At 72.7% G+C, this 221,771-nt stretch carries 228 protein-coding genes, 4 tRNA genes and 1 rRNA gene (2 of these 233 cut by a window edge); 143 read left to right on the top strand and 90 right to left on the bottom strand.

From position 1 onward, the window contains the following. Both SHK17_RS06415 and SHK17_RS06420 read right to left on the bottom strand, forming a co-directional pair. Window positions 1–698, bottom strand: partial view of an MXAN_6640 family putative metalloprotease gene (locus tag SHK17_RS06415; RefSeq protein WP_322921503.1) — the 5' end (the start) only. The gene continues 874 nt to the left of window position 1, outside the view; 698 of the gene's 1,572 nt are visible here — the first part of the coding sequence; its start codon is at window positions 696–698; the stop codon falls past the left edge of the window. 74 nt (window positions 699–772) lie between these two features. After that, window positions 773–1,168 carry an adenylyltransferase/cytidyltransferase family protein gene (locus SHK17_RS06420; RefSeq protein WP_322921504.1) on the bottom strand — a complete coding sequence of 132 codons (396 nt, stop codon included), beginning with the start codon at window positions 1,166–1,168 and terminating at the stop codon, window positions 773–775. Window positions 1,169–1,205: 37 nt separating this feature from the next. Here SHK17_RS06420 and SHK17_RS06425 point away from each other — a divergent pair, with 37 nt between their 5' ends. Continuing rightward, entirely contained in the window at window positions 1,206–2,492 is a 1,287-nt protein-coding gene (locus tag SHK17_RS06425) for a DUF445 domain-containing protein (protein ID WP_322424609.1), read from the top strand. A 38-nt stretch (window positions 2,493–2,530) separates the two neighbouring features. Here the strand turns inward: SHK17_RS06425 and SHK17_RS06430 are convergent, their stop codons facing one another. Then, on the bottom strand, window positions 2,531–3,772 hold the full coding sequence (locus tag SHK17_RS06430) for a phospholipase D-like domain-containing protein (RefSeq protein ID WP_322921505.1): 1,242 nt from the start codon (window positions 3,770–3,772) through the stop codon (window positions 2,531–2,533). 68 nt (window positions 3,773–3,840) lie between these two features. Between SHK17_RS06430 and SHK17_RS06435 the strand changes: the two genes are divergently transcribed. Next, the gene (locus tag SHK17_RS06435) at window positions 3,841–4,098 is read left to right on the top strand and encodes an RNA-binding S4 domain-containing protein (RefSeq protein WP_322921506.1); all 258 of its coding nucleotides are present in this window, start codon (window positions 3,841–3,843) and stop codon (window positions 4,096–4,098) included. A 43-nt stretch (window positions 4,099–4,141) separates the two neighbouring features. Here the strand turns inward: SHK17_RS06435 and SHK17_RS06440 are convergent, their stop codons facing one another. Beyond that, window positions 4,142–4,954: a hypothetical protein gene (locus tag SHK17_RS06440; RefSeq protein ID WP_322921507.1), complete on the bottom strand. Its 813-nt coding sequence runs from the start codon at window positions 4,952–4,954 to the stop codon at window positions 4,142–4,144. Beyond that, a complete protein-coding gene (locus SHK17_RS06445) occupies window positions 4,951–5,847 on the bottom strand; it encodes an ABC transporter ATP-binding protein (RefSeq protein ID WP_172270725.1) in 897 nt (298 codons plus the stop codon). Before SHK17_RS06445 ends, SHK17_RS06440 begins: the two co-directional genes overlap by 4 nt. A gap of 140 nt (window positions 5,848–5,987) precedes the next feature. Between SHK17_RS06445 and SHK17_RS06450 the strand changes: the two genes are divergently transcribed. Both SHK17_RS06450 and SHK17_RS06455 read left to right on the top strand, forming a co-directional pair. Next, window positions 5,988–7,184 carry a sensor histidine kinase gene (locus SHK17_RS06450; RefSeq protein ID WP_322921508.1) on the top strand — a complete coding sequence of 399 codons (1,197 nt, stop codon included), beginning with the start codon at window positions 5,988–5,990 and terminating at the stop codon, window positions 7,182–7,184. Beyond that, a complete protein-coding gene (locus SHK17_RS06455) occupies window positions 7,181–7,867 on the top strand; it encodes a response regulator transcription factor (protein WP_322424605.1) in 687 nt (228 codons plus the stop codon). Before SHK17_RS06450 ends, SHK17_RS06455 begins: the two co-directional genes overlap by 4 nt. An 18-nt stretch (window positions 7,868–7,885) precedes the next feature. On the opposite strand, the gene SHK17_RS06460 is transcribed toward SHK17_RS06455, so the two are convergent. From SHK17_RS06460 to SHK17_RS06470, 3 genes are all read right to left on the bottom strand, one after another. Next, a complete protein-coding gene (locus tag SHK17_RS06460) occupies window positions 7,886–8,227 on the bottom strand; it encodes an FKBP-type peptidyl-prolyl cis-trans isomerase (protein WP_322424720.1) in 342 nt (113 codons plus the stop codon). 53 nt (window positions 8,228–8,280) lie between these two features. After that, window positions 8,281–8,712 (bottom strand): CBS domain-containing protein, encoded by a 432-nt coding sequence (locus SHK17_RS06465; protein ID WP_172270731.1) that lies wholly within the window; start codon window positions 8,710–8,712, stop codon window positions 8,281–8,283. Between the two features lie 107 nt (window positions 8,713–8,819). Further along, complete coding sequence (locus tag SHK17_RS06470) at window positions 8,820–9,719, bottom strand: inositol monophosphatase family protein (RefSeq protein WP_172270733.1); 900 nt, start codon at window positions 9,717–9,719, stop codon at window positions 8,820–8,822. 42 nt (window positions 9,720–9,761) lie between these two features. Here SHK17_RS06470 and SHK17_RS06475 point away from each other — a divergent pair, with 42 nt between their 5' ends. Then, window positions 9,762–10,223: a DUF2231 domain-containing protein gene (locus SHK17_RS06475; protein WP_172270735.1), complete on the top strand. Its 462-nt coding sequence runs from the start codon at window positions 9,762–9,764 to the stop codon at window positions 10,221–10,223. A gap of 9 nt (window positions 10,224–10,232) precedes the next feature. Here the strand turns inward: SHK17_RS06475 and rsgA are convergent, their stop codons facing one another. The 4 genes from rsgA to SHK17_RS06495 form a co-directional block, all read right to left on the bottom strand. Continuing rightward, on the bottom strand, window positions 10,233–11,246 hold the full coding sequence (gene rsgA / locus SHK17_RS06480) for a ribosome small subunit-dependent GTPase A (protein WP_172270737.1): 1,014 nt from the start codon (window positions 11,244–11,246) through the stop codon (window positions 10,233–10,235). After that, the gene (gene aroA / locus SHK17_RS06485) at window positions 11,243–12,571 is read right to left on the bottom strand and encodes a 3-phosphoshikimate 1-carboxyvinyltransferase (protein WP_172270739.1); all 1,329 of its coding nucleotides are present in this window, start codon (window positions 12,569–12,571) and stop codon (window positions 11,243–11,245) included. Before aroA ends, rsgA begins: the two co-directional genes overlap by 4 nt. Before the next feature lie 18 nt (window positions 12,572–12,589). Further along, window positions 12,590–13,120 (bottom strand): DoxX family membrane protein, encoded by a 531-nt coding sequence (locus tag SHK17_RS06490; protein ID WP_172270741.1) that lies wholly within the window; start codon window positions 13,118–13,120, stop codon window positions 12,590–12,592. A gap of 85 nt (window positions 13,121–13,205) precedes the next feature. Further along, entirely contained in the window at window positions 13,206–15,125 is a 1,920-nt protein-coding gene (locus SHK17_RS06495; protein WP_322921509.1) for a sigma-70 family RNA polymerase sigma factor, read from the bottom strand. Between the two features lie 332 nt (window positions 15,126–15,457). On the opposite strand from SHK17_RS06495, the gene SHK17_RS06500 reads away from it, so the two are divergent. The 6 genes from SHK17_RS06500 (at window position 15,458) to SHK17_RS21170 (ending at window position 18,729) form a co-directional block, all read left to right on the top strand. After that, window positions 15,458–16,078 carry a hypothetical protein gene (locus tag SHK17_RS06500; protein ID WP_172270745.1) on the top strand — a complete coding sequence of 207 codons (621 nt, stop codon included), beginning with the start codon at window positions 15,458–15,460 and terminating at the stop codon, window positions 16,076–16,078. Between the two features lie 76 nt (window positions 16,079–16,154). After that, window positions 16,155–16,904 carry an SOS response-associated peptidase gene (locus SHK17_RS06505; RefSeq protein ID WP_172270747.1) on the top strand — a complete coding sequence of 250 codons (750 nt, stop codon included), beginning with the start codon at window positions 16,155–16,157 and terminating at the stop codon, window positions 16,902–16,904. Continuing rightward, window positions 16,901–17,563: an alpha/beta family hydrolase gene (locus SHK17_RS06510; protein WP_172270749.1), complete on the top strand. Its 663-nt coding sequence runs from the start codon at window positions 16,901–16,903 to the stop codon at window positions 17,561–17,563. Before SHK17_RS06505 ends, SHK17_RS06510 begins: the two co-directional genes overlap by 4 nt. Window positions 17,564–17,683: 120 nt before the next feature. Then, entirely contained in the window at window positions 17,684–18,319 is a 636-nt protein-coding gene (locus SHK17_RS06515) for a sigma-70 family RNA polymerase sigma factor (RefSeq protein WP_172271724.1), read from the top strand. Next, window positions 18,316–18,588: a mycothiol system anti-sigma-R factor gene (gene rsrA, locus SHK17_RS06520; protein WP_172270751.1), complete on the top strand. Its 273-nt coding sequence runs from the start codon at window positions 18,316–18,318 to the stop codon at window positions 18,586–18,588. Before SHK17_RS06515 ends, rsrA begins: the two co-directional genes overlap by 4 nt. A gap of 66 nt (window positions 18,589–18,654) precedes the next feature. Further along, complete coding sequence (locus SHK17_RS21170) at window positions 18,655–18,729, top strand: 50S ribosomal protein bL37 (RefSeq protein WP_369759046.1); 75 nt, start codon at window positions 18,655–18,657, stop codon at window positions 18,727–18,729. A 67-nt stretch (window positions 18,730–18,796) separates the two neighbouring features. Here the strand turns inward: SHK17_RS21170 and SHK17_RS06525 are convergent, their stop codons facing one another. After that, window positions 18,797–19,495: an SDR family oxidoreductase gene (locus SHK17_RS06525; protein WP_172270753.1), complete on the bottom strand. Its 699-nt coding sequence runs from the start codon at window positions 19,493–19,495 to the stop codon at window positions 18,797–18,799. A 170-nt stretch (window positions 19,496–19,665) separates the two neighbouring features. Here SHK17_RS06525 and SHK17_RS06530 point away from each other — a divergent pair, with 170 nt between their 5' ends. Both SHK17_RS06530 and SHK17_RS06535 read left to right on the top strand, forming a co-directional pair. Then, entirely contained in the window at window positions 19,666–19,854 is a 189-nt protein-coding gene (locus SHK17_RS06530) for a hypothetical protein (RefSeq protein ID WP_172270755.1), read from the top strand. Window positions 19,855–20,099: 245 nt separating this feature from the next. Continuing rightward, window positions 20,100–20,873 carry a DinB family protein gene (locus SHK17_RS06535; RefSeq protein WP_172270757.1) on the top strand — a complete coding sequence of 258 codons (774 nt, stop codon included), beginning with the start codon at window positions 20,100–20,102 and terminating at the stop codon, window positions 20,871–20,873. A gap of 140 nt (window positions 20,874–21,013) precedes the next feature. Here the strand turns inward: SHK17_RS06535 and SHK17_RS06540 are convergent, their stop codons facing one another. Next, window positions 21,014–21,388: a thioesterase family protein gene (locus SHK17_RS06540; RefSeq protein WP_172270759.1), complete on the bottom strand. Its 375-nt coding sequence runs from the start codon at window positions 21,386–21,388 to the stop codon at window positions 21,014–21,016. An 87-nt stretch (window positions 21,389–21,475) separates the two neighbouring features. Here SHK17_RS06540 and SHK17_RS06545 point away from each other — a divergent pair, with 87 nt between their 5' ends. Together SHK17_RS06545 and SHK17_RS06550 are read left to right on the top strand one after the other, a co-directional pair. Then, entirely contained in the window at window positions 21,476–21,994 is a 519-nt protein-coding gene (locus SHK17_RS06545) for an RNA polymerase sigma factor (RefSeq protein WP_216652136.1), read from the top strand. Next, window positions 21,991–23,397 (top strand): hypothetical protein, encoded by a 1,407-nt coding sequence (locus SHK17_RS06550; RefSeq protein WP_322921510.1) that lies wholly within the window; start codon window positions 21,991–21,993, stop codon window positions 23,395–23,397. The genes SHK17_RS06545 and SHK17_RS06550 overlap by 4 nt, the downstream gene beginning before the upstream one ends. Before the next feature lie 23 nt (window positions 23,398–23,420). On the opposite strand, the gene SHK17_RS06555 is transcribed toward SHK17_RS06550, so the two are convergent. From SHK17_RS06555 to SHK17_RS06565, 3 genes are read right to left on the bottom strand one after another with little or no spacing between them, the layout of a single operon-like run. Beyond that, window positions 23,421–23,900 carry a GNAT family N-acetyltransferase gene (locus tag SHK17_RS06555; protein ID WP_322424596.1) on the bottom strand — a complete coding sequence of 160 codons (480 nt, stop codon included), beginning with the start codon at window positions 23,898–23,900 and terminating at the stop codon, window positions 23,421–23,423. A gap of 1 nt (window position 23,901) precedes the next feature. Further along, the gene (locus SHK17_RS06560; protein WP_172270765.1) at window positions 23,902–25,581 is read right to left on the bottom strand and encodes an acetolactate synthase; all 1,680 of its coding nucleotides are present in this window, start codon (window positions 25,579–25,581) and stop codon (window positions 23,902–23,904) included. A 9-nt stretch (window positions 25,582–25,590) separates the two neighbouring features. Further along, complete coding sequence (locus tag SHK17_RS06565; protein WP_172270767.1) at window positions 25,591–26,445, bottom strand: DUF2785 domain-containing protein; 855 nt, start codon at window positions 26,443–26,445, stop codon at window positions 25,591–25,593. Window positions 26,446–26,491: 46 nt separating this feature from the next. Between SHK17_RS06565 and SHK17_RS06570 the strand changes: the two genes are divergently transcribed. Beyond that, complete coding sequence (locus SHK17_RS06570; protein ID WP_322921511.1) at window positions 26,492–27,976, top strand: sensor histidine kinase; 1,485 nt, start codon at window positions 26,492–26,494, stop codon at window positions 27,974–27,976. 50 nt (window positions 27,977–28,026) lie between these two features. On the opposite strand, the gene SHK17_RS06575 is transcribed toward SHK17_RS06570, so the two are convergent. Beyond that, window positions 28,027–28,278, bottom strand: coding sequence for a WhiB family transcriptional regulator (locus SHK17_RS06575; RefSeq protein ID WP_056601527.1), 252 nt, complete (start codon window positions 28,276–28,278; stop codon window positions 28,027–28,029). Window positions 28,279–28,530: 252 nt separating this feature from the next. On the opposite strand from SHK17_RS06575, the gene SHK17_RS06580 reads away from it, so the two are divergent. Beyond that, entirely contained in the window at window positions 28,531–28,866 is a 336-nt protein-coding gene (locus tag SHK17_RS06580; protein WP_322424591.1) for a hypothetical protein, read from the top strand. 27 nt (window positions 28,867–28,893) lie between these two features. Here the strand turns inward: SHK17_RS06580 and SHK17_RS06585 are convergent, their stop codons facing one another. The 3 genes from SHK17_RS06585 to sodN all read right to left on the bottom strand — a co-directional run bounded on the left by SHK17_RS06585 (window position 28,894) and on the right by sodN (window position 30,842). Continuing rightward, window positions 28,894–29,730, bottom strand: coding sequence for an RNA polymerase sigma factor SigF (locus SHK17_RS06585; protein WP_322921512.1), 837 nt, complete (start codon window positions 29,728–29,730; stop codon window positions 28,894–28,896). A gap of 1 nt (window position 29,731) precedes the next feature. Beyond that, window positions 29,732–30,148, bottom strand: coding sequence for an ATP-binding protein (locus SHK17_RS06590; RefSeq protein WP_322424589.1), 417 nt, complete (start codon window positions 30,146–30,148; stop codon window positions 29,732–29,734). A 289-nt stretch (window positions 30,149–30,437) separates the two neighbouring features. Further along, window positions 30,438–30,842, bottom strand: a complete 405-nt coding sequence (sodN, locus tag SHK17_RS06595) for a superoxide dismutase, Ni (protein ID WP_172270777.1) — start codon at window positions 30,840–30,842, stop codon at window positions 30,438–30,440. A gap of 82 nt (window positions 30,843–30,924) precedes the next feature. Here sodN and SHK17_RS06600 point away from each other — a divergent pair, with 82 nt between their 5' ends. Both SHK17_RS06600 and SHK17_RS06605 read left to right on the top strand, forming a co-directional pair. Continuing rightward, a complete protein-coding gene (locus tag SHK17_RS06600; RefSeq protein WP_322921513.1) occupies window positions 30,925–31,305 on the top strand; it encodes a S24/S26 family peptidase in 381 nt (126 codons plus the stop codon). A 20-nt stretch (window positions 31,306–31,325) separates the two neighbouring features. Then, on the top strand, window positions 31,326–32,501 hold the full coding sequence (locus SHK17_RS06605) for an NAD(P)-dependent malic enzyme (RefSeq protein ID WP_322921514.1): 1,176 nt from the start codon (window positions 31,326–31,328) through the stop codon (window positions 32,499–32,501). A 12-nt stretch (window positions 32,502–32,513) separates the two neighbouring features. Here the strand turns inward: SHK17_RS06605 and SHK17_RS06610 are convergent, their stop codons facing one another. Then, the gene (locus tag SHK17_RS06610; RefSeq protein WP_322921515.1) at window positions 32,514–32,771 is read right to left on the bottom strand and encodes a hypothetical protein; all 258 of its coding nucleotides are present in this window, start codon (window positions 32,769–32,771) and stop codon (window positions 32,514–32,516) included. Window positions 32,772–32,952: 181 nt separating this feature from the next. Between SHK17_RS06610 and SHK17_RS06615 the strand changes: the two genes are divergently transcribed. Next, window positions 32,953–34,203: a glycoside hydrolase family 16 protein gene (locus SHK17_RS06615; protein WP_322921516.1), complete on the top strand. Its 1,251-nt coding sequence runs from the start codon at window positions 32,953–32,955 to the stop codon at window positions 34,201–34,203. A gap of 4 nt (window positions 34,204–34,207) precedes the next feature. Here SHK17_RS06615 and SHK17_RS06620 read toward each other — a convergent pair whose 3' ends face one another. Next, window positions 34,208–35,449, bottom strand: a complete 1,242-nt coding sequence (locus SHK17_RS06620) for a GNAT family N-acetyltransferase (protein ID WP_322921517.1) — start codon at window positions 35,447–35,449, stop codon at window positions 34,208–34,210. 74 nt (window positions 35,450–35,523) lie between these two features. Here SHK17_RS06620 and SHK17_RS06625 point away from each other — a divergent pair, with 74 nt between their 5' ends. Genes SHK17_RS06625 through SHK17_RS06650 form a run of 6 tightly spaced genes read left to right on the top strand, consistent with a single transcriptional unit; the run spans window position 35,524 to window position 39,612 of the window. Beyond that, a complete protein-coding gene (locus SHK17_RS06625) occupies window positions 35,524–35,838 on the top strand; it encodes an SAV_915 family protein (protein WP_172270787.1) in 315 nt (104 codons plus the stop codon). Next, window positions 35,835–36,122 (top strand): hypothetical protein, encoded by a 288-nt coding sequence (locus SHK17_RS06630; RefSeq protein ID WP_322921518.1) that lies wholly within the window; start codon window positions 35,835–35,837, stop codon window positions 36,120–36,122. The genes SHK17_RS06625 and SHK17_RS06630 overlap by 4 nt, the downstream gene beginning before the upstream one ends. Then, window positions 36,122–37,225, top strand: coding sequence for a hypothetical protein (locus tag SHK17_RS06635; RefSeq protein WP_322921520.1), 1,104 nt, complete (start codon window positions 36,122–36,124; stop codon window positions 37,223–37,225). Before SHK17_RS06630 ends, SHK17_RS06635 begins: the two co-directional genes overlap by 1 nt. Next, on the top strand, window positions 37,219–37,890 hold the full coding sequence (locus SHK17_RS06640) for a hypothetical protein (protein WP_322921521.1): 672 nt from the start codon (window positions 37,219–37,221) through the stop codon (window positions 37,888–37,890). Before SHK17_RS06635 ends, SHK17_RS06640 begins: the two co-directional genes overlap by 7 nt. Before the next feature lie 49 nt (window positions 37,891–37,939). Further along, window positions 37,940–38,908, top strand: a complete 969-nt coding sequence (locus SHK17_RS06645) for a zinc-binding dehydrogenase (RefSeq protein ID WP_322921522.1) — start codon at window positions 37,940–37,942, stop codon at window positions 38,906–38,908. After that, complete coding sequence (locus SHK17_RS06650) at window positions 38,905–39,612, top strand: SDR family oxidoreductase (protein ID WP_322921523.1); 708 nt, start codon at window positions 38,905–38,907, stop codon at window positions 39,610–39,612. The genes SHK17_RS06645 and SHK17_RS06650 overlap by 4 nt, the downstream gene beginning before the upstream one ends. Before the next feature lie 31 nt (window positions 39,613–39,643). Here SHK17_RS06650 and SHK17_RS06655 read toward each other — a convergent pair whose 3' ends face one another. Continuing rightward, window positions 39,644–39,820, bottom strand: a complete 177-nt coding sequence (locus tag SHK17_RS06655) for a DUF6104 family protein (protein ID WP_172270799.1) — start codon at window positions 39,818–39,820, stop codon at window positions 39,644–39,646. A 16-nt stretch (window positions 39,821–39,836) separates the two neighbouring features. Then, window positions 39,837–43,742: a multifunctional oxoglutarate decarboxylase/oxoglutarate dehydrogenase thiamine pyrophosphate-binding subunit/dihydrolipoyllysine-residue succinyltransferase subunit gene (locus tag SHK17_RS06660; protein WP_322921524.1), complete on the bottom strand. Its 3,906-nt coding sequence runs from the start codon at window positions 43,740–43,742 to the stop codon at window positions 39,837–39,839. 121 nt (window positions 43,743–43,863) lie between these two features. Here SHK17_RS06660 and SHK17_RS06665 point away from each other — a divergent pair, with 121 nt between their 5' ends. Together SHK17_RS06665 and SHK17_RS06670 are read left to right on the top strand one after the other, a co-directional pair. Continuing rightward, window positions 43,864–44,475 carry a hypothetical protein gene (locus tag SHK17_RS06665; RefSeq protein WP_322921525.1) on the top strand — a complete coding sequence of 204 codons (612 nt, stop codon included), beginning with the start codon at window positions 43,864–43,866 and terminating at the stop codon, window positions 44,473–44,475. Continuing rightward, a complete protein-coding gene (locus SHK17_RS06670) occupies window positions 44,475–45,410 on the top strand; it encodes an LCP family protein (RefSeq protein WP_322921526.1) in 936 nt (311 codons plus the stop codon). Before SHK17_RS06665 ends, SHK17_RS06670 begins: the two co-directional genes overlap by 1 nt. A 52-nt stretch (window positions 45,411–45,462) precedes the next feature. On the opposite strand, the gene SHK17_RS06675 is transcribed toward SHK17_RS06670, so the two are convergent. Beyond that, window positions 45,463–45,535, bottom strand: a tRNA-Arg gene (locus tag SHK17_RS06675). 92 nt (window positions 45,536–45,627) lie between these two features. Next, window positions 45,628–46,125 (bottom strand): thioesterase family protein, encoded by a 498-nt coding sequence (locus SHK17_RS06680; protein WP_172270807.1) that lies wholly within the window; start codon window positions 46,123–46,125, stop codon window positions 45,628–45,630. Between the two features lie 107 nt (window positions 46,126–46,232). Here SHK17_RS06680 and argS point away from each other — a divergent pair, with 107 nt between their 5' ends. The 22 genes from argS to SHK17_RS06790 all read left to right on the top strand — a co-directional run bounded on the left by argS (window position 46,233) and on the right by SHK17_RS06790 (window position 67,486). Then, on the top strand, window positions 46,233–47,918 hold the full coding sequence (gene argS / locus SHK17_RS06685) for an arginine--tRNA ligase (protein ID WP_322921527.1): 1,686 nt from the start codon (window positions 46,233–46,235) through the stop codon (window positions 47,916–47,918). Window positions 47,919–47,924: 6 nt separating this feature from the next. After that, window positions 47,925–49,334, top strand: coding sequence for a diaminopimelate decarboxylase (lysA, locus tag SHK17_RS06690; RefSeq protein ID WP_322921528.1), 1,410 nt, complete (start codon window positions 47,925–47,927; stop codon window positions 49,332–49,334). Continuing rightward, window positions 49,327–50,643 (top strand): homoserine dehydrogenase, encoded by a 1,317-nt coding sequence (locus SHK17_RS06695; RefSeq protein ID WP_172270813.1) that lies wholly within the window; start codon window positions 49,327–49,329, stop codon window positions 50,641–50,643. Before lysA ends, SHK17_RS06695 begins: the two co-directional genes overlap by 8 nt. Further along, window positions 50,640–51,716: a threonine synthase gene (thrC, locus tag SHK17_RS06700; protein ID WP_322921529.1), complete on the top strand. Its 1,077-nt coding sequence runs from the start codon at window positions 50,640–50,642 to the stop codon at window positions 51,714–51,716. The genes SHK17_RS06695 and thrC overlap by 4 nt, the downstream gene beginning before the upstream one ends. A gap of 1 nt (window position 51,717) precedes the next feature. Beyond that, window positions 51,718–52,617 (top strand): homoserine kinase, encoded by a 900-nt coding sequence (gene thrB / locus SHK17_RS06705; protein WP_322921530.1) that lies wholly within the window; start codon window positions 51,718–51,720, stop codon window positions 52,615–52,617. A gap of 120 nt (window positions 52,618–52,737) precedes the next feature. After that, complete coding sequence (rho, locus tag SHK17_RS06710) at window positions 52,738–54,681, top strand: transcription termination factor Rho (RefSeq protein WP_322921531.1); 1,944 nt, start codon at window positions 52,738–52,740, stop codon at window positions 54,679–54,681. Window positions 54,682–54,842: 161 nt separating this feature from the next. Next, complete coding sequence (gene rpmE, locus SHK17_RS06715) at window positions 54,843–55,085, top strand: 50S ribosomal protein L31 (protein WP_172270821.1); 243 nt, start codon at window positions 54,843–54,845, stop codon at window positions 55,083–55,085. 87 nt (window positions 55,086–55,172) lie between these two features. Beyond that, window positions 55,173–56,246 (top strand): peptide chain release factor 1, encoded by a 1,074-nt coding sequence (gene prfA / locus SHK17_RS06720; protein ID WP_172270823.1) that lies wholly within the window; start codon window positions 55,173–55,175, stop codon window positions 56,244–56,246. Continuing rightward, the gene (gene prmC / locus SHK17_RS06725; RefSeq protein WP_172270825.1) at window positions 56,247–57,089 is read left to right on the top strand and encodes a peptide chain release factor N(5)-glutamine methyltransferase; all 843 of its coding nucleotides are present in this window, start codon (window positions 56,247–56,249) and stop codon (window positions 57,087–57,089) included. Beyond that, on the top strand, window positions 57,086–57,751 hold the full coding sequence (locus SHK17_RS06730; RefSeq protein WP_172270827.1) for an L-threonylcarbamoyladenylate synthase: 666 nt from the start codon (window positions 57,086–57,088) through the stop codon (window positions 57,749–57,751). The genes prmC and SHK17_RS06730 overlap by 4 nt, the downstream gene beginning before the upstream one ends. A gap of 2 nt (window positions 57,752–57,753) precedes the next feature. Beyond that, window positions 57,754–59,019 (top strand): undecaprenyl/decaprenyl-phosphate alpha-N-acetylglucosaminyl 1-phosphate transferase, encoded by a 1,266-nt coding sequence (locus SHK17_RS06735; RefSeq protein ID WP_172270829.1) that lies wholly within the window; start codon window positions 57,754–57,756, stop codon window positions 59,017–59,019. Window positions 59,020–59,161: 142 nt separating this feature from the next. Beyond that, window positions 59,162–59,620 carry a hypothetical protein gene (locus tag SHK17_RS06740; RefSeq protein WP_172270831.1) on the top strand — a complete coding sequence of 153 codons (459 nt, stop codon included), beginning with the start codon at window positions 59,162–59,164 and terminating at the stop codon, window positions 59,618–59,620. After that, the gene (locus SHK17_RS06745) at window positions 59,617–59,922 is read left to right on the top strand and encodes an AtpZ/AtpI family protein (RefSeq protein ID WP_172270833.1); all 306 of its coding nucleotides are present in this window, start codon (window positions 59,617–59,619) and stop codon (window positions 59,920–59,922) included. Before SHK17_RS06740 ends, SHK17_RS06745 begins: the two co-directional genes overlap by 4 nt. Continuing rightward, complete coding sequence (atpB, locus tag SHK17_RS06750) at window positions 59,919–60,722, top strand: F0F1 ATP synthase subunit A (protein ID WP_322424568.1); 804 nt, start codon at window positions 59,919–59,921, stop codon at window positions 60,720–60,722. Before SHK17_RS06745 ends, atpB begins: the two co-directional genes overlap by 4 nt. 73 nt (window positions 60,723–60,795) lie before the next feature. Continuing rightward, on the top strand, window positions 60,796–61,005 hold the full coding sequence (gene atpE, locus SHK17_RS06755; protein WP_030482691.1) for an ATP synthase F0 subunit C: 210 nt from the start codon (window positions 60,796–60,798) through the stop codon (window positions 61,003–61,005). 41 nt (window positions 61,006–61,046) lie between these two features. Continuing rightward, a complete protein-coding gene (locus SHK17_RS06760) occupies window positions 61,047–61,607 on the top strand; it encodes a F0F1 ATP synthase subunit B (RefSeq protein WP_172270835.1) in 561 nt (186 codons plus the stop codon). Beyond that, complete coding sequence (locus tag SHK17_RS06765) at window positions 61,607–62,401, top strand: F0F1 ATP synthase subunit delta (protein ID WP_172270837.1); 795 nt, start codon at window positions 61,607–61,609, stop codon at window positions 62,399–62,401. Before SHK17_RS06760 ends, SHK17_RS06765 begins: the two co-directional genes overlap by 1 nt. Window positions 62,402–62,478: 77 nt before the next feature. Continuing rightward, the gene (atpA, locus tag SHK17_RS06770) at window positions 62,479–64,119 is read left to right on the top strand and encodes a F0F1 ATP synthase subunit alpha (protein ID WP_172270839.1); all 1,641 of its coding nucleotides are present in this window, start codon (window positions 62,479–62,481) and stop codon (window positions 64,117–64,119) included. A 4-nt stretch (window positions 64,120–64,123) separates the two neighbouring features. After that, window positions 64,124–65,050 carry a F0F1 ATP synthase subunit gamma gene (locus tag SHK17_RS06775; protein ID WP_172270841.1) on the top strand — a complete coding sequence of 309 codons (927 nt, stop codon included), beginning with the start codon at window positions 64,124–64,126 and terminating at the stop codon, window positions 65,048–65,050. 16 nt (window positions 65,051–65,066) lie between these two features. Continuing rightward, window positions 65,067–66,524 carry a F0F1 ATP synthase subunit beta gene (gene atpD, locus SHK17_RS06780; protein WP_172270843.1) on the top strand — a complete coding sequence of 486 codons (1,458 nt, stop codon included), beginning with the start codon at window positions 65,067–65,069 and terminating at the stop codon, window positions 66,522–66,524. Beyond that, window positions 66,524–66,931 (top strand): F0F1 ATP synthase subunit epsilon, encoded by a 408-nt coding sequence (locus tag SHK17_RS06785; protein ID WP_172270845.1) that lies wholly within the window; start codon window positions 66,524–66,526, stop codon window positions 66,929–66,931. Before atpD ends, SHK17_RS06785 begins: the two co-directional genes overlap by 1 nt. Before the next feature lie 111 nt (window positions 66,932–67,042). Beyond that, a complete protein-coding gene (locus SHK17_RS06790) occupies window positions 67,043–67,486 on the top strand; it encodes a DUF2550 domain-containing protein (RefSeq protein ID WP_172270847.1) in 444 nt (147 codons plus the stop codon). Here the strand turns inward: SHK17_RS06790 and SHK17_RS06795 are convergent. Then, window positions 67,483–68,454: a LacI family DNA-binding transcriptional regulator gene (locus tag SHK17_RS06795; RefSeq protein WP_322921532.1), complete on the bottom strand. Its 972-nt coding sequence runs from the start codon at window positions 68,452–68,454 to the stop codon at window positions 67,483–67,485. The two genes, SHK17_RS06790 and SHK17_RS06795, sit on opposite strands and share 4 nt — an antisense overlap. Before the next feature lie 98 nt (window positions 68,455–68,552). On the opposite strand from SHK17_RS06795, the gene SHK17_RS06800 reads away from it, so the two are divergent. Then, the gene (locus tag SHK17_RS06800; protein WP_322921533.1) at window positions 68,553–69,719 is read left to right on the top strand and encodes an MFS transporter; all 1,167 of its coding nucleotides are present in this window, start codon (window positions 68,553–68,555) and stop codon (window positions 69,717–69,719) included. Window positions 69,720–69,737: 18 nt separating this feature from the next. On the opposite strand, the gene SHK17_RS06805 is transcribed toward SHK17_RS06800, so the two are convergent. Next, the gene (locus tag SHK17_RS06805; protein WP_322921534.1) at window positions 69,738–70,310 is read right to left on the bottom strand and encodes a cob(I)yrinic acid a,c-diamide adenosyltransferase; all 573 of its coding nucleotides are present in this window, start codon (window positions 70,308–70,310) and stop codon (window positions 69,738–69,740) included. Window positions 70,311–70,440: 130 nt separating this feature from the next. Between SHK17_RS06805 and SHK17_RS06810 the strand changes: the two genes are divergently transcribed. Then, window positions 70,441–70,749 carry an STAS domain-containing protein gene (locus tag SHK17_RS06810; protein WP_172270853.1) on the top strand — a complete coding sequence of 103 codons (309 nt, stop codon included), beginning with the start codon at window positions 70,441–70,443 and terminating at the stop codon, window positions 70,747–70,749. 36 nt (window positions 70,750–70,785) lie between these two features. Here SHK17_RS06810 and SHK17_RS06815 read toward each other — a convergent pair whose 3' ends face one another. Further along, entirely contained in the window at window positions 70,786–71,565 is a 780-nt protein-coding gene (locus SHK17_RS06815) for a malectin (RefSeq protein ID WP_322921535.1), read from the bottom strand. An 88-nt stretch (window positions 71,566–71,653) separates the two neighbouring features. Between SHK17_RS06815 and SHK17_RS06820 the strand changes: the two genes are divergently transcribed. From SHK17_RS06820 to SHK17_RS06835, 4 genes are read left to right on the top strand one after another with little or no spacing between them, the layout of a single operon-like run. Beyond that, on the top strand, window positions 71,654–73,702 hold the full coding sequence (locus SHK17_RS06820; protein ID WP_322921536.1) for a protein meaA: 2,049 nt from the start codon (window positions 71,654–71,656) through the stop codon (window positions 73,700–73,702). A gap of 37 nt (window positions 73,703–73,739) precedes the next feature. After that, window positions 73,740–74,669, top strand: coding sequence for an FAD-dependent oxidoreductase (locus SHK17_RS06825; RefSeq protein ID WP_322921537.1), 930 nt, complete (start codon window positions 73,740–73,742; stop codon window positions 74,667–74,669). Beyond that, window positions 74,662–75,276 carry a histidine phosphatase family protein gene (locus SHK17_RS06830; protein ID WP_322921538.1) on the top strand — a complete coding sequence of 205 codons (615 nt, stop codon included), beginning with the start codon at window positions 74,662–74,664 and terminating at the stop codon, window positions 75,274–75,276. Before SHK17_RS06825 ends, SHK17_RS06830 begins: the two co-directional genes overlap by 8 nt. A 46-nt stretch (window positions 75,277–75,322) precedes the next feature. Continuing rightward, window positions 75,323–75,529 carry a hypothetical protein gene (locus SHK17_RS06835; protein ID WP_172265516.1) on the top strand — a complete coding sequence of 69 codons (207 nt, stop codon included), beginning with the start codon at window positions 75,323–75,325 and terminating at the stop codon, window positions 75,527–75,529. Window positions 75,530–75,536: 7 nt separating this feature from the next. On the opposite strand, the gene SHK17_RS06840 is transcribed toward SHK17_RS06835, so the two are convergent. Together SHK17_RS06840 and nucS are read right to left on the bottom strand one after the other, a co-directional pair. Next, on the bottom strand, window positions 75,537–75,980 hold the full coding sequence (locus tag SHK17_RS06840; protein ID WP_322424562.1) for a DUF952 domain-containing protein: 444 nt from the start codon (window positions 75,978–75,980) through the stop codon (window positions 75,537–75,539). Between the two features lie 74 nt (window positions 75,981–76,054). After that, the gene (gene nucS, locus SHK17_RS06845; RefSeq protein WP_172270864.1) at window positions 76,055–76,741 is read right to left on the bottom strand and encodes an endonuclease NucS; all 687 of its coding nucleotides are present in this window, start codon (window positions 76,739–76,741) and stop codon (window positions 76,055–76,057) included. Between the two features lie 121 nt (window positions 76,742–76,862). Between nucS and SHK17_RS06850 the strand changes: the two genes are divergently transcribed. Continuing rightward, on the top strand, window positions 76,863–78,659 hold the full coding sequence (locus SHK17_RS06850) for a 3-hydroxyacyl-CoA dehydrogenase family protein (protein WP_172270865.1): 1,797 nt from the start codon (window positions 76,863–76,865) through the stop codon (window positions 78,657–78,659). Between the two features lie 54 nt (window positions 78,660–78,713). Here the strand turns inward: SHK17_RS06850 and SHK17_RS06855 are convergent, their stop codons facing one another. Together SHK17_RS06855 and SHK17_RS06860 are read right to left on the bottom strand one after the other, a co-directional pair. Beyond that, the gene (locus tag SHK17_RS06855; protein WP_172270866.1) at window positions 78,714–79,175 is read right to left on the bottom strand and encodes a VOC family protein; all 462 of its coding nucleotides are present in this window, start codon (window positions 79,173–79,175) and stop codon (window positions 78,714–78,716) included. A gap of 52 nt (window positions 79,176–79,227) precedes the next feature. Beyond that, window positions 79,228–81,645, bottom strand: a complete 2,418-nt coding sequence (locus SHK17_RS06860) for a LuxR C-terminal-related transcriptional regulator (protein WP_172270867.1) — start codon at window positions 81,643–81,645, stop codon at window positions 79,228–79,230. Window positions 81,646–81,879: 234 nt separating this feature from the next. On the opposite strand from SHK17_RS06860, the gene SHK17_RS06865 reads away from it, so the two are divergent. Together SHK17_RS06865 and SHK17_RS06870 are read left to right on the top strand one after the other, a co-directional pair. Next, window positions 81,880–82,641: a hypothetical protein gene (locus tag SHK17_RS06865; protein ID WP_322921539.1), complete on the top strand. Its 762-nt coding sequence runs from the start codon at window positions 81,880–81,882 to the stop codon at window positions 82,639–82,641. Window positions 82,642–82,725: 84 nt separating this feature from the next. Then, a complete protein-coding gene (locus SHK17_RS06870) occupies window positions 82,726–83,493 on the top strand; it encodes an alpha/beta fold hydrolase (protein ID WP_322921540.1) in 768 nt (255 codons plus the stop codon). Window positions 83,494–83,538: 45 nt separating this feature from the next. Here SHK17_RS06870 and SHK17_RS06875 read toward each other — a convergent pair whose 3' ends face one another. Then, a complete protein-coding gene (locus SHK17_RS06875; RefSeq protein ID WP_172270870.1) occupies window positions 83,539–84,075 on the bottom strand; it encodes a CGNR zinc finger domain-containing protein in 537 nt (178 codons plus the stop codon). A 37-nt stretch (window positions 84,076–84,112) separates the two neighbouring features. Here SHK17_RS06875 and SHK17_RS06880 point away from each other — a divergent pair, with 37 nt between their 5' ends. After that, complete coding sequence (locus tag SHK17_RS06880; protein WP_322921541.1) at window positions 84,113–85,099, top strand: EamA family transporter; 987 nt, start codon at window positions 84,113–84,115, stop codon at window positions 85,097–85,099. Here the strand turns inward: SHK17_RS06880 and SHK17_RS06885 are convergent. The 4 genes from SHK17_RS06885 to mce form a co-directional block, all read right to left on the bottom strand. Beyond that, window positions 85,077–86,387 (bottom strand): AI-2E family transporter, encoded by a 1,311-nt coding sequence (locus tag SHK17_RS06885; RefSeq protein ID WP_322921542.1) that lies wholly within the window; start codon window positions 86,385–86,387, stop codon window positions 85,077–85,079. The genes SHK17_RS06880 and SHK17_RS06885 overlap by 23 nt on opposite strands. 71 nt (window positions 86,388–86,458) lie before the next feature. After that, window positions 86,459–87,781: a DivIVA domain-containing protein gene (locus SHK17_RS06890; protein ID WP_322921543.1), complete on the bottom strand. Its 1,323-nt coding sequence runs from the start codon at window positions 87,779–87,781 to the stop codon at window positions 86,459–86,461. Window positions 87,782–87,962: 181 nt separating this feature from the next. Next, window positions 87,963–89,303: a crotonyl-CoA carboxylase/reductase gene (gene ccrA, locus SHK17_RS06895; protein WP_322424553.1), complete on the bottom strand. Its 1,341-nt coding sequence runs from the start codon at window positions 89,301–89,303 to the stop codon at window positions 87,963–87,965. Between the two features lie 100 nt (window positions 89,304–89,403). Next, window positions 89,404–89,874 (bottom strand): methylmalonyl-CoA epimerase, encoded by a 471-nt coding sequence (mce, locus tag SHK17_RS06900; protein ID WP_172270879.1) that lies wholly within the window; start codon window positions 89,872–89,874, stop codon window positions 89,404–89,406. A 209-nt stretch (window positions 89,875–90,083) separates the two neighbouring features. Here mce and SHK17_RS06905 point away from each other — a divergent pair, with 209 nt between their 5' ends. Next, complete coding sequence (locus tag SHK17_RS06905) at window positions 90,084–91,280, top strand: acetyl-CoA C-acetyltransferase (RefSeq protein WP_322921544.1); 1,197 nt, start codon at window positions 90,084–90,086, stop codon at window positions 91,278–91,280. A gap of 19 nt (window positions 91,281–91,299) precedes the next feature. After that, window positions 91,300–92,259, top strand: coding sequence for a methylmalonyl Co-A mutase-associated GTPase MeaB (meaB, locus tag SHK17_RS06910; RefSeq protein ID WP_322921545.1), 960 nt, complete (start codon window positions 91,300–91,302; stop codon window positions 92,257–92,259). On the opposite strand, the gene SHK17_RS06915 is transcribed toward meaB, so the two are convergent. From SHK17_RS06915 to SHK17_RS06925, 3 genes are all read right to left on the bottom strand, one after another. After that, window positions 92,250–92,744: a hypothetical protein gene (locus SHK17_RS06915; RefSeq protein WP_322921546.1), complete on the bottom strand. Its 495-nt coding sequence runs from the start codon at window positions 92,742–92,744 to the stop codon at window positions 92,250–92,252. The two genes, meaB and SHK17_RS06915, sit on opposite strands and share 10 nt — an antisense overlap. Window positions 92,745–92,928: 184 nt before the next feature. Continuing rightward, window positions 92,929–93,660 carry an SDR family oxidoreductase gene (locus SHK17_RS06920; protein WP_322424549.1) on the bottom strand — a complete coding sequence of 244 codons (732 nt, stop codon included), beginning with the start codon at window positions 93,658–93,660 and terminating at the stop codon, window positions 92,929–92,931. 137 nt (window positions 93,661–93,797) lie between these two features. Further along, complete coding sequence (locus tag SHK17_RS06925) at window positions 93,798–94,385, bottom strand: GtrA family protein (RefSeq protein WP_322921547.1); 588 nt, start codon at window positions 94,383–94,385, stop codon at window positions 93,798–93,800. A gap of 59 nt (window positions 94,386–94,444) precedes the next feature. Between SHK17_RS06925 and SHK17_RS06930 the strand changes: the two genes are divergently transcribed. Further along, a complete protein-coding gene (locus SHK17_RS06930; RefSeq protein ID WP_322424547.1) occupies window positions 94,445–95,401 on the top strand; it encodes a tetratricopeptide repeat protein in 957 nt (318 codons plus the stop codon). Here the strand turns inward: SHK17_RS06930 and ppdK are convergent. The 6 genes from ppdK to SHK17_RS06960 form a co-directional block, all read right to left on the bottom strand. After that, window positions 95,387–98,080: a pyruvate, phosphate dikinase gene (gene ppdK, locus SHK17_RS06935; RefSeq protein WP_322921548.1), complete on the bottom strand. Its 2,694-nt coding sequence runs from the start codon at window positions 98,078–98,080 to the stop codon at window positions 95,387–95,389. The genes SHK17_RS06930 and ppdK overlap by 15 nt on opposite strands. Window positions 98,081–98,095: 15 nt before the next feature. Beyond that, window positions 98,096–98,839 carry an NUDIX hydrolase gene (locus tag SHK17_RS06940; RefSeq protein WP_322921549.1) on the bottom strand — a complete coding sequence of 248 codons (744 nt, stop codon included), beginning with the start codon at window positions 98,837–98,839 and terminating at the stop codon, window positions 98,096–98,098. Between the two features lie 58 nt (window positions 98,840–98,897). After that, window positions 98,898–100,742: a 1,4-alpha-glucan branching protein GlgB gene (glgB, locus tag SHK17_RS06945; RefSeq protein ID WP_405030406.1), complete on the bottom strand. Its 1,845-nt coding sequence runs from the start codon at window positions 100,740–100,742 to the stop codon at window positions 98,898–98,900. 86 nt (window positions 100,743–100,828) lie between these two features. Then, window positions 100,829–102,259: a maltokinase N-terminal cap-like domain-containing protein gene (locus SHK17_RS06950; RefSeq protein ID WP_322921551.1), complete on the bottom strand. Its 1,431-nt coding sequence runs from the start codon at window positions 102,257–102,259 to the stop codon at window positions 100,829–100,831. Continuing rightward, window positions 102,256–103,986 carry a maltose alpha-D-glucosyltransferase gene (gene treS, locus SHK17_RS06955; protein ID WP_322424719.1) on the bottom strand — a complete coding sequence of 577 codons (1,731 nt, stop codon included), beginning with the start codon at window positions 103,984–103,986 and terminating at the stop codon, window positions 102,256–102,258. Before treS ends, SHK17_RS06950 begins: the two co-directional genes overlap by 4 nt. Window positions 103,987–104,009: 23 nt before the next feature. Next, a complete protein-coding gene (locus tag SHK17_RS06960) occupies window positions 104,010–106,004 on the bottom strand; it encodes an alpha-1,4-glucan--maltose-1-phosphate maltosyltransferase (protein ID WP_322921552.1) in 1,995 nt (664 codons plus the stop codon). A 122-nt stretch (window positions 106,005–106,126) separates the two neighbouring features. Between SHK17_RS06960 and glgP the strand changes: the two genes are divergently transcribed. Together glgP and SHK17_RS06970 are read left to right on the top strand one after the other, a co-directional pair. Then, entirely contained in the window at window positions 106,127–108,718 is a 2,592-nt protein-coding gene (gene glgP, locus SHK17_RS06965; RefSeq protein ID WP_322921553.1) for an alpha-glucan family phosphorylase, read from the top strand. Window positions 108,719–108,774: 56 nt separating this feature from the next. After that, on the top strand, window positions 108,775–109,119 hold the full coding sequence (locus tag SHK17_RS06970) for a hypothetical protein (protein ID WP_322921554.1): 345 nt from the start codon (window positions 108,775–108,777) through the stop codon (window positions 109,117–109,119). Window positions 109,120–109,139: 20 nt separating this feature from the next. Here SHK17_RS06970 and SHK17_RS06975 read toward each other — a convergent pair whose 3' ends face one another. Beyond that, window positions 109,140–109,508: a hypothetical protein gene (locus SHK17_RS06975; RefSeq protein ID WP_172270907.1), complete on the bottom strand. Its 369-nt coding sequence runs from the start codon at window positions 109,506–109,508 to the stop codon at window positions 109,140–109,142. Between the two features lie 98 nt (window positions 109,509–109,606). Between SHK17_RS06975 and SHK17_RS06980 the strand changes: the two genes are divergently transcribed. Next, entirely contained in the window at window positions 109,607–110,515 is a 909-nt protein-coding gene (locus SHK17_RS06980) for a helix-turn-helix domain-containing protein (RefSeq protein WP_322921555.1), read from the top strand. A 6-nt stretch (window positions 110,516–110,521) separates the two neighbouring features. On the opposite strand, the gene glgX is transcribed toward SHK17_RS06980, so the two are convergent. Beyond that, window positions 110,522–112,705, bottom strand: coding sequence for a glycogen debranching protein GlgX (gene glgX / locus SHK17_RS06985; RefSeq protein ID WP_405030398.1), 2,184 nt, complete (start codon window positions 112,703–112,705; stop codon window positions 110,522–110,524). Window positions 112,706–112,789: 84 nt separating this feature from the next. Here glgX and SHK17_RS06990 point away from each other — a divergent pair, with 84 nt between their 5' ends. The 4 genes from SHK17_RS06990 (at window position 112,790) to SHK17_RS07005 (ending at window position 115,921) form a co-directional block, all read left to right on the top strand. Then, entirely contained in the window at window positions 112,790–113,566 is a 777-nt protein-coding gene (locus SHK17_RS06990; protein WP_322921558.1) for an enoyl-CoA hydratase/isomerase family protein, read from the top strand. A 67-nt stretch (window positions 113,567–113,633) separates the two neighbouring features. Beyond that, on the top strand, window positions 113,634–113,936 hold the full coding sequence (locus SHK17_RS06995) for a hypothetical protein (protein WP_322921559.1): 303 nt from the start codon (window positions 113,634–113,636) through the stop codon (window positions 113,934–113,936). Window positions 113,937–114,124: 188 nt separating this feature from the next. Beyond that, a complete protein-coding gene (locus SHK17_RS07000; protein ID WP_438862010.1) occupies window positions 114,125–114,910 on the top strand; it encodes an electron transfer flavoprotein subunit beta/FixA family protein in 786 nt (261 codons plus the stop codon). 33 nt (window positions 114,911–114,943) lie between these two features. After that, the gene (locus tag SHK17_RS07005) at window positions 114,944–115,921 is read left to right on the top strand and encodes an electron transfer flavoprotein subunit alpha/FixB family protein (RefSeq protein ID WP_322921560.1); all 978 of its coding nucleotides are present in this window, start codon (window positions 114,944–114,946) and stop codon (window positions 115,919–115,921) included. A 61-nt stretch (window positions 115,922–115,982) separates the two neighbouring features. Here the strand turns inward: SHK17_RS07005 and SHK17_RS07010 are convergent, their stop codons facing one another. Next, entirely contained in the window at window positions 115,983–117,536 is a 1,554-nt protein-coding gene (locus SHK17_RS07010; RefSeq protein WP_322921561.1) for a hypothetical protein, read from the bottom strand. A gap of 38 nt (window positions 117,537–117,574) precedes the next feature. On the opposite strand from SHK17_RS07010, the gene SHK17_RS07015 reads away from it, so the two are divergent. From SHK17_RS07015 to rocD, 8 genes are all read left to right on the top strand, one after another. Further along, window positions 117,575–118,825 (top strand): glutamate-5-semialdehyde dehydrogenase, encoded by a 1,251-nt coding sequence (locus SHK17_RS07015; RefSeq protein WP_322921562.1) that lies wholly within the window; start codon window positions 117,575–117,577, stop codon window positions 118,823–118,825. A gap of 19 nt (window positions 118,826–118,844) precedes the next feature. Further along, a complete protein-coding gene (locus SHK17_RS07020) occupies window positions 118,845–118,997 on the top strand; it encodes a hypothetical protein (protein WP_172265519.1) in 153 nt (50 codons plus the stop codon). A 14-nt stretch (window positions 118,998–119,011) separates the two neighbouring features. Next, complete coding sequence (nadD, locus tag SHK17_RS07025) at window positions 119,012–119,668, top strand: nicotinate-nucleotide adenylyltransferase (RefSeq protein ID WP_322424530.1); 657 nt, start codon at window positions 119,012–119,014, stop codon at window positions 119,666–119,668. Continuing rightward, window positions 119,665–120,024, top strand: coding sequence for a ribosome silencing factor (gene rsfS / locus SHK17_RS07030; RefSeq protein WP_172270925.1), 360 nt, complete (start codon window positions 119,665–119,667; stop codon window positions 120,022–120,024). Before nadD ends, rsfS begins: the two co-directional genes overlap by 4 nt. Further along, window positions 120,021–120,650: a histidine phosphatase family protein gene (locus SHK17_RS07035; RefSeq protein ID WP_322921563.1), complete on the top strand. Its 630-nt coding sequence runs from the start codon at window positions 120,021–120,023 to the stop codon at window positions 120,648–120,650. The genes rsfS and SHK17_RS07035 overlap by 4 nt, the downstream gene beginning before the upstream one ends. 91 nt (window positions 120,651–120,741) lie before the next feature. Continuing rightward, window positions 120,742–120,814 (top strand) — tRNA-Ala (locus SHK17_RS07040). 81 nt (window positions 120,815–120,895) lie between these two features. Beyond that, on the top strand, window positions 120,896–121,534 hold the full coding sequence (locus tag SHK17_RS07045; RefSeq protein WP_322921564.1) for a maleylpyruvate isomerase family mycothiol-dependent enzyme: 639 nt from the start codon (window positions 120,896–120,898) through the stop codon (window positions 121,532–121,534). A 12-nt stretch (window positions 121,535–121,546) separates the two neighbouring features. Continuing rightward, complete coding sequence (rocD, locus tag SHK17_RS07050) at window positions 121,547–122,782, top strand: ornithine--oxo-acid transaminase (RefSeq protein WP_322921565.1); 1,236 nt, start codon at window positions 121,547–121,549, stop codon at window positions 122,780–122,782. 25 nt (window positions 122,783–122,807) lie between these two features. Here rocD and SHK17_RS07055 read toward each other — a convergent pair whose 3' ends face one another. From SHK17_RS07055 to SHK17_RS07070, 4 genes are read right to left on the bottom strand one after another with little or no spacing between them, the layout of a single operon-like run. After that, window positions 122,808–123,161 (bottom strand): hypothetical protein, encoded by a 354-nt coding sequence (locus tag SHK17_RS07055; protein ID WP_322921566.1) that lies wholly within the window; start codon window positions 123,159–123,161, stop codon window positions 122,808–122,810. Window positions 123,162–123,166: 5 nt separating this feature from the next. Continuing rightward, the gene (locus SHK17_RS07060) at window positions 123,167–123,928 is read right to left on the bottom strand and encodes an SDR family NAD(P)-dependent oxidoreductase (RefSeq protein WP_172270933.1); all 762 of its coding nucleotides are present in this window, start codon (window positions 123,926–123,928) and stop codon (window positions 123,167–123,169) included. A 9-nt stretch (window positions 123,929–123,937) separates the two neighbouring features. After that, window positions 123,938–125,188: an MFS transporter gene (locus tag SHK17_RS07065; RefSeq protein ID WP_322921567.1), complete on the bottom strand. Its 1,251-nt coding sequence runs from the start codon at window positions 125,186–125,188 to the stop codon at window positions 123,938–123,940. Next, window positions 125,185–125,763, bottom strand: a complete 579-nt coding sequence (locus SHK17_RS07070) for an ArsR/SmtB family transcription factor (protein ID WP_322921568.1) — start codon at window positions 125,761–125,763, stop codon at window positions 125,185–125,187. Before SHK17_RS07070 ends, SHK17_RS07065 begins: the two co-directional genes overlap by 4 nt. Window positions 125,764–125,991: 228 nt before the next feature. Here SHK17_RS07070 and SHK17_RS07075 point away from each other — a divergent pair, with 228 nt between their 5' ends. After that, window positions 125,992–126,510, top strand: a complete 519-nt coding sequence (locus SHK17_RS07075; protein WP_322921569.1) for a DUF4870 domain-containing protein — start codon at window positions 125,992–125,994, stop codon at window positions 126,508–126,510. On the opposite strand, the gene SHK17_RS07080 is transcribed toward SHK17_RS07075, so the two are convergent. Then, window positions 126,503–127,267 carry a hypothetical protein gene (locus SHK17_RS07080; protein ID WP_172270939.1) on the bottom strand — a complete coding sequence of 255 codons (765 nt, stop codon included), beginning with the start codon at window positions 127,265–127,267 and terminating at the stop codon, window positions 126,503–126,505. The two genes, SHK17_RS07075 and SHK17_RS07080, sit on opposite strands and share 8 nt — an antisense overlap. A gap of 154 nt (window positions 127,268–127,421) precedes the next feature. On the opposite strand from SHK17_RS07080, the gene leuS reads away from it, so the two are divergent. The 6 genes from leuS to holA all read left to right on the top strand — a co-directional run bounded on the left by leuS (window position 127,422) and on the right by holA (window position 136,943). Next, window positions 127,422–129,920, top strand: coding sequence for a leucine--tRNA ligase (leuS, locus tag SHK17_RS07085; RefSeq protein ID WP_322921570.1), 2,499 nt, complete (start codon window positions 127,422–127,424; stop codon window positions 129,918–129,920). Window positions 129,921–129,949: 29 nt separating this feature from the next. Beyond that, window positions 129,950–130,849: a DegV family protein gene (locus tag SHK17_RS07090; RefSeq protein WP_322424522.1), complete on the top strand. Its 900-nt coding sequence runs from the start codon at window positions 129,950–129,952 to the stop codon at window positions 130,847–130,849. Between the two features lie 177 nt (window positions 130,850–131,026). Then, the gene (locus tag SHK17_RS07095; RefSeq protein WP_322921571.1) at window positions 131,027–132,670 is read left to right on the top strand and encodes an RDD family protein; all 1,644 of its coding nucleotides are present in this window, start codon (window positions 131,027–131,029) and stop codon (window positions 132,668–132,670) included. A 142-nt stretch (window positions 132,671–132,812) separates the two neighbouring features. After that, window positions 132,813–133,673 carry a ComEA family DNA-binding protein gene (locus SHK17_RS07100; protein ID WP_322921572.1) on the top strand — a complete coding sequence of 287 codons (861 nt, stop codon included), beginning with the start codon at window positions 132,813–132,815 and terminating at the stop codon, window positions 133,671–133,673. Window positions 133,674–133,676: 3 nt separating this feature from the next. Further along, window positions 133,677–135,944: a ComEC/Rec2 family competence protein gene (locus SHK17_RS07105; RefSeq protein ID WP_322921573.1), complete on the top strand. Its 2,268-nt coding sequence runs from the start codon at window positions 133,677–133,679 to the stop codon at window positions 135,942–135,944. Between the two features lie 12 nt (window positions 135,945–135,956). Then, window positions 135,957–136,943, top strand: coding sequence for a DNA polymerase III subunit delta (holA, locus tag SHK17_RS07110; RefSeq protein ID WP_322921574.1), 987 nt, complete (start codon window positions 135,957–135,959; stop codon window positions 136,941–136,943). Window positions 136,944–137,003: 60 nt separating this feature from the next. Here holA and rpsT read toward each other — a convergent pair whose 3' ends face one another. The 3 genes from rpsT to SHK17_RS07125 all read right to left on the bottom strand — a co-directional run bounded on the left by rpsT (window position 137,004) and on the right by SHK17_RS07125 (window position 139,310). Next, window positions 137,004–137,264, bottom strand: coding sequence for a 30S ribosomal protein S20 (gene rpsT, locus SHK17_RS07115; protein WP_172270953.1), 261 nt, complete (start codon window positions 137,262–137,264; stop codon window positions 137,004–137,006). A 154-nt stretch (window positions 137,265–137,418) separates the two neighbouring features. After that, window positions 137,419–138,363 carry a protein kinase family protein gene (locus SHK17_RS07120; protein ID WP_322424517.1) on the bottom strand — a complete coding sequence of 315 codons (945 nt, stop codon included), beginning with the start codon at window positions 138,361–138,363 and terminating at the stop codon, window positions 137,419–137,421. Continuing rightward, a complete protein-coding gene (locus tag SHK17_RS07125; protein WP_322424516.1) occupies window positions 138,360–139,310 on the bottom strand; it encodes a phosphotransferase in 951 nt (316 codons plus the stop codon). Before SHK17_RS07125 ends, SHK17_RS07120 begins: the two co-directional genes overlap by 4 nt. Before the next feature lie 84 nt (window positions 139,311–139,394). Between SHK17_RS07125 and SHK17_RS07130 the strand changes: the two genes are divergently transcribed. Then, window positions 139,395–139,922: a GNAT family N-acetyltransferase gene (locus SHK17_RS07130; protein WP_322921575.1), complete on the top strand. Its 528-nt coding sequence runs from the start codon at window positions 139,395–139,397 to the stop codon at window positions 139,920–139,922. 53 nt (window positions 139,923–139,975) lie between these two features. Here SHK17_RS07130 and SHK17_RS07135 read toward each other — a convergent pair whose 3' ends face one another. Next, complete coding sequence (locus SHK17_RS07135; RefSeq protein WP_322921576.1) at window positions 139,976–140,878, bottom strand: DMT family transporter; 903 nt, start codon at window positions 140,876–140,878, stop codon at window positions 139,976–139,978. A 149-nt stretch (window positions 140,879–141,027) separates the two neighbouring features. Here SHK17_RS07135 and lepA point away from each other — a divergent pair, with 149 nt between their 5' ends. Continuing rightward, on the top strand, window positions 141,028–142,902 hold the full coding sequence (lepA, locus tag SHK17_RS07140) for a translation elongation factor 4 (RefSeq protein ID WP_322424513.1): 1,875 nt from the start codon (window positions 141,028–141,030) through the stop codon (window positions 142,900–142,902). Between the two features lie 2 nt (window positions 142,903–142,904). Beyond that, window positions 142,905–143,411, top strand: coding sequence for a HutD/Ves family protein (locus SHK17_RS07145; protein ID WP_322424512.1), 507 nt, complete (start codon window positions 142,905–142,907; stop codon window positions 143,409–143,411). Here the strand turns inward: SHK17_RS07145 and SHK17_RS07150 are convergent. After that, a complete protein-coding gene (locus SHK17_RS07150) occupies window positions 143,404–143,970 on the bottom strand; it encodes a TIGR03086 family metal-binding protein (protein ID WP_322424511.1) in 567 nt (188 codons plus the stop codon). The genes SHK17_RS07145 and SHK17_RS07150 overlap by 8 nt on opposite strands. 51 nt (window positions 143,971–144,021) lie before the next feature. Here SHK17_RS07150 and SHK17_RS07155 point away from each other — a divergent pair, with 51 nt between their 5' ends. The 3 genes from SHK17_RS07155 to SHK17_RS07165 are packed head-to-tail and all read left to right on the top strand — an operon-like array spanning window position 144,022 to window position 145,817. Beyond that, window positions 144,022–144,867, top strand: coding sequence for a helix-turn-helix domain-containing protein (locus tag SHK17_RS07155; protein ID WP_322921577.1), 846 nt, complete (start codon window positions 144,022–144,024; stop codon window positions 144,865–144,867). A 37-nt stretch (window positions 144,868–144,904) separates the two neighbouring features. Next, window positions 144,905–145,249, top strand: coding sequence for a hypothetical protein (locus SHK17_RS07160; protein ID WP_172270971.1), 345 nt, complete (start codon window positions 144,905–144,907; stop codon window positions 145,247–145,249). Then, window positions 145,242–145,817 (top strand): hypothetical protein, encoded by a 576-nt coding sequence (locus tag SHK17_RS07165; protein ID WP_322424509.1) that lies wholly within the window; start codon window positions 145,242–145,244, stop codon window positions 145,815–145,817. The genes SHK17_RS07160 and SHK17_RS07165 overlap by 8 nt, the downstream gene beginning before the upstream one ends. 56 nt (window positions 145,818–145,873) lie before the next feature. On the opposite strand, the gene SHK17_RS07170 is transcribed toward SHK17_RS07165, so the two are convergent. Continuing rightward, window positions 145,874–146,989 (bottom strand): winged helix DNA-binding domain-containing protein, encoded by a 1,116-nt coding sequence (locus tag SHK17_RS07170; RefSeq protein WP_322921579.1) that lies wholly within the window; start codon window positions 146,987–146,989, stop codon window positions 145,874–145,876. A gap of 3 nt (window positions 146,990–146,992) precedes the next feature. Continuing rightward, on the bottom strand, window positions 146,993–147,445 hold the full coding sequence (locus SHK17_RS07175) for an XdhC family protein (RefSeq protein ID WP_322921580.1): 453 nt from the start codon (window positions 147,443–147,445) through the stop codon (window positions 146,993–146,995). A gap of 23 nt (window positions 147,446–147,468) precedes the next feature. Between SHK17_RS07175 and SHK17_RS07180 the strand changes: the two genes are divergently transcribed. The 3 genes from SHK17_RS07180 (at window position 147,469) to hemW (ending at window position 151,632) form a co-directional block, all read left to right on the top strand. Beyond that, window positions 147,469–148,401 (top strand): aminoglycoside phosphotransferase family protein, encoded by a 933-nt coding sequence (locus tag SHK17_RS07180; protein WP_322424506.1) that lies wholly within the window; start codon window positions 147,469–147,471, stop codon window positions 148,399–148,401. A gap of 145 nt (window positions 148,402–148,546) precedes the next feature. Then, the gene (locus SHK17_RS07185; protein WP_322921581.1) at window positions 148,547–150,367 is read left to right on the top strand and encodes an AMP-dependent synthetase/ligase; all 1,821 of its coding nucleotides are present in this window, start codon (window positions 148,547–148,549) and stop codon (window positions 150,365–150,367) included. Between the two features lie 47 nt (window positions 150,368–150,414). Continuing rightward, window positions 150,415–151,632, top strand: coding sequence for a radical SAM family heme chaperone HemW (hemW, locus tag SHK17_RS07190; RefSeq protein ID WP_322921582.1), 1,218 nt, complete (start codon window positions 150,415–150,417; stop codon window positions 151,630–151,632). 154 nt (window positions 151,633–151,786) lie between these two features. On the opposite strand, the gene SHK17_RS07195 is transcribed toward hemW, so the two are convergent. Beyond that, a complete protein-coding gene (locus tag SHK17_RS07195) occupies window positions 151,787–152,635 on the bottom strand; it encodes a DUF3097 domain-containing protein (RefSeq protein WP_322921583.1) in 849 nt (282 codons plus the stop codon). A 46-nt stretch (window positions 152,636–152,681) separates the two neighbouring features. On the opposite strand from SHK17_RS07195, the gene SHK17_RS07200 reads away from it, so the two are divergent. Continuing rightward, window positions 152,682–152,990, top strand: coding sequence for a hypothetical protein (locus SHK17_RS07200; RefSeq protein WP_322921584.1), 309 nt, complete (start codon window positions 152,682–152,684; stop codon window positions 152,988–152,990). Between the two features lie 29 nt (window positions 152,991–153,019). On the opposite strand, the gene SHK17_RS07205 is transcribed toward SHK17_RS07200, so the two are convergent. The 3 genes from SHK17_RS07205 to SHK17_RS07215 are packed head-to-tail and all read right to left on the bottom strand — an operon-like array spanning window position 153,020 to window position 155,088. Continuing rightward, a complete protein-coding gene (locus SHK17_RS07205) occupies window positions 153,020–153,436 on the bottom strand; it encodes a hypothetical protein (RefSeq protein WP_172270982.1) in 417 nt (138 codons plus the stop codon). 56 nt (window positions 153,437–153,492) lie between these two features. After that, complete coding sequence (locus SHK17_RS07210; protein WP_322921585.1) at window positions 153,493–154,176, bottom strand: DUF2470 domain-containing protein; 684 nt, start codon at window positions 154,174–154,176, stop codon at window positions 153,493–153,495. Window positions 154,177–154,224: 48 nt separating this feature from the next. Continuing rightward, window positions 154,225–155,088 carry an MBL fold metallo-hydrolase gene (locus SHK17_RS07215; RefSeq protein ID WP_322921586.1) on the bottom strand — a complete coding sequence of 288 codons (864 nt, stop codon included), beginning with the start codon at window positions 155,086–155,088 and terminating at the stop codon, window positions 154,225–154,227. Between the two features lie 107 nt (window positions 155,089–155,195). On the opposite strand from SHK17_RS07215, the gene hrcA reads away from it, so the two are divergent. From hrcA to SHK17_RS07230, 3 genes are read left to right on the top strand one after another with little or no spacing between them, the layout of a single operon-like run. Further along, window positions 155,196–156,218 carry a heat-inducible transcriptional repressor HrcA gene (hrcA, locus tag SHK17_RS07220; protein WP_172270986.1) on the top strand — a complete coding sequence of 341 codons (1,023 nt, stop codon included), beginning with the start codon at window positions 155,196–155,198 and terminating at the stop codon, window positions 156,216–156,218. Further along, window positions 156,215–157,381, top strand: a complete 1,167-nt coding sequence (dnaJ, locus tag SHK17_RS07225) for a molecular chaperone DnaJ (protein WP_322921587.1) — start codon at window positions 156,215–156,217, stop codon at window positions 157,379–157,381. The genes hrcA and dnaJ overlap by 4 nt, the downstream gene beginning before the upstream one ends. 15 nt (window positions 157,382–157,396) lie before the next feature. Then, window positions 157,397–158,137 (top strand): 16S rRNA (uracil(1498)-N(3))-methyltransferase, encoded by a 741-nt coding sequence (locus SHK17_RS07230; protein WP_322921588.1) that lies wholly within the window; start codon window positions 157,397–157,399, stop codon window positions 158,135–158,137. A gap of 166 nt (window positions 158,138–158,303) precedes the next feature. Here SHK17_RS07230 and SHK17_RS07235 read toward each other — a convergent pair whose 3' ends face one another. Beyond that, the gene (locus tag SHK17_RS07235) at window positions 158,304–159,290 is read right to left on the bottom strand and encodes a Gmad2 immunoglobulin-like domain-containing protein (protein WP_322921589.1); all 987 of its coding nucleotides are present in this window, start codon (window positions 159,288–159,290) and stop codon (window positions 158,304–158,306) included. Between the two features lie 153 nt (window positions 159,291–159,443). Between SHK17_RS07235 and SHK17_RS07240 the strand changes: the two genes are divergently transcribed. The 10 genes from SHK17_RS07240 (at window position 159,444) to era (ending at window position 169,164) form a co-directional block, all read left to right on the top strand. Then, window positions 159,444–159,797: an HIT domain-containing protein gene (locus tag SHK17_RS07240; protein ID WP_322424497.1), complete on the top strand. Its 354-nt coding sequence runs from the start codon at window positions 159,444–159,446 to the stop codon at window positions 159,795–159,797. 4 nt (window positions 159,798–159,801) lie between these two features. After that, on the top strand, window positions 159,802–161,043 hold the full coding sequence (locus SHK17_RS07245; RefSeq protein WP_322424496.1) for a hypothetical protein: 1,242 nt from the start codon (window positions 159,802–159,804) through the stop codon (window positions 161,041–161,043). 96 nt (window positions 161,044–161,139) lie between these two features. After that, on the top strand, window positions 161,140–162,243 hold the full coding sequence (locus SHK17_RS07250) for a PhoH family protein (protein WP_172270996.1): 1,104 nt from the start codon (window positions 161,140–161,142) through the stop codon (window positions 162,241–162,243). Further along, on the top strand, window positions 162,240–162,701 hold the full coding sequence (gene ybeY, locus SHK17_RS07255) for an rRNA maturation RNase YbeY (protein WP_172270998.1): 462 nt from the start codon (window positions 162,240–162,242) through the stop codon (window positions 162,699–162,701). Before SHK17_RS07250 ends, ybeY begins: the two co-directional genes overlap by 4 nt. A gap of 72 nt (window positions 162,702–162,773) precedes the next feature. Then, window positions 162,774–164,096, top strand: a complete 1,323-nt coding sequence (locus tag SHK17_RS07260; protein ID WP_172271000.1) for a hemolysin family protein — start codon at window positions 162,774–162,776, stop codon at window positions 164,094–164,096. Window positions 164,097–164,138: 42 nt separating this feature from the next. Then, window positions 164,139–164,492, top strand: coding sequence for a cytidine deaminase (locus SHK17_RS07265; protein ID WP_172271002.1), 354 nt, complete (start codon window positions 164,139–164,141; stop codon window positions 164,490–164,492). 47 nt (window positions 164,493–164,539) lie between these two features. Beyond that, the gene (locus SHK17_RS07270; RefSeq protein WP_322424495.1) at window positions 164,540–165,928 is read left to right on the top strand and encodes an FAD-binding oxidoreductase; all 1,389 of its coding nucleotides are present in this window, start codon (window positions 164,540–164,542) and stop codon (window positions 165,926–165,928) included. After that, complete coding sequence (locus SHK17_RS07275; protein ID WP_322921590.1) at window positions 165,925–167,226, top strand: class I SAM-dependent methyltransferase; 1,302 nt, start codon at window positions 165,925–165,927, stop codon at window positions 167,224–167,226. Before SHK17_RS07270 ends, SHK17_RS07275 begins: the two co-directional genes overlap by 4 nt. 20 nt (window positions 167,227–167,246) lie before the next feature. Then, a complete protein-coding gene (locus SHK17_RS07280; RefSeq protein ID WP_322921591.1) occupies window positions 167,247–168,023 on the top strand; it encodes a siderophore-interacting protein in 777 nt (258 codons plus the stop codon). Between the two features lie 58 nt (window positions 168,024–168,081). Next, window positions 168,082–169,164, top strand: coding sequence for a GTPase Era (gene era / locus SHK17_RS07285; RefSeq protein WP_405030407.1), 1,083 nt, complete (start codon window positions 168,082–168,084; stop codon window positions 169,162–169,164). Window positions 169,165–169,174: 10 nt separating this feature from the next. On the opposite strand, the gene SHK17_RS07290 is transcribed toward era, so the two are convergent. Both SHK17_RS07290 and SHK17_RS07295 read right to left on the bottom strand, forming a co-directional pair. Next, window positions 169,175–170,005: a septum formation family protein gene (locus SHK17_RS07290; protein WP_322921592.1), complete on the bottom strand. Its 831-nt coding sequence runs from the start codon at window positions 170,003–170,005 to the stop codon at window positions 169,175–169,177. Beyond that, window positions 170,002–170,487, bottom strand: a complete 486-nt coding sequence (locus tag SHK17_RS07295; protein WP_322424490.1) for an NAD(P)H-dependent oxidoreductase — start codon at window positions 170,485–170,487, stop codon at window positions 170,002–170,004. The genes SHK17_RS07290 and SHK17_RS07295 overlap by 4 nt, the downstream gene beginning before the upstream one ends. 47 nt (window positions 170,488–170,534) lie before the next feature. Between SHK17_RS07295 and SHK17_RS07300 the strand changes: the two genes are divergently transcribed. The 4 genes from SHK17_RS07300 (at window position 170,535) to recO (ending at window position 174,847) form a co-directional block, all read left to right on the top strand. After that, window positions 170,535–171,293 (top strand): class I SAM-dependent methyltransferase, encoded by a 759-nt coding sequence (locus SHK17_RS07300; RefSeq protein ID WP_322921593.1) that lies wholly within the window; start codon window positions 170,535–170,537, stop codon window positions 171,291–171,293. 171 nt (window positions 171,294–171,464) lie between these two features. Continuing rightward, window positions 171,465–173,192, top strand: a complete 1,728-nt coding sequence (gene leuA, locus SHK17_RS07305; RefSeq protein ID WP_172271018.1) for a 2-isopropylmalate synthase — start codon at window positions 171,465–171,467, stop codon at window positions 173,190–173,192. Window positions 173,193–173,213: 21 nt separating this feature from the next. Then, window positions 173,214–174,074 carry an alpha/beta fold hydrolase gene (locus SHK17_RS07310; RefSeq protein ID WP_322921594.1) on the top strand — a complete coding sequence of 287 codons (861 nt, stop codon included), beginning with the start codon at window positions 173,214–173,216 and terminating at the stop codon, window positions 174,072–174,074. A 44-nt stretch (window positions 174,075–174,118) separates the two neighbouring features. Next, window positions 174,119–174,847, top strand: a complete 729-nt coding sequence (gene recO, locus SHK17_RS07315) for a DNA repair protein RecO (RefSeq protein WP_172271026.1) — start codon at window positions 174,119–174,121, stop codon at window positions 174,845–174,847. 15 nt (window positions 174,848–174,862) lie between these two features. Here recO and SHK17_RS07320 read toward each other — a convergent pair whose 3' ends face one another. Together SHK17_RS07320 and SHK17_RS07325 are read right to left on the bottom strand one after the other, a co-directional pair. Continuing rightward, window positions 174,863–175,267, bottom strand: coding sequence for an NUDIX domain-containing protein (locus SHK17_RS07320; RefSeq protein ID WP_322921595.1), 405 nt, complete (start codon window positions 175,265–175,267; stop codon window positions 174,863–174,865). Window positions 175,268–175,325: 58 nt separating this feature from the next. Continuing rightward, window positions 175,326–175,643 carry a MazG nucleotide pyrophosphohydrolase domain-containing protein gene (locus tag SHK17_RS07325; RefSeq protein ID WP_172271030.1) on the bottom strand — a complete coding sequence of 106 codons (318 nt, stop codon included), beginning with the start codon at window positions 175,641–175,643 and terminating at the stop codon, window positions 175,326–175,328. 56 nt (window positions 175,644–175,699) lie between these two features. On the opposite strand from SHK17_RS07325, the gene SHK17_RS07330 reads away from it, so the two are divergent. The 3 genes from SHK17_RS07330 (at window position 175,700) to SHK17_RS07340 (ending at window position 177,639) form a co-directional block, all read left to right on the top strand. After that, window positions 175,700–176,170, top strand: a complete 471-nt coding sequence (locus SHK17_RS07330) for an HIT family protein (RefSeq protein WP_172271032.1) — start codon at window positions 175,700–175,702, stop codon at window positions 176,168–176,170. Window positions 176,171–176,240: 70 nt separating this feature from the next. Next, window positions 176,241–177,080, top strand: a complete 840-nt coding sequence (locus SHK17_RS07335; protein WP_172271034.1) for an alpha/beta fold hydrolase — start codon at window positions 176,241–176,243, stop codon at window positions 177,078–177,080. After that, window positions 177,073–177,639 (top strand): TetR-like C-terminal domain-containing protein, encoded by a 567-nt coding sequence (locus tag SHK17_RS07340; protein WP_172271036.1) that lies wholly within the window; start codon window positions 177,073–177,075, stop codon window positions 177,637–177,639. Before SHK17_RS07335 ends, SHK17_RS07340 begins: the two co-directional genes overlap by 8 nt. Window positions 177,640–177,651: 12 nt before the next feature. On the opposite strand, the gene SHK17_RS07345 is transcribed toward SHK17_RS07340, so the two are convergent. After that, the gene (locus SHK17_RS07345; RefSeq protein ID WP_172271038.1) at window positions 177,652–178,455 is read right to left on the bottom strand and encodes a metallophosphoesterase; all 804 of its coding nucleotides are present in this window, start codon (window positions 178,453–178,455) and stop codon (window positions 177,652–177,654) included. 51 nt (window positions 178,456–178,506) lie between these two features. Continuing rightward, window positions 178,507–179,169 carry a nucleotidyltransferase domain-containing protein gene (locus tag SHK17_RS07350; RefSeq protein ID WP_322921596.1) on the bottom strand — a complete coding sequence of 221 codons (663 nt, stop codon included), beginning with the start codon at window positions 179,167–179,169 and terminating at the stop codon, window positions 178,507–178,509. Window positions 179,170–179,233: 64 nt separating this feature from the next. On the opposite strand from SHK17_RS07350, the gene SHK17_RS07355 reads away from it, so the two are divergent. Next, window positions 179,234–179,986 carry a class I SAM-dependent methyltransferase gene (locus tag SHK17_RS07355; protein WP_322921597.1) on the top strand — a complete coding sequence of 251 codons (753 nt, stop codon included), beginning with the start codon at window positions 179,234–179,236 and terminating at the stop codon, window positions 179,984–179,986. 36 nt (window positions 179,987–180,022) lie between these two features. Here SHK17_RS07355 and SHK17_RS07360 read toward each other — a convergent pair whose 3' ends face one another. From SHK17_RS07360 to SHK17_RS07370, 3 genes are read right to left on the bottom strand one after another with little or no spacing between them, the layout of a single operon-like run. Beyond that, window positions 180,023–180,688: a GAP family protein gene (locus SHK17_RS07360; RefSeq protein ID WP_322921598.1), complete on the bottom strand. Its 666-nt coding sequence runs from the start codon at window positions 180,686–180,688 to the stop codon at window positions 180,023–180,025. After that, window positions 180,685–181,200, bottom strand: a complete 516-nt coding sequence (locus SHK17_RS07365) for a TetR/AcrR family transcriptional regulator (protein ID WP_322921599.1) — start codon at window positions 181,198–181,200, stop codon at window positions 180,685–180,687. The genes SHK17_RS07360 and SHK17_RS07365 overlap by 4 nt, the downstream gene beginning before the upstream one ends. 56 nt (window positions 181,201–181,256) lie before the next feature. After that, the gene (locus SHK17_RS07370) at window positions 181,257–181,688 is read right to left on the bottom strand and encodes a hypothetical protein (protein WP_322921600.1); all 432 of its coding nucleotides are present in this window, start codon (window positions 181,686–181,688) and stop codon (window positions 181,257–181,259) included. A gap of 27 nt (window positions 181,689–181,715) precedes the next feature. Here SHK17_RS07370 and SHK17_RS07375 point away from each other — a divergent pair, with 27 nt between their 5' ends. Continuing rightward, complete coding sequence (locus tag SHK17_RS07375) at window positions 181,716–182,573, top strand: isoprenyl transferase (RefSeq protein ID WP_172271047.1); 858 nt, start codon at window positions 181,716–181,718, stop codon at window positions 182,571–182,573. 16 nt (window positions 182,574–182,589) lie between these two features. Here the strand turns inward: SHK17_RS07375 and SHK17_RS07380 are convergent, their stop codons facing one another. The 4 genes from SHK17_RS07380 to SHK17_RS07395 are packed head-to-tail and all read right to left on the bottom strand — an operon-like array spanning window position 182,590 to window position 185,810. Next, window positions 182,590–183,003, bottom strand: coding sequence for a Fur family transcriptional regulator (locus tag SHK17_RS07380; protein ID WP_172271048.1), 414 nt, complete (start codon window positions 183,001–183,003; stop codon window positions 182,590–182,592). Continuing rightward, a complete protein-coding gene (locus tag SHK17_RS07385; protein WP_172271049.1) occupies window positions 182,990–183,994 on the bottom strand; it encodes a metal ABC transporter permease in 1,005 nt (334 codons plus the stop codon). Before SHK17_RS07385 ends, SHK17_RS07380 begins: the two co-directional genes overlap by 14 nt. Next, on the bottom strand, window positions 183,991–184,824 hold the full coding sequence (locus SHK17_RS07390) for a metal ABC transporter ATP-binding protein (RefSeq protein ID WP_322424473.1): 834 nt from the start codon (window positions 184,822–184,824) through the stop codon (window positions 183,991–183,993). The genes SHK17_RS07385 and SHK17_RS07390 overlap by 4 nt, the downstream gene beginning before the upstream one ends. Beyond that, window positions 184,821–185,810, bottom strand: a complete 990-nt coding sequence (locus SHK17_RS07395) for a metal ABC transporter substrate-binding protein (RefSeq protein WP_172271050.1) — start codon at window positions 185,808–185,810, stop codon at window positions 184,821–184,823. The genes SHK17_RS07390 and SHK17_RS07395 overlap by 4 nt, the downstream gene beginning before the upstream one ends. Before the next feature lie 72 nt (window positions 185,811–185,882). On the opposite strand from SHK17_RS07395, the gene SHK17_RS07400 reads away from it, so the two are divergent. The 4 genes from SHK17_RS07400 (at window position 185,883) to SHK17_RS07415 (ending at window position 190,041) form a co-directional block, all read left to right on the top strand. Next, the gene (locus SHK17_RS07400) at window positions 185,883–186,212 is read left to right on the top strand and encodes an antibiotic biosynthesis monooxygenase family protein (protein WP_172271051.1); all 330 of its coding nucleotides are present in this window, start codon (window positions 185,883–185,885) and stop codon (window positions 186,210–186,212) included. A gap of 54 nt (window positions 186,213–186,266) precedes the next feature. Next, entirely contained in the window at window positions 186,267–187,667 is a 1,401-nt protein-coding gene (locus tag SHK17_RS07405) for a glycine--tRNA ligase (protein WP_172271052.1), read from the top strand. A gap of 99 nt (window positions 187,668–187,766) precedes the next feature. Next, window positions 187,767–188,909 (top strand): tRNA dihydrouridine synthase DusB, encoded by a 1,143-nt coding sequence (dusB, locus tag SHK17_RS07410; protein ID WP_322921601.1) that lies wholly within the window; start codon window positions 187,767–187,769, stop codon window positions 188,907–188,909. Between the two features lie 256 nt (window positions 188,910–189,165). Continuing rightward, a complete protein-coding gene (locus SHK17_RS07415; RefSeq protein WP_322921602.1) occupies window positions 189,166–190,041 on the top strand; it encodes an SH3 domain-containing protein in 876 nt (291 codons plus the stop codon). A 40-nt stretch (window positions 190,042–190,081) separates the two neighbouring features. Here the strand turns inward: SHK17_RS07415 and SHK17_RS07420 are convergent, their stop codons facing one another. Next, entirely contained in the window at window positions 190,082–190,570 is a 489-nt protein-coding gene (locus SHK17_RS07420) for a DUF5994 family protein (RefSeq protein WP_322921603.1), read from the bottom strand. A 117-nt stretch (window positions 190,571–190,687) separates the two neighbouring features. On the opposite strand from SHK17_RS07420, the gene SHK17_RS07425 reads away from it, so the two are divergent. Then, window positions 190,688–192,004: a deoxyguanosinetriphosphate triphosphohydrolase gene (locus SHK17_RS07425; RefSeq protein ID WP_322921604.1), complete on the top strand. Its 1,317-nt coding sequence runs from the start codon at window positions 190,688–190,690 to the stop codon at window positions 192,002–192,004. Between the two features lie 18 nt (window positions 192,005–192,022). Here the strand turns inward: SHK17_RS07425 and SHK17_RS07430 are convergent, their stop codons facing one another. The 3 genes from SHK17_RS07430 to SHK17_RS07440 are packed head-to-tail and all read right to left on the bottom strand — an operon-like array spanning window position 192,023 to window position 193,045. Further along, complete coding sequence (locus SHK17_RS07430; RefSeq protein WP_216652142.1) at window positions 192,023–192,349, bottom strand: hypothetical protein; 327 nt, start codon at window positions 192,347–192,349, stop codon at window positions 192,023–192,025. A gap of 23 nt (window positions 192,350–192,372) precedes the next feature. Then, entirely contained in the window at window positions 192,373–192,645 is a 273-nt protein-coding gene (locus SHK17_RS07435; RefSeq protein ID WP_322921605.1) for a DUF3618 domain-containing protein, read from the bottom strand. Further along, window positions 192,638–193,045 (bottom strand): phage holin family protein, encoded by a 408-nt coding sequence (locus SHK17_RS07440; protein WP_322424467.1) that lies wholly within the window; start codon window positions 193,043–193,045, stop codon window positions 192,638–192,640. The genes SHK17_RS07435 and SHK17_RS07440 overlap by 8 nt, the downstream gene beginning before the upstream one ends. 173 nt (window positions 193,046–193,218) lie before the next feature. Between SHK17_RS07440 and dnaG the strand changes: the two genes are divergently transcribed. From dnaG to SHK17_RS07505, 13 genes are all read left to right on the top strand, one after another. Then, window positions 193,219–195,120, top strand: coding sequence for a DNA primase (gene dnaG / locus SHK17_RS07445; RefSeq protein ID WP_322921607.1), 1,902 nt, complete (start codon window positions 193,219–193,221; stop codon window positions 195,118–195,120). Continuing rightward, entirely contained in the window at window positions 195,117–195,635 is a 519-nt protein-coding gene (locus SHK17_RS07450; RefSeq protein ID WP_322921608.1) for a hypothetical protein, read from the top strand. The genes dnaG and SHK17_RS07450 overlap by 4 nt, the downstream gene beginning before the upstream one ends. A 52-nt stretch (window positions 195,636–195,687) precedes the next feature. Continuing rightward, a tRNA-Asn gene (locus tag SHK17_RS07455) sits at window positions 195,688–195,763 on the top strand. A 353-nt stretch (window positions 195,764–196,116) separates the two neighbouring features. Then, window positions 196,117–197,229, top strand: a complete 1,113-nt coding sequence (locus SHK17_RS07460) for a PAS domain-containing sensor histidine kinase (RefSeq protein ID WP_322921609.1) — start codon at window positions 196,117–196,119, stop codon at window positions 197,227–197,229. Between the two features lie 104 nt (window positions 197,230–197,333). Further along, window positions 197,334–199,472: an MMPL family transporter gene (locus SHK17_RS07465; protein WP_322921610.1), complete on the top strand. Its 2,139-nt coding sequence runs from the start codon at window positions 197,334–197,336 to the stop codon at window positions 199,470–199,472. Window positions 199,473–199,521: 49 nt separating this feature from the next. Beyond that, window positions 199,522–200,715, top strand: a complete 1,194-nt coding sequence (locus SHK17_RS07470; protein ID WP_322921611.1) for a sensor histidine kinase — start codon at window positions 199,522–199,524, stop codon at window positions 200,713–200,715. Next, window positions 200,712–201,392: a response regulator transcription factor gene (locus SHK17_RS07475; RefSeq protein ID WP_322921612.1), complete on the top strand. Its 681-nt coding sequence runs from the start codon at window positions 200,712–200,714 to the stop codon at window positions 201,390–201,392. The genes SHK17_RS07470 and SHK17_RS07475 overlap by 4 nt, the downstream gene beginning before the upstream one ends. Window positions 201,393–201,521: 129 nt before the next feature. Then, window positions 201,522–202,346, top strand: a complete 825-nt coding sequence (locus SHK17_RS07480; RefSeq protein WP_172271073.1) for a hypothetical protein — start codon at window positions 201,522–201,524, stop codon at window positions 202,344–202,346. Between the two features lie 45 nt (window positions 202,347–202,391). Beyond that, the gene (locus SHK17_RS07485) at window positions 202,392–203,312 is read left to right on the top strand and encodes a LysR family transcriptional regulator (RefSeq protein ID WP_322921613.1); all 921 of its coding nucleotides are present in this window, start codon (window positions 202,392–202,394) and stop codon (window positions 203,310–203,312) included. Window positions 203,313–203,460: 148 nt separating this feature from the next. Beyond that, window positions 203,461–204,447 (top strand): ABC transporter substrate-binding protein, encoded by a 987-nt coding sequence (locus SHK17_RS07490; protein ID WP_322921614.1) that lies wholly within the window; start codon window positions 203,461–203,463, stop codon window positions 204,445–204,447. Beyond that, window positions 204,444–205,691: a quaternary amine ABC transporter ATP-binding protein gene (locus SHK17_RS07495; RefSeq protein WP_322921615.1), complete on the top strand. Its 1,248-nt coding sequence runs from the start codon at window positions 204,444–204,446 to the stop codon at window positions 205,689–205,691. Before SHK17_RS07490 ends, SHK17_RS07495 begins: the two co-directional genes overlap by 4 nt. Further along, complete coding sequence (locus SHK17_RS07500) at window positions 205,684–206,589, top strand: ABC transporter permease (protein WP_322921616.1); 906 nt, start codon at window positions 205,684–205,686, stop codon at window positions 206,587–206,589. The genes SHK17_RS07495 and SHK17_RS07500 overlap by 8 nt, the downstream gene beginning before the upstream one ends. Before the next feature lie 32 nt (window positions 206,590–206,621). After that, window positions 206,622–207,545, top strand: coding sequence for a TauD/TfdA dioxygenase family protein (locus tag SHK17_RS07505; protein ID WP_322424458.1), 924 nt, complete (start codon window positions 206,622–206,624; stop codon window positions 207,543–207,545). An 82-nt stretch (window positions 207,546–207,627) separates the two neighbouring features. Here the strand turns inward: SHK17_RS07505 and SHK17_RS07510 are convergent, their stop codons facing one another. Further along, complete coding sequence (locus SHK17_RS07510) at window positions 207,628–208,380, bottom strand: PIG-L deacetylase family protein (RefSeq protein ID WP_322424457.1); 753 nt, start codon at window positions 208,378–208,380, stop codon at window positions 207,628–207,630. Between the two features lie 67 nt (window positions 208,381–208,447). On the opposite strand from SHK17_RS07510, the gene SHK17_RS07515 reads away from it, so the two are divergent. Beyond that, complete coding sequence (locus SHK17_RS07515; RefSeq protein ID WP_322424456.1) at window positions 208,448–209,650, top strand: sulfite oxidase; 1,203 nt, start codon at window positions 208,448–208,450, stop codon at window positions 209,648–209,650. A gap of 25 nt (window positions 209,651–209,675) precedes the next feature. Here SHK17_RS07515 and SHK17_RS07520 read toward each other — a convergent pair whose 3' ends face one another. Continuing rightward, window positions 209,676–210,956, bottom strand: a complete 1,281-nt coding sequence (locus SHK17_RS07520) for a DUF1501 domain-containing protein (RefSeq protein ID WP_322921617.1) — start codon at window positions 210,954–210,956, stop codon at window positions 209,676–209,678. Window position 210,957: 1 nt separating this feature from the next. Beyond that, window positions 210,958–212,406 (bottom strand): DUF1800 domain-containing protein, encoded by a 1,449-nt coding sequence (locus SHK17_RS07525; protein WP_322921618.1) that lies wholly within the window; start codon window positions 212,404–212,406, stop codon window positions 210,958–210,960. Between the two features lie 122 nt (window positions 212,407–212,528). On the opposite strand from SHK17_RS07525, the gene SHK17_RS07530 reads away from it, so the two are divergent. Both SHK17_RS07530 and SHK17_RS07535 read left to right on the top strand, forming a co-directional pair. Then, entirely contained in the window at window positions 212,529–213,500 is a 972-nt protein-coding gene (locus SHK17_RS07530) for a GNAT family N-acetyltransferase (protein WP_322921619.1), read from the top strand. A 12-nt stretch (window positions 213,501–213,512) separates the two neighbouring features. After that, a tRNA-Ile gene (locus tag SHK17_RS07535) sits at window positions 213,513–213,586 on the top strand. A 43-nt stretch (window positions 213,587–213,629) separates the two neighbouring features. On the opposite strand, the gene SHK17_RS07540 is transcribed toward SHK17_RS07535, so the two are convergent. Beyond that, window positions 213,630–215,246 (bottom strand): serine/threonine-protein kinase, encoded by a 1,617-nt coding sequence (locus SHK17_RS07540; protein WP_322921620.1) that lies wholly within the window; start codon window positions 215,244–215,246, stop codon window positions 213,630–213,632. A gap of 186 nt (window positions 215,247–215,432) precedes the next feature. On the opposite strand from SHK17_RS07540, the gene SHK17_RS07545 reads away from it, so the two are divergent. From SHK17_RS07545 to SHK17_RS07555, 3 genes are read left to right on the top strand one after another with little or no spacing between them, the layout of a single operon-like run. Next, window positions 215,433–215,954, top strand: coding sequence for a hypothetical protein (locus SHK17_RS07545; protein ID WP_322921621.1), 522 nt, complete (start codon window positions 215,433–215,435; stop codon window positions 215,952–215,954). 20 nt (window positions 215,955–215,974) lie between these two features. Continuing rightward, entirely contained in the window at window positions 215,975–217,252 is a 1,278-nt protein-coding gene (locus tag SHK17_RS07550) for a sensor histidine kinase (protein ID WP_322921622.1), read from the top strand. Beyond that, window positions 217,249–217,899, top strand: coding sequence for a response regulator transcription factor (locus SHK17_RS07555; protein ID WP_322921623.1), 651 nt, complete (start codon window positions 217,249–217,251; stop codon window positions 217,897–217,899). The genes SHK17_RS07550 and SHK17_RS07555 overlap by 4 nt, the downstream gene beginning before the upstream one ends. Window positions 217,900–217,917: 18 nt before the next feature. Here the strand turns inward: SHK17_RS07555 and SHK17_RS07560 are convergent, their stop codons facing one another. Further along, window positions 217,918–219,300: a serine/threonine-protein kinase gene (locus SHK17_RS07560; RefSeq protein ID WP_322921624.1), complete on the bottom strand. Its 1,383-nt coding sequence runs from the start codon at window positions 219,298–219,300 to the stop codon at window positions 217,918–217,920. Window positions 219,301–219,372: 72 nt separating this feature from the next. Between SHK17_RS07560 and tyrS the strand changes: the two genes are divergently transcribed. Next, window positions 219,373–220,638, top strand: coding sequence for a tyrosine--tRNA ligase (tyrS, locus tag SHK17_RS07565; protein WP_322921625.1), 1,266 nt, complete (start codon window positions 219,373–219,375; stop codon window positions 220,636–220,638). A gap of 610 nt (window positions 220,639–221,248) precedes the next feature. After that, window positions 221,249–221,771: ribosomal RNA gene (locus SHK17_RS07570) — 16S ribosomal RNA — on the top strand; it runs 999 nt beyond the window's last position.

Genomic DNA, 221,771 nt, shown 5'->3' on the forward strand with positions numbered 1-221,771 from the left:
CCGGTGGGGAACTGCGCCGCGACGTAGTCGTTGTCGAGGACGCAGTAGCCCGAGGCCGTGCGCTTCTTCACCTGGCGCTCGGGAGCACAGAAGCCGTAGAGCCCCGTCCCGAGGTCCTTGAGGTAGACGTCGAAGAGCGGGTTGCCGCCGGCGGCGCCGTCGGTCAGCGGGGCCCGGTAGCCGAGCTGGTCGACGATCGTGGTCCACACCGAGTCGAGCACCGCGAGGTTCTGCGCGGGCCACTCGGGCGTGGGCGGCGCGTCGGTGCCGCTGGGGACGTAGTGGAGGCACAGGCGCGTGTTGCAGACCGGCGGTGCCTCGGCAACGGTGTAGCCGAAGCCCTGCGGGTCGCCCGGGCCGTCGGTCGGACGCGCCAGGAGCGCCTCCGCGCGGCGCAGGTCGGCGCCGCGCAGCTGCGACTTCTTCATGAAGAGGTCGCGCAGGGCGAGGGTCGCCGACGGGTCGGCCGGCCGGGCCTTGCCGTCGAGCACCCGTCGGGCGGCGGCGAGCGCGTCGGTCGCGGTCGGCGACCAGGCGTCGGGGAGCGCGACCTGGGGAGCGGCGAGCCGCTCGGACGGGCGGCCCAGCGAGCCGATGGGGCCGGTGGGCGTGTCGTTGTCGGCGGCGACGGCGGGGGCGGAGAGTGCCGCGCCGCCCATCAGTGCGATGGCCACTGCCGTGGTGAGCAATCTGCGCATGTTTCCCCTCGTGGTTGTCATGTCGGGCATGACCATAACGCCCCCGTGCGACGTCGCGGGGGTCCGCGCAGCAGTCAGAGGTCGGCGATGTGCTCGATGATCGCGGTGGTGGAGATGGCAGGGGTGCGCTCGAGGTAGACGACCTCGCACACGTCGGCGTACTCGTCGAACTTCCCGGCCCAGTCGTCGCCCATCACGAGGACGTCCGCACCGTGCTCGACGATGTAGTCGCGCTTCTGCTCCAGGCTCTGCTCGACGAAGACGCCGTCGACGACCTTGAGCGCCCCGACGATCGCCAGTCGCTCGCGCTGGCTGAAGATCGGCGCGCGGCCCTTCTTGCGCTCGTTGAGCGCGTCGGCGGAGACGCCGACGACGAGCCGGTCGCCCAGCGCCGCCGCGCGCTCGAGCACGCGCAGGTGCCCGACGTGGAACACGTCGAACGTGCCGAAGGTGATGACGGTGCGAGGCATGCGCGGCATTCTGGCACGGTCAGGGAGGATGGCGAGCATGCCCGACCAGGCCACCGCCCACCCTCCTCGCATCTCGCTGATCACCCCCGACCCGGGCGCCGACGAGGCGCGCCGCCGCGGCCTGCGCCGGATGCGCACGGTCGCCGTCGGCCTGCTGGTGCTCGCCGCGTGCGTGTACGTCGCCACGCTCGGGCGCGACGGCGCGTGGGGGTTCGTCAACGCCGGGGCCGAGGCGTCGATGGTCGGCGCCATCGCCGACTGGTTCGCCGTGACCGCGCTCTTCAAGCACCCGCTCGGCCTGCCGATCCCGCACACCGCGCTGATCCCCAAGCGCAAGGACGAGCTCGGCAAGGGGCTCGAGGAGTTCGTGGGGGAGAACTTCCTCCAGGAGGACATCATCCGCGAGCGGGTCCTGGCCGCCACCATCTCGGCCCGTGTCGCCGACTGGCTGGCCGACCCGCTCAACGCCCGCCGGGTGGTCGACGAGGCCTCCGACGTGGCGGCGATCGCGCTGGGCAAGGTCCGCGACGACCACGTCGCCGACCTCGTCACACAGGCGCTGGTGCCGCGCTTCCACGAGGAGCCGATCTCACCGCTGCTCGGCTCGGCGCTCATGGAGGTGCTGCGCGACGACCTGCACCACGGGGTCGTCGACCTGGCCCTCGACGAGATGCACCGGTGGCTGCTCGACAACCCGGAGACCTTCACCCGGGTGCTGGAGGAGCGCGCGCCGTGGTGGGCGCCGCCCAAGCTGAACGACGCCGTGACCTCCCGCCTGCACGTCCAGGCCGTGGCGTGGCTGGAGGACATCCGCGACGACCCGCACCACCGCGCCCGCGAGGCGCTCGACTCGATGCTCGGCCAGCTCGCCCATGACCTCCTCAACGACCAGGAGACCCGCGATCGCGCCGAGGCGTTCAAGAACCGGCTGCTGGACCACCCGCAGGTCGTCACGACCGCCATCTCGCTGTGGAAGGCCATGCGCTCGGCGCTGCTCGCCTCGGTGAGGGACAAGGAGGGTGCCGTCCGACAGCGCCTGCTGGCCGAGCTCACCCTGTTCTCCCAGCGGCTCCGCGAGGACGCCGTCCTGCGCGAGCGCCTCGACCGGGCGGCCGCGGACCTCGCGGTGTTCACCGTCGAGCGCTACGGCGCGGAGGTCACCACGGTGATCACGTCCACCATCGAGCGGTGGGACGGCAAGGAGGCCGCCCGCCGCATCGAGCTGCACGTGGGCCGCGACCTCCAGTTCATCCGGATCAACGGCACGATCGTGGGCGGCCTGGTGGGCGTGCTGATCCACGCCGTCAGCCTGGCGGTGCACTGACGGTGCACTGACGGTGCACGGACGCGGCAGGCCGGCCGTCAGGCGCGGCAGGGCTTCATCACGGGCATGATGCGCGTCCGGCTCTGGTGCGCGCGGGCGTACGCGTCGTCGAAGTGCGCGAGGTACTGGCGGTGCAGCCACGTGTCGCCGACGACGCGCACCATCACCTCGTCGTTGTAGAGCAGGCCACCGCACGTGGTGTTGGAGGTGCCGGTGACCACCAGGCGCGTCGGACGGCCGCGGAAGCGCGCGTCGACCGCCAGCATCTTGTCGTGCGTGAGCACCGTGCGCACCTGCCCGTCCGGGATGTCACCGCTGGGCAGCGGCGTCTGGAGCCAGTTCTCCACCGTGTCGCGGGAAGTCACGATCCGGACCCGGCAGCCGGCACGCGACAACCGGGCGAGCTCGGCGCGCACGTCGGCGCGCTGGATCACCGCGAACATCGCCGACACGTCCCGGGCGCCCCGGGTGCAGGAGACGTCGCGCAGCGTGGACAGCAGCAGGTCCTTGCGGGATGGGTAGACGGCCGCGGTGATCGCGCCGTTGCTCCAGGTCTTGCGCCCGTCGTTCCACGTCGTGCCGCCCACCCGGACGCTCTGCGCCTCCAGCCTGGCGAAGTACTCCAGGCCGAAGGCGTACAGCCCGGGGTCGTCGATCTTGAGGAACGAGTTGTACTGGCGGTACTGCCGGTCCTCGAGGTTGGCCGAGGACGTGATGAACGACTGCACACCGCCGATCTCGGTCAGGTAGAACTTCAGGTGCTGGACGTCCTGGCTGTCGGGGAACGGTCCGGGCGCCCGCCACGGCAGGCAGGCGCCGCGGCAGATCGTCACGTTCGTCCGGGCGGGGTCCTGCGCCTCGAGCGTCTCGATGAGGCGGCGTCCCGACCGGTTGAGCCGCAGGTCGTCGTCGCCGACGAGGAGCACGACCGCCCCGCGGCGCTGCGCGGCCAGGAGCGCGTCGGTGGGCTGCTCGATGTCCCAGCGGAACATGGCGACCCGGATGGTGTCACCGGCACCGGCCGCGTCGAAGAGCCGGCTCGCGCGGTCGAGCACCGTCGGGTCGTCCGGGACCGTCGGCGGCGAAGTGAAGCACACCTCCGTGCCGGACCGCGACCGGCACCCGCTCCTGCCCGGAGCCGGTGCTGCCGCGGAGGAGGCCCGCTCCGAGGCGGCCCGTTCGGCGGCGGCCGGGGCAGGCGCCTGGAGGTTGGCGAGCAGGCACAGGACCGCGGAGGCGGCGGCGAGGGCGGCGGCGACTGGACGAGGGCGTCGCGTCATGTCAGGAGTCCTCCGTCGGAGAGGCGGTGGGCACGGGCACCACCCTAGGCGGCTGGTTCACTGGACCCATGTCCTCCCCGACCAGCGAGCCCGTCGACGTGCCGATCCGCGACAAGTCGATCCGGCTGGGCCAGTTCCTCAAGCTCGCCAACCTCGTGGAGACCGGTGCCGAGGCCAAGCCGGTGCTCGCCGACGGCGCGGTGACCGTCAACGGGGAGGTCGAGACGCGGCGGGGCCGCCAGCTCGTCCCTGGTGACGTCGTCACGCTGGGAGGGCTGGCGGCCCGGGTGGCCACCGGTGACGTCGAGATCGACGTCCCGTGGTGACTGAGTGGTGACCGTGCGGTGACCGTGACCGTGTGATGTCCGGCTACTTCACCTCGCGGTGCAGCACGCGGTAGGTGCCGACCGCGAGCGGCAGGAGGACCCACACGGCGGTGGCCGTCGACAGCTGGGCCCAGTCCTGCGACCCCATCTCGCCGGCGAAGAGGGGACGGGTCACCCGGTCCATGTCGAGCCAGGCGCCCACCTCCTCCAGCGCGCTGACGACCTGCGTGGCGATGGCCCACACGGTCGGCAGGACCAGCACGGACACGATGGCGACGGGCGTGTTGAGGAAGAGCAGCCCGAACGCCACGCCCTGCACGACGTAGAGCAGGAGGGCCAGGACGAGGCCGCCGCCGGCGGCGGCGGTGAGGTCCCACTCGCCGTTGCCACCGACGACGTTGGCGAGCGCCGACGCGGCCACCGCCACGGCGAGGACCACGACGGCGAGCAGCAGCGCGGCGAGCGCCTTGGCCAGCACGACACGTCCGCGGTGCGGCTCGAGGGTGAAGGTCACCAACCCGGTGCGCTGGGTCCACTCGGCGGTGGCGGCCATGATGCCCAGCACGGGCAGCAGCATGGCGAGGGGCAGCGTGGCCAGCTCGAGCAGGCCGTTGAAGGAGGCGTCCTCGGCGGGTCCCCAGATCACGAACGCGACGAGCACGATGGCTGCGACGGCGGCCATCACGACGACCATCCAGAGCCCGGCGCGGGTGTCGACCATCTTGCGCAGCTCGGCGTGGAGCGTGCGGCCGAAGGGCACCCCGGGCCGGCCGGGGAGGGCGGTCGGCGCCGCGGCGCCGCCGGCGCGGTCCCCGCCGATCGCGGGGGTGGTGGTGGTGCTGGTGTCGGTGCTCATGCGGCTTCTCCTTCGCGCGAGGTGGCGGCCGTGAGGCCGAGGAACATCTCTTCGAGGCCTTCGGAGCCCCCGGACCGCAGCTCGAGCAGCACGACGCGCTCCTGCGCGGCGATCCGGCCGACCACCTCGGGGTCGGCGTCGACCACCAGTCCCGAGCCGGCGCGGGTGAACGGCACGTCGGCGGCCTCGAGCAGCGACGCGAGCTGGGCGTCGTCAGTCGAGTGCACCGTGGTGCCGCCACGGCTGAGCAGCTCCTCCTTGGAGCCCATCGCCACGATCCGCCCGCGGCCGATCATCACCAGGTCGTCGGCGACGATCTGCACCTCGTGCAGCAGGTGGCTGGACAGCAGGACCGTGCCGCCGCCGTCTGCGAAGCGCCGCAGCAGGCCGCGCATCCAGTGGATGCCCTGCGGGTCGAGCCCGTTGGCCGGCTCGTCGAGGACCAGCACCTGCGGCTCGCCGAGCAGCGCCGCGGCGATGCCGAGCCGCTGCCGCATGCCGAGGGAGTAGTTGCGCACGCGGCGGTCCGCCTCCTCCCCGGTCAGGCCGACGAGGGCGAGGACCTCCTCGACCCGCGCCTTCGAGACGCCGACCGAGATGGCGGCCACGCGGAGCACCTCGCGGCCCGTGCGCCCCGGGTGCTGCGCCGAGGCGTCGAGCATCACGCCGACCTGGCGGCCGGGGTTGTGCAGCTCGCGGTAGGGCTTGCCGAGGATGGTGGCGCGCCCGGACGTGGCCGGGGTGAGGCCGGTCATCATCCGCATCGCGGTGGACTTCCCGGCGCCGTTGGGCCCGAGGAACCCGACGACGCTCCCGGGCCGCACGTGGAACGAGATGTCGTCGACGGCGGTGAACCCGCCGTAGCGCTTCGTGAGGTTCTCGACTGTGATCATGGCTCCAGCCTCGCCGTCGGGACGCCCCCCGCACATCGGGCACAGGGCTCGTCGACGTCCGACCTCGGTATCGCCCCCCGCCCCACGGTCGACACCTGGGTCGGACGCGGGAGCGCCCGGCGTACCTCTAGCCTCGGTCCATGCCAGTCGAGTCGCGCCAGGCGGACGCGCCCGCCGACGGGACCAGCCTCCTGGCGTCGCTCTGGCGCTACGCGCTGGCCGCGGTGATCAGCCTGCTGGCCTGGAGCCTGATCCTCGTCGGCGCCGCGGAGCGACCCTGGGACGCGGCGATGGTGTGGTTCCTCGTCGGCGACCCGCTGCTCGGCCTGACGTCGTTCGTCGTCATCCGGTGGCGGCACCGCCGCCCCGCGGTCGTGGGGGTGGTGCTCACCCTCTTCTCGTTCGTCTCGCTGTCCAGCGCCGGCCCCGCGTCGTGGATCCTCGGCTCGATCGCCTCGCACCGCCGCTGGCGGCTGCTGGCGCTGATCGTGCCGCTCAGCCTCCTCGCCGGGCTGGTGCAGGAGCGCATCGGGATCTCCGAGGAGTCCCTGCCGCTGTGGGCCTCGGTCGCGTTCGGGGCGCTCGTGACCGGCATCATCGTCGCCACGGGCTACGCCATGGGGTCCCAGCGCCAGCTGGTCGACTCCTACCGTGCCCGGGCCGTCACCGCGGAGCGCGAGCAGATCGCCCGCGTCGCCCAGGCGCGCGCCGCCGAGCGCACCCGCATCGCGCGGGAGATGCACGACGTGCTCGCCCACCGCATCTCGCTCGTCGCGATGAACGCCTCGACGCTCAGCTATCGCACCGACCTGTCGGAGGAGGACCGCGCCACCGCGGCCCGGTCGATCGAGGACAACGCGCACCGGGCGCTGTCGGACCTGCGGGCCGTGCTGGGCGTGCTGCGCGATCCCGCCCAGCCCGTGGACGCCGCCCCCGAGCGGCCGCAGCCCGGCATCGACGACGTCGCGGACCTGGTGGCGGAGGAGGTCTCGGGCGGGATGCGGGTGCTCCTGACCAACGAGGTGGAGGACGGGCTCCCCGCGGCCACCGGGCGGACGGCGTACCGCATCGTGCAGGAGGCCCTAACCAACGTGCGCAAGCACGCGCCGGGGACCGCCGTCACGGTCGACCTCGCCGGCACGCCCGGCGACGGCCTGGTGATCGCGGTGCGCAACGCGGCGCCGGTGGGACCCGTACGCCGCCCGGGGCTGCCCGCCTCGGGCCTGGGCCTGCTCGGCCTCGCCGAGCGCGCGGCCCTCGCCGGCGGCCGGATCACGCACGGCGTGGACGCCACCGGCGGCTACGCGGTCCGGGCATGGATACCGTGGGCGTCGTGAGCGAGGGAGTGGGGACCGAGGCTCCCATCTCGCTCGCCGTCGTCGACGACGACCCGATGGTGCGCGCCGCCCTCGGCATGATGCTCGGCGGCAGCTCGGGCATCCGCGTCGTCGCCGAGGCCGGCGACGGCGAGGAGGCGCTCCGGGTCGTGCCGTCCTCGGGCGCCGACGTGGTGCTGATGGACATCCGGATGCCCGTGCGCGACGGCCTCAGCGCCACCGAGGAGCTGCTGCGCGCCCACCCGGACCTGCGCATCATCGTGCTGACGACCTTCGACACCGACGACATGGTGCTGCGTGCGCTCCGGACCGGCGCGGCCGGCTTCCTGCTCAAGGACACCAAGCCGGCCCGGCTGGTGGAGGCGATCCGGACGGTGGCGTCGGGCCAGCCGATGCTCTCGCCCAGCGTGACGGCCCAGCTGATCGCGGCCGTGACGCGCGACGGGACCGACCCCGAGGGCCGGGACCGCGGGCGGACGGCCCGTACGGCGCTCGCCGCGCTCACCGAGCGGGAGCGCGACGTCGCCGACGGGGTGGCGCGCGGCCTCAGCAACGCCGAGATCGCGGCCGAGCTCTTCATGGGCGTGCCCACGGTGAAGACCCACGTGGGGCGCCTGTTCGCCAAGCTGGGCGTCGAGAACCGGGTGCAGGTCGCGATCCTGGTCCACGACGCCCAGGCCTGAGGCGTCAGTCGTGCCAGGTCAGCGGACCTCGAGCAGGTCGACCACGAAGATCAGGGTCTCGCCCGGCTTGATGGCGCCGCCGGCCCCGCGGTCGCCGTAGCCGAGGTGCGGCGGGATCACCAGCCGGCGGCGGCCGCCGACCTTCATGCCCTGCACGCCGGTGTCCCAGCCGGAGATGACCTGGCCGATGCCGAGGCGGAACTGCAGCGGGGTGCCGCGGTTGTAGGACGCGTCGAACTCCTCGCCGGTGGAGTGGGCGACGCCGACGTAGTGGACGGAGACGGTCGAGCCGGACGTGGCCTCGGCACCGTCGCCCTCGACGAGGTCGGTGACCTCGAGGTCGGTGGGCGCCTCGCCCATGTGGGGGTCGACGTCGGGCTTCTCGCTCACGGTTGCTCCTCTTCGTTGTGGTGTCAGGTCTGGTGGACGTAGCTGTCGAGCTGGTCGCGCTCGAACTCGAGCTCGCCGATGCGGTTCTTCACCACGTCACCGATGCTGATGATGCCGGTCAGCCGTCCGTCGGCCACCACCGGGACGTGCCGGATGCGGTGCTCGGTCATCGTCTGCATGAGGTCGGTCAGCCCGTCCTGGGCGGCGCAGGTGCGCACGTCGGCGGTCATGATCGTGCTGACGGTGGCGTCGAGCACGGCGTCCTGCTCGTGCAGGCGGCGTACGACGTCGCGCTCGCTGACGATGCCCGCGACCCGCTCGCCGTCCTCGCTCACCACGAGCGCGCCGACGTTGTGCTCGGCCAGCAGGGCCACCAGCTCACGGACGGTGGCGTCCGGCCGGATGGTCACGACGGCCTGGCTGCCCTTGCCCTGGATGACGTCCTGGATCCTCATCGTCTCCACCTCTCGTCCGGCCGACTGCCGATGAGCCACCGTAGCCAAGCCCGGCGCCGAGGGACAGGTGCTGGCTGGTCGGGCTGGTCGAGCGCCGGAGGTCCTGGTCAGTCGAGCACCGGAGGTGCCTGCCGGTCCCGCAGGTTGCTCACCGAGCCGGGGCCCCGCCGCGGCACGTCGGGGTCGGCCTCGTCGTCGTCCATCGCGCCGAGGAACGACAGCGCGGCCTCGTGCAGGTGGCCGTTGGAGGCCAGCGCGTTGCCGCCCCAGGGGCCGTCGGTGCCGTCGAGGGAGGTGAACCGGCCACCGGCCTCGCGCACGATCACGTCGAGGGCCGCCATGTCGTAGAGCTCGAGCTCCGGCTCCGCCGCGATGTCGACGGCGCCCTCGGCGAGCAGCATGTAGGACCAGAAGTCGCCGTAGGCGCGGGTGCGCCAGCAGCGTCGCGACAGCGACACGAAGTCGTCGAGCCGGCCGCGCTCGTCCCAGCCGGAGAGGGAGGAGTAGCTCAGCGACGCGTCCTCGAGGCGGCGTACGTCCGACACCTCGCACCGCGTCGCCTTGAGCAGCGAGCGGCCGGTCCACGCGCCGCCGCCGGCCGAGGCCCACCACCGCCGCTGGAGCTGGGGCGCCGACACAACGCCCAGCACGACCTCGTCGTCGACGGCCAGCGCGATGAGCGTCGCCCAGACCGGGACCCCGCGCACGTAGTTCTTGGTGCCGTCGATCGGGTCGACGATCCAGCGCCGCTGGCTGTGGCCGGTGGTGCCCTGCTCCTCGCCGACGACCGCGTCGCGGGAGCGGACCCGCGAGAGCGTGCGGCGGATGCCCTCCTCGACGGCCTTGTCGGCGTCGGTCACGGGCGTGAGGTCCGGCTTGCTCATCACGTGGAGGTCGAGGGCCTTGAAGCGGGCCAGGGTCAACGAGTCGGCGTCGTCGGCCAGGACGTGGGCCAGGCGCAGGTCGTCGGTGTGGTCGTGGGAGCGAGCCGAGCCGGTGATGGGCATGTTCACAGGCTATTGCCAGCAAGGCGCCCTACTGTGCACGCCATGGAACTCAACGGTGTGCCTCTGCACCCGCTCGTGGTGCACGCGGTCGTGGTCCTCGGTCCGCTGTCGGCCCTCGCCGGACTCGCCTACGCGGCCGTCCCCAGGTGGCGGTGGCTGCTGCGGTGGCCCCTGGTCGTGCTGGCGGTCGTCACCGCCGTCGCGTCGGTCGTGGCGGTCGCGGCGGGCGAGGACCTGCTGTCGTCGCGGCCCGAGCTCGCGCCGATCGTGGTCGAGCACCAGGAGGACGGCGAGCTGCTGCGCCTGTGGTCGATCGGCTACGCGCTGGTCTCGCTGCTGGGCGCGTGGGCCCTCGGCGGCACGTCCGCGCTGGCGTCGGGCCGCGGTGCCCGCGCGACGCGGTTCGGCATCCCCGTGGCGGTCCTGCTCGCCGTCGGTGCGGTCGGGCTCGTGGTCACGGTCTACCTGGCCGGCGACTCCGGCGCCACGGCCGTCTGGGGCTGAGGCCGGGCGTCACCAGTCGGTGGCGCTGCGCGCCGCGAGCAGCCGTCGGAAGGACTCGACGCGGTCGGGGTCGGTCTGGCCGGACGCGACCGCCTCGTCGAGGCCGCACTCGGGCTCGTCCGCGTCGTGTGAGCACCCGCGGGGGCAGTCCTCCGTCATCTCCTCGAGGTCCGGGAACGCCTCGATGAGGTTCTCCGGTCGCACGTGCGCGAGGCCGAACGACCTGATGCCGGGGGTGTCGATGATCCAGCCCTCGCCCCGGCCGTCGGGACCGGGCAGCTCGAGGAGGTAGGCGCTCGTCGAGGTGTGCCGGCCGCGACCCGTCACCGCGTTGACGATGCCGACCTCGCGGTGGGCGTCGGGCACGAGGGCGTTGACGAGCGTCGACTTGCCGACCCCGCTGTGGCCGACGAGCACGCTGGTGCGTCCGCGCAGCCGGTCGCGCAGCTCGGTCAGGTCGCCGGCACCCTCGCCCTTGAGCTGGGTGACCACCCACGGCACGCCGAGTGAGCGGTAGGTCGACAGCAGCGTCTCCGGGTCGGCCAGGTCGGCCTTGGTGAGGCAGAGCAGGGGGGTCATGCCGGCGTCGTACGCCGCCACGAGCGCGCGGTCGATCAACCGCGGGCGTGGCTCGGGATCGGCGAGCGCCGTCACCACGACGAGCTGGTCGGCGTTGGAGACGATCACCCGCTCGACGGGGTCGTCGTCGTCGGCGGTACGGCGCAGCGTCGTGCTGCGCTCGACGACCTCCACGATGCGTGCCAGCGAGCCGTCGGCGCCGGTGGTGTCGCCCACGACGCGCACGTGGTCGCCGACCACGACGCCCTTGCGCCCGAGTGGTCGCGACTTCATCGCCATCACCCGGTGGCCGCCGAGGAGCAGGGTGAACCGGCCGCGGTCGACGGTGACGACCCTGGCGTCGACGGCGTCGTCGTAGGTGGGCCGGTCCTTGGTGCGTGGCCGGGTGCGGCGCCTCGGGCGCTCGTAGTGCTCCTGGTCGTGCTCGGAGTAGCGACCGGTCACGTCGGCGCCCCGGACCGGTCGGGGGAGGTGCCGAGGACGGCCCGGCTCCAGGCGGTCGCGAAGTCGGGGAAGGTCTTGGCCGTCGTGGCGACGTCCTCGACGAGGACGTCGTCGACCGCCAGCCCGAGGATGACGCCGGCGTGGGCCATGCGGTGGTCGGCGTAGGTCCGGAACGTCCCGCCGTGCAGGTCCGCGGGGCGGATCGTCAGCCCGTCCTCGCGCTCGTCGACGTCCGCGCCGAGCCGGCCGAGCTCCGTGGCGAGCGCGGCCAACCGGTCCGTCTCGTGGCCGCGGATGTGGGCGACGCCGCGCAGGTGCGAGGGCGAGCCGGCGAGCGCGCACAGCGCCGCGACCGCCGGGGTGAGCTCGCCGACGTCGTGCAGGTCGAGGTCGACGCCCGAGAGCCGCTCGGGCCCGACGACGGTGAGGTCACCGCCGGACAGCGTCACGTCGCACCCCATCAGCGCCAGGATCTCGCGCAGCTCGTCACCGGGCTGCGTGGTCCGCGACGGCCACCCCGTGACCGTGACCCGGCCCCCGGTGGCGGCGCCGAGCGCGAGGAACGGCGCGGCGTTGGAGAGGTCGGGCTCGATCTCGTCGTCGACCGCCCGCACGGGGCCCGGGGCGACGGCCCACCGGTTCGCGTCGGAGTCGTCCACCTCGACGCCGCGGCGGCGCAGCATCTGCACGGTCATCTCGATGTGGGGGAGCGAGGGCACGGGCTTGCCGACGTGGCGCACGTCGACGCCCTGCTCGTAGCGGGCTCCGGCCAGCAGCAGCGCCGACACGAACTGCGACGAGGCGCTCGCGTCGATGGTCACGGTGCCACCCGCGACCGTGCCCGTCCCCTGCACCGCGAAGGGCAGCGCGCCCCGGCCGTCGTCGTCGACCCGGACGCCGAGCGCACCGAGGGCCGCGAGCATCTGGCCCACGGGCCGCTGCCGCATGTGGGGGTCGCCGTCGAACCGCACGGTCCCGCGCGCCAGCCCGACCACGGGCGGGACGAACCGCATCACCGTGCCGGCCAGGCCGCAGTCCACGTCGGCGTCCGCGTCCCAGGAGCCCGGGGTGACGGCCCAGTCACCGTCCCTGTCCTCGATCCCGGTGCCGAGCGAGGCCAGGGCGCGCGCCATCAGCAGCGTGTCGCGCGAGCGCAGCGGACGTCGTACGACGCTCGGCCCGTCGGCGATCGCGGCGAGCAGCAGCGCCCGGTTGGTCAGCGACTTGCTCCCCGGGAGCGAGACGACGCGGTCGACGGGTCCGTCCGGGCGCGGCGCCGGCCAGGGGTCGGTCGGCGTCGCGGCGTCGGCAGCAGGCTCACTCACCGGCGCACCCTATCGAGGTCAGGTGAGCTGGGCCTTGGCCAACTTCGCCTCGCGGCGGGCGTCCTTGGCGACCTGCTTGGCCTCACGGCGCACGTCGGACGCGGCGCGGCGGGCGCGCCAGGCCAGGCCCGGCTTGCCCTCGGTGTCGACGCCGGCGAGCAGCAGCCCGCCGAGGACCGAGGCGTTCTTGACGAACTGGAGCCGCTGCGCGGACTTGGCCTGCGGGTCGGTCTCCTCCCAGAAGGGGTGCCCGGCGAGCGTGGTGGGCACGAGGGAGGCGGCGAGCACGGTCGCGCTCAGCCGGGGGACCCGGCCGGTGGCGAGGGCCGCGGCGGCGAGGATCTGGGCGCCGGCGTTGATCCGGACCAGGGTGACGGGGTCGGTGGGGATCGAGACACCCGGGGCCGCCTGCTGGGCCAGCGGGACGACGCGGTCGGCGACCTTCTTGGCCTTGGCCGCGTGGACCTCGGTGTTACGGAGGGCGTTGACGCCGCCCGCGACGAACATCGAGGCGAGCAGGGGGCGGGCGAGCAGCCGAGTGATCGTCATGAGTCCCTGTCTACACGATCCGCGCCGGCGGCACCGCGCCCTCAGGGGTGCGCTGTCGCGACGGGCTGGTCGGGGCTGCGCCGGCTCAGTCGAGCAGGGCGCGCCACGTGTTGTTGGCGAGGTTGGTCTCGCCAGGGGCCGCCTGGAGGGTCGCGGCGACGCTCCCGTCGCCGACCGAGACCAGGGTCATCCCGATCGGGGAGGACTGGCCGGAGGCCACCTGGCAGGTGATGCCACCTTGCCGCACCACGCAGCGCTCGTCGATGGCGAAGGCGAACTCGACGCCGGTGAGCTCGACCTGCAGTCGCGCGCTCGATCCCGTCGGGAGCCCTGCGACGCGCATCGTGACCCGGTGGATCAGGTTGGTGCCGGTCACCGAGCCGGTCACCGACGAGTCGACCGGCACGGGCTCGGGATCGACCGTCGGGTCGGGGTCCTCTGTCGGGTCGGGGTCGCCGGTGGGGTCGGGGTCGCCGGTGGGGTCGGGGTCGCCGGTCGGGTCGGGGTCGCCGGTGGGGTCGGGGTCGCCGGTCGGGTCGGGGTCGCCGGTCGGGTCGGGGTCGCCGGTCGGGTCGGGGTCACCGGTGGGGTCGGGGTCACCGGTGGGGTCCGGCTGCTCCGTCGGCGTGGGGTTGCCGGTCGGGTCGGGGTTCTCGGTCGGCTCCGGCTGCTGCGTCGGCGTCGGGTTCTCCGTCGGACCGTCGGTGGGGTCGTCCGTCGGTTCCTCGGTCGGGTCCTCGGTCGGGTCGTCGGTGGGGTCGTCCGTCGGGTCGTCGGTGGGGTCGTCGGTGGGGTCGTCCGTCGGCCCGTCGGTCGGGTCGTCGGTGGGCCCGTCCGTCGGCGCCTCGGTGGGCACGTCCGTCGGCAGGTCCGTCGGCACGGTCGTGGGCAGCACCTCGGGGAACGGGTCGTCGCTGAGCGCAGGGTCGGTCACACCGGGCAGCGCTGCGGCGGGGGAGCGGCCCCGGCGCTGCTGCAGGCCGTCGGGGGCCGCGGGGGACGTCCCGCTGGACGGCGTGCTCGACGCGACCGCGGGCTGCCGGAGGGCGGTGGGGTCGCCGGGCACCTCGCCCGGGCCGCCGACGCCGAGCGCGATGCCACCGGCGACGATCACGGTGCTGGCGGCCACGCCGGCCACGGCAGCGGTGCCGGCGTTGGCCATGACGAGGTCGCGCACCCGGCCCACCACGGCGCCGATCCCGACGGGCACCGACCCGGCGGCCACGGCCGTACCGAGGTAGGCGGTGGCCACGCCGCCGAGGAGCAGGGGTGCGAGCAGGGCGCCGAGGCTGGAGTTCACCTCGGTGAGCTCGAGGTAGATGGCCATGCACGAACGGCACTCGTCGAGGTGTGCCTCGACCTTCGCGGCGTCGCGCTTGGAGACGGCCTTGCGGACGTAGGAACCGAGCTGGCTGTGCGTCCAGCGGCAGGCGTCCTCCTCCAGCTCGGCGACGTGCTGGGTGAGGAAGGCCTGCTTGAGGCCCTCGCGGGCCCGGTAGGCCAGGGCGGACACCGAGTTGGCGCTCATGCCGAGCAGCGGGGCGATGTCGGCCGGCTTGTCGCCCTCGACCTCGGTGTGCCAGAGCACGAGCTGCCAGCGCTCGGGCAGCGACGCGAACGCCCTGGCCGCCGCGGCGTTCTCGAAGCCCTCGACGGCCGTGTCGCGGAACGGGACGCCCGGGTCGAAGGCCTCCATGTCGTCGGTGGTGTGGAGCTTGGAGCCGGCGCGGAAGCGGTCGACCTGCAGTCGCCTGACGGCGGTCAGCAGGTAGGCGCGGAACGCCACGTCGGGGCCGCCGCCGCGCTGCAGGACACCGAGCACCTTGACGAAGGCCTCGGACACCAGGTCCTCGGCGTCACCGGCCGGAACGAGCTGCCGGGCCAGGCGCCGGGCGGCGTCGACGTGTCGCTCGAACAGGGTGCCGTAGGCGTCGACGTCCCCACCGCGGACCGCCGAGATCAGCTCGGCGTCCCCCGGTGCTTCGACGCTGGTGGCACTGCTCATGTGGATCGACTCATGTGGATCGACGCTTCCCGGAAGCACTCCTGTGTGGTGTCGGGCGACTCCGACTGTAGACCGCGGAGCGGCGGATCGGGGCGTTGACGGAAAAAACCCAAACTCAGTGGTCTGGTCAGCGTCATGCCCCGTGGGCTGCCCCGTCTCACTGGTGCAGGACGGGACAGGAGGGGGTGGCCGTGAGGATTTTCGCCGTACGCGGGCGACGACCTGCGGCCGCCGGTCCTGAGATGGGCGATGCACGGTCTGCCGACGTGCGGTCGGGGTTGCCGCACCGGTTCGAGGCGGTGGGGGAAGCGCTCATCTCAGGATCGGACGTCTTGGGGGTGTGCTCCGTCGCGGGCCAGGTCATGGCCCGCGACGGGGCCTCGGTCGAGGAGACGCTGGCCGGGCTGCGCGAGACGTGCCGCAGCATCACCGGCGAGGACCCGACGTACGACGTGGTGGCCGCGACACTGTCCGCCTGGAGCGACACCACGCTCGGCTACCTGCACCAGCTCTCCTGCGAGGACCCGCTCACCGGGCTCTCCAGCCAGGCGCACCTCCGCGGCCGGCTCTCCGAGCTCTACCGGCTCGGCGACGCCGACCCCGGCGGGATCACCGGGCACGGGCTCGTCGTGTGCGCCCTGCCCCTGGGGGACGACCCGTCGGAGGAGCCGGGTGACCACTTCACCCGGGCCATGCGGCTGGCGCGGGCCGGCGAGCTGGCCCGTACGGCGTTCGCGCGCGACGAGACGGTCGCCCGCGTCGGGATGCACCGGGTCGCCGTCCTCACCCGTCGCGACGACCGCATGGGCCGCCGCGTGCGCGTGCTGCGGACCATGCTCGAGACCGCGCAGCCCGGGGGAGCGGGCACCTCCGCGGTGCGGGTGTGGATCGAGGGCCTGCCGCCCACCGACGCCGGCGCCGGCATGCTGCTCGACGAGCTGGCGCGCGGCTGAGGCTCCGGGCGGACCGGTCCGCCCCACGGTCCGCCGACGCCACGCCCGTGTCCGAGACAGCCCCTAAGGTGGCCCCATGTGCGGCCGCTACGCCTCGTCCCGACAGCCCGACGACCTCGTCGAGGAGTTCGAGGTCGTCGAGAGCCGCATCGCGGCGGCGCTGCAGCCCGACTACAACGTCGCGCCGACCAAGGAGGTCTACGCGGTCGTCGAGCGGCCGCCGTCGCGCGAGTCCGGGCGGGACCGGTCCGAGGCGCCGCAGCGACAGCTGCGGGTCCTCACCTGGGGACTCGTGCCGTCGTGGGCCAAGGACCCCTCCATCGGCAACCGGATGATCAACGCACGGATGGAGACCGTGGCCGACAAGCCCGCCTTCCGCAAGGCGTTCGCCACCCGCCGCGCCCTGCTGCCGGCCGACGGCTACTTCGAGTGGTACCCCACCTCGCAGACCAACGCCAAGGGCAAGCCGGTCAAGCAGCCGTTCTTCATCCGGCCCAAGGACGGCGGGATCCTGGCCATGGCCGGCCTCTACGAGATCTGGCGCGACCCGGGCAAGGCGGAGGACGACCCCGACCGCTTCCGGTGGACGTGCACGGTGCTCACCACCCAGGCCGAGGACTCCCTGGGCCACATCCACGACCGGATGCCGCTCATGGTGGAGCGGGAGCGCTGGCACGAGTGGCTCGACCCCACGCACCCGGGTGACACGTCGCTGCTCGTGCCTGCCGCCCCGGGCCGCCTCGAGGCGTACGCCGTCCCGACATTGGTGAGCAACGTGCGCAACAACGGCCCCGAGCTCGTCGAGCCGCTGGAGGCCACGTCGTGAAGAAGGCGACGATCCGCGCGGTCGACACCCCGCACGGCGAGGGTCGGCTGCACACCCGGCGGGCCACCAGCCCGATGGCGACGCTGCTGCTCAGCCACGGGGCGGGGGGCGGCGTGGAGTCGCGCGACCTCTGGGCGCTGGCCGACGCGCTGCCCGCGCAGGGCGTGTCGGTGGTCCTGTTCGAGCAGCCGTGGCGGGTGGCCGGCCGCAAGGTCGCGACCGCGCCGCCCACGCTCGACGCGGCCCTGAGGTGCGCCGCCGACGTGATGCGGGTGCGGACGCCCCTCGTGGTCGGCGGTCGGTCCGCGGGCGCCCGGTCGGCGGCGCGGACCGCCCGGTCGCTGGGGGCGACCGGTTGCCTCGCCCTGTCCTTCCCGCTCCACCAGCCCGGGCGGACCGAGCCGACCCGGCTGCCCGAGCTGCGCGGGGCCGGCCTGCCCACCCTGCTGGTGCAGGGCGAGCGTGACCCGATGGGGCGCCCCGACGAGTTCCCCGGCGACCTCGAGGCCGTCGACATGGTGGTCGTGCCCGGCGCCGACCACGGCCTCAAGGTGCCCGCCCGGGGCGAGGTGAGCCAAGAGGAGGCCATGGGGATCGTGGTCGAGTCGACGCTGGAGTGGCTGGTGCGCGAGGTGGTCGGGAATCCTCGGACGGGGTGACGTGTTGAGCCCTGTGTGCAGTCACTGATCCTCGAACGCCCCCGCGCCACCGAGCGCGGTGCTTCGCCTGCACCCACAGCGCTATCGTGGGAGGCGATGACTGAATCAATCAAGGACGACATGTCCCCGGCGGACGACGCCGTCGAGATCGTCGTGGATGACGAGTCCTCCGACGACCGGTCCGCGCGCTTCGAGCGCGACGCGCTGCCCTTCCTCGACCAGCTCTACGGCGCGGCGATGCGGATGACGCGCAACCCCGCCGACGCCGAGGACCTCGTCCAGGAGACGTTCGCGAAGGCCTACAGCGCCTTCCACCAGTTCAAGCCCGGCACGAACCTCAAGGCCTGGCTCTACCGGATCCTCACCAACACCTACATCAACTCCTACCGCAAGAAGCAGCGCCAGCCGCAGCAGTCGATGTCCGAGGACGTCGAGGACTGGCAGCTCGCACGCGCGGAGTCGCACTCCTCGACCGGGCTGCGCTCGGCGGAGATGGAGGCGCTGGAGCACCTCCCCGACTCGGAGGTCAAGGACGCCCTGCAGCGACTGCCCGAGGAGTTCCGCCTCGCGGTCTACCTCGCCGACGTCGAGGGGTTCCCCTACAAGGAGATCGCCGAGATCATGGACACGCCGATCGGCACCGTGATGTCGCGCCTGCACCGCGGTCGTCGCCAGCTGCGCGACATGCTCGCCGACTACGTCCGCACCAACGACCTGCTGCCGGCCTCGGCCACGGAGGGGGTGAAGGGGTCGTGAGCACGCACGAGCACGGCAACGACGACTGCGTCGACTACATCGAGCGGATCGTCTACTTCCTCGACAACGAGCTCGACCAGGCCGACTGCGCCGTCGTCGAGATGCACCTGCGCGAGTGCGGTCCCTGCCTCGAGCGCTACGACCTCCAGCGGGCCGTCAAGCAGCTCGTCGCCCGCTCCTGCACGGAGTCGGCGCCGGAGTCGTTGCGCGACCGCGTACGCCTCCAGCTGCGCGAGGTCAGGATTCAGATCACCGAGGGCGAGGCCTGACCCGATTCGCCGCTCACGGGGTTTTGTTGACACACTGCTCCGAGCACCGATTCCAGGAGGACGACCATGGGCAAGACCGGACGCAAGCGCCGCGCTCGCAAGAAGAAGGGCGCGAACCACGGCAAGCGCCCCAACGCCTGACGCGCGCACCACGTAGAAGTCCCCGCCGAGGCGGGGACTTTTGCATGTCGGGAGGAGGCGGTCGCGCTCAGACGAGCGGCTGGAGCTCGACGAGCACCGGGCACCCGTGTCCGGGGAAGCGCACGACGAAGTCCACCGCCGCCGCCACGTCCTCGGGCTGGAGCAGCGACGTCGGGTCCTCCACGCCCTGCGGCGAGAGGAGCCCGGCTCCCGCCGCGACGAGGCCGGGGGACACGACGCTGACCCGGACGCCGTGGCGCTTGACGTCGAGGAAGCTCGCGGCGGCCAGCGCCGCCAGGCCGTGCTTGCTCGCGACGTAGGCGGCGTTGTCGGGGAACACCCGGTGGGCGGCGCCGGACCCGACGAGGACGAGGGTGCTGGGCGACGTCGTCACCAGCCGCGTGAGCAGCTGCGGCGTGGCGCGGGCAGCGGCCACCAGGTTCACGTCCAGCAGGTGCGCCCAGGCGTCCGGGTCGGCCTCGTGGGCCGGTCCCCAGTCGAAGACGCCGACGGCCCAGACCACCACGTCGAGCGGGGACGGGGCCTCGCCGTCCAGCCGGGTCAGCCCCGCGCGGACCGCCTCGGCATCGGTCACGTCGACCTCCTGCGTCGACACCGAGCGACCGTGCTCCGCCACGAGCGCCGCCAACCGCGGCTCCGACCTGCCCCAGGCCGACACTGACCGCCCGCCTGCCACCAGCCGCCGCACTATCGCGGCGCCGATGTCGCTCGTGGCCCCGACGACCAACGCGTGTCCTGACGTCATGCGGCCAGTGTGCCCCTGCCGTCCGACGCTGGTGCCCGACGCTGATGTCCGACGCTGGTTCCCGACGTACCGGCTCGCGCGTGCGGCGCCGGATATCGGTAGGGCTACGGATGCGGCGCGACCGGCCCGGCCGTCAGGCTCGGAGCACGCCATCGCTCCAGGAGACCGACATGTACACCACCCTTCGCCGCAGTGCGCACGCCGACCAGCTCGAGGCCGAGCTGCGCGACGCCCGCTGCTGCGACGCCCGCCGGCGGTGCGTCGGCTGCCAGGCCAAGGCCGACGAGATCCGCGCGGCCCGCCGCGACGCGATCATCTACTCGCTCAGCACCGTCAGGCCACGCCGCCCGGTGTCGTGACCGGGGCCGAACCGCGCACACGGACCGGGTACGCGCCAGCCGGACCCACATGCGGCCGGTCGCAGCCGCCCCAGTCGCCGGGCGAGCGGCGTGACGGTTCCCACGCCACTTCGTCCGGATCGGCCCCTACGGTCGACCCATGACCGCCTCCTACCCCGATCACGCTGTCCCCGTCGCCCAGGTCGACGCCGGCCGCGAGCCTGTCGCCCGCCGGTGCGCCACCTCGTCCGGTGGTGCGGTGCGCCATGGCTGAGTTCGGCGAGGAGGACCTCAGCGGGTCGACGTTCGACCGGACCGACCTCAGTGGATCCACGTTCCGGGCGGCCTCGCTGAGCAACGTCACCATCCGGGGCACCGACCTGCACCACGTGAGGATGACCGGCGTCGAGCTCTGGGACGTCGACATCAGCGGCGAGATCAAGGACCTGCGGATCAACGGGGTCGACGTGACGGCCTACGTCGAGGCCGAGGTGGCCCGCCGCGAGCCGGACCTGGCGAAGATGCGTCCGGAGGACCCCGCCGGCTTCCAGGAGGCCTGGGCCCTGCTCGAGCAGCGATGGGACAGCACCGTCGGGCGGGCCCGGCGCCTGGACCCGCAGCAGCTCCACGAGCAGGTCGACGGCGAGTGGTCCTTCATCGAGACGCTGCGGCACCTCTCCTTCGCGACCGCCTCATGGGTCCACCGTGCGATCAACGGCGAGTCGGCCCCGTGGCACCCGCTCGACCTGCCGTGGGACGAGGCGCCCGAGGGCAGCTTCCCGCGCGACCGCGCCGCCCGACCCTCGCTGGACGAGGTCCTGGAGGTCCGCCGCGCCCGGCAGGCCGACGTACGCCGCGTCATCGAGGGGCTCACCGAGGAGTCGCTCGCGGCCGAGACGACCCCGCCTGACGACGGCGGCTGGCCGCCGCCGCGTCCCTTCACGGTGAAGGAGTGCCTGTCGATCGTGCTCAACGAGGAGTGGTGGCACCGGACGTACGCCGAGCGTGACCTCGCCGTCCTCGAGACACGAGCCCAGTAGCCACGTTCCTGCAGCGCCCGCGCCTGTCTGCGTCGGTGGAAGCGGGGTCGCCGTTGGAGAGGCGGTCGGGGGGTGTCCGGTGTGGTGGGCCACTGCGGCGCCACTCGTCGTACGTCCGGGGCCCGGGCCGTGCTCGAACGTCACAGCCGGCTCATGAACCGCTCCGCGTCCACCACGACCCGCGTGATCTCCCCGGCCGCGAGCACCTTCCCGCCTGCGGTGTCCCGGGCGCTGACCGTGAAGCGGTGCAGGCGCCCGTCCTCGTAGGCGCTCGACGCGCTCACCTCGACGGTCGCCCCGACCGGGCTGGCCGCGAGGTGCTCGACCTGCACGCGGGTGCCCACGCTCGTGGCTCCCTCGGGCAGGACCGGGTCGAGGCAGGCGCAGGTGGCTGCCTCCAGCCAGGCGAGCAGCCGCGGCGTGCCGAGCACGGGGAGGGAGCCGCTGCCCACCGCCTCGGCGGTGTCCTCGTCGGAGACCGTGAAGGTCAGCGTGGCGGGCTCGGGGTGCGACATGGCGGGCCTTTCGGAACTTCGTCGGACGGTGAGGCAACCTGAGGAGCACCCACACGTCTACCAGACATGAGCGCGAGGACCCTGGGCATGGAGCCATCAGTGGACATCACTGAGCTCTACGCCGCCCACCGGCTGTCCCTGGTCCGGCTCGCGGTGCTGCTGGTCGACGACGTCGCCTCCGCCGAGGACGTCGTCCAGGACGCCTTCGCCGCGCTCGCCCGCCGCCCGGACGCGGTCCGGGACCCGTCGAAGGCGCTCGCCTACCTGCGCGTCTCGGTCGTCAACACCGCGCGCTCGTCGCTGCGACGACGGCGTACGGCGCGGGCGTACGCGCCGCCGCACGACCTGTCGCCGCCCACGCCCGAGGACAGCGCGGTGCTGGCGGAGGAGCACCGTGAGGTCATCGCCGCGCTGCAGCAGCTCGCGCCCCGGCAGCGGGAGGTGCTCGTCCTGCGCTACTGGTCGAACCTCTCCGAGGCGGAGATCGCCCGGACGCTCGACATCAGCCAGGGCACCGTCAAGTCGACCGCCAGCCGTGCGCTGGTCGCCCTGGAGAAGGCCATGCACGCCCACGTCGGACAGCGAGCGGGAGGGGAGGGGTCATGAGCACCACGCCACGCACGACCACTGACGTCGAGGAGCGGCTGCGGGCCGCGCTGGCGGCGCGCGCCGACCTCGTCGGGCCCGACGACCTGACCGCGACGGCCCCGGCGCCGGTCGTGCCGCTGCGCTCCCGCTGGGCGTCGCCGTGGGTCCTCGTCGCCGCGGCGGCTGCCGTCCTGCTGGTGCTCGGCGTGGTCCTCGCCGGACTGCCGTCCCGCCAGCGGTCCGACGACGTCGCGCCGAGCCCCGAGGAGCCGCGCATCGAGCTGCCCGCCGACGTGGGACGCGAGTGGCAGGCCGACGACCTGTCGTCGGTCGAGCGCCTCGACCTCGACGGTGACGGCACGGACGAGGAGGTCGAGTTCCTGGCGGAGCCGAGCAAGGACTTCGACGGCCGCACCCGGATCGAGACGACGCTCAGCTCGACGGGGGAGGAGGCGTACGGCATCGTGCAGCTCTCCACCACCATCGGCACCGACGCCCTCGACCCGATCGACGCCGACGGGGACGGCGACCAGGAGCTCGTCCTCTACGACGACGACCCGAGCGCCGTCGGCGGCGGCGGGTATCCCCTCGTCCTTGACCTGCGCGACGGCCTCCTGGTGCAGGCGGCGGTCGAGGATCCCGACCTGCTGGTCCGCGGCAGCGTGCCGGTGCCGGGGGAGGGGACCGAGCACTACGATGTCGTGCGCCTCCACGACTACTGGGTCGAGGACGGCCGGCTGTGGTCGGGCCGCTCGCGCAACGCGTACGCCGCCGGAAACATGACGCTCCACCGACCCGAGCGCGTCGTGCTCGAGGCCTGGACGTGGGCCCTCGACGACGCGGGCGTCCTGCGCGCGTCGGACCCCACGTGCCGCACGGACGTCCTCGGCGAGCGCGGGACCTGCGAGCCCGGCGAGGCCGACTCGCTGCCGCGGCTCGGACCCGCCGCGACGGGCACGATCGGCGAGGGGGAGCAGGCCGACTACGGCGAGGGCTTCTTCTTCACCGGCGCTGTCGCCGACGGCGCGCTCGTCGCCCGGGTGGGCGACGCGGGCGAGATGCGGCTCGACCTGGCCGTGGACGACCCGCTGCTCAACACCCGGCAGCCCACCGGGGTCTTCTACGACGGCGCCTCCTTCGTGGTCACCTCCGCCTCCGACCCCGCGCTGGTCCAGGTCGTGGTCCAGCGCGGCGACGTCCTGAGGGTGGTGGAGCCGGTCGGCGAGGTCCCGCTGCGCGACGACGGCGACGTCCGGACGTGGCTGACGCGCGACGGTGCGCTCGTCACCGCGGTGGCGGACGGCGACGCGTGGCGGACGTGGCAGTGGGAGATGGTGTCCGGCACCGAGATCGCCGCACTGCCCACCGGCACCGTCTGCTTCGACGACGTCGAGGACCCGGCGACCGCGCGCGCCTGCTGAGGGCCTGCTCAGGCTCCAGGCGCTCAGAAGGGCTTGGCGAACGCGATCAGGTCGACGCCCGGCATCGGGGACCAGTCACGCTGCGGGTCGCGGACGTAGCCGAGCCGGGCGTAGACGCGGTGGGCGGCGACCATGGTGGCGAGGGAGGACAGCGCCATGCCCGTCGCGCCGTGGAGCCTGGCCCGCTCCTCGCAGAGGGTGGCGAGGGCCGTGCCGGCGCCCGCACCCTGGGCTGCCGGGTCGACCGCCAGCATCCGGAACTCGCCCTCGTCGCTGCGACCGATCTCGCGCCACGGCGACCCCGGTGGGCAGAAGGTGACGTTGCCGAGGAGCCGGTCGCCGTCGACCGCCACCCAGACCTCGGCCTCGGCGTCGCGCCGGGCGACGTCGTGCAGCCGCGCGCGGTAGTCGTCCTCGGCGCCGGTGAGGAACGGCTCGTAGGCGGCCACGCACACGTCCCCGGCCGCGGCGTGCTCGCCGGGCCGGATGCGACGCAGCTCCACCTCAGATGCCGAAGGTGGAGCGGGGATAGGCCGCCTCGACGTCGGTGATCACGTTGACCAGGTAGGGGACGCCGGCGGCATAGGCGCGGTCGAGGGCCGGCCCGATCTCCTTCGGGTCCGAGACCGTCTCGCCGGCACCCCCCAGCGCCTTCACCACGTCGTCGTACGGCGTGCGCTGCCCGAGGTCGGCCGCGACGTCGTAGCCGTAGAGCATCTGCATCGGGCCCTTCTCCAGGCCCCAGGCGGAGTTGTTGCCCATGACCATGACGACCGGCAGGTCGTGGCGGACCAGCGTGTCGACGTCCATCAGCGAGAAGCCGGCGGCACCGTCGCCCAGCAGGAGGGTGACCTGCGCGCTCGGCCGGGCGATGCGAGCGGCGATCGCGGCACCGAGTCCCGCGCCGAGGCACCCGTAGGGACCGGGGTCGAGCCAGCCGCCGGGCCGCTTGGGCTCGACGTACTTGCCGGCGAACGACACGAAGTCGCCGCCGTCGCCGATGACGACCGAGTCGTCCTCGAGGCGGGGCACCAGCTCGCCGTAGATGCGGGCGGGGTGGATCGGGTCGGCCTCGGCGGTGAGCAGCTGCGCGTCGCGCTCGGCGGCGGCGCGGACCTGGTCGGCGAGCTGGTCGGACCACGCCGACCAGTCGGGCTTGTCGCCGCGCTCGATGGCGGCCTGGAGGCCGTCGAGGACCGTGGTGAGGTCGCCGGAGACGGACGCGGCGAGCTCGGCGTGGCCGGAGACCTGGCCGGGGGAGTCGGCGACGTGCACGACGCGGGCGAACTCGCCCTGCGGGTTCTTGTCGGGGCCGCCGAAGAGGCCGTAGCCGAGCCGGAAGTCGAGCGGCGTCCCGACCACGACCACCAGGTCGGCGCCGGACAGCGCGGCACCGCGCGCCTTGGTGACCAGGCTGCGGTGGCCGCCGGGGATGACGCCGCGACCCATGCCGTTGGTGAGCGTCGGGATGCCGAGGTCCTCCACGAAGCGCAGCGCCGCGCTCTCGGCGTGGTCGGCCCACACGTCTGTGCCCAGGATCAGCACCGGCCGCTGCGCCTGCGCGAGCAGCCGGGCGACGGCGTTGATCGCGTCGGCGTCGGGCTCGACGCGGGTGCCCTCGCCCGTCGCGGCCGAGCCGGAGGCCGAGTTGAAGAACTCGTCCATCGGTACGTCGACGAAGACCGGCCCGCGGTGGCTGGAGCGGGCGAGCGTGAACGCGTCGTCCATGCCGGCGGCGACCTCGCCGGCCGTCATGAGCGTCCTCGCCGCCTTGGCGACGGGCGCGATGATCGGCGGCTGGTCGAGCTCCTGCAGCGAGCCGGTGCCCCAGCGGTTCTGCGGCGCGCGGCCGCCGACGACGACCATCGGGGACCCGGCGAACTGCGCCTGGGCGATCGCGCTGATGCCGTTGGTGACGCCCGGCCCGGCGGTGAGCACGGCGAGGCCGGGGACGCGGGTGAGCTTGCCGGTGGCCTCGGCGGCGAACGCAGCGGTCTGCTCGTGGCGCACGTCGAGCAGGCGCATCGGCGGGCCCTGCCCCTCCTGCTGCGTCTTCACGGCGCCGTCGTACATGGGGAACACGTGGGCGCCGGAGAGGGTGAACATCGTCTCGACGCCGTGGGCCCGCGCGACGTGGACGGCCAGCTCGCCGCTGTGGCCGGAGATCTCGTTGGTCTCGCTCATGCCCGCAGGTTAGCCGTTGTCTACTCGCAGGTAGGGGGCGTTGGTCATCCGGAGCGCCTCGATCACGACCAGCAGCAGGTCGGGGCGCACGGTGGGCGGGTCCGGGGCCAGCGACAGCTGCACGAACAGCGCCCGGAGGAGCCCCTGCGGACCGGCGGTCGGGGCGAACGGGTCGTGGTCGACCGGGCCGCCGAACGGGTTGGCCGCCGCGCCGATGCGGTGCACCCACGGCTCGAGGACGTCGGTGGCGAGGGTGTTGCGACGGAGGATGCGCAGCGCTGCGTGGGCGATCCGGTCGGGCTCGCCGGCGGCGAGCGGGGCCTCGGCCGGCTGCTGGAGGAGCCGCTCGGCGAGGATGTCGAGCAGGAGCGCGTGCTCGGGACCGGCCAGGTGCGGCGACTCGCCGAGCGCGCCGATCGTGTCGGCGCCGTGGGCGATCGCGTGCGCCCAGCCCTTGCCCAGCACGAAGCCGCGGGTGTCCTGCTCGGTGAGGAACCAGGTGGCGATGCGGTCGCCCCACTCCATCACCTTGGCGGCGGGCAGCAGGTGCTGCTCGTTGTCGCGCTCGAGGCACTCGGCCAGGACCAGCGCGCTGAAGCTGCGGCGGAACACCGTGTCGGTGCCCGACTCGCCCTGCCCCACGGCGAGCCCGGCGACCATGCCGTCACCGAGGCCGGTGAGCAGGTCGTCGTAGACGCCGCGGTCGATCCACGTCGCCAGCGCGGGGTAGGCGGTGCCGTCTCGGACCTCGGGGCTGGTCGAGCCGAGCATCGTGGTGAGCTCGGCGGTGAGGTCGTCGAGGGGGCGGTCGCCGGGGACCTCGAACCCGGTGGCCTGCACCTGGTCCCAGTAGCCGATCGACATGGCTCCATCCTGCCAGTCGCCCCCGACCCCGCCATAGGCTGGTCCGGTGCCCTCCCTCCACGAGCTCGTGCGAGCCCACACCGACCTCGTCGAGGACGACGTCACGTGGCTGCAGCGGCTCATGGCGGACTGGCAGATCCTCGCCGACCTCTCCTTCGCCGACCTCGTGCTGTGGCTGCCGGACCGCGAGGACAAGGGCTACTGGGCCGGCGGGCAGATGCGGCCCACCACCGGGCCGACGGCCCTCGTCGACGACGTGCTGGGGACCTTCATCCCCACCGGGCGCCGCCGGATGCTCGACGAGGCCTTCGCCACCGGGCGGCTCGTGCGCGAGGGCGACCCCGAGTGGCGCGACGACGTGCCGGTGCGGGTGGAGGTCATCCCGGTGCGCCGCGCCGGCCGGGTGATCGCCACCATCGCCCGCAACACCAACCTGCTCGGCGTACGCACGCCCAGCCGCCTCGAGCTCAGCTACCTCCAGACGGCGGCCGACCTGACCCAGATGATCGCCGCGGGCCACTTCCCGCTGCCGGGCCAGCGCAGCGACCACGCCGACTCGCCGCGGGTGGGCGACGGGTTCGTGCGGCTCGACCCCGCGGGCAGGGTCGTCTACGCCAGCCCCAACGGGCTCTCGGCCTACCGCCGCCTCGGGCTCCACGGCGACCTGACCGGCCTGGTGCTGACCGACCTCACCCGCGACCTCGTCCCGGCCCGCAAGCGGCTCGACGAGGAGACGCTGAGCGCCGTCCTCGGGGGACGCGACGGCCGGGCGACCGAGGTCGGCACCGACGAGGTCACCCTCATCGTGCGCAGCATCCCGCTGCGTCCCCAGGGGGACCGCAGCGGAGCCCTGCTGCTGGTGCGCGACGTGACCGAGCTGCGCAGCCGCGACCGTGAGCTCGTCACCAAGGACGTCACCATCCGCGAGATCCACCACCGGGTGAAGAACAACCTGCAAACCGTGGCCGCGCTGCTGCGCCTGCAGGCGCGGCGCACGCAGGCCGAGGACGCGAAGGCGGCCCTCGAGGAGGCCGTACGCCGGGTGGGGTCCATCGCGATCGTCCACGAGACGCTCAGCCAGGCGGTCGAGGAGACCGTCGACTTCGACGAGATCGCCGACCGACTCGGCGCGATGGTGGTCGACGTGAGCGGGGTGGAGGTCCCGGTGCGGGTGGTGCGCGAGGGGTCGTTCGGCAAGCTGCCCTCCGAGGCCGCGACCCCGCTCGCCATGGTCCTCACCGAGGTCCTGCAGAACGCGGTCGAGCACGGCTACACCGGCGGCTCGCACGCTGACGGGTCCGGGCCGGCCGCCGGCCGCGTCGTGGTCACCGCGCGCCGCATCGTGGGGCGGCTGCACATGGTCGTCGAGGACGACGGCCGGGGCCTGCCCGGCGGGTTCGACCTCGACACCTCGACGCAGCTGGGGCTGTCGATCGTGCGCACGCTCGTCGAGTCGGAGCTGGGCGGCGTGCTGGAGATCGGCCCGGGGAGCCGCGGCACGCGGGTGCAGGCGGACCTGCCCGTCGAGTGAGCCGGAGGGGCGAGCGGGAGCGGGCCGGTACAGACCCGACCCGCCCGGGGTCAGGCGGTGCGGATGCGGGCGCGGGCGTTGCGGCGCTTGAGTGCGCGCCTCTCGTCCTCGCTCAGGCCTCCCCAGACCCCGTGGTCCTGCCCGGCCTCGAGGGCCCACGCGAGGCACTGCTCGCGCACCTCGCAGCGACGGCACACCTGCTTGGCCTCCTCGATCTGGAGGATGGCCGGTCCGGTGTTGCCGATCGGGAAGAACAGCTCAGGGTCCTCGTCGAGGCATGCAGAGCGACTGCGCCAATCCATGAGTGGGGAATTCCCTCTTTCCAAGTCACAGGCAGTTGCTGTTGTCGGACATTCAGCTGAGCCCGGGCGCGAGAAGCGCAGCGACAAGACTCGCAACCTTTGAACGTTCACACAACCCCATCAGGTGGTCGTGTCCGTCACAACTACAGTTGCGCAGTGCCCGTTACCTCGTCCGGTATACCCGATGGCCGACCCGATGGTGCGGAGCCCGTCCCACCGCCGCCGCTCGTGGTGGCCGCGTCCCTCGTCGCGGTGGAGTCCCTCCTCCTGGCCGGGCTGGGCGTCCTCGAGCTGGCCAACCTCCGCGCGATCCGGCTCACCATGGGCGTCACCACGGCGATCTTCTTCCTCGCCGCGGCGGCCGGACTGGCGTTCTGCGCCTGGTCGCTGCGACGCGTACGCCGCTGGGCGCGCGGCCCCGTGGTGATGGCCCAGCTCATCCAGCTCGGGATCGCGTGGAACCTGCGCGACGGCTCGACCCGGGCGCTGGCCGTCGGGCTGGCGATCGCGGCGGTGGTGGTCATCGCCGGTCTCCTGCACCCGGCCACGACCGCGGTCCTCGAGGAGGACGCGCGGATGCCGGACTGACCGGCCGGCCCGATGGGCCCGCTCGGCTCAGTCGGCCTCGAGCGAGGTGCGCAGCTGGGCCAGCGTGCGGGTCAGCAGGCGCGACACGTGCATCTGGGAGACGCCGATCTCCTCGGCGATCTGCGACTGCGTCATGTTCTTGAAGAAGCGCAGCAGCAGGATCCGCTTCTCGCGCTCCCCGAGCCCCTCGAGCAGCGGCTTGATGGACTCGCGGATCTCGACGTGCTCGATGTTGGCGTCCTCCACGCCGAGGCTCGCGAGCATCGCCGGAGGACCGTCGTCGCTGTCGTCGGAGGCGTCGAGGGAGAGCGTCGCGTAGGCGTGCGAGGACTCGATGCCCTCCATGATCTCCTCCACCGTGCAGCCGATGACCTCGGCGAGCTCGCGGGGGGTGGGGGAGCGGCCGAGCTTCTGCGTCAGCTCCCCGGTCGCGCCCCCGATCTGCATGCGCAGCTCCTGGAGCCGGCGCGGCACCCGGATCGCCCACCCCTTGTCGCGGAAGTGGCGCTTGATCTCGCCGATGACCGTCGGCGTCGCGTAGGTCGAGAACTCGACCCCCCGGTCGGTCTCGAAGCGGTCGACGGCCTTGATCAGGCCGATGGTGCCGACCTGCACCAGGTCCTCGAACGGCTCCCCGCGGTTGCGGAAGCGGCGCGCGCAGTGCTCGACCAGCGAGAGGTGCAGGTGCACCAGGTCGTCGCGCGCGACCGAGCGCTCGGCGTCGCCGGCGTCGGCGTCGCGCAGCACCGCGAACAGCTCGGCGCTGCGCGTGCGTACGTGATCCAGACCGCTGAGCACGACGTCCTCGTCGATCTCGCGGTCGACGGCAGCCTCGACTGCCTCGTCCCCCGTGTCTGTGCTCATGTCAGAGCTCGGCACCCGTCATTCCCGCAGTGATCGTCGAGGCGACCGTGAAGCGGACCCTGAAGCGTCCGCCCTCCGATCCCGCCGACGCGTCCTGCGCCATCGTGTCGAGCACCTGCCAGGCGAAGCTCTCGGTGTCGAGCGGAGGGTCGTCGCGCGCCTCCGTCTCGAGCACGACGGTCATCGACCCACGCCCGAAGACGAACTGCGCCACGAGATCGGTCCCCGGGTCGGCGGCCGGGATCGCCAGGGCCGTCGCCTCTCCGATCGCGATGCGCAGGTCCTCGATGTCGTCGATGGTGAAGTCCAGCCGCGCCGCGAGCCCGGCTGCCGTCGTGCGGACGATCGTCGCGTAGGCACCCTCGGCCGGAAGTCGGAGCTCGACGTCGGCGCGAGAGCCCCCCGTGTGATCTGCCATCTGCGTCCATGTCCCGTCGTCGAGCGGATCTGCTGGCCCACACAGTAACCGGGCCCGGCCTCCACGATGCGTGGCGACCGGGCCCGGTGGGGTCCGTGCGAGACGGAGAAGGCGGAGCAGCGAGCTGCTGGGAGGAAGGCCTCAGCGGCCCCCGCTCCGCGGTGTCGAGAAGCGGAGCAGCAAGCTGCTGGGAAGAAGGCCTCAGCTGCCCCCGCTCCGCGGTGTCGAGAAGCGGAGCAGCAAGCTGCTGGGAAGAAGGTCTCAGCGGCCCCCGCTCCGCGGTGTCCGCTCAGGCCTTCTTCGTCTCCCAGAAGATCTCCGCGATCTCGTCGATCTTGGCGAGCAGCTGGTCGGCCACCTCGGCGTCGAGGACGGCCTTGGTGCCGCCACCTCCGCCGGCGAGCTTGGTCGCCTCGTTGACGAGGGTGTGCAGCTGCGGGTACTTCTCGAAGTGCGGCGGCTTGAAGTAGTCGGTCCACAGCACCCACAGGTGGTGCTTGACCAGCTCGGAGCGCTGCTCCTTGATGAGGATCGCGCGCGTGCGGAAGTCGGGGTCGTCGTTGTCGGCGACCTTGGCGATGATCGCCTTGATCGACTCCGCCTCGATGCGCGCCTGGGCGGGGTCGTAGACACCGCAGGGCAGGTCGCAGTGGGCGGAGACCTCGACAGTCGGGGCAAGCAGGTGGCGAAGCATCGGGTTCCTCTCGATCGGGAAAGGTGTCTGTCCGGACGGTGTGCCGTCCGGCAGAGGGCATCTGGCTGCGACACTACTCCGCGTGCAACGGCGTCGACAGCGGGGTCTCGCCCCGGCGGGGGGTGCCCCCCGACCGCCGTTCGGGACCGCGGTGGTCCGCGGCCGGTCGATGCTCCCGACCCTGCGCGAGGGCGACCTCCTGCTCGTGCGCCACGGCGTCCGGGTGCGCCCGGGGGACCTGGTCGTGGCCCGCTTCCCGGACGGCACGCTGACCGTCAAGCGGGCGCTGGAGCGGCGGCGTACGAGGGCAGGTGCGGACGCCTGGTGGCTGGTCAGCGACAACCCCGACGAGGGGGTCGACTCGCGCCACCGCGGGCCCGTCGCGGACGACCAGGTGCTGGCCGTCGTACGCCTGCGGGTGTGGCCCTTGCCACGTCTGGGACGCCCCCGTCGGGGCCCCTGAGCTGTGCGAGGATCCCCGGCATGGCCTCGCTTCACCCGCACGCGGGCGATCCAGTGTTCGACCTGCACCTCGGCGGCAAGATGGAGACCGTGTCGACGGTGGCCCTGCACGGCCCCGACGAGCTGTCCCTCGCCTACACGCCGGGCGTGGCGCGCGTGTGCGAGGCCATCGCCGCCGACCCCTCGATGACCCAGCACTACACCTGGGTGCCCAACACGGTCGCGATCGTCACCGACGGCACCGCGGTCCTCGGCCTCGGCAACATCGGCCCGGCCGCCGCGATGCCGGTGATGGAGGGCAAGGCGGTGCTGTTCAAGCAGTTCGGCGGCGTCGACGCCGTGCCCATCTGCCTGGACACGACCGACGTCGAGGAGATCATCGAGACGGTCGTCCGGCTGGCGCCCAGCTTCGGGGGCGTCAACCTCGAGGACATCTCCGCCCCGCGCTGCTTCGAGATCGAGGCGCGCCTCAAGGAGCGCCTCGACATCCCGGTCTTCCACGACGACCAGCACGGCACCGCCGTGGTCGCGCTTGCCGCGCTCACCAACGCCCTCCGGCTGACCGGCCGCGACGCCGCCACCGTGCGCGTCGTGGTGCAGGGCGCCGGCGCCGCCGGCGTGGCGGTGGCCCGCATCCTGCTCGAGGCCGGGGTGCGCGACATCGTCGTCCTCGACCGCCGGGGCGTGCTCACGTCGGAGCGCTCCGACCTCACCGAGGTCAAGGCCGCGCTCGCCCGCGACACCGCCGACACGTTCGGCCGCCGTGGCGACCTCGCGGAGGTGATGGTGGGCGCGGACGTCTACATCGGCGTCTCCGGCGGCCAGGTGCCCGAGGAGGTCGTCGCCTCGATGGCCGCCGACGCGATCATCTTCGGACTGGCGAACCCGACCCCGGAGGTCCACCCCGACCTGGCGCACACGTACGCCCGGGTCGTGGCGACGGGCCGGTCGGACTTCCCCAACCAGATCAACAACGTGCTGGCCTTCCCGGGCATCTTCCGCGGCGCCTTCGACGTGCACGCCACGGCGATCACCGAGGGCATGAAGGTCGCCGCCGCCACGGCCCTGGCCGAGCTCGTCGGCCACGACCTGCGCGAGGACCTGGTGATCCCCTCGCCGTTCGACCCGCGGGTGCCGGGGGCGGTGCGCTCTGCGGTCGCCGAGGCCGCCCGGCGCGACGGGGTCGCCCGCCGCTGAACCGGGCGACGGTCAGTCGAGCAGCGCCGTGACGGTGCGGGTCTCGCCGTCGCGGGCCACCGCGAACTTCACGCCGTCGGCGTTGTCGAGGAACTCCCGGACGGCACCGAGCTCGAGGCCCGTCCGCTCCGCCACCGCGGTGTCGAGCACGCCGACCGCCGTCGCGTCGGTGTCGTCCGAGGCGGCCGCGTCTCCCTGCTGCGCCTCGCGCCACAGGCCGCGGATGGTCTCGTAGAGGTCGTCCGTCGTGGTGTCCAGGTCACTGGTCATGCCACGACCGTACCCACGTCCCGTCGTTCCAACCACGCCACCCGACGGCGCGGCCGTCTGGCCCCCGCGGACGAGGCGACGTCGGGACAACCGGGAGCCCACCGGCGGCGTCTCAACCGCAGGCGACACCCGCCGACATGGTCGCAGTGCCCATCGCACCGCGCGCGTACGAAGGTCCCTCATGTCTGTCCCACGCACCCTCGCGAGCAGTGCCCTGGCCCTGCTCGTGCCCGCAACCCTCCTGGCCGCGGCACAGCCCGGCTCGGCCACCGGTTCGGCCCCCGGCTCGAACGTCGGCTCGAACGTCGGGTCGATGGCCGACCCCGCCGAGCCCCCGGCGGCCAGCGTCTCGGTGCGCACGACGTCCCGGCAGCGCGTGACACTGGAGGCGCTGCCGCAGGTCGTGCAGCACGGCGCGCGGCCCGCCGACGCCGACCGGGCCAGGGCAGGGGTGACCGCCACCATCCGCCCGGTCCGTCCGGGTCGCCGGGTGCACCTGCACGTCCGCCGCGGCGAGGCCTGGGAGACGGTGACCACGGCCCGGCAGGACGCCCGGGGCCGGGCGCAGTTCGCGGCCGCCGGTTCCGAGGCCGGCGACCCGCTGACCTACCGCGTCAGGGCCGCCGCGGCGGGCGGTCTCCGCGCCGTCACGAGCGGCGTGGTGAGCACCGAGCGCTGGCTGGACGCCACCTGGACCGACGAGTTCTCCGGGACCCACCTCGGCCCCGAGTGGAGCCACCGCGGCCGCGACTACGTCGGCTCGAACCGCCGCTCGTGCTCCAAGGGTGACCCCAGCGCGGCGAGCGTCGGTGGAGGGGCCCTGCGGCTCAGCGTCGTCAAGGACCCCGAGGCGACGAGCAGGTGCCGCATCCGCGGTCGCGACGCGGTCGGCGGCAGGTTCGCCTACCGGCTCAACGGCCACGTCGGCACGCAGGGCGCCGTCTCCTTCCGCTACGGCGTCGCGGCGGCCCGCGTGAAGTTCCACCGCCTGCGTGGTCAGCACGGCGCGTTCTGGCTCCAGCCGGCCGCCGGCATGTACCCCGGCGCCACCGGGAGCGAGATCGACGTCGTGGAGTACTTCGGCGACCGCCACCCGCAAGGCGGCCTGGCCAGCTTCGTGCACCGCTACGACGGCCGGCGCCGGGTGTCGGCGGGCGGGTGGATCCCCGGCTCGGAGTCGTTCCTCGCCAGCCGGCGCGACGGCTGGTCGAAGAGCTACCACGTGTTCTCGGTGGAGTGGACGCCCCGCTCGCTGGTCTTCCGGATCGACGGCAAGGAGACCGGTCGGATGGGCCGCGGCGTGTCCGACGTCCGCCAGTTCCCGATCCTGAGCCTCATCGCCGCCGACTACGAGATCCCCAAGATCCAGGGGCGGCGCCTGCCCCAGCACATGTACGTGGACTGGGTGCGGGTGTGGGAGACCGGCGGCTGACGGCTCAGAACCCGATGGACGGCTCCGGGGCGACGAGCGTACGCATGGAGCGGGCCAGCCGGGCGTAGGCGCCCGGCCGGTGCTCGCGCACCAGGCCGGCCCGCAGCCGGCCACCGACCGGGTGCCCGAGGAAGCCGGCACCGAGGACGGCGACGTCGAGGTCCACGTCGGCCTCGGCGTCGGTGCGCGTCGCCGTTCCCGTCCCGGACGAGGCGGAGAGCCGCCAGCGACCGGCGTTCCACGGGGCGTGGCGGTCCGCGACCTCGACCACCACGTCGCAGTCGTCCTCGTAGTGGCGCAGGGACCACGCCGCGCCGACGTCGACGAGCCGCACCCAGGTGCTGTCCCAGGTCTGCAGGTCGCCGGTGCCCCGTGGCCCGCCCACCCAGGCGTGCACCGGGTCGTCGACGCCAATGTTCTCCAGCTTGACCGAGCCGGTCAGGTCGACGTCCACCAGCCGTCGCAGGAGGGCCAGCCGAGCGGAGGGTCCGGCGCACAGCAGGCCTGCGGTGACGCTGCCCGAGGGCCGGGCGTTGCTCCACTTGTGCTCGCGCCGCAGTCCCACCCAGCCGACGTCCTCGCCCTCGCGACGCGCGAAGAGGATGCGTCGGGGCTCCTTGCCGCGCAGCGTCTCCGGCGTCTCGAGGGCCAGCAGCGAGTAGAAGTCAGGGGAGCCGACGATGGTCCCGGGAAGGTCGCCGGCGAGGGCGAGGTGGCAGGCGCGCATCCGCTCGGTGACGCCCGGGTCGGCCATCGTGGCCAGGTGGGTGGAGATCCTCGCGACCTCCCCCTCGAGCTCCGGCGCGGTGAACGTGGTGCCCCGGCCGAGCGTGACCTGGTGGGTGAGCACGGCCGTGCCGTAGCCGAAGCGCCCGTAGATGCCGGGCTCGCTGGCGTGCAGCACGGACAGGGCGGTCCCGGCCGCACGGGTGCGGGCGAGGTGGTCGGTCATCATCGCGGTGAGGACGCCCCGGCGCCGGGCGTCGGGGTGCACCCCGACCCACGTGAGGCCCGCGACCGGGACGACGGACCCGCCGGGGAGCGCCACCTCCATCGGCCGGACGCCGTAGATGCCGCTGTGCAGGTCCTCGGGCCCGTCGGGGGCGTCCGCCACGAAGCGCTGGTCCTCGGGCAGCCCGAGGCGCATGTGCTCGGCGTCGGCGTCGCTGGTCTCGCCGAACCAGATCAGCTGGTCGGTGGCGAGGTAGGCGGCGGCGTCGGCGGAGGGGCGTACGTCGATGCTCACCCGGCCAGCCAATCGTCCGGCGCCGGGACCCGCAACCGCGTTTCAGCGCCGGGACAGTGGGTAGCCTCCCGGGCGTGACAGACGCACAGCACACGGGCACAGGGGGAGTGACCGCCCCTCCCGTCGTCTACCTACCCGTCGACATGGACGCCAACGGGCAGGTCACCGACTTCCGGATGATCAAGCTGGGGGACGGACGGGTGGCCCTGCTCGGCTACACCGCCCTCGACCGGTTCATCGACGCCTGGGGCGAGCACCAGTCCTGGTTGCTCTTCGAGACCCGCAGGATCGACGAGATCCAGCAGGCCAAGCCGTTCGACCTCAAGCTCCTCGACGTCGCCGTGCCCGAGCACTTCCGTCCCGGCCCGCCGCAGGAGGTGACGTCATGACCCTGCGCCTGGACCCCGGGGCCGCCGACCGGATCGCGAGCCTGCACGAGGAGGCGGCCACCGCCATCGACGGTGCTGCTCCGTCCGCGCCGACGTCGGTGGACGCCGGCTACGGCAGCGGCCACGTCCTCGACATCCTCGCCGGCGTGAGCGAGACCGCCGGTGAGATCGCCGCGGTCAACGCCGGCGTCGGCACGCTCGTGCGCGACGTCGCCGACGCGCTGGGCCTCACCGAGGAGGCCATCGGGCGCGAGTTCGACTCGATGGCGAGGGTGGGTGGCTGATGCTCGACACGAAGGTGGAGGGCTCGCCCGCCGCCGTGACCACGGCAGCCACCTGGCTGCGCGACACGCTGGCGAAGAAGGTGGCCAACGCCGGCGACAAGCAGCAGGACGCCCGCAACGACGCGCGCGGCAGCTGGGAGGGCGAGACGGCGTCGTCCTACCAGAACCTCACCGGCGACGTGCTCAAGGCCAGCGACAAGCACGAGGACCGCGTCAAGGCGGCGGCGCGCGCGCTCGACGACTACGCCGCCAAGCTCAAGGCCCTCGAGGAGGACATGAGCTCGATCCGCAGCCGGGCCTCCGGCGGCGGTCTGACGGTGTCGGGCACGGTCATCCACCCGCCGCCCGAGGCCCCGGGCGGCGAGTTCGAGGTCGGGTCGCCCGAGGAGAGCGCCCACAAGGCCGCCGTGGCGAAGATCGAGCTGTGGAACACGCTGGTCGAGGACGCCGCCCAGGACTACGAGACGTTCGTCGACTGGGTCGACAGCACGATGCCCGGCGCCGTGGCCAAGGCGCGGGAGAAGGACGGCTCCGACACGGTCTTCGAGACCCTCGAGGGGCTGATCCCCAACTTCGCGGGGGGCAGTGGCGCCGGGCTCACCGGCCTCGCCCTCGGCAGGACCGCCGACGGGTTGAAGGCCGAGGCGCGCGAGTTCCGGCGCAAGAGCAGGGTCTCCGGCAACCCCGCCGTGAGGGGGTCGGCCGACACCCCGTCCGGCAAGGCCAAGCTCGACGACCTGCTCGGCAAGGCCGACTGGCTCGGCAAGGGCGGCCGGTTCCTCGGCGGACCCGCCGGCATCCTCATCGACGTCGGGTTCGGCGTCGCGGAGGGCGTGGAGACCGGCAACTGGGAGCGGGTGGCGCTGACCACCGGCACCAGCATCGCCGTCGGCCTGGGTGCGACCGCGCTGGTGGCCGCGGGTGTGGTCACCGCACCGGCGTGGGTCACGGTGGTCGCGGCCGGCGCGGTCGCGGCCGGTGCCTCGTGGGCGGTGGGCCAGGTCTACGACAACTGGGACGACATCACCGACAGCGTCGGCGACGCGTGGGACAGCGCCACGGACACGATCGGCGACGCCTGGGACTCGGTCACCCCGTGGTGACGGGCACCGCGCGGCTGATCCCGCGGTGGTACGCCGTCACGGTCGTCACCGTGCTGGTGCTCTTCACCCTGGGGCTGGCGGCTGCGACGGCAGCCTTCGCCGACGACCTCGCGGGCCGCTCGATGTGGGGACTGGTCGCCTGTGCCGCCCTCGTGCTCGTCGCCGCCGTGTCGTCGCTGCTGCGGCCGCGGCGCCGGCGCGAGCCCGAGGTCACCGCCGACGGCACCCGGGTCTTCCGGGCGCCGGCGCTGACGGTCTGGCCGCTGGTGCTCGGCTGGTTCGCGCTCCTGGCGACGGCCGCGGTCTGGGGCTGGGTCGCGCTCACCGACTTCGACGCGCTGGAGTCGCCGGGCTTCTCGATCGTGGCGATCGTCGGCGCGCTCGCCTCGCTGCCCGACCTGGTCCGCCTGCTCACCGGCCGGCTGCACCGCTGGACCCTCGAGCTGGGGCCCGAGGCCGTCACCTACCGCGGCTACCGGACCGACGCGACCGTCCCCTGGAAGGACGTCAAGGGTGCCGCCGTGCAGGAGCGCGGTCCCGCCGGCGTCCGCATCGACCTCAGGGGTGGCGGCACGGACCCCGTCGTGCCGATCACGGCGTTCGACGTGCCGGCCGAGCAGCTGGTCGACGAGATCGTGCGGGCGCGCAAGGGTGCCCGCGGCTAGCCCGGGCCACGCCCTGCGCTCGTCCCTCGTGCCCGGCTAGGGTCGGCACATGTTCGCCGTCTACGCAGAGTCCTTCTCCCTCGACGACCCGCTCAGCGGCCTGGTGGTGGGGGAGCGGCCCGCTCCCGAGGCGCCCGACGGGTGGGCCACCGTGACGGTGCGGGCGGCCAGCCTCAACCACCACGACCTCTGGTCCCTGCGCGGCATCGGGCTGCGCCAGGAGGCGCTGCCGATGATCCTGGGCTGCGACGCCGCGGGCGTCGACGATGACGGCAACGAGGTCGTCGTCCACGGCGTCATCGGCGACCCGGCGTGGACCGGCGACGAGGCCGACGACCCCGGTCGGTCCCTGCTCTCGGAGCGCCACCAGGGCGCCTTCGCCGACCAGGTCGTCGTACCCCGCCGCAACCTGGTGCCCAAGCCGGCCTCGCTCTCCTTCGAGGAGGCGGCGTGCCTGCCCACCGCGTGGCTGACGGCCTACCGCATGCTGTTCGTGCGGGGCGACCTCAAGCCCGGCGAGACGGTGCTGGTCCAGGGCGCCGGCGGCGGCGTCGCCACGGCCCTCATCACGCTCGGCCGCGCGGCCGGCCTGCGGGTGCTGGCCACGAGCCGCGACGAGGCCAAGCGCGCCCGCGCGCTCGAGATCGGCGCCCACGAGGTGTTCGAGTCCGGCGCGCGGCTGCCCGTCAAGGTCGACGCCGTCATGGAGACCGTCGGCAAGGCGACCTGGAACCACTCGGTCCGCTCGCTGCGTCCCGGGGGCCGCATCGTCATCAGCGGGACGACGTCCGGGCCCGACGTCGACGACGCGGGGCTCACCCGGGTGTTCTTCCTCCAGCTCTCCGTGATCGGCTCCACGATGGGCACCCGGGGGGAGCTCGACCGGCTCGTGCAGCTCCTCGACGCCACCGGCGCCCGCCCGCTCATCGACCGCACGCTGCCGATGGAGCAGGCGCGCGACGGCTTCGCGGCGATGGCGGAGGGTGACGTCTTCGGCAAGATCGTGTTCACCCGATGACCCGGAGGCGCACGCACGTCGTCACCGGTGCCGGGTCGGGGATCGGCCTGGTGCTCGCCCACCGCCTGGCCGGGCGCGGCGACGCACTGGTCCTGCTGGCGCGCACGCAGGTGCGCGCCGACGAGCTGTCCCGCACCTTCCCGCAGGCGCAGCTCCTCGTGGCCGACCTGGCTGACCCCGGCACCCTCAACGGCCTCGGCCGGCAGGTCGACGGACCCGTGGACAGCGTGCTGCACGTCGCCGGCGTCGTCGACCTCGCCCCGGTCGAGCGGCTGCGCCTGGCGAGCTGGGAGGAACAGGTCACCGTCAACCTCACCGCCCCCGCGGTGCTGACCCGCGAGCTGCTCCCTCACCTGCGGGCCGGCCGCGGCACCGTGGTCTTCGTCAACTCCTCGGCCGGCCTGACCGCCAGCGCCGGGTGGTCGGCGTACGCCGCCTCGAAGTTCGGCCTGCGTGCCTTCGCCGACGCCCTCCGGGCCGAGGAGGTCGAGCACGGGGTGCGCGTGAGCACGGTCTACCCCAGCCGCACCGCCACCCCGATGCAGGAGAGGGTGCACGAGCAGGAGGGCCGGACGTACGACTCCTCGCGCTGGATCAGCCCGGAGACGGTCGTCGACACGATCCTGCACGTGGTCGACCTGCCGGCCGACGCGACCATCCCGGACGTGACCGTGCGCCCGGTCGTGCCGCGGCCCGGCACCTGATCAGGGCTCGAGGGCGAGGGCCCGGACCCGACTAGTCCTCCGGGTCGTCCAGCCTGGCCAGCCAGGTCGCGAGCCGCTCGACCGGCGTCTCGAACTCGGGATGGGCGTCGACGAAGGCCTGCAGCTGCTCGGCGAGCCACGCCAGGGTGACCTCCTCGTCACCCCGGCGCCGCTCGAGCTCCTCGATGCCGCGGTCGGTGAAGTACATCGGCGTGCGGACCGGCTCAGTAGTCGGTGCCGCGAGCGTCGGGCGAGGCGAACGCGGCGTCGAGCAGCGTCTTCTGCTCCTCGACGTGGCGCTTCACGGTGCCCACCGACGGCGACGCCGACGACGGCCGCGTGACCGGCTCGACCGTGAGGCCGAGCTCGGGCCAGACGCCGAGCTGGTAGTGCGGCCACGGGCCCATGTTGCGCGGCTCGTCCTGCACCCAGCGGATCGCCTTGAGGTTGGGGTACTTCGCCACCTCCGCGCGGATCTCGTCGAGCGGGTTGGGGTAGAGCCGCTCGATGCGACCGATCGCGAACTTCGCCCCGTCCTCGCGCTTGGTGCGCTCGACCATCAGGTCCCACGTCACCCGGCCCGAGCACATCAGCAGCGTCTCGACCTGCGAGGCGTCGGCCCGGTCGTCGCCGATGAACGGGCGGAACGTGGTGTCCCCGACGAAGTCGGCCGGCTGGGAGGCCGCCTCCTTGCGCTTGAGCATCGACTTGGGCGTGAACACGATGAGGGGACGGTGCTCCTCACCCAGGGAGTGCCGGCGCAGCAGGTGGAAGTAGGAGGCCGGGCTGGAGGGCTGCGCGACGACCATGGCGTTCTCGGCCGACATGGCGAGGAATCGCTCGATGCGCGCCGACGAGTGGTCGGGTCCCTGGCCCTCGTAGCCGTGGGGGAGGAGCAGCACGACGCCGGACTGCTGGCGCCACTTGGTCTCGCCCGCGGAGATGAACTCGTCGATGACGATCTGCGCGCCGTTGACGAAGTCGCCGAACTGCGCCTCCCACAGCACGAGCGCCTCGGGCCGCGCCACGGAGTAGCCGTACTCGAAGCCGAGGGCGGCGTACTCGGAGAGCAGCGAGTCGTAGATGTGGAACTTCGACTGGTCCTCGGTGAGGTTGGTCAGCGGGGTCCACTCGTCGGCGTTGGTGCGGTCGATGATCGTGGCGAACCGCTGCACGAAGGTGCCGCGACGCGAGTCCTGGCCCGCCAGGCGGACCGGGCGGCCGTCCATCAGCAGCGAGCCGAACGCGAGGATCTCGCCGGTGCCCCAGTCGATGGGACCGTCGGTGATCGCTGCGGAGCGGCGCTGCAGCTGCGGCATCACCTTGGGGTGCACGGTGAAGCCCTCGGGTGGGGTGACGTAGCTGTCGGCGATCCGCTTGAGGACCTCCGGCGTGACCGCGGTCGAGAAGTCGCCGGCGGGCTTGTCGGGGTAGTCCGGGACGGTCGTCCACTCCGTCGGCGCCTCGGAGCTGGCCTCGCGCACCTCGGTGAAGACCCGCTCGAGCTGCTGCTGGTAGTCCTTGAGGACCTGCTCGGCCTCCTCGATCGTGATGTCGCCACGACCGATGAGGGACTCCGTGTAGAGCTTGCGCACCGAGCGCTTCTGCTCGATGAGGTCGTACATCAGCGGCTGCGTGTAGGACGGGTCGTCGCCCTCGTTGTGGCCGCGGCGGCGGTAGCAGACGAGGTCGATGACGACGTCCTTCTTGAACGCCTGGCGGTAGTCGAAGGCGAGCCGCGCGACGCGGATGCACGCCTCCGGGTCGTCGCCGTTGACGTGGAAGATTGGCGCCTGCACCATCCGCGCCACGTCGGTGGCGTAGAGGGAGGAGCGCGAGGACCCGGGCGCGGTGGTGAAGCCGACCTGGTTGTTGATCACCACGTGCACGGTGCCGCCGGTGCGGTAGCCGCGCAGCTGGGAGAGGTTGAGCGTCTCCGCGACGACGCCTTGGCCGGCGAAGGCGGCGTCACCGTGCACCAGGAGCGGAAGGACCGGAAACTTCTCGCCCTGGTCGAGGATGTCCTGCTTGGCGCGGGCGATGCCCTCGAGCACCGGGTTGACCGCCTCGAGGTGCGAGGGGTTCGCGGCGACCGACACCTTGATCTTGTCGCCCGAGCCGGCGACGAACTCGCCCTCGGCACCGAGGTGGTACTTCACGTCGCCCGAGCCCTGCACGGTGCGCGGGTCGATGTTGCCCTCGAACTCGCGGAAGATCTGGCTGTACTTCTTGCCGACGATGTTGGCCAGCATGTTGAGCCGCCCGCGGTGGGCCATGCCGATGGTGACCTCGTCGAGGCCGGCCTCGGCGGCCGCCTCGCAGATCTCGTCGACCAGCGGGATGGTCGTCTCGCCGCCCTCGAGGCTGAACCGCTTCTGCCCGACGAACTTCGTCTGCAGGAAGGTCTCGAACGCCTCGGCCTGGTTGAGCTTGAGCAGGATGCGGAGCTGCTCCTCGCGGGGCGGCTTCACGTGCGGCTGCTCCACGCGCTCCTGGATCCACTGGCGCTGCTCGGGGTCCATGATGTGCATGTACTCGATGCCGGTCGTGCGGCAGTAGGAGTCGCGCAGGATGCCGAGGATGTTGCGCAGCTTCATGAAGCGGCGGCCCTCGCCACCGAAGGACCCGGTGGCGAACTCGCGGTCGAGGTCCCACAGCGTGAGCCCGTGCGACTCGATCTCGAGGTCGGGGTGGCTGCGCTGGCGGTACTCCAGCGGGTCGGTGTCGGCCATGAGGTGGCCGCGGACCCGGTAGGCGTGGATGAGCTCGAGGATGCGGGCCTGCTTGACGATGTCGTCGTCGTGGCTCGCCACGACGTCGCGGGCCCAGCGGATGGGCTCGTAGGGGATCCGCAGCGAGCGGAAGATCTCGTCGTAGAAGCCGTTCTCGCCGATGAGCAGGGCGTGCACGCGCTTGAGGAACTCACCCGACTGCGCACCCTGGATGACGCGGTGGTCGTAGGTCGAGGTCAGCGTCATGGCCTTGCTGATGGCGTTGCGGTTGATCGCCTCCTCGGAGGCGCCCTGCCACTCCGGGGAGTACTCCATCGCGCCGACGCCGATGATCGCGCCCTGGCCGGCCATGAGGCGGGGCACCGAGTGCACGGTGCCGATGCCGCCGGGGTTGGTCAGCGAGATCGTGGTGCCCTGGAAGTCGGCGACGGTGAGCTTGCCGTCGCGCGCCTTGCGGACCATCTCCTCGTAGGCGGTCCAGAAGGCGGCGAAGTCCATCGCCTCGGCACCCTTGATGCTCGGCACCAGCAGCTGGCGGGTGCCGTCGGGCTTCTGCATGTCGATGGCGAGGCCGAGGTTGATGTGCGCGGGCGTGATGAGGTTGGGCTTGCCGTCGACGACGGTGTAGCCCACGTTCATCTCGGGCATCGAGCGCAGTGCCTTCACCAGGGCGTAGCCGATGATGTGGGTGAACGACACCTTGCCGCCGCGGGCGCGGGCGAGGTGGTTGTTGATGACCGTGCGGTTGTCCCACAGCAGCTTCACCGGCACCGAGCGCACGGACGTGGCGGTCGGGACGGTCAGCGAGGCGTCCATGTTGGCCGCGGTGCGGGCCGGAGCGCCGCGCAGGACGGTGTAGGTCGGCTCGTCGCCGCTCTGCGACGGCGCGGGCGGCGTGGGGTCCTTCGCCACGGGGGTGCTGGTGCCCTTGGCCGGCTCGTCGGCCTGGGCGGCCGGGCGCGGCGTCGACGTCGGGGCCGCGGCGGCGGGCTTCGCGGCGGGCTTCGCCTCGGACTTCGCCTCGGACTTCGCCTCGGGGGCCTTCTGGAGGGGCTCCGGCGCCTTCGCGGGAGCGGCAGCGGGGGCCTTGGCGGGAGCGGCCGCGGGTGCCTTGGCGGGAGCGGCGGCGGGGGCCTTGGCGGGAGCGGCGGCGCGGGCCTTGGCGGGCGCCGAGGCGGGTGCTGCCGTCTCGGACCGGGCGGGGGCACTGGCTCCGTTGCCGAAGTAGGCCGCCCACTCGGGACCCACGCTCCCGGGGTCCTTGTCGTACTGCTCCTTCATCTCCTCCACGAGCCACTCGTTGGCTCCCAGGTCAGATGACGGTGCAACCGAGGACTGGTTGCCGGACTGCCCGTTCGGGGACTGCGCCACGCTTGTTTCGCCTCTTCCAGATCTCATCGCGCGAGGGTTTGACCAAGTCGCAGACAAGGCTAGTCGCACACGCACGCAAATGCAGGGGCGGGCTCGTCCTTTGGGGCATGGTGTGGCGCACACCCGCACCACCTGCTCTGGAGTCGTCATGCCAAGCCCCACACCGGGCCGCCGTCCGGGGGCCCGCCGCTGCGCGGCGCTCGGGCTCGCCCTGCTCGTCACCGTCTCCGCCTGCCGGTCCGGCACGGACCCGTCCGCCTCCCCCCAGAGGCTCAGCCGAGGGGATGCGCAGGCCTCGCTGGCCTCCCAGCCGGCGCCGACGAGGACCCGGATCCACCGCGTCCACGGCCGGCTGTCCGAGGCGCGCCGCAAGCAGGTGCGCGAGCAGGTGGGCGAGGTCGTGGACGGCTGGTGGGAGGCCGCCTACCTCGGTGGGTCCTACCCCCGCACCGGCTTCCCGTCGGCGTTCCCGGGCTTCACCGCCGGGGCCGAGCAGCGGGCCCGCGCCGACAAGGCGCTGCTCACCAACGAGACGCAGGCCCGGCGCATCGACTCGGTGACTCCCCGGCACCGGTCGGTGGCGCTCGACATCCTCGCCACGGACGGGCGGGCGCGGTCGGTCACCGCACAGTTCGTCCTCCGGTTCGACACCACGGGCCAGCAGAGCGCGACGACGACCGTCCGCGGCCGGCTCTTCCTCGTCCACGGCGCGCGCGGGTGGCGCGTCTTCGGCTACGACGTCGCGAAGGGATCGAAGTGATGGAGCCCCAGCAGCACCTGCGCCTCCTGCGCCGCTCCCGCCGGGTCGCCCGGGCGGTCGCCCTGGCCGCCGTCCTGGCCGTCACCGCGCTGGTCGTCCCGCAGTCCGCCGTGCACCCCACGGACGTCAGCCTGGTGAAGATCCGGCACGCGCAGGGGGTCGCCACGGGCGGCGAGGACGTGGTCTGGATCCTCGCCGTGGGCTCGGACGCGCGTCCCGGCGAGGCGATGACGAGGGCTCGCGGCGACGCGCTGCAGCTGGTCGGCATCAACACCCGCACCGGCTCGGCCACGGCGATCGGCGTGCCCCGCGACTCGTGGGTCGAGATCCCCGGCCACGGGCGGGAGAAGATCAACTCCGCCCTCTACTTCGCGGGCCCGCGCGGCATGGCCGGCGCCATGCACAACCTGGTGGGCATCGAGGCCGACTACGTGATGGTGAGCCGGTTCCCGTTCTTCGAGGACATGGTCGACGACATCGGTGGCATCACCGTGTCCAACCCGCGCCGGTTCCAGGACCCCTACCTCAAGAAGGAGGGCTTCGGGCAGGGCCGGATCCACCTCGACGGCTACAACGCGATGGCGTTCTCCCGCATCCGCAAGGGCCTGGCCGGCGGCGACTTCGACCGCTCCGCCAACCAGCAGCGCACCCTGCGCGGCATCCACGCGCGCATCCGGTCGCAGGCCGACCGGCCGGGATTCATCGAGCGCGGCGTGATGACGGTGATGGAGCACATGGACACGAACGCCTCGCCGGCCGAGCTGTTCCAGCTCGCGCAGGCGGTCGCGCAGGTGGACCCGCGCAGGATCACCACCTGCGTCGTCCGCGGCCGGATCGGCTTCGTCGGCGCGGCCAGCGTGGTCTTCCCCGACGTCGCCCAGGCCCGTCGTCTGGGTCGCGAGGCGCGGACCGACGCCGCCCTGCGGGGCTGCTGACCCGTCGCGAGAAAGCACCAGCGGCAGCACCCTGGGGTGCTGCCGCTGTCTGCGCCTCCGGCAGGATTCGAACCTGCGGCACCTGGTACCGGAAACCAGTGCTCTATCCCCTGAGCTACGGAGGCCTGCGCGGTCCCGGGGCGTCCCGGGCCGGTGCGCGGTGAAGACTACCGGTCCGCCGACCGGGTCGTGAAACCGCCTCGCGCCGCGCGTCGCGTCAGCGCAGCGCGAGCGAGCCGGACGTCGTCGCCGGGAAGTCCAGCGCCTGGTGCTCGGCCACCCGGGCGTCGAGGGCGGCGGCCACCTCCTCGGGCCACGGCGCGGTCCGACGGGTGGAGAGGTCGATGTGCAGGAAGATCTCCTCGACCACGCAGGCCACCGTCCGGTGGGTCTCGTCGAGCAGGTAGACGAGCACGTGCGCAGCCCGCTCGGACCTCCCGAGGAGGCGCACCCGGGCGGACATGGTGTCGCCGGTGCGCAGCTCGCTCAGGTAGGTGACGTGGTGCTCGGCGGTGAAGCAGGCCTGACCGTGCGTCAGCGGCCACATCTGCCCGATGCCGACCTCGACCAGCGACTCGTCGAGGCCCTCGCTGGCGATGCCGATGTAGTGGCGGACGTTGAGGTGCCCGTTGATGTCCTCGAACGGCATCGGCACGGGCTGCTCGACATAGGCCGGGAGGTCGACCAGCTGGTCGTAGGTGGGGTGCGTCGTCACAGCGGAGAACCATAGGCCAGTTCCCCCGGTGTGACCCGCGGCGCAGCCGGGTGCCAGGGCGTGAAACCGGTTCGGTCGGTGGCAGGCGCCGCCGATAGGCTTGCCCGGTGAATCCTGATCAGCTCTCCGAGACCATCGTCGACGCGCTGGGGGCCCTCGTGGCCGACGGCGCGATCACGCTGCCCGACGGCGTGCCGGCCCAGGTCACGGTGGAGCGACCCCGGCAGAAGGGCCACGGCGACTACGCCACCAACGTCGCTCTTCAGCTGGGCAAGAAGGTGCAGGTCGGCGGGGAGCCGACCAACCCGCGCGCCTTCGCCGAGCTCGTCGCCGAGCGGCTGCGCTCCTCGTCCGGCGTCAGCGACGTCGAGGTCGCGGGTCCGGGGTTCCTCAACGTCACGGTCGAGGCCGGCGCGCAGGGCCAGGTCGCGGCCGACATCGTCGCGGCGGGGGACGCGTACGGCTCCTCCGACGCGTTCGCGGGCGAGAAGATCAACCTCGAGTTCGTCTCTGCCAACCCCACAGGGCCGCTGCACATCGGCGCCGTCCGGTGGGCCGCCGTCGGCGACGCCCTGGGCCGGGTCTTCACCTTCTCCGGCGCAGAGGTGACGCGGGAGTACTACTTCAACGACCACGGCGCCCAGCTCGACCGGTTCAGCTCGTCCCTGCTCGCCTGGGCCAAGGGACGGCCCGTCCCGGAGGACGGCTACGGCGGCGCCTACATCGAGGAGATCGCCAAGGACGTCGTCGCCAAGCGGCCCGAGGTCCTCGACCTGCCCGAGGACGAGGCGCAGGAGGTCTTCCGCGCCGAGGGCGTCGAGCTGATGTTCGCCGAGATCAAGCAGTCGCTCCACGACTTCGGCGTCGACTTCGACGTCTACTTCCACGAGAACAACCTGCACGAGTCGGGCGCCGTGGGGCGCGCGATCGAGCGGCTCACCGAGATGGGCAACACCTACGAGACCGACGGGGCGCTCTGGCTGCGCACCGAGAAGTACGGCGACGACAAGGACCGGGTGATCATCAAGTCCGACGGTCAGGCTGCCTACATCTCGGGCGACCTGGCCTACTACCTGGACAAGAAGGAGCGCGGCTTCGACCGCTGCTTCATCATGCTCGGCGCGGACCACCACGGCTACGTCGGCCGGATGAACGCCATGTGCGCCGCCTTCGGCGACGAGCCGGGCAAGGACCTCGAGATCCTCATCGGCCAAATGGTCAACCTGCTGCGCGACGGGCAGCCGATGCGGATGTCCAAGCGCGCCGGCACGACCGTCACGATCAACGACCTGGTGGACGCCATCGGTGTGGACGCGTCGCGCTACGCGCTGGCGCGCTACACCAACGACACCAACATCGACCTCGACCTCGACCTGTGGGCCCGGGCGCACAACGACAACCCGGTCTACTACGTGCAGTATGCCCACGCGCGCACCTGCCGGATGATCGAGAACGCTGCCGACCTCGGCATGACGCTGCCGGGCGACGCGTTCGACCCGACGCTGCTGTCGCACGAGCTGGACGGACGGCTGCTGCGGGCGCTGGCCGAGCTCCCCCGGGTGGTCACGGCGGCCGCCGAGCTGCGTGCCCCGCACCGGGTCGCGCGCTACCTAGAGGACACCGCGTCGGTCTTCAACAAGTGGTACGACACCAAGGAGTGCCGCATGCTGCCGATCGGCGACGAGCCGGTCACCCCGACCAACGAGGCGCGCCTCGTCCTGGTGAACGCCGTGCGGACGGTCCTGGCCAGCGGCCTGGCCCTGCTGGGCGTCTCCGCTCCCGAGAGGATGTGATCGGGCGTGCCGACCGCCCATCCCTCCGGCTGGGCGCACGCCGACGGCGCCCTGCGCGGGCCGCACTGGCTGCGTGAGCCCGGCGACCCCAACGAGCTCGTCGCGCTGCTGTGGTCGCGGACCGCGACCAAGACCGACGGCGTCCTGAGCGTCGGCGGCGTGCCGCTGCCCGACCTGGTCCGCGAGCACGGCTCGCCGGCGTACGTCCTGGACGAGGTCGACCTCCGCGGCCGGGCACGCGCCTTCCGCGACGCGTTCGCCGGCTACGAGGTCTTCTACGCCGGCAAGGCCTTCCTCTGCACCACGGTCGCGCGCTGGCTCGCCGAGGACGGCCTGTCCCTCGACGTCTGCTCCGGCGGCGAGCTGGCGGTCGCCGAGCGGGCCGGGTTCCCCATGGAGCGCGTCGGCTTCCACGGCAACAACAAGACGCTGCGCGAGCTGGAGCGGGCCGTCGAGCTCGGGGTGGGCCGGATCGTCGTCGACTCCTTCGTGGAGATCGAGCGGCTCGCCGACGTCAGCGCCGAGCTGGGCCGCAGCGTCGGCGTGATGGTGCGGGTCACGCCCGGCGTCGAGGCGCACACCCACGAGTACATCGCCACGGCGCACGAGGACCAGAAGTTCGGCTTCTCGATCTCCAGTGGCGACGCGATCGAGGCGGTGCGCCGCGTGCACGCCGCGCCGGGGCTGCGGCTGCTCGGGCTGCACTGCCACATCGGCAGCCAGATCTTCGACACCTCGGGCTTCGAGGTGGCGGCCCGCCGCGTGCTGGCGCTGCACGCGCAGGTGGCCGACGAGGTCGGGGTCGAGATGCCCGAGATGGACCTCGGCGGTGGCTTCGGCATCGCCTACACCACCCAGGACGACCCCTCCGACCCCGCGCAGCTGGCGACGGAGATGACCAAGATCGTCGAGCACGAGTGCCGTGCGCTCGGGGTGGCGCAGCCGCGGCTGTCGATCGAGCCCGGACGGGCGATCGTCGGGCCGGCGATGTGCACGGTCTACGAGGTGGGCACCGTCAAGGAGGTGGCCCTCGACGGCGGCGTCCGGCGCACCTACGTCTCGGTCGACGGTGGGATGAGCGACAACATCCGCACCGCCCTCTACGACGCCGACTACTCCGCGACGATCGCCTCCCGCGACTCCGCGGCGCGACCGGAGCTGGCTCGCGTCGTCGGCAAGCACTGCGAGGCCGGCGACATCGTCGTCAAGGACGAGTTCCTTCCCGGGGACGTGCAGCCCGGTGACCTCGTCGCCGTGCCCGGCACGGGCGCCTACTGCCGGTCCATGGCGTCCAACTACAACCACGCGCTTCGCCCTCCGGTGATCGGAGTTCGGGACGGGAGGACGTTCACCGTGCTGCGGCGAGAGACTGAGGCCGACCTGTTGGCGACCGATGTGGGTGTTCCTCATGAGTGACGGTGACAAGCGCTCCCTGAAGGTGGCCGTGCTCGGCTGCGGTGCGGTCGGCTCCCAGGTGGTGCGGCTGCTGGCCGAGCAGCACGACGACCTCGCCGCCCGGGTCGGGGTGCCGGTCGAGCTCGTGGGCGTCGCCGTACGCCGACTCGACGCACCGCGCGACGTCGAGGTCCCCGACGGCCTGCTGACCACCGACGCGGAGGGCCTCGTGGCCCGCGACGACGTCGACCTGGTCGTCGAGGTCATCGGCGGTCTCGAGCCGGCGCGCACGCTCATCCTCTCCGCCCTCGACAACGGCGCGAGCGTGGTGACGGCCAACAAGGCGCTGCTGGCCGAGGACGGCCCGACGCTCTTCGAGGCGGCCGCCAAGGCGGAGCGCGACCTCTACTACGAGGCCGCCGTCGCCGGGGCGATCCCGATCCTGCGACCGCTGCGCGAGTCGCTGGCCGGCGACCGGGTCACCCGGGTGCTGGGCATCGTCAACGGCACCACCAACTTCATCCTCGACAAGATGGACACCTCGGGCGCCGGGTTCTCCGAGGCGCTGGAGGAGGCCCAGGAGCTCGGCTACGCCGAGGCCGACCCGACGGCCGACGTCGAGGGGTTCGACGCCGCCGCCAAGGCCGCGATCCTGGCCAGCCTCGCCTTCCACTCCCGCGTCACCGCCGCCGACGTCTACCGCGAGGGCATCGCGGAGGTGACCGCCGCCGACGTCGCCAGCGCCCGCGACATGGGTGCGGTGGTCAAGCTGCTGGCGATCTGCGAGCTCCGTCCGGGCCCGGACGGCCAGGACCAGGTCGCCGCCCGGGTGCACCCGGCGATGATCCCGCGCTCGCACCCGCTCGCCAGCGTGCGCGAGGCCTACAACGCCGTCTTCGTCGAGTCCGAGGCGGCCGGGCAGCTGATGTTCTACGGCCCCGGCGCCGGCGGCGCACCGACGGCGAGCGCCGTGCTCGGCGACCTCGTGACCGTCGCGCGCAACCGGCTGGCGGACACCCGCGGCGCCGGCGAGTCGGCCTACGCCGACCGCGCGGTGCTGCCGATGGGGGAGACCCGCACCCGCTACCACGTCGCCATCGACGTCGACGACCGCGCGGGCGTGCTCGCGGCGGTCGCCAACGCCTTCGCCGACCACGACGTGTCGATCCAGACGGTGCGCCAGGAGGGTCGCGGCGCCGACGCCCAGCTCGTCGTCGTCTCCCACGCCGCCCCGGACGCGGCGCTCAGCGCCACCGTCGAGCAGCTGCGGAGCATGGACATCGTCCGTGAGGTCACCTCGGTGATGCGGGTGGAAGGGGACGGCGAGTGAGCGGGCGGCGGACCCACCAGTGGCGCGGCGTCATCGAGGAGTACCGCGAGCTGCTCGACCTGCCGCAGGACATGCCCGCGGTCACGCTCCGTGAGGGCGGCACCCCGCTGGTCCACTCGGAGTGGCTCTCCGGGCTGACGCGCGGCGAGGTGTGGCTCAAGGTCGAGGGCGACAACCCCACCGGGTCGTTCAAGGACCGCGGCATGACGGCCGCGATCTCGCACGCGCGGCACCTGGGTGCCGAGGCGGTGGTCTGCGCCTCGACCGGCAACACCTCTGCGTCCATGGCGGCGTACGCCGCGAAGGCCGGCCTCAAGCCGCTCGTGCTCGTCCCCGAGGGCAAGATCGCGGCGGGCAAGCTGGCCCAGGCCGTCGTGCACGGCGCGCAGGTGATCATGGTGCGCGGCAACTTCGACGACTGCCTGTCGATGGCGATCGGTCTCTCGAAGGGCTATCCCGTCGAGCTGGTCAACTCGGTCAACCCGGTCCGGCTCCAGGGCCAGAAGACCGCGTCGTTCGAGGTCGTCGACTTCCTCGGCGACGCCCCCGACCACCACCTGCTCCCCGTCGGCAACGCCGGCAACATCTCGGCCTACTGGCTCGGCTACCAGCAGTACGCCGAGCTCGGCCGCACCACGAAGCGCCCGCGGATGCTGGGGTTCCAGGCCGAGGGCGCCGCGCCGCTGGTGACCGGCGAGCCGTTCCCCGACCCCGAGACCAAGGCGACCGCGATCCGCGTGGGCAACCCGGCGTCGTGGCACCTCGCCGAGCAGGCGGCCAAGGAGTCCGACGGTGGCTTCGCCGCGCTCTCCGACGCGCAGATCCTCGCCGCGCAGCTCGAGCTGGCCCGTCATGACGGCGTCTTCGTCGAGCCGGCCTCGGCGGCCGGCGTCGCGGGGCTGCTGGCCGTGCTCGACTCCGGCCGGAGCCTCGCCGGGACGACCACCGTCATCACCGTCACCGGCCACGGGCTCAAGGACACCGCCACGGCGCTGGAGTCGTGCGGCGAGATCGTCGACACGGTCGTCGACGCGGACGTGGCCACCGCTGCTGCCGCGGCGGGACTGGCCTGAGGTGCCGACCTTCGTCGACGGCCCGGTGCGGGTGAGCGTCCCGGCCACCTCGGCGAACCTCGGCCCCGGCTACGACACGCTCGGCCTCGCCCTCTCCCTGCGCGACGAGCTCGAGGCGGAGGTGCTGCCGGACGGCCTCGTCGTCGACGTGGCGGGCGCGGGTGCCGACGCCGTGCCGCGCGACGAGTCGCACCTCGTGGTGCGGTCGATGCGTGCGGCCTTCGCGCTGATGGGGGAGCAGCCGCCCGGTCTGCGCCTGTCCTGCCGCAACGTGATCCCGCACGCGCGGGGGCTCGGCTCCTCGTCGGCGGCGATCGTCGCGGGGGTCGTGCTCGCCCGCGCGCTCGTGGCCGGTGGCCAGCTGCTCGCCTCCGACGACGCGCTGTTCGAGCTCGCCGCCGACCTCGAGGGCCACCCCGACAACGTCGCGCCGGCCTTCTACGGCGGCTTCGTCATCTCCGGTCGCGAGGACGGTCGCTGGTACGCCGTGCGCGCCGGCGTCGACCCGCGCGTCACGGCCGTCGTCTACGTCCCACCCACCGGTGTCGAGACCGTGGTCGCGCGCGGGCTGCTGCCCGGCTCTGTGCCCCACGCCGACGCTGCGGCCAACTCCGGTCGCGCCGCCCTCCTGGTCGCGGCCCTCACCGGGCAGCCCGAGCACCTGCTCGCGGCCACCCGCGACTGGCTGCACCAGGACCAGCGCGAGCCCGCGATGCCCGAGACGCTCGCCCTCGTACGCCGCCTGCGCAGCCACGGCGTACCCGCCGTCGTCTCCGGCGCCGGGCCCACCGTCCTGGCGTTCGGGACCACCGACACGGCCCCCCTGACCCAGCGGTGCCCGGACGGCTGGGCGTGCCACGACCTGGCGATCGAGCCCAGCGGCGCCGTCCTGCTAACCTGACCGCGCGCCGTTCGGCGCACCTGCCCGTCCCGGTCTCTGACTGCGTGCACGGGCGACCACCATCCGCCTCGCGGGCCGCTCGTCCGGTCACGCAGGCGACGCAACGTGCGAAGGATCCACGTGACCGAGACTGCCTCTGCCGCCCCCGAGACCGCTGAGGCGGGCAAGCCCGCCAAGAAGGCGGCCTCGAAGTCGGCCCCCCGGTCGGGCTCGAGGTCGGCCGGCCTCGGCTCGATGCTGCTCGCCGACCTGAAGTCGATGGCCGCCGGCCTCGGCATCCCCGGTGCCGGCTCGATGAAGAAGGCGCAGCTCGTCGACGCGATCAGGTCAGCCCAGGGCGGCGGCACCCAGCCGAAGGCCGAGCAGGCCCCCGCCGGGCAGCCGCGAGGTGAGCAGGCCACTGCCGAGCAGCCGAGCAGCGCGTCGGCGCCCGCCGCGGAGGACCCCGCTCCCCAGACGACGGTCCGCACCCGGACCCGCAAGCAGCGCCAGGCCGAGCAGGCCGAGCAGCGTGCCGACCGGCCCGCCGACCAGCCGACCGACCAGCCCACAGACCAGGACGCCGAGCAGTCCGACCAGTCCGCTCCCCGCCAGCGGGACCGGCAGCAGGACAAGCAGCAGGACAAGCAGCAGGACAAGCAGCCGGACCGGCAGCAGGAGAAGGCCCGGCAGGACAAGACGGACCGCCAGGACCGTCAGGACCGCCAGTCGCGCCAGGACCGCCAGGACCGCCAGGACCGCCAGGAGCAGGGCGGCAACGAGCAGCAGGTCCAGCAGCAGGGCCAGCGACAGGGCAAGCAGAGCCAGCAGCAGGCCCAGCAGCAGCACGCCCAGCAGCAGCAGGCCCAGCAGGCCCAGCAGCAGCAGAGCCAGCAGCTCGACGACGACGACGACGGCGAGGGCGGCAGCCGCCGCAACCGCCGCCGCCGCGGTCGCGACCGTACGCCCGCCCGCGCGGGTGGGCGCAACGAGCCGGACACCACGATCCTCGAGGACGACGTGCTGGTGCCGGCGGCCGGCATCCTCGACGTGCTCGACAACTGCGCCTTCGTGCGCACCTCGGGCTACCTGCCCGGCCCGGAGGACGTCTACCTGTCGCTGTCGATGGTGCGGAAGTACCACCTGCGCCGCGGCGACGCCGTCGTCGGCCAGGTGCGCCAGCCCCGCGAGGGCGAGCGCCGCGAGAAGTTCAACCCGATGGTGCGCATCGACAGCGTCAACGGCACCGAGGCCGACGGGGCCAAGGAGCGCGCCGAGTTCTCCGACGCGGTCCCGGTCCACCCGCACCAGCGCCTGCGACTCGCGACCGACGACGCCAACCCCACCGGGCGGGTCATCGACATCGCCGCTCCCGTGGGCAAGGGCCAGCGCGGGCTGATCCTCGCCCCGCCGCGCACGGGTGCCACCTCGCTGCTGCAGTCGATCGCCCAGTCGGTGACGACGAACAACCCCGAGTGCCACGTGATGGTGGTGCTGGTCGACACGCGCCCCGAGGAGGTCACCGACTTCCAGCGCGCCGTGAAGGGCGAGGTCATCGCCTCGACGTTCGACCGCCAGCCGGCCGACCACACCCTGGTCGCCGAGCTCGCCATCGAGCGCGCCAAGCGCCTCGTCGAGCTGGGCCACGACGTCGTCGTGCTGCTCGACTCGCTCACCCGGCTGGGCCGGGCCTACAACCTCGCCGCGCCAGCCAACGGCCGCATCCTCGGTGGCGTCGTGGACGCCTCGGCGGTGCACCCGACCAAGGAGTTCTTCGGCGCCGCCCGCAAGATCGAGGACGGCGGCTCGCTGACCATCCTTGCCGCGGTCTCCGTGGGCACCGGGTCGGCCATCGACGAGTTCTTCCTCGAGGAGCTCACCGGCACCGCCAACCTCGAGCTGGTGCTCAGCGCCGAGCGGGCGGCGCGGGGGATCCTGCCGGCCGTGGACGTCACGGCCTCGGGCACCCGGCACGAGGAGAAGCTGCTCGCCCCCGCGGAGGGCGCGGTCGTCGGTGACCTGCGCAAGCAGCTGGCCGCCGCCGACTCGGCTCCCGCCGTCGCGAAGGTCTTCGGCTCCCGCTGAGGCCTCCGCCCAGGCGCCCGCCGGGCCCGCCGCCGACCTCGCCGGCCCGGCGGGAATCCCCGGATTGGCGCCGTTGTTCAGACCGGTGGCACACTTGTGCGCCGGTTCCGGTTCACGTCACGCGATCCACGCAGGCGACCCGGAGCAATCGAGAGGACACCATGAAGAAGGACACCCACCCCGACTACGTCGAGACCGCCGTCACCTGCACGTGCGGCGCGTCGTTCACCACCCGCAGCACCGCGACCTCCGGCAGCATCCACGCCGACGTCTGCTCGCAGTGCCACCCCTTCTACACCGGCAAGCAGAAGATCCTCGACACCGGCGGCCGCGTCGCCCGGTTCGAGGCCCGCTACGCCAAGAAGGCCCCGGCCGCACCTGCCGAGACCTCCGACAGCAAGTAGCCACGTCCAGGCGCCGGTCGCCCGCATCGCGCGGGTGGCCGGCGCCTTGTCGTCTGTCCGGGAGTCCGCACGAGGAGCAGGAGCACCATGTTCGAGGCCGTCGAGGGCATGCGCGAGGAGCACGCCGACCTCGAGCGACGCCTGTCGCTGCCCGAGACCCACGCCGACCAGCGCCTGGCCCGGCGGCTCAACCAGAGGTACGCCGAGCTGACCGCCGTCGTCACCACCTGGCAGGAGTGGCTCGGGCTCGGCGACGACGTCGAGGCGGCCCGCGAGCTCTCCGCCGACGACCCGGCCTTCGCCCAGGAGGCCGACGAGCTGGCCGCGCGCCGCGCGACCGCCGAGGAGCGGCTGCGCCGACTCCTGGTGCCGCGCGACCCCGCCGACGCCAAGGACGCCCTGCTCGAGATCAAGTCGGGGGAGGGCGGCGAAGAGTCGGCGCTGTTCGCCGGCGACCTGCTCCGGATGTACTCCCGCTACGCCGAGGCGCGCGGCTGGAGCGTGGAGCTGCTCGACGCCAACGAGTCCGACCTCGGTGGCTACAAGTCGGTCACCGCGGCCGTGAAGGCCCGCGGCGCCGTCGAGCCCGGCCAGACGCCGTACGCCCTGTTGAAGTTCGAGGGCGGCGTGCACCGCGTGCAGCGGGTGCCGGTGACCGAGTCGCAGGGTCGCGTGCACACCTCCGCCGCCGGCGTGCTCGTCATGCCGGAGGCCGAGCAGGTCGACGTGACGGTCGACGACAACGACCTGCGCATCGACGTCTTCCGCTCCAGCGGCCCCGGCGGGCAGAGCGTCAACACCACCGACTCGGCCGTCCGCATCACCCACCTGCCCACAGGCATCGTGGTGAGCTGCCAGAACGAGAAGAGCCAGCTGCAGAACAAGGAGCAGGCCATGCGCATCCTGCGCGCGCGCCTGCTGCAGGCGGCCCAGGACGCCGCCGACGCCGAGGCCAGCGAGGCCCGCAGGTCGCAGGTGCGCACCGTGGACCGCTCGGAGCGGATCCGCACCTACAACTACCCGGAGAACCGCATCTCCGACCACCGCACCGGCTACAAGTCCTACAACCTCGACCAGGTGCTGGACGGCGACCTCCAGCCGGTGCTCGACTCCTGCGTCGAGGCCGACATGGCCGCCCGGCTCGCGGCACTGGAGTCCTGAGTGCGGCCCCGCGACGCCCGGCGGCACGCCGCGGAGCTGCTCGTCGAGGCCGGCGTGGCCTCGCCCGAGCGTGACGCCGACCTCCTGCTCGCCCACGTCCTCGACGTGCCGCTGGGACGCCTGCCCTTGCTCGACGACCTGTCCGGGGAGGCGCAGGAGCGCTACGACGCCCTGGTGGCGCGACGGGCGGCCCGCGAGCCGCTGCAGCACCTGACCGGCACCGCGGCGTTCCGCCACGTGGAGCTGGCCGTGGGGCCCGGCGTGTTCGTGCCCCGTCCCGAGACCGAGCTGCTGGCCGGGTGGGCGGTCGACGCCGCCCTGGCCCTCGACCGGCCGGCCGTGGTGGTCGACCTCTGCACGGGCTCGGGCGCCATCGCCCGCGCGGTCGTCGACGAAGTCCCGGACGCCGACGTGCACGCCGTCGAGCTCGACGAGGGCGCCCTGGCCTGGGCCGAGCGCAACCTCGCCGGGACCGGGGTGGACCTCCGCCACGGCGACCTGGCGACCGCCTTCGACGACCTGGCCGGCACGGTCGACGTCGTCGTGTGCAACCCGCCCTACATCCCGCTCGAGGCCTGGGAGTCGGTGGCCGCGGAGGCCCGCGACCACGACCCGCACCTGGCGCTGTTCTCCGGCCAGGACGGCCTCGACGCGATGCGCGTGCTCGAGCAGCGAGCCGCCCTGCTGCTGCGGCCCGGGGGAGTGGTCGGCGCCGAGCACGCCGACGTCCAGGGGGAGTCGGCCCCCGGCGTCTTCGCCGCGACCGGCCGCTGGCTCGACGTGGCCGACCACCGCGACCTCGCGGGTCGACCGCGCTACGTGACCGCGCGACTGGCACGATGAGCGACGTGGACAGGTTCGAGACCTCGACCGAGGAGGAGCGGGAGGCGGCGGTCACCGCTGCCGCCGGCGCCGTGCGCCGTGGCGAGCTGGTGGTCATCCCCACCGACACCGTCTACGGCATCGCCGCCGACGCGTTCGCCCACGACGCCGTGAAGAGCCTGCTGGCCGCCAAGGGACGCGGCCGGGAGATGCCGCCGCCGGTGCTCGTCTCGGCCGCCACCACCCTCGACGCGCTCGCCGAGGGCGTGCCGCCGTGGGCGCGGACCCTCGTCGAGGAGTTCTGGCCCGGCCCGCTCACGCTCGTGTGCCGCCAGCAGTCGTCCCTCATGTGGGACCTGGGGGAGGCCCGCGGCACCGTCGCGGTCCGCATGCCCGACGACGAGATCGCCCTCGCCGTGCTCGAGCGCACCGGACCGCTCGCGGTGAGCTCGGCCAACCTGACCGGCCGACCGGCCGCGACCGACGCCGACGCCGCGGAGGAGATGCTCGGCGACGCCGTCTCGGTCATCGTCGACGGGGGCGCCTCGCCGGGCAGCGAGGCCTCCACGATCATCGACGTCACCGTGCCCGAGGGCCGGGTCCTGCGCCTGGGCGCCCTGTCGCTCGACGTGCTCAACGCCGCGATCGCCGAGCACGGCGTGGTGCTCGCGGACGAGGGCTGACGGTGCGGGAGTACCTCCTCGTCTTCCTGGTCGCCCTGTCGGTGACCTACCTGCTCACCGTCCTGGCCCGCGAGTTCGCCCTGCGCACCGGTGCGGTGGCGCAGGTCCGCGACCGCGACGTGCACGCGGAGCCGATCCCCTACCTCGGCGGGCTGGCGATGCTCGGCGGGCTGTGCGCTGCCTATGTCGTCGCCCACGAGCTGCCCTTCCTCGGCCTGCGCAGCGAGGGCTTCGTGTTTAAGGACGCCGGCGCCGTGCTGCTGGCCGGGGCGCTGGTGTGCGCGGTCGGGGTCATCGACGACATCTTCGACCTCGACGCCCTGACCAAGCTGGGCGGGCAGGTCCTCGCCGCGGGTCTCCTGGTCGCGCTCGGGGTGCGGTTCTACTACTTCCCCGGGCCCGACGGCACCCAGTTCGCGCTCGACGACGCCCAGGGCGCCGTGCTGACCCTCGTCGTGGTGATCGGCACGATGAACGCCGTGAACTTCGTCGACGGCCTCGACGGGCTGGCCGCCGGCGTCGTCGGGATCGGCGCCGCGGCGTTCTTCGTCTACTGCTACACACTCGCGGACCAGAACAACCTCACGCTCGCGACCACCGGCGCCCTGCTGAGCGCGGCGCTGGCCGGGGCGTGCGCGGGCTTCCTGCCGCACAACTTCCACCCGGCACGCCTCTTCATGGGCGACTCCGGGTCGATGCTCATCGGCCTGGTCCTGTCCGCGAGCGCCCTGACGCTGACCGGGCAGTTCTTCGGCATGCCGACCACCGAGGGCAACAGCCTCTTCGTCACCGTCCTGCCGGTGCTGCTCCCCATCTCGCTGCTCATGGTCCCGATCGTCGACCTCGTGCTGGCCGTCGTACGCCGCACGCGCGCCGGCCGCTCGCCGATGAGCGCGGACAAGCAGCACCTCCACCACCGCCTGCTCGAGATCGGCCACTCCCAGCGGCGCGCGGTGCTCATCATGTGGCTGTGGGCCTTCACCCTCGCCGCGGGTGCGGTGATCGTGAGCCTGTCCACCAGCCCGTGGGTCTGGTGGAGCCTCGGCTCGATGCTGGCGCTCACGATCACCATGACGTTCGTGCTCCCCAAGCTGCACCGACCGCCCAAGACCGGCCTGGGCGACACCGGCCTGCCCGAGAACGCCTTGGTCGAGGGCCGCGCCGACGGTGAGCCCGACGGGTCGACCGAGGGGCCCGCCGAGGGACCGGACGGCCCCGACCGAGCGGCCACCGCGCCCGCCGGCGGCCCGGGGGACACCCTGCGCTGAGCGTCTGCCGACCCTCCGGCCGGGCTGTCCATGACCTCGTCATGACCTCTCGGCCGGGCCTCGGTTTCGAGCCGGGGAGGACTTTGTGATAGTTTTCACGAGCGATCACGCACCGACCGCCGAGCACAGACAGGCCGCCGCCATGACGACCGAGAGCAGCGCGACATACCGCCGCAGCAGCCTCGTGCCGGGCGTACGGGTCGTCGTCCGGGCGGCCGGGCTGACGGTCCTGGCGGGCGTCGTCATGACGTGCGCGGCCGCTGTCGTCCACGGCGCGGAGCCGGCTGCCGCCGCGGCCCTCGGTGCCGCCCTCGTGGCGCTCGTGGTGTCCTTCGGGACCCTCTCGCTGCACGTCGTGGCGAGCGCGATGCCGACCGCGTCCCTGCTGGTCGCCCTCGTCACCTACCTCACCCAGCTCGCGATCGTCATGCTGGTGTTCCTCGCCATCACGCGCGGGGACCTCTTCGGCACCACCGAGGCCCGGGGCTGGCTGGCGGCGTCCATGGTCGTCGCCACGCTCGTCTGGACGGCCGCCCACCTCGTGCTGACCGCCCGCGAGCGGGTGCCCTACTTCGACCTCCCGACCGGGGGTGAGTCATGACCACGACGACTGCTAAAGTCCGCAGCGCCATGGCCGAGTCCGGTGCCACTTCCTCCCAACCTCCGCGCAGCAGTGCTCCCAGCTACCTCGTGGCCGGGGTGCTGTTCTACGGCTTGGTCGGTTGGCTCCTGGACCAGTGGCTGGGCACCCGCTTCCTGGTGGCGGCGGGGGTCCTGCTCGGCGGCGTCCTTGGCACGTACATGATGGTCGTGCAGCTCCGCCGGCAGACAGCCGCGGAGATGGCGCACCAGGACCGCACGAGCAACACGACGAGCAAGACGAGCAACGAGGAGTCGGAGTGAGCATCACCCAGCCTGTCGCGGCCCAGCCCGTAGCAGCAGAGGGCGGTTCGGGCTTCCACGCCCCCGGCCCGGGGAGCTTCGAGCTGCCGCCCATCTTCGGCGACGTCACCAAGCCGATGCTGCTGCTGGCGCTGTCGGCGCTCCTGGTCTTCGGCTTCTTCTACCTCGCCACGCGCAACGCCTCCCTCGTGCCGGGCCGGCTGCAGTTCGCGGGCGAGATGGTCTACGGCTTCGTGCGCAACAACATGGCTCGCGACAACATCGGCAGCGAGCACTACATGAAGTTCGTGCCCTACCTCTTCACGCTGTTCACCTTCATCCTGGTGAACAACTACTACGGCGTGTTCCCGTTCCTGCAGTTCCCGAGCTTCTCGCGCATCGGCTTCATCGTGCCGCTGGCCCTGCTCAGCTGGGTCATCTACGTCGGTGCCGGCGTCTGGAAGCACGGCCCGCTCGGCTACCTCAAGCACGCCACGATGCCCGGCGGCGTGAAGGGCCCGATCCTGCTGCTGCTGGTGCCGCTGGAGTTCTTCTCCAACATCATCATCCGTCCGGTCACGCTCACGCTGCGACTCTTCGGCAACATGTTCGCCGGTCACCTGCTGCTCATCCTGTTCGCCACGGGCGGCGCGGCGCTGCTCGCGAGCGGCAACATCCTCTACGGCGCGGTCGGCCTGCTGTCCTTCGGACTCGGCATCGGCGTCAGCTTCCTGGAGATGCTGGTCATGTTCCTGCAGGCCTACGTCTTCACCCTGCTCTCCTCGATGTACATCGGCGAGGCCCTCGCCGACGAGCACTGAGGCTCCCCAACCCACAAGTTTCGCCAGAAAAGTCGGCACCACCACCGGTGCCGAACGACGAAAGGAAAAAGCCGTGGAAGGCTCCATCAACCTGGTCGGTCTCGGCCTGTCCGCCATCGGACCCGGCGTAGGCATCGGCCTGATCTTCGCCGCCTTCATCTCCGGTGTCGCCCGCCAGCCCGAGGCCCAGAGCCGTCTGCAGTCGATCGCCATCCTTGGCTTCGTCCTTGCCGAGGCGCTCTTCATCATCACTGTCGCGCTCGCGTTCGTCCTGCCTCTCTGACGACCGCTGCACCCCAGCTCTAGACCGTAGGAGTTCGACTCATGGACCACATCGTCCTGGCGGCGACGGAGGGTGAGACCCACAGCCCGGTGCTGCCGGTCTGGTCGGAGGTCATCCTCGCCCTGATCGTCTTCGCGATCCTCTTCGTGCTGTTGCGCAAGTTCGTCGTGCCCAGCTTCGAGAGGACCTTCGCGGAGCGCACTCAGGCGATCGAGGGCGGGCTCCACGCAGCGGAGTCCAAGCAGGCCGAGGCCGACGCCAAGCTCGCCGAGCTCGAGAAGCAGCTCGCCGACGCCCGGCACGAGGCCGCGCGCATCCGCGAGGAGGCGCGCGAGCAGGGGGCACAGATCATCGCGGAGATGCGGGAGCAGGCCCAGGCCGAGTCCACCCGCATCGTCGAGCATGGCAAGACGCAGATCGAGGCCGAGCGCCAGCAGGCGGTCACCTCCCTGCGGGCCGAGGTCGGCACCCTCGCGACCGGCCTCGCCGGTCGGATCGTGGGCGAGAGCCTCGACGACGAGGCTCGTCAGAGCCGCGTGGTCGACCGCTTCCTGTCCGAGATCGAGGCGCAGGGCAGCACCACGACGGGGAGCGTCAACTGATGATGCGAGGAGCGTCTGCCGACGCCTACGCCGCCACGGCCGGGTCCCTGACGGGCTCCGGCGACGCCGGTGCCGTCGGTCGGGACCTGTTCGGCGCGGCGGACCTCCTCCGCAGCGAGCCGTCCCTGCGGCGCGTCGCCACCGACGCGTCGATCCCGGCCGAGGCCAAGGCGGGGCTGCTCCGCGAGGTGCTGGCCGGCAAGGTCTCCGAGGCGGCGCTGATCGTGGTCACCACCGCGGTCGGCCAGCGGTGGACCTCCGGCCGTGACCTCGCCGACGCCCTCGAGCGTCTCGGCGTGGTCTCGGTCGCGCGGTCCGCGGGAGGCGACGCCGGTCGCCTCGAGGACGAGCTGTTCGCCTTCGGGCAGGTCCTGCAGGACAACCCGCCGCTGCGCGACGCGATCTCCGACCCGGCCCGCAGCCGCGACGACAAGGCGCGCCTGCTGGACACCCTGCTCGACGACAAGGTGCTCCCGGCGACGATCGCGCTCGTGCAGCAGTCGCTGTCCGGCAGCTACCGCACGGTCTCGGTCGCCCTGGCCGACTACCAGAAGGTGGCGGCGGACGTGCGCGGCGAGTCCGTGGCGACCGTCCGGGTCGCCCGGCCGCTCGCCGACAACGACCGCACGCGGCTCACCGACGCGCTCACGCGCGCCTACGGCCGCCAGATCCACCTCAACGTCGTCGTGGACCCCGACGTCATCGGCGGCATGCGCGTCGAGATCGGGGACGACGTCATCGACGGGACGGTGTCCAGCCGCCTCGACGACGCCCGACGCCGGCTCGCCGGCTGAGCCACGCGCACCATCCAGCACCACACTTTCGAGCAACTCCAGCGAACTCCAGCAGACCCAGGAACAGGTGAGATGAGATGACGGAGCTTTCCATCCGTCCGGACGAGATCCGGGACGCGCTCCAGCGCTTCGTGTCCGACTACAAGCCCGACGCGGCGACCACGGAAGAGGTCGGCACCGTCGCGGAGGCCGGCGACGGCATCGCCCGCGTGAGCGGCCTGCCCTCGGTCATGGCCAACGAGCTGCTCGAGTTCGAGGACGGCACGCTGGGCATCGCGCTCAACCTCGACACCCGCGAGATCGGTGTCGTCGTGCTCGGCGACTTCGACAAGATCGAGGAGGGCCAGCCGGTCCGCCGCACCGGCGAGATCCTCTCGGTGCCCGTCGGCGACGGCTACCTCGGTCGCGTCGTCGACCCGCTCGGCACCCCGATCGACGGGCTCGGCGAGGTCGAGACCTCCGGTCGTCGTCCGCTCGAGCTGCAGGCCGCGACCGTCATGGAGCGCAAGTCGGTCCACGAGCCGCTCGCGACCGGCATCAAGGCCATCGACGCGATGACCCCGATCGGCCGCGGCCAGCGCCAGCTCATCATCGGCGACCGCGCGACCGGCAAGACGACGATCGCCATCGACACGATCATCAACCAGAAGCAGAACTGGGAGACCGGCGACCCGGACAAGCAGGTCCGCTGCATCTACGTCGCCATCGGCCAGAAGGGCTCGACCATCGCCTCCGTGCGTGGCGCCCTCGAGAAGGCCGGCGCCCTGGAGTACACCACCATCGTGGCCTCCCCGGCGTCCGACTCCGCCGGCTTCAAGTACCTCGCCCCCTACACCGGCTCGGCCATCGGCCAGCACTGGATGTACGAGGGCAAGCACGTCCTCATCGTCTTCGACGACCTCACCAAGCAGGCCGAGGCCTACCGCGCCGTGTCGCTGCTGCTGCGTCGCCCGCCGGGCCGCGAGGCCTACCCCGGTGACGTGTTCTACCTGCACAGCCGGCTGCTCGAGCGCTGCGCGAAGCTGTCCGACGAGCTCGGCAAGGGCTCGATGACGGGTCTGCCCATCATCGAGACCAAGGCCAACGACGTCTCGGCGTTCATCCCGACCAACGTCATCTCGATCACCGACGGCCAGATCTTCCTGCAGTCCGACCTGTTCGCCGCCAACCAGCGCCCCGCCATCGACGTGGGTGTCTCGGTCTCGCGCGTGGGTGGCTCGGCGATGACCAAGGCGATGAAGGCCGTCACCGGCTCGCTCAAGGTCGACCTGGCGCAGTTCCGCGCGATGGAGGCGTTCGCCATGTTCGCCTCCGACCTCGACGCGGCCTCGCGCCAGCAGCTCGACCGCGGCCAGCGCCTGATGGCGCTGCTCAAGCAGCCGCAGTACTCGCCGTACCCGGTCGAGGAGATGACCGCCTCGCTGTGGCTCGGCACCACCGGCCGCCTCGACAAGGTCCCCACCGACGACGTGCTCCGCTTCGAGGCCGAGTTCCTCGACTACCTGCGGCGCTCGCACGAGGGCATCCTCGCCGGCATCCGGGAGACGCATAAGTTCGACGACGACGCCGACGCCGAGCTCGTGCGGGCCTACGACTCCTTCCTCGACCAGTTCGAGACTTCCGACGGCCAGAGCATCAAGGCCGGCAAGGAAGAGCACGTCGCCCTCGAGGACGAGGACGTCGAGCAGGAGCAGATCGTCAAGCAGAAGCGGAGCTGACGCAATGGCTCTCTCGGTACGCGAGTACCGCGCGCGGATCAAGTCGACGGAGTCGATGAAGAAGATCACGCGTGCCATGGAGCTCATTGCTGCGTCGCGGATCATCAAGGCACAGCAGCGGGCCCAGGCGGCCGCGCCGTACGCCCGCGAGCTGACGCGTGCGGTGTCGGCCGTGGCGACGTTCTCCAACGTCGACCACGCGCTGACCACCGAGCCGGAGGACCCCAAGCGGGCCGCCGTCCTCGTGGTCACCTCCGACCGCGGCCTCGCCGGTGCCTACTCCTCGAGCGTCATCAAGGAGGCCGAGCGCCTCGTCGAGAAGCTCAAGGGCGAGGGCAAGGACGTCGACCTCTACACCAGCGGTCGCAAGGGCGAGGCCTACTTCAAGTTCCGCCAGCGTCCCGTGGCGCAGGCATGGACGGGCTTCTCCGACCAGCCGACCTACGACGTCGCCGCGGAGATCGGCGCCACGCTGATCGCCGCCTTCCTCGCCGACGAGGACGAGGGCGACGCCGAGGCCAACCCGGTCGACGAGGTCCACGTGGTCTTCACGCGGTTCCGCTCGATGCTCAGCCAGGAGCCGACCGCCGTACGCCTGCTGCCGCTGGAGGTCGTCGAGGGCACCGAGCCGCCCGAGAAGGGTGACCTGCTGCCGCTCTACGAGTTCGAGCCGTCGCCGTCCGACGTCCTGGACTCCCTGCTGCCGCGCTACGTCCAGAGCCGCATCTTCTTCGCTCTCCTGCAGGCGGCCGCCTCCGAGCTGGCCGCCCGGCAGAAGGCGATGAAGTCCGCGACGGACAACGCCGACGAGCTCATCAAGAAGTACACCCGAATCGCCAACCAGGCCCGCCAGGCCGGCATCACCCAGGAAATCAGCGAGATCGTCGGTGGCGTCAACGCCCTCGCCGACGCCAACGCCGGTCAAGACTGAAGCGGAGAAGAGAGAAATGACTGCAACCGTCGAAGAGACCCGGACCTCCGGCACTGCCGGCTCGGTCGGTCGCATCACGCGCGTCATCGGCCCCGTCGTGGACATCGAGTTCCCGACCGACGCCATGCCGGCCATCTACAACGCCCTCAAGGTCGACCTGACCCTCAGCGGCGAGACGACGACCATCACCCTCGAGGTCGCCCAGCACATCGGTGACGGCATGGTCCGCGCCATCTCCATGAAGCCGACCGACGGCCTGGTCCGCGGCGCCCAGGTGACCGACACCGGTGAGTCCATCACCGTGCCGGTCGGTGACGCCACGCTCGGCAAGGTGTTCAACACCACCGGCGACTGCCTCAACCTCGCCGAGGGCGAGACGCTCGACGTCAAGGAGCGGTGGGGCATCCACCGCAAGGCACCGGCGTTCGACCAGCTCGAGGCCAAGACGCAGATGTTCGAGACCGGCATCAAGGTCATCGACCTGCTGACCCCCTACGTCCAAGGCGGCAAGATCGGCCTGTTCGGTGGCGCCGGCGTCGGCAAGACCGTGCTCATCCAGGAGATGATCGCCCGCGTCGCCAAGGACCACGGTGGTGTGTCGGTGTTCGCCGGTGTCGGCGAGCGCACCCGCGAGGGCAACGACCTCATCGTCGAGATGGAGGAGGCCGGCGTCATCGGCCAGACCGCCCTCGTGTTCGGCCAGATGGACGAGCCGCCGGGCACGCGCCTGCGGGTCGCGCTGTCGGCGCTGACGATGGCGGAGTACTTCCGCGACGTGCAGCAGCAGGACGTGCTGCTCTTCATCGACAACATCTTCCGCTTCACCCAGGCCGGGTCCGAGGTGTCCACGCTGCTGGGCCGCATGCCGTCCGCGGTGGGCTACCAGCCCAACCTCGCCGACGAGATGGGCCAGCTCCAGGAGCGCATCACCTCGACGCGTGGTCACTCGATCACCTCGATGCAGGCGATCTACGTGCCCGCCGACGACTACACCGACCCGGCCCCGGCCACGACGTTCGCGCACCTCGACGCGACGACCGAGCTGTCGCGCGAGATCGCCTCGCTCGGCATCTACCCGGCCGTGGACCCGCTGACCTCGACGTCGCGCATCCTCGACCCGCAGTACATCGGCGAGGAGCACTACCGCTGCGCCGTGCGGATCAAGCAGATCCTGCAGCGCAACAAGGAGCTCCAGGACATCATCGCCATCCTCGGTGTCGACGAGCTCAGCGAGGAGGACAAGATCATCGTCTCCCGCGCTCGTCGCATCCAGCGGTTCCTGTCGCAGAACACCTACGTCGCCAAGCAGTTCACCGGCATCGAGGGCTCGACCGTCCCGGTGGCCGACACCATCGAGGCGTTCAACAAGATCGCCGACGGTGAGTACGACCACGTGGCCGAGCAGGCCTTCTTCATGTGCGGCGGTCTCGAAGACGTCGAGCAGAAGTGGGCCGAGATCCAGAAGAGCCTCTGATGGCGGGCCCGTCCACCGACAAGGTGCTGCAGGTCGAGCTGGTCGCTGCCGACCGGCTCGTCTGGTCGGGCCAGGCGACCATGGTCATCGCCCGCACCACCGAGGGCGACGTCGGGATCCTGCCCAACCACGCGCCGCTGCTGTCCTCGATCATCGAGGGCGTCGTCGACGTGCAGACCGTGGAGGGCGAGACCTGGGTCGCGGCGGTCGACGCCGGCTTCTTGTCGGTGGCCGACAACCGCGTGTCCATCCTGTCCGAGCGGGCCGAGATGTCGCACGAGATCGACCTCGAGAAGGCGCGCCAGGACCTCGAGCGGGCCCAGTCCGCCGGGGGCAACGACGACGCGGCCGACGAGGCCGTCCGTCGTGCCGAGGCGCGCATCCGCGCCGTCGAACGGGCCTCCTGACGGGTCCTCCCGCACGACCGCTAGGGTGAGCGCACGGACCTCCGGGTCCGTGCGCTCGTCTGTTTCTCGGTCGCTGGTCGGACCGCCCGTCGGCGGTCGTTGGGAGGGTGGATGCCGGTCTGGGAATGGGTGCTCGACATCGTCGGGCTCTTCTTGTTCCTCGCCCTGCTCTACGGCATCTCGCTGATCGTCCGGCGCCGCCTGCTGGCCCGTCACGGCGGCACCTTCGAGCTCAGCTACCGGATGCGACCGGAGCACCCTGGTCGCGGGTGGCTGCTCGGCATCGGGCGCTACTCCGGGCAGTCGCTGGAGTGGTTCCGCATCTTCTCGCTGTCCCCGCGCCCCAAGCGGGTGTGGGCCCGCGACCTGCTGGAGTACTCCGGCCGACGGGCTCCCGAGGGCGCGGAGGAGATGTCGCTCTACGACGGGCACGTCGTCGCCTCGTGCCACTACGGCGGTGACCCGCTGGAGATCGCGATGAGCGAGGCGTCGCTCACCGGCTTCCAGTCCTGGCTCGAGTCAGGGCCGCCCGGGACGGACTGGAACCGGCGCTAGGCCGGACCGGTCGACCCGCCGACGCGCAGCTCTACGGCAAGCACGACGTCGGCCACGGGCTCACCGGCGATCCGGGCCAGGGCGGCGTGCGCCGTGGCGCGACCCTTGTCGGCGAGCGGCTGCACCACGGTGGTGAGGCTGAGGTCGAGCCACGGGGTGTCGACGCCGTCGAAGCCCGCGACACTGAGGTCGCCCGGCACGGACAGCCCGCGGCGCCGCGCCTCGAGGACCACACCGGCGGCCTGGACGTCGCTCTGGCAGACGATCGCGGTCACGTCGGGACCGGTGGCGAGGTAGTCCGACGCGAGCGACTGGGCCTCCGCGAGGTCGCTCGCGCAGGCGCCGACGACGTGGGCGTCGGGGAAGACCTGCCGCAGTCCCGCCTCCCGCTCCCGCTGCGGTCGGGACGCCTCCAGCGTCATCGTGGCGACCCGCCGGTGGCCGTGGTCGTGGAGGTGGGCGGCGAGGGCGGCCGACCCGCGCCGGTGGTCGATGTCGACGAAGGTCGTCCCGGGCCAGCACGGGCCCTCGACGACGATCAGCGGCACGTCGCGGGCCACCAGGTCGTCGTAGGCGTGCCAGGTCTCGCGCCCGCAGTTGTCGTAGATGACGGCGTCGAGGGGGAGGCGGGGGTGCGCGTCGTCGTCGGCCATCAGCAGCAGCCCCATGCCGGCCGCCCCGAGCACCTCCGACACGGCGTCGAGCATGGGCAGCGCCGCGGGGTCGCGGAACGCCGAGCTGAGCTGGCCGACGGCGATGCCGACCACGCCGCTGCGGCCTCGGCGCAGGTTGCTGGCCAAGGGATTGGGGCCGGCGTAGCCGAGCGACGACGCGGCGGCCAGGACCCGCTGGCGGGTCGCCTCGGAGACCGGCTTGTTGCCCGAGAACGCCAGGGACGCCGTCGACAGCGAGACGCCCGCCACCGCGGCGACGTCGGCCAGGGTCGGGGGGCGAAGTGGACCGGACACGCTCGGCAGGATAGCATCGAAACGATTCGATCGAAACGATTCGCCGTCGTCTCGGATCACGCTCGTCCAGACCCTGACCCACCCGCTCGAGGAGTGCCGTGCCCACCCTGACCGCCGCCCGCAACGCCGTGGGGATGACGTTCTTCCTCAACGGCCTGGTCTTCTCCAGCTGGGTCTCGCGGATCCCCGAGGTGCGGTCGAGCTTCGACCTCACCAACGGCCAGCTCGGCCTCCTGCTCCTCGCGATCGCGGTCGGGTCGGTCCTGGCCCTGCCGACCACCGGCGCGGCCATCAACGCGTGGGGCACGGAGCGGATCGTCCGGGTCGGGGCGGTCGCCGCCACGCTCGGCATGGCCATGGCGGCCCTCGGCCTGGGGCACGTGCTCCTGGTGACGGTGGTCGGGCTGTTCGTCTACGGCCTCGGCATCGGCGTGTGGGACGTCGCGATGAACGTCGAGGGCGCCGAGGTGGAGCGCGGGCTGGGCCGCACGATCATGCCGCGCTTCCACGCCGGCTTCAGCGGGGGCACCGTGGTCGGCGCGCTCCTCGGTGCGCTGCTCATCGAGCTGGACGTCCCGGCGGTGGTGCACCTGCTCGGCGTGGTGCTCGTCGCCATCGCGCTCGTGTGGCGCTCGTCGCCGGCGTTCCTGCCGGTGGAAACCGCGCACGAGGAGGAGCGGACGTCGGCGGCCCGCGCCTGGCTGGAGCCGCGCACGCTGCTGATCGGCGTGATGGTGCTGGCCCTGGCGATGACCGAGGGGACCGCCAACGACTGGCTCGCCGTCGCGCTCGTGGACGGCCACGACGTCTCGCACGCCGTGGGCGTGGCCGGGTTCGCCGTCTTCGTCCTCGCCATGACCGCTGGTCGGTTCGCGGGCACCGGCCTGATCGACCGCTTCGGGCGGGTCGCGGTGCTGTGGGGCACCATGGCGCTCGCCGGCGGGGGAGTGCTGCTCATCGTCTTTGCCGACCAGCCCGTCCTCGTCGTGACCGGCATCGTCCTGTGGGGCGTCGGTGCCTCGCTCGGCTTCCCGGTCGGCATGAGCGCCGCCGCCGACGACCCGGTCCGCGCCGCCGCGCGGGTCAGCGTCGTCTCCACCATCGGCTACGCCGCCTTCCTCGCCGGCCCGCCGTTCCTCGGGTTCGTCGGGGACGAGGTCGGCACCCTCAAGGCGCTGCTCGTGGTCGCCGTCCTGCTCATGCCGGCGGCCCTGGTCGTGCCCTCGGCGCGCGAGCGGCGCCCCGAGCGGTCCGAGCGCGTCTGAGCCGGGTCGGGGGACCGCTCAGCGCTCCCCGCCCGGCACCCACAGCACGTCGCCGGTGTCGCGGTTGGCGTGGCGGGCCAGGATGAAGAGCAGGTCCGAGAGCCGGTTGAGGTAGGTGATCGCGAGGACGTTCATCGTGTCCTCGTGCTCGGCCCAGGCCGCCCAGCCGGCCCGCTCCGCACGGCGTACGACGGTGCGCGCGACGTGCAGGTGGGCCGCGGCGACACTGCCGCCGTTGAGGATGAACGAGCGCAGCGCCGGCAGCTCCTCGTTGTAGTGGTCGCACCACCCCTCGAGCCGGTCGACGTAGTCCTGCTCGATGCGCAACGGCGGGTGCTCGGGGTTCGGGACCACCGGGGTGCAGAAGTCGGCACCCACGTCGAAGAGGTCGTTCTGCACGCGGGTGAGCACCGTGACCACGTCGTCCTCGAGCCCGCCGTGCGCCAGGGCGACCCCGATGTGGGCGTTGCCCTCGTCGACGCAGGCGTACACCTCGAGCCGTGGGTCGGTCTTCGAGGTCTCGCTCATGTCGCCGAGCCGGGTGCGTCCGGCATCACCGGTACGGGTGTAGATGCGCGTCAGGTTGACCATGTGCCGACCCTACTGGCCGGGACTCGCCGCAAAGGTGGTGCGTGCGGGCAGCCGAACGGGGTACAACAGCGTCCTAGGAGTGACAGCAGTCACGTGAGCGGCGTCGGGGGACGTCGGGGAGGGGCGCCCGATGGACATCATCTCGGATGGCCACACGCTCGTGCTGCAGGGCGACTTCGACGTGCGGAGCACGTGGGAGGTCCGCAACGCGATCTACGAGCGCATCGACGTGCTCGACGACGACGTGGTGATCGACATGACGGCGGTGTCCGCCATCGACGCCACCGCCCTCCGCCTGCTGGCCGTCGCCACCCGGCACGCCTGGCTCTCCGGCCACCACCTCACCGTCCGCAACCCCGGGCCGGCGGTGCGCCGGATGGCGCACCTGACCCGGCTGGCGCACGCCATCGAGGTGGAGCGCGTCGCCGCGACCGCCTGATCGGCGATCGCGGCTCCGCCCTCCCGGCCGTCCCGCTCAGCCGGCCGGCACCACCTCGATCGCGGAGATCTTGGCCTGGTTGACCACGGAGTCGAGGTCGACGTCGACCTTGCCGTCGGTGACCTGGACCGTGTAGGTCTTCACCGCCGCGGTCGCGGACCCGACGTCGGCGGCGATGTCGTAGTTGTCCAGCCGCAGCTGTCCCTCCACCGCGACGTCGAACGTACGCCGGCCGGTCCCGCCCGGGCCGCCGCCCGGGGCGCCGAAGTAGACCTCGGCGAAGTGCAGGCGGACCGTGTAGGAGCCGTTCTGCACCGGGATGTCGTAGTCGATCGACCCGGTCTCGGTGGAGTACTCCGACTGGTAGAGCACGTCGTCGGTGGTCCCGGCGATCGCCACGGCGTTGGTGAACGTCTTGCCGCCGGTGCCGTACTGCTGGGCGCCCCACGCGACGCCACCGGTGGTGACCGCCGGTCCGCCGGCGTTGATCCGGATCGCCGCCTGCGGCCGCGGCGGCGTGGTGACGCTCGCCGTGGCCGAGGGAGCCGACGCGTTCTGCGACGTGTCCACCGCGAGCACCCGGTAGGTCACCTGGGTGCCACCCGGTGCGGTCGTGTCGACCAGCGACAGCCCGGCGACGGGGGTCTGGTTGACCCTGGTCCAGGTGGTCGCCCCGGCGGCCTGCCGCTCGACCACGTAGCCCCCGAGGTCGGCGGCCGCGACGGCGTTCCAGGAGACCTGAACGTCGTTGCCCGAGACCGACGCCGAGACGCCCGTGGGCGCCGTGGCGGGGGCGGTGGTGTCCGCCGACGCCACGGGGGCGATGTTGGAGCGTCCGGACGTGAGGCCCGTCTCACACCCGCGACCGGTGACTGGGCGGTAACAACGGTCCTACTGTGTCGCCATGACCGAGACCGAGGACCGGCCCGAGGACCAGACGCAGCGGCGGGTCAAGGACCGGCCCTGGGTGATGCGCACCTATGCGGGCCACTCGACGGCCGAGGCGTCCAACGCGCTCTACCGCACCAACCTGGCCAAGGGCCAGACCGGCCTCAGCGTGGCGTTCGACCTGCCGACGCAGACCGGCTACGACCCCGACAGCCCGCTCAGCCGCGGCGAGGTCGGCAAGGTCGGCGTACCGGTGCCCCACCTCGGCGAGATGCGCAAGCTCTTCGCCGACATCCCGCTCACCGAGATGAACACCTCGATGACGATCAACGCCACGGCCATGTGGTTGCTGGCGATGTACCAGGTCGTGGCCGAGGAGCAGAACCCCGACCTCTCGCCCGACGAGGTCGCCCACCTGCTGGCCGGCACCACGCAGAACGACATCATCAAGGAGTACCTCTCCCGCGGCACGTACGTCTTCGGCCCGGAGCAGTCGCTGCGCCTGATCGGCGACCTGATCGCCTACACGGTGCACGAGATCCCGAAGTGGAACCCGATCAACATCTGCAGCTACCACCTGCAGGAGGCCGGCGCGACGCCCGTGCAGGAGCTGGCCTACGCCATGTGCACGGCGATCGCGGTGCTCGACCAGGTGCGGGGCTCGGGACAGGTCTCTCCCGACGACTTCGAGAAGGTCGTCGGACGCATCTCGTTCTTCGTCAACGCCGGCGTGCGCTTCGTCGAGGAGACCTGCAAGATGCGGGCCTTCGTCCAGCTGTGGGACGAGGTCACCCGCGAGCGCTACGGCGTCACCGACCCCAAGATGCGTCGCTTCCGCTACGGCGTGCAGGTGAACTCGCTCGGCCTGACCGAGGCCCAGCCGGAGAACAACGTGCAGCGCATCGTGCTGGAGATGCTCGGCGTCACGCTGTCCAAGGACGCGCGTGCCCGTGCGGTCCAGCTGCCCGCCTGGAACGAGGCGCTGGGCCTGCCGCGGCCGTGGGACCAGCAGTGGTCGCTGCGCTTCCAGCAGGTGCTGGCGTTCGAGTCCGACCTGCTCGAGCACGACGACATCTTCGCCGGCAGCCACGTCATCGAGGCCAAGGTCGCCGAGCTCGTCGAGGGTGCACGGGCCGAGATCGAGCGGGTGCAGGAGATGGGCGGCGCGATCGCCGCGGTGGAGTCCGGCTACATGAAGCAGAACCTCGTCTCCGCGCACGCCGCCCGCCGGGCGCGCATCGAGTCGGGCGAGGAGGTCGTCGTGGGCGTCAACCGGTTCCAGACGACCGAGCCCTCGCCCCTGACCGCGGACCTCGACGCCGCGATCCAGGCCGCCGACCCCGAGGCCGAGCGCGCCGCGCTCGCGAGCCTCGAGGCGTGGCGGGCGCAGCGCGACGACGCCGAGGTCGCCGCCGCGCTCACCGCCCTCGCCGAGGCCGCGAGGACCGACGCCAACCTCATGGGGCCGACGCTGGTCGCCGCCCGCGCCGGAGCGACCACGGGGGAGTGGGCCGGCGCCCTGCGCGAGGTGTTCGGCGAGTTCCGCGCCCCGACCGGCGTCTCCGGCGCCGTCGGCATGGGCGGTGGCTCGGGCGCGGCCGGGACGGAGCTCGCCGCCGTCCGGGAGCGGGTCCGGGCCACCGGCGAGGAGCTGGGCGGCCGGCTGCGCGTGCTCGTCGGCAAGCCGGGCCTCGACGGGCACTCCAACGGCGCCGAGCAGGTCGCCGTACGCGCCCGGGACGCCGGCTTCGAGGTGATCTACCAGGGCATCCGCCTCACGCCGGAGCAGATCGTGGCCGCCGCCGTGGCCGAGGACGTGCACGTGGTCGGCCTCTCGATCCTGTCGGGGTCGCACATGGAGCTGGTGCCCGACGTGCTCGACGGCCTCGCCGCCGCGGGCCTCGGCGACCTCCCGGTGGTCGTGGGCGGCATCATCCCGGCCTCGGACGCCACGGCACTGGTGGAGTGCGGGGTCGCCGCGGTCTACACGCCCAAGGACTTCGGGCTCACCGAGATCATGGGCGGCTTCGTCGACGTGATCCGCCGGGCCAACGGGCTGGACTGACCCTTCCCGGCCCCCGACGGCTGGCAGACTCACCGGCATGGCTACCCCTCCGGCTCCCTCTGCGCGGCGCGTGATCGTGGTCGGGGCCGGTGTGGTCGGCCTGTCGTGCGCGGTCCGACTGCTGGAGGCGGGACACCGCGTGGACGTGGTCGCCCGCGACCTGCCGCTCGAGACGACGTCGGCGGTGGCGGCCGCCCTCTGGTACCCCTACCGCGCGCTGCCCCAGGACCGCGTGACGGCCTGGTCCGCGACGACGTACGACGTCTTCGCGACGCTCGCGGCCGACGAGGCCACGGGCGTCCGGATGCTGACGGGCACCGAGGTGCTGAAGACGCCGCAGCCCGACCCGTGGTGGCGCGCGGCGGTGCCGTCGCTGGACCGCGAGACGTCGCTGCCGCCGGGGTACGCCGACGGCTGGACGTTCGTGAGCCCCGTCGTCGACATGCCGCGCTACCTGCGCTGGCTGGTCGCGCGGGTGGAGGAGCTCGGCGGCACGCTGACCCGGATGAACCTGTCCGCGCTCCCCGACGACGGCAGCCTCGTCGTCAACGCGACCGGGCTGGGCGCCCGCCACTTCGGTGCCGACCCGACCGTGACTCCGGTGCGCGGCCAGGTGGTCGTGCTCGAGCAGGTCGGCCTCGACCGCTGGACGCTCGACAGCGGCGGCCTGACCTACGTCGTCCCGCGCACCGACGAGATCGTGGTCGGCGGCACCGACGTGGAGGGCGAGTGGAGCCGTACGCCCGACCCCGCCGTCGCGGAGGCGGTGCTGCACCGCGCGACGGCCCTGGTGCCCGTCCTCGAAGGGGCTCGGGTGCGTCGGCACAAGGTCGGCCTGCGACCGTCGCGCCCCGAGGTCAGGCTCGAGCGGGTGGGCGACGTGATCCACTGCTACGGGCACGGCGGAGCCGGCGTGACGCTGTCGTGGGGCTGCGCCGGGGACGTCGTGGAGCTCGCCGGTGGCTGACCTGCAGTGCGCCGCTCGTGTGCACGTCGCCCGGCACGGCGCCGGCACGACCGGCGAGAGCGAGCTGGTCAGCGACTCCGGCGGCTGGCTCAGCCCGGCCGGGCGGGACCAGTCCCGGGCCCTCGGCGAGCGGCTGGTCGCCGAGCGCATCGCCCGCGTGTGGAGCAGCCCGATGTCGCGCGCCGTCCAGACCGCCGAGATCGCCGCTGCCGTCCTGGGCGTCGACGTCGTCGTGCGCGAGGGGCTCCGCGAGCTGGGCGTGGGCCATGCCGCCGGCACGACCGGCGACCCGGACCCGTTCGCGGACACGTTCGCGGCGTGGCTGGACGGCGACCTCACCGCGCGGATCCCGGGCGCGGAGAGCGGCCACGAGGTGGTCGCTCGCTACGAGGCCGTGCTCCTGGAGATCGCGGACGAGCACCGCGGCGAGGCGGTGCTGGTGGTCAGCCACGGTGGGGTCATGCGCCTCGCGCTGCCCGCGCTGGCGCGCAACCTGACGCCTGGGCATGCGCGCGGCCTCCCGCTCGACAGCTGCGACGTGGTGGCGCTGGACGCCGATGCCGACGGCTGGCTCGTGCGGTCATGGGCCGACCGGCCGCTCGCCTGAGCACCGCGAGGTAAGCCTTCCCTAAGTCTCGGGTAGGGTCTCCGGCGTGGGGTCCAAGAGCGCGAAGAAGGCCGGCAAGGCCAAGGTCGCCAAGCTGCCCAAGAAGAAGTGCTGCGTGTCCTCCAAGAAGTGCAACCGGTGTCCGCTCCGGATGCTCAAGGAGGGCACCCTGCCCCCCGGCTACACGGTCAAGAAGCGCCGGCTGGTCAAGGTCGACGTGAAGAAGTCCGGAAAGGGCGACAAGGCCGCCTGAGCCCCCGTCACGTCAGCGCGAGCGCGACGACGAGGACCGCGAGCATCACGGCCAGCGCGATCCCCATCCGTACGGCCATGCCCTTGATCCACAGCGACATCAGCGTCTCCGTGCCGCCCCTGCGGTCGAGCGGCACGACCTCGACCACGGCGGAGCGGTTGATCGGCCCGTGGACGTGCGGGTACGTGTCGTCCCCGACCGCCTCCACCAGCACGTCGGCGTCGGTGAGCCGTGCGGGGTCGATGGTCAGCAGGACGAGTCGCTCGCCGAGGCCGCGGTAGTAGCGGTCGAAGACGCCCTGCACCTGGTCGCGCCGGCTGGCGTGGATGAACCCCTCCTCCTCGAGGCTCCGCCCGACCGTCGAGGTGGTGTAGGTCCCGGTCGCCAGCGTCCGCCGCCAGTCGGCCTCGGTCGCGATGTGGAAGATGCGCTCGGGCACGGACGCGGTCACCGTGGGAGGGTAGCGAGGAGCGCGGAAGATCCGCGTCACCGAGTGACCCGAATGTTCCGCGCTGATGCCTCGCGTCAGAAGAGCCGGTGCTCCGCGTCGTCCATGCCGCGCAGCGCGTCGTAGTCCACCAGGGCGCACGCGATGCCGCGGTCGGTGGCCAGCACGCGCGCCTGGGGCTTGATCTCCTGGGCGGCGAAGATGCCGCGGACCGAGCCCTTGCGAGTCAGCGCCGGGTCGCGGTTGAGCAGGTCGAGGTAGCGGGTGAGCTGCTCCACGCCGTCGATCTCCCCGCGCCTCTTGATCTCCACCGCGACCGAGAGGCCCTCGGCGTCACGGCACATGAGGTCGACCGGACCGATCGCGGTCATGTACTCGCGGCGGACGAGCGTGAGGCCGTCGGCCAGCGTCGCGGGGTGCTCGGCGAGCAGCTCCTGGAGGTGCTTCTCCACGCCGTCCTTCTGCAGGCCGGGGTCGACGCCGAGGTCGTGCGAGGTGTCGTGCAGCACCTCGTCGATGAGGATGCGCAAGGTGTCGTCGGACTTCGTCGCCGAGACCAGCCACTCGGCGCGGCCGTCCTCGGCGACGCCCTCGCGGACCGTGCAGGGCGGCGACATCCAGTTGAGCGGCTTGTAGGACCCGCCGTCGGAGTGGATGAGCACCGAGCCGTCCGACTTCAGCATCAGCACCCGGGTGGCGAGCGGGAGGTGGGCGGTCAGCCGACCTGCGTAGTCCACCTGGCAGCGCGCGACGACGATCCTCACGACGGGCGAATCTACAGGGATCGCGCGTCGCGCCACGCAGCGCTCCCGTCCGGCACCCGGCGCCCGCGGCGTGACGGTTCCCACACCCGCCAGCCGGCAAGCGCGTGGGAGCATGCGTGCCATGACTGACGTGCCTGCTCGCGAGTTCACCACCGTCGGAGTGATCGGCCTGGGCACCATGGGTGCGGGCATCGCCGAGGTGTTCGCCCGCAACGGCCACCGCGTCATCGGCGTCGAGGTCACCGACGCGGCCGTCGAGCGCGGCCGGCAGCACCTCGAGCACTCCACCGGGCGCGCGGTGAAGCGCGGCAAGATGACCGAGGAGCAGCAGGACGAGATCCTCGGGCGCATCACGCTCACCACCGAGATGAAGGACCTGGCCGTCGCCGACCTGGTCGTCGAGGCGGTCGTGGAGTCGCTCGAGGTCAAGAAGGCGATCTTCCGGACGCTGGACTCGATCGTCGACCCGGAGGCCGTGCTCGCCACCAACACCTCCTCGCTCAGCGTCACCGAGATCTCGACGGCCAACTCCCGGCCCGGTCGGGTCGTCGGCGTGCACTTCTTCAACCCCGCGCCCGTGCAGAACCTCGTCGAGGTCATCCGGACGGTCGTCACCGAGCCGCAGGTCCTCGCCGACGTGGTGGACCTGCTGCGCGACCTCGGGAAGAACCCGGTGGTCTGCGGCGACAAGGCGGGGTTCATCGCCAACACCCTGCTCTTCGGCTACCTCAACCACGCCGTCGCGATGTACGAGGGCAAGTACGCCTCGCGCGAGGACATCGACGCCGCCATGCGCTTCGGCTGCGGCTACCCCATGGGCCCGCTGGCGCTGCTGGACCTCATCGGCCTCGACACCGCCTACGAGATCCTCGACACGATGTACAAGCAGGGACGCGACCGGCTGCACGCGCCGGCTCCGCTCCTCAAGCAGTACGTCACCGCCGGCCTGCTGGGCCGCAAGTCGGGCCGTGGGTTCTACACCTACGAGGCTCCCGACAGCCCCGTCGTGGTGGCGGACGCGCACACCCCGAGCGAGGACGACAAGCCGCGGCTGCACCACGACATCCGGCTCGTCGGTGTCGTCGGCACCGGCACCATGGCCTCGGGCATCGTGGAGGTCTTCGCGAAGGCCGGCCACGACGTCGTGTTCACCGGCCGCGGTCAGGACAAGGTGGACGGCGTCGTCGCCGCGATCACCAGGAGCTTCGACAAGCAGATCCAGCGCGGGCGCGCCACCGAGGAGGAGAAGGCGGAGGTGCTCGGCCGGGTCCGCGGCACGACGTCGCTCGACGACCTGCGCGACGTCGACCTGGTCGTCGAGGCGATCGCCGAGGACCTCGCCGTGAAGACGACCCTGTTCGAGAACCTCGACGAGATCTGCAAGCCCGGCGCCATCCTGGCGACCACCACCTCGTCGCTGCCGATCATCTCGATGGCCCGGGTGACCAAGCGTCCCCAGCAGGTCATCGGCATGCACTTCTTCAATCCCGCAACGATCATGAAGCTGGTCGAGGTCGTCTCGACCGTCGCGACCGACGAGGCCGTCACCGAGACGGTGCTCGCGCTGTGCGAGAAGGTCGGCAAGGTGGCGGTGCGGTGCGGCGACCGGGCCGGGTTCATCGTCAACGCGCTGCTGTTCCCCTACCTCAACGACGCGGTCAAGATGCTCGAGGCGCACTACGCCACCGCCGACGACATCGACACCGCGATGAAGCAGGGATGCGCCCTCCCGATGGGCCCGTTCGAGCTGCTCGACGTCGTCGGCAACGACGTGTCGCTGGCGATCCAGCGCGAGCTCTACCTCGAGTTCCGCGAGCCCGGCTTCTCGCCGGCCCCGCTGCTGGAGCACCTGGTGACCGCCGGCTACCTCGGGCGCAAGACCGGGCGGGGCTTCCGCGACTACAGCGGCGCCCGCTGACCCGACCGGAGCGGGCCGACCGGCGCGGCCGGGTGCCGTACGGAGCGGGCCGCGTCAGTCGAGGCAGAACTCATTGCCCTCGGGATCGGTCATGACGATGTGGCCGGCCGACATGGGTGGGGCCGGCTCGTGCCGCTCGACCCGGGCGGCGCCGAGCGCCACGAGCCGCTCGCACTCGCCCTCGAGGGCCGCCATCCGCTCCTCGCCCTGCAGGCCGGGGGCGGCGCGGACGTCGAGGTGGACCCGGTTCTTGGCCGTCTTGCCCTCGGGCACGCGCTGGAAGAACAGCCGCGGGCCGTCGCCCTCGGGGTCCTCGGCGGCGGAGGCGGCGTTCCACTCCGACTCCGGCACTCCGTTGCCACGGAGGAAGTCGTGCCACGCCTCGAAGGGGTCCTGCCCCTCCTCGAGCTCGCGCCCGGGCGGCGGCGGGATGGAGTAGCCCATCGCGTCGGCCCAGAAGCGGGACAGCGCCTCGGGGTCGTGGGCGTCGAAGGTCACCTGGATGGTTCGGCTCATGGGAGGCATCCTGCTCCTCCCCACCGACACTGTCAGCCGTCAGCGACGGGCCTCAGCCGCCGTGCACCACCAGCGCGGCCAGCCGGGCGCGGGTGTTGATGTCGAGCTTGCGGTAGATGTGGGTGAGGTGGGCGTCGACGGTGCGCGGCGAGACGAAGAGCTCCTCGGCGATCTGGCGGCTGGTCAGCCCGTGAGCGACGCGGTCGGCCACCTGCCGCTCGGCGGGGGTCAGCGCGTCGAGCGCCGACGGGGGAGCCGAGGTCGGGCGGTTGAACACCGCGGTGACCAGCGGCGTGACGTCGGCGGCGAGGTCGTCGCCGGCGAGCCACTCCGAGGGCGCTCGGCTCGCGGGCACCACGTCGTAGTCGGCGGAGTAGCCCCAGCGCACCGCCATCCGCGGGGTCCGGAGCGCGAAGGCGGCGGCCGCGAGGGCGCGGGCCTCGGGCAGGTCGCGGGCGCGGGCCACGCCGGCCAGCCCGTCGAGCACGTCGGCGGCCCGCAGCGGCAGCCCCATGGAGCGGCAGCTCTCGAGGGCGGTGAGGTAGGTCGTGGTCGCCTGGTCGAGGTCGCCCAGCGCGACCAGCGCGCGCCCCAGCAGCAGCCGGGCGTCGACGCCGTCGCGGCCCAGGCGCGCGGAGTCGGCGAGCGCGACCACGTCGGCGGCCAGCCCGGCGGCCTGCCGCGCGTCACCGCGGACGAGGAGGTCGCGGCCGTCCTGGGCGAGCACCGGGAGCCGGACCGCCCACGGGAGGGTCTCGCGGACCACCTCGGAGGGCTGCCACGAGGGGTCGATGCCGCGCAGGAGCGTCTCGGCCAGCAGCCCGACCCGGTCCTCCGCGAGCTCGCGGGACTCCAGCACGACGGCGCGCGCGCCGGCGACCGCCTCCGCGATGCGCCCCTGCTCGAGCGCGATGCGGGCCAGGATGGTGCGTGCGGACAGGTCGATCCAGCGCTCGTCGCGGCTGGTGCGCGCCGGCATGGCGTCGCTCGCGGCCTGGGTCGCCTCGGCGAAGCGACCCTGCGAGGCGTAGACGTCGGCCAGGGTGCGGGTGGCCTGCCGGCTGATGGATCCCTCGGGGTCGAGGCTGATCGCACGCCGGGCCTCGGCCTCGGCGCTGACCATCTCGCCGGCGTCGAGGTGCATCTCGGCGCGGATCGACGCGGTCTTGGCGAGCTGCTCCTCCGGCCGCGGGGCCGCGGAGGAGTGCTGGTCCGCCCGGTCCAGGAGCCACAGCCCCTCGTAGGTGCCGCGCACCTCGGACGCGGCGATGCCGGCCCTACGGGCGACCTGCGCGCCGATCGCCGAGGGTCCGTCGCCGCTGGCCAGTGCGCCCTCGAGGATCTCGAGCGCCTCGCGGGTGCGCATGGAGGTGTAGAGGGAGGAGAAGATCCGGTTGGCCACCGAGTAGCCGTCGGCGCGCGTCTCGGGCCGGGCGCACGCGGTGAGCACCGCGTGCCGCATCGCGGGGAGGTCGCCCAGCCACGCGGCGTCGGCCGCGCCGTAGTTGTCGTGCTCGGGGGCGTGGTCCTGCGCCCACGCCAGGAGCCCGGCCTCGACGGCCGCCACGTCGTCGGTGCCGGCCAGCGCGCGGGCCCGCCCGCGGATGGGGGAGAGCATGTCGAAGCGACCGCCCTGGTCGACCTCGAGGAGGCTGCGCCGGACCAGGCCGCCGGCCAGCTCGGCCGCCTCGGGGACCGGGAGGTCGAGCACGCGGGCGAGCACCTCGAGGCCGACGGGGAAGTCGAGCACCCCGACGCGCCGCAGCGCCGTGGCGCTCGCGTCGTCGAGCAGGGCGTGCGCGGAGTCGACGGCCTGGTCGAGGCTGACGGTCGACATGGCGTTGCTCAACCCGACCAGGGCCGACTGCACGGCCACCTGCTCGATGAGGAGGGGCAGCCCGCCGGTGGCGGTCAGGAGGCGGCGTACCTCGTGCGCCTGTGCCGCGAGGTCGACCTGCTGCCCGCCGGCCGAGCGGATGCGGCGCAGGAAGAGCTCGACGGCCGGTCCCTCGAGCGGACCGCGCTGGTGGGGCACCGGCAGCGGGCCGACGCGGATGACGGACTCGTAGGGCTCGTCGGCCGTGGTGCGGGCGGTGATCACCACGCGGGCGTCGCTGGTGCTCTCCAGCACCGACTGCAGCACCGGCCCGGCGCCCGTCGCGTCGAGGTCGAGGCCGTCGAGGACGAGCAGGCACTCGCGGCCGTCCACGGCCCGCCCGAGCGCACCGGCGAGGGAGTCGCCCGGCGCCGTCTCGGCGTCGAGGCTCGCGAGCGCGGCGACGAGCACCTCGTCGATGCTGCGCAGGGCGCGGGCGTCGACCCAGGACGTGGTCGAGTCGGCGGCCACGTGGCGCACCACAAGGGTCTTGCCGCTGCCCGGCGGGCCCACCACGGTCACCCACCGCGACTCGAGCAGCGCCTCGCCCAGCGCTCGACGGACGTCGTCACGACCGAGACAGGGGGACAGCACGCGCTGAATGTATCGCTCCCGCAGGACAGTTACGTAGGACTACGGATGCCGCCGCGCACGCGATCGCGGGAGTCTTCTCGTACGCCGAGGGCGTCGGGACCGCACGAGGGGATGGCCCCGCAGCCCACCGGCCGCCTGTCGGAGCAGGCCGTACGTCGTCGGGGGTCGACGGGCGGCCTGCTCCTCCAGGTCCGGCGCCGCTGAGCGGTTGCCGCGGCTGCGTACGCTGGATGCATGGAACTCGTCCTCGTGCTGGTCGTCCTCGGCGGGTTGACGGCGGTCGCCGTCACGGCGGGGAAGACGGGCAAGAAGCGCGAGCTGGCGCGCGTCGAGGCCGAGGTGGCGCCCGTGAAGAGGCTCGCCGAGGAGGACGTCACCGCCCTCGGCGTCGAGCTCCAGGACCTCGACATCGACCTGGCCGGCGAGCCGCTGGACCCGGGCGCCAACGCCGACTACCAGCGCGCCCTCGACTCCTACGAGTCCGCCAAGGTCGCCGCCGCCGGGCTGACGAGGCCCGAGGACGTCAGGCACGTCACCGAGATCCTCGAGGACGGCCGCTACGCGATGGCGTGCGTCCGCGCGCGGGTGGCCGGACAGCCGCTCCCGACGCGCCGCCCGCCGTGCTTCTTCGACCCGCGCCACGGGCTGTCCGTCGCCGACGTCCCGTGGACGCCGCCGGGCGGCGCGTCGCGCGACGTCCCGGCGTGCGCGCTCGACGTGGAGCGGGTCCGCGCCGGCGCCGAGCCCGACATCCGCAAGGTCATGGTCGGCTCGCGGCGCGTGCCCTACTGGCAGGGCGGCCGGGCCTACCAGCCCTACGCCCAGGGCTACTTCGGCGGGTTCGGCCCGATGGACTGGATGTTCATGGGCATGCTCTTCGGCGGCGGCTTCGACGGCCTCGGTGAGGGCATCGGAGCCATCGGCGAGGGCATCGGCGACATGTTCGGCGGCATCGGCGACGGCATCGGCGACCTGTTCGACGGGTTCGACTTCTAGTCCGACCCCCGCCCGGGGCACGCTCGGACCGGCGCGGCGGCTCCCGCCGCCGTGACCGGGCGGACCGTGCGGGAGGATGGGCCGGTGAGCCTGCACCGCACCGAGCTCGGCCAGACGGGGTCGCGCGTCGTCTTCTGCCACGGCCTCTTCGGACAGGGGCGCAACTGGACGCAGATCGCCAAGGCGCTCAGCGCCGACCACCGCGTCCTGCTCCTCGACATGCCCAACCACGGGCGCTCGCCGTGGACGGAGACGTTCGACTACCTCGACCTCGCCGACATCGTCGCCGACGCGATCGGCGACGAGCCGGTCACGCTCGTCGGCCACTCGATGGGCGGGAAGATCGCGATGTGCCTCGCGCTGCGCCACCCGGAGCTGGTCGAGCGGCTGGTGGTCGTCGACGTCGCGCCGGTGGCGTACGCCAGTGGGCGGGAGTTCGTCGGCTACATCGAGACCATGCGGGGGATGGACGTCGCCTCGATCGAGCGGCGCGAGCAGGCCGAGGAGGCGCTGCGCGAGGCGGTGCCCAACCCGGTGGTGCGCAGCTTCCTGCTGCAGAACCTCAGGCGCACCGAGGACGGCTGGCGCTGGCAGGTCAACCTCGACCTCCTCGGCGAGCACATGGCGTCGCTGACCGGCTGGCCGGGCGAGGCGCTCGGCCCGGCGACGTACGACGGACCGGTGCTGTGGGTCGGTGGGGCGGGCTCGGACTACATCTCCGACGAGCACGCCGGCGAGATGGACCGACGGTTCCCGCGCAACCGCCGCGTCCTGGTGAAGGGCGCCGGGCACTGGGTGCACTCCGAGCAGCCGGAGGTCTTCCTCGAGGTGCTGCGCCGGTTCCTGGCCTGAGATCGGACCGAGGTCGGACTGAAGACCGGCCCGGCCGCCCGGACCTCAGGCCTTCTGCCGGGCCCGGTAGGCCGCGACGGCCTCGCGGTTGCCGCACGTGGTCGAGCAGTAGCGCCGGGAGCGGTTGCGCGAGAGGTCGAGCACGACGTCGTCGCAGTCGTCCGCGGCGCAGCGGTCGAGGCGCGACATCTCGTCGGCACGGATCACGTCGACCATGGCCATCGCCGTCTCGACGACGACACGCTCGTCGAGCGGTCGGTCGGGGCCCACGGCGTGCAGGTGCCAGTCCCAGCTGTCGTGGCGCTGGAGCTGGGGGAGTGCCCGGGCCTTCGCGAGCATGCCGTTGACGATGCCCGCGGCCTCGTCCCGCTCGGCCAGCAGCAGCTCCTTGAGCGCGGGGCGCAGCCGGCGCACGGCCGCCAGCTCGGCGGGCGTCGCGTCGTGCCGCCCGGTGTAGGACCACGAGGCGAGGAACGCCGAGAGGTCCTCGACCGACCCGAGCGGGTCGCCGGGCTCGTCGGTCGAGTTGACGAGGGCGACGGCCGCCTGGAGGGCCGCGTCCGTGTCATCCGTGAAAAGCATGTTGACACATTACACCGACCCGCCTACGGTCATGACCGTGACGGCTTTGACACATGACACCCGATCCTCCCGGACCGCCGCCGGCCTGCTCTTCGCCGTGGTGTCGGCGACGTCGTTCGGCATGTCCGGAGTCCTGGCCCGGGGCCTGCTCGACACCGGCTGGAGCGCGGGCGCCACCGTCGCCCTGCGGGTCGCCATCGCCGCCGCGGTGCTCGTCGTGCCGGGCGCCCTGGCGCTGCGCGGTCGCTGGCACCTGGTGCGCGACAACGCCGGCCTCATCGTGGTCTACGGCGTCGCGGCCGTCGCCGGGGCCCAGCTGTGCTACTTCTACGCCGTCACCTACATGCAGGTCAGCGTCGCGCTGCTCCTCGAGTACACCGCGCCAGTGGCCGTCGTGGTCTGGCTGTGGCTGCGCCACGGCCACCGTCCCTCGGGACTGACGCTGCTCGGGGCCGCGATCGCCGCGACGGGCCTGGTGCTCGTGCTCGACGTCGTCTCGGGCGCCGAGCTCAGCACGGCCGGGGTGCTGTGGGCCCTCGGCGCCATGGTGGGTGCGGCGACCTACTTCGTGATCTCGGCCGACGAGGACAACGGCCTGCCGGGCATCACCCTGGCCGCCGGCGGGCTGCTCGTCGGTGCGACGGTCCTGGTCGTCGCCGGGCTGGTGGGCGTGCTGCCCTTCGACGCCTCGACCGCCGACGCCGTCTACGACGGACGCGAGGTGGTGTGGTGGCTGCCCGTCGTCGCGCTCGGACTCGTGACGGCTGCGCTCGCCTACGTCACCGGCATCGCGGCCGGGCGCCGCCTGGGCAGCCGGCTCGCGTCGTTCGTCGCGCTCGGCGAGGTCCTCGCAGCGGTCGTCTTCGCCTGGCTGGTCCTGGGGGAGCTGCCCCGGGCGATCCAGATGGCCGGAGGCCTCCTGGTGCTGGCCGGCGTCGTGGTCGTCAAGCTGGGGGAGGGGCGCTCGCCGCTCGTGGTGGAGCCGGTGCCCGAGCGCGAGGTCAGTGGGCGTCCTGCCGCTTGAGGAACACCTCGCGGTGCAGCAGCAGCAGGGCGGCCGCGACGGGCACGGCCAGCAGCGCGCCGATGATGCCCATCAGCGAGCCGCCCACCAGCGCGGCGACCACGGTCACCGACCCCGGGATGTCGACCGACTTCTTCATGATGCGCGGGTAGATGAAGTAGGACTCGAGCTGCTGGTAGGCGAGGTAGTAGATGAGCGCCACCAGCGCGACCGTCGGTGAGACGGTGAGCGCGAGCAGCGTCATGATCGCGCCGGAGACGAATGCCCCGACGACCGGGATGAGCGAGAACAGCCCCACGACGAAGGCCAGCGCGAAGGCGTAGTCGCTCAGCCCGATGAGGAACGAGAACACGAGCGTGCTGAGCCCCGCGCACAGCGCGACGATGAACGCGCCGGCGACGTAGGCGCCGGTCGAGCGGATGATGCGGTCGCCCAGCTCGCTGACGCGGGGCCGCTTCGAGGCCGGCGCCAGGGAGTAGCCGGCGTGCTTGATGCTCGGCAGCGAGGCGAGGAAGTAGATCATCAGCACGATCACGATGAGGCTGTTGGTGAGCGCGGACAGCACCCGCAGGCCGAAGCCGAGCGCGCCGCCGAAGACGCGCTCGCCGAACCCGCCCTCCTCGATGTACTCGCGGGCGCGGGCGATGACGTCGTACCGGTCGTCGAGGCGCTGCACCTGGCGGTTGTCCTGGAGCTGGTCGAGCCAGCCGGGCGCGCTGCGCGTGATCGCCGCGATCTGCTCGCTGATCACCGGCGCGATCGCGAAGACGAACAGCGTCAGGACGGAGATCACCACGACGAGCACGAGCAGCACCGAGAGCCCGCGGCGGATCCCCCGGCGCATGAAGAACTCCACGACCGGGTTGAGCCCGATCGCGAGGAACATCGACATGACGAGCAGCACCAGCACCGAGGAGATGCTCAGCAGCTGCTGGCTGAGGAAGACGGCGACGAGGGCACCGAGCGCGCCGAAGAAGCCGATCTTGAACGGCGAGTGCCGCAGCAGGAGGGGCGGCGTCGTCGGCTCCGCCGGGGCGTACGGCGCGGGCGTCGCCTCGTCGACCACGAGGTCCGTGGCGTCGTCGATGCGCTCGGCGATGACCGCGGCCGACCGGACCGACTCGTCGGCGGCGTCCTCCGCAGCGTCGGCCGCCGCCTCGGCGCGGTCGGCGTGGTCGCTGACCTGCTCGACCGCCTCCGTGACCTGCTCGGTGACCTGCTCGGTGACCTGTTCCGTGACCTGCTCGGTGACCTGCACCGGGGCCTGCTCGCTGACGTGGTGGGGCACCCCGTCCGCCTCCGGCGCCGCGGCCCCGGCGTCCCGGGGGGCCACGGCTTCCCGGAGCCGGTCGCGCCAGGTCAGGACTCGTCCTCGCTGAATCCCGCGACGACGTCGTGCAGGGCTCCGAGCTGTGCGGTGATGGCGTCGCGGCGCTTGCTGACCCGGTCGACCTCCGCCCGGATGTTGGCGAGCTCGCGCTCGGCCTCGGCGACCCGGGTGGCACCGATGGAGTCGGCCTGCGACCGCGCGGACGCGACCACCTGCTCGGCCTCGCGGCGCGCCCGGCTCAGCAGGCCCTCCGCCTCGGACTGCGCCTGCTGGCGGTGGGCGTTGGCCTGGGCCGTCGCCTCGCGGGCACGCTGCTCGGCCGCGTTGGCGCGGTTCTCCGCCTCGGCGACGAGCCGCTGGGTCTCGGCGGTGGCATTGCTGTGGTGCTCGGCGGCCTCGCGGGCCAGCCGCTCCTTCTCCACCGCCAGGGTGCGGCGGGCCTCCTGCACCTCGCGGTCCGCGGCGGCGCGGGCCTGCTCGGCCTCGCGGGTCGCGGTGACCCGCATCTCGTTGGTCTCCTGCCGGGCGGCGAGGCGCAGCTGGTCGGCCTCGCGCTGGGCCGCGGCCAGCAGGTCCTCGGCCTCGGCCTTGGCGAGGTTGCGCTCGGTCTCGGCGTCGGTGACGAGGCGCGAGCGCATCTCGTCGAGCTCCTTGAGCTGCACCATGCGCATGTCGTCGGCCTCGCGGGACGCGTCGGCGCGGATGCTGTGGGCGTCGCGCTCGGCCCGCGTGCGGATCTCGTCGGCGTCGCGCTGGGCGGCCGAGCGCACGTCGGCGGCCTCGTCCTCGGCCATCTTGAGCATCGAGGTGGCCCGTCCGCCGAGGCCGGCGTAGGTCGGGTTGAGGTGCTCCTCGAGCTCGCTGCGCAGCTGCTGCATCTCCGACTCGAGGTCGATGACGCGCTGCTCGCTGCTGGCCAGGCTGGCGGCCAGGCCGGACTTCTCGGTCTGCAGCTGGCCGACGCGCTGGTCGACGGCAGCCTTGTCGTAGCCGCCGCGCCGGACGACCGGCAGCGGGGCCGCGGCGGGCGGCGGGACCGGGGCCGATGCGGGGGCGTCGACCGGGGCCGGGCGGGCCGCGGGCGGGGCGGACCGGGGGGCGGACCGGGGGGCGGACCGGGGGGCAGACCTCGGGGCGGACTGGGGGAGCGGCGGCGGGATGATCGGCGCCTTGCGGGTGGCCTCGGGCTCCGGCGACGGGGCCTGCTCGGGGGCGGCCGGCGGCTCCGGCGCCGCGGCCGCGGGAGCGTCCGGTCCGTCCTGGGGCGCGACGGGCAGCACCTGGGTCTCTTCGGCTGCGCCGTCGGCGGACTCCGGCTCGTCGAAGATGGACAGGCCCTTGTCGGAGCTCATGCGGGGCACCTCTCTCAGGTCGTGCGGACTGCGTCGGTGCCAGTGTCCCTGATGCCCGGACACAAACACACCCCGGCTCGCGGGCCCTCGCCGATCGGGGTGCGATCGTGACGTGGCGAGGGCGGGCCGGGGTGTGCGGGGGTGTGCCGAGACGTGCGTGCGGGGGGTACGCGGGCGGTGCTCAGACCCCGCGGAAGCGGTTGATCGCCGTCTCGTGCCGGGCGCGCATCTCGTGGTCGAGCACGCCGAGGCCCTCCTCGGGTGCCAGGCAGAGGACGCCGACCTTGCCCTGGTGGGCGTTCTGGTGGACGTCGAGGGAGGCCTGGCCGACCGCGGCGAGCGGGTAGGTGCGCGAGAGGGTCGGGTGGATCCTGCCCTTGGCGATGAGGCGGTTGGCCTCCCACGACTCGCGGTAGTTGGCGAAGTGGCTGGAGATGATGCGCTTGAGGTTCATCCACAGGTAGCGGTTGTCGTACTCGTGCATGTAGCCCGACGTCGAGGCGCAGGTGGTGATGGTGCCGCCCTTGCGGGTGACGAAGACCGACGCACCGAACGTCTCGCGGCCCGGGTGCTCGAAGACGATGTCGATGTCCTCGCCGCCGGTCAGCTCACGGATGCGTGCGCCGAACCGCTTCCACTCCTTCGGGTCCTGCTGGGTGCCCTCGTCGTTCCAGAACCGGTAGTCCTCCTCGGAGCGGTTGATGATGAGCTCCGCGCCCATGCTGCGGGCGATGGCGGCCTTCTCCTCGTTGGAGACCACGCACACCGGCGTCGCGCCGCCGTTGAGGGCGTACTGGGTCGCGAAGCCGCCGAGCCCGCCGGAGGCGCCCCAGATGAGGACGTTGTCGCCCTGCTTCATGTCGCCGCCGTTCTTGCTCACCAGCTGGCGGTACGCCGTGCAGTTGACGAGGCCGGGGGAGGCGGCCTCCTCCCACGTGAGGTGCTCGGGCTTGGGCATCAGCTGGTTGGCCTTGACCATCGCCACGTCGGCGAGGCCGCCGAAGTTGGTCTCGAAGCCCCAGATCCGCTGCTCGGTGTCGAGCATCGTGTCGTTGTGACCGTCGGGACCCTCGAGCTCGACCGAGAGGCAGTGCGCGACGACCCGGTCGCCGGGCTTCCAGCGGGTGACGCCGGGGCCGGTCTTGAGCACGACGCCGGACAGGTCGGAGCCGACGACGTGGTAGGGCAGGTCGTGGCGCTTGGTGAGCTCCGAGCTGCGGCCGTAGCGCTCGAGGAAGCCGAACGTGGAGACGGGCTCGAAGATCGAGGTCCACACCGTGTTGTAGTTGATGGCGGAGGCCATCACGGCGACGAAGGCCTCACCCGGGCCGAGCTCGGGGAGCGGGACCTCGTCGACGTGGAGCGACCTGCGCGGGTCCTTCTCCTTCGCCGTCAGGCCCTCGAACATGTCGACCTCGTCCTTCTTCACGAAGGCGGCGCGGTAGGACTCGGGGAGCTCCAGGGAGGCGAAGTCCTCCGTGGTGGCACTGCCGGACTGGATGGCGTCGAGGATGTTCTGCACGGCTGTCTCCTGGTGAGGCATCGGTGGCACGATCGGGGCAGCGTACCGGCGAGTAACCTTGCGCGGTCCGGGGTGTGAGATACGTCGCGTCGGTCGCCGGTCAGTGAGGTGAGGCGGCCGGCTCGACCAGCTCGACGAGCACCCCGCCGGCGTCCTTGGGGTGGACGAAGTTGACCCGGCTGCCCGCCGTGCCACGCCGCGGCGCGTCGTAGAGCAGGCGCAGCCCGCGCTCGCGCAGCACGGCGGCCGCGTGCTCCACGTCGTCGACCCGGAAGGCGAGCTGCTGCAGGCCCGGGCCGCTGCGGTCCAGGAACTTGGCGATGGTCGACTCCGGGGTCAGCGGCGCGAGGAGCTGCAGGCAGGAGCCGCTGGGGTTGGAGTCGGTGCCGCCGACGCCCACCATCGCCTCGCGCACGCCCTGCTCCTCGTTGACCTCCTCGTGCAGGACCTGCATGCCGTAGGTGTCGCGGTAGAACGCCAGGGCGACGTCGAGGTCGGGCACCGCGATGCCGACGTGGTCGATCGCCGTGAAGAGGTGCTGGACGTCGTCGGGCAGCGCGGGGGTGCTCATGGCAGCACATCGTGCACTCCGGGGCGGTGGCGCGCGAGGGGGTGTGACGTGTGCCTCACGGCGGCCGCCCGGCGCACCCTGCCGGAGGGGCCGGTGGCATGGGTATCGTCCGAGGAGGCCCCGGGGCAAGCACGCCCCGCCCGCTCGCTCGACCCCACGCTCGACCCCACGCTCGACCCCACTGCTCGACCGCACCCTGGAGGAAGCCCATGACCGGATCCGACGTCTCCGTCCTCGTCGCGGGGGCACGTACGCCGATCGGCCGCCTGCTCGGCGGCCTCAAGGACCAGACGGCCGCCGACCTCGGTGGTGTCGCGATCAAGGGCGCCCTCGAGAAGGCGGGCGTCACCGGTGACCAGGTCGACTACGTGATCATGGGCCAGGTCATCCAGGCCGGCGCCGGGCAGAACCCGGCCCGCACGGCCGCGGTCAAGGGCGGCATCCCGATGACGGTGCCGTCGATCACCATCAACAAGGTGTGCCTGTCCGGTCTCAACGCCATTGCGCTGGCCGACCAGCTCGTGCGCGCGGGCGAGTGCGACATCGTCGTCGCGGGCGGCATGGAGTCGATGACCAACGCGCCCCACTTCCTGCCCAAGTCGCGCGAGGGCGTGAAGTTCGGCGACGTCCAGCTCGTCGACTCGATGGCCTACGACGCGCTCTTCGACCAGTTCACCTCCCAGGCCATGGGCCTGCTCACCGAGGAGTGCAACGCGGCCGGCGCCAACCTCACCCGCGAGGAGCAGGACACCTTCGCCGCCTACTCCCACCAGAAGGCCGCCGTCGCCTGGAAGAACGGCGTCTTCGCCGACGAGGTGGTCCCCGTCGAGGTGCCTCAGCGCCGGGGCGAGCCGGTCGTGGTCAGCGAGGACGAGGGTGTGCGCGGCGACACCACCGTGGAGTCGCTCGCCAAGCTGCGCCCGGCCTTCAGCAAGGACGGCACCGTGACCGCGGGCTCCGCGTCGCAGATCTCCGACGGCGCCGCCGCCGTCGTCGTGATGAGCAAGGCCAGGGCCGAGGAGCTCGGCCTGACCTGGCTCGCCGAGATCGGCGCGCACGGCCAGGTCGCCGGTCCCGACTCGACCCTCCAGCTCCAGCCTGCGGCCGCGACGGCCAGGGCGTGCGAGAAGGAGGGCATCTCGCCGGCCGATCTCGACCTCGTCGAGTTCAACGAGGCCTTCGCCGCCGTGGGCATCTCCTCGGCCCGCGAGCTGGGCATCGAGGACGCCAAGGTCAACGTCAACGGCGGTGCGATCGCGCTGGGCCACCCGGTCGGCATGTCCGGCACCCGTGTCGTGCTGACCCTCGCGCTCGAGCTCAAGCGCCGCGGAGGCGGCGTCGGTGCCGCCGCGCTGTGCGGCGGTGGCGGCCAGGGCGACGCCCTGATCGTCCGCGTCCCCTCCTGATCGCGTGGGCGGGGCACGCGTGGGCGGACGGGGTGCCCCGGCGGTCCCCGACCTCGTCGCGCGTGCCCGTCAGGGCGACCCCGCCGCGGTCGCGCGACTGATCACGCTGGTCGAGGACGCCTCCCCGCTGCTGCGGGAGGTGATGTCGGCGCTGCGCGAGCACGTCGGCCGCGCGCACGTGCTGGGCATCACCGGGCCTCCCGGCGTCGGCAAGTCCACCTCGACCAACGCCCTCGTGGCCGGGATGCGCCGTGCCGGCCGGCGGGTGGGGGTGCTCGCCATCGACCCGTCGTCGCCGTTCTCCGGGGGAGCGCTGCTCGGTGACCGCGTGCGGATGGGCGACCACGCCCTCGACCGCGACGTCTTCATCCGCTCCATGGGTGCTCGCGGGCACCTGGGCGGGCTGGCCTGGTCGACGCCGCAGGCGGTGCGGGTGCTCGACGCCGCGGGCTGTGACGTGGTCGTCGTGGAGACGGTCGGCGTCGGGCAGAGCGAGGTCGAGGTCGCCGGCCTGGCCGACACCACCCTCGTGCTGGTGGCGCCCGGGATGGGCGATGGGATCCAGGCGGCCAAGGCCGGCATCCTGGAGATCGGTGACCTGTACGTCGTCAACAAGGCCGACCGCGACGGCGCCGACCGGACCCGCCGCGAGCTGCGGACGATGCTCTCGATGGCCGACCGGCCCGAGGGCGCGTGGCGACCGCCCGTGCTCCGGACCGTCGCCAGCACCGGCACGGGCATCGACGAGGTGCTGGCCGAGGTCGACCGGCACGCCGCCTGGCTCGCGGAGTCGGGCGGGCTCGCCCGTCGGCGTACGGCCCGGGCCCGCCGCGAGGTCGAGGCCATCGCGCTCGCCGCGCTCCGCGAGCGCTGGGGCGGGGCGGGTGGTCGGGGGGACCTCGACGGCCTGGCCGGCAGGGTGGCCGCCGGCGACGTCGACCCCTACGCGGCGGCCGACGAGCTCCTGGCTCAGGACTGAGCCGACAGCACCTCGCCGAGGTCCGCCGCGGCGCGGCGCGTCCACGCGTGGAGCAGGGGCGCGCTGACGCCCTCCGCGGTCACCGAGAGCAGGTGGTCGCCCGCCGCGTCGCCGGACACGCAGGCGATCACCGTGGTGCGCCCGTCCGCGCTGAGCTCGACGGCGTCGGGCACGGCACCGGGTGCGGATGCGGCCGGGGAGGCGTGCTCGGCGAAGAGGCTGCCGGTCACCTGGGCGGCCCGGACGAGGTCGGCCCGGCCCAGCCCGTGGATCGCCACCGGGGCGCCGCCGGCGGTGCACAGCACGGCCGACGTCGGGGTGTCGATGTCACGCAGCACCTCGACGAGCTGGTCCCACAGCTTCTGGACCCGGGCGGCCTGCTCGGACTCGCGGGAGCGGACCTGCTGGCGGCGCAGGTGCGAGGCACGCCCCGCCCATCCGGCGCCGAGCCGGCGGGAGGGAGAGGAGATGAGTTCGGCGGTCATGGTGAGCACGTCCCTTCCGAGTGACGAGGAGCGACGGAGCCCGAGTCGGCCGATCAGCGCTTGTGGATGTCTTGTGGATGTTTGTGCACGAACCGTAACCGCGGCCCTCTCGGCGCGCGGGTGATTTCGGCATAAACCATCCGGATTGACCGGAGACCCGTGCCGGACGGGCTCGACCGATCGGTCAGCCGATGCGCAGCGTGTGCCCGGTGATCCGGGAGGCGGCACTGCTGGCGAGGAAGAGCGCGGCGTCGGCGACCGCGTCGCCGACCCGCTGCTGCTGGGTGCGGACGAGCGTGCCCCCGGCGACCCGGCTGCCGCCGACGGGGGCCGACGGGGCGTACTGGCGGGGCAGGACGGTGCGGGGCGCCTGCGTGACGGAGTTGACCCGGACGCCGAGCCCGGCCCACTGCTCGCCCGCGCGGGCGGTCGTGTCGACGAGCTGGGCGTGCGCGGCCTCGGGGGTCGAGGACAGCTCCAGCCAGGCGCGTACGGCGCCGGTGTTGACGACGCACCCGCCGCCGAGCGCCGGGCTCTTGCTGAGCTTGAGCCGCAACCGGGTGGTGAGGAAGGTCGGCCCGAGCAGGCCCGAGCGGACCGCCTCGGCGATGAAGGCCTGCTCACCAGCGGGGAGGCCGAACGGCAGGTGGCACGACGCGGCGAGCACGAGCACGTCGATGTGGTCGACGAGCCCGACGAGGTTGTCGATCGAGTCCTGCCGGGCGAGGTTGACCGACTCGTAGTCGAAGGCCGACAGGTCGCTGTCGTAGAGGGAGCGCAGCATCATCGTGCCGGTGACCGTCACGGACGCACCTGAGGCGGCGAACGACGACGCGATGGTGTGGCCCTCGCCGCGCGTGCCGCCGACCACGAGGACCTGATAGCCCGTGAAGTCGTACGACCCCGATGTCGTCATGCCGTGGCGTCCCCTCCGTCGAGCTCCCGGCGCAAGTTCTACCACGCAGTAGGCGTGCCGAGATAGGCGAGCCGGTGCCCAGTTCGGCCACAGTCCGTCGGCCCCGCCTCAGCGGCGGGCCACACCGTCCCCAGCCGTCACTCCACCCTCACGGCGGGCTTCGCCGGAGCGTCCGGGACGGGGGCGACGCCCACCGCGCCGACGCCGCGGACCGCGGCGAAGGTCCACATCTTGTTGAGCACGAAGGACAGCGGCGTGACCAGGGCGATGACGATCAGCTGCGACCAGTAGAGCCGGCTGCGCAGCCCCGAGGAGTCGTCGAAGACGCTGCTGGGCAGGCTCATGGGCGAGCCGGGGTGCATCAGCGAGGTCAGCAGCGCCAGGCCGACGACCTGCCCGCCGAGGCCGACGACCAGGAACGGCCAGTACTCCGAGCGCCAGCTCGCCGCCCGGGTGCTCCGGAAGGTCCACGTGCGGTTGAGCTGGAAGTTGGCGAGGTTGGCGACGAGGAAGGCGAGCGTCGAGTACACGTGGTACCAGCGGAGGTTGTAGTCCGAGGAGCCGATCGCGACCACCGCGTCGTCGAAGTGGGGACCGAGCTTGCGCAGCACGATGAGCGTGAGCATGTTGACGACCACGCCGGTCGCTCCGACCGCGCCGAAGCGGGCCAGCAGCGTGAGGTTGCGCCGATGGCGCGTCAGCAGCGCTGCTCCCCGAGAGGCCATGTCGTCGAGGCTACCGACCCGTGCCCGCCGGGCTGGCGCTTCTCCCTAGACTTTGGCCCATGACGCAGCAGCCGTTCAGCCGCCCAGGTGCCATCGACCTCTCCGGGCTGGGCAAGCCCGCCCCGCAGGCCCCGCAGCCCGCGCCCCGAGGCGCCGCCCCGACCCAGCCCGGTACGCCGACCGGTGGCGGGTCGTCGTACACCGTGCTCGTCGACGAGCAGAGCTTCCAGGGCCTGCTCGAGCAGTCGATGACGGCGCCGGTCCTCCTGGCGTTCTACTCCCGCACCCGGATGCCGGAGAGCGGGCAGCTCGCCGACGACCTCGCCACGGTCGTCGAGGAGCACGAGGGCCGCTACCTGCTCGGGCTGGTCGACATCGACGCGGTGCCGCAGATCGCGCAGGCGATGCAGATCCCGTCCATCCCGCTCGTGGTGGCCGTCGTGGACGGCCGGCCCATGCCGCTGCTGCAGGACGCGCTCCCGATCGCCGAGCTGCGCACGGCCCTGACCCAGGTCGGCCAGCAGCTCACCGCGCAGGGCGTCACCGGCCGGCACCAGCCGCGCTCGGTCGCGGCTCCCGCAGCCGAGGGTGATGAGGAGGCGGTGGACCCGCGCTACGCGCCCGCCCAGGACGCGCTCGCCGAGGGCGACATCGACCGCGCGGTCGCGGAGTACCAGAAGCTCGTGGACGCCAACCCGGCCGACGTCGAGGCGGCCGGCGGCCTCGCGATCGCCAAGGTCATGCAGCGCACCCAGGGCGTCGACCTCGCCCAGGCGCGCTCGGCCGCGGCCGACAACCCCGACGACGTCGACGCGCAGACGCTGGTGGCCGACCTCGACATGCTCGGCGGGCACGTCGAGGACGCCTTCACCCGGCTGGTCAACCTCGTCGCCCGCACCGCGGACCCCGAGCGGTCGAAGGCGCGCGACCACCTGCTCGGCCTGTTCGCCGCGGTCGGCAACGACGACCCGCGCGTGCTCGCGGGTCGACGCAACCTGGCCTCAGCGCTCTTCTGAGGGCCGCTTCTCGAGGATGGAGCGGCCGGCCTCGAGACGGGCGACCGGCACCCGGAACGGCGAGCACGAGACGTAGTTGAGCCCGATGCGGTCGAAGAAGTGCACCGACAGCGGGTCACCGCCGTGCTCGCCGCACACGCCGACCTTGAGGTCGGGCCGGGTCTCGCGGCCCTTCGCCGTTCCCATCTCGACCATGCCGCCGACGCCGCGCTGGTCCAGCGACTCGAACGGCGAGACGTCGAAGATCCCGTGCTCGAAGTAGCGCGAGAAGAACGACGACTCGACGTCGTCGCGGGAGAAGCCCCACGCCATCTGGGTGAGGTCGTTGGTGCCGAAGGAGAAGAAGTCGGCGGCCTTGGCGATCCGGTCGGCGAGGAACGCGGCCCGGGGAAGCTCGATCATCGTGCCGATCGAGATGTCGAGCGCGACGCCCTTGGCCTCCTCGACCTCGGCGATGACCTCCTCGATCTCGTGGCGGACGATCTCCAGCTCTCGCACGCTCGCCACCAGCGGCACCATGATCTCCGGGCGCGGCGTGCCGTGGGCGGCCATGCGGTCCGCCGCCGCCTCGGCGATCGCGCGGGCCTGCATCCGGAACAGGCCGGGGATCTGGATGCCGAGGCGCACGCCGCGCAGGCCCAGCATCGGGTTCTGCTCGTGGAGGCGCCGGACGTGCTTGAGGAGCGCTGCGTCGTGCTCGTCGACCGTGCCCCGCTCCTCGGCCAGCGCCACCTCGACGCTCAGCTCGGTGAGGTCGGGCAGGAACTCGTGCAGCGGCGGGTCGAGCAGCCGGATGGTGACCGGCAGGCCGTCCATGGCCTCGAGGATCTCGGTGAAGTCCTGGCGCTGCAGGGGGAGCAGCTCGGTGAGCGCGGCCTCCACGCCGGCCTCGTCCTCGGCGACGATGAGCTTCTCGACCAGCTCGCGGCGCTCGCCGAGGAACATGTGCTCGGTGCGGCACAGCCCGATGCCCTGGGCTCCGAAGCGCCGGGCGCGGGCGGCGTCGTCGGGGGTGTCGGCGTTGGTGCGGATCCGCAGCCGGCGGGCGCCGTCGGCGTGGGCCATGATCCGCGCCACGGCGTGCGCGAGGTCGTCGTCGAGCTTCTCGCCCTCGAAGTGGCGCACGACGACCGAGTCGGCGACGGGGACGGCGCCGGCGAACACCTCGCCGGTGGTGCCGTCGATCGAGATGACGTCACCCTCGCTGACGGTCTCTCCGTCGCGGACGGTGAACTGCTTGGCCTTGGTGTCGACGTCGAGGGACTCTGCGCCGCACACGCACGTACGCCCCATGCCGCGCGCCACGACGGCCGCGTGCGAGGTCTTGCCGCCGCGGCTGGTGAGGATGCCCTGCGCTGCGACCATGCCGCGCAGGTCGTCGGGGTTGGTCTCCTTGCGGACGAGGATGACGTCCTCGCCGCGCTCGGCCCACGCGACCGCGGTGTCGGAGTCGAAGACGGCCTTGCCGACGGCGGCGCCGGGGGAGGCGTTCATGCCCTTCGCGAGCAGCGTGCGCTCGGCCTCGGCGTCGAAGCGGGGGAACATCAGCTGGGCGAGCTGGTCGCCGGTGACCCGCAGCACCGCCTCGTCCATCTGGATCAGGCCCTCGTCGACCATGTGGATCGCGATCCGGAACGCGGCCTCGGGCGTGCGCTTGCCGACGCGGGTCTGGAGCATCCACAGCTTGCCGCGCTCGACGGTGAACTCGATGTCGCACATGTCGCGGTAGTGGCGCTCGAGCCGCGTCATGATCTCCAGCAGGTCGTCGTGCGACTGCCGGTCGATCTCAGCCATGTCGGCCAGGGAGACGGTGTTGCGGATCCCGGCCACGACGTCCTCGCCCTGCGCGTTCTGCAGGTAGTCGCCGTACTCGCCCTGCGCGCCGCTGGCCGGGTCACGGGTGAAGGCGACGCCGGAGCCGGAGTCCATGCCGAAGTTGCCGAAGACCATCGCCTGCACGTTGACCGCCGTGCCGAGGTCCTCCGGGATCCGCTCCTGGCGGCGGTAGAGCCGGGCGCGGTCGGTGTTCCACGAGTCGAAGACGGCGCGGATGGCGAGGTCCATCTGCTCGCGCGGGTCCTGGGGGAAGTCGCGGCCCGTGTCCTCGGCGATGATCGCCTTGAAGGCCTCGACCACGCCACGCAGGTCGTCGGCGTCGAGGTCGAGGTCGGACTCGGTGCCCTTGGCCTTCTTCACCTCGTCGAGCGCGTCGGAGAACCGCTCGCCGTCCACGTGCAGGACGGTGCCGCCGAACATCTGCAGCAGTCGGCGGTAGGAGTCCAGCGCGAACCGCTCGGACTCGCTGCGGGCCGCCAGGCCGCCGACGGAGACGTCGTTGAGCCCGACGTTGAGCACCGTCTCCATCATCCCGGGCATCGAGAACTTCGCGCCGGAGCGCACCGAGACCAGCAGCGGGTCCTCCGCGTCGCCGAGCTTCTTGCCCATCGCCTCCTCGAGCGCGGCCAGGTGCTTGCTGACCTCGTCCGCGAGGCCCTCGGGCTCATCGCCCTCGCCCGTCTCCTTCAGGGCGAGGTAGGCCCGGCAGGTCTCGGTCGAGATCGTGAAGCCCGGCGGCACCGGGAGGCCGAGGCGCGTCATCTCGGCGAGGTTGGCTCCCTTGCCGCCCAGGAGGTCCTTCTGGTCCTTGCTTCCCTCTGCGAACTCGTAGACCCAGGTCATGCAAGGCATCCTGCCTCAGCGACCGGACTCCGTATACGGCTGAGCGCCGGACACGGCCGCGCGGACGCGGCGGGCCGTGAAGTCGGCGGCGAGCTCGTCGACCTCGTCGAGGGTGCAGAACCGCACGTCGCGGATCTCGCGCTCCTGCATCACCACGTCCGCGAGGACGGTGGGCTCGTGCGTGCCCCCGTCGAAGACCAGGCAGACCGCGTCGTCCCAGCCGCCCCACGGGGGCAGCCAGTCGGTGAGCACGAGGTCGCCGGGCTCGATGACGAGGCCGAGCTCCTCCTCGACCTCGCGCTGCACGGCCAGCCGGGGCGACTCGCCGACCTCCACGACCCCGCCGGGCAGGTCCCAGTCCCGCTTGTAGGTCAGCTGGCACAGCAGGACCCGGCCCTCGGGATCGCGCGCGAGCATCTGCGAGATGGCGCGCTTGCGGGGCAGGAACGAGTTGAGCAGCGACCGGAACCCCTCCGGCTGGTCCACCGGCTGGTCGTCGCGCACCCGGGCGTACACGACGCGGTCGGCGACCTCGCCGTCCACGGTGAGCCCGCGGCTCACGCCTTCCTTGAGCAGGCCCGCCCACGTCGCCGCGCGCTGCGCGCCGCGGTCGTCGAGCGGCACCAGCGCCTCGACGCGGCTGTGCTCGACGAGTGCCGTCGCGACCTCGCGACGCAGCGCGTCGACCGTCGGCTCGCCCTGCCACTGGATCCGGGCCACGCCCTCGGCCACGGTCGTCACGTCGATCAGGTCACCCACCCGGCCACCCTAACGAGAGGTGGGTCGGGGGCCGTGTCCCCGCCTGTCCGTCCGACGATCAGGCGTCCCGGCGGAACCACACCGTGGCGAGCGGCGGCACCACGATGTCGGCGTACGCCGGCTGGCCGAGGTGGTCGCCCGCGGTGGCGGTGATCGAGCCGAGGTTGCCCACGCCGGAGCCGTGGTAGACCTCCGCGTCGGTGTTGAGGACCTCCGACCACGTGCCCTCCGACGGGAGGCCGAGGCGGTAGCCCTCGTGCGGGGTGCCGGCGAAGTTGGCCACGCAGACCAGGTCGGGGTGGCCGGGTGCCTTCCGCACGAACGAGAAGACGTTGCGGCCCGCGTCGTTGGCGTCGATCCACGCGAAGCCGGCGGGGTCGCTGTCGCGGCCCCAGAGGGCCCCGGACGCGGCGTAGGCGGCGTTCATGTCGCGCACCATGGCGTGGACGCCGGCGTGCTCGGGGTGCTCGAGCAGCCACCAGTCCAGCTCGCGGCTCTCGGCCCACTCGGACTCCTGGCCGAACTCGCAGCCCATGAACAGCAGCTGCTTGCCGGGGTGGGCCCACATGTAGGCGAGGTAGGCCCGCAGGTTGGCCAGCTGCTTCCAGCGGTCCCCGGGCATCTTGCGCAGCAGCGAGCCCTTGCCGTGCACGACCTCGTCGTGGCTGATGGGCAGGACGTAGTTCTCCGCGTAGGCGTAGACGAGGGAGAACGTCATCGCGCCGTGGTGGTGGCTGCGGTAGAGCGGGTCCTTGGCGACGTAGTCGAGCGAGTCGTGCATCCAGCCCATGTTCCACTTGAAGCCGAACCCGAGGCCGCCCTGGCTGGTCGGCCCGGTGACGCCCGGCCACGCCGTGGACTCCTCGGCGATGGTGACGATGCCGGGCACCCGCTTGTAGACCGTGGCGTTCATCTCCTGCAGGAACTGCACGGCCTCGAGGTTCTCCCGCCCGCCGTGCTTGTTGGGCGACCACTCGCCGTCCTCGCGGGCGTAGTCGAGGTAGAGCATCGAGGCGACGCCGTCCACGCGGAGGCCGTCGGCGTGGTACTCCTCGAGCCAGAACACCGCGTTGGCGTAGAGGAAGTTGCGGACCTCGTTGCGCCCGAAGTTGAAGATGTGGGAGCCCCACTCCTTGTGCCAGCCACGCTGGGGGTTGGGGTCCTCGTAGAGCGGCGTCCCGTCGAAGCGGGCCAGCGCCCACTCGTCGGTGGCGAAGTGGCCGGGCACCCAGTCGAGGATGACGCCGACGCCGGCCTGGTGGAGCCGGTCGATGAGGCGCTTGAGCCCGTCGGGGTCGCCGAAGCGCGAGTCCGCGGCGAAGTAGGAGGTGACGTGGTAGCCCCACGAGCCGCCGAACGGGTGCTGCATCACCGGCATGAGCTCCACGTGCGTGAAGCCGAGGTCGGAGACGTACGGCACCAGCGCGTCGGCGATCTCGTCCCACGAGTAGAGCTCGCCGGAGTAGTGCTTGCGCCACGAGGCGAGGTGCACCTCGTAGACCGACATGGCCTCCTCGACCGGCTTCTTGCCGCGCCGGGCCTCGAGCCACGCGTCGTCGCCCCACTCGTGCTCGGAGCGCCACACGATCGACGCCGAGCTCGGCGGCTTCTCGGCGAACTGGGCGAGCGGGTCGGCCCGGTCGCCCCACTGCCCGTCGGCGCCGCGCAGGCGGTACTTGTACTGCGCGCCCACCCCGACGCCGTCGACGTGGACGTGCCACACGCCCGAGCCGTCGAGCTTCGTCATGGGGTGCGCCGAGCCGTCCCAGCCGGCCCACTCGCCGGCGACCTGGACCTCGAGCGCGTTGGGGGCCCAGACACGGAACGACGTGCCCACGTCGGTGACCTGGGCGCCGAGGACGGTCCACAGCTCCTCGTGCCGCCCCTCGCCGATGAGGTGCAGGTCGAGCTCGCCGGGGGCGTGCGCGACGACGTCCTTGCTGGCGGTCGTCGTCGGGCTCGTCTTCGGGCTCTTCTTCGGGGTCTCGGTCACTTGGCTTCTCCCAGCGCTGCCAGCGGGATGGAGATCCATCCCGGTCGGTTGCGTGCTTCGTAGACGGCCTCGTAGACGACCTTGTCGGCGAGGTAGGCGTCGAGGAGCGTCGACGCCGCAGCGCCCAGCTCCTCGCCGCGCTCCGCGGTGTAGGCGTCGAGGAAGGCGGCACGGTTGCGTGCCGACCACTCCGCTGCCCGGTAGTCGCGCTGGTCGGCCTCGGCGCCGGGCTCGAGCCCGCCGCCGGTGAGGGCCACCACGCGCGGGGCGTAGTCGAAGGACCGGATCATCCCGGCGACGTCGCGCCACACCGAGTCGGGCCTGAGCCGCTCGGCGAGCGGCTTGGCGGGCTCGCCCTCGAAGTCGACGATCTTCCAGCCGCGCGCGGTGCGCAGCGTCTGGCCGAGGTGCAGGTCGCCGTGGACCTGCTGGACCTCGATGGCGTCGAGCTCGCGGAGGCGGCCGAAGGTCTCGCGCAGCCCGGTCGCGAAGGGCGCGAGGTCGGGTACGACGTCGAGCGCGGCGTCGAGGCGACCCTCCATCGCCGCGGCCAGGTCACTGACCGCCGCGGCGTCGCGGTGCTCGACCGGGAAGTGCTGCGCGAGGTCGGCGTGCACCTCCGCGAGTGCCGTGCCCAGGCGGGCCGCCTCACCGGCGAAGTCGCCGCCGACCTCGTCGGCGTGCAGGTCGGCCTCGGCGAACAGGTTGCGGACGCTGGCGAGGGCGAGGTCCCAGCCGTCGCTCGCCGTGCGCAGGAACTGCTGCAGCATCGCGAGCTGGATGGTGGTGTTGGTCTCCTCGTCGACGAGGTCCAACCAGCCGTAGAGGGAGGCGACGTGGGTGGAGCCGGCCTCGGTGAGGACCTGGTGGATCGCGATGTCGGGGTTGACGCCGGGCGTGACCTTGCGGAACACCTTCATCAGCGCGTCCTCGCCGAACGCCACCGAGGAGTTGGACTGCTCGCCGGAGAAGAGCGTCGAGTGGGCCTCGAGGTCGAGGTCGTGCCCGGGCAGGCTGTGGAAGTCGAGCACGCCGCGGGCCGTGCTCGTCGGGGGAGCGGCGAAGGCGCGCAGCCACAGCGCCATGGCCTGCTTGTCGTGCAGCGCGTCGTAGACGTGGACGTGGCCGAAGTCCGCGTCGTCCCACTCGCCGACCTGCGCGTGCTCGAGCCGCTCCTGCGGCTCGGAGTAGTAGGCCAGCGGCAGCTGGTAGAGCTCGGTGTCCCCGGCGGACCCGGCGTCGTCGCCCGCCGCGTCGTCCGACGGGGGCGAGGAGTACGTCACCTCGGCCAGCTCGATGGCGACCCGCAGCCCCTCGGGGGCGTCGGGCAGCTCACCCACGCGGCGCGTGCCGGTCAGCGACCAGTCGCGTCCCTTGCCGCCGAACCAGCGGGCCTCGGCGATCCAGTCCTGCAGTGCGTCGTTCATGATCCCTCCACACCCGAGGTCGTCGGCTCGGTCAGCCTGAGCCACAGGAAGCCGTAGCCACCCAGCGTCAGCAGGTAGGACAGCTCGCCGATGGCGGGGAACGGGACCCCGCCGAGCAGCTCGATCGGGACCATGCCCTCCCAGTGGCGCAGGTCGAGCTCGACGGGCTGGGGGAAGCGGGAGAGGTTGTTGACGCAGAGGATCACGTCGCGACCGTTGGGCCCGTCGTGCTCGCGGATGTAGGACAGCACGCTCGGGTTGGAGCCGCCGAGGTCGACGAAGTCGCCGAGCCCGAAGGCCGGGTGGCGGCGCCGCGCGTGCACGAGCCGGCGGGTCCAGTGCAGCAGCGAGGACGTGTTCTCCAGCTGCGCCTCGACGTTGACCGACTGGTAGCCGTAGACCGGGTCCTGGATCGCCGGCAGGTGGAGCTTGCCGGGCGTGGCGGAGGAGAAGCCCGCGTTGCGGTCGGGCGTCCACTGCATCGGCGTACGCACGCCGTCGCGGTCACCGAGCCAGATGTTGTCGCCCATCCCGATCTCGTCGCCGTAGTAGAGGACCGGCGAGCCGGGCAGGGACAGCAGGAGCGCGGTGAAGAGCTCCATCCGGTTGACGTCGTTGTCGAGCAGCGGCGCGAGGCGGCGGCGGATGCCGATGTTGGCCTTCATCCGCGGGTCGTGGGCGTACTCCGACCACATGTAGTCGCGGTCCTCGTCGGTGACCATCTCCAGGGTCAGCTCGTCGTGGTTGCGCAGGAAGATGCCCCACTGGCAGCCGTCCGGGATGGCCGGCGTCTGCTCGAGGATCTCCGAGATCGGGAAGCGCGACTCGCGGCGCACCGCCATGAAGATGCGCGGCATCACCGGGAAGTGGAAGGCCATGTGGCACTCGGTGCCGACCCAGCGGCCGTCCTCGGTCTCCTCGGGCCCGAAGTACTCCACCACGTCGGCGGGCCACTGGTTGGCCTCGCACAGCAGCACGCGGCCGGGGTAGTGCTCGTCGACGAAGCGGCGGCACTTCTTGAGGAACTCGTGGGTCTCCGGCAGGTTCTCGCCGTTGGTGCCGGGCCGCTCGTAGAGGTAGGGCACGGCGTCGAGGCGGAAGCCGTCGAGGCCCATGTCGAGCCAGAACGCCATCGCGTCCAGCATCGCGTCGTGGACCTTGGGGTTGTCGAAGTTGAGGTCCGGCTGGTGGTGGAAGAAGCGGTGCCAGAAGTACTGCTGGCGCACCGGGTCCCACGTCCAGTTGGACGGCTCGGTGTCGACGAAGATCACCCGGGCGTCCTGGTAGAGCTCGTCGGTGTCGGACCAGACGTAGAAGTCGCCGTAGGGGCCCTCGGGGTCGCTGCGGCTGGCTTGGAACCACGGGTGGGCGTCACTCGTGTGGTTCATGACGAAGTCGATGATCACCCGGATGCCGCGCTGGTGGCAGGCGTCGATGAACTCGTGGAAGTCCTCGACCGTGCCGCACTCGGGGAGGATGTTGTTGTAGTCGGCGACGTCGTAGCCGCCGTCGCGCAGGGGCGAGGTGAAGAACGGCGGCACCCACAGGCAGTCGACGCCGAGCCACTCGAGGTAGTCGAGCTTCTCGATCAGGCCCTTGAAGTCACCAGTGCCGTCGGCGTTGGAGTCGCGGAACGACCGGACCAGGACCTCGTAGAAGACAGCCGTCCTGAACCACTCCGGCTCCGCGTTGAGCACGGCGGTCGCCGCTCCGGCGTCCGTCGGCATCTGGGCTGAGGTGGGGTGGTCGGTCAACTGGTCCTCCTGACGGTGATGACGTGGGCAGGTTCGTAGCCCGGGTCGAGCCGGACGTAGTTGTGCTGGCTCCAGCTCCAGTCCTCGCCGGTGATCTCGTCGTGGGCGACGAACGAGTCGTGCCAGCCCAGGCCGAGCGCGCCCATGTCGAGGTGGATGATCGTCTCGCGGGTCCCGTGGGGGTCGAGGTTGATGACGCTGATGACCACGTCCTCGCTGCCGTCGGGCAGCGTGTGGCGCTTGCTGAAGACGAGCACCTGCTCGTCCTCGCTGGAGTGGATGCTGACGTTGCGCAGCAGCTGCAGCGCGGGGTGCTGGCGGCGGATCTCGTTGAGCCGGGTGAGGTAGGGCGCCAGCGTCGTGCCCTCGGCGTCGTGCCGGGCCCAGTCGCGGATCCGGACCTGGTACTTCTCGGAGTCGAGGTACTCCTCCGACCCGGGCTTCACCGCCACGTGCTCGAACAGCTCGTAGCCGGCGTAGACGCCCCAGCTCGGCGACCCGGTGGCCGCCAGGGCCGCGCGGACCTTGAACGCGGCGGGACCGCCGTACTGCAGGTAGGCGTGGAGGATGTCGGGGGTGTTGACGAAGAAGTTGGGCCGCATCAGGTGGTCGGACTCGTGGGAGACCTCGACGAGGTAGTCCTCGATCTCCCGCTTGCCCGTGCGCCACGTGAAGTAGGTGTAGCTCTGGTGGTAGCCGACGGCGCCGAGGCCGTGCATCATCGCCGGCTTGGTGAACGCCTCCGACAGGAACAGGACGTCCGGGTCCGTGCGCCGCACCTCGGCCAGCAGCCACTCCCAGAACGCGAGCGGCTTGGTGTGGGGGTTGTCGACGCGGAAGATCCGCACGCCGTGGGAGATCCACAGCTTGACGATCCGCAGCACCTCGCGGCAGATGCCGGCCGGGTCGTTGTCAAAGTTGATCGGGTAGATGTCCTGGTACTTCTTCGGCGGGTTCTCGGCGAAGGCGATCGTGCCGTCGGCGCGCGTGGTGAAGAACTGTGGGTGGGTGGTCACCCACGGGTGGTCCGGCGCCGCCTGCAGCGCCAGGTCGAGGGCCACCTCGAGGCCGAGCTCGCCCGCGCGGGCCACGAAGGCGTCGAAGTCCTCGAACGTGCCGAGGTCGGGGTGGATGGCGTCGTGGCCGCCGTCCTTGCTGCCGATGGCCCACGGTGAGCCGGGGTCGTCCGGACCGGGGGTGAGGGTGTTGTTGGGGCCCTTGCGGTTGACCTCGCCGATCGGATGGATCGGCGGCAGGTAGAGCACGTCGAAGCCCATCTCCGCGACGCGGTCCAGCCGCTCGGTCGCGGTGCGGAACGTGCCGGAGGTGACCTTGCCGGTCTTCTCGTCACGGGTGGCGCCCTCGGAGCGCGGGAAGAACTCGTACCAGCTGCCGAAGAGGGCGCGCACCCGGTCGGCGCGAAACCGGAAGGGACCGCTCACCGACAACAGCTCACGAAGGGGGTGCGCGAGCAGCACGGCGTCGAGCGCGGGGTCCTGCAGCGCCGCGAGGCGGGCGGCGACGGGGCGCTCCTGGTCGCTGGCCGCAGCGATGCCGCTGGCCACCAGCGCCTTGTCGGCCTTGTCGAGCTTGTCGGGGCCGGTGCCGGCCGCGACCCGCTCGAGGAGCACCCGCGCCTCGGTGAACATGAGCTCCACGTCGACACCCGCGGGGATCTTGATCCCGGCGTCGTGCTGCCAGGTGGCGATCGGGTCGGACCACGACTGGACCTCGAAGGTCCACTCGCCCTCGACGTCGGGGGTGACGTGGGCGACGTACTGGTTGGGCTCCTCGCCGTAGGGCCACATCCGCACGGGGGCCCGGCGCCGGCCTGCCGGGTCGATGGCGACGACCTCCGCGCCGAGCTGGTCGTGGCCCTCGCGGAACACCGCCGCCCGCACCGGCATCGGTTCGCCCACGGTGGCTTTGGCCGAGAGCCGACCGAGGTCGACGACGGGGGAAACATCCATCACGGGTATGCGTCCAACCATGCCCCCACACTTGCGAAGGTGGGTCGGCGACGCAAGCCGAGGGGGGTGCGGTCTCACCCTGTGGGGCGACCCACCTCCCAACGGGTTGGATCGATCCAAGAAATGCCCTAGCGTGCTGGATCGTGCGAGCGTTCAGACGATTCACGGTCCGTCCCGTCCTCCCCGAGCCGCTGGGGGCGCTGTCCGTCCTGGCGGCCAACCTGCGCTGGTCGTGGCACCCACCCACGCAGGACGTCTTCGCCTCGATCGACGCACGCCTGTGGCGCGAGATGGCCGGCGACCCGGTCCGGTTCCTCGCGGCCGTGGGCCGTGAGCGGCTCGACGAGCTGGTCGACGACGGCGACTTCCGCGCCCGTCTCGACGCGGCTCACGCCGACCTCCAGCGCTACCTCAGCGAGGACCGCTGGTACGCCCGCAAGGCCGGCGAGGGCGCGCCGCGCTCGATCGCGTACTTCTCCCCGGAGTACGGCATCACGTCCGTGCTGCCCCAGTACTCCGGCGGCCTCGGCATCCTCGCCGGAGACCACCTCAAGGCGTCCTCGGACCTCGGCATCCCGCTGATCGGCGTTGGGCTGTTCTACCGCCACGGCTACTTCAAGCAGGCCCTCGACCGCGACGGCTGGCAGCAGGAGAGCTACCCCGTCCTCGACCCCGACGAGCTGCCGCTGACGCAGCTCCGCGAGGCCGACGGGACCCGGGCGACCGTCTCGATCGCGCTGCCCGACGGCCCGGACCTGGTGGCCCGCATCCTCGTCGCGCAGGTCGGCCGCGTCCCGCTGCTGCTGCTCGACACCGACATCGAGGACAACAGCGCCCACTACCGCGACGTGACCGACCGGCTCTACGGCGGCAACTCCGAGCACCGGCTGCGCCAGGAGCTCCTGCTCGGCGTGGGCGGCGTGCGCGCGCTCCGCGTGTGGTCGCGCATCACCGGGGCACCCGCTCCGGAGGTCTTCCACACCAACGAGGGCCACGCCGGCTTCCTCGGCATCGAGCGGATCCGCGAGCTCACCGTCGACGACCAGGGCCCGCACCTCGACTTCGACACGGCGCTCGAGGTGTCGCGCGCCGGCACGGTCTTCACCACCCACACGCCGGTCCCGGCCGGCATCGACCGCTTCCCGCGCGAGCTGGTCTCGCAGTACTTCGGCGGCAACTCGCCCACCCCGGGCGTACCCGTCGAGCGCGTGCTCGCGCTGGGTGCCGAGGACTACGACGGCGGCGACGCCGGCGTCTTCAACATGGCGGTGATGGGCTTCCGCCTCGCGCAGCGCGCCAACGGCGTCTCGCAGCTCCACGGCCACGTGTCGCGCGGGATGTTCAACGGGCTCTGGCCCGCCTTCGACGAGGCCGAGGTGCCGATCACCTCCATCACCAACGGCGTGCACGGCCCCACCTGGATCGCCCGCGAGGTCATCGAGCTGGCCGCCAACCGCGGCGCCGACGTCGACGGCGACGACACCGACGCCCTGTGGCCGCTCGTGGACCAGATCGGCGACCGCGAGATCTGGGACCTCAAGCGCACGCTGCGCACCCACTTCATCGACGACGCCCGCGACCGGATGCGGCGCTCAGCGGCCAAGCGGGGCTTCGCGCCCGCCGAGACGACGTGGGTCGACACCGCGCTCGACCCCGACGTGCTCACCATCGGCTTCGCCCGTCGGGTGCCGACCTACAAGCGCCTCACGCTCATGCTGCGCGACCCGGCCCGCCTGAAGAAGCTGCTGCTCGACCCCGAGCGGCCGATCCAGCTGGTGATCGCCGGCAAGGCCCACCCGGCCGACGAGACCGGCAAGCGGCTCATCCAGGAGATGGTGCGCTTCGCCGACGACCCGGAGATCCGCCACCGCATCGCGTTCCTGCCCAACTACGACATCGCGATGGCGCAGCCGCTCTACCCCGGCTGCGACGTCTGGCTCAACAACCCGCTCCGGCCCTACGAGGCGTGCGGCACGTCGGGCATGAAGGCCGCGCTCAACGGCGGCCTCAACCTCTCCATCCTCGACGGCTGGTGGGACGAGTGGTACGACGGCAACAACGGCTGGGCGATCCCGTCGGCCGACGGGATCGACGACCCCGACCGCCGTGACGACCTCGAGGCCAACGCGCTCTACGACCTGCTCGAGAGCGAGGTCGTGCCGCGCTTCTACGAGACCAACGACGAGGGCGTCCCGCCCCGCTGGCTCGAGATGGTCCGCCACACTCTCAAGTCGCTCGGGCCCAAGGTGCTGGCCACCCGCCAGGTGCGCGACTACGTCCGCGAGCTGTACGCCCCGGCGGCGCACACCGCGCGCTCGCTCAACTCCGACTACGCCGGTGCGCGCACGCTGTCCGGCTGGAAGCAGACGGTCCGCGCGGCGTGGCCCGGCGTCCGGGTCGAGCACGTCGACTCCGAGGGCGTGGGGGACCAGGCCGAGGTGGGCGCCACGCTCACCGTCCGCGCCTGGGTCGCGCTCGGCTCCCTGACGGCCGACGACGTCGAGGTGCAGGTCGTCCACGGCCGGATCGGCTCCGACGACGTGCTGACCTCCACCCTCGTCGCCCCGATGGAGGTGCAGGAGTCCTACGACGGCAACCGGCACCGCTTCGACGCCACGGTGTCGCTCGCGCACTCCGGAGCCTTCGGATACACGGTGCGCGTCGTGCCCCGCAACGAGGCCCTGGCCTCCGTCGCGGAGCTCGGCCTGGTGGCGGCACCGGCCGAGCCGGCCTGACCCGCCCCCGGCCGAACCCCGTTGCGGTCGGGGGTCGCGGCGAGGACGATCACGCCATGTCCTCCGCCTCGTCCCCCTCAGCCCCCGCCGACGTCCTCGACCCCTTCCTCGCGGCCGCGGAAGCGGCGGCCCGGGCGCGTCCGGACGTCGAGGTCGACCTGGCTCGCGAGGTCATGGCCGAGGCGGCGTCGATGCTGCACGACAGCCTGGCCCTCGACGACCTGGACCCGCGCGACCGCGACGTCGTCGTGCAGGCCCTGGCCGAGGACCTCGCCTCGGAGGACCCCGGGGCGGCGGTGCGCGCACGGGAGACGGCGCTCGCCGGCGGCGACCCGACCCTCCACGACCCGGAGCGGGCGCGCGGGACGTACCTCGTCGTGCTGTCGGTGCTGCAGCTCTGAGCGCGGGGGCGTCGCGCCCGTCAGCCGAAGGTGAGCCAGAGGCCGACCGCGGTGGGGACGACCCCGAGCAGCAGCCACGGCGACACGATCGACTTGCCGTGGATGGCCCGGCCGGCCGCGACCGCGAACGCGCCGAAGATGCCTGCGATGACGTTGAGCCCGGCCCGCGAGGTCACGGGGGACTCGTCCAGCATCACGGCGGCGACGACGAGGCCGACGACGAGGTGCAGGATCGTGGTCACGGCGAGCGTCGACATCACCCACCGCTGCACGCGCGCGAGGTCGCGCGCGTCCTGCTCTGGGTCCTTGACGACCCGGCGGGGGGCGTTGAGGTCGAGGAGGTGTCCTCGACCCTTCTCCCGCCGTCGTGCGGGGACGCTGCTGGCCATGCCTCCAGTGTCTCAGGTCGACCGCGAGAAGCCCGCCTCGGGCAGACTGCGCAAGTGCGATCAAGCGCGACGCACCACGGTTCACGAGGGTGGTGGGCATGACGACAGCGGCCGACACCTTCGCCGCGTTCCTCGACGCCCTGGCCGAGACCCTCGACCTCGGCAGCGAGGAGCGGGCGCGGCGGCTCCACCTCTCGCGCTTCCACCTCGACCGGGTGGTGTCGGCGACGGGCGGCGAGCCGCCGGAGCGGATGCGGCGCCGCCTGCTGCTGGAGCGGGCGGCGTACCGCCTCGTGACCAGCGACCAGCAGGTGGTCGACGTGGCGTTCGAGGCGGGTTACGGCTCGCACGAGGCGTTCACCCGGGCGTTCGTCCGGGAGTACGGCGCTTCTCCGAGCTACTGGCGTCGGCGCCCCACCCGGACCCGGATCGAGGGTCCGAGCGGGGTGCACTTCCACCCACCCGGCGGCCTCCGGCTGCCGACATCTCGAGAGGTGACACCGATGGACCTGATGACGCGCATGATCGAGCACCACGTGTGGCTGACCGGTGAGATGCTCGACCGGGCCGCGCGCCTGGACGACGAGCAGCTCGACGCCCCGATCGAGGTGCCCATCGGCACCATCGACGACGACATGTCCATCCGCTCGGTCCTGGGCCGGCTGGTCGGCCAGCTCGCCCAGTGGAACGCCGCCGTGTCGCAGCGCTCGTACGACTGGGGCCAGGAGCGCGGCGTGTCGGTCACGACGCTGCAGCGCCGGCTCGCCGAGGAGGGGCCGGCGTTCCTCGAGCAGGTCCGCACGACGGTCGCCGAGGGCCGGCTCGACGACACCTTCGTCGACACGACCTGCGAGCCACCGCGGGTCTTCACCTACGGCGGGATGATCGCCCACGTGCTGACCTTCGCCGCCGTGCGCCGGCTGGTCGTACTGGGAGCACTGGAGAGCCTCGGCGTCACCGACCTCGACGCCGGCGACCCGGCGCAGTGGGTGGCGCAGCCCGCCTGAGGAGGCTCAGGTCTGCCGGAGCACCAGCACCGAGTGGGCCTGCAGGAGCAGGGTGCCCCCGGCGACCACGGGGGTGCCCTGCGCCACCTCGGCGTTGGTCGACAGCACCACCTCGCCGTGGTGGACCCACTGGTTGTCGGGCAGGACCAGCTCGACGTCCGACCCGCCGGCGTTGAGCCAGATCATGAAGGACTTGTCGTGGACCTGCTCGCCCCGCGGGCCGGGGGAGCGCAGCGGCGCGCCGTTGAGGAACATCCCGACCGTGCGGCACGAGTCGTCGTTCCAGTCGTCGGTCGACATCTCCCGGCCGCTGGGGTGCACCCACACCAGGTCCTTGATGCCGCCCCGGATGGTCGGTCGGCCCTCGAACCAGTGCCGCTGGCGCAGGGCCGGGTGCTCGCGGCGCAGCCGCAGGGCGGTCTTGGTGATCTCGTAGACGTCGAGCCAGGCGTCGTCGGGGCGCCAGTCGATCCACGAGGTCTCGTTGTCCTGGCCGTAGGCGTTGTTGTTGCCCCGCTGGGTGCGGCCGCGCTCGTCGCCGGCCGTCAGCATCGGCACGCCGCTGGAGAAGCAGAGCGTGGCCATGAGGTTGGCGGCCTGGCGGCGGCGCACCGCGATGATCGACTCGTCGTCGGTCTCGCCCTCGACGCCGCAGTTCCACGACCGGTTGTTGTCGGTGCCGTCGCGGTTGTCCTCGCCGTTGGCCTCGTTGTGCTTGTCGTCGTAGGACACGAGGTCGCGCAGCGTGAAGCCGTCGTGGGCGGTGATGAAGTTGACCGAGGCGTAGGGCGAGCGGCCGTCGTCGGCGTAGAGGTCGCTCGACCCGGCCAGCCGGGTGGCCACGGTGCGCACGCCGTCGGAGCGACCGCGCCAGAAGTCGCGCATGGTGTCGCGGAACTGGTCGTTCCACTCGATCCACGGCGGGGGGAACTCGCCGACGCGGTAGCCGTCCATCGACGCGTCCCAGGGCTCGGCGACCAGCTTCACGTGCCGCAGCACCGGGTCCTGGCCGATCGCGGTCAGCAGGTGGCTGCCCATGTCGACGACCTGGTTGGTGCGGGTGATCGCGCTCATCAGGTCGAACCGGAAGCCGTCGACGTGCATCTCGTTGACCCAGTAGCGCAGCGAGTCGAGGATCATCCGCAGGCTCTGCGTGTGTGTGCTGTCGACGGTGTTGCCGCAGCCGGTCACGTCCCAGTACGTCACGGGCGCGGGCGCCTGTCCCGGCTGCGGGGCCGGCGGCACGACGCGCTGGTAGTAGCCGAGGTCGTCGAGGCCGCGGAAGCTCAGCGTCGGCCCGAGCGGGCCGGCCTCGGCGGTGTGGTTGTAGACCACGTCGAGGATCACCTCGAGGCCCGCCTCGTGGAACGCCTTCACCATCTGCTTGAACTCGGTGACCTGCTGGCCGCGGTCGCCGGCGTGGGAGTACGCGTTGTGCGGGGCGAAGAAGCCGAGCGAGTTGTAGCCCCAGTAGTTGACCAGCCCTCGCCGGGCGAGCGCCGGCTCCGAGAAGAACTGGTGCACCGGGAGCAGCTCGACCGCGGTCACGCCGAGGTCGCGGAGGTAGTCGGTGACCGCGGGGGTCGCCAGGCCGGCGTAGGTGCCGCGCAGCTTCTCGGGCACCCGGTCGTGCAGCTGGGTCATGCCCTTGACGTGCATCTCGTAGATGACCGTGTCGCGCCAGCGCCGCCGCGGCGAGGTGTCGGTGCCCCACTGGAAGTCGTCGTGGACCACCACGCTGCGCGGCACGAACGGCGCGGAGTCCAGGTCGCTGCGGTTCTCCGGGTCGCCCACGACGTAGCCAAAGATCGCGTCGTCGGCGACCAGGTCGCCCGCGACCGCCTTGGCGTAGGGGTCGAGCAACAGCTTGGCGGCGTTGAACCGCAGGCCCGCGTCGGGCTTCCACGGACCGTGCGCCCGGTAGCCGTAGAGCGTGCCGGGGGCGATCCCGGGCAGGGCGCCGTGCCAGACGCCGAGGGAGTGCTCGGTCAGCAGGTGGCGCCGCTCGGCGCCGTCGTCGTCGAAGACGCAGACCCAGACGCTCTCCGCCTCGGGCGCGTAGACCGCGAAGTTGGTCGACTCGTGCGACCACGTCGCCCCCAGGGGGTAGTGGCGCCCCGGCCAGACCGACATGGTCTCGCCGTCGTGCTTCCACACAGTGGTCGTCTCGGGCGGGGTCACGCGGGTCATTGTGGTGGAGACGGTGCCGCACGGCACAATGCGGCTCGCACAGGTGCCGCCTCGCGCACATCGCACCCACGATGAGGAGCAGCCATGGAGTTCGTCTCGATCGACGTGACCGACGGGGTCGCCGTCCTGCGCCTGGACCGCCCCAAGATGAACGCGATCAGCGTGCAGGTGCAGGCCGACCTCCGCGAGGCCGCCGCCGAGCTCGGCGAGCGCGACGACGTACGAGCCGTGGTGATCTGGGGCGGCGAGCGCGTCTTCGCGGCCGGAAACGACGTCAAGGAGATGGCCGACCTGTCCTACGCCGACATGGTCAAGGTCTCCGCGTCCGTCAGCTCCGCCACCACCGCCATCGCCCGGATCCCCAAGCCGGTGGTCGCCGCGGTCAACGGGTACGCCCTCGGCGGGGGCTGCGAGCTCGCGCTCGCCGCGGACCTGCGCTTCGCCGCGGAGGACGCCGTCCTCGGCCAGCCCGAGGTGCTGCTCGGGATCATCCCCGGCGCCGGCGGCACCCAGCGCCTCTCGCGCCTGGTCGGTGCGTCGCGGGCGAAGGACATCGTGTTCACCGGCCGCTTCGTCAAGGCCGACGAGGCGCTCCGCATCGGCCTGGTCGACCGGGTGCTGCCCCCCGAGCGCGTGCTGGAGGAGTCGGTCGCCTACGTCTCGCAGTTCAGCGGCGCCGCCGCGCTGGCCCTCCGGGCCGCGAAGGAGTGCATCGACCGGGGGAGCGAGGTCGACCTCGACACCGGCCTGGAGATCGAGCGCCAGCAGTTCGCCGGGGTGTTCGCCACCGAGGACCGCACCCGCGGCATCACCTCGTTCGTCGAGAACGGACCGGGCAAGGCCACGTTCGTGGGTCGCTGACCCGCGGCGTCACGACCGACGGCCCGACGGGCCGACGACCCGACACCCCACCGAAGGAGACCGACCAGTGGCATCGAAGATCCGGGCGACGGTGGCCCAGCTCGTGTGGCTCGCCTGCGCGCTCGCGGCGCTGGTGCTGGCCCTGGGCGCGCTGCTCATCGCCCTGGACGCCAACACCTCCAACGAGCTGGTCGCCCTCGTCCTGAACGCCGCCGCGTTCGTGGACGTCGGGGTCTTCTCGCGCTCCGACGGCATCAAGGAGTTCCGCGGGCAGGGCGCCGAGGTGAAGAACGCGCTCCTCAACTGGGGTCTCGGCGCCGTGGCCTGGCTCGTCCTGGGCCGCGTGCTCGACCGCATCATCAGGCCCTGAGCCAGACGCGGGGGGGCGTCGCGCACGCACGACTCCCCGCTACCGGACGCTCACAGTGACAGTGTCACTGTGAGCGACCCCACCCGGTCTGCCATTCCGGTCCGGGTGAGCGACTTGTAACCTCGCAAGCACACCCGATTGCACAGGAGGGGCCGCGAGGCCACACCACCATGAACATTGTTGTCTGTGTGAAGTACGTGCCGGACGCGACGGCCGACCGCAAGTTCGAGGACGACTTCACGGTCGACCGCGTCGGGGTCGACGGACTGCTGTCCGAGCTCGACGAGTACGCCGTGGAGCAGGCCCTGCAGTTCCGTGAGAAGCGAGAGGGCGAGGACATCACCGTCACCGCGCTCACCGTGGGCCCGGAGAAGGCCGTCGACGCGGTCCGCAAGGCGCTGCAGATGGGTGCCGACTCCGCCGTTCACGTCTCCGACGAGGCGATCGCGGGCTCCGACTACGTCGCGACCTCGCTCGTGCTGGCCAAGGCCGTGGAGAAGATCAAGGCCGAGCAGGGCGGCGCCGACCTCGTCGTGTGCGGCATGGCCTCGACCGACGCCGCCGGCTCCGTGGTCCCGGCGATGCTCGCCGAGCGCCTCGGGCTCCCGCAGGTCACGCTGGCCTCCGTGGTGGAGTCGCAGGGCGACCAGGTGCGCATCAAGCGCGACAACGAGGGCTCGACCGAGGTCATCGGCGCGACGCTCCCCATCGTGCTGAGCGTGACCGACCAGTCCGGTGAGGCGCGCTACCCCTCGTTCAAGGGGATCATGGCCGCGAAGAAGAAGCCGCTCGAGACGTGGTCGCTGGCCGACCTCGGCGTCGACGCCGGCCAGGTCGGCCTCTCGGTCGCCTGGACGCACGTCGAGGACACCACGCAGCGCCCGCCGCGCACCGCCGGCGAGATCGTCACCGACGAGGACGGCTCGGGCGCCGGCGCGCTGGTCGACTTCCTCGCGTCCAAGAAGTTCATCTGAGCCGGCCGACACAGGAACTGGAGAGAGCCGAACATGTCTGAAGTCCTGGTGGTGGTCGACCACGCCGACGGCGAGGTCAAGAAGCCCACCTACGAGCTGCTCACGATCGCGCGCCGCCTCGGCGAGCCGGCGGCCGTGTTCTTCGGCTCGCCCGACAAGGGCGACGCCGTGGCCGAGAAGGTCAAGCAGTACGGCGCGGCGAAGGTCTACGTCGTCGACGACGCCGCGATCAAGGGGTTCCTCGTGGCCCCCAAGGCCGAGGCGCTGCAGCAGCTGGCCGAGCAGAGCAGCGCAGCCGGGGGACTGGCGGCGATCCTGCTGCCCTCGACCTTCGAGTACAAGGAGGTCGGTGCGCGCCTCGCCATCAAGATCGGCTCGGGCCTCATCACCGACGCCGTCGACGTCGAGGCCGGCTCCGACGGCGGCGCCGTCACCACGCAGAGCGTGTTCGCCGGCAGCTGGACCGTGCAGGCCCGGGTCACCCAGGGCACGCCGATCATCACCGTCAAGCCCAACTCCGCGGCGCCCGAGCAGGCCGAGGGTGCCGGAGCGGTCGAGGCCTTCACCGCGACCGTGTCCGACGCCGCCAAGGGCGCCCAGGTCGTGGCCACCCAGCCGCGCCAGTCCACCGGACGCCCGGAGCTGACCGAGGCCGCCATCGTGGTCTCGGGCGGTCGCGGCACCGGCGGCAACTTCGAGCCGGTCGAGGGCTTCGCGGACAGCCTCGGTGCGGCCGTGGGCGCCTCGCGCGCCGCGGTCGACTCCGGCTGGATGCCGCACGCGTTCCAGGTCGGCCAGACCGGCAAGACGGTCTCGCCGCAGCTCTACGTCGCCAACGGCATCTCCGGTGCGATCCAGCACCGGGCCGGCATGCAGACCTCCAAGACCATCGTGGCGGTCAACAAGGACCCCGAGGCGCCGATCTTCGAGCTCGTGGACTTCGGCGTGGTGGGCGACCTCCACCAGGTGCTTCCCGCGGCCGCCGAGCAGATCACCGCTCGCAAGGGCTGAGACCCGGCACCGCACTGCGAACGCCCCCGACCAGCAGGTCGGGGGCGTTCGTGCGTCCGGGTCAGCCGCGGTCGCGGCGCGCCGACCAGCGGCCGTCGCGTTCGCGGATCCGCACGGTGTAACCCCGGACGCGCCAGCCGATGTCGAAGGAGTCGAGTGTCGGCCCCGAGGCCTGGAGCGAGCGACAGACGCGCGACGGGGTCGGCAGCGTCGTCCTCGACAGGCGGGACCATCCCTGCGGCGTCGAGTGCTGGAGGACGGTCGGCCAGCCCTGGTTGCGCCCGGCCGACGTGAGGAGCACCGCTCCGTCCGGACCGTCGGGGACCGCGACGTCGCACCGGCCGGTCACCCCGCCCGGGAGCGACACGACGCCTCGCTCTCGCGAGATGACGTGGGTGCGGGAGCGCGCGGGGACGACGACGTACCGCCCGTCGGCGGAGATGCCGCGCGGGGTCCGACTGCCCTGCACCGCCCGCCAGATGGTGCCGTCACCGGTGGTGAGGGCGACCCGGCGCCCCTGGCCGCACCTCAGCTCGGCCACCAGCACCTCGATCGACTCCGAGGTCGAGGTGTCGCCCCAGTGGCACCAGCGGCCGGCGTCGTACACCGTGACGGGCGGGCTCCAGGACTGCGCGACCGGGTCGTAGGTCTGCGCCAGCAGCAAGCGGCGGTCGGGGGAGCCCAGGGCGAGCAGGGGCAGTCCGGGGGCGGTGAAGTACCGCTGGTCGAGCATGTTCCAGGTCTGCTCGAGGCCCGGGGCGTCGACGGGCGCGATCGCCGCGATGGTCCACGGCGAGGCCGGGTCGGCGCGGGAGATGAGGGTGCGACGGGCGAGCGAGCTCCGGCCGTCGGACCAGACCGTGTCGCTGTCGAGGTTGTCGAGGGGGGTGTAGCCGCACCCGCTGGCGGTCTCGAGGTCCTGCCGCGCCGGCACGGCATCGCCGGTGCGGGTCAGGACCACGAGACGGCAACCGTGCGGGAGGGAGACGGAGTAGAGGAACGAGACCTGCGCGGCGTCGGTGATGGTCGCCGTGACCGGCATCTCCTGGCCCTCGCTGTCCAAGGTGTGCTCGTCGAACCCCGCGGTCGACCGGGTGACGTAGCGGCCGTGCTGCGGCCACACGGCGTTCTGTCCGTCGGGGGAGATGCCAGGCTCGTCGTAGGCCTCGCCCTCGAGGGCGTACGACGACCAGGTGGCACCGTCGGGTGACCAGAGCGCGCGGGAGGCGGTCGGCACGTCCTCCTCGATGTAGGCGCCGTCGTCGCACCTGGCGATCGCGGCGACGGCGCCGTTGGCGGTGCGGGCGTCCACGTCGCCGCAGAAGAGGTTCCTCGTGCGCAGCACCTCCCGCCGCTCACCCCACGTGCCGGTGGTGGCGTCGCGTCGCTTCGCCCAGACCGCACGGTGGTCGTCCGCAGCCCAGATCCGCAGCAGGTCACCGTCGGCCACGGACAGCTCCACGCCACCGGGGACCTTCCGCGGCAGGTCCGGCGTCGATCTCGCCGCAGCCGTCGACCCCTGCGGAGCCCCTGCCGTGGTCGAGTCGGTGCGCATGGGGCCCAGGACAGCCGCTGCCACCGCGAGCGCGACGACCGCCCCCGTGATGCGAGACATGGATCGAGGGTAGGCCTTGGCGGCCTAGGCTCGGCGCCATGAGCAGCGAGGACGCCGTGCGCGAGGTGGCCGCTCGCGCCCGTGCCGCGAGCCGCGAGCTGGCCACGGCCACGCGCGCCACCAAGGACGCAGCCCTCCACGCCATGGCCGAGGCGCTCCTCGCCGCGGCGCCCCAGGTGCTCGCCGCCAACGCGGAGGACGTGGGGCGGGCCGAGGAGGCGGGCACGCCCGCCAACATCGTGGACCGCCTGCGCCTCGACGACAGCCGGCTCGCGGCGATGGCCCAGGGGCTGTGCGACGTCGCGGGGCTGCCCGACCCGGTGGGGGAGGTGCTGCGCGGCAGCACCCTCGCCAACGGCTTGGAGCTGCGCCAGGTGCGGGTGCCCTTCGGCGTCGTCGGGGTGATCTACGAGGCGCGACCCAACGTCACGGCCGACGCGGCCGGCATCTGCGTGAAGGCGGGCAACGCCGTCCTGCTCCGCGGCTCGTCGAGCGCCCGCTCGAGCAACGCCGCCGTCGTCGCCGCCCTGCGCGGCGCGTTGCCGGGCAGCGGCCTGCCGGAGGACGTCGTACAGCTCGTGCCGGGGGAGACCCGCGACTCCGTGACGGCGCTGATGCGCGCCCGCGGGCTGGTCGACGTCCTCATCCCGCGGGGCGGGGCGGGCCTGATCCGCAGCGTCGTCGAGGGCTCGACGGTGCCGGTCATCGAGACCGGGGTGGGCAACTGCCACGTCTACGTCGACGCGACCGCCGACCTCGAGCAGGCGCTCGCGATCGTGCTCAACTCCAAGACGCAGCGCACCAGCGTGTGCAACGCCGCCGAGTCCCTGCTCGTGCACGAGGACGTCGCCGACGAGTTCCTGCCCCTCGTCGTCGAGGCCCTGCAGGCGGCCGGCGTCCTGGTCCACGGCGACGAGGCGTTCGCGGAGTACGACGACGTGGTGCCGGTGACCGACGAGGACCACGCCGCGGAGTTCCTGGCGCTCGAGATCTCCGCCGCGGTGGTCAAGGACGTCGAGGGGGCGATCGAGCACATCCGCCGCTGGTCCTCGGGCCACACCGAGGCGATCGTGGCGCGCGACCAGGCCACCATCCGGCGCTTCGTCGCGGCCGTGGACTCGGCGGCGGTCATGGTCAACGCGTCCACCCGGTTCACCGACGGCGGGGAGCTCGGCTTCGGCGCCGAGATCGGCATCTCCACGCAGAAGCTGCACGCCCGTGGCCCGATGGGGCTGCCGGAGATGACGTCGAGCAAGTACGTCGTGGTCGGCGACGGCCACGTCCGCTGATGCCGGTAGGGTGGCGCCCATGCTGAGCACCGCCATCACGCTGGCCGCCGAGACCGCCGAGCACGACGCGCCTGCCGTCAGTCCCTACGTCATCGGCGCCGTGGCGCTCGGCCTGCTCCTCGTCCTCCTGCTGGCCGTGGTCTCCTTCGGTGGCGGGCGCGAGCACAGCTGAGCCGGGTCGACGGCGTGAGTGAGCCTTCCGCGGGCCGCCGGGTCGGGGTGATGGGTGGCACGTTCGACCCCATCCACCACGGCCACCTCGTCGCCGCCTCCGAGGTGCAGGCCTGGTTCGACCTCGATGCCGTCGTGTTCGTGCCGACCGGGGACCCGTGGCAGAAGAGCGACCGCGTGGTCACCGGTGCCGAGCACCGCTACCTGATGACGGTGGTCGCCACCGCGGCCAACCCGCGCTTCACCGTCTCCCGCGTCGACATCGACCGCGACGGACCGACCTACACGATCGACACCCTGCGCGACCTCAAGGGCCAGATGCCCGACGCGGAGCTGTTCTTCATCACCGGTGCCGACGCCCTGGCCGACATCTTCACCTGGCGCGACGCCGAGGAGCTGTTCGCCCTCGCCAACTTCGTGGGCTGCACGCGTCCCGGCTACGCCATGGACCCCGCGACGCTGGCCAAGATCCCGTCCGACCGGGTCACCATGGTGGAGATCCCGGCTCTCGCGATCTCCTCGACCGACTGCCGCGAGCGCAAGCGTCGCGGCGAACCCGTGTGGTACCTCGTGCCCGACGGTGTGGTGCAGTACATCGCCAAGCACGACCTCTACGCCTCCACGTCCGGCTCGTCCGGCTCGTCCCGCTCAACCAGCAAGGAAACCGCATGACTGCCACCGACCACGCCCTCGAGCTCGTCGCCGTCGCCGCCCAGGCCGCCTACGACAAGAAGGCCGACCAGGTGCTGGCCTTCGACGTGAGCGACCAGCTCGCGATCACCGACGCCTTCGTGCTGGCGAGCGCCAACAACGAGCGCGCGGTCGGCGCCATCGTCGACGAGGTCGAGGACAAGCTCCGCGAGCACGGCGCCAAGCCGATCCGCCGCGAGGGCCACAAGGAGGGCCGCTGGGTGCTGCTCGACTACGGCGAGATCGTCGTGCACGTCCAGCACGAGGAGGAGCGCTCCTTCTACGCGCTCGAGCGACTCTGGAGCGACTGCCCGCTCATCCCGCTGACCCTGACGTGAGGCGGCTCGTCCTCCTGCGCCACGGCCGCACCGCCTGGAACGACGCCGGGCGCGCGCAGGGGCACGCCGACGTGCCGCTCGACGAGCTGGGGGAGGCGCAGGCCAAGGCCGTCGCGCCGGTCCTCGCCGCGTGCCGGCCGGTCGCGGTGTGGTCCTCCGACCTCGCCCGCGCGGCCGGCACCGCCGCCGCGGTGGCCGCCGAGGCGGGACTCGCTCCCGTCCTCGACCCGCGGCTGAGGGAGTTCGACGTCGGGCCCCACCGGATGGGCCTGACCAACGAGCAGTACGCCGCCCGGCACCCCGAGGAGCACGCCGCCCTCCTCGCCGGCGAGATCGAGCGCATCCCGGGGCGCGAGACCGTCGACGACGTGCTCGGCCGCTTCCTGCCCGCGCTGACGACGTACGCCGACGGGCTGGGGGAGGGCGAGACCGGTCTCCTGGTCTCCCATGGTGCCGCCCTGCGCGCCGTCGTGCCGGCCTTCCTCGGCTGGGGCACGGAGCCGGCGGAGACGCTGGGCGTCCTCGACAACTGCGGGTGGGTCGAGCTCGAGCACGCGGCCTCGACGTGGACCGGCGGCATCGAGAGGTGGCGCCTCATCGCCTGGAACCGTGTCGTGACGCCGTGAGCGACCGGGCGCGGGACCCCGATTTCACCTCGCCGTCGCCGTCGGCTAATGTTCTCCGCGTTGTCCTCCAGCACCACCGGAAGACGATGTTGGGGCTGTGGCGCAGCTGGTAGCGCATCTGCATGGCATGCAGAGGGTCAGGGGTTCGAGTCCCCTCAGCTCCACCGACACGAAGGCGCCTCCGGGCGCCTTCGCTGCATTTCGGCGTCTTCCGCAGCAGTCCTCGGCCGGTGCATGATCGGCGGATGGCCGACCTGATGCCGCTCGCGGAGCAGGAGCGGAGTGACCTCCTCGGGCTCGCCGAGTCCCTGACGCCGGAGCAGTGGGCCGCCCCGTCGCTGTGCGAGGACTGGTCGGTGCGTGACGTCGTGACCCACGTGGTCAGCTATGACGAGCTGTCGGTGCCGCAGACGGTGACGACGTTCGTGCGCGGCGGCCTGCGACCCGCGACGGTCAACGAGGTCGCGCTGCGCCGGTACGCCGGGCTCGAGCCCGCCGACGTGGTCCGGCTTGTTGCGGCCTGCCGGCGTCCACGGGGGCTCCCGTCCGCCATGGGCGGAGGCATCGCGCTGACCGACGGCACGATCCACCACCAGGACGTCCGGCGGGCGCTGGGCATGCCGCGGGTCATCCCTCGGGAGCGCCTCGTGCCGGTCCTCGACTTCTCCCTGCGCGCCCCGACCCTGCCGTCGAGGAGCAACGTGACGGGGCTCCGCCTGGTCGCCGAGGACATCGGCTGGACCGCCGGCCACGGACCGGAGGTGGCGGGCCCCGGCGAGGCCCTGCTGATGGCCGCTGCGGGCCGGGCCGTCGCGCTCGACGAGCTGCGTGGGGAGGGGCTCGCGATCCTGCGTCGGCGTGTTGGCGGAACGGCCGCCGGGTGACACCATGCGGACATGACCGCGACTGACCTCTCCACCCGCACCAGCAGCGCCACGGCAGCGCACATCGAGACCACCGAGCGCTACGCCGCGCACAACTACCACCCCCTGCCGGTGGTGCTGGCGCAGGGCGAGGGCGCCTGGGTCATCGACGTCGACGGCAACCGCTACCTCGACTGCCTCGCGGGCTACTCCGCGCTCAACTTCGGCCACAGCAACGAGCGCCTGGTGGCGGTCGCGCGCGAGCAGCTGGGCAAGCTCACGCTGACCAGCCGCGCGTTCTTCAACGACCAGCTCAGCGGCTTCGCCGAGGCGCTCGCGCGACTGACCGGCAAGGACATGATCCTGCCGATGAACTCCGGCGCCGAGGCCGTCGAGACCGCGATCAAGGTGAGCCGCAAGTGGGGCTACGAGGTCAAGGGCGTCCCGGCGGGCCAGGCCTCGATCATCACGATGCAGGGCAACTTCCACGGCCGCACGACGACGATCGTCAGCTTCTCCGACGACGAGGTCGCCACGGCCGGCTACGCCCCCTTCACCACGGGCTTCCGCAGCGTCACCTACGGCGACGTCGACGCGGTCGCCGCGGCCATCGACGACACCACGGTGGCCGTCCTCTTCGAGCCGATCCAGGGCGAGGGCGGCGTCGTCATGCCGCCCGAGGGCTTCCTGCGCGACCTCCGCGCGCTGTGCACCGAGCGCAACGTGCTGATGATCGCCGACGAGATCCAGTCCGGCCTCGCGCGCTCGGGCAAGACCTTCGCGTGCGACCACGAGGACGTCGTCCCCGACGTCTACATCATGGGCAAGGCGCTCGGCGGCGGCATCTACCCCGTCTCCGCCATCGCGGCCGACCACGCCATCATGGACGTCATCACCCCGGGGTCGCACGGGTCCACCTTCGGTGGCAACCCGCTCGCCGCGGCGATCGGCACCGAGGTCGTGGCGATGCTGGAGGAGGGCACCTTCCAGGCCCGCGCGGCCGAGATCGGCGCGCAGATCGAGGCCGGGTTCCGCCCGCTCGTCGGCAAGGGCCTCATGGCGGTGCGCGTCCGCGGCGCGTGGGCCGGCATCGACATCGACCCGGCGCTGATGACCGGTCGCCAGATGTCCGAGGCGCTCATGGCGCGCGGCATCCTCGCCAAGGACACCCACGGCTCGACGGTCCGCTTCGCCCCGCCGCTGGTGGCCAGCGACGAGGACATCGCCGGCCTGGTCGACGCGGTCGCCGAGATCCTCACCGCCGGCTGAGCGCCACGTCCGGGCTGCCGTCGCCTCAGCGGTCCTCCTGCGTCACCTCGATGTCGAAGTCCCCGCCGTCCTCGAGCATCGTCAACGTCAGCTCGTCGGTCCCGCCGTCGTCGTAGCGCACGACGCAGTGGCCGGTGGAGCCCTTGGCCCTGCCCATCTCCTCGCAGTCCGCGGTCGTCATCCGGACCGATGTCCCGAGGGCCACCTGGTGCTTGTTGAAGGCGTTGCGGACCGCTAGGTCGGGGTCCCACTGGGCGCGCACGGGTCGCTCGCCGGGCAGGTCGAGCTGCCAGTAGGGGTAGGTCAGCTTGAGCAGCCCGACCACGGCCACGCCCGCCACGGCCAGCAGGCCCGCGCGGGATCGTTCGACCTGCGCCATCTCGGTCAGGCGATCGTCAGGCCGCCGTCGACCGGGATCATCTGGCCGGTGACGTAGCCGGCAGCGTCGGAGGCCAGCCAGACCGCGGTCGCGGCGAGCTCGCGCGGGTCGCCCTTGCGGCCGGCCGGGACGCGCTGGAGCGCGAGGTCGATGTAGCCCTCGGGGTAGGTCTCGGTCATCTCCGAGGCGAAGAACCCGGGCGCCAGGGCGTTGACCCGGATGCCCTTGCGGCCCGTCCACTGCTGGGCGAGGTCGCGGGTGAGGCCCCCGAGGCCCGCCTTGGACGCGGAGTACGCCGCCTGGGGCAGGCCGCCGGTCGTGATGCCGAGGATCGAGGAGATGTTGACGATGCTCGAGCCGGGCTGCATCACGCGGCCGCACGCCTGCGCCATCCAGTAGCACCCGTTGAGGTTGACGTCGATGACCGAGCGGAACTGCTCGGGCGTCTCCCGGGTGGCGGGGACCGCCGTGCCGACGCCGGCGTTGTTGACCAGGACGTCGACCCGGCCGAACTTCGCCATCGCCTCGTCGACGAGGCGCTGGCACTGCTCCGGGTCGGCGACGTCGGTCACGACCGTGTGGACCCGGCGCCCGGTCGAGCGCACCGAGCCGGCGACGCGCTCGAGCTTGTCGGCCCGCCGCGCCCCGAGGACCACGTCGGCCCCGGCCTCGGCGAAGCAGTGGGCGAAAGCGACCCCCAGGCCGCTCGAGGCGCCGGTGACGATGACGACCTTGTCGTCGAGGCGAAAGTGATCGAGGACTCCCATGGCGAGAATCTACGGCGTGGTGGTGGTCACCGTCTCCGCAGGGGTCGCCGGCGCGCGCGGCAGGTTGCGCACCGACGCCGAGCAGAGGACCAGCGCGACGATGGCGGCGTACGCGACGGCCGAGGCGATGAGGACCGGCCGATAGCCGAACACCGCTGCGAGGGGACCGAACGCGATCTGGCCGATCGGGATGGCGACGAAGGAGCCCAGTGCGTCGTAGGAGTAGGCGCGCGACAGCATCCGGTCCTCGATGTTCTCCTGCATCGCCAGGTTCCATCCCATGCCGAACACCTCCGTGCCGGCGCCGGCCGCGAAGGCCGCGACCACCAGGCCGACCAGGTGCGGCGAGACCCCGAGGATGAGCATGGGCGGTGCCATCAGCAGCACGCCGAGCATGCCGAGCAGGAGTGGCCGCTCGAGGCGGACCCGGAGCAGGACGACGGTCGTGACGAGGAACCCGGCCGCCTCCGCGGACAGCACGAAGCCCCAGCCCTGGCGGCCGATGGTGTCGTCGGCGATCGCGGGACCGAGCGTGGTCCAGGCGCCGGCGTGGATGAGGTTGAGCACGCCGAAGCCGACGACGACGATCCAGAGCCAGGGCGTCGCCCAGAAGAAGCTCCACCCCTCGCGCAGCTCACGGACGGTGTCGGCAGGCTCGCCCGCGGACTCCCTGGGCGGGATCGTCACCGGCACCAGCAGGAGGGCGGCGAGCGCCCACGTGAGCGCGTCGACCGCGAGGGCCCACCCCGACCCGACGGTGACGACCAGGAGGGCGCCGAGGGTGGGGCCGATCACCATCATCCCGTTGCGGGTGAGCGAGACGAGCGCGTTGGCCGGCTGCAGGTCGGACCGGGGGACCAGCTGCGGGAGCGCGCTGGCCATCGCCGGGAAGCCGACGCCCGACACGGCGCCGTGCACGATGCTCAGGCACACGAGCATCCAGATCTCCGCGTGCCCGGCGAGGACCAGAACGGCGATCGCGCCCTGGCTGATCGCCGAGGCGACGTTGGAGAACTGCAGCACGAGCGTGCGCGGGATCCGGTCCGCGATCACCCCTCCGTACAGCAGCAGCGCGACCATCGGGATGGTGTGCGCCGCGAGCACCTGGCCCAGGGCGGTGGGGGAGTCGGTGATGTCGAGGACGGCGAACGCCAGCGCGACGGTCGCCATCATGTTGCCGAACGTGTTGACGAGGCGCGAGGCGAAGTACCACGCAAAGTTGCGGTTGCGCAGCGGCGCGAGCGATTCGGACCAGTTCATCGGTGCTCCTCGGAGGGCGTCCAGCGGACGGCGTCGCCGGTGAGGCCGCCCGTCATCGTGAAGGCGGTGGAGGTGGCGCTGACGTGCACCGTGTCCGGCGTGCCGGCGGGACGCGCCGCCGCGTGCAGGACGTGCGACGCCTCGTGCAGCAGCTGGACCGCGCGGTGCCACGCCTCCACCGGCACCCAGGCCTCCAGGTCGCTCGACGAGGAGTGTCCGGGTGCGACGTCGAGCAGCCGCCGCTCCACCTCCACGGCCGTCGCGCGGGCGTACGCGATCCGGTCGCCGACCTCCGCCCCCTGGGCGGGCAGGTCCCGCGTCGCGTCGTAGCGATAGCGCTTCGCCACCCCGCCGCGGATCTTCTCCTCGCTCTCGACGACCAGCTCGCCGATGTCGTGCAGGACCCGCAGGTGGTACGACGCGTTGGCGTGCGTCACGCCGAGGGCGCGGGCCACGTCCGCTGCGCTCATCGCCTCCGCGGTGAGCAGCGAGAGGATCCGCAGGCGCAGGGGGTGCGCAGTCGCCCTCAGCCGCGCCACGGCGCCCGCCGTGGCCTCGCCCGTCTGGTCCGCCATGTCACCCTCCAACAGTCGTTGGGGAGTGAGTCTGGACGCGGAGGCGCTCAACTGTCAAACACTTGTTGGGGACCTGTCCGCAGGACGGGGAAGCCGTCGGCGTACCGAGGACCCCGGACCGCACCCTGACTCGACCCTGACCACCCCCTTGGAGCGCGTGATCCGCGCGCCTCGGCGTGGGAGGCTTGTCGCATCGCAGGGCACCCGGCCCACCGAGGAGTGAGTGAGATGTCCGACCAGTACCCGCAGCACCCGCAGGACCCCGCCGCGCAGGGCCAGCCGTCGTACGGCCAGCCGACCTACGGCCAGCAGCCCTACCAGCAGCCTTCCTCCCAGCCACAGGGCACCTACCGGCAGGCGCCGGCCACCATGTCGCCCGAGGACGAGCGGACGTGGGGCGCGATCAGCCACGCCGGCGCCGTCGTCGCGATGATCTGCTCGGCCGGCTTCCTCGGCTTCCTGGCCTCGATCGCCGTCTACGTCATCCAGAAGGACCGCGGCCCCTTCGTGCGGGCGCACGCCGCCAACTCGATCAACGTGCAGATCTCGATGTTCATCTGGCTGGTCGTCGCCGCGGTGATCTACGTGGTCCTCGGCATCGTCACCCTCGGCATCGGGTTCGTGGTGTTCCTGCCCGTCTTCGCCGTGCCGCTGGTCGTCGCCGGCGTCCTGCACGTGATCGGGGCCGTCAAGGCCTACAACGGCGAGTGGTGGAACCCGCCGTTCACCCCCCAGCTCGTCAAGTGAGGCGGGCCAGCACCCCGTCCTGCCACGCGAACGCCGCCCGGGCCCGGACCGCGAGGTCCGGGCCGGGCAGCAGCGCCTCCACCCGCTCGGCGTAGCCGGCCGGCAGGTCGGTGCGCAGGTAGCGCAGCCCGTAGTCGTGCCGTGCCGGGCAGTGCTCGATGCGCAGCAGCCGCACCAGCGGCTCGACCGCCAGGCGCAGGTGCAGGGTCGTCGCCTCGGCGAGGTCGCCGCGCGCGAGCGCCCGCTCGACCAGCCAGGCGGCGGTCTGGCGGCGTGCCGCCGTCTGCTGGACCGCGTACCGGCGCTGCGCCTCCAGCTCGGCCTCGTCGTCGTCCTCGAGGACGAGCCGACCCTCAGGGTCGTGCAGCACGACGGGCACGCCGTGGCGACGGGTGTCCATCGTGAGCCGTTCGGGCATCGTCTGCACGACCAGGTCGACGAGCCGCGTGGGCCGGCTGAGGTCGGCCGCGTCGGGCTGGAGGTGCACGAAGCACTGCCGGCCGTCGGGCCACGTCGCCTCGGGCAGCTCCCACACGTGGTCGACCTGGAGCTCGTGCCGCGCGAGCGCCAGCACGGCGTCGTACGTCGCGGCCGCGTCGCCGCTGCACCAGGCCTCCACGTCGAGGTCGGAGTGCTCGTCCCAGCCGCCGGTGACGGCCGATCCGTTGACGACGACGACCTGCAGCGCGGGCACCTCCTCGGGGAGCCGGCCGAGGAACGCGAGCACGTCGTCGTACCTGCTCAGGTCGGCAGCCATGGATACGAGTATGCTGGCTCTCGTGCACCAGGACCTGCTCCTTCCTCAGCCGCGCTGACCAGTCCCACCGGACCGGCACGCGGCTACCCCTCCATGTGAGGGGTTTTTTCATGCCCGACCCCGCTTCGCCCGCAACTGCCCCAGAGGACCAGCCATGACGACCGACACCGGAGCCCACGACCCGAGCGCCACCGAGCCCGCGTCGTACGACATCGAGGCCACCGAGACGAAGTGGCAGCGCGTCTGGGGCGAGCTCGAGCCGTTCCGCGCCGACGACCACAGCCCGCGCGAGAAGCGCTACGCGCTGACGATGTTCCCCTACCCCAGCGGTGACCTGCACATGGGCCACGCCGAGGTGTTCGCGCTGCACGACGTGGTCGCGCGCTACTGGTGGCAGCGTGGCTACGAGGTGCTGAACCCGATGGGGTTCGACTCGTTCGGCCTGCCGGCGGAGAACGCCGCGATCCGCAACGACGAGCACCCCGACACCTACACGCGCGCCAACATCGCGCGCTCGATCGAGTCGTGCCAGAGGTACGCCGCGTCGTTCGACTGGTCGCGCACCTTCAACACCTCCGACCCGGAGTACTACCGCTGGACGCAGTGGCTGTTCCTGAAGTTCTACGAGCGCGGCCTGGCCTACCGCAAGAACAGCCCCGTCAACTGGTGCCCGCAGGACCAGACCGTGCTGGCCAACGAGCAGGTCGTCGGCGGCTTCTGCGAGCGGTGCGGGGCGGAGGTGACCAAGAAGGAGCTGACGCAGTGGTACTTCAAGATCACCGACTACGCCCAGGAGTTGCTGGACGGCCTGGACGAGCTGGAGCCCACCTGGCCGGACCGCGTGGTCACCGCGCAGCGCAACTGGATCGGCCGCTCCGAGGGCGCCCACGTGACCTTCACGCTGCACGCCGCCGACGGTGAGCGCGACATCGAGGTCTACACCACCCGTCCCGACACGCTGTACGGCGCGACGTTCATGGTCGTCGCGGCCGACGCCGCGCTGGCCGGGGAGATCGTGCACCCGGACCGCGCGCAGGCGCTGGCCGACTACCTGGTCGAGGTCCGCAAGGCCTCCGACATCGACCGGCTGGCCACCGACCGCCCGAAGACCGGCGTCGACCTGGGGATCACCGCGACCAACCCGGTCTCGGGCGAGGAGATCCCGGTGTGGGCGAGCGACTACGTCCTGGCCGACTACGGCACCGGCGCGATCATGGCCGTGCCCGCGCACGACCAGCGCGACCTCGACTTCGCCCGCGCCATGGACCTGCCGGTGCGCCGCGTCATCGACACGGGGGAGGACGACCCGGAGGAGACCGGGGTCGCCACCTCGGGCGGCGGCGCCTACGTGAACTCGGGGGAGCTGGACGGCCTGAGCGACAAGGTCGCGGGGATCCGCGCCATCATCGAGCGGCTGGAGGCCGACGGGCGCGGCTCCGGTGCGGTCAACTACCGCCTGCGCGACTGGCTGATCAGCCGTCAGCGCTACTGGGGTCCGCCGATCCCGATCATCCACTGCCCGGTCGACGGGGAGGTCCCCGTCCCCGAGGACCAGCTGCCCGTGACGCTGCCGATGCTCAAGGGCAGCGACCTGAAGCCGAAGGGCACCTCGCCGCTCGGTGGCGCCACCGAGTGGGTCAACGTGGAATGCCCCACGTGCGGGGGCCCGGCCACGCGCGACACCGACACCATGGACACGTTCGTCGACTCGTCCTGGTACATGTTCCGCTACTGCTCGCCCCACGAGGACGACCGGCCGTTCGACACCGAGCTGGTCAACGCCTGGATGCCGGCCAACCTCTACGTCGGCGGGGTGGAGCACGCCGTGCTGCACCTGCTCTACGGGCGCTTCTTCACCAAGGTGCTCAACGACATGGGCCTGGTCGACTTCCGCGAGCCGTGGTCGGCCCAGCTCAACCAGGGCTTCGTGATCAACCAGGGCAAGAAGATGAGCAAGTCGCTGGGCAACGGCGTCAACCTGGGGGACCAGCTCGCGGCCTTCGGCGTGGACGCCGTGCGGCTGACCCTGGTCTTCGCGGGTCCGCCGGAGGACGACATCGACTGGGCCAACATGTCGCCCGACGGGTCGCTGCGCTTCCTGCAGCGGGCCTGGCGGCTGTCCGGCGACGTCACCTCCGCCCCGGGCGCCGACGTGTCGACCGGTGACGTCGCGCTGCGGCGTACGACCGCGCGGACCGTGCACGACGCGGCCGAGCTGGTCGAGAACTACCGCTTCAACGTGATGGTGGCGCGGGTGATGGAGCTGGTCAACGCCACCCGCAAGGCGATCGACTCCGGCTGCGGTCCGGACGACCCGGCCGTGCGCGAGGCGACCGAGGCGGTCGCCGTGCTGCTGTCCCTGGTCGCGCCCTACACCGCGGAGGAGATGTGGGAGCGGCTGGGCCACCAGCCCACCGTCGTCCGCGCCGGCTGGCCGGCCGTCGACGAGGCGCTGCTGGTCGAGGACACCGTCACCGCCGTCGTGCAGCTCAGGGGCAAGGTCAAGGCGCGCCTCGAGGTGTCCCCGGACATCACCGAGGCCGACCTGGAGGCCGCGGCCCTGGCCGACGCCGGCGTGCAGCGGGCCCTCGACGGCGCGACCGTGCGCAAGGTGGTCGTGCGGGCGCCCAAGCTCGTGAACATCGTCGTCTGAGGAGCGTGACGGCCGCTAGGGTCGCCCCCATGTCCCAGGTCGAGCCCCCGGTCGATCCGCGAGCCGTGCCCCGCGTCGCGGTGGTCACCGACTCGACCGCGAGCCTGCCCGCCGACCTGGCGGCGGACCGCGGCATCCGGGTCGTGCCGCTGCAGGTCGTGATCGGCGCGAGGGTGCTCGACGAGGGGCCGGACGGCGCGACCCCGGAGGTCGTCGCCTCGGCGCTGCGCGAGTTCGTGCCGGTCAGCACCTCACGGCCGGCGCCCGCGCTGTTCGTGCAGCTCTACCGCGAGCTCGCGGCCGCCGGGGTGGAGCAGGTCGTCTCGGTGCACCTGTCCCGCGAGATGAGCGGCACCTTCGAGTCCGCCCAGCTCGCCGCCGGCGAGGTGGACCTCCCGGTGCACGTCGTCGACACCGGCCAGGTCGGCATCGCCACCGGGTTCGCCGCGCTGACCGCCCTCGACGTGCTCGAGGCCGGCGGCAGCGCGCAGGAGGCCGCCGAGGCAGCGCGGTCGCGGGGGCGGGCGGCGACGTCGTTGTTCTACGTCGACACGCTGGAGTACCTCCGTCGCGGCGGCCGGATCGGCGCGGCCGCCGCCATCGTCGGCAGCGCCCTGTCGGTCAAGCCGCTGCTCGAGATCGTCGACGGCAAGGTGGCGCCCCGCGAGCGCGTGCGTACGGCGTCGCGAGCGCTCGCCCGGCTCGGCGAGCTCGCCGTCGAGGCCGCGGGCGACCAGGCCGTCGACGTCTGTGTCGCGCACCTGTCCAACGCCGATCGCGCCGAGGAGCTGACCGCGATCCTGTCGGAGCGGCTGGCCGACGGCCTCGAGGGCCGCGAGGTGATGTGCGGCGAGCTCGGTGCCGTGCTCGGCGCGCACGTGGGACCGGGCATGGTCGCCGTCTGCGTCTCGCCCCGGCCGGACGCCTGACCCGCGACCTGACGTCCGCAGGACACCCTCCGCAGGACACCGTCCGCAGGACACCCGGAACGGGTGACCCCGGAGCCTGAGTTGCGTGCCACCCTCGGGGACCACGCGGGCGTGCTGGCGGCGCGACCCTCGCGCCGGACGCACCGGACGTGCGCCCGTCGAGCTCTGGAGGTGCCGATGGCGTCAAGGCTCGGCCGGCTCGCGGGGCAGGTCACCGATCGGGTCGTCCAGACGGTCGACCCCGACATCGTGCTGAGCGCCGTGGACATCAACGCGCTGCTGGCCCGGGTGGAGATCGACACCCTGCTGGACCGGATCGACGTGCACCGGCTGCTGGACCGGGTCGACCCGAACTCGGTGATCGCCCGGGTGGACGTCGACGCCGTCCTCGCGCGCGTCGAGCTCGACCCCGTGCTGGGCCGGGTCGACATGACCGCGCTGGTGACCCGCGTGGACCTCGACACGATCCTCCAAACGGTCGACCTCGACCGCGTCCTGGCGGGAGTGGACCTCGACGCGCTGCTGGCGCGCGTGGAGCTGGACCCCGTGCTGGACCGCATCGACGTCAACCGGCTGCTGGAGGGTGTCGTCCTCGACCGGCTCCTCGCCCGCGTGGACCTGACCACGCTGCTGACGAACGTCGACCTCGATGTCGTCCTCGACAAGGTGGACCTGGACCGCGTGCTCGGCAGGGTTGACCTCGATCGGGTCGTGGCCGCGGTGGACCTCGACGGGGTGCTGGACCGCGTCGACGTCAACGCGGTGCTGGACCGGGTGGACCTGGACCGCGTGCTCGGCAAGGTGGACGTGGACCGGGTCGTGGCCGCGGTGGACCTCGACGCCGTGCTGCGACGCGTCGACGTCAACGCGGTGCTGGACCGGGTGGATCTGGACCGGGTGCTCGGCAAGGTGGACCTGGACCGGGTCGTGGCCGGGGTGGACCTCGACGCCGTGCTGCGCCGGGTCGACGTCAACGCGGTGCTGGACCGGGTGGACCTGGACCGCGTGCTCGGCAAGGTGGACCTGGACCGGGTGATCGACAAGGTGGACCTGGACCGGGTGCTCGACCGGGTCGACCTCGACCGGGTGCTCGACAAGGTGGACCTCGACCGGGTGCTGGACCGGGTGGACCTCGACGCCGTGCTGCGACGCGTCGACGTCAACGCGGTGCTGGACCGGGTCGACCTCGACCGGGTCCTCGCACGTGTCGACGTCGCCCAGCTGGTGGAACGGGTGGACGTCGCAGCGATGGTCAGGGCGAGCACGGGCCAGGTGGCCGTGTCCGTGCTCGACCGGGTCCGCGTCACGGCCGCGTCGCTCGACACCGGTGTGGACCGGGGCGTGGAGCGGGTACGGCCCGGCGCTGAGGCTGACCGGTCCACCACCAGCGGGCCCGTGGCGAGGGCCCTCGGCGCCCTGGTCGACGTCCTCACCGTCAGCGGCACCTTCGCCCTGGGATGGGCCGCGACGGCCGTCCTGGTCGACGCCTTCACCCGCCGCCAGCTCGGCAGCCAGGACGGCCTCGTCGCGAGCGTCGCCTTCGCCGTCTGGTGGTTCGTCTACACGACCGGGTGCGTCGCCGTCGCCGGTCAGACGGCGGGGAAGTGGCTGGCCGGCACCCGCGTCGTACGGACCGACCGGACGCCGGTGTCGGCGCGGCAAGCCGTGGTGCGCACCCTGGTCTTCCCGCTGAGCTGCCTGCTGGCGGGGCTCGGCCTGGTGGGGATCCTCGTCGGACGGGACCACCGCGCCCTGCACGACCTCGCGGCCGGGACGGTCGTCGTACCCGACGGGGATGTCCTGCTCCGCACCGCGGTCTGACGCCTCGGGCTGCGTCATACGAACCCGGCACGCATGCGTACGGATCGGGATGACGCCAGGTGGAGTGATGGGACGCCGGGTCTCTCCACAGATCGGCGAACGCCCCTGTCGGAGGGGGTGCCGGCGTTCCTAGCGTGGAGGCATGCGCCGATCCCAGTCCTCCTCCGAGCACGCCGAGGCGGTGTCGAGGCGACTGGCGACGCTCAGCGCCGAGCTCGCCGCCGTGCGCGGCGACCCCGGCGACCTCGGCGACTACTCGTCGGCGCACACGCGCGTCCGCGAACGTCCCGAGGCGGCGGCCCCGGCCCCGGCGCCGGTGGTGCTGCCGGTACCGGGGCGGCACGCCTCGCGACGGCTGCGCATCGGCGGGCTGCAGCTGGGTCCGGTGCACCTCGCGGTGGTCGCGGTCGTGGCCGCGGCGGCGGTCGGGCTGGCGGCGTGGTGGTCGGTCCGGGACCAGGCGGAGGTCGTCCCGGTCGCCCCGGTGTCGTCAGCGCCCTCACCGCTGACCCCGCTCGCCACCGACGGCGGCGCCGACGCGCCCGGCTCCACGGGGACCGGTGACCCCGGCGCGACCACCGAGCTGGTGGTCGACGTGGCGGGCAAGGTGCGCCGACCCGGCATCGCGGTGCTGCCACCCGGCTCCCGGGTCGTCGACGCCCTCGAGGCGGCCGGCGGCGCGAACCGCGGGGTCGACCTCACCGGCCTCAATCTCGCGCGTCTGCTCGTCGACGGCGAGCAGATCCTCGTCGGCGTGGCACCGGCGGCCGGTGTGGCCGGCACCCTCGGTACGCCGACCCAACCGGGCGGGACCCTGGTCAACCTCAACACCGCCGACCAGGCGGCCCTCGACACGCTGCCCGGGGTGGGCCCGGTGACCGCGGACGCCATCCTGGCCTGGCGCGACGCCCACGGGGGCTTCACCTCCGTCGACGAGCTCCTCGAGGTCGACGGCATCGGCGAGGCCACCCTCGCCGACCTCGCGCCGCTCGTCACCCTCTGAGTCGTGCCCGACCTCCGCGCCCTCGCCCTGGGTGCGGGTGCCTGGGCCGGAGCCCTGCTCGTGCTGCTGCTGCCCGGGTGGGTGGCCCTCGCGGTGGTGGTGCTGGTCGCGTCGGCGGCGGTGCTCGGGGTCGCGCGTCGGCTGGTCACTCCCGGCTGGCTGGGACCGACCGCGGCGCTGGTGGCAGTGGCGGGCGTGGCGACCCTGCAGCAGACCCTGGTCGCCACCTCGCCGCTGGCGGCCCTGGCCGAGGAGGGTGCCGTCGTCTCGCTGCGTCTCGAGATCGCCTCGGACGTACGCGTCGTCGCCGGCCGCTTCGGCGACCTGCAGGTCGCGCAGGCCAGCGTCTCCCGGGTCGAGGGGCGGGGGAGCGCGTGGTCGCTCGACGCGCCGGTCGTGGTGATGGCCGACGCGGACTGGCCGCGCCCGCCGCTCGGCACGTCGCTGGAGACCGCGGCGCGGCTGGTGCCCGCCGACGGCGACGTGGCGGCGCTGGTGCGTCCCACCGGTGAGCCGCGGGTGGTCGCCGAGCCGGACGTCTGGTGGGACGCCGCCGCAGCCGTACGCCGGTCGGTGCGGGCCGCGGTCGAGGGCCGCGACGCCGACGCCCGCGAGCTCGTGCCGGCGCTCGTCGTGGGCGACGACGGCGGTCTCGACCCGGCGCTCGCCGACGACTTCCGCACCACCGGCCTCACGCACCTGCTCGCCGTGAGCGGCACCAACCTGACGCTCGTCGTCGGCTCCGTGCTCGTCCTCGGCCGGTGGCTCGGCGTGCGCGGGCGGTGGCTGCACGCGCTGGCGGCCGTCGGCATCGTCGGGTTCGTGATGACGGCCCGCGCCGAGCCGAGCGTCGTACGCGCCGCGGCGATGGGCACGGTCGCGCTCGTCGGCATGGGCGCCAACGGGCGCTCGCGCGGCGCCCGCGCCCTGGGCGTCGCCGTCCTCGGGCTCCTGCTGGTCTGGCCGCGGCTCGCCGTGACACCGGGGTTCGCCCTGTCGGTGCTGGCGACCGCCGGCATCCTGCTGCTCGCGCCGCCGTGGCGGGACGCGCTGATGCGGTGGACGCCGCGGTGGGTGGCCGAGGCGGTCTCCGTGCCGCTGGCCGCCCAGGTCGCCTGCACCCCCGTGGTGGCGGCGCTGTCGGGACAGGTGAGCCTGGTGGCGGTCGGCGCCAACCTGCTGGCCGCACCGGCCGTCGCGCCCGCCACGGTCCTCGGCCTGGCCGGCGGCCTGCTCGGACTCCTGTGGGCGCCGCTGGGCGTCCTCGTGGCCGCTCCCGCCGCCTGGTCGGCCGCGTGGATCATCGCGGTGGCACGGCGCGGGGCGGACGTGCCGACTGCGGCCGTGGACTGGGGCACCGGTCCCGTGCCGCTCGCGGCCCTCACGGCCCTGTGCGTGGCGGCCGTGCTCGTGGCACCGCGGCTGCTGGGCAGGCCGGCCTCCGCGATGGCGTGCACCGGGCTGCTCGTGGTGGTGATGCTGGTGCGCCCACCGATCCCGGGCTGGCCGCCACGCGGGTGGGTGCTCGCGGTGTGCGACGTCGGCCAGGGCGACGGCCTCGTGCTGCGCGCCGGCGACCACGACGCCGTGGTGGTGGACGCCGGGCCCGAGCCGGCGCCCATGGACGCCTGCCTCGACCGGCTGGAGGTGACCTCGGTGCCGCTGCTCGTGCTGACCCACTTCCACGCCGACCACGTCGGCGGGGTGGCCGGGGTCGTGGACGGGCGCCGGGTGGGCACGATCGAGGCGACCGGCCTCCTCGACCCAGCCGCGGGCGTGCTGTCGGTCGAGGACGCCGTGGGCCGCGGCCCGGCGCTGTCGGCGTACGGCGCGACGCGGGTGGTCGGCGACGTCACCCTCCAGGTGGTGTGGCCGCGGCCCGACGGGAGCGGGACCGACCCGAGCGAGAGCGCGCCCAACAACGCCAGCGTGGTGCTCGTGGCCGAGGTGTCGGGGGTGCGCATCCTGCTGACCGGGGACGTGGAGCCGTCCGCCCAGGCGGCCCTGGCCCGCGAGCTGCCGGAGCTCCGTGTCGACGTCCTGAAGGTGCCCCACCACGGCAGCCGGCACCAGGACCTCGACTGGCTCGCGTCGCTCGGCGCCCGGCTGGCGCTGGTGTCGGTGGGCGAGGGCAACGACTACGGCCACCCGGCCCCCGACCTCCTCGCCGCGCTCACGGCAGCCGGCGCGCGCACCTGGCGCACGGACCTGTCCGGCGACCTCGTGGTGGTGGAGCGGGAGGGCGGGGTCGGTGTCGTCGCCCGCGGATAGAGTTGCCGCACCATGGCACGCACCCCCTCCGCCGCGCAGGTCCTCGGCCACGTCGTCCTCGTGACGGGCAAGGAGGAATACCTCTCCGCGCGCACCGTCGCCTCGGTCCGCGAGGCCGTGCGGGCCCACGACGTCGAGGCCGAGCTGGCCGAGTCCGCGGCGTCCGACCTGACGCTGGCCTCCCTCGGGGAGATGTCCGCGCCGTCGCTGTTCTCGACCGTGCGGTGCGTGGTCGTGCGGGGCCTGGAGGACCTCCCCGACGAGTCGGTCGACGGCCTGCTGTCCTACTGCGCCGCCCCGGCCGACGACGTCGCGCTGGTGCTCGTGCACTCCGGCGGGGCGAAGGGAAGCGGCGTGCTGACCAAGCTGCGCAAGCTGTCGGCCGTGACCGAGGTGAAGTCCGAGGAGGTCCGGGCCAACGAGATGCCCGGCTTCGTGACCTCCGAGGTGGCCTCGCGCGGCGCCAAGATCACCTCCGACGCCGCGACGTTCCTCGTGCAGGCGGTGGGCAACGACCTCCGCTCGCTCGCCGCGGCCGCCGACCAGCTCACCAACGACTACCCCGGCGAGCAGCTCACCGTCGAGAAGGTCCAGCGCTACTTCGGTGGACGCGCGGAGGCCAAGTCCTTCACCGTCGCCGACGCCGCCTTCTCCGGCAAGCGCGCCCTGGCGCTCGAGGAGCTGCGCTGGGCGCTCGACACCGGCACCGCCGCGGTCCTGGTCACCTCGGCCATGGCGGCCTCGGCCCGCAGCCTCGCGCGCTACCTCGGCTCCTCGCGCGGCGCCCGCGACGCCGACCTCGCCCGCGACCTGGGCGTCCCGCCGTGGAAGGTCCGCACCGTGCGCGACCAGTCGCGGTCGTGGAGCCCCGAGGGCATCGCCGCGGCGGTCCGGGCGGTCGCGGTGGCCGATGCGGACATCAAGGGCCAGGCCCACGACGCGTCCTACACGCTGGAGCGCCTGGTGCTCACCGTGGCCGGGCTGCGCGACTCCCGCTGAGGTCCCCGAAATGCGAAAACACCCGCCACGTGGGCGGGTGTCTTGCTCAGCAGGCCCGGGTCAGAGCGACGCGGCCTTCTTGGCGATCGACGACTTGCGGTTGGCCGCCTGGTTGGAGTGGATGACACCCTTCGACGCGGCCTTGTCGAGCGCGCGCATCGCGTCGCGGCCGGCAGCCGCAGCGGCGTCCTTGTCACCGGTCTCCGACAGCTCGCGGAACTTGCGGACCGCGGTCTTCAGGCGCGACTTCACGGCCTGGTTGCGCTGACGGCGCACCTCGTTCTGCTTGTTGCGCTTGATCTGGGACTTGATGTTCGCCACGTGTGGATCCTCGGATGCTCGAACTGGTCAGGAAAAGGAAGTCTCGTGATTGTCGGCTGCCTGGCAACCCCCCAGATGCAGCAGAGGGTCGGGTGCCGGACATGCAGGGAGAAACACTACCGCCACGCGTGCCGCCCGCCCAAATCGTTCGAGGTCAGCGGCCGGTGCGGCGTGCGACGGCTTCCAGCATGCGCCGCGACTCGCGGATCCGGAAATCGTTGAGCGTCGGCAGGTTGACGTCGACCGCGACGACCGAGCGCACCGCCATGTGGGCGGCGAAGCCGGCGAGGAAGGCCGTCACGGCGTCGTCGCCGGCCGCAGCGAGGGCGGGGGAGGACCCGGCCGAGTCGTCGAACCACGGCTCGTCGACGCGCTCCATCCGGGCGAGCAGGGCGTCCACCCACGCCGGTCCCCGCGCTGCGAGGCCCCAGTCGAGGAACACCACCTCGCCGTCGGGGCGACGCAGCAGGTTGTCCACCCGGATGTCCCAGTGCGCCAGGTGCGACATCGGTCGGGCCGCGTGGTCGCGGAGCACCTCTGCCCAGCCGTGGGGATCGCCGCGCAGCCAGTCGGGCACCGGGGCCGCGGCGGGTGCGTCCGCGAGCGTCGCGAGGCAGTCGGCCCACTTGCGGAGGACGAGCGCGACGTCCACGAGGTCGAGCGACGCGGGGACGGTGCGCTGCTGCAGGACGGCGGAGAGCCGGTCGGCGCCCACGAGCACCGCCTCCATCTCGCCCGCGTCGGCGAAGTCGGGGTGCCGGCCTTCCACGTCCTCGATCAGCAGGGCCACCCAGTCGCCGTCGTCGTACGACGCCCGCAGGCCCGCCCACAGCTCGTGCTCGCCGAGGTGGCCCAGGACGCCCACCTCGCGGCGGAACAGGCGCGGGGTGTCGGGGTTGAGCCCGGCACCGACGGCCTTGACGAACGCACGCGTGCCGTCGGCGCACGTGAGCCTGGTGGCGCAGCCGGGCGACATGCCGCCCACCTGCTCGGCGGCCGCCACCACCGGCGAGCCGAGCTCGCGCTCGACCCAGTCGCGGACGCCGGCCGGCACGTCGGCGTACGGCAGGCGTACGCCGACCGCACGCGGTGCCGTCACGACCAGCCCCGCCGCTCCGCGAGCCAGTCCCAGCACACCTCGCCCTGCCAGCGCTGGTGGGCGCGGATGTGGGGGGAGGTCGGCGGGACCGGCAGCTCGCACTGCGTGAAGAAGTAGCCGACGTAGAGCGCGAGGTTGACGTCGAGGGCCTCGGGGTCGACGTCGCGCAGCAGCCGGCGCCCGGCGATGACGGCCTCCACGTCGAGGCCCTCGCCGCGCGGCCCGATGAGGGCGGCGAAGGAGTCGAACCAGGCGGCGCCGCGCACCGGCCAGTTCCAGTCGCACACGAGCGCGCGGCCGTCCGGGTCGATCAAGACGTTGTCGGAGCGGATGTCGGTGTGCACGAGGGTGTCGCCGCCGACCACCTCGGCGTAGCGCCGAGCCAGCGCCTCGGCCTCGGCCAGGCGGTCCGGGTCGAGGTCGGTGCGGGTGGCCCGCAGGGTCGCCCAGCCCTCGAGCAGCGGGGCGAAGTCGGCCTCGGCGGTGTCGAGGTGGAGCTCGGCCGGAGGCGGGGTCAGCGCGTCGGCCGCCTCCTCGAGCGAGTCGAGCAGCGCGTCCAGGTCGTCGGCCTGCCAGGGTCGCTGCGGCAGCCGGGCGGCGACGTACTCGATGCCCAGCACCACCCAGTCGTCGTCGAGGTGCCACAGCAGGCGGGGCGCCGGCACGGCCGGCGGCAGGGCGGCGAGCTTGCGCGCCTCCTCGCGGTAGCTGTCGGCGAACATCCGCTGGGCCTTGACCGACGCCGCCTTCACGAAGTGCCGCGAGCCGTCCTCGCAGACCAGGACCGAGGCGAACCCGGGGGTGAAGCCGCTGGTCTGGGAGATCGCCCGCACGACCGGCGAGCCGCACTTGCGCTCGATCCACGCCCGCAGGTTGGTGGGCAGGAACGCCCACTCGAGCCGGCGCGCGGTGGCGGTGTGCGGGACGGGGTAGGGAGCGACGGGCATGCCGCGCATCCTTCCCCACGCCCGCCGGACGGACGATCCGATATCCGCTGGAGCCGCGTGGCCGGGAGCGGCGAGACTGGCGCCATGCCCGAGCTCGTGCTGCCCACCACTGCCGTCCGTGAGTCCTTCCTCGAGGCGATGGATGAGTTCGTCGCCGAGGGCGTCGAGCGCAGCCAGACCGCCGCCTGGATCGACACCCACGCGCCGAGGTGGTCGCGACCGGACACGTTCGAGACCTTCGTGCGAGCCGTGCGGGCCGACGCCGAGGAGGACAGCCCCCGACCCGAGTGGCACGTGCCCTGCACGACCCTGTGGTGGATCGACGGCGACTCCTACCTCGGCCGGCTCGCGATCCGCCACCGGCTCAACGACTTCCTGCTCGACGTGGGCGGCCACATCGGCTACGACGTACGTCCCTCCCGCCGCCGCGAGGGGCACGCGACCGCGATGCTGCGGGCCGCGCTGCCGTGGGCGCGGCGGCTCGGCATCGACCCGGCCCTCGTCACCTGCGACGTCGACAACCACGGCTCCGTCCGGGTGATCGAGGCCGCCGGCGGGGAGCTGGAGGACGTGCGGGGCGTGAAGCGCCGCTACTGGGTGCCCACCGCCTGACGTCCGGCCCGGTCGCGACCGAGGCGCCCGGCCAGACCTGGACGCCGACGGGATCAGACGCCGGCCGGGACGGGTGCGCTCCGCGTCCGGGTGGCGGCCGCCACGCCCACGACGGCGACGACCAGCCCCACCAGCTGCGTCGGCGACAGGGTCTCGTCGAGGACCACCCACGCCAGCACCGCGGTGACCGGCGGGCTCAGGAAGAACAGGCTGGCCGCGGCACCCGACCCGCCGCGCAGCACGAGCAGCGACAGCAGCACGAGGCCCACGATCGAGTTCACCACCGCCAGGAAGAGGACGGCCACGAGGGCCTGGCGGGCGTCGGTCACCGGCCAGGCGCCCTCCGTGGTCCAGCCGAGGACCAGCAACGGAGGCGCCGACACCGCGAACTGCACGGCCGCCGACCACAGCAGGTCGGGCTGCGCTCCTATCCACCGTTGGCCGAGCGTCCCGAGGCTCAGCGTCAGCATGCTGAGGCAGCCGATGAGGACCGCGACCGGACCGCCGGCGTGGCCGAGGTCCGCGCCCAGCACGAGCAGCACGCCCGCCACCCCGACGCCGAACCCGGCGACCTGCACCTTCGAGACCCGCTCGCCGAGGAGTGCGGCCGCGAGCAGGGCGGTGAGCACCGGGCTGAGCGCGTGGAACAGCGAGGCCAGGGTCGCACCGAGCCCCAGGTCGAACGCGACGTACATCAGCCCGAACTGCAGGGCGTTCATGACGAGCCCGACGGCGGCCACCCGGCGGAGCGTCGCCCGGTCCATCCGGGTGGGTCGCCGCAGGACGAGGGCGAGCCCGGCGGCGAGCAGCGCCGCCACCACGAAGCGCCAGCCCAGCACCGAGAACGGGGCGGCGGCGTGCACGGCGGCGGGCCCGGAGATGTAGCCCGACGACCAGACCAGCACGAAGGCCGCGGCCGGGACGAGCGGCAGCGTCGAACCGGTCCGTGGGGGCACCGCCGCACGCTAGCGTCCCGGCGCCAGGGGGCCGGGCGGAGGCGCGGCCGCCGAGACGGCCCGCTCCGGCGGCCCGTCGCCGGTTCGGTCGGGCAGGACCCGCGTGGAAGAATGACGCGATCCCGCCGTCGTACCACTGAAAGCAGTCCGTGAGCCTCAAGAACGCGCCGCAGCCTGGCTCGACCGACCCGTCGATCATCCGCAACTTCTGCATCATCGCGCACATCGACCACGGCAAGTCGACGCTGGCCGACCGGATGCTGCAGCTCACCGGGGTGGTCGACGAGCGGGCGGCGCGCGCGCAGTACCTCGACCGGATGGACATCGAGCGCGAGCGCGGCATCACGATCAAGAGCCAGGCCGTGCGGATGCCCTGGACGGTGCCGACCGACAACGACGAGGGTGCCGACCCCGGCACCTACGTGCTCAACATGATCGACACGCCCGGCCACGTCGACTTCACCTACGAGGTGTCGCGCTCGCTCGAGGCCTGCGAGGCTGCCGTCCTGCTCGTCGACGCCGCGCAGGGCATCGAGGCGCAGACGCTGGCCAACCTCTACCTCGCGATGGGCGCCGACCTCCACATCATCCCGGTGCTCAACAAGATCGACCTGCCCGGGGCGATGGTCGACAAGTACGCCGCCGAGCTCGCCGGCCTGGTCGGGTGCGAGCCCGAGGACGTCCTGCGCGTCAGCGCCAAGACCGGCGTGGGCGTGGCCGGCCTCCTCAACGAGATCGTCCTGCAGACCCCCGCGCCCGTCGGCGACGCCGACGCGCCGGCGCGCGCCCTCATCTTCGACTCGGTCTACGACACCTACCGCGGCGTCGTCACCTACGTCCGGGTCGTCGACGGCAAGCTCACCCACCGCGACCGCATCAAAATGATGTCGACCGGCGCGGTCCACGAGATGCTCGAGGTGGGCGTGATCAGCCCGGAGCCGGTGAAGGCCGCGGACCTCGGCGTCGGTGAGGTCGGCTACCTGATCACCGGAGTGAAGGACGTGCGCCAGTCGCGCGTCGGCGACACCGTCACCAGCCAGCACCACGGGGCCACCGACGCGCTGGGCGGCTACAAGCACCCCAACCCGATGGTCTACTCCGGGCTCTACCCGATCGACGGTGACGACTACCCGACGCTGCGCGACGCCCTGGAGCGCCTGCAGCTCAACGACGCGGCGCTGACCTTCGAGCCGGAGACCTCCGGGGCCCTGGGCTTCGGCTTCCGTATCGGCTTCCTCGGCCTGCTGCACATGGAGATCACCCGCGACCGGCTCGAGCGCGAGTTCAACCTCGACCTCATCTCGACCGCGCCCAACGTGGTCTACGAGGTGGTCATGGAGGACGGCACCGAGGTCACGGTGACCAACCCGAGCGAGTACCCCGAGGGCAAGATCAGCGAGGTCCGCGAGCCGGTGGTCAAGGCGACGATCCTCAGCCCGAGCGACTACATCGGCACGATCATGGAGCTCTGCCAGACCAAGCGCGGCAGCCTGGAGGGGATGGACTACCTCTCCGAGGACCGCGTCGAGATGCGCTACACGCTGCCGATGGGCGAGATCGTCTTCGACTTCTTCGACCAGCTGAAGTCGCGCACCAAGGGCTACGCCTCCCTCGACTACGAGCGCTCCGGCGAGCAGGCGGCGGACCTGGTGAAGGTCGACATCCTGCTGCAGGGCGAGCCGGTCGACGCGTTCTCCGCGATCGTGCACAAGGACGCGGCCTACGGCTACGGCGTGATGATGGCCGGCAAGCTCAAGGAGCTCATCCCGCGGCAGCAGTTCGAGGTGCCGATCCAGGCCGCCATCGGCGCGCGCGTGATCGCCCGCGAGAACATCCGCGCCATCCGCAAGGACGTGCTGGCCAAGTGCTACGGCGGTGACATCAGCCGCAAGCGCAAGCTGCTCGAGAAGCAGAAGGCCGGCAAGAAGCGGATGAAGAACATCGGCACCGTCGAGGTCCCGCCCGAGGCCTTCGTCGCCGCGCTCTCGACCACGCAGCCGACCGAGAAGTCCGGCAAGAAGTAGCCGTGCCGGTCGTCCGCGCCGACGACGTCACCGCGCGGCCCTGGGCCAACGGTGGCGGCGTCACGCGCGAGCTCGCGACGGCCGCGGACGGCTCGTGGCGGATCAGCCTCGCCGACGTCGACCGCGACGGGCCCTTCTCGACGTTCCCGGACCGGCAGCGGCTGCTGACGCTCGTGGACGGCGCCGTGCTCGGGCTCGAGGTCGACGGCACGGCCCACGTCGTCGAGCCGCGCCGCCCGTTCGCCTTCGACGGTGGAGCCGCCGTCGTGGCCACGGTGCCCGAGGGGCCGGTGCGGGTGCTCAACGTGATCGCCGGGCCCAGCGTGACGCCGTACGTCACCGTGCTGGAGCTCGGCCGCGCCTCGACGCTGCCGCTGGCCGAGGACCAGGCGGCGTACGTCCTCGCCGGCCGGCCGGACGGCGCCGAGGTCGGCTGCCTGGTCACCGGTCCGGGTGAGGTGTCGGGTCGGTGCACCGTGGCGGTGGTGACGCTCGAGGCCGTCAGCTGACGGTGGCCGGCTCCCAGCGGGGGTCGCGGCCCAGCCGGGCGAGCAGCCGGTCCGTCGCGCTCGCGTCGGGGCCGACGTCGACGGGCCCGGTGCACACGCCCTCGGAGTAGAGGGCGTCGCCCCAGCCGTCGGCGGTGGCGTGGAGCTCGGCGGCCTCCGCCTCGTCGATCGACCACGGCTGGCGGGTCGCCCGGGCGACGTCGGAGCCGTGGACGACGAGGTCCCAGCCGTAGAAGTCGGCCATCGTGGCGGCGATCGTGGTGCGGCCGAAGAAGCCGTCGTACTCCCGGTCGGCGACGCCGTCGCGGTCCAGCACCGCGGCCACGTCGGCCGCGTGCCGGCGCCAGCCCGCGGCAGGGTCGGTGAGGTCGGGCCGTGGGCCCGGGGCGAGGTCGTGGCGCTCGAGGAAGTCGCGCTCGGTGTCGACGACGTGCGCGACGACGTCGCGGACGGACCAGCCCTCGCAGGGCGTGGGGGCGTCCCACTGCGCGTCGGCGCGGTCGAGGATGTCGGCGAAGGTGGCGGCGCGCTGGGTGAAGTGCTGTGCGGTGGTGGTCATGGGTCCACGCTCGCACCGCTCGTGTCGGTGCCTCTTGTGATAATCCGACACATGACCGGACAGGTGCCCCTCCAGCCGGTCGACCCGGTCGACCGCGCACACCTCACCGGCCTGAGCAGGCCCTCGCCGCCCATCCACCGCTACGCGCCGTCCGCGCACCTCGCCGACCTGGTCGAGCGCTACTGGATCCCGGTGTGGTCCTTGGCCGAGCCGTCCACGCAGAGCACGCTGCAGCACCCGGTGTGCCTCGTCGTGGTCAGCAACACCTACGCCCGCTTCTACGGCGTGGCGCGCGGCCGGTCCAGCGTCACCCTAGAGAACGACGGCTGGGCCGTCGGCACGATGCTCGCGCCCGCGGCCGGGCGGCTGGTCCTCGGGCGGTCGGTGGCCGAGGTGACCGACACGTGGATCGACCTGTCCGGGGTGCTGCCCGACGACCACGCCGGGCTGGTCGACCGGGTCCGGGCCGCGATGGCCGACGAGCCCGGCAGCCCCGTCGCCCACGCGGCCGCCATCGCGGCCACCGAGGACTGGCTGACCACCCTCCTCCCGGTCGACGCGCAGGGCCTGCAGGTCAACCGGCTGGTCGCCTGGCTGCGCGAGCACCCGGAGGTGACCCGGGTGGGCGACCTGGCGCGGGAGGCCGGGTTGTCGGAGCGGAGCCTCCAGCGGCTGGTGGAGCAGCGCCTCGGCCTCGCCCCCAAGTGGCTGGTCCAGCGGCGACGGCTGCACGACGCCGTGCTGGCGCTCAAGACGGGCGACGGCGCCCTCGCCGACATGGCGGCCGACCTCGGCTACACCGACCAGGCCCACTTCACCCACGACTTCCGCACGGTGACGGGCATGACACCGGGGGAGTACCTCCGCGACCAGCCGTCCGCTGGGACGTCAACCTGAGGTTGACAGACGGTGGCCCGCGCGGCACGGTGGTGGCATGTCCCCGATCCCGGCCCACCTCCTCGTCGCCCTCGCCTTCACGGTCGTCGTCGGCCTGGTCTCCGGCGGCACCTGGCCCTACTTCGTCATGGGCGCCGGGCTGGCGCTCTCGCTGTGGGTGATGCTCTTCGCCGGCTCCTGGGCCGGTCCCGAGCGGGAGACCCACGGGCGCACCTCCGCCTCGCACTACGCCGTCGCGGCAGCGGTCGCGCTCGTGCTCGGCTACGCCATGTACGTCGTGGGCGACGGCGCCTCGTGGTGGGCCACCGGCGTGATCCTCGCCGGCGTGCTGGTGCCGGCCGGCCTGGTGGCCAGCCGGTCGCGAGCCGGCGACGGTGCCTGAGGACGACCCGCTCGACCGGGTGAGGGCGGCCGCCACCGCGGTGCACCTCGCCGAGCGCGCCCTCGCCGACGCCGTGCGGCGCGCGCAGGCGGCCGGCCACAGCTGGGCCGCGGTGGGCGCGGTCCTCGGCACCTCGCGGCAGGCGGCCTTCAAGCGGTTCGGGACGCCGCGCGACCCGCGTACGGGCCGGCCGATGGCCCCCGCCGACACAGCCGGCGTGGTGGCGACCACCGAGAGCGTCTTCGCGGCCCTCGACGCAGGCCGCTACGACGAGCTCCGCGCGATGATGCCCGACGACGTCGCCCGGGTGCTGACCCGCGACGTCGTCCTCGGCGCCTGGGCGCGCGCGGTCGCCGACACCGGCAACCTGGTCGCGTGCCGCGACACGGTCGTGCAGCTGCCCGGAGGTGAGGACGCGCCCTCCGCCGAGGTGCTCGGCACCGTGGTGGGTGCCACCACGCTGGTCTGCGAGGCCGGCGAGTGGCAGGGCCGGGTCGCGCTGGGCCAGGACGGGGGCCTGCTCGGCCTGCTGGTGGTGCCGGTCGGTGCGGACGGGCTGCCGTTCTGAGCCGTTCTGGGCCTTTGCGGGCCGTTCTGGGCCCTTCGCCGAGACCGCGAGGCGCCTCAGACGGCCTCGCGGGTGAGCGACACGTCCGTCACCTCGATGCCCAGGGCCGCCTCGAGGGCCGCGACCGGCTCCTCCAGCTCCGTCCTTGTCGGCTTGCGGGTGCGGGCGAACCACGTGACCTCGAGCGGACGTCGCCGCGAGCTGCCGCCGGCCCGCCAGAAGCCGGTGATCCTCCCGTCGACCAGCAGCGGCGGGAGCAGCATCCCGTTGGAGTCGTTCCACAGGCGGCGGTTGTGCTTGGGGCTCACGAAGCGGTCGCGCGCCTTGGAGTCGTAGCCGCACAGCAGCGCGTCGAACTCCGGGAGCAGCCGTACGCCGGGCAGGTCCCGCGGCGGCGGCGCGTCCGCCAGGTCGAGGTAGCCGCGCCCGTCCGGACCCTCGTCCTCGACGACGTCCGTGCTGCCGAGGCCCGCGAGGCCCTCCTCGACCGCGCGCAGGGACATCCCCGACCACCACGCCAGGTCCTGGCGGGACGAGGGACCGTGGGCCGCGAGGTGCAGGCGGACGACGTCGGTGGTGGTGGCCAGCCCGGTGCGGTCGAAGGTCCGGTAGACGGGCCTGCCCTGGCCCTCCCACCGGTCGCTGGAGGCCGGCCGGCGGACGAGCCCGCCGTGGGCGAAGGACAGGTAGCGCCCCGGGACCGTCTCCGTGGCCCCCTGCGCGTGCGGTGCGTGCCGGCCGAGCCAGTCGACGAGGTGGTCGCGGAGCTCGTCGGGGGTGCGCCACTCGCGGGCGAAGTCCTCGATGGAGAGCCACAGGGCCGCGAGCTGGTCGTCGGTGACGCCCAGCATCCGGGCCCAGCGGCGGTGCTGGCCGACCCGGGTCGCCTCGGCGAGCACGGTGTAGGCCGCCGGGCTGGCCGTGTGCACCGTGCCGCGGATCGTGCTGCCCCGCACGATCGCGCCCGTGTCGTACGCCTCGGTGATCGCCGCGTGGGTGGTGCCGGGGAAGCGGGCGCCGAGCCCGATGAAGGCGGAGCGGGCGGTCTGCGTCTGCATGTCGCCGATCGCGTGCACGGCGGCCGCGACCTCGGCGCCGCTGGCGGGGACGGGACGGTCGGGGAGCTGCCGGGCCAGCGACGCCGCGCCCAGCTCGGCCCAGGTGCGCGCCACGTCTCAGCCGCGCATCGGGCCGCCGGGGCGGCCGTGGGACTCGGCGACGATCTCCGCGACCACCGACAGCGCGATCTCGCCCGGGGTCCTGCCACCGAGGTCGTGGCCCGCCGGCACGTGGAGAGTGGACACGTCGACGCCCTCGGCGACAAGCTCCTCGACCAGTCCCGCGGCGCGTCGCCGGCTCGCCATCATGGCGACGTAGGCCGCCTCGGAGGCGAGCGCAGCCCGCAGGACCGCCGGGGCGTCCGGGGCGTCGTGGTCGCAGAGGACGACCGCGTCCCCGGGACGGGGGTCGAGACCCGGACCGCCGTGGTCGGCCGGCTCGACGACCACGGTGCGGCCCACCGTCGACGCGATGGCGGCCAGCGCCCGGGCGATCGGGTTGTCGCTGAGGACGAGGATCCGCCCGTGCTCGACGCCGTCGTCGGACCACGGCCGCTGGCGCTCGCTCATGGCGGCCAGCCTAGAGTCGCGGCATGCCCGTCACCATCCCTCCGGGACTGCTCGCGCAGCGGGCGCTCGGCGAGGACTGGTCCGGGTGGCTCGACCGGCTGCCGCGCGTGGCCGCCGACCTCCTCGAGGAGTGGCGGCTCACGCCGGTCGCGCTGCCGCTGCACGGGTTCTGCTCCCTCGTGCTGCCGGTCACCGACGCCGACGGCACGGGCGCGGCCCTCAAGATCACCTTCGACGGCGACGAGGAGTCGCTGCACGAAGGGCTGGCCCTGCAGCACTGGGGCGGGCGCGGCGCCGTACGCCTGCTCCGGGCCGACCCGCGGCGGCGCGCGCTCCTGCTCGGGTGGCTGCCCGGCCCCGACATGGGCGACGTGTGGGACGTGGAGGCGTGCGAGGTCGTCGGCGGGCTCTACGACCGGCTGCACGTCCCCGCCATGCCGCAGCTGGCCACCGTGGCGTCGTACGTCGAGCGGTGGCTGCGCGACCTCGACGAGCTGGGCCGCGACGTGCCGATCCCGCGGCGCTACGTCGAGCAGGCGTTGGCGCTCGGCCCCGACCTCCTCGCCGACGCGGCCGCCCCCGTCGTGGTGCACGGCGACCTGCACTACGCCAACGTGATGGCCGACGACGCAGGGGAGTGGCTGGCCATCGATCCCAAGCCGATGGCCGGCGACCCGCACTACGAGCCCGCACCCATGCTGTGGAACAGGATGGAGGAGCTGAGCGGCCCCGGCGCCGTCGGCTCGGTGCGCGACGGGCTGCGGCGCCGCTTCCACGCCCTCGTCGACGCCGGTGGGCTCGACGAGGCGCGGGCGCGCGACTGGGTCGTGGTCCGGATGGTCGTCAACGCCGGGTGGACGGTGCAGGACGCCCGCGCTGACCGTCGCCGGCTCACGGCCGAGGAGCAGGACTGGATCACCCGCTGCGTCGCGATCACCAAGGCCGTGCAGGACTAGTCGCCCGCCGCGGCTCACTGGTCCGGTCAATTCGCCGTGTTTGCTACCACTCGGTAAACCAAGTGATCTAGGTTACAGCCCAGTCAGCAGCAAGCCCCGCTGTGTGACGCGCCGCGTCACGCTCCGACGAATGAGTAGGTAACAGATGCCGATCACCATCGACACGGCGTTCCTCGACACCATGCCACCCAACGTGGCCGTCCAGTTCTTCGACCGCGTCGCGGCGTCGCCCGACAGCGAGGCGTTCCGCTTCCCGCGCGGCGAGGCCTGGGAGTCCGTCACCTGGAAGCAGGCCGGTGACAAGGTGGAGGCACTCGCCGCGGGCCTGATCGCCCTGGGGGTCGAGCCCGAGCAGCGCGTGGGGATCGCGTCGGGCACCCGCTACGAGTGGATCCTGGCCGACCTCGCGATCATGTGCGCCGCCGGCGCCACCACGACGGTCTACCCGAGCACCAACGCCGAGGACACCGTCTACATCCTCGGCGACTCCGAGAGCCGGGTCGTCTTCGCCGAGGACGCCGAGCAGCTCGCCAAGCTCACCGCGCACCGCGCGGAGCTGCCCCACGTCAGCAAGGTGGTCGTCCTCGACGGCCAGGGCGACGGCGACTGGGTGATCTCCCTCGACGACCTCGCCGCGCTCGGCGCGGCCAGGCTGGCCGAGCAGCCCGACGTCGTGCGTACGACGTCGCAGGCGATCGCCCCCGACCAGCTCGCCACCTTGATCTACACCTCCGGGACCACCGGTCGCCCCAAGGGCGTGCGGCTGCGGCACTCCTCGTGGGTCTATGAGGGCGAGGCGATCCGCGCGCAGGGCATCCTCGGCCCGGACGACCTCGAGTTCCGCTGGCTGCCGATGGCCCACTCGTTCGGCAAGGTGCTCATGTCGACGCAGATGGCGTGCGGCTTCGCCGCCGCGATCGACGGCCGCGTCGAGAAGATCGTCGACAACCTCGGCGTCGTGAAGCCGACCTTCATGGGCGCGGCCCCGCGCATCTTCGAGAAGGCTCACGGCCGCATCGTCACCATGCAGGCCGCCGAGGGCGGCGCCAAGGAGAAGATCTTCAAGAGCGCCTTCAAGGTGGGCCTCGAGGTCGAGCGGCTCAAGCGCGAGGGCAAGTCCGTCCCGCTGGGGCTCAAGGTCCAGCACGGCCTGTTCGACCGGCTGGTCTTCTCGAAGATCCGCGACCGCTTCGGCGGCAACGTCCGCTTCTTCATCTCGGGCGCCGCGGCGCTCAACCGCGACATCGCCGAGTGGTTTGGCGCGGCCGGCATCACGATCCTCGAGGGCTACGGCCTGACGGAGACCTCGGCCGGCTCGTTCGTCAACCACCCCCAGCAGAACAAGTTCGGCACGGTCGGTCCGGTCTTCCCGGGCAGCGAGGTCAAGCTCGGCGAGAACGACGAGATCATGATCAAGGGTCCCGGCGTCATGGACGGCTACCACAACCTGCCCGAGGAGACGGCGAAGACGCTGACCTCCGACGGCTGGCTGCACACCGGTGACAAGGGCGCCCTCGACGAGGACGGCCACCTGGTCATCACCGGTCGCATCAAGGAGCTGTTCAAGACCTCGGGCGGCAAGTACATCGCCCCGCCCGCGATCGAGTCGAAGTTCAAGGCCGTGTGCCCCTACGCCAGCCAGTTCATGGTCTTCGGCGACGAACGCAACTACTGCGTCGCCCTCGTCACCCTCGACCCGGACGCGATGGCCGGCTGGGCCGAGGAGAACGGCATGAGCGGTGCGTCCTACACCGAGATCGTGCGCTCGGACGCGGTGCGCCAGATGGTCGCCGACTACATCGAGGACCTCAACAGCCACCTCAACCGCTGGGAGACGATCAAGAAGTGGAAGCTCCTCGACCACGACCTGACGGTCGAGTCGGGCGAGCTCACCCCGTCGATGAAGGTCAAGCGCAACGTGGTGCAGCAGAACAACCAGGCGCTCATCGAGGAGATGTACGCCTGACCGTCACGGTTGCGTGAGCGGGGGTGCACGCGTGGTTGGATACCCGCGTGCCCCCCGCTCAACCCGACGGCGACCTCGCCCCCGAGGACGGCCTCTTGCCCGACGAGGCATGGGCGCAGTTCGGTAGCCGGCCCTTCGGCCTCTACGTCCACGTGCCGTTCTGCACGGTGCGCTGCGGCTACTGCGACTTCAACACCTACACCGCCCACGAGCTCGGTGACGAGGTCGGCGCCAGCCGGTCGACGTACGCCGAGGCGGCCATCCGCGAGATCCGCTTCGCCCGCAACGTCCTCGGCCACCGCGACGTGCCGATCGAGACGATCTTCTTCGGCGGCGGCACGCCCACGCTGCTGAAGGCCGCCGACCTCGGGGCGATCGTGGCGAGCGCGGCCGCGGAGTTCGGCCTCGCCGACGACGTCGAGATCACCACCGAGGCCAACCCCGACAGTGTCGCGGCCTGGGACCTCGAGGAGCTGCGCACCGCGGGGTTCAACCGGATCAGCTTCGGCATGCAGTCCGCGGTCGACCACGTCCTGCGCACCCTCGACCGCACCCACGACCCGCTGCGGGTGCCGGCGGTGGTCGACTGGGCACGCCGGGCCGGCTTCGAGGACGTCAGCCTCGACCTGATCTACGGCACGCCGGGGGAGTCGCTCGCCGACTGGGAGACCTCCGTCGACGCCGCCCTGGCCTGCGAGCCCGACCACGTCTCGGCCTACTCGCTCATCGTCGAGGACGGCACCGCGATGGCGCGCCAGGTCGCGCGCGGCGAGCTCCCCATGCCCGACGAGGACGACCTCGCCGACAAGTACCACCTCGCCGACGAGCGGTTCACCGCCGCCGGGCTCGGCTGGTACGAGGTGTCCAACTGGGCCACCTCGCCCGACCACTGGTGCCGCCACAACCTCCTCTACTGGACCGGCGGCCACTGGTGGGGCGTCGGCCCCGGCGCGCACTCGCACGTCGGCGGCGTCCGCTGGTGGAATGTCAAGCACCCGTCGGCGTACGCCCAGCGGCTCGCCACCGGCGTCTCGCCCGCCCTCGCCCGCGAGGTGCTCGGCTACCGCGACCAGCGCGTCGAGCGGGTCCTGCTCGAGATCCGGCTCGTCGAAGGCCTGCCGGTCACCGCGCTCGAGGCCGCGGGCCGCTCGCACGTGGCCCGGCTCGTCGCCGACGGCCTCGTCGAGCTCGCGGCCGAGCGGCTCGTGCTCACCCAGCGCGGCCGGCTCCTCGCCGACGCCGTGGTGCGCGACCTGGTCGACTGAACCCGCTCGCTGGTCGAGTAGCCCGCGAGGGACGAGCGGGCGTATCGAGACCCATCAGTCATCGCGGATCTCGATACGGGTCGCCGGTCCCTCGCTGCGCTCGGGTCCGGCCGAGCCCTACTCGATCTCCCGACGTGATCTTCCCTGAGCAAGCTCAGGGAAGCGTCGTGAAGTCGATGAGCTCCTCGACGCGGCCGAGCAGGGCCGGCTCGAGGTCGGCGTACGACGTGACCCGGCCGAGGATGTGCTTCCAGGCGCGGGCGATGTCGGCCTGGTCGCGGTGCGGCCAGCCGAGCTGCTGGCAGGTGCCGGTCTTCCAGTCGATGCCCTTGGGCACCGAGGGCCAGCGAGGGATCCCGAGCCGGTCGGGCTTGACCGCCTGCCAGACGTCGATGAACGGGTGGCCGACGACGAGGACGTGCTTGCCGACGGGGGAGCGGGCGATGCCCTGCGCGATGCGGGCCTCCTTGGACCCGGGGACCAGGTGGTCGACGAGGACGCCGACGCGACGCTCGGGTCCGGGCCTGAAGTCGCGGAGGTGGTCGGCGAGGTCGTCGACGCCACCGAGGTACTCCACGACGACGCCCTCGATGCGCAGGTCGTCGCCCCACACCTTCTCGACGAGCTCGGCGTCGTGGCGGCCCTCGACGAAGATCCGGCTGGCGCGGGCGACGCGGGCGCGGGCGTTGGGCACGGCGACGGAGCCGGACGCCGTACGCGTGGGCGCGGCGGGGGCGCCGCCGCGGACCGGGCGGGTGAGGATCACCGGCTTGCCCTCGAGCAGGAAGCCGGGACCGAGCGGGAACGTCCGCCGCTTGCCGCGCCGGTCCTCGAGGGTCAGCGTGTCGATGTCGCGGTCGACCGCGACCACCTCGCCGCACCAGTCGGTCGTGATCTCCTCGACGACCATCCCGAGCTCGGTGGGCACCTCGACGGCACGGCCGTTGCGGGGCGCCTTCCAGTCACCGGAGAGGACGTCGGTTCCGTAGCGATCGCTGGGCACCGGGTTACGTTAGGCGGCCGACGCCGCGAAACGGGGGTGGCACGCCGTGGTCAAGCGCTCCAGGCCGACCCAGCAGAGCGACATCGCGCGCTCCTTCGGGGGCCGCAGCGGCTTCGCCTCCGAGGAGCTGGACGCCCGCGGTCGGCGTGTCGCGCCGATGAGCCGCTGGGAGCGGGCCGCGGCCCGGCTCACGTGGGACGAGTCCGGGAACCACTACGAGGACCACGCGGACGACGACCACGTCCCGCTGTTCCGGCTGGTGCCGTCGGCCGAGCTGCTGGTCGCCGTCGCGTGCGTGCTGGTACTCGTCGGGGGGTTCGCCGCGCTGATCGCCTACCTGGCGCTCACACGCTGAGCCCCAGGAGCCGGCGCCGCGGCGAGCGGTCAGCCCTCGGCGATGCCGTCGCCCTGGGCGCCCTCGCCACTGTTGGCGTCGACGCTCGTGTCGGTGGTCGAGGCGTCGGGCTCGCGGCTCGCCTGGCCCGCACCCTCGCCCGGGCCGCCGCTCTGGCTCGGCGCGGTGCTGGCACCGTCGTCGTTGCCGAGGTCCTCCTGCGTGGCGTCCATCTCGAGCTCCTCGCGGCTCTTGGTCTCCTCGGCGTCGGGGTCGAGCGGCTCCGCGAGCGGGTTGTCCTCGCCCGGCTGGAGGTCCTCGGGGAGCTGGTCGTCGGAGATGCCGCCGAGGGTCGCGGAGTCGGGCGACGTCGTACCTCCCGAGTGGTCCGAGTCCGCCGGGCTGGTGCCGCTGGAGGACCGCGGGGTCTCGGTGTGGTCGGGCTGGGACTCGGTGTTCTCGGTCATGTCCTCATGCAACCGACTCGAGCCGATCGCGTCCAGCCCCATGGGGGTGTGGCGTCTCAGCAGAGGCCGGCGTGCAGCTGCGAGCGCAGCGCCTCGCCGAGCTCCTGCGGCGAGGACACCGTGCGCAGGAAGTCGAGGCGCTCGGTGTGGGCCCCGGCCGAGTCGAGCCACGACACGTCGACGCCCGACGGGTCGACCCGCAGCAGGCTGGCCGCGAGGAGGGTCCGCACCGGGATCCCGAAGGTCGACGCCATCGCCGTGCGCAGCTCGCTCTCGTGCGCCTCGTTGGCGTGCTCGGCGGTGCGCTGGAGGTAGCCGGGGTTGAGGACGTGGCGGCGGTCGCGGAACCGGTCGAGGTCCACCGGCACCGGCCGGTCGTCGCAGAACAGCGTCACCCGCGTGGGGTCGAGCGCCACGAGGGAGCGTGACTCACCGCAGCACGCGCAGCCGGCGCCGCGCTCGGCGAGTCGGCCCTGGAGGAACAGGTCGATCCGACGACCGCCCGTCGCCGGGTGGCTCAACCCGCTGGACACCTCGACCACGCCGCCCGCGCCGCCACGGGCGGCAGTGACCAGCGCGGAGTCCTCGCAGGCGCTGAAGACCGGCGCGCCGTGCACGTCGCAGGTGACGTCGTAGTCGTCGTCGAGGCTGGTCTGGCGGTCCTCGCTCACCCGGAGGGTGATCGCGTCGGGGCACGACAGCACGCTGCGGGCCAGCACTGCTGCTTCGGTCGGTGTCATCGGTCCTCCGGCGATTAGGTAAGGCAAGCCTAACTCGCTGAAGGGTGATCACACCAGAGGGAGCCGCTTCTGGCTGCGGGGCAGGTGCTCGTAGCCCAGGCGCACGGCGCTCACGAGGAGTGCCGGGTCCCACGGCCAGTCGCCCTGGGCCAGCGCCTCGGACTGCGGCACGCCGCGCGACGCCAGGTCGCGGATCGTCTCGGCGACCACGCCGAGATCGACGCGCTGGTCCTGGACGAACGCCTTGTCGACCACCCGGCCGTGGCCGGGGACGACCACGGTCGCGTCGGTCATCAGCTCGAGGACGAGGTCGAGCGTCAGCGGCCACTCGAGCGGCCAGGAGTCGTCGCCGATGAACGGCGGGTCGGACTCCTCGACCAGGTCGCCCCCGAGCAGCACGTCGGCGTCGGGGACGTGGACCACGAGGTCGCCGGCGGTGTGGCCGCGGCCGGGGTGCACGAGCTCGACCGCCCGGTCGCCCAGGTCGAGCTGGACCACCGACGAGAACGTGTGGGTGGGCGGTCGGAGCGCCGTGGCGAGGATCTCGTCGCGGTGCGGGTCGCCCGCCGCGTCCTCGTACTTCGCGAAGGTGCGCTCCGCGGACTCGACCATGTGCTCGGCCGCCCAGTCGGTCGCGTGGATGGGCACCTCGCCGAGCTGCTCGACCACGGTGGCGTTGCCGAAGTGGTGGTCCCAGTGCTCGTGGGTGTTGACGATCCCGGTCAGCGGCCCCGCGCCGAGGCGTCGTACGTCCTCGGCGACGGCGCGCGCCTGGGCGGCCGAGCCGTGCGTGTCGACCATCAGCAGGCCGTCGGACCCGCCGACGAGCGTGATGTTGACGTGCATCCAGTCGTAGTGCGCCACCCAGACCCGCGGGGCGACCTCGGTGAAGCGGGGGGTGTGGTCGGCCATGCTCGCGAGCCTACGGTTGGCTAGTAGTCTTGGCACTCAGGACGAACGAGTGCCAGCCCGTGCCGGACGGCACCGGGCGCGCCGCCCCGCGAGCGAGGAGGGATTCCATGGTCGACGACCGCAAGCTGGACGTGCTGCGCGCGATCGTGGAGGACTACGTCGCCACCGAGGAGCCGGTGGGCTCGAAGGCCCTCGTCGAGCGCCACGGCCTGGGCGTGTCACCGGCGACGGTGCGCAACGACATGGCCGCCCTCGAGGACGAGGGCTACATCCACCAGCCGCACACCAGCGCCGGCCGGGTGCCGACCGACAAGGGCTACCGGCTGTTCGTCGACAAGCTCGCCACCCTCAAGCCCATGAGCGCGGCGGAGCGCCGGGCGATCTCGACGCTGCTGGACGGCGCCGTCGACCTCGACGACGTCGTGCAGAAGTCGGTGCGGCTGCTGAGCCAGCTCACCCGCCAGGTCGCGATCGTGCAGTACCCCACCCTGTCCCGCTCGACGGTGCGCCACATCGAGCTCGTCTCGCTCACCCCGACCCGGATCATGGTCATCCTCATCCTCAGCACCGGCCGGGTCGAGCAGCGCCTCGTCGAGCTCGACGAGGCCGTCGTCGACACCGACCTCGCGGAGGTGCGGGTCGCGGTCAACCAGGCGAGCGCGGGAGTGCAGATCGCTGCGGCGGCCGCCGCCCTGGGCGAGCTGCCCGACGCGGTCCGCCCGGAGCAGGCCGAGTCGACGCGCGCGATCGTCAGCGTGCTCGCCGAGGCGATGTCCGACCACCGCAGCGACGAGCGCGTCGCGGTGAGTGGCACGTCCAACCTGGCCCGCTACGGCGACTTCGAGACGGCCGTGCGCCCCCTGCTCGAGGCGCTCGAGGAACACGTCGTGCTGCTCAAGCTGCTCGGCGAGTCGGGTGTCGACGCGCTCACCGTCCGCATCGGGCACGAAGGCCCCTACTCCGAGCTCGCGGCCACCAGCGTGGTGGCCACCGGCTACGGCCCGCAGGAGTTCCACCTCGGCTCCCTCGGCGTGGTCGGTCCGACCCGCATGGACTACCCCGGATCCATGGCAGCCGTGCGCGCGGTCGCGCGCTACGTCTCCCGGATCCTCGATGAAGGAAACCAGTGACCCAGGACCCCTACGAGATCCTCGGCGTCTCCCGAGACGCCGGTGCCGACGAGATCAAGAAGGCCTACCGCAAGCTCGCCCGGCAGCTGCACCCCGACGTGAACCCGGACCCGGAGACCCAGGACCGGTTCAAGGACGTCACCCGCGCCTACGAGGTGTTGAGCGACCCCGGCAAGCGGGCGGCGTACGACCGCGGCGGTGACGCCTTCAGCCAGGGCTTCGGCGGTGCCGGCCAGGGCTTCTCGTTCACCGACATCATGGACGCGTTCTTCGGCGGTGGGGCTCCCGGCGGCGGCCAGACCCGCGGCCCGCGCTCGCGGGCCCGCCGTGGTCAGGACGCGCTGATCCGCCTCGACGTGACGCTGGCGGAGGCCGCCTTCGGCGTGACCCGCGAGCTCAAGGTCGACACCGCCCTGCGCTGCGAGGCGTGCGAGGGGCAGGGCACGGCGCCCGGCACCTCGCCGACGACCTGCGAGACGTGCCACGGCCAGGGCGAGGTCGCCGTCGTGCAGCGCTCGTTCCTCGGCGAGATCCGCACCCTGCGCCCGTGCGCGGCGTGCCGCGGCTACGGCTCGATCATCCCCGACCCGTGCCGGGAGTGCTCCGGCGACGGCCGGGTCCGCTCGCGCCGCACGCTGACCGTGAAGATCCCCGCCGGCGTCGACCACGGCACTCGCGTCCAGCTCACCGGGCAGGGCGAGGTCGGCCCCGGCGGCGGACCGTCCGGCGACCTCTACGTCGAGATCCACGTCGAGCCGCACCCGACCTTCAACCGCAACGGCAACGACCTGCACACCACGGTGTCGCTGCCGATGACGGCGGCCGCCCTCGGCACGCACCTCACCCTGCCGCTGCTCGAGGCCGACGTGGCGACCGCCGACTCGGAGTCCGGGACGGAGACGACCTTCGAGCTCGAGATCAGCCCGGGCACCCAGTCCGGCAGCGAGCAGGTCATCCGTGGCTTCGGCGTGCCGAGCCTGCGCGGCGGTCGTGGCGACCTGGTCGTCAGCGTCGTCGTCGACACCCCCACGCGGCTCGACCCGCGCCAGGAGGAGCTGCTGCGCGAGCTGGCGGCGATCCGCGGCGAGGAGACGCCCGACGGGCAGGTCGAGGCCCCGCACAAGTCGATGTTCGGCCGCCTGCGCGACGCCTTCCAGGGCTGAGTCGGGCGCCGCGCCGTGTCGCTGCCGGTCCACCTCGTCGAGTCGCTGGCCGACGCGACGGTCGGGTCCCTGGTCGAGGTGACCGGTGACGAGGCGCACCACGCCGTCGCCGTACGCCGGCTGCGCGAGGGCGAGCAGGTCGTGCTGACCGACGGCCGCGGCACGTCGGTCACCGGCGAGGTGGCCGCCACCGGCAAGCGGCTGTTCACCGTGACGGTGGCCTCGCTCGAGCGCACCGCCCGCCCCGACCCGGCCGTCACCGTGGTCCAGGCCCTGCCCAAGGGCGACCGCGGCGAGCTCGCCGTCGAGGTGCTGACCGAGGTCGGGGTCGACACCGTCGTCCCGTGGGCCGCGTCGCGATCGGTCGCGGTGTGGAAGGGCGAGCGGGCCGCGAAGTCGCACGCCAGGTGGCAGGCCACCGCCCGCGAGGCCGCCAAGCAGTCCCGCCGCTCGTGGCTGCCCACCGTGGCCCCGCTCGCCTCGACCGCGGAGGTCGGGCGCATCGTCGCGGCGGCCGACCTCGCCGTCGTGCTGCACGAGGACGCCACCGCCCCGCTCAGCGCGGTCGACGTACCCGCCTCCGGGCGGATCGTGGTGATCGTCGGGCCCGAGGGCGGCATCGCCCCCGAGGAGCTCACCGCCTTCGCCGAGGCCGGCGCCCAGGCCGTCCGGCTCGGCGACGAGGTGCTCCGCACCTCGACCGCGGGCGTCGTCGCGGTCGCGGCGCTGCTGGCCCGCACCCCTCGCTGGGGCTGACGGCGCGAGGGGGGCGGGCTGGATGTCGGGCTGGCTGGCTCCGGCTCGGCGGTCCCCGGATATCCGGGGACTCCAGCGACAACGCGGAAGATCCGAGCCACGAGATGACTCGGATCTTCCGCGATCTCGGCCGACGGCCGACGGCGTACGACGCGCCGCGACGCGCCTACCGGACGGTGATGGTCTTCGTGTCGACCGACGGCCCGTTGCCCTCGGTCCCACCGCTGGGGTCGTCGGTCTCGCACTGGACGACCACCTCGCCGGTGACGCCGCCGAGCGGCAGCTCGACCTCGAACGGGAAGAGCCGGTCCTCCATCCACCCGTCGGACTGGTAGCCCTCGAGCGCGACCTCCTGGCTGCCCTGCAGGAGCCGGCAGGGGCCCGACGCCTCGAAGGAGTTGGCCACGCCGGTGACCGTGACCGTGTCGCCGGAGACCGTGTCGCCCTCGGCGGGCGAGGTGATGTTGACCAGGTTGAGGGTACGCAGCGCGCTGGCCGCCGAGACCGGCGTGCCGGTCGGTCGACCGAAGAGGTCGAGGCCCGGGGCGTCGCGCTGGACGACCACCGGCACCCGCTCCTGCTGGACGCCCTGGAGGGTGAGCACGAGCTGCTGCAGGGCGAGGCGGGCGTCGCGCCTGCTCATCCCGTCGGGCGCCTCGGTGAAGGCGTCCGAGGGGAGCTGCACGAGGAGGACGCCGTCGGTGGCGGTGACCGAGGCGACCTCCATCTGCGGCCACAGCGTGCGGTAGTCCGGGTCGTCGGGCTGGCCGCCGCCCGCGACGAGGCGGGCCGCCTCGGTCAGCGGGTCGCCCTGCACCCGGTGGAACTCGCGGAACAGCGCGGTCCTGCCGCCCGGGCCGTCGCCGGCGAAGTAGACGGGGACGGCGGTGCCGGACTCGGACGGTGCCTCCGAGGTGGACTCGGTGGGCGACTCGGTCGGCGTCCCGGTGGAGGACTCGACCGGCGCGGGCGAGGGGGACTCCGACTGCTGCGCCCCGTCGCTCGCCGTCGGCTCGCCGGTCGAGTCGGAGACGGGCCTCGGGTCCTCGCCGCAGGCGACGAGGACCAGGCTGGTCGCCACGACGACGACCGCGGCGCCCGCGCGGCGTCGTACGGCGCGGGCGAGGGCCGCTCGGGACGTGGTGGGGGTCATGGTCGTCACGGTACGGCGCCTCCGCGCCCGCCGATCCGCGCACACGCCGCGCCACCCCGACCACCCCGGCGCACCCGCACCCGCCGAGCGCGGCCGATCACCCGACCGTCGATTCCGGGCGCCGCGCGCGCCCCGCGGCCGTAGGGTGGCGCCATGAGCGACACCTCGGCGGACTGCGTCTTCTGCAAGATCGTCGCCGGGGACATCCCGGCCGACGTGCTCGGTCGCAACGACCACGCGATCGCGATCAAGGACCTCAACCCGCAGGCCCCGTTCCACGCGCTCGTGCTGCCGGTGGCGCACCACGAGAACGCCGGAGCCTCGGCCGCGGCGGACCCGACCGGCACCGGTCACGCGATCGCCCTGGCCGACGAGGTCGCCCGGGCGTCCGGCAACGACGACTACCGGCTCATCGCCAACACGGGCGCCTCCGCCGGCCAGACCGTCTTCCACACCCACTTCCACGTCCTCGGCTCCGCGCCCGGGATGACCGAGTCGCTGGTCTGACCCGGTGCTGACCCGACCCCGCCGCGCGCTCGCCGCCGCCCTGGCCTCCGGGCTGCTGCTCCTGACCGCCTGTGGAGGCGACGACCCCGCCTCGGACCCCGCGGACGACCGCACCGCCACCCAGCCGGCAGAGGCCGATGCCGCGAGCCCGGAGTCGGCCGCCGACGCGGGCGAGGAGCAGGCCCAGCAGGCCGGCCACGACGGGCACTACGCCGAGCCGGCGCGGTCGAAGAGGCTGCGCGCCGGCGAGACGCGTACGACGATCGCGATGCCCGGCAGCTACACCCCGTCAGCCCCCTACGGCACCGGCACCGACGACTACCGCTGCTTCGTCCTCGACCCGGGGCTGGAGCGCGACGCGTGGCTCACCGGCACCCAGGTCCTGCCCGGCAACCCCGACACCGTCCACCACGTCATCCTCTTCCAGCTCCCGCCGGAGCAGTCCGCCGCGGCGGAGGAGAAGGACGCGGCCGAGGAGGGCGAGGGCTGGACGTGCTTCGGTGGCACGGGGCTCGAGCGCGTGCAGAACGTCGACCGGTCGTCGTGGATCGGCGCCTGGGCGCCCGGTGGTGAGGAGACGGTCATCAAGCCCGGCTTCGGGATCCGCCTGGCCAAGGGCAGCCGGATCGTGATGCAGGTGCACTACAACCTCCTCGCCGGCCAGCAGGCCGACACCTCGGCCGCCCAGCTGCGCCTCGCCCCGGGCACGCGGCGGCTCGAGTCGCTGAGCACGATGCTGCTGCCCGCCCCGGTCGAGCTGCCGTGCCGCCCGAAGCACTCCGACGGTGAGCTCTGCGACCGCGCCGCGGCGCTGGCCGACGTCAAGGAGCGCTTCGGTGCGGAGGGCAACACCGCCGACCTGCTCCACCTCCTGTGCGGCGGGGAGCCGGAGCCGGGGGAGGTGCAGTCGTGCGTGCGCACCATGTCCGAGCCGCTGACCATCCACGGCGTCGCCGGTCACATGCACCTGCTCGGCCGCTCGCTGACGATCGAGGTCAACCCCGGCACGCCGCAGGCACGCACGATCCTCGACATCCCCGTGTGGGACTTCGACGACCAGGGGAGCCGGCCGATCGAGCCCGTCCGGCTCGAGCCGTTCGAGCAGGTCAAGGTGACCTGCAGGCACGTGCAGTGGCTGCGCGACAGGCTCCCGTCGTTCGAGGGCCAGCCCGACCGCTACGTCGTGTGGGGCGAGGGGACGACCGACGAGATGTGCCTCGGGATGCTGCAGGTCACCCGCCCCTGAGGGGTCGGCCACAACCGGGTGGGCTGCGCGCGGCCCGCTCGGTAGCATGGAGGTGCTCTGCCACCGACCCGGAAGGCCGCCCGATCACGGGCATCCATGACTGACACGACCGGCACCAACACCCAGCAGGACAAGCCGACCCACACCGTCGTCGTCCCCAACAGCATCGACATGGTCTCGGTCCTGGGTCCGGGCGACGAGCACCTCCGGTTGATCGAGCGGGCCTTCGACGCCGACGTCCACGTGCGCGGCAACCGCATCACCCTGGCCGGCGACTCCGCCGAGGTGGCCATGGCCGAACGGCTGCTCGACGAGATCGTCACGCTCGTCCGCACCGGCCAGGGCGTCTCCGGCGAGACGGTCGAGCGGATCATCCAGATGCTGCAGACCGAGACGCAGGAGCGGCCGGCCGACGTGCTGAGCCTCAACATCCTGTCCAACCGCGGCCGCACGATCCGACCCAAGACGCTCAACCAGAAGCGCTACGTCGAGTCGATCGACAAGAGCACCATCACCTTCGGCATCGGGCCGGCCGGCACCGGCAAGACCTACCTGGCCATGGCCAAGGCCGTGCAGGCGCTGCAGGCCAAGGAGGTCAACCGGATCATCCTCAGCCGCCCGGCCGTCGAGGCGGGCGAGCGGCTCGGGTTCCTGCCCGGCACGCTGAGCGAGAAGATCGACCCCTACCTGCGCCCGCTCTACGACGCGCTGCACGACATGGTCGACCCCGAGACGATCCCCAAGCTGCTCGCCGCCGGCACGATCGAGGTCGCGCCCCTGGCGTTCCTGCGCGGGCGCTCGCTCAACGACTCCTTCATCATCCTCGACGAGGCGCAGAACACGACGCCCGAGCAGATGAAGATGTTCCTCACCCGGCTCGGCTTCGGCTCGCGGATCGTCGTCACCGGCGACACCAGCCAGGTCGACCTCCCCTCGGGCACCCAGTCGGGGCTGCGGGTCGTCGAGGGCATCCTCGACGGCGTGGAGGACATCACGTTCTGCCGCCTCACCGGCACCGACGTCGTACGCCACCGGCTGGTCGGCCGCATCGTCGAGGCCTACGAGGTCTTCGACGCCACCGACCAGGCGCGCGGGCCCAAGTCCGGCCAGGCCAAGGGCAAGCCCGTCTCCGCCACACCGGTCGCCACCACGGTCCCCGCCGCGAGCGACCGCGGCACCGACGGGCGGAAGCCCCGGTGAGCATCGAGGTCCTCAACGAGTCAGGGCGCGACGTCGACGTACGCCGCCTGTCCCGGCTCGCACGCTTCGTGATGGACGAGATGCGTGTCCACCCGCAGGCCGAGCTGTGCATCAAGGCCGTCGACGAGGACACGATCGCCGACCTCAACGAGCACTGGATGGAGAAGCAGGGCCCGACCGACGTGCTCGCCTTCCCGATGGACGAGCTGCGTCCCGGCAAGGTCAACGAGGAGCCCGAGGAGGGCGTGCTCGGCGACCTGGTGCTCGCGCCGACCGTGGCCGAGCGCCAGGGCGAGGATGCCGGGCACGGCCGAGAGGCCGAGATCGACCTGCTCACCGTGCACGGCATCCTCCACCTGCTGGGCTACGACCACGCCGAGCCCGACGAGCACGCCGTGATGTTCGGGCTGCAGGGGGAGCTGCTCGAGAAGTGGCGCTCGAGCCCCGAGCCCGCCTGAGCACGACGCTCCCCACATGACCCTCCCGACACGACCCTCCCGACATGACCTCCCGAAGATGACCCTCCCGACATGACCGCCGACATCTGGCAGCTCGGCTCCGCCGCCCTGCTGGTCCTCCTCGCGGGGCTGTTCTCCGCGGCCGACGCGGCCCTCAACGGGTTTTCGCGCGCCCGCGCCGAGGAGCTGAAGGCCGAGGGCCGCGCGGGTGCCACGCGCCTGCTGATGCTGCTCGACGACCCGCCGCGCTACCTCAACACGGCGCTGCTGCTGCGGCTGCTGTGCGAGATCAGCGCCATCGTGCTCGTCAGCACGTGGGCGCGCGACGCCTACCAGGACTCCCTGGTGCCCAGCGTGCTCACCACGATCGGCGTCATGCTCGTGGTGTCCTTCGTCGCGATCGGCGTCGCGCCGCGCACCCTCGGTCGCCAGCACGACGCCACGGTGGCGCTGCTGTCGGCCGGTCCGCTGTCGCTGGTCACCACGATCCTCGGACCCATCCCCGCCCTGCTCATCCTGCTCGGCAACGCCATCACGCCGGGGCGGGGCTTCAGCGAAGGCCCGTTCTCCACCGAGACCGAGCTGCGGGAGCTCGTCGACCTCGCCGAGGCGTCGGCGGTGATCGAGTCCGGCGAGCGCCGGATGATCCACTCCGTCTTCGAGCTCGGCGACACCATCACCCGCGAGGTGATGGTCCCGCGCCCCGACGTCGTCTACATCGAGCGCCACAAGAACCTCCGGCAGACGCTGTCGCTGTTCCTGCGCAGCGGCTACTCACGGATCCCGGTCATCGGCGACAACCTCGACGACATCGTCGGCATGGCCTACCTCAAGGACCTCGTCCGCCGCGACTTCGAGGCCCCCGACGTCGAGTTCACCCAGCGGGTCGACGAGGTGATGCGCCCGGTCCACTACGTGCCCGACTCCAAGCCGGTCGACGCGCTGCTCACCGAGCTCCAGGCCCGCCGCCAGCACATCGCGGTCGTCGTCGACGAGTACGGCGGCACCGCCGGGCTGATCACGATCGAGGACGTGCTGGAGGAGATCGTCGGCGAGATCACCGACGAGTACGACGCCGAGGAGGTCGAGGTCGAGCACGTCGAGGGCGGCGCGATCCGGGTCTCCTCGCGCTACCCCGTGGACGACCTCGACGAGATCGTCGGCGTCTCGGTGGAGGACGACGACGTCGACAGCGTCGGCGGCCTCATGGCCAAGCACCTCGGCAAGGTCCCGATCCCGGGGTCCGTGGTCGAGTGCCACGGCCTGCGCCTCGAGGCCGAGCGGGCCACCGGGCGGCGCAACAAGATCGACACGGTGCTCGTGTCCGTCCTGTCCGACGCCGCCGAGGACGCCTCCGACGACGCGGCCACCCACGTGGGCTCCGCCGGTCGCTGAGCACGCTGCGCAGGCCGGCTGCCCCCTCACTACGCTGCTCGCATGACCGACCTGTCAGCCGACCTGAGTGCCGAGGACGCCAAGCTGGTGACCCTCGCACGCGCCACCCGCGCCCGGGCCCGCGCCGCCGAGGGCGCCGCCGTGCGTGACCTCGACGGGCGGACGTACGCCGCGGCCAGCGTCGACCTCCCGCACCTGCGGCTGACCGGGCTGGAGGTCTGCGTCGCGATGGCGCTGTCGTCCGGCTCCACCGGCCTGGAGGCGGCGGTCGTGCTCACCGACGGCGACGCGGTGGACGTCCGCGCGGCCGGTGACTTCGCCGGCCCCGACGTCCCCGTCCTCGTCGGCGACCCGCAGGGCCGCATCCACTCACGCTCCGCCACGCGCGCCGGCTGACGGACAACCCGCTCGCGTCCCCCCGCGCACCTCGCTAGCGTGGTCGCGTGCGCGAGCCGGGGGGATGGGAGCAGCACTCCGTCGGGGTCACGAGGCTCCGGGAGTCCTACGCCGCCCTGCCCGCCGGGTCGCCGGTGCGGCTGGCCAAGCGCACCAGCAACCTCTTCCGGGGCCGCCCCGACGCCGGGCGGGGGCTCGACGTGTCCGGCCTGACCGGGGTGATCGAGGTCGACGGCGACGTCGCCGAGGTGCAGGGCATGTGCACCTACGAGCACCTGGTCGAGGTCACCCTCGCGCACGGACGGATCCCGCTCGTGGTGCCCCAGCTCAGGACCATCACCCTGGGCGGCGCGGTCACCGGGCTCGGCATCGAGTCCACGAGCTTCCGCAGCGGCCTGCCGCACGAGTCGGTGCTCGAGATGGACGTGCTGACCGGTGCGGGCGAGGTCGTCACCACCAAGCCCGGTGACGCGCTCTTCGACGCCTTCCCCAACTCCTACGGCTCCCTCGGCTACGCCACGCGGCTCCGGATCGAGCTCGAGCAGGTGCCGGCCCACGTCGCGCTCCGACACGTGCGGTTCGACGACGCCGGCTCGCTCGCCGACGCGGTCGGCCGCATCGTCGCCGACGGCGCGTGGGAGGGCGAGCGGGTCGACGGCCTCGACGGCGTCGCCTTCACCCCTGACGAGCTCTACCTGACCCTGGCCCGCTGGACCGACGAGCCCGGTCCGACCAGCGACTACACCGGCCAGCAGGTCTACTACCGCTCGCTGCAGCACAGGGCCACCGACCGGCTGACGATCCACGACTACCTGTGGCGCTGGGACACCGACTGGTTCTGGTGCTCGCGCGCCTTCGGTGCCCAGCACCCGCTCGTACGACGGCTGTGGCCGCGGCGCCTGCGTCGCTCCGACGTCTACTGGCGCCTGGTCGCCCTCGACCGCCGCCTCGGCATCGGCGACCGGCTCGACCGGCGGGCCGGCCGGCCGCAGGGCGAGCGCGTGGTGCAGGACGTCGAGGTCCCCGTCGACCGGCTCGCGGAGTTCCTCGCGTGGTTCGACCGGGAGGTGGGCATGCGGCCGGTGTGGCTGTGCCCGCTGCGGCTGCGACGCGCGAGCGGGGGTGAGGACGCCGGCGAGGGAGAGGCCAGGCCGTGGCCGGGCTACCCGCTGGCCCCCGCGACGACGTACGTCAACGTCGGCTTCTGGGGCGTCGTCAACGTCGGGCCCGACGCACCTCTCGCGCCCCGCAACCGGGCGATCGAGGCGGAGGTGTCCGCCCTCGGCGGCCACAAGAGCCTCTACTCCGAGGCCTTCTACGACCGTGGGGAGTTCGACCGCCTCTACGGCGGCGACCAGCTGGCCCGCGTGAAGCGGCTCCACGACCCCGACGACCGACTGACCCCTCTCTACGACAAGGTGGTGGGACGCCGATGAGCACCCGTTTCCAGGTGGGCTCGACCGCAGCGGCTCGCGTGACGATCGGCGAGGCGATGGACCGGCTCGTGCGAGGAGGGCTGCCGCTGCGGCTCACCGCCTACGACGGCAGCAGCGCGGGCCCGCCCACGGCCGACGTCGGCCTGCACCTGCGCAGCGAGCGCGGCCTGGCCTACCTGGTGACGGCCCCCGGAGACCTCGGCCTGGCCCGCGCCTACGTGAGCGGCGAGCTCGACCTCACCGGCGTCCACCCGGGCGACCCCTACGACGCGGTGGTCCTCCTCAAGGACCACACGAGGTTCCGGGTGCCGGCGCCGTCCGAGGCGCTGGCCATCGTCCGCAGCCTGGGGTTGTCGCGGCTGCGCCCGCCGGCTCCGCCGCCCCAGGAGCACCTGCCTCGCTGGCGCCGCACGGTGGAGGGGCTGCGGCACTCGATGATGCGAGACGCCGAGGTCATCGCCCACCACTACGACCTCTCCAACCGGTTCTACGAGCTCGTGCTGGGCCCGTCGATGGCCTACACGTGCGCCCTCTACGAGACGCCCGATGCCACGCTCGAGGAGGCGCAGGCCGCGAAGTTCGACCTGGTCTGCCGCAAGCTCGACCTCCAGCCCGGGCAGCAGCTGCTCGACGTGGGCTGCGGCTGGGGCAGCATGGTCCGCCACGCCGCACGGGAGTACGGCGTCCGGGTGCTCGGGGTGACGCTCTCGCTCGAGCAGGCCCAGTGGGCCAAGGAGGCGATCGACCGCGAGGGGCTGGGCGACCTCGCCGAGGTGCGGCACCTCGACTACCGCGACGTCGTCGAGACCGGCTTCGACGCGGTCAGCTCGATCGGGCTGACCGAGCACGTCGGCGTGCGCAACTACCCGGCCTACTTCACCCACCTGCGCGACCGGCTCCGGCCCGGCGGCCGGCTGCTCAACCACTCCATCACCCGCCGCGCCAACCAGCGCAAGGAGACCGGCGCCTTCATCGACCGCTACGTCTTCCCCGACGGTGAGCTCATCGGGTCCGGCACGATCATCGCCGCCGCGCAGGACCGGGGCCTCGAGGTGCAGCACAGCGAGAACCTCCGCCTGCACTACGCCGCGACGCTGCGCGACTGGAACCGCAACCTGGTCGAGCACTGGGACGAGTGCGTCGCCGAGGTCGGCGAGGGATCCGCTCGCGTCTGGGGCCTCTACATCGCCGCGTCCCGGGTCGGCTTCGAGCGCGGCGAGGTCGAGCTCCACCAGGTCCTGGCCACCCGCAACCACGACGACGGACGCTCCGACTTCCCGATGCGCCCGCACTGGTGAGCCACCGATAGCCTCGTGCGGTGAGCACCCGGGCAGCGCAGTTCCAGGCGACCGTACGTCGCCGCGAGCCGCTGTCGGACCACCTCCTCCGACTCGTGCTGGGCGGGCTCGACGACTTCACCTCCACCGGCGTCCCCGACGAGTGGGTCGGCCTGGTGGTGCCGGGCCAGTTCCAGAGCCGCTACTACACCGTGCGGTCCTTCGCCGACGGTGAGATGACCCTCGACGTCGTCGTCCACGACGTCGGGCTGGTCACCGAGTGGGCGATGCGCGACTGCATCGGTGACACGGTCACCATCACCGAGCCGAAGGCGTCGTTCCACCCGCCCGCCGGCGCCCAGTGGTTCATCCTCGTCGGCGACCTCACCGCGATGCCCGCGGTGGCGCGGATCCTGGAGACCCACCCCGGCCTGCCGACGCACGTCCTGGCCGAGGTGCCCGACGACCTCGCCGGCTACCTGCCGGCCACCGCTGACGTCACCTGGCTGAGCCCGCCGTCGGCCGGGCAGAGCGCCCTGGCCGACGTGGTCGCCGGGATCGACTGGCCCGAGGGCGAGGGCTACTTCTGGATGGCGGGGGAGTCCGCGCAGATGCGGGCCATCCGCAAGCACCTGATGCGCGAGGTCGGGCTGCCGACCAGCCACTACGACGTGATGGGCTACTGGCGCGCCACCGCCGGCCGGCAGCCGCGTGCCGTGGACCCCGGCCCGATCTGGCGCGCGGGCAAGGCGGCAGGGAAGAGTGACGAGCAGATCTGGGCGGACTACGACGCGGCGCGAGAGGCGAACGATGGCTGACGACCAGGACCGCGAGGTCCCCGAGGAGCTCGACGCGGACGACAGCGTCGAGGACGAGCTGGACGACGAGCCGGACGACGAGCTCGCCGACGAGCCGGACGGCGGAGACGACGAGCTCGACGAGGACGACGACGAGGACGACGACGAGGACGACGACGAGGACGAGCTGGACGACGAGTTCGACCTGTCGGGCGTCGCCCCCGCCGGCGCGTTCTTCCAGGCCCCTGAGGGCTACCGCAGCGGCTTCGCGTCGTTCGTGGGACGCCCCAACGCGGGGAAGTCGACGCTGACCAACGCGCTCGTCGGGCAGAAGATCGTCATCACGTCGTCCAAGCCCCAGACCACGCGCAACGTGGTGCGCGGCATCGTGCACCGCGACGACGCCCAGCTGATCCTGGTCGACACCCCCGGGCTGCACCGCCCCCGCACGCTGCTCGGCGAGCGGCTCAACGACCTGGTCCGCACGACCTGGGCCGAGGTCGACGTGGTCGCGGTGTGCTTCCCGGCCAACGAGAAGATCGGGCCCGGTGACCGCTACCTGGTCACCGAGCTCGCCAAGGTGCGCCGCACCGTGCGGATCGCCGTCGCCACGAAGACCGACCTCGCCACGCCCGAGCAGCTGGCCCAGCACCTGCTCGACATCGCCGTCCTCGGGCAGGAGACGTCGACCGAGTGGGCCGAGATCGTCCCGGTGTCAGCGGTCGCCGGCGACCAGGTCGACCTGCTGGCCGACCTGCTGGTGGGGCTCATGCCCGAGGGGCCGCCGCTCTACCCCGACGGCGACCTGACCGACGCACCCGAGGAGGCGCTCGCCGCCGACCTGATCCGCGAGGCCGCGCTCGAGGGCGTGCGCGACGAGCTCCCGCACTCGATCGCCGTGGTCGTGGAGGAGATGGGCCTTCGCGAGGGCCGTCCCGACGACAAGCCGCTCCTCGACATCGTCGCCAACCTCTACGTCGAGCGCGACTCCCAGAAGGGCATCATGATCGGTCACAAGGGCTCGCGCCTGCGGGCCGTCGGCACGGCCGCCCGCCAGCAGATCGAGGCCCTGCTCGGCACCCCGGTCTACCTCGACCTCCAGGTCAAGATCGCCAAGGACTGGCAGCGCGACCCCCGCCAGCTCCGCAAGCTCGGCTTCTGAGGCGCGTCGGTCAGGCCGGCGCCCAGCAGATGCCGTAGCGCTGACCGGCGTCCCACTGCTCGCGGGTCGGGCTCTCCTGCGACCACACGAAGTCGAGCGGGTCGTCGGCCTGCGCGCGTGCCGCGTCGCGGCACGAGGACTCCATGCGGGCGGCGATCGCCGCCTGTCGCGGCAGCCGACGGCCGGGCAGGTCCACGGTCGTCACCGCCCGCCACGAGTGCCTGCCGCCGCAGGCGACCCGTGCGAACTGGGCTGTGCCAGGAGCCGCGGTCGCGCACATCGCGATGGCCGGCGTGCCGCCCCAGCCCTGCGTGCGCCGGGGGAGGCGCAGCAGCTGCTCCGGGGCCGCGACGACGACCAGGTCGCAGCGGAACCAGTCGGCCCCCGCCTCGGCGCGTCGCGGGCTCGGCGTGAACCACACCGCCCGCGCCATGCTGAGCCGCAGCTCCCGCGGCGTACGGGCCAGGTGCTGGGGGAGTCGGGTGGTGCAGGCCTGCCGCGCCTGGCGCTGGGCGGCCCGCGAGTCGACGCGACGGGTGAATCCCGCCTCGGTCTCGAGGTCGAGGCGCCCGACGAAGTAGGTCTGGGCCGTGTGCCTGCGCCGGCACGGCACGGGGGCGGTGCGGCCGACCACGGCGACGGCCTGCCCGAACGACAGGGCGTGGCACTCGCCGACGCGGGGGTCCGGTCCGGGGTCCGGCGGCACCGTCTCGGTCGGCACCGTCCCGGTCGGCGTGGCCGACGTCGACGGCGTGGTTGCCGGCGGCTCCCCGTCGGACGGCGACGTGCAGCCGCCCAGCGCGAGGGCGGCGACCAGCGCGAGGAGCGGCAGCCGCCTCATCGCATCACCAGAGCGGCCAGCGTCCCGCCCAGCTCGTACGCCGACTCCCGGTCCGCCTCGCCCACGTCGCCGAGCACCTCGAGGACCGGCGCGGCGCGGCGCCAGGGCAGTGCCCCGACGATCGACTCCACCGCGCGCACGGCACCGGCCGTGTCGTAGCGGCCGTGCACGTAGAGGCCGTACGGCTTGCGGCCCCCGTCGGCGCCGGCCGCCGAGCCGTCGTCCGACAGCGCCCCGCCGACCTGGAGGAACACGGAGTCGAAGAAGTGCTTGAGGGCACCGCTCATGTAGCCGAAGTTCGCCGGCGTGCCGAGGACGATCCCGTCCGCCGCCACCACGTCGTCCGCGTCCGCCTCGAGCGCCGCGCGCACCACCACCTCGACGTCGTCGATGGCGTCGTCCGAGGCCCCGGCCACGACGGCGTCGGTCAGGGACACCACCGACGGGGTCGGCGAGTGGTGGACGACGAGCAGGCGCGGCACGGTGCCGAGGCTACTCACCGCCGCACCGGCGGGCGTACCTTCGGCGCATGACGTTCGACGTGCCGGGCGACGCCTACGACCGCTTCATGGGCCGCTACTCGCGACCGCTCTCCGCGGGCTTCGCCGATCTGCTGGAGGTCACGGAGGGCCAGTGGGCACTGGACGTCGGGTGCGGCCCCGGCGCGCTGACCGAGCAGCTCGTCGAGCGGATCGGCGCGGAGCGCGTCTCGGCCGTCGACCCGTCGGCGCCGTTCGTGGAGGCCTGCCGCGAGCGCTTCCCCGGCGTCGACGTCCGGCAGTCCGCCGCCGAGTCGCTGCCCTTCGACGACGCCATGTTCGACGTGGCGGGTGCGTGCCTGGTCGTGCACTTCATGGCCGATCCCGTCGGCGGCGTCGGTGAGATGCGACGCGTGACCCGTCGCGGCGGGTGGGTCGGGGCGACGGTGTGGGACCTCGCGGGGTCCCGGGCGCCGATGTGGCCGCTGTGGGAGGCGGTCGCCGAGCTCCGGCCCGAGCACCCGGGCGAGCGCGAGTTCCCCGGCGGGTCGCAGGACGGCCTCGTCGCGATCGTCCGGGACGCCGGCCTGCGCGACGTCGAGTCGGTCGAGCTGTCGGTCACGGTCACCCACCCCAGCTTCGAGGAGTGGTGGGAGCCCTACCTCCACGGCGTCGGCCCGGCCGGCGACGTGGTCGCCGCGCTCGGTCCCGATGGCCGCGAGCGTCTCGAGGAGGTCCTGCGCCGCCGCCTGGGCGAAGGTCCCTTCGACCTCACCGCGGTGGCGTACGCCGCCCGCGGGCGGGCCTGACCGCGTCTCAGTCCGCGGGAGGTCCGGCGACGCACGGCGCCGCGGGCGGTTAGGGTGGCCGGGTCATGATGCGCAGCCTCCTCCTTCGCCGCCGCAACGAGGCCTAGACCCGGCCCCCTCGTTGCGGAGTGTGGCGCGTGCCGGTCGCCCCTCCAGCAGACCGAGGAACCCATGACCCACCTGAGCAACACCGCCAACCAGCAGGCGCCGAGCCCGATGCCGTTCGCCCGCTACACCCCGTTCGTCCCCGTCGACGTCCCGGACCGCACCTGGCCGACGAAGAAGGTCGAGAAGGCGCCGCGCTGGCTCTCGACCGACCTGCGCGACGGCAACCAGGCGCTGATCGACCCGATGACGCCCGCCCGCAAGCTCACGATGTTCGAGCTGCTGGTGTCGATGGGCTACAAGGAGATCGAGGTCGGCTTCCCGAGCGCCAGCCAGACCGACTTCGACTTCGTCCGCAAGCTCATCGACGAGGACCGGATCCCCGACGACGTGCAGATCTCGGTGCTGACCCAGGCCCGCGAGGACCTCATCGAGCGCACCGTCGACTCGCTGGTCGGCGCGCCACGCGCGACCGTGCACCTCTACAACGCGACGGCGCCGCTCTTCCAGCGCGTCGTCTTCAACGTCACCCCCGACGAGTGCCGCAGCATCGCCGTGCGCGGCACCGAGATGGTGATGAAGTACGCCGAGGAGCGGCTCGGCAGCATCGTCGGCTCCCAGGACTTCGGCTACCAGTACAGCCCGGAGATCTTCACCCAGTCCGACACCGACTTCGCGCTGAGCGTCTGCGAGGCCGTCTCGGACGTGTGGCAGCCGGAGGCGGGACGCGAGATCATCCTCAACCTCCCGGCCACGGTGGAGATGTCCACGCCCAACACCTACGCCGACCAGATCGAGTACTTCGGCCGCGGCCTGACCCGCCGCGAGCACTCCGCGATCAGCCTGCACCCGCACAACGACCGCGGCACCGCGGTCGCCGCCACCGAGCTGGCCCTGATGGCCGGCGCCGACCGGGTCGAGGGCTGCCTGTTCGGCCACGGCGAGCGCACCGGCAACGTGGACCTGGTGACGCTGGGCATGAACCTGTTCAGCCAGGGCATCGACCCGCAGGTCGACTTCGGTGACATCGACGAGGTCCGGCGCACCGTGGAGTACTGCACCAACCTGCCGGTCCACCCGCGCCACCCCTACGCGGGCGACCTCGTCTACACCGCCTTCTCCGGCTCCCACCAGGACGCCATCAAGAAGGGCCTCGAGGACCTCGAGAAGAAGGCCACCGCCCTCGGCGTCGAGGTCGGCGAGCTGCCGTGGGAGGCGCCGTACCTCCCGATCGACCCCCGGGACGTGGGCCGCACCTACGAGGCCGTGATCCGCGTCAACAGCCAGTCCGGCAAGGGCGGCGTCGCCTACGTCCTCAAGTCCGAGCACAAGCTCGACCTGCCGCGCCGCGCGCAGATCGAGTTCAGCCGCGTGGTGCAGCAGCACACCGACACCGAGGGCGGCGAGATCACCCCGGAGGAGATCTGGTCGGTGTTCCGGGGCGAGTACCTCGACCGCACCACCCCGCTCGAGCTCGACTCGGTCCACACCTCCAGCGCGGCGGGGGAGAAGGACCAGCTCACGGTCGGGGTGCTCGTCGACGGCGAGCGGCAGGAGCTGTCGGGACAGGGCAACGGCCCGATCGCCGCCTTCGTCGACGCCATCTCCGGCCTCGGACACGACGTGCGCGTCCTCGACTACGCCGAGCACGCGCTCTCAGCCGGCGGCGACGCGATCGCGGCGGCGTACGTCGAGTGTGCCGTCGGCGAGAAGGTGCTGTGGGGCGTCGGGCTCGACGCCAACATCGTCACCGCCTCGCTCAAGGCCGTGATCAGCGCCGTCAACCGCGCCTGAGGACCGGTCCCGACCATGTTGGTGAGCGAGCGGATCGGCCAGCTGTTCGTCGAGTCCGACGGCGGGCGGGACCGGCTGGAGTACACCGAGTACGGCTCCGGCGGCGACTGGGTGGTGCTGCTCCCCGGCCTGCTGATGCCGCGCCGGATGCAGCAGCCGCTCGCGCGGGCGATGGCGGCGCAGGGCCTGCACGTGGTCACCCTCGACCTGCTCGGCCACGGCCGCTCCGACCAGCCGGCCGACCCGCTCGTCTACTCGACGTCGTCGTTCGGCGAGCAGGTCGTGGCGCTCCTCGACCACCTCGGCGCCGACCAGGCGGTCATCGGAGGTACGTCGCTGGGCGCCAACGTGGCGCTGGAGGTGGCGGTCGTCGCGCCCGAGCGGGTCCGGGGACTGGTGGTGGAGATGCCGGTGCTCGACAACGCGCTCGTCGCAGGGGTCCTCGCCTTCGTCCCGATCATGCTCGCCGCGCGCTACGTGCCCGTCGTGGCCGACACGGTCCAGCGGACGGCCCGGTCGGTGCCGCGCGGGCTCGTGCCGTTCTGGGCGGGGGTCCTCCTCGACACGGTCGACCACCGCGCCGACTCGCTCGCCTCGGTGCTGCACGGAGTCGTCTTCGGGCGGATCGCCCCGTCGTCGAGCCAGCGCCGGCGGATCGCCGCGCCGGTCCTCGTCGTGGGCCACCCGGTCGACCCGTTCCACCCGTTCGTCGACGTCGACATGCTCGCCGCCGAGCTGCCCGACGTCCGGGTCGAGCGGGCCTCCTCGGTCCTGGAGTGGCGCCTGCGTCCGGAGCGGCTCACCGCGGCCGCCAGCGACTTCGCCGTCGCGTGCTGGCAGGACGCCACGACCACCCGCCGGGCACGCCTGCGGAAACGCTGACGTGGCGCCGGGCCCGGTCGGGGTCCGTGGGGGACAATGGGACGGTGCCCCTCTACCGCGACGAGGCGGTCGTGCTCCGCACCCACAAGCTGGGCGAGGCCGACCGCATCATCACCCTGCTGACGCGTCAGCACGGGCGGGTGCGCGCGGTCGCGAAGGGCGTGCGGCGTACGACGTCGCGCTGGGGCTCGCGCCTCGAGCCGTTCACCCACGTCGACCTCCAGCTCGCCGAGGGCCGCAGCCTCGACGTCATCACCCAGGCCGAGACGCTCGACCCGTTCCACGCGCGGCTGGGCCTCGACTACGAGCGCTACACCGCCGGCACGGCGATGCTGGAGACGGCCGAGCGCCTGGTCACCGAGGAGAAGGAGCCGGCCGTCCAGCAGTTCCTGCTCCTCGTCGGCGGCCTGCGGGCGATGGCCGGCGGTGAGCACCCGGCCGGGCAGGTGCTCGACTCCTACCTGCTCCGCTCCCTCTCGGTCGCGGGCTACGCGCCGTCGTTCGACCACTGCGTGCAGTGCGGGGTCGAGGGCCCCCACCGGTTCTTCAACCCCTCGGCCGGCGGCGTGATGTGCGCCTCCGACCGGCTGCCCGGCTCTGCGACGCCCGCCCCCGAGACGGTGCTCGTGCTCGGGGCGCTGCTCGTCGGCGACTGGCCCGTCGTCCACGCCGCCGACCCGCGCCACCTGCGCGAGGCCAGCACCCTCATCGCGGCCTACCTGGCCTGGCACCTCGAGCGCGGCCTGCGCTCGATGGCCTACGTCGAACGCTGAGGCTCGCTCCCGGGCTCACGAGCGGGTGCGCCGCATCGCCTCGAGCAGTGCCGGGCGCAGGAGCGGATGCGCGGGCGGAGGCAGCTCGAGCGGTCCGAACCACGCGAGGTCGTCGTGCTCCTCGGGAGCGACGTTGGCCGGCGTGCCCTGCCACTCCGGGACGACCCACGCGCTCAGCAGTGCCGGCTCGTCTGCCGCCCCCACGGTGACCCGGCCCAGGTGGGACACCGAGTCCGTCACGATCTCCACGCCGAGCTCCTCGCGCAGCTCACGGCTGAGGGCGACCAGCTCCGTCTCACCGTCCTCCACGACCCCGCCGGGCAAGTCCCACACGCCCGGATACGCGTGCTTGTCCGGCCTGCGGTGTGCCAGCAGGACCCGACCCTCGAGGAGCAGCGCTCCGACCACGACCTCCACCATCCCCTGATCGAAGCACGCGGGTCCGACAGGGGATGCTGCCTCGGCCGGCCAGCGCCGGCTACGTCTCGTCGAGGACGCCGTTGAGCTCGGTCATCGTGGAGACGAAGGCCTCCTCGAGGTCCACGCCGTAGGAGTCGGCCAGCGTCATCACGGACCAGAGGCAGTCGGCGAGCTCGTGCGCGAAGGCCTCGTCGAGGTCCTCGCGTGGCCGCACGCCCTCCTTGCCCTGCACGAGCTTCGCGAGGTCGCCGACGTCCCCGAGGAAGCCGAGCATGATCTCCTCGCGGCTCCACGTCCGCCCGTAGTTCTCGTGCTCCCTGGCGGCGTACTTCTGGCGCACGCCCCGGGCGAGGTCCTGCAGCTCGTCGAACTCCATGCCCGGGAGTCTGGCAGGCCGACGTGCCGGGTGCGCGTCGATGGCAGGGTGGCGCCATGGAGTCCTGGCGACACGAACCGGCGGACTACCCGTGCCCCTTCTGCAGGTTCGTCGCCCGCGAGTTCGACGACCTCAACGCGGAGAGCGACGTGGTGGCCGAGACCGACCTGGCGCTGGCCCGGATCTCCCCGAAGTGGTGGCCGCACAACCCCGGAGGAGTCCTGGTCATGCCGCGCGAGCACCACGAGAACCTCTACGACCTGCCGGCGCCCGTCGGCCACGCCGTGTGGGACCTCGTGCAGCAGGCCGCGGTCGCGATGCGCGCGTCCTACGGGTGCGACGGGGTCTCGACCCGCCAGCACAACGAGCCGCACGGCGGGCAGGACGTGTGGCACCTCCACGTGCACGTGCTGCCCCGCCATCGCGGCGACCGCCTCTACGAGAACGACGCGTCCTCGAGGTGGGCGACCACCGACGAGCGAGCGACGTACGCCGCCCTGCTCCGCGCCGGGTGGCCCAGGGCTTGACTGGCTAATGCCATTAGCCCTAGGCTAATGGACGTAGCCACTCGACCCGTCCACGACCCAGGAGCACACCATGACCGAGCACCTCCGCATCGGCGACAACACCCTCGCCTACGACGTGAGCGGCGACGGCCCCCTGGTCGTCCTCGCCCACGGCATCGGTGACAGCCGCCACTCCTACCGGTTCCTGGCGCCCGCGCTGGTCGACGCGGGCTACCGCGTCGCCAACCTCGACATCCGCGGCTGCGGCGAGTCCAGCCTCGGGTGGGACGGCTACAGCCGCACCGACATCGCCGGTGACCTGGTTGCCCTCGTGCGCCACCTCGGTGGTGGACCGGCCGTCGTCGTCGGCCACTCCATCAGCGGCGGCGCCGCGACGGTTGCCGCCGCCACGGCGCCCGACCTCGTCGCAGGCGTCGTCGAGCTCAGCCCCTTCACCCGCGCCCAGTCCTACCCCCTCGGCGCCATGCTCACGAACACGCGCTACCGGCGCGGGGCCACCTCGCTCATCTGGACCATGGTCGCCGGGAGCCTCTCGAGCTGGAAGAAGTACCTCGACCTCGCCTACCCCGCCAAGCCCGCCGACTGGGACGCCGAGCTGGCTCGCATCGACGCCAAGCTGCGCGAGCCCGGCCGGATGAAGGCACTGCAGGCCATGACCAGGACCAAGCCCACCGACGCCGGCGCCCAGCTGGCCCACGTCCGGTGCCCCGTCCTCGTCGTCGAGGGCTCCCTCGACCCCGACTGGGCCGACCCACGAGCCGAGGGTCAGGCGATCGTCGACGAGCTGGCCGCCGGCCTGGGTGAGCTGGTCGTGCTCGACGGGGTCGGGCACTACCCCCACGCGCAGGCCCCGGACGAGCTGCTCGCATCGCTCCTGCCGTTCGTCGCGAGGGTGGTGGCTGATGCCTAGGGCCGGACTCACCGCCGCCGCCGTCACGGAGGCGGCCGCCGAGCTGGCCGACGAGGTCGGCCTGGCGCACCTCAGCATGGGGCTGGTCGCGGAGCGGCTCTCGGTCAAGCCGCCGTCGCTCTACAAGCACGTCGACGGGCACGCCGACCTGGTCCACCGCATCGCGGTCCTCGCCGCCACCGAGCTCGGTGACGCCCTGCGCGACGCCACCCAGGGGCGAGCGGGCACCGACGCGCTCGTCGCTGCCGCACGTGCCATGCGCACCTACGTCACCACCCACCCGGGCCGCTACGCGGCGGGCAACAACGTCCGCCCGCTCGCACCGGACGACGACCTGACCCGGGCGAGACAACGGACGCTCGAGTCCTTCTCCGCCGTGCTACGCGGCTACGACCTCGACCCCACCGACGAGGTGCACGCCCTCCGGACGCTCCGGAGCATGCTCCACGGGTTCGCCACGCTCGAGGCCGAAGGCAGCTTCCGCTTCGACACCGACATCGACGAGAGCTTCGCGTGGATGCTCACGCTGGTCGACCGCGGCCTGCAGGCCACGTCGTGAGTCCGCGGACGGTCAGGACAGCGGCGCCGCACCGGGATCGGTGAGCGTGTCCAGGTCGAGCACCCGCACGTTGCCCGGGTCCTGCCGTGCGGCCAGGGACCAGATCCTGGTGTCGTGGTCGGCCCCCGGCAACCGCACGTCCGCCTCGCCCGCGACGTGGAAGTGCCCGTGGGCCAGGAACCTCGGTCTGACGCCCAGCACTGCCCGGGTGACCTTGTCCATGCCCTCGGCCGCGTAGGCCAGGACGTCGGCGGGCCATCCCATCGGGTTGCCGGCGACGATGTCGGCCACGGGCGCAGTGCAGTAGGGCCGCGCCGGGCTGTCGTGCGTGAGCATGACGTCCGCAGGCCCACCGGCGATCGTGGCCTGCACGTGCTCCTCGCGGAGGACCTCGGAGGGCCACCAGTCCACTCCCTCGGTCAGCAGGCCCCGGTTGACCGACGGAGCACTCCCCAGAGCGACGATCGATCGGCCTCCGAGCTCCCACCGGAAGCCTCTGGGCAGCATCGTGACGTGGTCGCGCACGGCGATCGGCCGCAAGGTGCCGTCCTCGTCCCGCCATCGCGGGTCCGACCACAGGGTGTCGAGGAGCGCCCAGTTCTCGTGGTTCCCGGTGATGCACAGCAGCTCGATCCCGTACTCCGCGCACAGCGTCTCGATGTCATCGAGACAGCCCTCGGGATCCGGGCCGTAGCCGAACCGGAGGTCGCCCAGCTGGCAGGCGACGTCAACGTCGCCCCGCTCACCGAGCAGCCGCAGGCAGTCGGCAGCCGCGGCGCGCTCACCCTCGAGGTCGCCGATCAGTCCCACCATCATGGCGCAGATGATGGCAGGGCCCTGGCGATCCGGGTGGCCCCAGCCGGGCCGCTACAGGGAGCTGAGCCAGGCATGGGAGGGGTCCATCGCGGCCACCGCACCGCGGAGCCACGCGCGTGACTCCTCGCTCAGCTTCGGCAGGCACACTGCCGCGTCCCACCGGTCCTTCTCCCTCGCCTGTGCGGCCTTGAACATCAGCGCGACCTCCGCCCGCGCGTAGCGCAGTCCGTCGGGGGCGACCCAGGTGACGTCGTCGAGGTCCTCGGTGTGCTCCGGGTTGCGCTTGTTGGTCCACCGGCCCCTGGTGTCGGGCGTGAGCGGGACGTCCAGCACCCACGGTGACTGGGCGTCCCGCCGGATCCACAGCTGGCTGTCGGGTCGCACCTCGGGGAACCGGTCGTCGAACGGGCGGAACCACGAGTCGTCGACGTTCCACGGCGTCCAGCGGTCGCCGAGGAAGAGCCGGAGGGCCTCGGCGTCGCTCGCGAGGATGGAGACGTCCATGTCCTCGTGGGGCCTGCTGACGCCCGTGAACGCCTCGACGCTCCATCCGCCGGTGATCCACCACGGTCGGTCGAACCCGTCCATGAACTCCGCGATGGTCGACGGCGTCAGCGGGTCCCACCCGCCGTACCAGCGATCGAAGGCCGCCGGAGGTAGGTGCGCGACGGCGGCCGGTTCCGGCGAGGGCGGCGGTGGAGGATCGGTCGGCACGAGGGACGACACTACGTGCGCCCGGGTCGGAGCCCGTCCGACGGATCCTGGAGGAGGACGCCACGTGAGCGAGCGGTTCTACGCGGACGGGAGGCGGTACGACCGGCTGTTCCCCGGCGGGGAGCAGGCCGTCGCGTTCTACCGGGCCGAGGCCGACCGCCAGGGCGGGTCCGTGCTCGAGCTCGGGTCGGGCACCGGGCACAAGCTGGTCCCGATCGCCTCCGACGGGCACCCGTGCACGGGTCTCGAGCTCTCGCCCGGGATGCTCGCCGAGGCCCGGCGGAAGGCGGACGACCGCGGCGTGGGGGTGACGTGGGTGCAGGGCGACATGCGCTCGTTCGACCTGGGCCGGACGTACGACCTGGTGATGATCGCCGCCAACTCGTTGCTCCACCTGCACGAGGCGGCGGACGTGGTCGCCTGCTTCCGAACGGTCCGGAGGCACCTCGCGCCCGGCGGGCGGCTGGTCCTCGACGTGTTCAACCCGAGCGTGGAGGTGCTCGCCCGGGCCGACGGCGTACGACGCCGGCGCGACGCGTTGTCGTTCGCCGATCCGGACCTTGGCGTCGTGCACGTCGACGTGGCGGAGACGTACGACGCCGCCGCCCAGGTGACCCGCGGGACCTGGTCCTTCTCGACCGATGCCGAGGCCGACGTGGTGGTCGCGCCGCTCGAGTTGAGGAGCATCTTCCCCCAGGAGCTGCCGCTGCTGCTCTCGCTGGGTGGTCTCCGGCTCGTCGAGCGCTACGGCGACTGGTCCCGGGCGCCGTTCACCGGCGAGTCCCCGTTGCAGCTGTGCATCTGCGAGGCGGACTGAACCGGGCGGGCCGGAGACCGGTCCGGCCCGTGCAGGTCAGACCGACACGGCGATCGCCGTGACGGCGACGCCCGCGAGGAAGAAGCCGGCGGCGCGCCACCGGCTCGGCGGGATGACGGCGCTGGTGCCGAAGCGGTCGTGCAGCCGGCGCAGGGCGCCCATCACGCGCTCGCCCCGGCTGAGCCCGAGCGCGAGGAGGACGAGGCAGGGCAGGCAGTAGACGAGCGCGTACAGGGCGAGCACGACGACGGCGGTGGGCGTCGCGACGCCCGCGGCGAGGAGCCGCTCGATCGCGATGAAGTAGGGGAAGGCGTTGGGGAGGTCGGCCCCGGTCATCACCACGCCCAGCCCGGCCGCGGTGAGGGGCGTGAACCAGGCCGGCAGGCCGACGGCGGAGCGCCGGCGGGCGCGGAGCGACCTCACGGACGACACGAACAGCACCACCGCAGCGAGCCCGAAGGCACCGCGGCGCAACCAGGTCAGTGCGCCGGAGATGGACGACGCGGCTGCCTCGGCGCCGACGTAGAGCGCCAGGCCGAGGAGGAACACGGTGGCGAAGGCCCCGATCACGAACCCGAGCGCCTCCGCGAGCGGCCGTCGACGGGAGCCGAGCAGGATCAGGGTGATGGCCACCAACGTGGCGGGGTTCAACGAGTCCAGCGCGGCCAGGCCGGCGATGCTGCCGGCGAGCTGCCAGGTCATCCGCGTGGCCCGGCGCCGGTGTGGAGGTGGGCGACGAGGCGCTCGACCCGTTCGGCGCTCGGCGCCGCCCCGGTCACCAGTGCCTCGCCGAAGAGGCCGTCGCCGACGAGCCGGACGACCTCGGCGCGCACGGGGTCGCCGAGCTCGTCGGCGATCAGCGCCTCCCACCGCGCGGCGGCCCGTGCCACCTCGGGCGGCAGCTCGCTGTCGTGCCCGCGCGACCCGGCCGCCAGGACGACGAGGGCGGCTCGGTCGCCGTCGTCGGGGGAGGAGAGGCGGAGGTACGTCGCGGTCGGCGACCCGTTCGCGGCGGCCTCCGTCATCGCGGCGTCGACCCTCGCGACGGCCCGCAGCAGCACGGCGGCGTCGAGCGCTGCCCGCGAGGGGAAGTAGTGCAGGACTCCCTGCTTGGTCAGCCCGACGGCCCCGGCGATCGCCAGGATGCTAGGCACCTTGCCCGTCGCCGTCGTCAGGTCCTGCATCGCGTCGAGGATGCGCTCACGTTGATCCATGCGACCAGCCTACCTGACGGTAGGTAGGTGACGGGTCGACGCTGGGCGGGCGTCGGTCAGGGCGCGAAGACCTTGACCTTGCCGCCCGGCAGCTGTGCGGCGAGTGCGGCGGCCGTCTCGGGCAGGTTGTCGAGGACCAGGATCATCACGCCCTTGGACCAGATGGTGTGGAAGGTCACCCCGGTCTCTGTCGCCACCTTCTCGGTCGCCGCGGCCGCCTTGGCCTGCAGCTTCTTGCTCGGGTAGGTGGTGATGATGGCGGCGTCGGTGGTGAGCTGCTGGACGCCCTTCTTGGACTTCACCGCGCCGGCGGGCGTGAGGCCGAGCTTGTTGGCGATCGGCTTGGGGCTCTCGCCGTAGTAGGGCGCGCCGATGGCGGCTGCGCGGGCGACGGCGGCGGTCTCGGGTGCGGCCGTCGAGCTCGCCGGCACGAGGAGGGCCGTCATCGGCAGGGCGACGGCGGCGAGCAGGGTGGCGATGCGATGCATGGGTGTGTGTACCTCTCGGGGACGCGGATGTCGCAGGTCCACCTACCCCGGCGCGCCACGGCCAAACGGTCGGCGCCTGTCCGTCGCGCCACACCTAGGCTGTCCGTCGTGAAGCGCGCCGTCCGACCACCGACGCCCCACCCCAGCGGGGCCACCCCTCCCCAGGTGCCGCGCGACCTCGTCCCCGGTCACGTCGCCATCATCATGGACGGCAACGGCCGGTGGGCCAAGGGCCGCGGGCTGCCGCGCACCAAGGGGCACGAGCAGGGAGAGCACACCCTGTTCGACGTGGTCGAGGGCGCCATCGAGATCGGCGTCAAGGCGATCTCGGCCTACGCCTTCTCCACCGAGAACTGGTCGCGCTCGCCCGACGAGGTGCGCTTCCTCATGGGCTTCAACCGCGACGTCATCCGCCGCCGCCGCGACGAGATGCACGAGCTCGGCGTACGCGTGCGCTGGGCCGGCCGCTCGCCACGACTGTGGAGGTCGGTGATCAAGGAGCTGCAGGTCGCGGAGGAGATGACGCGCGACAACGACGTGCTCACGCTGACCATGTGCGTCAACTACGGCGGCCGGGCCGAGCTCGCCGACGCCGCGAAGGCGATCGGGCGCGAGGTCGCTGCGGGGCGGCTCGACCCCGAGCGGATCGACGAGCGCACCTTCGCCCGGCACCTCTACGTCCCCGAGCTGCCCGACGCCGACCTCGTCTGGCGCACGTCGGGGGAGCAGCGGCTCTCCAACTACATGCTGTGGCAGGCGGCCTACAGCGAGATGGTGTTCACCGACGTGCTGTGGCCCGACGTGGACCGCCGCCACCTGTGGGCGGCGATCGAGACGTACGCCCGGCGCGACCGGCGCTACGGCGGCGCGCTCCCCAACGAGTGAGAAGAGCGCCTGCCGCTCACGACGGGCGGCAGGCCGGGCAGGTCCCGAAGATCTCCAGGGTGTGGCTGATGTCGGCGAAGCCGTGCTCGTCGGCGATCGCGTTGGTCCAGCGCTCCACCGCGGGCCCCTCCACCTCGACCGTCCTCCCGCAGGAGCGGCACACCAGGTGGTGGTGGTGCGTGTCGGAGCAGCTGCGCCAGATGGCCTCGCCGTCCTCGTTGCGCAGCATGTCGACCTCGCCCACCTCGGCGAGCGCGGAGAGGGTCCGGTAGACGGTCGCGAGGCCGACCGACTCACCCTGCTGCGAGATCCGGTCGTGGATCTCCTGCGCGCTGCGGAAGTCGTCGAGGCCGGCCAGGGCGGCCGCGACCGCGCGGCGCTGCCGGGTGGGACGGACGGCGGGGCGCGCCTGCGGGTCAGTGCTCGTCATAGTGCTCTCCGTGCATGGCGTGGCGGTGCCCGTCGTGGACGTAGTCGACGTGGTCGCCGTGCGGGACGGCCGGGTGGCCGCAGTCCGCGCCGTGGTCGTGGGGGTGCTGGTCGGTCGAGCGGTGCGGGGTCGCGGTGACCTCGGGGAACGGGGCCATCAGGCGGCTGCGCCGGCGCAGCCACACGCCGAGGGGCCACGTGGCGGTGAACATCGCCAGCGCGAGCAGCACGATCGTCGGCCCGGGGGCCACCGAGATGCGGAACGACAGGCCGGCGCTCAGCAGGAGCCCACCGACCGACGCCACGCACCCCACGACCATCGCGCCGAGCAGCGTCGCGCGGAAGGAGCGGGCGAGCTGCTGGGAGGTCGCGACGGGCACCACCATCAGCGCCGAGACGAGCAGGAGCCCGACGGTGCGCATCGCCACGGTGATGCTGACCGCGGCCAGCACCGCGATGAGCAGGTTGTAGCCGCGCACCCGCAGCCCGGCGACCTGGGCGAAGTCCTGGTCGCTCGCCACGGCGAAGAGCTGGGGCGAGAGGCCGAGCGTGACGACGAGGACGACGGTCGTGAGCGCGGCGGTGAACCACACGTCCGAGGCGGAGATGGCGTTGAGGGAGCCGAACAGGTAGGCCTGCAGCGTGGCGGCTCCCTGACCGGCGATGCCCGTGATCAGCACGCCGCCGGCGAGGCCGCCGTAGAAGAGCAGGGCAAGGGCGACGTCGCCGTTGGTGTGGCCGCGCTCGCGGATGAGCTCCATCAGCACCGCGCCGAGCACCGCGACGACCACGGCCGTCCACGTGGGGGAGGCGCCGGTCAGCAGGCCCAGGGCCACGCCGGTCACGGCGACGTGGCCGATCCCGTCGCCCAGCAGTGCGAGCCGGCGCTGCACCAGGAAGGTGCCGATCGCGGGGGCGGCGAGGCCGGTGAGCAGCGCGGCGACGAGCGCGCGCTGCATGAAGCCGAGGGAGAACAGGTCGAGGAAGCTCATGCCCGACCACCGCGCTCCCAGTCGAAGGGCGAGGCCACGTGCGGGGCGTGGTCGTGCCCGCCGGGCAGGTCGTGCTCGTGGGCATGGTGGGTGTGCGCGGCGACCTCCTGGGTGAGCGGCGGGCCGTCGTAGGCCACCAGCCCGTCGCGCATCACCACGGAGCGATCGATCAGCGGCATCATCGGGCCGATCTCGTGCGCCACGAGCAGGATGGTCGCGCCCCGCTCCTTCAGCCGGGCGAGGGCGTCGGCGAGGGCCTGCTGGTTGGGCAGGTCGACGCCGGCGGTCGGCTCGTCGAGCACGAGCAGGTCCGGCTCGCCGGCCAGGGCCCGCGCGATGAGCACGCGCTGCTGCTGGCCGCCCGAGAGCTGGGAGACGCCGTACGACGCCCGGTCGGCGAGGCCGACGACCTCGAGGGCGGACTCCACGGCACGGCGGTCGGCCGCCCCGGTGGGCCGCAGCAGGCGCCGCCGCCCGACCCGGCCCGAGGCGACGACCTCGCGCACGGTCGCCGGCACGCCGCCCGTGGCGGTCGAGCGCTGCGGGACGAAGCCGAGGCGCTGCCAGTCGGCGAAGTCCCCGATCGGCGTGCCGAAGAGCCGGACCGTTCCGCGCGTGTGGGGGAGCAGCCCGGTGACGGCGCGCACGAGCGTCGACTTGCCCGAGCCGTTGGGACCGAGCAGCGTCACCATGTCGCCAACACGCACGGTGAGGTCGACGTCGCGCAGGATCGGCCGGCCACCGATGGAGACGGAGACCTGGTCGAGGACGACGGGAGGGGTCCCGGCGCCCGCGGCGCCCGCGGCGTCCGACGGAGCGGGGGACGTCACGAGCAGCCGTTCGCCTGCTGCAGGGCGGTCAGGTTCGCGCGCATGAGGGAAAGGTAGTCCTCCTCGGCCGTGTCGTCCGAGAGCCCTTCGATGGGGTCGAGCACGGCCGTGGTCACGCCGAGGTCGTCGGCCAGCGTCTCGGCCATCTTCGGGCTGACCAGCCGCTCGGAGAAGACCGTGGTCACGCCGTCGGCCTCGATGACCTCCTGGAGGTGTCCCAGGTCGGCAGCGGTCGGCTCGGCGTCGGGCGACAGGCCCGCGATGGGCTCGAAGTCCAGCCCGTAGCGCTCGAGGTAGGCGAACGCCTGGTGGCTGACCACGGTCGTGGTGCGCTCGCAGGAGGCGAGCCCGTCGGTGAAGTCCTGGTCGAGCTGCTCCAGCTCGGTGCGCAGCTCCGCCGCGTTGTCGGCGTACGTCTGCGCGGCGTCGGGGTCGACCTCGGCCAGCTCGTCGGCGACGGCGTCAGCGAAGTCGGCCACCCGGACCGGGTCCAGCCAGAAGTGCGGGTCGCTGTCGCCGTGGTCGTGGTCCTCGCCCTCGGTGGACTCCTCGTGCTCGGCGTGCTCCTCCTCGGTCTCGCCCTCGTGACCCTCCTCGCCCTCCTCGTGGGCGTGCTCGTCCTCGCTGGCCGGCAGCAGGTCCACCACGGCCGCGGCGTCGACGACGGGGGCGTCGGTGTTCTCGGCTGCGGCGTCGACGGCCGGCTGGAAGCCCTTCTCCAGGACGACGAGGTCGGCGCTCTCGAGCGCGGCGGTCTGGGCGATGTCGAGGTCGAGGTCGTGCGGCTCCTGGCCCGGCTGGGTGAGGTTCTCGACGCTCCAGCCGTCGCCCGCCACCCGCTCGGTCACCCATGCCAGCGGGTAGAACGACGCGACGGCCTGGCGACCACTCCCGGCCTGGGCGTCGTCCGACTGACCACATCCGGCAAGGAGGACGGTGGCGGCCAGGAGGCTGGTGAGGGAGAGCGAGCGGGTGGTGAGCGACATGAGAACGATTCTCACCGCGATTGAGAACCGTTGTCAAATCGGGTTGTCGGCCCCCACGCATAGGCTGGGCCCGTGCTCGTCGTCACCCGCCTCCGTACGCCCGGTCCCGACGGCACCGCCGAGGAGGAGCTGCGTCGCGGTCTGCTGCACGCGCTGGGCATCCTCGCCGCCAAGCCCGGCTACGTCGGCGGCGAGGTCGGGCGCAACGTGGACGACCCTTCGCTGTGGGTGCTGACCACCCGCTGGGAGAACGTCGGCTCCTACCGGCGGGCTCTCGGGTCCTACGAGGGCAAGATGCACATCCAGCCGCTGATGGTGCACGCGGTCGACGAGCCCAGCGCCTACGAGGTGGTGGAGGAGGGGACCGACCTCAATGAGGTCCGTCCGCGATCGATAGGGTGAGCGCTCGCCCGCACGAGCCGGCAGCCAGCCGGCCCGACCCGAAGGAACCCCACCGTGGCCAAGCCCGCCCCGACCGCCCTGGACAACGTCGTCTCCCTCGCGAAGCGCCGAGGTTTCGTCTACCCCTGCGGTGAGATCTACGGCGGCACCAAGTCCGCGTGGGACTACGGCCCGCTGGGCGTGGAGCTCAAGGAGAACATCAAGCGCCAGTGGTGGAAGTTCATGGTCACCCGGCGCGACGACGTCGTGGGCCTCGACTCCAGCGTCATCCTCCCGACGCGCACCTGGGAGGCCAGCGGCCACCTCAGCACCTTCAGCGACCCGCTCGTCGAGTGCCAGTCGTGCCACAAGCGCTTCCGCGAGGACCACCTCCAGGAGGACTACGCAGCCAAGAAGGGGATCGACGACCCCGACTCGGTCGACATCAACGAGCTGGTCGCGTGCCCCAACTGCGGCACCCGCAACGCGTGGACCGAGCCGCGCAACTTCAACATGATGCTCAAGACCTACCTCGGCGTCATCGAGGACGAGTCGGGCCTGCACTACCTCCGCCCCGAGACCGCGCAGGGCATCTTCCTCAACTTCGCCAACGTGGTGACCTCGAGCCGCCAGAAGCCCCCCTTCGGCATCGCGCAGATGGGCAAGAGCTTCCGCAACGAGATCACGCCCGGCAACTTCATCTTCCGCACCCGCGAGTTCGAGCAGATGGAGATGGAGTTCTTCGTCAAGCCCGGCGAGGACGACGAGTGGTTCCGCTACTGGATCGAGGAGCGCACCCGCTGGTACGTCGACCTCGGCATCAACCCCGACAACCTGCGCCACTACGAGCACCCGCAGGAGAAGCTGTCCCACTACTCCAAGGGCACGACCGACATCGAGTACCGCTTCGGTTTCTCCGGCCGTGACTTCGAGGAGCTCGAGGGCATCGCCAACCGCACCGACTTCGACCTCAAGCAGCACAGCGAGTTCTCCGGCAAGGACCTGTCCTACTACGACCAGGCGGCCGACGAGCGCTACCTGCCCTACGTCATCGAGCCCGCGGCCGGACTGACCCGCTCGCTGATGGCCTTCCTCATCGACGCCTACACCGAGGACGAGGCACCCAACACCAAGGGCGGCGTCGACAAGCGCGTCCTGCTCAAGCTCGACCCGCGCCTGGCGCCGGTCAAGGTCGCCGTGCTGCCGCTCAGCCGCAACGCCGACCTCTCGCCCAAGGCCAAGGCCCTCGCCGCCGAGCTGCGCCAGAACTGGAACGTCGAGTTCGACGACTCCGGCGCGATCGGTCGCCGCTACCGCCGCCAGGACGAGATCGGCACGCCGTTCTGCGTCACGGTCGACTTCGAGACCCTCGACGACGACGCGGTCACCGTGCGTGAGCGCGACACCATGCGCCAGGAGCGCGTCGGCCTCGACGGCATCACCCGCTGGTTCGCGGAGAAGCTCGTCGGCTGCTGAGTTGTGGGCGCTCGCTCGTCGGTCCAGACGACGTCGAGCGCCGAGCCTGAGACATCCGGCTGATTTGGGCCGCGGGCGGCGTGGTTCGACAATGGGACCATGACCGCCGCCGTGCCCGACTCGCTGGCCCTGGGGTCGTTGCGCGTCGGTACGCCGGTCGTGCTCGCGCCGATGGCCGGGATCACCAACGCCGCCTACCGCCGTCTCTGCGCCGAGCAGGGCGCAGGCCTCTACGTCAGCGAGATGATCACGAGCCGCGGGCTGGTCGAGGGCGACGAGGTGACCCGCAAGATGCTCGTCTTCGACGAGCTCGAGTCCGTCCGCTCCGTCCAGCTCTACGGCACCGACCCGGTCTACATCGGCAAGGCCGTCGAGATCCTCTGCGCCGACCACGGCGTGGCCCACGTCGACCTCAACTTCGGCTGCCCGGTCCCCAAGATCACCCGCAAGGGCGGCGGGGGAGCGCTGCCCTGGAAGCGCGATCTCCTCGGCGAGATCCTCACCGCCGCGGTCGCCGCAGCGGCGCCGTACGACGTCCCGGTGACCATGAAGACCCGCAAGGGCCTCGACGAGGACCACCTCACCTACCTCGACGCCGGCCGGATCGCCCAGGAGACCGGAGTCGCCGCGATCGCCCTGCACGGGCGGACCGTGCAGCAGGCCTACTCCGGCCGGGCCGACTGGGACGCCATCGCCGCGCTCGTCGAGCACGTCGACATCCCGGTCCTCGGCAACGGCGACATCTGGGAGGCCGCCGACGCGCTGCGCATGGTCGAGCAGACGGGCGCTGCCGGCGTCGTCGTCGGACGCGGGTGCCTGGGCCGGCCGTGGCTGTTCCGCGACCTCGCCGCGGCCTTCCACGGCGAGGACGTCGCCACCCTGCCCACCCTCGGCGAGGTGCGCACGATGATGCGGCGCCACGCGGAGCTGCTCTGCGAGCACATGGGGGAGGAGCGCGGCTGCAAGGAGTTCCGCAAGCACGTCACCTGGTATTTGAAGGGCTTCAAGGCCGGCGGAGAGCTGCGCCACCAGCTGGCCCTCGTCGACTCGCTGGCCTCGCTCGACCGGCTGCTCGAGGGACTCGATCCCGCCGAGCCGTTCCCCACGCACGAGCTCGGCACACCGCGCGGGCGGCAGGGGGCGCCTCGCTCGAAGGTCGTGCTGCCCGACGGGTGGCTCGACGACACCGACGGCCGCGGCACCTACGTGCGCGAGGACGCCGTCGAGACCACCGGCGGCTGACCCGTCCCCGTGGATTACTGCGGGGTGAGCCGGAACACGCGCATTTTTACGTGGGGAGATTGGGACAGGCCGAGATTCCTGTGCTCTACTCGATGATCGCGTCGACGTGGGCACGAGGTTCCCCTGCAGTCCGACCTCGTGGTTCGACGCCGTCCCCCGTCAGCAAGTGCAAAGGATCAGCGCTGTGGCTCAGCATCGCCACAAGCGGGAAACCCCTGCTACCCCCCGTTCGTCCCGGATCCCCCGATCCGTCCTGGTGTCCGCACCGCTGGCCGTCGTGGCGACGATGTCGGCCGTCACGATGGGCGTGCTCGCCGCAGCACCGGCCACCTCCGACGACGCCGACCTCCTCGCCTCCGCCACCAGCAGCGAGTCGACCGACAGCCGGACCGGTGCCGGCAGCCAGTCGATCCTGCGGTCGACGACCCTGAGCCGCCGCGGTGACGCCGTGGTGTCCCGGTCGCAGATCCGCACGGCCGCCAAGGCCGAGGCGGCTGCCCGCCGCGAGATCGACGTGGACCTGAAGGCGCGTCGCCTCGCCGCGAAGGTCGACGACAAGGTGTGGACCACCGAGGTCCTCAACCTGTGGGACGGCCCGAGCGAGAAGGCCGAGAAGCTGGGCGTCGTCGAGGCGCTCCGACAGGTCGCGGTCACCGGTCGCCGCCAGCTCGGACGCGTCCAGATCGTGATCGACGGGCAGTCCCGCTGGGTCACGGCCGACTACCTGAGCCAGGACAAGCCGAAGCCCGAGAAGGTCGCGAAGGTCGCCTCGGGCCCCGCTCTGGGCGGCACCTGCGCCAACGGGTCGTCCATCGACGCCGGTCGTGCCTCGCTCTACGAGATCCACGACGTCGTGTGCTCCAACTGGCCCGAGATCACCTCCTACGGCACGTGGCGCAGCGACGGCGAGCACGGCCAGGGCCGCGCGATCGACATCATGGTCAGCGGGGACACCGGCTGGGCCATCGCGGAGTTCCTCCGCGCCAACTACGCCGCGCTCGGCATCGAGTACATCATCTACTCCCAGCAGATGTGGTCGGTCGAGCGCTCCGGCGAGGGCTGGCGCGGCATGTCCGACCGCGGCTCGGTCACCGCCAACCACTACGACCACGTGCACGTCACCGTCTACTGACGCGCCGCCACCGGCCGGGCACGACCGGCCGTGAGGCCGCTCAGTCGACCGCGGGCCAGTGGTCCCGGGGGTCGACGTCCGGGTGCTCGGTGACCGTGTCGAGCAGGTCGGTCGCGGAGTGCCTGTTGCCCCGGGTGGCCGCCGCGAGGAGCGCCTCGTCGCCCTGGTCGTCGGTCAGCCCCGACGGCACGACCAGGACCCGCAGCGTCCGCTCCGGCGTCACCAGGTCGACCACCTGGGTGTCGGCGCCCGCGACGGCCCCCACCTCCACGGACCGGTCCGCGACTGTGACGGTGTCGGGCCGGTCGTCCCAGTCGGTCGCCGAGACCAGTACGCGCGTGATCGTGCCGAGCTCGGCCGGGAACTGCTCGACGAGGTCGACCAGCTCGACGGCCAGGGCCCGGCTTCGCGGCCACCAGCCGCCGTCGAAGGTGTTGTGGCCGGGGTCCCGGGCCATCCGCAGCCGGAGCGCCCCGCGTACGGGTCCCCGGTCCTCGGACGACGCTGCGGGACGGTTCGCCGTCGACATGACGTCCACCTCTCGACCGGCTGCCTCCCGGACGGGAGGCTCGTCGCCGGTTGTGTCTGCACAACCTATCCGGGGCGGCGCCACGACGGCGGCCGGCATCGTTAGGCTGGGCGGCCGATGAGCATCGAGGACCTGTACGACGACTCGGCGCGCGAGCGCGTCGTCGCCGAGCCCCCCAAGCGGGTCGACGCGCCGGTGCGGCTGGCGTTCGAGCGCGACCGGGCGCGCGTGGTCCATGCCGCGGCCTCACGACGACTGGCGGCCAAGACCCAGGTGGTGGGTCCGCAGACCGACGACTTCGTGCGCAACCGCCTGACCCACAGCCTCGAGGTGGCCCAGGTCGCCCGCGACCTGGCCCGCGCCCTGGGCACCCACCCCGACATCGCCGAGACGGCGGCGCTCGCCCACGACATGGGGCACCCGCCCTTCGGCCACAACGGCGAGCGCGTCCTCGCCGAGCTCAGCGCCGACTGCGGTGGCTTCGAGGGCAACGCGCAGACGCTGCGCCTGCTGACCCGCCTGGAGTCGAAGACGTTCGACGAGGAGGGCCGGTCGGTCGGGCTCAACCTCACCCGCGCGACCCTCGACGCCTGCACCAAGTACCCCTGGCCGCGGTCGGAGGCGACCGGCCCGCACGGCGTGCACGCCGACGGGACCCCGCGGGTGGTGGTGAAGTTCGGCGTCTACGACGACGACCGCCCGGTCTTCGACTGGCTGCGCACCGGGGTCGCGGGCCGGCGCCGCTGCCTCGAGGCGCAGGTGATGGACCTCGCCGACGACGTCGCCTACTCCGTGCACGACGTCGAGGACGGCATCGTGGCCGGTCGCCTCGACCTCACCCGCCTCGACCGTGACGCGCTCTGGGAGACGGTGCGGTCGTGGTACCTGCCGGGCACCGACGACGACGCGCTCGACACGGCCCTCGACGGGCTGCGCGCCGTCGGCAGCTGGCCCGAGGCGCCCTACGACGGCAGCAGGCGCAGCCTCGCGGCGATCAAGAACCTCACCAGCGACCTCATCGGCCGCTTCTGCGGGAGCGCCCAGCAGGCCACCTTCGACGCTGCCGGCGGCGAGCCGCTCGCGCGGCACCGCGCCGACCTGGTGGTCCCTGATGCCACCGAGGTCGAGATCGGGGTGCTGAAGGGCATCGCGGCCCACTACGTCATGCAGGCCGACGACCGCGTCGCGCTCATGGAGCGCCAGCGCCAGCTCGTGGCCGAGCTCGTCGAGGGGTTGTGGCAGCGGGGCGTCGACGGCCTCGACCCGGTCTTCGTCGAGGACTGGGAGGAGGCCGGTGACGACGCCGCCCGGCGCCGGGTCGTGGTCGACCAGGTCGCCTCGCTCACCGACGCCAGCGCGGTCACCCGCCACGCCGCACTACGCAACGGATCCCGGCCCACCCCGGTCGACCGGGGTGGACCGGGATCGCGCTGACGCCTCAGGCGGCGGTGATCAGGGCAGGTCGCCTTGGGGGTAGGGGTCGTCCTGCAGTGCGGTGCTCTCGGGGTTGAGCTGGTCCTCGAGGTCGGAGCGGTGCTCGCCCTTGCCCGAGGGGGCGACCTTGTCGGCGGCGGTGCCGGCCGCGGAGGCGACCTTGTCCTTGACCACCGGCGCCTTCTCCTTGGCCAGGTCGGCCGCCTGCTGGGCCTTCTCCTGCACCCGCGGGTCTTCCTTCACGCGCGTGACGGTCTGCTTGATCTGCTCGTAGCGCTCGCGACCGGCACGGGTGCCGAGCACGTAGCCGATGCCTCCGGCGATCAGCAGGGTGAGCTTCCTCATCATGGTGTTCCTCTCGTTCGGGTTCAGTGGTCGCGGCGGATGCGCCAGACGACCAGCACGACGATCATCGCCACCAGCGAGCCGGCTGCTGCCAGCACCTCCGGTCGTGGCTTGCCGTCGACGGTGGTGGCCGAGTCCTTCAGCGAGGCGACCTTCTCCTGGGCCTGCGACTTCACGTCGAGCTTGGCTGCGAGGTCGTCGACGGTCCCGGCCAGCTGCTCGCGCTGGAGCGCGATCTCGGCCTCGAGCTCCTCGGGGGTCTTCTGCCCGCTGCTCTGGTCGTCCTGGTCACTCATGGTGGTCACCCTTCACGGTCGCGATGTCCTCCTTGATGCCCGCGATGGCGCGCTCCGGCGCCGCGGGTGCCGCCTCGGCGACCTTGTTCTTGCCCAGCAGCCCGACCACCGCCGCGCCCGCGAGCAGGACCAGGGCGACGATCAGCGCCGCGAGCCAGGCGTCGACGACGTTGGCCAGGCCGAGGATCGCGGTCGTCACCAGGGCCGCGAGCGCGAAGAACGCGAGCAGGCCGGCGACGCTGAACATCCCGATCCCGACGCCGGCCCGTTTGCCCTTCTGGGCCACCTCGGCCTGCGCGAGCCGGATCTCCGAGCGGATCAGCTCGGGGATCTGCTGGGAGAGCTGGTGGACGAGTGCCCCGAGAGTCTGACTCTCTGGCGCTCCGTGCTGAGCAGTCATGATTCGACCCTCCCAGACCCCGGGCCGGTGCACCACCCGGGCTCGCCCCAAGGGGTGGCTGGCGGCGCCACCGCACCGGATCCGCACCGGATCCGCGACGGACGCGGACGGGACCGCCGGGGGATGTGGAGACCGCGGCAGCACGGTGGGTGCGCGCCCGTAGACTCCCCGGCGTGGCAGGCCGGATCCGTGACGACGACATCGCCGAGGTGCGGGAGAAGGCCCGGATCGACGACGTGGTCTCCGGCTACGTCACGCTCAAGCGGGCCGGCGGCGGGTCGCTCAAGGGCCTCTGCCCGTTCCACGACGAGAAGACCCCGTCGTTCAACGTCAACCCGGCCCGCCAGTTCTTCCACTGCTTCGGGTGCGGCGAGGGCGGCGACGTCATCTCGTTCCTCATGAAGGTCGACGGGCTCACCTTCACCGAGTCCGTCGAGCGGCTGGCCGACAAGTTCGGCGTCCAGCTGCGCCGCGAGGAGGGCGACGACGAGCCCGTACGCCCCCGCGGCCCGGCCCGGGGACGCCTCATCGAGGCCCACAAGGTCGCTCAGGAGTTCTACGCCGAGCAGCTCGCCTCCGGCGACGCCGTGGTGGCCCGCCAGTTCCTCCACCAGCGCGGCTTCGACCAGGCGGCCGCCGAGATGTTCGGCGTCGGCTTCGCCCCGCGCGACGGGGAGGCGCTGACCCGCCACCTGCGCGGACGCCGCTTCACCGACGACGAGTCGGTCGCCGCCGGGCTGGTCGCGCACGGTCGCTCCCACTACGACCGCTTCCGGGGCCGGCTCGTGTGGCCGATCCGCGAGGCCAACGGCGACACCATCGGGTTCGGGGCGCGGCGGATCTTCGACGACGACCGCATCGAGGCGAAGTACCTCAACACCTCCGAGACCGCGATCTACAAGAAGAGCCACGTCCTCTACGGCATCGACCTCGCGCGCACGGCGATGAAGGACAGCCAGCAGGCCGTCGTCGTCGAGGGCTACACCGACGTGATGGCCTGCCACCTCGCCGGCGTACGCACCGCGGTGGCGTCGTGCGGCACGGCGTTCGGCCAGGACCACGCGCGCGTGCTGCGGCGTTTCCTGGGCGACCACGGCGAGACGAGCGGCGAGGTCATCTTCACCTTCGACGGGGACTCGGCCGGGCAGAAGGCGGCGATGAAGGTGCTGGAGAGCGACCAGGTCTTCGCCTCCCAGACCTACGTCGCCGTCGCGCCGGAGGGCATGGACCCGTGCGACCTGCGGCTGCAGGACGGTGACGAGGCGGTGCGCGAGCTCGTGGCCAAGCGGCAGCCGCTCTATCGCTTCGCACTCGACAACATCCTCGCCCGCCACGACCTCGACCGCGCCGACGGCAGGGTCGACGCGCTGCGCGACGCCGCCGGGCTGGTCGCCAGCATCCGCGACAAGACCAAGGTGGAGTCGTTCTCGCGGGAGCTGGCCCACATGGTCGGTGTCGACGTGGACGAGGTCCGCGGGGAGGTGCGCCGTGCCGCCAGCCGGCCCGCCCGCACCGAGGAGCGTCGCCCGGGCCGGCGCGCGGAGGCCGTCGAGGCCCCCGAGCCCGCCCGGCCCGCGCTGCCCAGCCTGTCCGACCCGCGCTTCCTCATCGAGCGTGAGCTGCTCAAGCTCGTCATCCAGCACCCGGCCGGCGTGGGTCGCACGACCGCGCACGTGACGACCGGCGACTTCACCCACCCGACCTTCCAGGGCGTCTGGGAGGCGGTCACCGTCGCCGGCGGTCCGGCCTCCGGTGTCGACGACCAGGGGTGGGGCAACCGCGTGCGTGGGGCCGCCAGCGACCCCGCGGTGGTCGCGGCGATCACCGAGCTCGGCGTCGAGCCCGTCCGAGGCACGTCCGACCCCAACCCGACCTTCGCCGTCGCCTACGTCTACCGGCTCCAGGAGCTCACCACCTCCCGGCGCATCGCCGACGTGAAGGCCCGCCTCCAGCGCACCAACCCGGTGGACCAGGCGCTCGACTACAACCGCATGTTCGGCGAGCTCGTCATGCTCGAGCAGCACCGTCGCAAGCTCCGCGAGGGCGCCGTCGGTCAGTCCGGGGGCCAGCCGTGAGCCCGGCCGCGCGGGGTCGCTGGGGACGTACGCCGACGCACCCGGTCGTCGTCGCGCCGGGGGAGCGCGTGCTCGCCGCCGCCACGAGCGTCGAGGGCACCGTCCTCGCCGGCACCCGTGACGCCTTCTACGTCGTGGTCGACGGCGAGAGCCGCCGCGTGCCGTGGGAGCAGGTCGAGGCGGCGCACTGGGACCGCGACACCGACCTCTTCACGCTCTCGGAGGTCGGCGCGTGGGGCGACCTGCGCCCGGTCCACACAGCGACGCTGGGGGAGCCGGGTCGGCTGCTCGAGCTGGTCCGCGAGCGCGTCACCGCCAGCGTCGTCCTCCAGCGCCACGTGACGGTCGACGGCCGTCGCGGCGTGCGGGTGATCGCGCGTCGCGCACCCGCGGGATCGGGGGGCGTGCAGTGGGTCTACGAGTACGACGAGGGCGTGGATCCCGACGACCCGGCCGTCCGGTCCGCGGCCCGCGAGGCCCTCGAGGTCATGCAGCGCGACGTCGGCCTGCCCTGATTTCCCCCGCGCTGTCGGGGCTTGCTAAGGTTTCGCCTCGCTGCACAAGCGATCCCCTGTAGCTCAACTGGCAGAGCATTCGGCTGTTAACCGGAGGGTTGTTGGTTCGAGTCCAACCGGGGGAGCCACCGAAGGGCCCCTGATCCGCGGACACGCGGATCGGGGGCCCTTCGCCAGGTGCGCCGGCGTCGGGAGTCCGCGCAGGCCCGGCACGAGCCGTCACGCTCGATCGGTCGGGGCGTTGCAGCCACTGAGCACCTCGTCCATCAGCCTCTCCGCCGTGCTCCCGCTCCGCGGAGAGGACCCCACAGACGATGGGTCCGGGTCCGGGTGCCAACCAGACGCAGCGGCACGGTCCCCTACCCCCGGACCGCGCCGCTGCGTCAGCTTCTGCGTTCACCCGCGGGGGAGTCGTGTTGCCCCGAGTGGGTACTGGTCGCAGTCGGGGGACGACACGGACGAAGGACGCGGACACGTGGTGGTGACCCCGACACTGAAGCTCGAGGCGGTGGTCCCGCCGACCGACGACGACGGCTCCGAGCTGTGGGCGACGTTCTACACGTTCCGCATCGAGGCCGACGGCAGCGCGTCGTTCCCCTTCGTCTCCCACACGTGCGCCGAGCTGTTCGGCTTCTCCGCGCAGGAGGCGATGCGCGACGTGAGCCTCATGCACGACGCCGTCCACCCGGACGACCGTCGGCGCTTCGACGAGGAGGGTCGACGCTCGTTGCGCGACCTCCAGCTGTTGAGGTGGCGGGGGAGGATCGTCCGCCGCGACGGCAGCACGTGTCCGGTGCGCATCACGTCGCGACCGGCGCGGCTGCCGGACGGGGCGACGGAGTGGCACGGCGTCGTCGTCGAGGACCCGGCCTCCCGCGGCGACGCGCACCACGGGCCCGACGGTGCCGTCGCCGTCCGGCAGGCCGACGCGCTGGCCATGCTGGGCCATGACGTCGCCGCACCCCTCACCGCGATCCTCGCCTGCGCCGAGCTGGCGCTCGAGGAGGTGAACCGCGAGCGACGCCAACCGCCCCGGGACATCAACGCCGCGGCCGTTCGTCGGTGCCTGGAGGTCGTCGTGCGCCAGTCCCACCGCCTCGAGGCCATCCGCGGGGACCTGCTCATCCTCGCTGCCGCCGACGCCGACACCGTCGATGCGAGGGGGACGAGCGTCGACGTGCTGGCCCAGCTCGACGCTGCCGCCGACCTGGCGTCGGCCGACGTGACGGTGAGCGTCGACTGCCCGGCCGGCCTGTGCTGCACGGTCCAACCGAGCCACCTCTCCCAGATGCTCTCCAACCTGGTGTCCAACGCGGTGCGGCACGCCCGCCGCGAGGTCGTCCTGAGCGCATCACGCGTGGGCGATCGCGTCCTGGTCACCGTGACCGACGACGGACCGGGGGTCCCGGCCGAGGTGGTGCCCAGTCTCTTCACCCGGTTCAGCCACACCGGGGCGGCGGTGAGACCCGCCGGCGCCGGCACCGGCCTGGGCCTCTACATCGTGCGTGTCCTCGCGCGCGCCAACCACGGGACCGTCGTGCACACGCCCACCGACTCGGGCGCCCGTTTCACCCTCGCGCTGCCCGCCGCCTAGGACCGGGCCCCTCCACCGGCGTACTGCAGGGGGAGTACGCCCGCCCGCCGAGTGACTCCCTGCGGCGGACGCGGCACCCGGGCCCCCGACGCGACGGTAGGGGCATGGACACCAGACCCTCCCTGCCCGGCCGGATCATCGCGATCCTGCACTCCTTCCCACGGCGGTCGCTCGCGGCCGTCCTGCTCTTCGTCGCCCTGGCCGGCGTGGTCGGCGGCCCGGTCGCCGGGGCGCTCGACTCCGACGGCGGCTTCGCGCCCGCCGACTCCGACTCCACGCTCGCCCTCGAGCGGCTCGAGGAGGCCACCGGCGTCCAGCCCACCGCCGGCGTCCTCCTGCTCGTCGACACCCCGGCCGGCGACGCGAGCGGTGTGGACGAGGCCGTGGCGACCCTCGCCGCCATGGACGGGATGGCCAGCGCCGTCCCGGCCGGCACGGCCGAGGACGGCTCGACCGCCCTGGTCGCCGGCACGCTCGACGCCTCGGCGGAGGAGGAGGCCGTGGCCGGCGAGGTCCTCGACGAGTTCGCGGGCGTCGAGGGCGTCACCGTCGGTGGCCCGGCCGTGTCCGGGTTGCAGATGGGCGAGCAGGTGGAGGCGGACCTCAGCCGGGCCGAGCTGATGGCGCTGCCGATCCTCGTGCTGCTGTCGATCCTGGTCTTCGGCGGCCGGGCCGCCCTGCTCCCGCTGATGGTCGGCGTCACCACCGTCCTCGGCACGTTCCTCACGCTCGCCGGGATCAACCAGCTCTACGGGCTCAGCGTCTTCGCGCTCAACCTGGTGATCGGCCTCGGACTCGGCCTCGCCATCGACTACACGCTCTTCCTCGTCAGCCGCTACCGCGAGGAGCTCGCCCTGCAGGGCCCGACGGCGGGCGCCGCGCGCACCACCATGGCCACTGCTGGTCGTACGGTCGTCTACTCCGCGGCCACCGTCGCGGTCGCCCTGGCCACGCTCACCCTGTTCCCGCTGGGCTTCCTGCGCTCGATGGGACTGGCCGGCGCAGCCGTCGCGGTCGTCGCGGCAGCCGCGGCGCTCGTCATCGCACCGGCGGCCTTCGGCCTCTGGGGGTCCAAGCTGGCCCGTCGGCGCCGCGACGGGGCCGCCGCGGAGGGCCGCTGGTACCGCTTCTCCCACGCGGTGATGCGTCGCCCGGGCGCCATCGCCGCCGCGACGGCCGCGGTCATGGTGGTGCTCGCCGCGCCGGCGGTGCAGGCCGAGTTCACCCCGGTCGACGGCTCGGTGATCCCCGAGGGGCTCAGCTCGCGCACGGTGGGCGACGCGCTCGTGGAGCAGTACGCCGGTGACGGCGCGACGCCGGTCACCATCGCCGTCAGCAGCACGGACGACGCTGCGGTGGCCGGGCTGGCCGACGCGGCCTCGGACCTCCCGGGCGTGGTCGCGGACGCTCGCGTGGCCGACCTCGGTGACGACGTCTGGCAGGTCGACCTGGCCGTCGCCGGGGACCCGGCGGGTGCGGACGCGCAGCAGGTCGTGGACGACGTCCGGCTGCTGGCCGAGGACGCGGGCGTGGACGCGCTCGTGACGGGACCCGCCGCGGAGTTCACCGACCAGCTGCAGGCCATCGGCGACACCCTGCCGCTCGCGATCGCCGTGCTCGTGGCGCTCACCATGCTGGTGCTGTGGCTGATGACCGGCTCGGTGGTGCTGCCGGTCAAGGCGGTGCTGATGAACCTCCTGACGGTCGGGGTCTCGCTCGGGGCGATCGTGTTCGTCTACCAGGCGGGCCGGTTCACCGACCTCCTCGGCTACACGCCCAACGGCGGGATCGAGCTGAGCAACTTCCTCATCGCCGCCGCCGTCGTGTTCGCGCTCTCCACCGACTACGGGGTCTTCCTGCTCGGCCGGATCAAGGAGTCGCGTGACGCCGGGCTCAGCGAGCGGGAGGCGATCGCCACGGGGCTGGGCCGTACGGGCGGCATCGTGACCGCCGCCGCGATCCTGCTCGCCGTGGCCATCGGGGCCTTCAGCACGAGCGAGATCACCTTCATGCAGCAGATCGGCATCGCGACCGCCATCGGCGTCCTGGTCGACGCCTTCGTCGTCCGCTCGCTCCTGGTGCCGTCACTGATGGCGATGATGGGCAAGTGGAACTGGTGGTCGCCGATGTGGCTGCGCCGGGTCCACGACCGCATCAGGCTGAGCGAGGGCGCCCCGGAGCGCGGGGACGACGACGAGGACCGTGGTCGTCCGGTCCCGGCCCCCGAGCTGGCCGGTGTCTGAGCGAGTGACTCCCCACCGGACCGGGCCGCCCGCCGCTACCGTTGCGCGGGTGGCCCGGTTCCGTCTCGAGCGCCCCCGGTGGGGGGACGTCGCGCTCGCGCTCGCCTGCGTGGTGGTGATGCACGTCGAGATGCCCCTCAACCCGAAGGCCGACCCCAGCCTGCTGGGCAGCGTCGCGGTCGTCGTGGCGTCCCTCCCGGTCCTGCTCCGCCGCCAGGCGCCCGTGGTGGCGTACGCGCTGTCCTTCGTCGCGATGTACGGCGTCATCGCCACCGTGTCGGTCTACAACACCATGCCGGCCCCGGTCGTGCTGTGCGCCTACTCGGTCGCCGAGCGCCACGGCCTGCGTGCCGCGTTGGTGACCGGGGCGTGCTCGCTGCCGCTCGTGCTCGCGATCCTGCAGGTCTTCAGCCCACACGACATCCTGAGCTGGGGCACCGCCCGCAACCTGGCGCTCGTCCCCCTGCCGCTCGCCCTCGGCGTGGCCGCCCATGCCCGGCGCGGCTACACCACCATGCTGGTCGAGCGCGCCGAGGCCGCTGAGCACAGTCGCGAGGCCGAGGCGCTTCGCCGCGTCGACGAGGAGCGCCTGCGGATCGCGCGCGACGTCCACGACGTCGTGGCGCACGCCATGGTGACGATCAACGTACAGGCCGGCGTGGGCGCGCACCTCCTCGACCGCGACCCCGCCCAGGCCTACGACACGCTCCGCTCGATCAAGCAGGTCAGCGGCGACGCCCTGACCGACCTCCGCGCCATGCTCGGGCTGCTGCGGGAGGACGCCACGGGGGACGCCCCGGCGCCGCCGGTGCAGCGGCTGGCCGACCTCGGCGACCTGCGCGACAGCCTCGCCGCGGCGGGCGTCGACGTCGCGTTCGACATCGACCCCGGCGCCCGGGCGCTGCCCGCGGCCGTCGACGCGACCTGCTTCCGGATCGTGCAGGAGGCGCTCACCAACACGCTGCGCCACGCCGGGTCCACCAGTGCACGCGTGCGGGTGTCCCGCGCGGAGGACCGCGTGGTGGTGGAGGTCCTCGACGACGGCGGCGTCGCGAGCCCTCCGCTCAGCGGCAGCGGGTCCGGGCACGGCCTGCGCGGCATGCGTGAGCGCGTCACCGCGCTCGGCGGCACGCTGGAGGCCGGACCTCGCCCGGACGGCGGGTGGCGGGTCGCCGCCTGGCTGCCGGTGGGCTCGGAGCCGAGCAGGCCCGTACGCGACGACGCGGGGGTGCCGGCCCCGTGACCGCCCCGATCCGGGTGCTGCTCGCCGACGACCAGGCCCTGCTGCGCGCAGGCTTCCGAGCCCTGCTGGACTCCGACCCCGGCCTCACCGTCGTGGGGGAGGCCGCCGACGGCGCCGAGGCCGTCCGGCTCGCGCTGGAGACGACGCCGGACGTCGTGCTCATGGACGTCCAGATGCCCCGCGTCGACGGTCTCGCGGCGACGGCACGGATCACCGCCGCTGCCGCGCTCGCCGCGACCAAGGTGGTGGTGCTGACCACCTTCGAGCTCGACGAGTACGTCTTCGGCGCCCTCCGTGCGGGCGCGTCCGGCTTCCTCCTCAAGGACATCGAGCCGCAGGCCCTCATCGACGCCGTACGGCTCGTGCACGAGGGGCAGGCGCTCCTCGCGCCCCAGGTGACCCGCCGGCTGATCGAGGCCTTCGTCTCGTCGGGGACCCCCGAGCCCGTCACGGCGAGCGTCGTGCGGGGCCTCGAGCAGCTCACGACCCGCGAGCGCCAGATCCTGGCCCTGGTCGGTGCCGGGATGTCCAACCACGAGATCGCGGCCGACCTGGTGCTGTCGCCGCTCACCGCCAAGACGCACGTCTCGCGGATCATGACCAAGCTCGGAGCCCGCGACCGGGCGCAGCTGGTGGTCAGTGCCTACGAGGCCGGACTCGTCACCGTCGGCGGGTAGGCAGTTCTGCCGGAAGGCAGGGCGGTACGGCGGGACCGCCCGGTTGCCGTGGCGTAACGGTTCCGCACCCGGTGTGAACTGTGCGTTACGCCCCGGACGCCCGCGACGTCCCTGCGACAGGGTGGTGGCATGGGCGCACATCTGCAGGACGGTGCGGGCGACCGCACGGAGTTCCTCGTCCGGCCGGACGGGACGGTGGTGGGGGACGACGGGTCCGCGGGTGCGCTGGCCGCCGCGCTGCCCTACACCGGCCGGCTCGCGCGGCGGATGGGCGAGCTCGTCGAGGCGGGTGACCTCAGGGTGATGGAGGCGTCGGGCACCCATCGGCTGACGGTCGGCGTCACCTGGACGCCCGCCGGCGAGGGCACGTTCCGGGCTGCGGTGACGCCGCTCGTGCCTCGCACGGTCCCGGTCTTCACGGTCGTCGGCGCGGTCGACACCACCGCTGCCGTGGCGCACTGCCTCGACCGGCTGGCCGGTGTCGACGGGGTGGTGTGGAGCTCCGTGGTCACCGCCGGGTCGCGGGTCATCGCCGCCGTCGGGGACCGGCGCGAGCTGCACCACCTCGCCGAGGTCGGCAACCGCATGCTCGCGATCCTGCGGTCGCTCGAGGACCAGCACGCGACCGGGTTCATGCGCCTGCGGTTCGAGCAGGGCGCCGTCATCGGTGCCTCGCTCGGGCGGCACGCGCTGGTCGCCTGCACGTCCGTGACCGACGACGACGAGGTGCTGGCGGTCATCGACGAGATCCGCGCCGTCCTGGCCGGCCACGACCTGTCGGTGGTCGCGACGGAGCTCGACCCCGACGCGGTCGAGGCACCGACGACACCGGCCGGCGACGACGCGCACGAGCAGGACCGAGCGCCCGCGCCCGCCCTGGTCGGGGCCCGCTTCCGCGGTGCCGGCGAGCCGGTCGACAGGCGCCGACGGCGCTCGATCTTCCGGGCGCGCTGACACGAACGCCGTCACCCGGGGGAGCGTGACGACGCTAACCTCACCATGTCGATCGACAATGACGACCACAAGGGGGACGGCATGGAGCGCAGGCAGCTCGAGTTCTTCCTCGCCATCGCCGAGGCCGGCAGCTTCACCCGCGCCGCGCAGGTCCTGCACATCGCCCAGCCGTCCCTGTCCCACTCGATGCGCACGCTGGAGGCCGAGCTGGGGTCCCCGCTGTTCGAGCGGCACGGCCGCGGGGTGCGGCTCACCGCCTCCGGGGAGGCCCTGCTCGGTCCGGCGCGTCGCACGGTGCGCTCGTTCGGGCTGGCCGCCAGCGCGGTGCGGGCCGTGACGGACGGGGACGTCGGCCGGCTCCGCGTCGTGTCGAGCACGTCGTGGGCGGTCCACCCGCTCGTCGAGCTCATCGGGGAGTTCCGGCGCCTGCGCCCCCGGGTGCGCTTCGAGGTGACCGACCCGGCTGCGCGGACGGTCGTGCTCGACCAGGTGCGCACCGGGCAGGTCGACTTCGGCCTGGTCGACGGCACCCCTCCCGCCGGAGCCCTGGCCAGCCTCGAGCTGGCGGAGCAGCAGCTGCTCGCCGTGCTGCCGCAGGGGAGCGGTAAGGGCCTGACGACGACGGTCGAGGAGCTGCAGCGCCACGGGCTGATCGGGACCCCACGGGGCACCGCCCTGCGTGACCTCCTCGACCAGCACCTCGAGGCGGCCGGGCACGCCACGGAGGTGATGGTGGAGACCGCCCACGTCGCATCGGTGGTCCCGCTGGTGCTCTCCGGCGCGGGCGCAGCCGTGCTGCCGGAGGGGATGGCGGTCGACGCTGCGACGAAGGGTGCGCGCGTCGCCCGCCTCGAGCCCGAGACCCGGGCGGCCGTGTCGCTGGTGTGGCGCGCGACCGGGCCCGAAGGCGTGGCGGCCGACTTCCTCGAGCTGGTCAGGGAGCACCGCGCCGACCGGTCGTCCTGATCGGCTCCTCGCCCTCGGCCATAGCCGCTTCCTATGGCTGTCGCTCACAAGTGGTCTGGGTCGCAGCGCGCTACCGCTTGGAGCCGCGTGTCAATTAAGTCTATCGTCTCACTCATATATTGATCGAGACTTCCGACCAGGAGCCACCATGAACCACCGCCCCATCCCTCGCCGCGCCCGGCTCGCGGTCGTCGCGACCCTCGGCCTCAGCGCGGTGCTCGCCGGCTGCGCCTCCGACAGCGAGAGCGACAGCGACGACGGCTTCGCCAGCGGCTCCTCGGGCGGCGGCACGGACTCGGTGGTCCTGGCCGAGCAGCCGTGGGTCGACCTGCAGGTCGAGAACGAGATCGCCGTGCAGGTCCTGGAGGAGATCGGCTACGACGCCTCCATCAAGAAGAACCTCTCGGTCGAGAACGCCGCCTCGGCGCTCGGCACGGGTGACATCGACGCCTACCTCGGCAACTGGTGGCCCTCGCAGGAGCCCACCTTCGGCGACCTGATCGACGGCGGCGACGTCGACGTCGTCTCCACCATGGTCACCGGCACCGAGTACGCCCCCGCCGTCCCGGGCGACGTGGCCGACGAGCTCGGGATCGCCTCGCTCGCCGACCTCGACCAGCACGCCGACGCGTTCGGCCGCAAGATCTACGGCATCGAGGCCGGCTCGCCCGGCAACGAGACCATCCAGGCGGCGATCGACGCCGACGCCTACGGCCTCGGCGACTGGGAGCTCGTCGCGAGCGGCACCCCCGCCATGCTGGCGCAGGTCGAGAAGTCGCAGAAGGACGGAGACCCGATCGTCTTCCTCGCGTGGAGCCCGCACTGGATGACCGTCCAGTACGACACCGTCTTCCTCGAGGACCCGGAGGAGGTCTGGGGCGGCGCCGGCGAGATCCGCACCGTCACCCGGGCCGGCTTCGCCGACGACAACCCCGAGATCGCCGAGTTCATCGGCAACCTCACCTTCACCACCGACCAGGCCGGCGAGTTCTACTACGCGCACGACAAGGAGGGCCAGGACCTGGCCGAGATCGCCTCGGCCTGGATCGAGGCCAACCGCGACGTCGTGGCGTCCTTCCTCGAGGGAGTGGAGGACGCCGAGGGCCAGCCGGCCGCCGAGGCCTTCGCGTCATGAGCACCTCCCAGGCGTCGGCGCCGCCGGCCATCGAGGGCCGTGGGCTGTCCAAGGTCTACGGACTCGGGCAGCGGCAGGCCGCGCGGGCGCTGGCCGCCGACGACCCCGCTGCCGCGGTCGCCGCCGCCGGCGGCTACCTCGGCGCCAGCGACGTGAGCTTCACGGTCGCCCGGGGCGAGATGTTCGTCGTCATGGGCCTGTCCGGCTCCGGCAAGTCCACCGTCCTCAGGATGATCAACCGGCTCAACGAGCCCACCGCGGGCGAGCTGCTGGTCGACGGCGAGGACATCACGCGGGTCGGCGACGGGCGGCTGCGCGAGCTCCGCAACAACGAGATCGGCATGGTCTTCCAGCACTTCTCGCTGTTCCCGCACCGCAGCGTGCGGGACAACGCGGCCTACGGCCTCAAGGTCCGCGGCGTCGCCAGGGCGGAGCGCTACGAGCGCGCCGACGCCGCCCTGGCTCGCGTCGGCCTCGACGGTCGGGGCGACAAGCTCCCCCACGAGCTGTCCGGCGGCATGCGCCAGCGCGTGGGCCTGGCCCGGGCGCTCGCGGTCGACCCGCCGATCCTGCTGATGGACGAGCCCTTCTCGGCGCTCGACCCGCTCATCCGACGCGACATGCAGGACCTGCTGCTGCAGCTGCAGGCCGAGGACCGGCGCACCACGGTGTTCGTGACGCACGACCTCAACGAGGCCATGCGGATCGGCGACCAGGTCATGGTGATGCGCGAGGGCAAGGTCGTGCAGTGCGCCCCGGGGGCCGAGATCGTCGCCCACCCGGCCGACGACTACGTCAGCGAGTTCGTCGCCGACGTGGACCGCGCGCGGGTGCTGACGGCGTACGACCTGCTCCGCCCCGCCAAGCTCGTGCTGCCCGTCGACGAGCGACCCGACGTGGCGCTGCGCCGGCTCGGCGACAACGAGGCGCAGGGCGCGTACGTCATCGGCGCGGGCGAGCGGCTCCTCGGTGTCGCGACCGACGCGGCCCTGCTCGCCGCGGCCAACCGGGGTGACGCCGACCTGTCCGGATCCGTCTCGCAGGACTACAGCACCGTGGAGCCCACCGCCCACATCGGCGACTTCATGCACCGCGCCGGCCGCCAGGTCGTCCCGATCACGGTGGTCGACGAGCGCGGTCGGCTCAGCGGCGTGGTGCCGCGCGCCGCCATCCTGTCGGCCCTGTCCACGGCGCCGCAGGCCGAGCGCGACCTCGACCGCACCCCGGAGGTGCTCAGTGCCTGACCTGCGCATCGGTGAACGCGGCGAGAGCGTCATCGACTTCATGACCGAGCACCTCGGCGGGTTCTTCGACCTGCTCAAGGAGATCCTCAACTTCGCGCTGCGGTCGGTCTACGACGTCCTCACGGCGTTGTCGCCGGTGGCCATGGTGGTGGTGCTGGTCGTGGTCGCGCTCGTCGCGACCCGGCGGGTGCTGCTGTCCGTCGGCCTCGGCCTCGGCCTGCTCGTCATCCAGTCGATGGACCTCTGGCCGGAGACGATGCAGACCATGGCCTCGGTCGTCGTGGCGACCGCGGTCGCGCTGCTGATCGGCATCCCGCTCGGCATCTGGTGCGCGTTCGACCCGGTGGTCCGCAGCGTGCTGCGGCCGGTGCTGGACCTGATGCAGACGCTGCCCGTGTTCGTCTACCTGCTGCCGACGATCCTCTTCTTCGGCGTCGGTGACGCACCCGGCCTGGTGGCGACCATCGTCTTCTCCGTGCCACCGGCGGTGCGACTCACCCAGCTGGGCATCAACCAGGTGGACGGCGAGACGGTCGAGGCGGCGGTGGCGTTCGGCGCCTCGCGGCGCGAGGTGCTGCGCGAGGTGCAGCTGCCCCTCGCGATGCCCTCCATCATGACCGGCGTCAACCAGGTCATCATGCTGGCGCTGTCCATGGTCGTCGTGGCGGGCCTGGTCGGCGGTGCCGGCCTCGGCGGTGTCGTGGTCAACGCCGTGCAGGGACTGCAGATCGCCGCCTCCATCGAGGGCGGCCTGGCCGTCGTCGTCATCGCCGTCTACCTCGACCGCGTCACCTCCGCCCTCGGCGGGCAGGGGCGCGCCGCACCCGCATGGTGGCCGCGGCGTCGCCCGGCCGCTCGCGTCCCCGCCGTCGCGGCGGAGCCCGCGACCGTCGCCTGACCCCTTCCCCGTCCACCGAAAGGACCCCTGCCATGACCTCCACGATCGACCGTCCCACCCTCACCGTGCAGCAGCTCGGTGGCCGCATCGGGGCCCGCATCGACGGCGTACGACTCGGCGGGGACCTCCCCGACAGCACGGTCGCCGCCGTCCGCGAGGCGCTCCTGCGCCACAAGGTCCTGTTCTTCCGCGGCCAGGACCACCTCGAGGACGAGCAGCACCTCGCGTTCGCCGAGCGCTTCGGCCCGCTCACCACGGCGCACCCGACGGTCAACACCGGAAGCGCCCGCGTGCTGCGCGTCACCGCCAACAAGGGCATGGCCGCCAACGCCTGGCACACCGACGTCACGTTCGTGGACCGCGTCCCGGCCATCAGCGTGCTGCGCGGCGTGGTCATCCCGCCCTATGGCGGCAACACCGTCTGGGCCAACACCGTGGCCGCCTACGAGGCGATGCCGGGTCCGCTGAAGGCGCTGGTGGACGACCTGTGGGCCGTGCACACCAACAGCTACGACTACGCCCAGCGCGACGAGGAGAACGAGCAGCCCGACGCCAACTACACGCGCGACGACTTCGCCTCGCAGCTCTTCGAGACCCGGCACCCCGTCGTCCGCGTCCACCCGGAGACGGGGGAGCGGTCGCTGGTGCTCGGCAACTTCGTGAAGGCCTTCGACGGCTTCAACAGCTCGGAGTCGACGGCGCTCTACCACCTGCTGCAGAACCGCATCACCCGGCTGGAGAACACCATCCGGTGGACGTGGCAGCACGGCGACGTGGCCATGTGGGACAACCGGGCCACCCAGCACTACGCCGTCGCGGACTTCGGCTCCGAGCCCCGGGAGATGCGCCGGATCACGGTCGCCGGCGACGTGCCGGTGTCGATCGACGGCCGCTCCAGCGAGGTCCTCGCGGGTGACGCCGAGGCGTACTCCCGCCTCGACGAGCTCATCAGCTGATCCGACGGCGACAGGCCGTCCGAGACCGGGGGAGGGTGCCGGCGCGCGCACGGGGGTGTGCCGGCACCCGTCCGGACGCCGGTCACCCCCAGCCGAGCGGGAACACCTCGAACGTGGCGGCGTGGGTGACGCCGAGCCCCTGGCCGCCGGCGCGGAGGATGCCGTCGAGGAACTCCTCCGGGTCCCAGCCCTCCCAGCCGAGGCCGTCGATGTAGGCGCGATGCTCCTTCAGCGAGGCCACGCCCGCGTCGAACGTGTCCGTCACGTCCACGGCGTGCGTTGCCCGGGGTGAGTTGCCGGCCCACACGGCGCGTACGCCGCCCCACGGCTCGAGGCCGTCGGTGAGCTGCTCGGGGAAGATCCACCGGTTGCCGGCGTCGCGCACGGCGTCGAGCAGCGCCCGGCCGACGGCGATGTGGTCGGCCTGGTTGAGGTTGCTGCCGCCGAAGGTCTCGCGGAAGTTGATGGTCATCGCGACGTCCGGGCGCTGCTCGCGCACGACGCGGGCGATGGCGCGCCTCAGCTCCACGCCGTACTCCAGGATCCCGTCGGGCAGGCGCAGGAACACCACCTCGTCGACGCCCACGACGCCCGCCGAGGCGATCTCCTCGGCCTCTCGCACCGCCGTGCACTCGTCGGGGTGGAGGCCGTCGATGCCGGCCTCGCCGCTGGTGACCATGCAGTAGACGACGCGCTTGCCCTGCGCCGTCCAGCGGGCGACCGCGGCCGCCGCGCCGTACTCGATGTCGTCGGGGTGTGCCACCACGAACAGCGCGGTCTCCCAGTCCTCGGGGAGCGCTTCGTAGGACGGAGGAGCGGGGCGGTCGTCGGTCATGCGCCCGAGCATGGCACCCGACCATTGGTGTAGTGAAACAGGTGACTTACTCCTATAAGGTCCGTCCATGACCTCGATCGCTCCCACCCGCCGCGGCTTCCTCGCCGGTGCCGCCGTCATCGGCGGCGCCGCCCTCGTCCCCGGCTCGCTGTGGCCCGCTGCCCCCGCCTCCGCCCGCCCGCCCCTGATCCTCAAGCCGACCCCGCCGGAGTGGTTCGTCGACCACGGCTCCAACGCCGAGATGCTCTGGAGCTCGGTCGACCGCGGCGCCTACCTCACGCCGCAGTCGCGCCTGTTCGTGCGCAACCACACGAGCACGCCGGTCATCAGCCGCGCCGGCTACGCACTGCGGGTGCACGGCGACGGGCTGGCGACGGCGCGGACCGAGGGCGAGGCGCTCACGCTGACCCTCGACGACCTCCAGCGGCTGCCCCGCCACGAGCTGACGGCGACGCACGAGTGCACCGGCAACGGACGGCGCTTCTTCGCCGAGCAGCAGGGCCAGACCGTCGCCGGCACGCCGTGGGCGCTGGGCTCGGTCGGCACCGTGCGGTGGCAGGGCGTGCGGCTGCGCGACGTGCTGGCCCACCTCGGCATCGCCTCCGACGCCGTGTCGGTGCAGGCGACGGGCCTCGACGCCCCGTACGTCACGGGCGGCGTCGACCACGGCCGCGTGCGCCGGCCGTTCCCCATCGCGAAGGCGCTGGACGACGCGCTCCTCGCGTGGGGCATGAACGGCGAGGACCTGCTTCCCGACCACGGCTACCCGCTGCGGCTGGTGCTGCCCGGCTGGGTCGGCATCGCGAGCATCAAGTGGCTGGGGTCGCTGGAGGTCTCCCGCAGCGAGCTCACCTCGCCCTGGAACACGCAGTGGTACCGGATGACCGGCCCGGGCTGGCCGGCGGACTCGCCGCCGCTGACGGTCAACCCCGTGCGCTCGGCCTGGGAGCTGGCCCCGGGGGCGCGGCTGCCGTCCCGCCCGGTGACGCTCACCGGCCGCTCGTGGAGCGGTGCGGCGAGGATCGCCCGGGTGTCGGTCAGCCTCGACGACGGCCGGTCGTGGCGCCCGGCGGTGCTCGACCGCAGGTCGCGGCGCGACCAGGGCTGGACCCAGTGGTGGGTGCGGTGGGGCAACCCGCGACCGGGGGTGCACCACCTGCTGGCGCGCGCCACCGACGAGGCCGGACGCACGCAGCCGCTCGAGGCGGCCGTCAACAGCCAGGGCTACTTCTTCGACGCGGTGGTCCGCCACCCGGTCGAGGTGGCCTGAGCGGTCCCGAGGAGCCGGGCTCCCCTCAGGCCATCACGCCGACGGCCTGGGGGGCGAAGCCCGGGAACACCTGCGCGACCGAGACCCCGAAGCGCCGGGTGACGACCTCGGTGAGCACGCTGCGGTAGTCGGTGGTGACCAGCAGGTCGGAGTCCAGCGAGTTGGCCAGACCGGGCCACGAGCCGTAGTAGCGGCCGCCCCGGACGCCCGCGCCGGCGACGAACATGACGTTGCCGAAGCCGTGGTCGGTGCCGTAGTCGTCGTTCTCCTTGACCCGTCGGCCGAACTCGCTCAGCGTCACCAGCGTGACGCGGTCCGCGGCGGGGCCGAGGTCGGCGAAGAAGGCGGCGATCGAGGCGGCCAGGTCGCCGGCGTTGCGCTTCATCTCGCCCCACTCGACGGTGCCCGCGTCGGTGTGCATGTCCCAGTCGCCCTGGTCGACGGTGATCACCTCGGCGCCGACGCCGGAGCGGACGATCCGCGAGACGTCGGACAGTGCCTTGCCGAGGCCGCTGCCCGGGTACGCCGTCGCGGGCTGACCGGCCGGCAGGTCGCGGGCGGCGCCGAAGGTCTCGGCGCCCGAGATCGCGTCGCGGACCGCCCGGCTCATGGGGCCGGTGCCCTTCCACGCGTGCTTGAGAGAGGCCAGGCGGCGCCCGTCCTCCTCCGTGCCGGCGACCTTGGCGTTGTCGACGCGGCCGACCACGAAGGCCGGGTTGGTGCCGAACAGCGAGGTCGGCACCTGGTTGCCCATCGCGGTGCCCTGGAGGGGGGACACGCCGGGCAGCTCGCCGAGGAGCCGGTTGAGCCACCCGTTGCGGGCGGTCGAGCCCGGAGCGGCGTCCTCGATGGCCTCCATGGCGGCGAAGTGCGAGCGGTTGGGCGTCGCCATGCCGGTGGCGTGCACCGCCGCGAGCGTGCCCGCCTCCCACATCGGCAGCAGGGGCGCGAGCGCCGGGTGCAGACCGAACATCGCGTCCTGCGCCAGCAGCGACTCGCGAGGTACGGCGATGCGCGGGCGCGCGGCGTAGTAGGTCGGGTCGGCGTGCGGGACGACCAGCGAGAGCCCGTCGGCGGCACCGCGGAGCGACAGCAGGACGAGCACCGACCCCGCCGGGTTGGCCAGGCGGGTGGCGGGGCGACCCGTGACGGCGTACGCGCGGGGACCCGAGCCGCCCAGGCTCGGTCCGAGGGCGATCGCGCCGCCCGCGAGAGCCGTGCCGATGAGGGCCCGGCGGCTCAGCGCGGTGCGCGCCTCGTCGTAGTCCGAGCAGCCGCAGGAGGTCTGGAACTGGTCAGTAGTCATGTCAGCACGCCAGGTGGTCGGGGGAGTCGAGGACAGCGGCGAGCAGCCGTGGGAAGCCCCACTGGTAGAGGCCGTGCTCGCGATCGATCTTTTCCTTGCGGCCGCAACCGGTGGCCAGGCACGCCGTTTCGACGAGGTGCTTCGAGGCCGGTCGGTGGAGCAGGTCGCGGCTCACCTCGTCGACGAGGTCCGCGAACCGGATCGGCTTCTTCGCCGGCACCCACGCGCTGGGCGTGCGGTAGTCGAGCTCCGCGGTGGGCCACCAGCCGCCGGCCATCGACCAGTGCATGCTCATCGAGCCGAGCGCCCGCGCCGGGGAGGCCCAGACGTCGTTCCGGACGGGTGTGCCGTCGGGTCGCGGCCAGGCGTGGGGCGAGAGCCCGAGCCCGGACGCCTGCCACAGGATGGCGTTGGCGCCGGAGTCGCCGCTGCGCGGCCGGCCGACCTCCACGCCGAGCGCGCGGTAGGTCGCCACCACGTCCTCGCTGGGGTCGCGGAGCTTGTCGCCGGCCGAGGTGCGGAACTCCTTGCTCGCCACGAGCGCCTGCAGCACCGGCACGATGGCGGTGTCGTTGCGCAGGTAGACCTTCGCGAGCCGTCGGACGAGCGACTGCGGCGGGTCGTCGCGCACGAACTTGGTGGCGAGCCGCTCGCACACGTGGTGCGCGGTGTCGGGGTGGTGGGCCAGGTAGTGCAGGTACTCCTCGGTCACCCTGCGGCCGTCCGCCTTCGCGTTCTTCGCGCTGAACCCGCGGACCTTGACCCGGCCGCGGTAGTGGTCCTCCTCGACGTAGGACGCCTTCCAGGTCTCCCACAGGTCCACGTGGTGCCCGGTGAGGATGCGGGCCGACGCCTTGACGTCGTCCTCGTCGTAGTTGCCGGTGCCGAGGGTGTGCAGCTCGAGCAGCTCGCGGCCCAGGTTCTCGTTGGGTGCGCGCTTGGTCGAGGTGGCGCCCGACAGGAAGATCAGCATCGCGGGGTGGGTCGTGGTCGCGGCGAGCAGCTCGTCGAAGCGGCCGAGGGCGTGGCGGCGGACCGTGTCGCCGTAGTCGACGCGCCACGTGAACTGCGCGTCCCCGCTCACGGGCACGTGGAGCATGGCCTCCCAGAACTCGGCCATCTTCTCGAGCACCGGGCGGCGGGTCCGGATCCGGCGCACGAGCAGCCAGCGGCCGTAGTCCTCCATGACCTCCCAGCCACCGCGGACCTCCTCGACCTGCCGCTTCCACAGCTCGGCCGGGCCGCGGTCGAGGTCGGGCCACCACCGGCGTACGCCCTCCGCGGCCCCGTCGGGGAAGGCGCCGGGTCGCGTCAGCTGCAGCTCGAACCACGCCGACGCCCCGCCGGCACGGCGTACGTCCTCGGCGAGCGTCGCGTCGACGCCGTAGCCGAAGCGCGTGACGAGATGGCGCTGCGCGGGCGTGAGCAGTCCTGCTGTGTTCCTGGCCACCGAGGTCCTCCCGTACCCGAGCCGCTTCCGAGACGCGCCACTGTCCCACGGCTGGGGCCGGAAGCGAAGCCGAAGCCCGAATCCGTTTGCGGCGACGCTGGCTCGTGCGGTCCCATGCGCACGTGGAGATCCAGGAGCTCGACCCGACCGACGCCGACGCCCGCCGGAGGTGGCACGAGGTGCGGGAGGGCTCCGTGCGGGCCGACCGGCCGCACGCATTGACCACCACGCTCGGAGCCTTCGAGGCCACGGCCACCGCGGCGAGCACCTACGTGGCCCGGACCTGGCTGCAGGCCGTGGACGGCTCGGAGGTTCTGGGTGTGGCGGAGCTGGAGCTCCCGCTCACGGAGAACCTCGACGTGGCGTGGTGCGAGGTGGGCGTGCTCCCCGGGCGCCGGAGGCGCGGCGCTGGGCGTGCCCTGTGGGACGCGGTGGTCGAGCGGTCCCGGGCAGCCGGACGCACCCGGGTCGGCGGCGAGGTGAGCGTGGACGTGGACGTCGCGGGAGCCGGCCACGCGTTCGCCACGGCCATGGGCGCCGTGGAGAGGCACCGCGAGGACCACCTGCTCGCCCGGCTGCCCGTCCCGGCCACGCCGATCGACCCTGACTACGAGGTAGTCACCTGGCGCGGCCGGTGCCCCGACGAGCACCGCGGGGCCTACCTGGCGATGCGCAACCAGATGAACGCCGACGTCCCCACGGGCGAGCTCGACCTCGAGACGACGGTGCTCGACGACGAGCGGCTGGCCGCCTCCGAGCGGGGCCTGATGAAGGCGTACGACGTCCGCGTGGCCGCCGCCCGCCGCCGCTCGGACGGGACGTTCGGCGGCTACTCACTGCTGTTTGTCCCGCACGGCGAGGACTACGGCTGGCAGGACGACACGCTCGTCATGCCCGAGCACCGCGGGCACCGGCTCGGCGCCGCCCTCAAGTCCGCCAACTACGCCGGCCTGCCCGACCACGTCGGCGTCGTCCACACCTGGACCACGCCCGACAACACCGCGATGCACCGCACCAACACGACGCTCGGCTTCCGCGTCGTGGAGCACATGTACGAGATGGAGGCGTCGATCGCCTCCGACGGCCCCGGATAGGGTGCCGCCCGAGGGGCGGTAGCTCAGTCGGTCAGAGCAGAGGACTCATAATCCTTGGGTCGTGGGTTCGAGCCCCACCCGCCCTACGAGGTCGCCGGTCCTGCGACCGTCGGTCGGACGACGCGCCGCTCAGACCTCGCCGGCGATGAGGTAGCCGTCGCCCTGCTGCGCCAGCTGCAGCTGCACCTGCTGCGTCGACGTGTCGCCCGAGGTGGAGACGTAGTCGATCGTGTACGACGCCGTCAGTGCGTCGGGGTCGACCCGGATGTCGTACGGCGTCGCGGAGCTGATCGTGTTCCAGAACCCCGCGTAGCGCTCGAAGCCACCGCTCTGGGCCTGGAACTCCGGGGTCAGCATCGCGAAGGTCGTCTCGGGGTCGGAGGTGACCGTCGCGAAGTAGTCCTGCACGAAGGACCGCATCGCCGCCCGGTCCCCGGTCCCCACGGGCTCGCTCGGCTCGGAGGTCGGCTCGTCCGTGGGCTCCTCCGTCTCCGTCGGCTCCTCGGTCGGCTCCTCGGTCGGCTCCTCCGTCGGCTCGTCGGTGGGCTCCTCGGACGGGGACGGGTCGGCCGAGGTGGACGGCTCCTGGTTGGTGTCCGACGAGCCGGCCGTCGTGTCGGTGCCCTCGTCGTCGGGCCAGAGCAGCCAGGCCCCGAGCGCGGCCACGGCGATCAGCGCGACGACGGCGGCGATCCAGCCGAGCGGACTCCTCCGCGACGTCGCGCCGCCCGGGTCGTGCGGCGGGGGAGGAGCAGCGGCCGACGCACCGGTGGCCGGTGGCGGCGGGTCGACCGTGGGCGTCGGCGTCGTCCGGGTCGCGTCCGACGAGGCGGGCGGCTGCGGTGTCGCGGCGACCGGCGCGACCGGAGCCGCGGCCAGCGGGGCGCCGAGCACCGCCGTGGCGCCGTCCACGTCGCTCTCGCCGCCGTCGTACGCCGGGGGTGCCGTGCTCGGCTCGCCGCGGGCGACCCGGCGCAGGTCGTCGCGCACCCGCAGTGCCGGCCACCGTCGCTCGGGGTCCTTGACCATCATCACGGCGAGGAGCCCCGCGAGGGGATGGCCGGCGGGCAGCCGGGGCGGGTCCTCGTGGACGATCTTGTAGAGCCCGCCCAGCACGTTGGCCCCGACGTCGTACGGCGGCCGGCCGACCAGGGCGTGCCACAGCGTGGCCCCGAGCGACCAGATGTCGCCCGCGGCCGTCGCCGGCTGGCCGGAGGCGATCTCGGGAGCGAGGTAGGCGGGTGACCCGGTGACCATCCCGGTCTGGGTGAGGGCGGCGTCGCTGGCGGCCCGGGCGATGCCGAAGTCACCGAGCTTCGCGTGGTCGTCGTCGCCGACCATGATGTTGCTCGGCTTGACGTCGCGGTGCACGATCCCGGCCTTGGCCGCCTGCACGAGGGCGTCGGCGGCCTGCGCGATGATGCCGGCGGCGCGCTCGGGCTCGAGCGGCCCTTCGGCCGCGACGACCTCGGAGAGCGTGCGGCCCTCGACGTGCTCCATGACGAGCCAGTAGCAGTCCTCGTCCTTGACGAGGTCGAAGATCGAGACGACGTGCGGGTGGCTGATCCCGGCGGCGAGACGGGCCTCCCGCTCGGCACGTGCGATGTCGTGCCCGGTGGTGCCGGGCAGGAGCCCGATGCGCTTCACGGCGACCGACCGCCCCAGCACCTCGTCGTGCGCGAGGTGCACGATGCCGGCTCCGCCGCGTCCGATCTCCCGCTCCAGGCGGTACCTGCCTGCAATCACGTGTCGGCCCCTTCCGTGGCTCCCGTTCAGGCTAACGACCCGTCGGGGGACCGCCTCACCCGTGGGGACCTGTGCCCTCGAGGCTGTGCGCGCGGTGCCGCCGGCCCGGGGGTGCTAGCACCATCGGCCATCTCGCCGTCGGGGCCGACCGGGACCACGCTGGTCACACCGACCCAGGAGGAAGCCATGACCAGCACGACCACCCTCATCACCGGCGCCGCGCGCTCCCTCGCCCTCACGCTCGCCCTGCCGCTCGCCCTGGCCGCCCTGGTCCTCGGCCTCGCAGGGTCGCCCGCAGGCGCGACCTCGTCGCCCGACGGCCCGACGTCGTCGCTGCGCAGCGCCGACGACCGCAGCGACGACCGCAGCGATGACGACAACGGCGACGACGACAACGGCGGGGGCGACGACGACCGCGTCATCCGCACCGGCAGCTGCACCGGCGGTGCGGACTGGAAGCTCAAGGTCAAGACCGACGACGGCCGCCTCGAGGTCGAGGGCGAGGTCGACAGCAACGTCGCCGGCCAGCGCTGGCGCTGGACCCTGCGCCACAACGGCTCGGTGAGCGACCGCGGTGTCGGCACGACCACGGCCCGCAGCGGCTCCTTCGAGGTCGAGCGCAAGATCGTCGACCTCGCGGGCACCGACGCCGTCGCCTTCCGGGCCGTGCGCGACGGCCAGGTCTGCCGGGGTGTGGTCAACTACTGACCTCACCGGAGGACGACCGCATGCGCTGGCTGAAGAATCCCGTGGTGCAGTTCCTGGCCACGGGATTCGTCATGCTCGTGGTGGTGCTGGTCGCCACGAGCGCCCTCAGCCGCTCGGCCGCGGACGAGGAGGCCGTGGCCGATGCCCGCTCGCTCACCCGGGTGCTCGGCACGTCGGTGGCCGAGCCGGCCATCCCGAGCGGCCTGGTCGACGGCGACGCCGCCGCGATCGACCGCCTGGACCGTACGGCGCTCGACCGGCTGCTCGTCGACGACGTCCTGCGCATCAAGATCTGGGACGTCGGCGGCACGGTGCTCTACAGCGATCGCACGGAGCTGATCGGCGCGGTCTACCCCCTCGACGAGGACGAGCTCGAGGTGCTGCGCGACGGTGGCACCGACGCCGAGCTGTCGGACCTCTCGAAGCCGGAGAACCGGTTCGAGCGGGACGTCGGCGGGGACCTGCTCGAGGTCTACACGCGGATCGAGTCGCCGGAGGGCGAGCCGCTGCTCTTCGAGGCCTACCTCGGGGTCGACCGGATCCGGGAGAGCCGGGCGCAGGTGCTCGCCCGGTTCCTGCCCATCACCATCGGCTCCATCCTCGCGCTCGTGGTGCTGAGCACGCCGCTCGTGTGGCTGCTCTCGCGCCGCATCTCGCGCGCGGCCCGCGAGCGTGAGCAGCTGCTCGAGGCGGCGGTGCGGGCCTCCGACGGCGAGCGGTTGCGCATCGCGCGCGACCTCCACGACGGCGTCGTCCAGGACCTGGCCGGGTCCTCGATGGCCCTCTCCACCGTGGCCGCCCGCACGGCCGGTCCGGACCGCGCGCAGCTGGAGGAGGTCGGCCGGTCGCTCCGGGTCAGCATGCGGTCCCTGCGGTCGCTGCTCGTCGAGATCTACCCGCCGGACCTGCACACCGCCGGCCTGGCGGCGGCGGTCGACGACCTGGTCGCCCCGCTGGTCGCGGCCGGCATCGTGGTCGACGCCGACGTCAGCGGGGACCAGGACGCGCCCCGGTCGGCGGTCGCCCTCGTCTGGCGGGTCGCCCAGGAGGCCGTGCGCAACGTGGTCCGGCACTCCCGCGCGACGCGGATGTCGCTCACGGTCCACCGGCAGGGCGGCGCGCTCGTCCTCGAGGTCGTGGACGACGGGGTCGGCTTCGCGCCCGGGACCCTCGTCGCGACCGACCGGTTCGGCCTGCGCGCCGCGGAGAGCCTCGTGCACGAGCACGGCGGGTCCCTGGAGGTCGAGTCCGCGCCCGGCTCGGGCACGATGGTGCGCGTGGAGGTGCCGCTCGCATGATCCGTGTGGTGCTGGCCGACGACCACGCCGTCGTACGCCGTGGGCTGACCGGCCTGCTGGAGTCGACCGACGACCTCGAGGTGGTCGGCGTCGCCCGCGACGGGAGCGAGGCCGTCGACCTGGTGCGCGAGCACCGCCCCGACGTCGCCGTGATGGACCTGCAGATGCCCGTCCTGGACGGCGTCGAGGCGACGCGCGCCATCGTGGCGGCGGCCACCGGCACCGAGGTCCTGGTGCTCACCTCCTTCTCCGACCACGCGCGGATCGACGCCGCCCTCGGAGCGGGCGCCGTCGGCTACCTGCTCAAGGACGCCGAGCCGGAGGTCCTGCTCGACGGGATCCGCGCCGTGGCGCGCGGGGAGTCGCCGCTCGACCCGCGGGCCGCCCGCCGGCTGCTGACCCGCGCGGCCGGCTCGCGCGAGACCTCAGCGGGCGCGGCGCCGGCCGGGCTCTCGCCCCGCGAGGCCGAGGTGCTGCGCCTCGTCGTCGACGGACTGCTCAACAAGCAGATCGCCCAGCGTCTCGGCATCACCGAGCGGACCGTGAAGGCGCACCTCACGTCCGCCTACCAGCGCATCGGGGTCGCCGACCGCACCCAGGCCGCCCTGTGGGCGCAGCGGCACGACCTGGGTGGCCGGACGCCGTAGGGGACGGGCCGGACGGGCTCAGCCCTCGCCGGCGATCCGGTAGCCGTCGTCGAGGCGCTGGAGCTGGAGCCGGATCCGGTCGGTGCTGCGGGCGCCGGACTCCATCACGTAGTTCACCGTGTAGCCGACGGTGAGGTCCGAGGGGTCGCTGCTGACCTCGGCCAGCGTCGCGGACTCGACCTTGCCCCACCAGCCCAGGTAGCCCTCGAAGCCGCCGCTCGCCGCCTGGAACTCCGGCGTCAGCTGCCGGAAGGCCGCCCGCGGGTTGCTCGTGACGGTGGAGATGTAGGACGTGATGAACGCGTCCATCTGCTCACGCGTGTCCGCGGCGGAGAGCGGGGGAGTGCTGCCGGCCGACGACGTCTCGGGCGTCGTCGTCTGCGACGCCGGTGCCGAGCCGCGTTGCTCGTCCGGTGCCGCCTCCGGGGTGCCGCGCCCGGCCCAGACGTACGCCGACACGACGGCCGCGACCGCCAGCACCGCCGCGGCGGCGATCCACGCCCACCGGTGGTCGCGGGGTGTCCGCGCGCGGACGGGCACGGGGGCGGGCGGCATGACACCGGTCTGCTCCGGAGGAGCGGGTGTCGGCGGGGCGATCGGCACGGTGGAGACCTGCCCCTGCGAGATCCGGACCAGCTCGTCCCGCACGCGGGGGAGCGGCCACCGGGCCGCGGGATCGCGGTTCATCATGACCGTGAGCAGCCCGGCCATCGGGTGGTCCTCGGCCAGCCGCGGCGGGTCCTCGTGGACGATCTTGTAGAGCGCCCCGATGAGGTTGTCGCCCACCTCGTACGGCGGCTTGCCGGTCACCGCGTGGTAGAGCGTGGCGCCCAGCGACCAGACGTCGCTGGCGGGGGTGGCGGAGGAGCCGGATGCGACCTCGGGCGCGAGGTAGGCCGGTGACCCGGTGACCAGCCCGGTCTGGGTGAGCGACGGGTCGTCGGCGGCCCGCGCGATGCCGAAGTCGTTCAGCTTGGCGGAGTCGCCGGCGATCATGATGTTGCTCGGCTTGACGTCGCGGTGGACGATCCCGTTGGCGTGGGCCTCGATCAGCGCGTCCGCCGTCTGGGCCAGGAGGGCGGCGGCGGGGCGGGCGTCGAGCGGACCCGAGTCCCGGACCCGCTCGCTGATCGTCTGCCCGTCGACGTACTCCATGACGAGCCAGCGCACGTCCCCCTCGTCGACCAGGTCGAACACGGAGACGACGTGCGGGTGGTTGAGGGCCGCGGCGAGGCGGGCCTCGCGCTCGGCGCGCTCCAGCTCGGCGAGGTCGGAGCCCGGCGTCGTGCCGATGCGCTTGATCGCCACCTGCCGGCCCAGCACCTCGTCGAGGGCCAGGTGCACCGTGCCGGAGCCGCCACGGCCGATCTCCCGCTCGAGCCTGTACCTGCCTGCGATCACGTGCCGTCCCTCCTCCGCGCTCGCCCTAGGCTAGTGCCCGTCCACGAACCCGACTCACCCGAAAGAACCCCCATGACGACCCCGAACGTCCTTGACGAGCTGGAGTGGCGCGGCCTGATCGCGCACTCCACCGACCGCGACGCGCTCCGCGCGGCGCTGGGCGAGGGGAGCGTCAAGTTCTATGTGGGCTTCGACCCCACCGCGCCGAGCCTCCACATGGGCAACCTGGTGCAGCTGGTCACCGCCCGCCGGCTGCAGGACGCCGGCCACACGCCCTACGTCCTCGTCGGTGGCGCCACCGGCATGATCGGCGACCCCCGCGACTCGGGGGAGCGCACGCTCAACTCGCCGGACACGGTGAAGGAGTGGACCGAGCGGGTCCGCCAGCAGGTGTCGCGGTTCGTGGGCTTCGAGGGCGACAACGCCGCGACCACGGTCAACAACTACGACTGGACCGCCTCGCTCTCGACCATCGACTTCCTCCGTGACATCGGCAAGCACTTCCCGGTCAACCGGATGCTGGCGCGCGACACGGTCAAGCGTCGTCTCGAGTCCGGGATCAGCTACACCGAGTTCTCCTACGTCCTGCTGCAGTCCATGGACTACCTCAACCTGTTCCGCGAGCACGGTGTCTCGCTGCAGTTCGGCGGCTCCGACCAGTGGGGCAACATCACCGGTGGTGCTGAGCTCGTACGCCGCGTGACCGGCGGCAGCGCCTACGGGTTCGCCACGCCGCTGATCACCAAGAGCGACGGCACCAAGTACGGCAAGACCGAGGGCGGGGCGCTGTGGCTCGACCCCGAGATGCTCTCGCCCTACGCCTTCCACCAGTTCTGGCTCAACGTGGAGGACGAGAAGGTCGGTGAGCTGCTGCGCATCTTCACCTTCCTCCCGCGCGAGGAGATCGAGGACCTCGAGCAGCAGACGGCCGAGAAGCCGTTCCTGCGCGCGGGGCAGAAGCGCCTCGCCGACGAGGTGACCGCGCTGGTGCACGGCGCCGAGGAGGTCGAGCAGGCCAAGGCGGCTGCGGCGGCCCTGTTCGGCGGGGGAGACCTGGCCAGCATCAAGCCGGAGACGCTGGCCTCTGCGTTGCGCGAGACCGGAGGTACGACGGTCCCGGCCGCCGACCTGCCGGGGATCCTCGACCTCCTCGTGGCCGCGGGCCTCGTCAAGAGCAAGGGCGACGCGCGACGCACCGTCGCCGAGGGCGGCGCCTACCTCAACAACGTGCGCGTCGAGGACCCCGAGCTCGTTCCCACGGGCGCGGACCTCGTCGCGGGGTCGTGGCTCGTGCTGCGACGGGGCAAGAAGAAGTTCGCCGGGGTGCAGGCGGTCTGAGGGTCGCGGAACGGGTGCTGTCGGGCAGGTGTGGACCTGCCCGACCACCCCCGCCCAGGCACCCCCGACACCCGCCGCCGAACGCCCCATGCGTCACAACAGGCCTCTGACCTGCGAAGACGTCGATGTGCCCGCGGTCACACGGTTTCGATTTGCATGCCGCCCGGGCGTTGTCTAATGTTCTCTTTGTCGCCAGGGAGCGGCGGGGAGCAAGACCGGTCAGGTCGGGCTCCCGGCCCCGGGCAGGACAACCCGAAGCGGTCATCGGTCACGGTGACACCAGTGGGTCAGAGCGAAACAGTCGAGGATTTGACCCGACAGAAAAGCGCTCGCTAAGTTTCACCAGCTGCCTCACGCAACCGAGGTCCTCACCGGATCGCGATGTGGGTGCGTCTGATTCTTGAGAACTCAACAGTGTGTTTGATTAGTCGACGAATTAGTTTGTTATGCCCCGTTGACGTTGTTGGCTGGCTTGCCTTTTGGGTGGGTTGGTTGATGGTGTCGCGGTTTCTTTGACGATGATTCTGGCAATTGATGTCAGTTTTGTTCTGTCAGGGGATGTGGCTCTCTTTTCCTTGCATGCTCTTTTGGGGTGTGTGGGGTGTAGTTTTCGATGGAGAGTTTGATCCTGGCTCAGGACGAACGCTGGCGGCGTGCTTAACACATGCAAGTCGAGCGGAAAGGCCACTTCGGTGGTACTCGAGCGGCGAACGGGTGAGTAACACGTGAGTAATCTGCCCCTGGCTTTGGGATAGCCACCGGAAACGGTGATTAATACCGGATATGACTCGTGACCGCATGGTTGTGGGTGGAAAGTTTTTCGGCCAGGGATGTGCTCGCGGCCTATCAGCTTGATGGTGAGGTAATGGCTCACCATGGCTTCGACGGGTAGCCGGCCTGAGAGGGTGACCGGTCACACTGGGACTGAGACACGGCCCAGACTCCTACGGGAGGCAGCAGTGGGGAATATTGGACAATGGGCGGAAGCCTGATCCAGCAACGCCGCGTGAGGGATGACGGCCTTCGGGTTGTAAACCTCTTTCAGTACCGACGAAGCGCAAGTGACGGTAGGTACAGAAGAAGCACCGGCCAACTACGTGCCAGCAGCCGCGGTAATACGTAGGGTGCGAGCG

Source organism: Nocardioides renjunii (assembly GCF_034661175.1).
Classification (GTDB): domain Bacteria; phylum Actinomycetota; class Actinomycetes; order Propionibacteriales; family Nocardioidaceae; genus Nocardioides; species Nocardioides renjunii.

What these genes read in the sequence shown, in the direction of transcription:
- SHK17_RS06420 (WP_322921504.1), bottom strand. Translation starts at nt 1,168, where the DNA reads ATGCCTCGCACCGTCATCACCTTCGGCACGTTCGACGTGTTCCACGTC.
- SHK17_RS06425 (WP_322424609.1), top strand. Translation starts at nt 1,206, where the DNA reads ATGCCCGACCAGGCCACCGCCCACCCTCCTCGCATCTCGCTGATCACC.
- SHK17_RS06430 (WP_322921505.1), bottom strand. Translation starts at nt 3,772, where the DNA reads ATGACGCGACGCCCTCGTCCAGTCGCCGCCGCCCTCGCCGCCGCCTCC.
- SHK17_RS06435 (WP_322921506.1), top strand. Translation starts at nt 3,841, where the DNA reads ATGTCCTCCCCGACCAGCGAGCCCGTCGACGTGCCGATCCGCGACAAG.
- SHK17_RS06440 (WP_322921507.1), bottom strand. Translation starts at nt 4,954, where the DNA reads ATGAGCACCGACACCAGCACCACCACCACCCCCGCGATCGGCGGGGAC.
- SHK17_RS06445 (WP_172270725.1), bottom strand. Translation starts at nt 5,847, where the DNA reads ATGATCACAGTCGAGAACCTCACGAAGCGCTACGGCGGGTTCACCGCC.
- SHK17_RS06450 (WP_322921508.1), top strand. Translation starts at nt 5,988, where the DNA reads ATGCCAGTCGAGTCGCGCCAGGCGGACGCGCCCGCCGACGGGACCAGC.
- SHK17_RS06460 (WP_322424720.1), bottom strand. Translation starts at nt 8,227, where the DNA reads ATGGGCGAGGCGCCCACCGACCTCGAGGTCACCGACCTCGTCGAGGGC.
- SHK17_RS06465 (WP_172270731.1), bottom strand. Translation starts at nt 8,712, where the DNA reads ATGAGGATCCAGGACGTCATCCAGGGCAAGGGCAGCCAGGCCGTCGTG.
- SHK17_RS06470 (WP_172270733.1), bottom strand. Translation starts at nt 9,719, where the DNA reads ATGCCCATCACCGGCTCGGCTCGCTCCCACGACCACACCGACGACCTG.
- SHK17_RS06475 (WP_172270735.1), top strand. Translation starts at nt 9,762, where the DNA reads ATGGAACTCAACGGTGTGCCTCTGCACCCGCTCGTGGTGCACGCGGTC.
- SHK17_RS06490 (WP_172270741.1), bottom strand. Translation starts at nt 13,120, where the DNA reads ATGACGATCACTCGGCTGCTCGCCCGCCCCCTGCTCGCCTCGATGTTC.
- SHK17_RS06495 (WP_322921509.1), bottom strand. Translation starts at nt 15,125, where the DNA reads ATGAGCAGTGCCACCAGCGTCGAAGCACCGGGGGACGCCGAGCTGATC.
- SHK17_RS06505 (WP_172270747.1), top strand. Translation starts at nt 16,155, where the DNA reads ATGTGCGGCCGCTACGCCTCGTCCCGACAGCCCGACGACCTCGTCGAG.
- SHK17_RS06515 (WP_172271724.1), top strand. Translation starts at nt 17,684, where the DNA reads ATGTCCCCGGCGGACGACGCCGTCGAGATCGTCGTGGATGACGAGTCC.
- SHK17_RS06525 (WP_172270753.1), bottom strand. Translation starts at nt 19,495, where the DNA reads ATGACGTCAGGACACGCGTTGGTCGTCGGGGCCACGAGCGACATCGGC.
- SHK17_RS06530 (WP_172270755.1), top strand. Translation starts at nt 19,666, where the DNA reads ATGTACACCACCCTTCGCCGCAGTGCGCACGCCGACCAGCTCGAGGCC.
- SHK17_RS06535 (WP_172270757.1), top strand. Translation starts at nt 20,100, where the DNA reads ATGGCTGAGTTCGGCGAGGAGGACCTCAGCGGGTCGACGTTCGACCGG.
- SHK17_RS06540 (WP_172270759.1), bottom strand. Translation starts at nt 21,388, where the DNA reads ATGTCGCACCCCGAGCCCGCCACGCTGACCTTCACGGTCTCCGACGAG.
- SHK17_RS06545 (WP_216652136.1), top strand. Translation starts at nt 21,476, where the DNA reads ATGGAGCCATCAGTGGACATCACTGAGCTCTACGCCGCCCACCGGCTG.
- SHK17_RS06550 (WP_322921510.1), top strand. Translation starts at nt 21,991, where the DNA reads ATGAGCACCACGCCACGCACGACCACTGACGTCGAGGAGCGGCTGCGG.
- SHK17_RS06560 (WP_172270765.1), bottom strand. Translation starts at nt 25,581, where the DNA reads ATGAGCGAGACCAACGAGATCTCCGGCCACAGCGGCGAGCTGGCCGTC.
- SHK17_RS06565 (WP_172270767.1), bottom strand. Translation starts at nt 26,445, where the DNA reads ATGTCGATCGGCTACTGGGACCAGGTGCAGGCCACCGGGTTCGAGGTC.
- SHK17_RS06575 (WP_056601527.1), bottom strand. Translation starts at nt 28,278, where the DNA reads ATGGATTGGCGCAGTCGCTCTGCATGCCTCGACGAGGACCCTGAGCTG.
- SHK17_RS06585 (WP_322921512.1), bottom strand. Translation starts at nt 29,730, where the DNA reads ATGAGCACAGACACGGGGGACGAGGCAGTCGAGGCTGCCGTCGACCGC.
- SHK17_RS06590 (WP_322424589.1), bottom strand. Translation starts at nt 30,148, where the DNA reads ATGGCAGATCACACGGGGGGCTCTCGCGCCGACGTCGAGCTCCGACTT.
- sodN (WP_172270777.1), bottom strand. Translation starts at nt 30,842, where the DNA reads ATGCTTCGCCACCTGCTTGCCCCGACTGTCGAGGTCTCCGCCCACTGC.
- SHK17_RS06605 (WP_322921514.1), top strand. Translation starts at nt 31,326, where the DNA reads ATGGCCTCGCTTCACCCGCACGCGGGCGATCCAGTGTTCGACCTGCAC.
- SHK17_RS06610 (WP_322921515.1), bottom strand. Translation starts at nt 32,771, where the DNA reads ATGACCAGTGACCTGGACACCACGACGGACGACCTCTACGAGACCATC.
- SHK17_RS06615 (WP_322921516.1), top strand. Translation starts at nt 32,953, where the DNA reads ATGTCTGTCCCACGCACCCTCGCGAGCAGTGCCCTGGCCCTGCTCGTG.
- SHK17_RS06630 (WP_322921518.1), top strand. Translation starts at nt 35,835, where the DNA reads ATGACCCTGCGCCTGGACCCCGGGGCCGCCGACCGGATCGCGAGCCTG.
- SHK17_RS06635 (WP_322921520.1), top strand. Translation starts at nt 36,122, where the DNA reads ATGCTCGACACGAAGGTGGAGGGCTCGCCCGCCGCCGTGACCACGGCA.
- SHK17_RS06645 (WP_322921522.1), top strand. Translation starts at nt 37,940, where the DNA reads ATGTTCGCCGTCTACGCAGAGTCCTTCTCCCTCGACGACCCGCTCAGC.
- SHK17_RS06650 (WP_322921523.1), top strand. Translation starts at nt 38,905, where the DNA reads ATGACCCGGAGGCGCACGCACGTCGTCACCGGTGCCGGGTCGGGGATC.
- SHK17_RS06655 (WP_172270799.1), bottom strand. Translation starts at nt 39,820, where the DNA reads ATGTACTTCACCGACCGCGGCATCGAGGAGCTCGAGCGGCGCCGGGGT.
- SHK17_RS06660 (WP_322921524.1), bottom strand. Translation starts at nt 43,742, where the DNA reads ATGAGATCTGGAAGAGGCGAAACAAGCGTGGCGCAGTCCCCGAACGGG.
- SHK17_RS06665 (WP_322921525.1), top strand. Translation starts at nt 43,864, where the DNA reads ATGCCAAGCCCCACACCGGGCCGCCGTCCGGGGGCCCGCCGCTGCGCG.
- SHK17_RS06670 (WP_322921526.1), top strand. Translation starts at nt 44,475, where the DNA reads ATGGAGCCCCAGCAGCACCTGCGCCTCCTGCGCCGCTCCCGCCGGGTC.
- SHK17_RS06695 (WP_172270813.1), top strand. Translation starts at nt 49,327, where the DNA reads ATGAGTGACGGTGACAAGCGCTCCCTGAAGGTGGCCGTGCTCGGCTGC.
- rpmE (WP_172270821.1), top strand. Translation starts at nt 54,843, where the DNA reads ATGAAGAAGGACACCCACCCCGACTACGTCGAGACCGCCGTCACCTGC.
- prfA (WP_172270823.1), top strand. Translation starts at nt 55,173, where the DNA reads ATGTTCGAGGCCGTCGAGGGCATGCGCGAGGAGCACGCCGACCTCGAG.
- SHK17_RS06730 (WP_172270827.1), top strand. Translation starts at nt 57,086, where the DNA reads ATGAGCGACGTGGACAGGTTCGAGACCTCGACCGAGGAGGAGCGGGAG.
- SHK17_RS06740 (WP_172270831.1), top strand. Translation starts at nt 59,162, where the DNA reads ATGACGACCGAGAGCAGCGCGACATACCGCCGCAGCAGCCTCGTGCCG.
- SHK17_RS06745 (WP_172270833.1), top strand. Translation starts at nt 59,617, where the DNA reads ATGACCACGACGACTGCTAAAGTCCGCAGCGCCATGGCCGAGTCCGGT.
- SHK17_RS06760 (WP_172270835.1), top strand. Translation starts at nt 61,047, where the DNA reads ATGGACCACATCGTCCTGGCGGCGACGGAGGGTGAGACCCACAGCCCG.
- SHK17_RS06765 (WP_172270837.1), top strand. Translation starts at nt 61,607, where the DNA reads ATGATGCGAGGAGCGTCTGCCGACGCCTACGCCGCCACGGCCGGGTCC.
- atpA (WP_172270839.1), top strand. Translation starts at nt 62,479, where the DNA reads ATGACGGAGCTTTCCATCCGTCCGGACGAGATCCGGGACGCGCTCCAG.
- SHK17_RS06775 (WP_172270841.1), top strand. Translation starts at nt 64,124, where the DNA reads ATGGCTCTCTCGGTACGCGAGTACCGCGCGCGGATCAAGTCGACGGAG.
- atpD (WP_172270843.1), top strand. Translation starts at nt 65,067, where the DNA reads ATGACTGCAACCGTCGAAGAGACCCGGACCTCCGGCACTGCCGGCTCG.
- SHK17_RS06785 (WP_172270845.1), top strand. Translation starts at nt 66,524, where the DNA reads ATGGCGGGCCCGTCCACCGACAAGGTGCTGCAGGTCGAGCTGGTCGCT.
- SHK17_RS06790 (WP_172270847.1), top strand. Translation starts at nt 67,043, where the DNA reads ATGCCGGTCTGGGAATGGGTGCTCGACATCGTCGGGCTCTTCTTGTTC.
- SHK17_RS06805 (WP_322921534.1), bottom strand. Translation starts at nt 70,310, where the DNA reads ATGGTCAACCTGACGCGCATCTACACCCGTACCGGTGATGCCGGACGC.
- SHK17_RS06810 (WP_172270853.1), top strand. Translation starts at nt 70,441, where the DNA reads ATGGACATCATCTCGGATGGCCACACGCTCGTGCTGCAGGGCGACTTC.
- SHK17_RS06820 (WP_322921536.1), top strand. Translation starts at nt 71,654, where the DNA reads ATGACCGAGACCGAGGACCGGCCCGAGGACCAGACGCAGCGGCGGGTC.
- SHK17_RS06825 (WP_322921537.1), top strand. Translation starts at nt 73,740, where the DNA reads ATGGCTACCCCTCCGGCTCCCTCTGCGCGGCGCGTGATCGTGGTCGGG.
- SHK17_RS06850 (WP_172270865.1), top strand. Translation starts at nt 76,863, where the DNA reads ATGACTGACGTGCCTGCTCGCGAGTTCACCACCGTCGGAGTGATCGGC.
- SHK17_RS06855 (WP_172270866.1), bottom strand. Translation starts at nt 79,175, where the DNA reads ATGAGCCGAACCATCCAGGTGACCTTCGACGCCCACGACCCCGAGGCG.
- SHK17_RS06865 (WP_322921539.1), top strand. Translation starts at nt 81,880, where the DNA reads ATGGAACTCGTCCTCGTGCTGGTCGTCCTCGGCGGGTTGACGGCGGTC.
- SHK17_RS06875 (WP_172270870.1), bottom strand. Translation starts at nt 84,075, where the DNA reads ATGCTTTTCACGGATGACACGGACGCGGCCCTCCAGGCGGCCGTCGCC.
- SHK17_RS06890 (WP_322921543.1), bottom strand. Translation starts at nt 87,781, where the DNA reads ATGAGCTCCGACAAGGGCCTGTCCATCTTCGACGAGCCGGAGTCCGCC.
- mce (WP_172270879.1), bottom strand. Translation starts at nt 89,874, where the DNA reads ATGAGCACCCCCGCGCTGCCCGACGACGTCCAGCACCTCTTCACGGCG.
- SHK17_RS06905 (WP_322921544.1), top strand. Translation starts at nt 90,084, where the DNA reads ATGACCGGATCCGACGTCTCCGTCCTCGTCGCGGGGGCACGTACGCCG.
- SHK17_RS06915 (WP_322921546.1), bottom strand. Translation starts at nt 92,744, where the DNA reads ATGACCGCCGAACTCATCTCCTCTCCCTCCCGCCGGCTCGGCGCCGGA.
- SHK17_RS06920 (WP_322424549.1), bottom strand. Translation starts at nt 93,660, where the DNA reads ATGACGACATCGGGGTCGTACGACTTCACGGGCTATCAGGTCCTCGTG.
- SHK17_RS06925 (WP_322921547.1), bottom strand. Translation starts at nt 94,385, where the DNA reads ATGGCCTCTCGGGGAGCAGCGCTGCTGACGCGCCATCGGCGCAACCTC.
- SHK17_RS06930 (WP_322424547.1), top strand. Translation starts at nt 94,445, where the DNA reads ATGACGCAGCAGCCGTTCAGCCGCCCAGGTGCCATCGACCTCTCCGGG.
- ppdK (WP_322921548.1), bottom strand. Translation starts at nt 98,080, where the DNA reads ATGACCTGGGTCTACGAGTTCGCAGAGGGAAGCAAGGACCAGAAGGAC.
- SHK17_RS06950 (WP_322921551.1), bottom strand. Translation starts at nt 102,259, where the DNA reads ATGAACGACGCACTGCAGGACTGGATCGCCGAGGCCCGCTGGTTCGGC.
- treS (WP_322424719.1), bottom strand. Translation starts at nt 103,986, where the DNA reads ATGCCGACGGACGCCGGAGCGGCGACCGCCGTGCTCAACGCGGAGCCG.
- SHK17_RS06960 (WP_322921552.1), bottom strand. Translation starts at nt 106,004, where the DNA reads ATGGTTGGACGCATACCCGTGATGGATGTTTCCCCCGTCGTCGACCTC.
- SHK17_RS06970 (WP_322921554.1), top strand. Translation starts at nt 108,775, where the DNA reads ATGTCCTCCGCCTCGTCCCCCTCAGCCCCCGCCGACGTCCTCGACCCC.
- SHK17_RS06975 (WP_172270907.1), bottom strand. Translation starts at nt 109,508, where the DNA reads ATGGCCAGCAGCGTCCCCGCACGACGGCGGGAGAAGGGTCGAGGACAC.
- SHK17_RS06980 (WP_322921555.1), top strand. Translation starts at nt 109,607, where the DNA reads ATGACGACAGCGGCCGACACCTTCGCCGCGTTCCTCGACGCCCTGGCC.
- glgX (WP_405030398.1), bottom strand. Translation starts at nt 112,705, where the DNA reads ATGACCCGCGTGACCCCGCCCGAGACGACCACTGTGTGGAAGCACGAC.
- SHK17_RS06990 (WP_322921558.1), top strand. Translation starts at nt 112,790, where the DNA reads ATGGAGTTCGTCTCGATCGACGTGACCGACGGGGTCGCCGTCCTGCGC.
- SHK17_RS07005 (WP_322921560.1), top strand. Translation starts at nt 114,944, where the DNA reads ATGTCTGAAGTCCTGGTGGTGGTCGACCACGCCGACGGCGAGGTCAAG.
- SHK17_RS07010 (WP_322921561.1), bottom strand. Translation starts at nt 117,536, where the DNA reads ATGTCTCGCATCACGGGGGCGGTCGTCGCGCTCGCGGTGGCAGCGGCT.
- SHK17_RS07015 (WP_322921562.1), top strand. Translation starts at nt 117,575, where the DNA reads ATGAGCAGCGAGGACGCCGTGCGCGAGGTGGCCGCTCGCGCCCGTGCC.
- SHK17_RS07020 (WP_172265519.1), top strand. Translation starts at nt 118,845, where the DNA reads ATGCTGAGCACCGCCATCACGCTGGCCGCCGAGACCGCCGAGCACGAC.
- rsfS (WP_172270925.1), top strand. Translation starts at nt 119,665, where the DNA reads ATGACTGCCACCGACCACGCCCTCGAGCTCGTCGCCGTCGCCGCCCAG.
- SHK17_RS07045 (WP_322921564.1), top strand. Translation starts at nt 120,896, where the DNA reads ATGGCCGACCTGATGCCGCTCGCGGAGCAGGAGCGGAGTGACCTCCTC.
- rocD (WP_322921565.1), top strand. Translation starts at nt 121,547, where the DNA reads ATGACCGCGACTGACCTCTCCACCCGCACCAGCAGCGCCACGGCAGCG.
- SHK17_RS07055 (WP_322921566.1), bottom strand. Translation starts at nt 123,161, where the DNA reads ATGGCGCAGGTCGAACGATCCCGCGCGGGCCTGCTGGCCGTGGCGGGC.
- SHK17_RS07060 (WP_172270933.1), bottom strand. Translation starts at nt 123,928, where the DNA reads ATGGGAGTCCTCGATCACTTTCGCCTCGACGACAAGGTCGTCATCGTC.
- SHK17_RS07065 (WP_322921567.1), bottom strand. Translation starts at nt 125,188, where the DNA reads ATGAACTGGTCCGAATCGCTCGCGCCGCTGCGCAACCGCAACTTTGCG.
- SHK17_RS07070 (WP_322921568.1), bottom strand. Translation starts at nt 125,763, where the DNA reads ATGGCGGACCAGACGGGCGAGGCCACGGCGGGCGCCGTGGCGCGGCTG.
- SHK17_RS07075 (WP_322921569.1), top strand. Translation starts at nt 125,992, where the DNA reads ATGTCCGACCAGTACCCGCAGCACCCGCAGGACCCCGCCGCGCAGGGC.
- SHK17_RS07080 (WP_172270939.1), bottom strand. Translation starts at nt 127,267, where the DNA reads ATGGCTGCCGACCTGAGCAGGTACGACGACGTGCTCGCGTTCCTCGGC.
- leuS (WP_322921570.1), top strand. Translation starts at nt 127,422, where the DNA reads ATGACGACCGACACCGGAGCCCACGACCCGAGCGCCACCGAGCCCGCG.
- SHK17_RS07090 (WP_322424522.1), top strand. Translation starts at nt 129,950, where the DNA reads ATGTCCCAGGTCGAGCCCCCGGTCGATCCGCGAGCCGTGCCCCGCGTC.
- SHK17_RS07095 (WP_322921571.1), top strand. Translation starts at nt 131,027, where the DNA reads ATGGCGTCAAGGCTCGGCCGGCTCGCGGGGCAGGTCACCGATCGGGTC.
- SHK17_RS07100 (WP_322921572.1), top strand. Translation starts at nt 132,813, where the DNA reads ATGCGCCGATCCCAGTCCTCCTCCGAGCACGCCGAGGCGGTGTCGAGG.
- holA (WP_322921574.1), top strand. Translation starts at nt 135,957, where the DNA reads ATGGCACGCACCCCCTCCGCCGCGCAGGTCCTCGGCCACGTCGTCCTC.
- SHK17_RS07125 (WP_322424516.1), bottom strand. Translation starts at nt 139,310, where the DNA reads ATGCCCGTCGCTCCCTACCCCGTCCCGCACACCGCCACCGCGCGCCGG.
- SHK17_RS07130 (WP_322921575.1), top strand. Translation starts at nt 139,395, where the DNA reads ATGCCCGAGCTCGTGCTGCCCACCACTGCCGTCCGTGAGTCCTTCCTC.
- SHK17_RS07150 (WP_322424511.1), bottom strand. Translation starts at nt 143,970, where the DNA reads ATGACCACCACCGCACAGCACTTCACCCAGCGCGCCGCCACCTTCGCC.
- SHK17_RS07155 (WP_322921577.1), top strand. Translation starts at nt 144,022, where the DNA reads ATGACCGGACAGGTGCCCCTCCAGCCGGTCGACCCGGTCGACCGCGCA.
- SHK17_RS07160 (WP_172270971.1), top strand. Translation starts at nt 144,905, where the DNA reads ATGTCCCCGATCCCGGCCCACCTCCTCGTCGCCCTCGCCTTCACGGTC.
- SHK17_RS07175 (WP_322921580.1), bottom strand. Translation starts at nt 147,445, where the DNA reads ATGAGCGAGCGCCAGCGGCCGTGGTCCGACGACGGCGTCGAGCACGGG.
- SHK17_RS07180 (WP_322424506.1), top strand. Translation starts at nt 147,469, where the DNA reads ATGCCCGTCACCATCCCTCCGGGACTGCTCGCGCAGCGGGCGCTCGGC.
- SHK17_RS07185 (WP_322921581.1), top strand. Translation starts at nt 148,547, where the DNA reads ATGCCGATCACCATCGACACGGCGTTCCTCGACACCATGCCACCCAAC.
- SHK17_RS07205 (WP_172270982.1), bottom strand. Translation starts at nt 153,436, where the DNA reads ATGACCGAGAACACCGAGTCCCAGCCCGACCACACCGAGACCCCGCGG.
- SHK17_RS07210 (WP_322921585.1), bottom strand. Translation starts at nt 154,176, where the DNA reads ATGACACCGACCGAAGCAGCAGTGCTGGCCCGCAGCGTGCTGTCGTGC.
- SHK17_RS07215 (WP_322921586.1), bottom strand. Translation starts at nt 155,088, where the DNA reads ATGGCCGACCACACCCCCCGCTTCACCGAGGTCGCCCCGCGGGTCTGG.
- hrcA (WP_172270986.1), top strand. Translation starts at nt 155,196, where the DNA reads ATGGTCGACGACCGCAAGCTGGACGTGCTGCGCGCGATCGTGGAGGAC.
- SHK17_RS07235 (WP_322921589.1), bottom strand. Translation starts at nt 159,290, where the DNA reads ATGACCCCCACCACGTCCCGAGCGGCCCTCGCCCGCGCCGTACGACGC.
- SHK17_RS07240 (WP_322424497.1), top strand. Translation starts at nt 159,444, where the DNA reads ATGAGCGACACCTCGGCGGACTGCGTCTTCTGCAAGATCGTCGCCGGG.
- SHK17_RS07250 (WP_172270996.1), top strand. Translation starts at nt 161,140, where the DNA reads ATGACTGACACGACCGGCACCAACACCCAGCAGGACAAGCCGACCCAC.
- SHK17_RS07260 (WP_172271000.1), top strand. Translation starts at nt 162,774, where the DNA reads ATGACCGCCGACATCTGGCAGCTCGGCTCCGCCGCCCTGCTGGTCCTC.
- SHK17_RS07265 (WP_172271002.1), top strand. Translation starts at nt 164,139, where the DNA reads ATGACCGACCTGTCAGCCGACCTGAGTGCCGAGGACGCCAAGCTGGTG.
- SHK17_RS07275 (WP_322921590.1), top strand. Translation starts at nt 165,925, where the DNA reads ATGAGCACCCGTTTCCAGGTGGGCTCGACCGCAGCGGCTCGCGTGACG.
- SHK17_RS07290 (WP_322921592.1), bottom strand. Translation starts at nt 170,005, where the DNA reads ATGAGGCGGCTGCCGCTCCTCGCGCTGGTCGCCGCCCTCGCGCTGGGC.
- SHK17_RS07300 (WP_322921593.1), top strand. Translation starts at nt 170,535, where the DNA reads ATGACGTTCGACGTGCCGGGCGACGCCTACGACCGCTTCATGGGCCGC.
- leuA (WP_172271018.1), top strand. Translation starts at nt 171,465, where the DNA reads ATGACCCACCTGAGCAACACCGCCAACCAGCAGGCGCCGAGCCCGATG.
- SHK17_RS07320 (WP_322921595.1), bottom strand. Translation starts at nt 175,267, where the DNA reads ATGGTGGAGGTCGTGGTCGGAGCGCTGCTCCTCGAGGGTCGGGTCCTG.
- SHK17_RS07325 (WP_172271030.1), bottom strand. Translation starts at nt 175,643, where the DNA reads ATGGAGTTCGACGAGCTGCAGGACCTCGCCCGGGGCGTGCGCCAGAAG.
- SHK17_RS07330 (WP_172271032.1), top strand. Translation starts at nt 175,700, where the DNA reads ATGGAGTCCTGGCGACACGAACCGGCGGACTACCCGTGCCCCTTCTGC.
- SHK17_RS07335 (WP_172271034.1), top strand. Translation starts at nt 176,241, where the DNA reads ATGACCGAGCACCTCCGCATCGGCGACAACACCCTCGCCTACGACGTG.
- SHK17_RS07340 (WP_172271036.1), top strand. Translation starts at nt 177,073, where the DNA reads ATGCCTAGGGCCGGACTCACCGCCGCCGCCGTCACGGAGGCGGCCGCC.
- SHK17_RS07345 (WP_172271038.1), bottom strand. Translation starts at nt 178,455, where the DNA reads ATGATGGTGGGACTGATCGGCGACCTCGAGGGTGAGCGCGCCGCGGCT.
- SHK17_RS07360 (WP_322921598.1), bottom strand. Translation starts at nt 180,688, where the DNA reads ATGACCTGGCAGCTCGCCGGCAGCATCGCCGGCCTGGCCGCGCTGGAC.
- SHK17_RS07365 (WP_322921599.1), bottom strand. Translation starts at nt 181,200, where the DNA reads ATGGATCAACGTGAGCGCATCCTCGACGCGATGCAGGACCTGACGACG.
- SHK17_RS07370 (WP_322921600.1), bottom strand. Translation starts at nt 181,688, where the DNA reads ATGCATCGCATCGCCACCCTGCTCGCCGCCGTCGCCCTGCCGATGACG.
- SHK17_RS07375 (WP_172271047.1), top strand. Translation starts at nt 181,716, where the DNA reads ATGTCGCAGGTCCACCTACCCCGGCGCGCCACGGCCAAACGGTCGGCG.
- SHK17_RS07380 (WP_172271048.1), bottom strand. Translation starts at nt 183,003, where the DNA reads ATGACGAGCACTGACCCGCAGGCGCGCCCCGCCGTCCGTCCCACCCGG.
- SHK17_RS07385 (WP_172271049.1), bottom strand. Translation starts at nt 183,994, where the DNA reads ATGAGCTTCCTCGACCTGTTCTCCCTCGGCTTCATGCAGCGCGCGCTC.
- SHK17_RS07395 (WP_172271050.1), bottom strand. Translation starts at nt 185,810, where the DNA reads ATGTCGCTCACCACCCGCTCGCTCTCCCTCACCAGCCTCCTGGCCGCC.
- dusB (WP_322921601.1), top strand. Translation starts at nt 187,767, where the DNA reads ATGACCGCCGCCGTGCCCGACTCGCTGGCCCTGGGGTCGTTGCGCGTC.
- SHK17_RS07420 (WP_322921603.1), bottom strand. Translation starts at nt 190,570, where the DNA reads ATGTCGACGGCGAACCGTCCCGCAGCGTCGTCCGAGGACCGGGGACCC.
- SHK17_RS07425 (WP_322921604.1), top strand. Translation starts at nt 190,688, where the DNA reads ATGAGCATCGAGGACCTGTACGACGACTCGGCGCGCGAGCGCGTCGTC.
- SHK17_RS07430 (WP_216652142.1), bottom strand. Translation starts at nt 192,349, where the DNA reads ATGAGGAAGCTCACCCTGCTGATCGCCGGAGGCATCGGCTACGTGCTC.
- SHK17_RS07435 (WP_322921605.1), bottom strand. Translation starts at nt 192,645, where the DNA reads ATGAGTGACCAGGACGACCAGAGCAGCGGGCAGAAGACCCCCGAGGAG.
- SHK17_RS07440 (WP_322424467.1), bottom strand. Translation starts at nt 193,045, where the DNA reads ATGACTGCTCAGCACGGAGCGCCAGAGAGTCAGACTCTCGGGGCACTC.
- SHK17_RS07465 (WP_322921610.1), top strand. Translation starts at nt 197,334, where the DNA reads ATGGACACCAGACCCTCCCTGCCCGGCCGGATCATCGCGATCCTGCAC.
- SHK17_RS07480 (WP_172271073.1), top strand. Translation starts at nt 201,522, where the DNA reads ATGGGCGCACATCTGCAGGACGGTGCGGGCGACCGCACGGAGTTCCTC.
- SHK17_RS07485 (WP_322921613.1), top strand. Translation starts at nt 202,392, where the DNA reads ATGTCGATCGACAATGACGACCACAAGGGGGACGGCATGGAGCGCAGG.
- SHK17_RS07490 (WP_322921614.1), top strand. Translation starts at nt 203,461, where the DNA reads ATGAACCACCGCCCCATCCCTCGCCGCGCCCGGCTCGCGGTCGTCGCG.
- SHK17_RS07495 (WP_322921615.1), top strand. Translation starts at nt 204,444, where the DNA reads ATGAGCACCTCCCAGGCGTCGGCGCCGCCGGCCATCGAGGGCCGTGGG.
- SHK17_RS07505 (WP_322424458.1), top strand. Translation starts at nt 206,622, where the DNA reads ATGACCTCCACGATCGACCGTCCCACCCTCACCGTGCAGCAGCTCGGT.
- SHK17_RS07510 (WP_322424457.1), bottom strand. Translation starts at nt 208,380, where the DNA reads ATGACCGACGACCGCCCCGCTCCTCCGTCCTACGAAGCGCTCCCCGAG.
- SHK17_RS07515 (WP_322424456.1), top strand. Translation starts at nt 208,448, where the DNA reads ATGACCTCGATCGCTCCCACCCGCCGCGGCTTCCTCGCCGGTGCCGCC.
- SHK17_RS07520 (WP_322921617.1), bottom strand. Translation starts at nt 210,956, where the DNA reads ATGACTACTGACCAGTTCCAGACCTCCTGCGGCTGCTCGGACTACGAC.
- SHK17_RS07545 (WP_322921621.1), top strand. Translation starts at nt 215,433, where the DNA reads ATGACCAGCACGACCACCCTCATCACCGGCGCCGCGCGCTCCCTCGCC.
- SHK17_RS07550 (WP_322921622.1), top strand. Translation starts at nt 215,975, where the DNA reads ATGCGCTGGCTGAAGAATCCCGTGGTGCAGTTCCTGGCCACGGGATTC.
- SHK17_RS07555 (WP_322921623.1), top strand. Translation starts at nt 217,249, where the DNA reads ATGATCCGTGTGGTGCTGGCCGACGACCACGCCGTCGTACGCCGTGGG.
- tyrS (WP_322921625.1), top strand. Translation starts at nt 219,373, where the DNA reads ATGACGACCCCGAACGTCCTTGACGAGCTGGAGTGGCGCGGCCTGATC.